This is a genomic window from Sphingomonas sp. ABOLH (assembly GCF_003951715.1).
In the GTDB taxonomy this organism is placed as follows: domain Bacteria; phylum Pseudomonadota; class Alphaproteobacteria; order Sphingomonadales; family Sphingomonadaceae; genus Sphingomonas; species Sphingomonas hankookensis_A.
The window spans coordinates 1-174,825 of record NZ_QQWV01000003.1; the positions used below are offsets into that span (position 1 = coordinate 1).

The window sequence follows — 174,825 nt, forward strand, 5'->3', positions numbered from 1 at the left end:
CGCATGGCACGGTCCATGGCTCTCGACCCCGCCCCGGCTACCCCCACGCCGACTCCGCCCGCGCCCGCCACCAAGCCGAAGCGTTCGGAAGGGGCGGACCTGATGGTCTTCCTGCTGAAGCTCGCCATCGTGGTGTTCATCATCCGCTCGTTCCTGTTCTCGCCCTTCTCGATCCCGTCGGGATCGATGCAGCCGCGATTGATGATCGGCGACTATCTGTTCATCACCAAATGGAACTACGGCTATTCGCGCTATTCGCTGCCTTGGGGCATCCCGCTGATCCCCGGCCGCATCCTGCCGCGCACGCCCGCGCGCGGCGACGTGGTGGTGTTCAAGGCGCCGCCGAGCGCGAAGCAGGACTATATCAAGCGCGTGATCGGCATCCCCGGCGACACGGTACAGATGCGCGGCGGACAGCTGTTCCTGAACGGCAAGGCGATCCCGAAGCAGCGCGTCGCCGACTGGGTCGCGCCGGTATCGCCCAACACCAATTGCGACTATGCCTTCCAGCGGATCGTCGCCGAACAGCCGGTCTGCGCCTATCCGCAGTTCCGCGAGACGTTGCCGAACGGCAAGAGCTACAACGTCCTCGACCTCGGCACGACCGAGGCGGACGATACCGGCGTGTTCACCGTGCCGGCCGGCCATGCGTTCCTGATGGGCGACAATCGCGACGACAGCGCCGACAGCCGCTTCCCGGCACGCGAAGGCGGCGGCATCGGCATCGTCCCGCTGGAGAATATCGAGGGCAAGGCCGTCGTGAACTTCTTCTCGACCGATGGCTCGGCCGAATGGCTGCTGCCGTGGACGTGGTTCTCGGCCGCGCGGTGGCACCGGATCGGGGAAGGCTTCTGAGCGACGCCCTGCACGACTGGGTCGGCCAGGCGCTGGGCCGTGCGCCGACCCGCATCGACGATTACGCCCGCGCGCTGACCCATGGCAGCACGGCACGCGCGACCTATGAGCGGCTCGAATTTCTCGGCGACCGCGTGCTGGGGCTCGCCGTCGCCGAATGGCTCTACGAACGCTTTCCCTCGGAGAGCGAAGGCGCGCTGTCGAAGCGGTTCAACGCGTTGGTGACCGGTGCCGTCTGTGCGGAAATCGCGCGCGGCATCGGCGTGGTCCCGCATCTGAAGCTCGGCAAGCAGGCGCGCGACGACGGCGCCGGCGACAGCGACAATGTGCTGGGCGATGTGATGGAGGCGCTGATCGGCGCCTATTATCTCGACCATGGCCATGACGCCGCGCGCGCGTTGGTCCGCACGCTATGGGGATCGCGGATCGACGCGCAACTGCGCGTGCCGCGCCACCCGAAATCGGCGCTGCAGGAATGGGCCGCCGCGAACAATCGCCGTCCGCCCGAATATGCGATCGTCGACAAGAGCGGCCCCGGCCACGCGCCGCGCTTCACCGTGCGCGTAACCATCGGCAAGCTGGCGGCGGCCGAAGCCACCGGCACGTCGAAGCAGGAGGCCGAGACGCTGGCGGCGAAGACGTTGCTCGCGCAACTGGGCGACTGAGCCCACTCCAATGGTTTTGCCTTCGCCGCCCGCCCCGTAGCGCGGTGGACTGCAACGGCTGCCCCGAACTGTTGAACCGCGACGTGCCGAATGGGCTACCCGATGGGACCACGCTCTCTGCCGCGGCATGACCAAGCTCACTTGGCTCAGATAAGACCTCTGCCCAAATGCCTGTTCCGTACCCGGGCGAAGGCCGGGGTACGAAGCGGTGGCAGTTGGGCGAGCGACGTTCGCAGAGGCCATGCCCAGGACCGACTGCGCATTGCCCACCCTTAACTCCGCCATTGCCTTCCGCCGCGCCCCGGCTACGCTCCGCCCCATGCCGACCGCCCCCGCCGCCACCGCCCTGCTGACGCTGCAAGGCTCCGCCACCCCGTTCGACGGCATCGCCAATGTCCGGGTCGAGGAATATGCCGTCACCGGCCGCAGCGTGGCCGCGATCCGTCGATCGATCGACGCTGCCCGCCCGACCGATCCGAACGACGGCAAGCGCGTCGACGGGCTCAGCCGCTGGAACATCAACTGGCGCTGGCGGCGCGATGCGGCGGGCACGTGCAGCACGACGCTCGACAATATCGGGTTCGAAGCGGTCGTCACCGTTCCCCGCCTCGCCGACTCCGACGTCCCGGCCAGGGTCCGCGCGCAGTTCGACCGCTACCTCGCCACGCTGCTGAAGCATGAGGAAGGCCATGTCCGCTATGCGTGGGACCATCGCGGCGAGGTGGCCGACGCGATCAACGCCGCCGGCTGCGACGGGATCAAGGACGCCGGCATGGCGGCGGTGCGCACGATCGCCGAGCACGACGTCGCCTATGACAAGGCGACCCGCCACGGCGCGGACATCATCACTCCGTTTCACTGAGGCTCGCAGCAGATCCGCGTTCAGCCGCTCAAGCAAGGTTCGCGGTTCACAGGATAACGTCTCATCGTCACCCCGGGCTTGACCCGGGGTCCCGCTTCTTAGTCGCCCGACGCAAAAGCAGGACGCCGGATCAAGTCCGGGGTGACGAGATGATCGGTCGCTTGTCGATCGCCTCCTGCCGCTGCGATTACCGTGCCCCGGTCTGCTGCGCGAACTCGGCCTTGGTCACGTTCAGCACCAGCTGCCCCCGGATCGTGCCGAACACATCCGCCGGGACCATCGCCCGCGAGCTGCCCGACAACAGCTGCACGCCCTCCGGCTTCACCGCCTCGATCGTGCCCAGCGGCACGCCGGTCTTGTCGAACACCGATGCGCCGATGACCAGGTCGGACGGTTTGGCCGCGACGATCCGCTTGGCGCTGCGCCGCGACGCGCGTGCGTCGACGGTCGTGCCTGCCTCGTCGCGGATACGGTCGAGCGCGAATTGCTGGTCGCGGTCGCTGGTGACGCTGCGCGTCGTGTCCTCGGAATTGGGCGAGCTGCTCGGCGCCCCGCCGACCGGCGCGATCTGCGCCTGCGCCGCCCCCGCCACCAGCAGCAACGTTGCCGCCACGCCCCGGAATTTCGCGCTCATCCATCCCTCCATCGCTGATTGTTTGCGCTAACGTTACGCCGCCGCTCGCGCCGCCGCAAAGGTTTCCGTCGTTACCGTCCGCCCAGCACGCGCAGTTCGATCCGCCACCATCCGATCGCCCACAGCGCCCCGAACAGCCATCCGGCCAGCACGTCGCTCGGCCAGTGCACGCCCAGATAAACCCGGCTGACCCCGATCGCGACGACCAGCGATGCCGCGGCCGCCATCGCGAACGCCCGTGCGGCGCGCTGGCGCAACAGCGGCCAGGCGAGCGTCGCCAGTGTCAGGTACACGATCGCCGAATTGGCGGCATGGCCGCTGGGGAAACTGTTCGACGTCTCCGCCATCAGGTGCGGGACCAGATCGGGACGCGCGCGGGACACCGCCTGCTTGAACAGCATATTGGCCCAGCTGCCACTGGCGCACGCCGCCGCGATCAGCAGCCCGGTCCGCCACCGTCCGGTACTGGCCAGCAGCAGCGCGACGAAGGCGACGACGATGGTCAGCACCGTCGTACTGCCGAGCGCGGTGACGTCGCGGACCATCGACGTGAATTTCTCCGACGCGACCGGCGCGCCATCGGTCCCCCGCAGCGCCAGCAGCAGCTGCCGGTCGAACGCGAAGCTGCTTCCCCGCACTACCTGATCGGCGAGGAAGAACAGTAGCAGCAGGACGAAGCCGGCGGCGGCGATGCCGATGATGCTCCACGGCGTACGGCGGGACGGGCGGGGTTCGGGACGAAGGGTTTCGTTCATGCAGGGCGCAACGCAGAAGGGGGCTAAAGTGTTACCCCCGAAACGAAAACAGGAGAGCGTTGCATGAAAAAGCTGATCCCCCTGGCAGCGCTGGGTGCGCTGGCCCTGACGGCCTGCGGCGACCAGAAGACCGGATCGACCACGCTGACCAGCAATTCGGCGACCGGTCAAGTGGTGTCGTCCGAAACCGGGGCGGGCGCGGAAACGCCCAAGCTGCAACCGGGCAAGTGGGAGATCCGCACGCAGGTCAGCGACCTGAAGATGGCGAACATGCCCGCCGGCATGCCCGCCAACCCGCCGGCGCAGACCAACACCATCTGCATCACGCCGGAGCAGGCGGCGAAGGGACCGGAGGAAATGCTGAAGCAGTCGGGCGCGGACTGCACCGTTGCCAGCAACAGCTTTGCCGGCGGCAGGATGGAAAGCGACGTCAGCTGCAAATTGCCCGGCGACACGCAGATGACCGGCAAGACGACGGGCACGTTCACCCCGACAAGCTTCACGACCGATCAGCAGATGGAAATGACCGGCCGGACGGCGATGTCGCAGAAGGTCCGCATCGAGGGCAAGCGCATCGGCGAATGCGAAACTAAGTAACGGCGAACGCTAACAAATCCCGGCGCTGCGGCGCTTTAACTTTGTCACAGGTTTCTTGACCTGAACCGCCGAGCACCTTGCAGATAATGCCGGCGCTAGCGCGTCGAGGCAAGCTCGTCATTTGGTTCGCAACGACTGTCCGCAGCCCGCTCGAGCATGGCTGACCAGCCCGCGCTCAACGAGTTCACGGCGAGACCATCCGCCATGCAGGCGGGCGACGCCGGCTCGCTTCAGCTCGTGGTAGAGGCCGACCGCATTGCGGTTGGAGAAGACGGCGGCCTCGCCGGTGAAGGCGATGATGCGGGCCAGCGCGTCAACTGCCTCGCGCGAGACCCCGTTCCCCTTGCCGTAGCGTGAGATTTCGATGCCGCGCGATGCGATCGCCTCGGCGGTTTCCTCGAAGCCGGCGCCGAGGATCTCGCCGGCGTCGCGCATGGACACGTGCGTGAACCTCAGGAAACTCTCGTCCCGCTCGCGCTGGCAGAGCGGGAGCTTGGGCAGTCTGGCTGGATCGACATGAATGCTGCGTGCGGTCGCCGGCTGGGTCCCGGCCACGTAGTATGGGATTCGCCTCCCAAGCAATGCCGCCAGCACGCGACCCCAGGGCTTTTCACCCGGATACCTGATCATCGCGCTCCGCAGCGTGATGATCCCCGGGGGCGGTTGGTGACGGATGGCGATGGAATCGAGTTCGCGAGCGAAATTCTCGACGGACGTGGCGTCCAGCTTCTGACCCTGGAGGATCACGACGCCCGGATGATTCAAGGCCGTGAGCAGAGCAGTGTCCGAGCTGTCGGGGCCGTCGCTCGCGGTCGGGACCGGCTGGGGGAATGCGATCTGGCTGATGGCGTAGACGGGGATCTCGAACCGGGCGGCGACGGATTCCGCGGTCGTGGAAGTGCGAAGCAGGTTCCGCAGCGCATCCACGTCGTCTGCGTCATACCGCACGCGCTTGCGTTGTCCGCCCGGCAACTCCTCGAAGCGGACTGCCTTGGCGTCGCGAAGCTGTTTCAGCTGCTGCGACGAGGTCCAGAGTTGGATGTTCGTCTCCGTCGCCGTGTAGTAGCGCGTGTCCTTCGCGAAGGTCTGGACCTTGCGACCATCGATGTCGGGGAACGCGAGGGCGACGAGGCGCCCTTCCTCCATGTGCTGACGTTGCGCGATCCATCGGATATCGCGACGCATGGTCTCATAGGCGGCCACGTCGCCGGCGATCGCGTCAAGCCGCCTGTCGGCGAACGCCTGCATGGAGGCGGGCCACCGCCGCAGCAGCGCCGCCCCCGTCGCAACCACCTTCACCACCACGTCCGGCCCTGCCTCCGCCAACTTCTCGACGCCCCCTCCTCGTCGACCGGACGTCGCGACGATCCCCGCGCGCAGTGCCACACCCACCAGCGCCGTGCGCGAGAAGGACTGGATGACCGAGGGCAATTGTTCGACCGCTTTCGCGCCGGCGTCCGGATCCCGCGACATCAGATCGGCGAAGAGGCGGTAGTCGTCGGCCGCATAGAGCGGCAGCGGCGGGGCCTTCGACGGTGCGATCTGCTTGCCGCAGCCTTCGCAGGCGTCGAGCCCCCGGGTCCAGCGCCACCCCAGGGGTCCGCAATCCGGGCAGGCGTCGACGAGCAGTTCGAGGGATTCCGGGCAGTAGGGCAGCAGCAGGTTGAGCCAGTCGCTGCGATGGTATGGCCCCTTGCGCAATGACACCGGGCTTATGCGGCGTCTCTCCAGGTCGAACGCGGACCTGGGCGCAACGAGATCGCCCAGAACGATGCGATCTCGTCGGTCGGACCATGTGAAGGCGATCGTGTGAAGGTTCGCCGGCTCGGTGCGGATGACGCGCGCGATGCGATCGAGCATGTCGGTTGGGGCGCACTGTATCAAGCCGATCCTGGCGACATGGACGCCGCCGCCTTCGAGCGCGGTGGCGATCCTGGGGAGTCGGTGCTCCCGGCAGGCGGCGGCGAGTGCACCGATCACGCTTTCGCGGGGCCCGGGATCGTATTCGAACCGCAGGCGCTTGAACGGGGCCTCGGCGACCTTCACGAGCCGCCGCGATTCGAGAACGGATCGTGGAGCACCCACTTCAGCTTCATGGCGAAGCCCCGGGTCGCGACGCTCATGTCGTGCCGTTCGATCGCGGGCGATCCGCGACGCAGCGCGTGCTGCGCCGCCTCGCACACCACACGGCACACGCGACCGACGTGCCCGCTGCTGACCGTCACGAGTTGGGTCCGGAAGCCAATCTTGTTCAGGCCGCTCAGCTCGTCGATGATCCCGCCCTCGACCATCGACTGGTCGAGGCGTTCGCAGAAGGTGAGGAAGAGTTCCTTGTCGTGAGCGTCGCCACGGGGATTGAGCGGCCTCAGCTCGAGCGGCGTGCCGAGGCGGGAGGCGAACTTGCCGTTCTTCTCGAAGAACTTCTCCGCGTCCTCGTCACCGACTAGGATGAGCGGCAGGATGCCGCGGTTCAGGAACGTCTTGAAGCGGTCGGTGACCTGTCGGGCGTCGGTCGTCTTGCGATCGAGGTGCTGGACCTCGTCACCGACGATCCCCTCCACGCCGAGCCTGCGAGACATGGTGAGGATGCGATCCTCGAGGTCCTCGATCTTCGCGTTGCGGTCGTTCCAGTGGTCGTCGCCCATCTCGTATAGGATGCGGCGGAGCCAGGTGGCGACCGATGTCGTCTTGTCCAGCTCGATGCACAGGATCTGGTGTGGATTGGGTGGCAGCCCCGCCTCGGCCCGCCTCAATGCCGCCATGCGAACGAGATGTTCGATCATGCGCGACTTTCCGGCGTTGCTGTGCTCGGACAGGCAGCGGCCGTCGATCGGCCCACCAAGAAGCGACTGCATGGATTTGAGGTAGCTGAGCAGCTGCTCTACCACGATGGTCTGGGGCTCGTGCTCGATGTAGTTCGTCTTGAAGAACGGCACGACCGCCTCGACCCGCGCGTTGCGGGCCGGGTCGGTGAACACCGGCTTGGGATCGCCGCGGACGGGCGGCGGCTGGACGCCGAGCGGATCCTTTTTCGCGTTGGTCACGCATCATCTCCCGAAGAGGAATTCTCGGAGCGGCGGTCATCGTCCGCGTCCCAGTCGATGCCGCCGTCCAGGTCCTCCTGCTCCTGGTCGGCGGCGAGCATGTCGAGGTTGGATCGGGGTGCGGGATCGAGTCCGCCCCAGTCGCCTGCCGGGCCACGGTTGGTGTCCGCGCGCGCGTCCGTGCCGTCGTCCGGTGCGTCTGCGGAGCGCGACTGCGTGGGACCGAGCGGAACGTCCGCTCGCTTCGAGCCGCCTATGTCCGTCGGGATCATGAAGGCGGAGAAGTCGGTGAGATCGGGATCGTCGGCGACGTTGCGCGCCTTCGCGCGCACCTCAGCACGCTCGAGGACCGCCCCTGCCTTCTTGGCGATGGCATAGGGCAGATTGTGCAGATCCTCCCACTGCTGCTGAAGGGATTCCGCCCGGCGCAGGGCTTTCTGCTCGGCCGTCTGCGCGCCGGTGCTGCCCGCGATCACGCAGGACTGGTGGAACTTGTGCTCGAACCGGGTGAGGAACTGGGTGTAGTCGGGATCGTCGGACCAGAGCTCGACGAAGTCGTTGCCGGCCTCGTCCACGATCTCGATGATGTCGAGGTTCCAGTCGAAGACGCGCAGCCACACGTCGCACCGCGCGGTGCCTTCCAGCCGTTTGGAGAACGCCTGGGCGGCGAGGTTGCTCGACAGCGTCTGCGTCACGCCCTCGCGGTTCCACCTGTAGGTGATGTTGTCGTGGACGACGCCATCGGTGGTGAGAACCCCGGGGACCGTTCGCGCGAGGTTGCGCCGGACGTCCTTGGGGTCGCTGAAGCGGGTCCGCTGGGCCGAGATGAACTCGAGCATGACGTCGTTGGGCTTCCGCCAGCCGATGGCCTCGTGCGCTGTGTCGTTCCACTCGAGCCGTAGCGCCTCCAGCTTCTGCGCGAAGCTGGCGCGGGTCATTGCCGCCTCCTTCATCGGATCGCGGCGGATCGAGCGCCGGCGGCTACGGGCGGACAGAACAGTGCCGGGTTCGCCTTCCAACCTGTGCTTCAGCCATCCGAAATAGTTCTCGACGTTGGACTTCTCGTCCGACCCGTATCTCTTCGCCAGTTCGACGCGTCCGATGACGCTCGCCAGGTTTCCGATCGCGGACGGCGGTATGATGGCCTTGTCGTTGTCGCCGCGCAGCAGGCCCTGACGGCCGAAGAACAGCACGCGCATGGGATCGGCCGCCATCTGCTCCTTGGTAAGCACGGGGGGCGTGAGCGCACCCATGAGCGCGTACATCCCCATTTCGGACCGATAGGGTCCGCTGAAGGGCGTGGTTGGATATGCGAAGAGCGCGCAGGCATCGATGACCTGCACGATCTTCATCTTGTTGCTGGGGATCTCGGCGTCGGCCGAGAACAGACACACCTGCTCGAACTCGGTGCCGTCGATGTAGGCGAGCTGGAACGGACGGGTGATGGGCATGCTCTCGCCCGAGGCGAGGAAATAACGATTGGCTTCATGCGGCCCGTGCTTGGACGTCCAGGCCTCCATGTCCTCGCACTTGTTGATGCGGTTCACGACCGTGCTCTTGTGCGGCGGAGCGTCGCCGATGCCGGTGGCACCCGCGTCCTTCAGCCGGTGCCAAGCGGCGACGGTCAGCGAATAGGCGTCCATCTTCTTGATGGCGTCGACGGACCAGTGCAGCGCCATGGCCTGATGGACGAGCCGGTCGACGATCCGCGGCAGCGGCGAGCGGCCCTTCTCACGGCCGCTGCGGTTCATCATGACGCCGACCTTCTCGCCGAAGGCTTCGAGATTGTTCATCCAGCGGATGATCGAGCGGCCCGATGCGACCTCGTCGTCCGGATACATCTCCTTGGCGAAGTCCTCGAGCGCCGTCGCGGATTTGGGCTTGCCCTGGGCGAGCGCCGCCAGCGCGAGCTCGTATTTGCGGACGGCCTTGGGCTGCTTGGCGAGGCAGGCCGTCCGGTCCCAGCCGAGATAGCGTCCGCGCCATTCGGTGAGCGTCGCCTCGCTTGCGGTGAACTCGCGCAGACGCCCCGCCGCGAACTCGTCCAGCAGCCACTGGACGGTCGGTCGCACCATCACGCCCGGGGCCGCCTCGACGAAGAACTCGTCGTCGGTCCCTTCGATGACGAAGCGCAGGACGAAGTCGTCCACCTCCTCGACGAAGGAGATCCGCGTGCCGTCGTGCGCGAAGACGGTGCCGGCGGGGATGCGCAGCGGACTCGGCATCAGGCGACCTTCCGCTGGAAGCGCGCGAGCAGCTCGCGGAGCGCGAACGCGCTCGCGGGTCGCGGCGCCGTGACGAGCGTGTCGGCGGTCGGCTCGGACGAAAGGTCGAAGTCGACCACGCGCCGCATGAGCATCGCGTAGAGCTTGTCGACCGCGTGCGCGCGGTGGCCGCCGAGGGCGGCGACGACGTCGGCGTAGCGGGCCCGGCCGCCGGCGGCCATGACGGCCGCGCGGGCCCGGCCGCCGTCGGTCGACGGATCGAAGGTCGTCAGGCGGGCCTCCATCGCGATGCCGTGCGCCTTCTGCACCTCGTCCCTGCGAAAGACTGTCCCCTTAATTCTGAGCAGCGTGTCCATGCCCGAGGCCGACATCGCCATGTCGATCCGCTCGAGCGGACGTCGGATGCCTGCCGCTTGGAACCACGCGTCGTCCGACTTGATCTCGCCGAACCGGACGCTGTGGTCGTCGTATTCGATCCCGACGTCGGGATACTTGTGGATCACGCGGCCGTCCGCGCGGCGGAACGTCAGCCGGAGCGGCTGGAACTGGAAGTCCAGGTAGCGCGGCGACATTTCCAGATGGTCGGCGACCGCCGGCTCGTTCGGCCCCTCAAAGAATTGGAGGCGCTGCGGCTTCTCGAAAAAGCCGGCGCTCGTCCCATAGTCCTTGTCGTAGGTCATGCCCGTGCGCACCATGCCGAGATCATCCGCGGCCTCGATGCCGATCAGCACCCAGCGAGCCGGGTCCTTCACCCCGTTGAGATGGTCGGCGACGACGTGCCGGTGCGGCACGCGCATCACCCGATGCCGAGGGGGACGCCGCGACGGGCTCCAGCCCGCGAGCGGATGCGCGTGGGTGAAGACGGGGAGCCGCGAGGTCGGGACACTCGGTGCACCCGCGGCTGGCGAGCCACCCGCGGCAGCCATCGACTGTTCGGTTTCTACATCCCCGTTCCGCTGTTCGTCTCGCAACATCCGCGACGCCTTTCACAACCTGCGTGGCGGAGCGGCAGCGTCGCCGACGCCGCAACGACTCAACCAGTCGCATTCTTATTCGGAAGTTGCATATATATGACTTGAACGATGCGGCAATGAAAAACTCGCGTTTTTATTCGACAATGGCGCCTTCGATGGTTAATGAGCGCGGATGGAAACGGACCGCGATCGCGAGGTTTCGCTGCCGTCGGAGCTGGTCGCGGCCTTTCAGGATCGTGCGGCCGGCGAGGCGGATGTCTGGCGGCGCCTTACGCCGGCGCAGAGGGCGCGGGCTTTGGCGCGCTTCGCGGCGCTGCGGCAATGGGATGGCGGCCGCGGCGAGTTGGACGTCGTGTCCGCCGCCGCTCTCGCGGGCGACATGAGCGTCAGTCGCTTCTACCGCATCGCCGCCGAATGGCGCGACACTCCGTCGCTCGCGTCGCTCGGCGTCTTCGCGCGCGCGGGCGCGCGCAAGTCCAAGGTCGACAGCGACGTTCTGGAAGCGTTGAGCGATGCCGCTCGCCAGGTGGTCCTGCTGTTCGGCGACATGTCGACCAGCGCCTTGGTCGACAGGATGGTTCGCTTCGCGCGCCTGCCGGAGGGCGCGAAGGTCCCCGGCATGACGAAGCTGCGCGAAATCGTGCAGGCGGAGCAGCGGCGGATCGCTTCCTCGATGCCGCTCGGTCAGGTGCTTCTGTCCGATTGCGTCGCGACATCGCTGCCTCGTGTCGATGGGCGGCCCCACATCGCCTTCCTCTGCATGGATGCGGGAACCGGCGCGGTGCTGGGCGTCGGCGTCGGCGCGATCGAGGCGGTGATTCGCGGCCACAACGGCGCCGCCAACGACGCGCTGCGGACGATCGAACGCGAGGGCGGGCGGTGGCGCTGGTCGAACGTGTTCTCGGTGATGCGCATCACGGCCGGCGAGGACATCGACCGGATCTCGAGCGTCATGCACGAGCTGAATTCCCGGTTCAGGGATACCCACTTCATCCTTGAGCGCGGCGAGCGACGCTATGGTCGGATGATCGCCAGGACGCTCGGTCCTCGCCTCGGCAAGGTGACCTTCACGCCCACGCGCACCCTGGCGGGCGATGCGCTCGCCGCGAATAGCGACATGACCGCCTGGACCGAGGCTGACGCATACGACGCGCTACGCCGCGCCGCCGACGCGCACAACGACGCGCTGGACCTGTCTCGCGCGGGAGCGCCTGAACCGCCGCCGCACCTTTACAAGGCGTTGGCGACGCTGGGCGGCAAGCACGACTAGGTCGGTTCGGCGGCTACCGTATCGCCGCTGATCACCTCGTTGTGGCGGCGGATGGCGCGTTCCACCTCGGTCGCCGCGGCGTCACCGTCCAGCGGTTTGACGGATCGGGCAGCCAGCAGGCGATCCGGGTTGGCGGTGTGCGGCCGGTGCAGGATACGCAGCCCGCCGACCATGCGGCCCAGGTTGCTGGCGATCGTCGTCCCTGTGGACCTTCCGCCAAGGAGCGGTTCGCGGCCGAGACGCGCGAGGTGCACCGGCAGCACTTCTTCGCGGTCGGCGGCGGAGACCTCGACCTGCAGGTCGGCGGGGACGTCGCCCATGGTCGCGAACGCTCGGGCGAGCGCCAGTGCCGCACTGCCGCGCTTGCCGGGGTCCAGTGAGACGTCGCTGCCGATGATCGTCCGTTCGGGCAGGAGCATCGCGATCGCGACTTCGGGAAACATGTTGCCGTCGCCGTGCAACGTGGGCAGTTCGGCCCATACGCGTCCAACCACGATGCGGCGCGGCTCGTTGGTCCGGATGGGGCTGGTGGCGCGCGCGTCCATGACATAGGTCCACAGGGCGCCGCGCGAGGGCGTGACGGTGCCCGCTGCCTCGCATCGTCGTGCCACCTCGCGGAGCAGGTCGGCCAGCTTCGCATCCGCGCCGAGTTCGCCGATGACCTCGACCACGATTGACCGCGATTTCTCGGGCACGCCGTCGCGCCGCGTCCTGGGCCGCCCGCGCTCTCCCGCCCCGACCATCTGCGGCTTGCGGTGGAGGCGCCAGGCCTTGGCCAGCCGGTAGAACTGGGCGACGCCGATGCCGATCTCGCCGGCATGCCGTTCCGCATCGGCGCGCGTCGGGCGCTCGATGGCGAGATAGCGGTCCAGCACGCCGATCCGGCGCCTGACCTCGCCGCGACGCAGCGGGTCGATACCCGACAGGTCGAGTTCGCTCATGCTCTTTTCCTTCTCGTAAGGCTCTTCCCCGCCCCTCCCCCCGGACTGGCAGTCAGGTGCCGTCAGCTTGACGGCGCGATCGCGCTCGGGACGGCGCTCCCGATCCGCCTCGCATCGACGCGGCGGCGCTGGCCGAAGCGCGGCCACTCGTCGCGGACCGATCTGAAGCGCGCCGCGCCAGCCGTCGCCAGCCGGGCGTGCGACGAGCGCCCCCGCTTCGGCGAGGCATGCCCGAACGGGCGCTGGAACGATCGAGGGCTAAGGGCGTCCGGCGCGTATCAGAAGGCAGATCCACCTATGGCAGACACCGGAACATCCATGACGCGCACCATCGATCGCCGCCAGCTTCTGCGCGGTGCCACGCTGACCGGCGGCGGCCTCGCTCTCGCGGCCTACATGCCCGCCTGGGCGCAGTCGGTATCCGCAGGGATCGTCAAGCCGCTGCCGACGGTGTCGGGCGAGGACATCACCCTGCGCATCGCGCACCAGATGATGATGATCGACGGTCGCGAGAGCCACGCCATCGGCATCAACGGCACGGTGCCGGCCCCGCTCATCCGCCTGCGCGAAGGCCAGAACGTGCGGCTGCACGTCGAGAACGCGCTCGACGAGGACAGCTCGATCCACTGGCACGGGCTCATCCTGCCGTTCCACATGGACGGCGTGCCCGGCGTCAGCTTCCCCGGCATCAAGCCGCGCTCGACCTTCACCTACGAATTCCCGATCGTGCAGTCGGGCACCTACTGGTATCACAGCCATTCGGGCCTGCAGGAGCAGCTCGGCCACTACGGCCCGATCGTCATCGACCCCAAGGGCGTCGACCCGATCCAGTCGGACCGCGAGCACGTGATCGTGCTGTCCGACCACAGCCAGATGCACCCGCACATCATCTTCAAGAAGCTCAAGCAGCAGGGCGGCTACTTCAACTTCCAGAAGCAGACGCTGGCCGGCCTGCTCGCGGGCAAGGACCAGTCGGCCAAGGAACGGCTGGAATGGGGCGCCATGCGCATGGACCCCACCGACGTCGCCGACGTGACCGGCAGCACCTACACCTATCTCGTCAACGGCCACGGCCCGCGCGACAACTGGACCGGCCTCTTCCGCCCCGGCGAGCAGGTGCGGCTGCGGATCATCAACGCTTCGGCTATGACCACCTTCAACTTCCGCATCCCCGGCCTCAAGATGACGGTCGTCCAGGCCGACGGCCTGCCGGTCCGCCCCGTCGCCGTCGACGAGATGCAGATCGCGGTCGCCGAGACATACGACGTCATCGTCCAGCCCGCCGATGAGCGCGCCTACACGATCGTCGGCGAAAGCGTCGACCGGTCCGGCATGGCGCGCGCCACCCTCGCGCCGCGTGAGGGCATGGCCGCTGCCGTCCCGCCGCTGCGCCGCCGACCGCTCGCCGACATGAAGGACATGGGCATGGGCGGCATGGACCACGGCTCCGGCGGATCGATGGCGGGCATGGACCATTCCGCCATGGGCCACGCCAAGCCGGCAGGCGCGGCGGCACCGGCATGTCCGCCGGAACACGCCGCCATGGGCCATTGCAAGCCGACCGGCGACGCTGCGACCGGCGGTGGTCAGCAGGGCGCGATGGACCACGCGTCGGGCGGCATGGATCACTCGATGCGCGACTTCTCGGTCGCGCCGGAGGTCAAGAAGACGCCGACCGTGCAGACCATTTCGCCGATGCCGGTCGACCGGATGGGCGAGCCGGGTCAGGGCCTCGAGGACGTCGGCCACAAGGTTCTGGTCTACACCGACCTGATGGCGGTCGACCGCAACCCGGACGTGCGCGCGCCCGACCGGTCGATGCGCATCCACCTCACCGGCAACATGGAACGCTACATGTGGGCGTTCGACGGCGAGAAGCTCAGCGAGGTCAGGAAGCCGATACCGTTCCTGAAGGACGAGCGGGTGCGCGTCACGCTGGTCAACGACACGATGATGGGTCACCCGATCCATCTGCACGGGCACTTCTTCGAGCTCGTCACGGGTCATGGCGAGTTCGCGCCGCGCAAGCACACGATCCAGGTCCAGCCGGGCGGCACCGCCACGTTCGACGTCACCACCGATGCCGTCGGCGACTGGGCGTTCCACTGCCACATGCTCTACCACATGCACGCCGGGATGATGCAGGTCGTCTCCGTCCGGCCGCGCGACGGAGATACGAAATGAGCCTCGTCCTCAGCGCCATGCTGCTGGCTTCGGCCGCCCAGTGCACGCCCGAACACGCGGCGATGGGCCATTGCAAGATGCCCGTGCCCGCCAAGCCGAAGGCTGCGGCGGCCAAGCCCGCGCCGAAGGCGAGGCCGAAGCCGAAGGCTAAGCCGAAGCCGGCGGTCAAGGCGCCTGCGCGTCCGGCACCGCGTGCCTCAACGTCGCCATCATCCGCCGCGGCGGCCCCAGGTGCGGCACCGATCGATCCCTCGTGCCCGCCCGAGCATGCGGCGATGGGCCACTGCACGCCCAAGACGTCGGCGGCGCAACAGTCGGCACCCGCTGCGGCTGCTGCACCTGCACCTGCGGCCGCGACCGATCCCGATTGTCCGCCCGAGCATGCCGCGAAGGGTCACTGCACCCCCAAGGCGACCGCGCCTGCCGTCTCTTCGGCCCCCATGGGCAAGGGCGGCACCGCGCTGCCGGCCGGGAACGCACCCGCGCCCGCTGCGCCGGAGGCGAACTACGCCGATCGCGTGTGGGGCCGCGACGCGATGGCACCCGCGCGGACGGCACTGCGCCGCGAGCATGGCGGCATGTCGTATTCGCAGCTGATGCTGAACCTTGCCGAGGTGCAGTTCCGCGACGGCCGTGACGGCTACAGGTGGGACGGCGAGTTCTGGTATGGCGGCGACATCAACCGCCTGACGATCAAGAGCGAGGGCGAAGGGACGTTCCGCGAGAATACCGAGGGCGAGGTGCAGGCGCTCTACAGCCGGGCCGTCGGGCCCTATTTCAACCTGCAGGCCGGCGTCCGCCAGGACTTCGGGCCCGGCCCGGACCGCACCTACGCCACGGTCGGCTTCGAAGGGCTCGCACCTTACTGGTTCGACGTCGAAGGCGCGCTGTTCCTGTCCGACAAGGGCGACGTGTTCGGGCGCCTGGAAGGCTATTACGACCAGCGCATCACTCAGCGGCTCGTGCTGCAGCCTCGCGTCGAGTTGAACCTGTCGGCGCAGGACGTGCCGTCCAGCGGCCTGGGGTCCGGACTGACGGACGCGGAAGCCGGGCTGCGGCTGCGCTACGAGATCAAACGCGAGTTCGCGCCCTATGTCGGCGTGTCGTGGGAGCGCAGGCTCGGCGACACGGCGCGCTATGCCCGCGCCGCGGGCGAGGGCACCGGCGGCTTCAGCGTGGTGGCGGGCGTTCGCGCCTGGTTCTGATTGGCCGGGGGGCGAGCGGGCAGCAGGGAGTAGCCGGATGAAGAACCCCTATGTGAACCTCGCGGTGCAGTCGCTGGTCGGCGGCATCATCATGTATTTCGTCATGTTCGTGATGATCGACCGCCTGTCGAGCTTCTACAACAACCTCAACATGTTCTACATGGCGCTGATGATGGTCACGCCGATGATCGTGCTGATGATCGTCGCCATGCCGCACATGTTCCCGTCGAAGCGCGCCAACGGCTTGCTGCTGGTCGGATCGATCGTCGTGTTCGTCGCGAGCTTTGCGCTCATCCGCACGCAGACGACGATCGGCGACACGGCGTTCCTGCGGTCGATGATCCCCCACCACTCGGGCGCGATCCTGATGTGCCGCGAGGCGTCGCTGCGTGACCCCGAGCTGAAGACGCTGTGCCAGGACATCATCCGCTCGCAGCAGCAGGAAATCGATCAGATGAAGGGCATGCTTGCGCGCCAGTGAGGCGCGCCTGACGTCAAGGGGGGCGAATGCGAAGCACGAGGATGCAGCTGCACATAGGCGCGAGCCGGCTTCACCGCTGGCTGGCGCTCGTCGTGGGGGTTCAGCTCCTGCTCTGGTTCACCAGTGGTCTGGTGATGAGCCTGCTGCCGATCGAGCGCGTGCGTGGCGAGCATCTCGTGCAGCGCGAACCCGCCGGGGTGCTTCCGACGCGGTCCTATGCCCCGCTGGAGCGGATCGCGGCGGGATCGCAAATACGCAGCGCGCGCTATCGCCTGCTTCTCGATCGGCCGATCGTCGAGATCGAGACCGCGCCGGGCACGTTTCGGATTCACGATGCCTTGACCGGGGCGCTGCTTCCCGCGGTCGGTGCCCCGGCCGCGGGCGAGATCGCATCGGCCGCCTACACGGGCCGACCGAAACCCCTGTTCGAGGTGACCCGAGTCACTGCCAACACCGCCGAGTATAAGGGACGGCTGCCCGCCTGGCAGGTCGCGTTCGCCGATCCGGATGCGACGCGCGTCTATGTCGACGAGGCCGGGCGGATCGCCGCCGTGCGCACCGAAACTTGGCGCTTCTACGACTTCTTCTGGGCGCTCCACATCATGGACTGGAGCGAGCACGAGAACTTCAACACGCCATGGCTCAAGGCCTTCGCCGCCGGGGGGCTTCTGCTCGCGATCGCCGGGACGATCCTGCTCTATCTGCGCTGGCCGAGAAAAAGGCGCCGCAGGGCGGAGGGGTAGCCGGCGCTCCCCCGTATGGTGGATGAGCGGGGCAACTGGAGAGTTCGTGTGAAAAAAGCAGTCCTGAGCGCCATCGCCCTCGCCGCCATCGCGGGCGGCACCGCCGTTGCGCAGCAGAGCGGCCATGCCGGTCACCGCCAACCGGGCGGAATGACGATGCAGGCGACGCCTGCCAATCCATATCCGCCGGCCGAGATGCGGATGCACGAGAAGATGATGGCCGCCGTCGGCGCCGACGCGACGGAGACCTGGGTCCGCAAGATGATCGAGCACCATCGCGGCGGCATCGAGATGTCGCGCATCGTGCTGCGCGAGACCCGCGACGCCCGCGTCCGCCAGATGGCGACGAAGACCATCGCGGACCAGACGCGGGAAGTCGGGCAGCTCAACGCGTGGCTGCGCGCGCGCGGCAAGCGCACCCAGTGACCCCCCGGCCCCCGCTGCGGCGGGGGCCACCGGCCGCTTCCCAATCGAGGCGCCCGACTGTTCGGGATCGGACTGAGCCTGTATAGGCGCCGGTCAATTTACCTTCACCCGGGGCAGCCCATGCACCACGCTCAGACCAGCGCGCATGTGCACGAACACGTGTTCCTGGGCGACGCACATGACCATCACGCCCGGCGCACGCGCTACGTCGTCGTCCTCACCGCCGCCATGATGGTCGTCGAGATCGTCGCCGGCTGGCTCACCGGCTCGATGGCGCTGCTTGCCGACGGGTTCCACATGGCGACCCATGCAGGGGCGCTCGGCGTCGCGGCGCTCGCCTACGGCTATGCCCGCCGCCACGCTTCCGATGCGCGCTTCACCTTCGGGACCGGCAAGGTCGGCGAGCTCGCCGGGTTTGCAAGCGCGCTCGTGCTGGCCCTCATAGCGCTTGGGATCGGGGCGGAGTCGATCATGCGCCTCTTCGCGGTGTCGACCATCGCCTATGGCGAAGCGCTCTGGATCGCGGTTCTCGGCCTCGCCGTGAACCTCGTCAGCGCCTGGCTGCTCGGTGCCGATCACCACCACGGGCATTCGCACGGACATGACCACCATGGTCACGATCACCATGCCCACGGGCACGGCCATCACGACAACAACCTGCGTTCCGCCTACTTCCACGTCCTGGCCGACGCGCTGACGTCGGTCCTGGCCATCGTCGCGCTGCTCGCGGGGCGCTATCTCGGGTGGGCCTGGGCCGACGCCGCGATGGGCGTCGTCGGCGCCATCGTCATCGCCCGCTGGTCATGGGGCCTGCTGCGCGACACCGGCCGGGTGCTGGTCGACGCAAGCGCGAATCCAGGGCTCGAGCAGGAGATCCGCGAAGGCATAGAGGACGGCGATGCGGTCATCACCGACCTGCATGTCTGGCAGGTCGGCCCCGGCAAGTTCGCAGCGATCGTCTCGCTCGTCGCCGACCAGCCACTGTCACCGGCCGAATACGCCGCGCGGGTGACGATCCACGAGGAACTGGTCCACGTCACGGTGGAGCCGCACCGCTCCACCGGCGGACACCCGCAATTCCGGGCGGCTTGATTTGCGGGGGCGGCATGGCCGCCCCCGCCCCGATCACTTCTTCGGAGTGCCCGACATGTCATGGCCGGCGTGATCGCCGCCCTTCTTCATGTCATGGCAGCAGTCCGACTTCTTGCCGCCCTTCTCCTTGCAGCAGTCCGCGCCTTCCTTGCAGCAGGCCATGTCCTTGCAGCAGTCGGCGGTGGCTGCAGCCGCAGCGCCGGAGATGGTCAGCGCCAACGCTGCGCCCATGATCTTCAACGTGTTCATGTGATATTCCTCAAACTCGATGTTCGTGTGCGAAGTCGGCGGGTCACGCTCGAGGAGGGGGCGGGATCAGCGCTAGGCTCATGCCGGCCATCACCAGCCCACCGGTTTCCAACGCTGCCGGAGGCTTAGGCGCCGAGGCCTGAGGTGAAGGTGACATCGGGGGCACGGCCACGCAGGCGGCGCCACAGGTCGCCTGGACGTTCTTGCGATCGCCGTCCTTGCTGCGTTCATGGGACCCAGCCATGCCATGGCAATCCATGTTAGCATCGGCGCGTGCTTGCGCGACTAGCGGGACTGGCTGGAGCATCCCCGCACACGCGGGGCCCGCGCGCACAACGAGCATGACGCCGATGAGCGCCAAGGCAAGCATGCGGAACGGGTGTGATCCGGACATGGCGACCGTTTTAATGCAGCGGCGTGGCAGCCACAACACTCGATCCAGCAAAGGCGGGCGCTTGCTCATTCGCTAGCGGATCTGGGATGGGCTGGCTGCCGGGGCATGCGCGACAGCGCATCGCGGAGACGGCCGGTGTGGCGCTCGGTGCACCAGGCGAACGCCCAGCAGAACGCGACGGTGATCGAGACGGCGGCAGCCACCATGGCCATACCGACGGTCGTTGGTGGCAGGCGCTGCTCGTTTATGACGATGCCGGCCATCAGCGCGAGCAGCGGGAAGTGGACCGCGTAGAGCGAGAAGCTCGCCTTCGAACCGTAGGACGCCAACGGCCGGGCCCATGCAGGCAGGGCCGGATCGACGCGCATCAGCGTGTGGAGAAGGACCGCGAACGCCGCGGCGAGCGGCAGCTCCAGGCCGTCCAGCCCGCGTAGCCGCACGACGACGAGCATCACGGCGAACATCAGCGCGGAAAGGACCAGCCAGCCGCGCGGCGGGGGCGCCTTCGCATCGCGCTCACCGTTCGCCCAATGGAGCAGCGTGCCGCAGAGCCAGCAGCCGAAGCTGATCGCCAGATGTGGGTTGAACGCGATCAGGCCGGCGGTGATCAGCAGTGGCGAGGGCCGGCGCGAGCGCAGGCTGACCGCCAGCGCGGGAAACCAGATGTAGAACCAGAACTCGAACGCCAGGCTCCAGAGCGGCCCGTTGCTGCCGAACGGCGCCACCAGGATGGTCTGCAGGAAGAGGAGGTTGCCGAGCAGCGTCCGCCAGCTCAGCGTGTCGGCGAGGTCCGGCCGCATGACGTATGTGTCGGTTAGGCCGCGGTGGGTGGTCGAGCCGAGAAGGTCGAGCCCTATCCAGTCGAGCATACCGCCGAGCGCCAGCGCGGGCACCAGCACGATGCCGAGGCGCGAGAGGCGGTCGATCAGATAGGGTTGCCAGCGCCAGCCGCCATCCAGCCGCCGGCTCACGCTGCGCGTGATCCAGAAGCCGCTCAGGACGAAGAAGAGGATGACGCATGCGTGCGCATAGCCGGCGAGGAAATACCCGGCCCTCGCAGGCAGGGACGCGGGCTGCCGATAGTCCTCGATGAGCAGATACCACGCGTGGGCGAACGCGACCGCGGTGGCGAGCACGCATCGCATCGCGTCCATCCAACCGAAGGCACCGGCACCGGCTTCACCGTGAAGGCAGCCGTCCCGCCGGCCTTCCCGTCCTTCGTCTTTCGGTCGCTGCGCATCCCCCATGGGAGCGCATACGGCTCGTGCGGTGTCAGCCCTCGCCGCCGGAATTGGCGACCATCCGGTTCGGGTGGACGTGCAGGCGTCAGTTCCGGCCGAGCAGCTGCGCCAGGGTCAGCCGGGCCCGCCGGATGCGCGTCTCGACGGCCTTCTCGCTGATCGCGAGCACCTCGCTCGCCTCGGCCTGGCTGAGCCCATCGACCGCGCAGAGCACGAGCGGCTCTCGCTGTGACGACGGCAGCTGCGCCACAGCTCGGGCCAGCCGGTTGAGCTCGGCTCGGTCGGACGCCTGCACGTCCTGCAGGGGCTGGTCGTCGGCATGCAGCTCGGCGATCTCCTCGACGGGCGTGGCCAGGCCGAGCATACGCCTGACCGCGCGCCGGCGGGCCCAGTCGCGCGACTTGTTGAGCGCGATGCGCGCGAGCCACGCCGACATGGGCCGGTTCGGATCGAACCGGCGGAGCGCGCCGTGGGCCGATACGAACGTCTCCTGCACGAGGTCCAGCGCCTCGTCCGCGTCGGCGACGTTGGCGAGGATAAGGCGGTAGACCCGCTGGCGGTGCCTTCGCATGATCTCGGCGAACGCCTCGTCGTCCCCGGCAGCCGAACGGCTTGCGAGGTCGCCATCGGCGAGTGCCGCCAGATCGGCCCTCACCGGTCGCCGGTGGTCAGCGACTTGGTGACCGCGCGGTCGAATGCCGCCCTCTGCTCGGGGCGCAGCACTTCGCGCATGGCGAACACGTGCGTGAGCGTCGCCTTCTGCAGCTCGCCCATGGCGCGGTGCGACGCGTCCACGGCCGCGGCTACCTTGGGGCCATTCCCGTGCTCGGCCTCGATGGCGGCGGCGAGCCGCGCGTTGTCGGCGCGCAGCTCCGCCTCCAGCGACTTGCGCTTGCCCGCGAACTCGCGCTCGAGCTGCTCGATGCTGGCTTCCTGACTGGCATCGAGCTTGAGGTCATGGTGCAGCAGGGCGTGCAGTTCCGACGTCTGCGCATGCCGCGCCGGGATGAGCACGCGGCCGACGAACACGCCGCCGATCGCGGCGAGGAAGGCGACGACCGCGACCAGCGCGGTCCAGCGTCCGCGCGTCATCGCTCGGTGAGCAGCAGCGTCGACGGTGCGAGTGGACCCGCCACGCCGAAGGGATCGATGGGGGCGGCGCTCGCGGGCGAAGCCGCGGGGCCGGCAGTCATCGTGCCCAGCACGATCGCACCGACGGCGGCGAAGGCGACGGCGCCGATGCCGGTCCGCGCGCTCGTCCGGTTGGCCCGCACGCGATTGAACACGGCCGCGTCGATCGTGCTCAGCCCGGGATGCTCGTCGTCGGCGACCCGACGGAGTGCGGCATCGAGATCGAAGTCCATGTGGTTCTCCATTCCCCCTAATACGGGTTAGTTGCTAGCAGCCCTCGCCGGTGCGCGCAGTCGAGAAGTGCACCGACGTCCGCGAGGGTCCGAGCGGCGCGGCGCGTATTCCTCGACGATCCCTGATCTCACGATGGAGTCGAAGATGCGTTTCCAAGCTGTCGTCGCCGCTGCCGCCCTCGCGGTGATCGCGGCACCTGCCATGGCCCACCCCAAGCTGGTCTCGGCCAATCCGGCGCCGAACGCCACGGTCGCACCGACGGCGCGGGTCCAGGTGACCTTCACCGAGGCGCTGCTGCCCAAGCTCTCGGGCGCGGACATCGTGATGACGGGCATGCCCGGGATGGACTCGCACCCGCCGATGAAGATGCCTGCCAAGATGGCCGTCAGCCCTGATCGCAAGACGATGATCCTCACGCTGGCGAAGCCGCTGCCCAAGGGCACCTACCGCCTCGACTGGCACGGCGTATCGGCCGATACCCACCGGGTGAAGGGCAGCTACGCCTTCAAGGTCGCCTGACGATGGACTGGGCGGGAATCGCCATCCGGTTCGCGCTCTACCTCGACCTGATGCTAGCCTGCGGCCTGGCAGCTTTCGCGCTGACCGCGCCGGCTGGCACCGCCAGGGTCATGCCGCTGCGCGCGGTGCTTGTCGCGTGCGGGTGCCTTGGTCTCGTGCTTTCCGCAGGCGGCCTGCTCGTCATGACGGCGGCGATGGCGGGCACGACCCTGGCGCAGGTCGACCGCGAGACTCTGACGATGATCGTCGACGAGACGCCCTATGGCGCCGCCTGGACGATTCGGATGGTCGCGCTCGTCCTGGCGGTCGGATCGGCATCGACCATCCGCGGCGCGGAGCCCCCACCGACGCGCATCGCGGCGTCGGCGATCGCCTTCGGGCTGGCGGTCGCCACGCTTGCCTGGGGCGGACACGGCGCGATGAGCGAGGGCGCGCTCGGCCTTCTTCACCTGGGCGCGGACATACTCCACCTGCTCGGGGCGGCCATCTGGATGGGATCCCTTCTCGGCCTCGTCCTGCTCGTCGCCAGACCGGCGGCAAGGATCGACGCCGGGCATCTCGATCTGTCCTGGCGCGCGCTTCACGGCTTCTCGCGCGCGGGCACGGCGGCGGTGGCGATCATCGTCGTCACGGGGGTCGTGAACGGCTGGCTGATCATAGGGCCCGACGGTATGCCCAGCCTGCCCTTCACGCTTTACGGCCAGCTGCTGCTTGCCAAGCTGGGCGCGTTCGCCGCGATGGTGGGGCTGGCATCCTTGAACAGGTTTCGGCTGACCCCGGCCCTTGGATCCGTCGCGTCATCGGGGGCGGCGCGACGTGAGATCGGCGCGTTGCGGCTGAGCCTGGCGTTCGAGGCCGCGCTGGGTATCGCGGTGCTGGCGCTCGTCGCGTGGCTGGGCACGCTGGAGCCGGTCTCGGCGGCCGGATGACGGTGCGGGCAGCTGCGCGACGGCTGCCCGCACGGCCTCACATTCCGCCCATGCCGGTCAGCATCCAGACCGCCATCGCGATCATGCCGAGATTCTCGGTCAGGCTGACGAAGCCGAGCGGCACGTTCGAGCTGCCGCCGACGCACGCGCACTTGAGCTCGCGTTTGTCGATGTAGACCGCCTTGAAGACCGAGACGGCGCCGACCGTGCCGATGAACAGCGCGATCGGGATGGAGAGCCAGTTCAGCGCGCCGGCCACCATGAGGACGCCGGCCAAGCCCTCGGCGAAGGGGTAGACGTAGCCGTAGCGGACCCAGCGCTTGGCGAGCAGGTCATAGTTGAGGAACATGGTCGAGAACTTCTCGACGTCCTGCAGCTTGAGCAGCGCCAGGACGGCCATGCTGAACCCGCCGAACCACTGCAGCGCGTGGAGCGTGAACGGGGATCCGAACGCCGCATGGCTTGCCGCCAGCGCGAGCAGCGCGGTCATGGCGAAGAGCGCGATCACCGGGCGGTAGCTGGTGGCGCCGGGCTCGGCGACCTGCATGCCGAAGTGCCGCCGCAGGTCGTCGTATCCACCGATGCGCCGACCATCGATGAACACCTGCGGCGTCGTCTTCACGCCGTGCTTATCCTTGAACGCGTCCGTCTCGGCGCGCGTCGTGAGATGATGGTCCTCGACCTCGAAGCCCCTGCGCCGAAGCAGGTCCAGGGCCTTGAGGCCATAGGGGCAGGTATGGGTCGGCATCACCATGCGGTGAAGGACGGCGGTGGGACGTTGGGACACGGGGCGCTCCGGTTTGCTGTTCAACTGCACCCGGCCCATATAGGGTCCGTAGTATGGTCCGGAGTCAATAGCCCATGTCGAGGATGACGATCGCACGATTGGCGGAGGCTGGCGGGGTGGGCGTCGAGACGGTGCGTTACTATCAGCGCCGGGGTTTGCTCAGCGAACCCAAGCGGCCGGGCGGCAGCGGGTTCCGCAGCTACGGCGAGCCCGACGTCCGTCGTCTGCGCTTCATCCGGTCGGCGCAGGGTGCTGGGTTCACGCTGGACGAGATCGGCGAACTGCTCGAGCTGGACGCCGTCGATGACCGCGTGCGGGCGCGCGAGCTGGCGAGGTCGCGCGTGGCGGCGCTGGATGCGAGGATCGCAGAGCTGCAGGACGCGCGGTCGGCGCTCGTTCGGCTGGCCGACGCGTGTGGCAGCGGGTCGGCAGGGGCCTGCCCCATCATCACCGCCTTCGAGCCCTGATCACCCGCGCCGCGGAAACGACCGCCACGGCCGCTGCGACGGCGTGAGGGTCAGTCCCAGCACCTGCGCCCGGCCACGAAGCCCGTCGATCGTCCTTCCCATCTCCCGGGCGATCTGCGCCGTCTGCTGGCGGGCCTCGAGTCGGACGCGGAGTTCGGCGTCGTCCTCGTCCGTCCATCGGCGCGGCGCCCGCCGCGCCGCCGGCGGCTTCTCGTCATCAGTCGTGGAGATGCTCGCTCTCCTCGCACGCCTCGCCCGGTCCCTCGGTCTGGATCGTCGCGTGCTCGATGCCGAACCGCTCGTCGATCAGCTCGGTGACGGCCTTGCGGACGGTGTCGGCATCGGCGCCCGGCGCCAAGGTGACATGCATGGTGCAGCTGACGTCGTCGTTCGACATCGACCAGACGTGGAGGTCGTGGAGGCCGGCGACGCCGGGGACGGCAGAGACCGCCGCCCGCACCTCGACCAGCCGCAGGCCCGAAGGCACGCCCTCGAGCAGGACGTTCGTCGTGTCGCGCAGCAGGACCCAGGTCCGTGGCAGCACCCACAGGCCGATCGCCACGGCGACGATCGGGTCGATCCAGGTCCAGCCGGTGAACTTGATGGCGAGCGCGCCGATGATGACGCTGACCGACCCGATCATGTCCGCCCACACCTCGAGATAGGCGCCCTTGACGTTGAAGCTGCCTTCCTTGCCCGCGGTGAGCAGGCGCATCGAGACCAGGTTCACGACGAGGCCGATCGCCGCGACGATCAGCATGCCCCAAGATTGCACCGGCTCGGGATCGGTGAACCGCTGGATTGCCTCGACGAAGACGTAGATCGCGATGCCGAACAGCAGGATCGCGTTGAACGCGGCGGCCAGGATCTCGAAGCGCCGGTAGCCGAAGGTGCGGCGGTCGTCCGGCGGGCGCTGCCCGATCCGGATGGCCATCAGCGCGATCACCAGCGCGGCGACGTCGGTGAGCATGTGGGCGGCGTCCGACAGCAGTGCGAGGCTGTTGAACACGAAGCCGCCGACGACCTCGGCCACTAGGTAGGTGGACGTGAGCGCGAGCGCCCAGCCGAGCATCTTCGCGTTCGCGCCCGCGGTGTGGTCGTGGGAATGACCGCCTGATCCGTGATCATGCGCCATGCGTCTGCACTCCTTCGATGTCGGTGGTTGCGTCCGTCGCGCTCGCCTCGATCCGCCGCTGGCCGAAGCGGGCGTAGAGCGTCGGCAGGACGAACAGCGTCAGCAGCGTGGCCGAGATCAGTCCGCCGATGACCACCGTCGCCAGCGGCTTCTGCACCTCGGCACCGGCCCCGTGCCCGAGCGCCATCGGCACGAAGCCGAGCGAGGCGACGAGCGCCGTCATCGCGACCGGCCGCAGCCTTGCCAGCGCGCCCTCGCGGGCGGCTGCCGCGCGGTCGAGGCCTCGCGCCAGCAGGTCCTGGATCGCGGACAGCATCACCAGTCCGTTGAGCACCGCGACCCCGGACAGCGCGATGAACCCGACGGCGGCCGAGATCGAGAATGGCATGCCCCTTAGCAGCAGCGCGAGGATGCCCCCGACCAGGGCCAGCGGCACGCCGGTGAAGACGATCAGCGCGTCGCGGACCGAGCCAAGCGCCCCGTAGAGCAGCAGCATAATGACCGCGAAGCAGATCGGCACCACGACCATCAGCCGGTCACGCGCCGAGGCCAGGTTCTCGAACTGGCCGCCCCATTCGAGGTAGGTGCCTGGCGGCATCTTCACCCGGGCGCCGATCGCCGCCTGCGCGTCCGCCACGACGCCCGCGACATCGCGGCCGCGCACGTTCGCCTGCACGACGACGCGGCGCTTGCCGTTCTCGCGGCTGATCTGGTTCGGGCCGTCGATGATCTCGATGTTCGCGACGGTCGAGAGCGGGACGAACCCGCCCTCGGCCGTTGGCACGGGTACCTGCGCGATGGCGGTGAGATCGGAGCGTGCCGACTCCGGCAGGCGGATCACGACCGGGAACCGCCGGTCGCCCTCGAAGATCATGCCGGCCTCGCGCCCGCCGATCGCGGCGGCGACCGTGTCCTGCACGTCGCCCGCGGTCACCCCGACCCGCGACATCGCGGTGCGGTTCGGCCGGATGTCCAGCATCGGCAGCCCCTCCGTCTGCTCGACCCGCACGTCGGTCGCGCCCTGCGTCCGGCGCAGCACGCCGGCGATCGCCTCCGCCGTCGCGTTCATCTGGGCGAAGTCGTCGCCGAACACCTTCACCGCGACGTCCCCGCGCACGCCCGCGATCAGCTCGTTGAAGCGCATCTGGATGGGCTGGGTGATCTCGTAGTTGTTGCCCGGGAGGGTCGAGAGTCGCCTTTCCAGCCGCTCGACGAACTCGGCCTTGCCGAGGTTCGGGTCGGGCCATTGTTCCCTCGGCTTCAGGATCACGAAGGTGTCGGTGATGTTCGCAGGCATCGGGTCGGAGGCGATCTCCGACGTGCCGGTCCGCGAAAACGCGAACTGGACCTCGGGCTCCTTGGCGATCGCCTTCTCGACCTGCGCCTGCATCGCCTGGCTCTGGTCGACCGACGTGCCGGGGATCCGGATCGCCTGGACCAGCACGTTGCCCTCGTCGAGCTGCGGCAGGAACTCCTGTCCGAGCGTCGTGAAGGCGACGGCCGACAGCGCGAGCGCGCCGAGGGCGATGCCGAGCGTGGCGTTCGGGCGGCGCAGCGCGGTGTCGAGGCCCGGCTCGTAGCGCCGGCGGAGCGCGGATATGATCCGCCCCTCCTTTTCCTCCACCCGCTTGCTCAGCCAAATCGCGATCGCCGCGGGCACGAAGGTCAGCGACAGGACGAACGCGAAGACCAGCGCGATGATCACTGTCAGCGCCATGGGTTCGAACATCTTGCCCTCGACGCCCGTGAAGGTGAGCAGCGGCGCGTAGACGAGGATGATGATCGCCTGGCCGTAGACGGACGGGCGGATCATCTCGCGCGCCGACGCCGCGACGATGGCGAGCCGTTCCTTCAGCGGCAACGCGTCGCCGCGTCCATGCTGCGCCTCGCCCAGCCGCCGCAGCGAGTTCTCCACGATGATCACCGCCCCGTCGACGATCAGGCCGAAGTCGAGCGCGCCGAGGCTCATCAGGTTGGCGGACACGCCCGCCTGCAGCATGCCGATGCTGGTCAGCAGCATGGTGATGGGGATCACCATCGCGGCGATGAGCGCCGCGCGGAAGTTGCCCAGCAGCGCGAACAGCACGACGATGACGAGCAGCGCGCCCTCGGCGAGGTTGCGCGCCACGGTCGATATGGTCGAGTTGACGAGGTCGGTGCGGTTGAGCACCGGCTTGACCACCACGTCGACGGGCAGCGACGGCCCGATCTCCTCCAGGCGCTCCGACACGCCCGTCGAGACGGTGCGGCTGTTCTCGCCGATCCGCATGACGGCGGTGCCGACGACCACCTCGCGGCCGTTCTCGGACGCGGAGCCCATGCGCAGGCCCTGACCGGTCCTGACCTCCGCCACCTGGCTCAGCACGATGGCCACGCCTTCGCGCGTGGCGATCACCGTCCGAGCCAGTTCGTCGGCCGTGCGGACGCGGCCGTCGGCGCGCACCGACAGGCCCTCGCCGTTGCGGTTGACGACGCCCGCGCCGGCGCTGGTGTTGTTGCGCTCGAGTGCGGTGGCGAGGTCCTGCAGCGTGATCTTCATCGCCGCCATGCGCTGCACGTCGGGGACGACCAGATATTCCTTGGTGTAGCCGCCCAGTGAGTCGATGCCGGCCAGGCCGGCGGTGCCCTTCAGCTGCGGCGCGACGATCCAGTCCTGCACGGTGCGGAGGTAGGTCGCCTTGTCAGCCTCGCTGACGAGATGGTCGCCCTCGGGGCTGATGTAGCTGCCGTCGGGCTGCAGCCCGGGCTCGCCGCTCTTGTGGTTGACCTTGTCGAGCTCGCGGTATTCGACGGTCCACATGAAGATGTCGCCGAGGCCGGTGGCGATCGGGCCCATCTCGGGGTTCACGCCCTCTGGCAGGTCCTCCTCGGCCGTGCGCAGGCGCTCGGACACCTGCTGGCGCGCGAAGTAGATGTCGGTGCCCTCGTCGAACACCGCCGTGATCTGGGCGAACCCGTTGCGGCTGAGCGAGCGGGTGTATTCGAGGCCGGGGATGCCCGCGAGCGCGGTCTCTACCGTGAAGGCGACCTGCTTCTCGACCTGGTCGGGTGAGAGCGCTGGTGCGACGACGTTGATCTGGACCTGGTTGTTGGTGATGTCGGGGACGGCATCGATCGGCAGCCGCTGGAGCGCGAGCATGCCGGCGATGGCGGCGACGGCGGTGAGCAGCAGGACGAACCAGCGCCGCTCCACCGAGAAGGTGACGATGCGGGCGATCATGGCTCAGTCCTCATGGCTCGCCTCGCCCTTTCCGAGCTCGGCCTTGAGGGTGAAGGAGTTGGTGGACGCGATGCGTTCGTCACCGTTGAGACCGGCCGTGACTATGACCTGGCCGCCGTTGCGACGGCCGAGCGTCACCGGCACCGCCTTGAAGCCGGTCGCGGTGCGCACGAAGACGTGCGGCTTGTCCTCGATCATCTGGACGGCGGCCGACGGCACGGCGACGGTCCGGTCGCCGCCTGCCGGCACGATGACGGACGCGTTGACGGTCTCGCCCACGCGCCAGGTGTTGCCGCCGTTGTCGAGCGTGGCGATGACCGGCACCAGCCGGGTGGTCTCGTCGAGGACCGGCGACACGAACGTGACCCGTGCGGCCTGCCGACGCCCGGGACCTGTGACCTCGACCTGCGCGCCGGGCTGCACGCGCCCGGCATCCGCCGGCAGCAGCGACATCGCGACCGATACCTTCGACAGGTTGGCGATGCGGAACAGCTCCGCGTCCGCCGCCACGGTCTGGCCGAGGGTGGCCGACCGGGCGATGACCTGCCCGGAGATGGGCGAGCGCACGGTGACGCGGTTGAGCGCCCCTCCGCCGCCGCCGGTTGCGGCGAGCTGCTGCTGCGCGAGGCGGAGCGCGATGTTGGCCTCGGTCGCCGCCGTGCGGGCGGCAATCAGGTCCTGCTCGGGCGAGACGCGCTCGGCGAACAGACGCTGCTCGCGCCGGAGGTTGGACTGTGCCAGTGCCGCCCGGGCGCGCGCCGCCTCGATCTCGCCCTTCAGCGATGCCGCCTCGCGGCTCTCGATCACGGCGAGCACGTCGCCGCGTCCGACGGATTGCCCAAGGTTCCTGGTCAGCGATACGAGCCGCCCGCCGATCGCGGCGGACGCGACCTGCACGCCCTGCGGATCGCCCTCGATCGTGGCGCTCACCTCGATGGCGCCGGCGACGCCGCCGACCGTCGGCCGGACGACCTCGATGCCCGCGTCGGTGATCTGCTGCTGGGTGAGCGTGACCACGCCCTCCTCGGCGTGGCCTTCCTCGGCCGCGTGCTCGCCGGCGGCGTTCTCCGCCGGCGCTTCGGTGCCGCCGCCGCAGCCGGCGAGCGTCAGTGCTAGGGTCGCGGGGACGAGCGCCCGCAGGATGGTCTTCTTCATGGCTGGACTTCCGTGTTGGCTGGCGCGCGGGCGGTGAGCCGCTCCAGGCGCGCCTCGGCGTCGTGATAGGCGGCGAGCGCGTCGATGGCGGCCGAGCGGGTCTGGGCGAGCGTGCGCTCCGCCTCGAGCAGGTCGAGCTGGCCGAACTTGCCCTCGCGGTAACCGATGCGGGCGATGCGGGCGGCCTCCTGAGCCGCCGCGAGCGCCGGGCCGTTTGCCGCTCGCGCGTTCGCCTCCGCGTTGGCGAGGTCGGTCTCCGCCGTGGCGATCGCCCGCTGCGCGTCGAACAGCGCGACCCGCCGCAGCGCCTCGGCCTGGTCCCGTTCTGCGCGGGCGGCGTCGACGCCGGCGCGGCCGTTGTTGAACAACGGGATCGGCACGCTGACGCCGAATACCGCCGCCACGTCGTTGGTGGCCTCCAGCCGGCGGGCACCTGCGCTCAGCGTGAGGTCCGGGACCCGCTGGCTGCGCGCCAACCGCACCTGCGCATTGGCGGTCGCGACCTCCGCCTCCGCCGCGGCCAGGGCAAGCGTCCCTTCCGGACTGATGGGAAGCCGCGGGCCGAGGCCGGCGGCGACCCTGTCGAACCAGCCGAGATCGAGGGCGCCGGGGTCGCGCACGATCAGCCGTGCCAGGTTGGCGCGCGCGAGTGTCACCGCCCGCTCGGCCTGGGCGAGCGCGGTGTCCGCGTTGATGCGAGCGACGTCGGCGCGCTGCTCCTCCAGTGGGGAGGCCCGGCCGGCGCGGACGCGCACGTTCGCCGCCCTCAGTCCCTCGGTGGCGATGCGCCGCTGGTCGCGCGCGATCAGCAGCCGGCGTTCGGACGCCACCGCCTCGTTGTAGGCCTGGGTGACGCGGAGCCTGAGATCGGCACGGGCCGTCACCACCGCCAGTCGGGCACGGGCGGTCTGCGTGTCCGCCACTGCGATCCGCGCGGAGCGCTTGCCGCCGAGCTCCAGCGGCAGCGACATGCCGACGGTCGTCTCGGCGCCGCGGATGCCGCTGTATGCGCCCGTGCCGACGACGTTCTCGACCTCCACGTTGACCGAGGGGTTGGGCCGCTGCCCGGCGACGCGGCGCTGGGCCTCGGCGGCCCTGACCCCGGCGTCCGCTGCCCCGATCCCCGGCGCATTGGCGCCTGCGAGGTCGAGCGCCTGTTCAAGCGTGAGCCCATCCTGCGCGGCTGCCGGTGGACTGGTCTGCGCCTGCGCGGACGATGCGCAGACGGATGCGGCCAGCGCGGCCGCGATGATGCGATGCATGTGTTGCTCCTGACGTGGGATGACGGCCGCCGGGTTCCGGCGGCGCGGCGCACGTCAGGCGATCGGCGGTCTCAGCGTGGAGTCGGCCTGGACCATCGCGAGTTCGGCGCTGTCGCCGGCCATGTGCTCGCCCGCGCTCGCTCGCGGGGCGGCGTGCGCCACCCGGTCGAGCGGGGCGGCGACGTGGTGGCCGTGGCAGCCACCGTGGTGATGCGGGTAGCCCTTCTCGGAATCGGCGGGCACCTGGTCGGCATCGCCATCGACGTGACCGGCGACCGCGGCCGCTTCGACACCCGGGATGCACATCTGCTCGTTCGCGTGCGCGGCCACGCCCAGCCCCATGGAGGCTAGGAGCGCGAGGCCGATCAGGAAGCGCAGCATGCGTGACACGAGGGACCGCATAGCATCGTCTGACCGGCGTGTCAGCGACGGAGCGGTCACGGTTTCGGCTCCGCTTCGATCGTGGCACGCAGGTCTGCGGGGATCGGCATGGGCTGGAACGCGCTGACGTTGGAGCGGCCCGTGTTGCCGACCGGTATCCGACCCGTCAGCGAGCCGATCGGCGCCAGGGCCAGCCGCAGCGTCTGGCCCGCGACTTCGCGCAGGTCGCGCTGGCGAACGGCATAGCCGAGCAAGGTCCAGTGCACCCGCAGGTGCAGCGGAAGATCGGGTTGCGAAAGGATGTGGGCACGTTCCAGCGCCCACCAGGCGGCGCCGATGTCGCCGATGGCGGCCGAGGCGTCGTGTCGCTCGAGTTCAAGCCCGACGAGTTCGCGCAGTCTCGACTTGACGAGGTCCGTCATCATGCTGCTCCCCTCTGTAGGATCTGGGCGCGACGCTCGCGGCTCAGCTCGGCGCGCGCCTGCCGGATGATCTGGACGCCGCCCGAGATGCCGAGCGTGGCCATGGTCCCGGCGACGAGCAGGTCCGGCCAGGCAGTGCCGGTGCCGAACACGCCGGCGGCGGCGAGGACGACGGCGACGTTGCCGATGGCGTCGTTGCGCGAGCAGATCCAGACGGAGCGCATGTTCGCGTCGCCCGTCCGGTAGCGGTAGAGCATCATCGCGACGGCGGCGTTGGCGACTAGGGCGGCCACGCCGACCACGCCCATCACCTCGGCCTCGGGCGTGCCGCCGTGCCCGACCGCCCAGGCCGTCGTGGCGAACACGTACATGCCGAGCAGCGCCAGTGTGCCGCCCTTCAGCAGGGCCGCGCGGGCTCGCCAGGCGAGCGCCATGCCCGCGACCCCGAGGCTGATCGCATAGTTCGCGGCGTCGCCCAGGAAGTCGAGCGCGTCCGCCTGCAGCGCCTTCGAGCCGCCCGCGACGCCCGCCGCCATCTCGGCGACGAACATGGTCGCGTTCACGGCGAGCGCGATCCAGAGCGCGCGGCGCCACGACGGGCTGTTGTTGGGGTCGGGCTTCCCCGACGCGCAGCTGCTGCAGGCCATTTCCACCTCGTGCGACTCGACGTGGATGGGTATATGGACCCTGTAGCAACTATAGACTCAAGGGGTTTCGTGGCCGACCTGACGATCGGACGACTGGCCGCCGCGACCGGTGTGAAGGTGGAGACGATTCGCTACTACGAGCGGGCGGGCCTGATCGCGCCGCCGGCCAGGACGGGCGGCAACTACCGCTCGTACTCAACGGGCGATCTCGACAGGCTGCGCTTCATCCGGAAGACGCGGGACCTAGGCTTCACGCTCGAGGAGATCAGGGCGATGCTGGACCTGGCGCGCCAACGGGACCGTTCGTGCGACACAATCGATGCCATCGCGTCGAAGCACCTGGCCGACGTGGATCGCAAGATCGCCGACCTGCGCGGCCTGCGACGCGAGCTCTCCGCCATCATCTCGAACTGCGCGGGTGGCACGGTGGGCGACTGCCGCATCCTGGAGGCGTTCGGCGACGAGAGACTTCGCGACAACGCAAGCTAGCTCATCGTTCGTCGGATCAGATGCACCGGCACGACATCCTTGCCGGGTGCGCGACGCCGCCGCTATGCCATGTCGATGGGATTCCACCGCGAGATTCTGGCGCTCGAAGACGAGGACTTGGAACGGTTCGTCCGCGACTGGATCGCGCGGAAGACGTCGGACTATGTCGAGGTCCAGCGATTCTCCGGCGCGGGCGACCTGGGTCGCGACATCGTCGGCTTCCTGACCGATCGACGTCACGAGGGGCCATGGCACAACTATCAGTGCAAGCAGTATGGGCGGACCTTGGCGACGTCGTCAGCGCTGCTCGAGCTGGGCAAGATCCTGTATCATAGCGATAGCGGCGAATTCACGCCGCCGACCGCCTACTTCTTCGTCGCCCCACGCGGGATGGGCCGGGATCTGGAGAAACTGGTCTTCAATCCATCCGAGTTGCGCACGGCGCTGATCGACCGCTGGAACGCGGTTTGCGCCAAGAAGATCGTGACCGGGCAGACCATCGCGCTGGAGGGGTCGCTGCTGGCGCTCGTCAACGCGTTCGACTTCGGCCAGGTCAAGCGGCTGACGGTCGACGACATCCTGGGCGACGAGACTGCGGCGCCCGTGCTGGCGAAGTGGTTCGGCGCAGACCCCGGCCCCGCGCCCCGCGGTATCGTGCCGTTGGACGTGGACGTCCGCGAACAGCTGTATCTCGGCCAGCTCATCGACGCGTATGGCGAGCGCGCCGGATCGCCGTTCGACGATCACGTCGCCGTGGGGGATCATCCCGAATTCGGCGAGCACTTGCAGGATCAGCGCAAGCGGTTCTTCGAAGCCGACGCCTTCAACCGGTTCTACAGGGACAACACGCTGGAGGAGGATCTCGAGGCCCTTCACGACGATGTCTATCACGGCGTCAGCGGCCATTATCGCGGCAATCATGGCGACACGCTCGGGCGGATCGACGCCGTGATGTCGCAGGCGGCCGCCGTGACGCCCGGCGGACTGCTCGCGCGGCACGCGCGGGTCCCGGTGAAGCAGGGCTTCTGCCATCACTTCGCCAACGACGGGAAGTTCGTGTGGAAGAGGTGATCGACCGGTCCGAGGTGATCGGGCTTTTCAACAGCAAGCTCGAGACGGGCACCCGTGCGGTCATCGTGCTGGATGCGGCCTATCCACGGACGCTCGACCTCGCCCGGCTGACCTGGTTCGACCACCTGGTCGTTCACACGGGAGACGCGGGCGGGCCGCCGAGCCTGCACCCTCCGTTGCCTGAGCGGACCGGGGAGCTGCTCGTCCGCCGAAGGCTTGTCGAGGACAGTCTCACGCTCATGCGGCGCGTCCACCTCGTCGACGCTGTCGCAGACGAACATGGCGTCTCGTTCCGCGCGAGCGACGAGGCGGCGCCGTTCGTCAGCCTGATGCGCACCGAATACGCCCAAGCCTTGAAGACTTGCGCGAAGTGGCTCGTCGACCACTTCGCCGATCTGTCCGCCGAGGAATTGGCGCGGCAGGTGGAGCATCGGCTGGACAGGTGGTCGGTCGAGTTCAGCTCGGACGGCGCCCAACCTGGCGGTGGATCCTGATGACGATCGTGATCCGCAAGATCGCCTTCTCGGGTCCGGGCATCGTCTCCGAACTCGACTTCGCCGATGGGCTCAACCTCGTCTACGGCGCTTCGAACACGGGCAAGTCCTTCGCCACCAAGGCGATTGACTACATGCTGGGCGGCTCGCGGCTGCTGCCGGACATCAGCGAGCGACGCCCGTATGAGCGGGTCTGGCTAGGCCTGTCGACACCAGACGGCGACGAGATGCTGTCGCGCGCACTGGCTGGCGGGAACTTCGCCGTCCGCCCAGGCCTGGCCGTTCCGCAGGATGGTGCGGACGATGTCCGCGTCCTCGGCGCCAAGCACGATCACACTGACGACGCGAACCTATCGCAGTTCCTGTTGGGTCAGGTCGGTCTGCGCGGGAAGCGGATCGCGGTCGACGCGAACGGGAAGAAGCGGTCGCTCAGCTTCCGCGATATCTCGCGCTTTTGCATCGTCGACGAGACGACGATCCAGAGCGAGGGTTCGCCCATTCAGACCGGAAGCCCGGTCACCCAGACGGCGGAGCGCAGCGCCTTCAAGCTGCTGCTGACCGGGATCGACGACAGCGCGATCGTCGAAGTGGTGGACAGCCGCACGTTCAAGTCATCGACCTCGGCACAGATCGAGATGCTGGACGACATGCTCGCGGCCGTCGACGCGGAGATCGAGAACGGGTTCGCCGATGCGGACGAGCTGAAGGAGCAGAACGACCGCCTCGAGGCGACGTTCGTCGCTGCTCAGGCCGATCTCGATGCGGCTCAGGGTTCCATCCGGGACCTGCTCGAACGCAAGCGGCGACTGGGGTTGGAGGTCTCGATGGCCACGGCCCGCCTCGACGACATCGACCTGAGCCTTGAGCGGTTTGCGCAGCTCGATTCGGTTTATGTGTCCGACATCCAGCGCCTTGAGGCGCTGGACGAGGCGGGGTTCCTGCTGACGCTTGGCGGCGGGCGGGACTGTCCCCTCTGCGGGGCTGCGCCCGACAGCCAGCATCATCATGAGGAGGTCGGTGACGTCGAGCGGGTGCGCGCCGCGGCAGCTGCCGAAGCCGCGAAGATCGTCAGGCAGCGCGCTGATCTGGCGAGCACGATGGCTCAGCTGGTTACGGATCGGCTGAGGCTGGTCGACCATCTGCCTACCGTTCGAGAAAGCCTTCAGGATACTGAGGCACAGCTGGAGCGCCTGACGCCGGGCGCCACCGAGGCTCGTCGCGCCATGTCCGAGATCATGGAGGTGCGTGACCAGGTCAGGCGTGGCCTGGCGCTGCTCGATCAGCGGAAGTCGCTTCTGGAACGCCGCGCCGAGATTGCGGCGCGCAAGCCTGCAGGCAAGGCGGATCGCCCCCGGATAGGGGTCGATGGTCCGACGGTGCACGAGTTCGCCCAAGTCGTCAGCCAGGTCCTGAGCGCCTGGAATTTTCCCGGCGACCGCCACGTGTCGTTCGACGAGGCGAGCTACGATCTGCGTATCGACGGGAAGTTGCGAGGTCATAACGGAAAGGGCGTGCGTGCCATCACGCACGCCGCGTTCAAGGTGGCGCTGCTGGTATTCTGCAAGGAGCGCGGGCTGCCGCATCCTGGCTTCCTGGTGCTCGATACGCCGCTGCTCACCTACCGCGATCCGATCGGTGACGATGCGTTGACGGAGGACGAGCGTGCTCTGGTCGCCTCATCGCTCAAGCAGCACTTCTTCAGCCATCTCGCATCGTTGAAGGAAATGGGTCAGTTCATCGTCGTCGAGAACGTGGACCCGCCCGCTGGCCTAGAAGCAGGCGCTAAGGTCATCGTGTTTCGAGGGGGGTCGAGCGGACGCGCGGGCCTGCTCTAGCAGAGCGTGATTAGGTCATTATGCAGGCCTAGAAGATGCGCGCAGCACAAGGGCTACGCCTATCTATCCGATGCCGAGTTCGACGCGCTCGCACGAACGCCACTGGCTGAGTCGCGCCGGATTTACGATCGGGTCGAGACGAGCGCCAACTGGGTCGCAGGCTTGGTGGCTGCCGGCCTTGTCACGTTCGCCGCTTGGGAATCGGGTGCCATCGATGCGCTGTGCCGCGCGCTTCTACTGATCGCATGTAGGTGAAGTCGCCGGCTCAGGCCTTGGGCTTGCCGCCGTCGTAGGTGATCGATGGCGCACCACGCTGAACGCAGCAGTCGCTCACGAGGAACGTCGCAAGGTCGCGCACAGGTCCTGGCTCCGCTTTGTAGATTACGTTGCGGCCGGCCTTGGTCGATGAGACTAGCCCTGCGCGCGAGAGAATGGTCAGATGGACGGACATGGTGCTGGCGGGCGTCCCAATCCGCTCCGCAAGCCCGCCGGCGGAGAGACCGTCCGGCATCGCGCGCGACAGGTGGGTGAAGACCTCCAGACGGGTCGGCTGCGCCAGCGCGCTCATCACCTCGATCGCTTTCATCTTTTCCACTCCACTAGAATAGTCGAAGCGTCAGCCGCTGCAAGCGCTCATGATCCGGCCGGCGGTGATTTCCACGCCGTTAACCACCAAAATACATTTCGGCATTCCTAGAAGGATTGAAATGATTGGGATTGGTTCTACATTGATCCGGTCCGATCATTGGTCGCCGTGATCGGGCGGGTCTGCGTCAGGTCCATCGGCGACGGGAGCAAGGCCATGAACGCCATGACTCTGAATGCGAAATACCAGACCGTCCCCGCATCGACCGCAGGCACCTCGGTCGAGTATCTGGACCCCCTGGATGCGGACGAAAGCTCCGACGCCGTGGTGACGACCTCCCGCCGGGCCCTGACCCGCGTGGCGCTGGTCGCCGCCGAGGCGGGCGCGCGGTTCCAGCGCGAAGGTATCGGCCACGATCCGATGGCGTGGATGTTGGCGCCCCGCCGCCTCTTCCGCGGATCGGCAGCGCTGGAGGCTTGCCTCGACCGGGACAACTGCCTGCGCGCCGTTCTGCTGCACGGCCTGTCGATCGGCCTCGATGCGGCGCCGGCGCGTATCGACGCCATCCTCGCCGACGGCCTCGGCGAGGATGACTTCGGCGGCCCTTGGTCCGGCGGCGCCCGCGGCGACGTTTCGGGCGGCGCGCCGGGCGCTCCGCGGCTGCGTCTCTATAGCGCGGTCGTCGTGATCGCTCGCGGTGGGGAGCTGCTCCACGCCTTCCACGCTTCGCTGGCGCCGTCGGCCGCCGTGGTTCGCGAGCGCATCCGCGCGCGGTTCGGGTCCGCGGCTGCTGCGCAGGCCGAGATCCGCGTCGGGTTCGATCCGGAATGCCCGGCGACGATCGGAATGGTGCCGCCTGCGGTGGTCGACACCCTGATCGCGGTGGGCCGGCGGCGGCGGCGCGCGAGCTTCGAGGGCCTGGACATCACGGTCGAGCAGCGCCTCCCCTCCTGATCCTCGCCACGGCGCCCCCAGCGCCGACCGCTCAGCAACCTATCCCAACCGAAATGGAGACAGACCATGACGTTCTCGAACGTCGGGCGCGAACTCGCGCCCGCGGAAGACGGCGATTCGTCCGTTCGCCTCCTGCACAGGCTCGACGTGCAGGAGGGGCCGACCGGCGACGGCATCGCCAAGGGTCCGCATGTCGGACTGGTGCTCGACGTGGAGACCACGGGCCTCGACGTCGAACGCGACGCCATCATCGAACTTGCGATGCGCCGGTTCAGGTATGACGATCAGGGCGTCATCACCCACATCGACCGCGCCTACGAATGGACCGAGGACCCGGGAAAGCCGATCCCGCCGGAGATCGCGATGCTGACCGGCCTTCGCGACGAGGACGTCGCCGGTCAGATCATCGACGACGAGGCTGCGGTTCGCCTGCTGCGATCGGCCACCATCGTGATCGCCCACCACAGTAGGTTCGACCGTCGCTGGGTCGAGCGTCGGCTCGAGGGGGCACAGGGTCTCGCCTGGGCCTGCACCATGGAGCAGGTCGACTGGCGCAGCCGTGGCTTCGATGGTCGGAGCCTCGGCTTCCTGCTCTGTCAGGCAGGATGGTTCCACGACGGCCACCGGGCGGGCGCCGACGTGGATGCGGTGATCCAGCTCCTTCGTCACCCGTTCGAGGACGGCCGGACCGCGCTCGCCGATCTGCTCGAGCGTTCCGCAAGCCCGAGCTGGGTGGTGCGCGCCGTGGGTGCGGACTTCTCGGTCAAGGATCTGCTCCGGTCGCGCGGATACCGTTGGGACCCCGCCCGCAAGACCTGGTGGACCGAGGTCACCGACGACGAGCGCGGGCGCGAGGAGTTCTGGCTGGCGGCCAACGTCTATTCGACTTCGGCGAGGGCGCTCGGGCCGACGTTCGAGGAGATCTCGGCCACGACGAGGTTCCTGTGACCGCCGCCGGCCACCGCCGCGACCGCCGCGCCGCGGACCGCACGGCGCTGCTCGTCGAAGCGCCCGACGTCGGCGCGGGCTGCTGGCCCGCCGTCGACGCGGAAGCGGGATCGGTGCTGCTCGTCCGACGCGTTGCGCCGGATGCCGGGCGGCGCGACGCCATCTGGGACGCCCATCTCGATCCCCGGTCGGCCCGCGAGGTCTTCGACTGGATGACGAGGCGACCCGATCAGTGGTCGTTGTGGGCGCGCCTGGCGTTCCTGTTCGGCGACCAGGCCGTCTCCGCCATCGTGGTCGAGGGCGCTCGCCGCGATGCGGATGAGGCCGCGGTGCAGGAGGAGACCGCGCGGCTCGAGGCCGAGGAGCGCCGCCGGCTGCACGAGCGCATCGAGCTCTTCATCCTCGATCCCAAGAACCAGCGCCCCGGCCTGTCGCTGGAAAGCGGGGACGAGGACAAGCCGTTCTTTGTCATGCGCTTTTCCGAGAAGTGGGAGCGCGAGCGCGTGCTGGACTGGATGCGCTGGCAGAGGCCGCGCTTCGCCGAGTTTCGCACCCTGGTCGCGGCCGAGGGGGCGGTCGCGCTCGAACGCGTGGTCATCGCCGGCATGCGACAGACGGAGGCGGACGTGAAGCGCCGCGGCCTGGGCTCAGGCGGCCGCCGCCCGCTCAGGTTCTGGAGGGGCGAATGAACGCGGCCGCTCCCGACGGCGGCCCGTTGGCCGTCGGCCTGCCTGCGCAACGCCCCTTCGAAGGGCCGGCGTCGGTCCTCGTGGCGCAGGGCTTCACGCCCGACGCGATGCTGCTGGGCCTGGACGCGGCGCTTCCGCTGTGTGGCGGCGGGGACAGAATCCGCAGGCGGCTGACCGCGGACCTGGGCTTCGGCTGGCAGTCGTCTCTGCGCGGCGTGATCGACCGCGCGGTATTGCGGCAGGAGGCGACCGGGGCCGACTGGCTGACGCTTCCCCCGCTGATGCTGAGCGGTCCTGCGGGGGTCGGACGCACGCACGTCGCGCGCCGGATCGCGAGCCAGGCCGAGTTGCCGCATGTCGGCGTGACGGTCGGCGGAGCGTTCGGTATCGAGCAGCTGCGGCCGACCGCATGCGGGCCGGACCTGATACTGCCGTCGGCGCCTGTTCTCGCCATGGCCGTGTCGCGCTGCGCCAACCCCATCGTCAGCGTCTGCGGTATCGACGATCTCGATGCGGCCGGGCAGACCGATCTGGCGCGTATGATCGATCCCGCGACGGCGGAACGGTGGGTGGATTATGCCTGCGGTGCGACCGTCGACCTGCGTCACGTGAACTGGATGATCCAGGTGCAGGAACCGGCGGCGCTAACGCCGACGCTGCTGCGCCTGCTTGAGCCGGTTCCCCTCCGCTTCCCGGAAGATCAGGACGTCCCGCTTCACCTCGTCGAGATCTTGGCCGAAGCGGCCGTCGATCATGGCGTTGTCGATCGCGTCGGCGGGCTCGCCGAGGACGGACTGGCTTACCTCGCGCGCCTTCGCGGCGAGCGGTCCGTCGCGAGGATCTACGCCGACGCATGCCCGTGGCTCGATGCCCAATTCCAACAATGAGGAAGGAGATCGACATGGACGACAATGATGGTTTCGAGATCGATGTGGACGGCAGGGCGCAGTCGGTGAGCTCGGCGGAAGTGACCGCCGCGCAGCTGCTGGCCCTGTCTGGCGTGGGGGACGGGATCGTGATCAGGGTTGACGGTGGGCGCGCCGCCCATGTCGCACCCGATCAGCCGGTGCTGATCCAGGCGGACGTGCGTCCCGCCTTCCGCACCTTCCGCGATGGAACGCTCCGTCACCTGCGCGTCGCCGGGTTGGGGTGGGACTGGGGCGATCCGGCGATCACCGAGACGGACGTTCGGCGGATCGGGGGCATCGGCGAGGACGTCGAACTCTACCTCGACGGCGGCGAAACCTCGCTGCGTCGGGGCTCGGTCATCGACCTGACGACACCGTGGCCGCCGCAGGTCGAGGCTCGCGACGCGCTGCCGGACCGCGCTTCCGTGCCCGTGGTTATCAACGGCAGGACCGTATTGCTCGATCGTCCCGACGTCACGTTCGAGGACCTCGTCGGGTTGGCCTTTCCGGGCACCGACCTGACGACGGCGTCGAGCAGGGCGTTGACCGTCACCTATCGCCGCGGCCCGCCCGACAGGCCGGAGGGCTCGCTGCTCTCGCAGGAGGCGATCACCGCGCGTCGGGGTGAGGTCTTCAATGTCAGCGCCACGAACAAGTCGTAGCCCCGATCTGCAGCGCCTAGTCGACGATGGCTACGAACTGGCCATCGTCGCCGGGTATCTGGTCGTGCGCGACGTGCCTTACGTGGATCGGTATCGGCGGGTTCGGCGGGGCCAGCTCGTGTCGACGCTGGATCTCGCCGGCGATCGGACTATTGCGCCCCGCGACCATCAGGCCTGGTTCACCGGGGCGCTGCCCTGCGACCGCGAAGGAAGGCCGCTCGTCAACATGGTCCATGCCCGCGAGCAGCGGCGCGATCTGGGCGGCGGGCTCCTGGTCGATCACTGGCTCTGCAGCAAGCCGATCGGGCGCGAGTTCGTCGACTATTACGAGAAGATGGTGACCTTCGTCCATCAGATCTCGAGCCATGCGGTCGCGCTCGATCCGTCCGCCACCGCCCGCACCGGCCGCATCGTCGCCGCGGATGGATCGGAATCCCCTTCCACTACGTCGACACGGCAACTTCTCGAAGCGGCATCGGCAATCTTTCAGACCGACTGGCCGGCCAGGTCATCGGCATCGTGGGACTGGGCGGCACCGGCGGGTATGTGCTCGACTTCCTCAGCAAGACGCCGGTCGCCCGCATCCATCTGTTCGACGACGACCTGTTCCTGCAGCACAACGCGTTCAGGGCTCCCGGCGCCGTCCCGCTTGCGGCCCTCGCGGAAAGGCGCGCGAAGGTCGATCACTTCGACAGGATCTATTCTGCCCTTCATCGCGGCGTCGTGCCCCACCGGGTCAGGATGGGTCCGGCGACGATGCGGCTGCTGGACAATCTCGACTTCGTGTTCCTGTGCTCGGACGATCCGACGGGCAAGCGCCAACTCGTCGAGCGGCTTGAGGATCGCGGGATCAGCTTCATCGACGTCGGCATGGGGCTGCAGGCTGGAGAACACGGCCTGACCGGGATCGTTCGGACGACGGCCAGCACGCCGGCCATGCGGGACCATGTCTGGGACCGGTCGAGGATCCCCATGGCTGCCGACGACGGAGTCGATCCTTATGCCACCAACATCCAGGTGGTCGAGTTGAACGCCCTAAACGCTGCGCTGGCGATCATTCGGTGGAAGCGGCTGTCGGGCTTCTACGTCGACACAAAGGCCGAGCACTTCTCGACCTACGCCATCGACGGCAATCACATCACGAACGGCGATCAGGCATAGGCGTCCGGCCGAATGCCGCGCCTTGATCTCGAGCACGGTTTCGCTCACTCTGATCCAGCCGTGTCACTAAAAGCGCCGTTGTGACAGTGTTATCGCGCCGCAGCGCCCGGCGGCGCGGAGGTGGTGAGCCCGTCGGGATTCGAACCCGAGACCTACAGATTAAAAGTCCGTTGCTCTACCAACTGAGCTACGGGCCCACGAAGCCCCCGCCCCTAGTCCCGCGGACGAGCGCGGTCAACCAGTTGGTGCAGCTGTCGGATCGTGCGACCGCTGACCGGATCGCGCCAGTCCGGCGCCACGTCGCGCAGCGGGCGCAGGACGAACAGGCGCTCTCGAAACGCGATATGCGGCACGCACAGGCCCCGGCTATGCCATCGGCCGCCCGACCACAGGACGATGTCAAGGTCGATGACCCGCGATCCCCAGCGTCGCCCACGCCGCCGCCCGAAGCTGCGCTCGATCCCCTTCAACTGCGCGAGCATATCGGGCGGCGACAGCGACGTATCCAACAACAGCACGGTATTGGCATAGCGGCGCAGCGACGGGCCGATAGGCGCGCTGGCCATGATCGGCGCGACCGCGCGGACCCCGTCGAGCGCAGCGACGGCGGCGCGCACTTCGGCGACCGGGCCGCCATGCCGCCCCGGCCGGTTCGAACCGATCGCAATCGCATAGGTTGAGGTCGCCATCGGCTGCGCCTATCGGCTGGCGATGGAAATCGCTACCCCTGCCCTCGCCGCGACCGAACCCTCGCGCGACTGCCCGCTCTGCCCGCGCCTCGTCCAGCTGCGCGAAAGTCTCCGGATCGAACATCCGGCCTGGTGGAACGCCCCGGTCGCGCCGCTGGCGGATGCCGACCCGTGGCTGGCGATCATCGGCCTTGCCCCCGGGCTGCAAGGCGCCAACCGTACCGGACGCCCCTTCACCGGCGATCGATCCGGGCCACTGTTCTGGGACACGCTGATCGCCGCCGGCCTCGCCGAAGGAAGCTATACCGGCAAGGTCGACGATGCGCCTGCGCCCATGGGGATCGCCATCGTCAACGCCGTCCGCTGCCTACCGCCCGAGAACAAGCCGACGCCGGAGGAAATCCGCACCTGCCGGCCGTTCCTCGACGCCGATCTGGCGGCGATGCCCTCACTCCGCGTCGTCATCGCGTTGGGTGCGATCGCCCACCAGTCGGCGGTGAAGGTACTGGGCGGCCGCCTGCCCAAGGCACGGTTCGCGCACCTAGCCGAACACACGATGCCGAGCGGCGTCACGCTGATCGATAGCTATCACTGCTCGCGCTACAACCAGAATACCGGGCGGCTGACACCGGAAATGTTCGCCGAGGTCTTCGCCCGCGCGATCGAACTGCGCGGTGCCGACTGAATCCGCTTGTACCGTGCCGGAAGCGCGATAGCCTGCGCCAACGACCTTGGGGGAACATCGCATGTACCGTCGCCATTTCGTCGCGCTGATGGCGCTCGCGCCGCTTGCCGGCAGTTTTCCGGCACTGGCGCAAAGCGGGCCGGCGGGCGACTTCGCGCGTCTGTCGAAGCGGTATCTCGACGGTATGGCGCGGCTGCATCCGGGCTATGCCACGGCGCTCGGCAACCACGACTATGACGATCAGGTTGAGGATCTGTCCGCCGTCGGTCGCGCGCGCGATGCCGCCTTCCTGCGTGCGACGCTGGCCGAACTGGCGGCGATTCCCCGCGCGTCGCTGTCGCGTGACGACCAGGTCGATGCCGCGCTGCTCGACAACGACCTGCGCTATCAGTTGTGGACGCTGGAGGTGCTGCAACCCTTCGCGTGGGACCCGCAGGGTGCCGCCGGCACCATTTCCGGCGGGCTCTACGCGCTGGCAGCCCGCGACTTCGCCCCATGGCCGCAGCGGCTGCGCTCCGCGACGAAGCGGATGGAGCAGGTGCCGGTGATGTTCGCCCAGATGCGCGAGAGCATCGTGCCGGCGCGCGTGCCGGCGATCTATGCGACCACCGTCGCGAAGCAGAATGCCGGCGTGCTCCAGATCGTCGACACGATGCTGGCCCCGCACCGCGCAACGCTCAGCCGTGCCGATCGCGCGCGGTTCGACCGCGCCGTCGCCACGCTGAAGACCGCGACCGCCGAGCAGCAGCGCTGGCTCGACACGGTCCTGGTCCCCGCCGCCAAAGGAGAGTTCCGCCTCAGCCCCGAGCTGTACGACCAGAAGGTAAAGTTCGCGCTGCTCTCCCCGCTGTCGCGGACCGAGATCAAGGCGCGCGCGGTGAAGGCCGCCGCCGAAACCCGCGCGGAAATGTATGGCCTTGCCCGGCTCGTCCTGCGCGGCCGGCCCAAGGCACCGGTGACGCCCGCCCGCCCGACCCCGGCGCAACAGCAAAAGGCGATCGAGGCCGCGCTGGAAATGAGCTACGCCCGGCGTCCCAACCGGTCGGGCGTGATGGCGAAGGCGCGCTCGACGCTCGAACAGGCGACCGCTTTCGTCCGCGAGAAAAGGCTCGTTCGCGTGCCGACCACCCCGGTGCAGATCATCGAGATGCCGAAGTTCCAGCAGGGCGTCGCCGTCGCCTATTGCGACAGCCCCGGTCCGCTCGAAAAGCATCTCGGCACCTTCTACGCCGTGTCGCCGATCCCAGCCGACTGGACCGAAGCGCAGACGACCTCGTTCCTGCGCGAATATAACGACTACATGATCCACGACCTGTCGATCCATGAGGCGATGCCGGGCCATTACCTCCAGATTGCGCACAGCAATGAAAACAAGTCGGTTTTGCGCGCGGTGCTGTCGTCGGGACCGTTCGTCGAAGGCTGGGCGGTCTATGCCGAACGGATGATGGCGGATGCCGATTACCTGGACGGCGATCCCCTGTTCAAGCTGACCGTGCTCAAGATGCGGATGCGCTCGATCACCAACACGCTGCTCGACATCGGCATCCATACCGAGGGGCTGACCGAGGCGCAGGCGATGAAGCTAATGATGGAAGGTGCCTTCCAGCAGGAGCGCGAGGCTGCCGGCAAATGGACCCGCGCCCGGCTGGGGTCGACGCAGCTGCTCAGCTATTTCGTCGGCTATAGCGAGCATATGGACATGCGCCGCGAGGCGGAGCGCCGCGCGGGCAGCAAGTTCGACCTGATGCGCTACAACGACGCCGCCATCTCGTACGGATCGCCGCCGGTGCGGTTCGTGCGGGCGCTGATGTTCGGCGAGGCGATCGCGTAAGATCCTCCCCGCTTGCGGGAAGGAACTAGCGAACTGCAAACGCCGCGCGATACTCGGGTTTTACGGCGCGCAGCACCGCCTGCGTCACCGGCAGCGTATGTTCATACGGCCCCTCGACATAGGAGCCGACGACATATTGGTCGGCGATCACGCCGATCCGGTTCAACGCGCGCCCGTTCGATGACCCCAGCAGAACTGTCACGTCCTTCGCCGGCGGGCATTGGCCGAACGTCGTATCGTTGCCCGCATCGGCACCCACGCGCCGCGTCCGTTCGGCGCGCATCCAGCGGCACCACGGCGTCATCACCGCCGACTGAAACGCCGCGGGAGAGACGAACAGCGACACGGCGTTCATCCGCCGCCCGGCCCGCTTGTCCCAGATCAATCCGCCCGACGATCCGTTGCCATGCGCCCCGCCGGTATCGCTGTAACTGGCCGACGACAGGCTGAGAAAGCGCGGCGTTTCGGTGACGACGTCCCAGCTCTGCTGCAACTCGTACGCCCGGAACGGAGCGCGGGCGGCCTTCGCCTCCCGGCGCGCCTCGGCGGACGCGCGGACGACCCATGCGCGCCGTTTCGCCTTGTCGGCTTCCAGCCACGCCTTGAGCGGCGCGATGCGGGCAGCCTGTACCGGGTAGCTATAATCGAACTCGTAATCCGCCGTCGCTGCCGGCTTCTGCGCGATGGCCGACGGTGCCACCGCCGCCGCCAGCATCGCCACGCCGATCATCGATCCTGCCCGCATTCCACAACCCTCCGCATCCCACGCTACCCGAACGCGGCTGCCGCAGGCCGACGGGTCAGTCGGCGAACAACAGCACCGGCGTTTCGATCAGCCGCTTCAATGCCTGAACATAGCTGGCGGCGTCATGCCCGTCGACGACGCGGTGGTCGCAGCTGATCGACAGGTTTATCAGCTTGGCCTTGACGATCTCCTCGCCGCCGCCGGGCCGTGCGCGGAATACCGGGCGCTCGACGATGCGGTTCGGGCCGATGATCGCGACTTCGGGGCGGTTGATGACCGGCGTCGTCGCGATCCCGCCCAGCGGCCCCAGCGAGGTGACGGTGATCGTGCCGCCGGACAATTCCTCGGATTTGGCCTTACCGGTGCGGGCCGCTTCGGCGAGGCGGATAATCTCGCTGGCCAGCTGCCAAGGATTCATGTCCTGCGCGTCGCGGATCACCGGCACCATCAGCCCGGCATCGGTCTGCGCCGCCATCCCCAGATGGACGCTGCCGAAGCGCGTAACGACACCCGCTTCGTCGTCATAGCGCGCGTTGAGCATAGGGAAGTCGGGCAGCGTCCGGCAGATCGCGACGATCAGCAGCGGCAACATGGTCAGCTTGGGTCGCTGGCCCCGTGCGGCATTCAGATCGGCACGCATCGCCTCCAGCGCGGTGACGTCGATCTCCTCGACATAGGTGAAGTGCGGGATGTGGCGCTTCGCGGCCGCCATGTTCTCGGCGATGCGGCGGCGCATGCCGATGACCTTGACGGTTTCGTCCGCGCGCGCGCGGCTGGCGTTCGGGGCACGGTAGCCCTGCGCGCTGCCGTAGCGGAGGAAGGCGTCGAGGTCGGCGTGGCGGATGTGCGGGCCGTCGTGGCGGACGGTGAACAGGTCGATGCCGAGGTCCTTGGCACGAGCGCGCACCGCAGGCGAGGCGAGCACCTTATCCTCCCCGGCACGGGGAGGGGGACCGTCCGGCGCAGCCGGATGGTGGAGGGGGGCGGCCTCCTGCGAAACATGGTTGGGTGTAGCGTCCAGTGGCGCCCCCCCTTCACCATGCTGCGCATGGTCCCCCTCCCCTCCCCGGGGAGGATCTTGCCGTTCGGCTACTGGGGAGGTTGCGACCTCTTCAACGCCCGGGTTTTCCGCCCCGACCCGCTCGGGTTCGGCCGGCTGCACGACCTCGCCTTCGGTCTCGATCACCACCAGCGTTGCGCCGATCGCCACCTGATCGCCCGGCTCGCCGGCCAGTTCGACCACCGTGCCCGCGACCGGGCTTTCCATTTCGACCGTCGCCTTGTCGGTCATCATGTCGGCGAGGCGCCCGTCTTCCTCGACGCGGTCGCCTACGGCGACGTGCCATGCGACGATCTCGGCTTCGGAAATGCCTTCGCCGATGTCGGGCAGGCGGAAAGAGAAACGTGCCATGGCGGTCAGTCCTGCATGATCTTCTTGAGCGCCTGTCCGATACGGACCGGCCCCGGGAAATACGCCCATTCGAGGCTGTGCGGATACGGCGTGTCGAAGCCGGTCACGCGCTCGATCGGCGCTTCGAGATGGTGGAAGCAGCGTTCCTGCACCAGCGCCGACAATTCGGCACCGAAGCCGCCCGTCCGGGTCGCTTCGTGCACGATCATGCAACGACCGGTCTTCTTCACCGACGCCTCGATCGCGTCGATGTCGAGCGGCACCAGCGTGCGCAGGTCGAGGATTTCGGCATCGACACCGGCCGCTTCCACGGTCGCCTGTGCGACATGGACCATCGTGCCATAGGCGAGGATCGTCAGGTCGGCGCCTTCGCGCACGACCTTCGCCTTGCCTAGTTCTATGCGGTAATAGTCCTCGGGCACTTCCCCGCCGGGATGTTTCGACCAGTTTTGCGCCGGCTTGTCCCAATTGCCGTCGAACGGGCCGTTATAGATGCGCTTGGGTTCGAAGAAGAGGACCGGGTCGTTGTCCTCGATCGCGGCGATCAGCAGCCCCTTGGCGTCATAGGGCGTCGACGGGATTACCGTCTTGATGCCCGATACGTGGGTGAAAATGCCCTCGGGCGACTGGCTGTGTGTCTGCCCACCGAAGATACCGCCGCCGAACGGCGAGCGCACCGTGATCGGCGCGGTGAAGTCACCGGCCGAGCGATAGCGCAGCCGCGCCGCCTCGCTGACCAGCTGGTCGAGCGCGGGGTAGATGTAATCGGCGAACTGGATTTCGGGCACCGGACGCAGGCCGTACGCGCCCATCCCGACCGCGACGCCGATGATGCCGCATTCGGTGATCGGCGTATCGAACACGCGGGTCTTGCCGTATTTCGACTGTAGCCCGGCGGTCGCGCGGAACACGCCGCCGAAATAGCCGACATCTTCGCCCATGACGATCACGCTCGGGTCGCGGTCCATTACCACGTCCATCGCGGAGTTGATCGCCTGGATCATGTTCATCCGCGCCATGTCAGTGGCCCTCCTTGCGCGCCCAGGGGCGACCGGAGGCCTCCTCCTCGGCCATCATCTGCGCCTGTTGTTCACGAAGGTGCCACGGCATGTGCTCGAACACGCCGTCGAACAACGTGTCGAGCGGCTGGTGCAGGCCGTGGCCGAGGATGCCGTTGGCCTCTGCCGCCTTCTGTGCGGTGCGGACGGCTTCGGCGACCTCGCGGTCCATCGCCGCGTGACGTTCGTCATCCCACTCGCCGATGTTGACAAGGTGCGCCTTCAACCGGGCGATCGGATCGCCCAGCGGCCATGCGGTCGGCTCACCGGCGGAGCGATATTGCGACGGATCGTCCGAAGTCGAGTGTCCTTCGGCGCGATAGGTGAAATGTTCGATCAGTGTCGGTCCCTGATTGGTCCGTGCGCGTTCGGCGGCCCAGGCGGTGGCGGCATAGACCGCCAGCGCGTCGTTGCCGTCGACCCGCAGGCCGGCGATGCCGTAGCCGATCGCCCGCGCGGCGAAGGTCGTCGCCTCCGCGCCCGCAAAGCCGGAAAAGCTGCTGATCGCCCATTGGTTGTTGACGACGTTGAAGATCACCGGCGCGCGGTAGACGGTGGCGAAGGTCAGCGCCGAGTGGAAGTCGCCTTCCGCCGTGCTCCCCTCCCCGCACCACGTCGCCGCGATCCGGGTATCGCCTTTCGACGCCGACGCCATCGCCCAGCCGACCGCCTGCGGATATTGCGTGGTCAGGTTGCCGGAAATCGAGAAGAAGCCGAAATCCTTCGACGAATACATGATCGGCAACTGCTTGCCCTGCAACTTGTCGCCGCTATTCGAATAGATCTGGTTCATCATCTCGATCAGCGGATAGTCGCGCGTAATCAGGATGCCCTGCTGGCGATAGCTGGGGAAGGTCATGTCGTCGCGGTCGAGTGCCATGGTTCCGGCAACCGCGATCGCCTCTTCGCCGGTACATTTCATGTAGAAGCTGGTCTTGCCCTGCCGCTGGGCGCGGAACATGCGTTCGTCGAACGCGCGCACCGTCGCCATCTTCAGCAGCATCCGCCGCAGCATGTCGGCGTCGAGCCGGGGGTTCCACGGGCCGACCGCCTGCCCCTGTTCGTCGAGCACCCGGACCAGCGTGTAGCTCAAGTCGTGGAAGCTGTCGGGCGCGGCGGCGGTGTCGGGGCGGGGTTGCGCGCCGGCGGGCGGCACGGCGACATCGGCGAAGTCCACCGCATCGCCGGGACGGAATTTGGGTTCGGGCACGTGCAGCGCGAGGCGCGGCAGGTTCGTGCGGCTGTCGCCGGTCATGCACTCTCCATGTCTCTGCGTCGTCCGTCAGGGCGCGCAGACTCGTTACAAACGCTTGTTATATAATTTCAACGCACTTGGCGAGGGGGTCGTTGCGCCCGACAGGAACCGTTGGCGGAATTATCCGTATCGCATTGAACCGAAACGGAGAAAATCATGGGCGACCTTGCCGGGTGGATCGCACCGACCGCGACCATGATCGCCGCGATGATGACCGCCGCCAATCTGGGCGCGCGGATCACCGGATGGGGCTTCGTCATATTCTGCGTCGGATCGGTCGCGTGGACGACGGTCGGACTGACCAGCGGACAGACCAATCTGGTGCTGTCGAACGCTTTCCTGACGCTGGTGAACGTCGTCGGCGTGTGGCGCTGGCTGGGGCGGCAGGCGAGCTACGACAAGGGCAGCAGCGCGGCGGCGGACGCGAGCGCGCGGCATCCGGTGCCCTCGCTATATGCCGCGGGCGGCGTGATCGGGGCGACGCTGACGGGACCGCGTGGCGAGGCGGTCGGGACGATCGTCGACGCGATGCTCGGCTGCGGCGACAATGCCATCGCCTATGTCGTCGTCAGTACCGGGGGTGTCGGCGGCGTCGGCGAAACGTTGCATGCGCTGACGCCCGGGGAGTTGCTGTTTGGGAAGGATGGGGTTCGGACGACGCTGACCGCCGATGCGGTTCGCGGGAAGCCGGTGGTGCAGGCGAACGACTGGCCCGAGACGGTGTAGGGGGCCGCCGTATCCCGGCAGTTCCGTATGCGGGCGCCCCCCTCCACCGTCCCGCGGACGGTCGCCCTCCCCGCGTAACGGGGAGGATTTTTAGCGGACCGGGAAGCCGCGGCGCTTGAACAATGCGGTCACGTCCGGGTCGCGACCGCGGAACGCGCGATAGGCGTCCTTGCGGTCGGTTTCGTTGCCGGTCGACAGCAACGTCTGGCGGAAGCGATCCGCCGTCGCCTTGTCCCACACATTGCCGGTCGCCTCGAACGCCGCCCAGGTGTCGGCGTCCATCGTTTCCGACCAGAGGTAGGAATAATAGCCGGCGGAATAGGCGTCGGAGGAGAAGAGGTGATTGAACTGCGGCAGGCGGTGCCGCATCACCATCTCCCTGGGCATGCCGAGCCTGCCCAGCGTTTCCCGCTCGAACGCCGCGACATCGGTCACCGGCGTCTCGCGGTCGTGCAACTCCATGTCGACGATCGCCGAGGACAGATACTCGACGGTGTCGAAGCCCTGGTTGAAGGTCGACGACTTCTCGATCTTGTCGACCAGCGCCTGCGGCATCGGCTGCCCGGTTTGGTAATGCTTGGCATAGCGGTCGAGCACGTCGCGCGTCAGCAACCAGTTCTCGTTCACCTGGCTGGGATATTCCACGAAGTCGCGCGGCGTGCCGGCGAGGCCCGGATAGGTCACGTTCTGCAGGAACGAATGGATCGCGTGGCCGAATTCGTGGAACAGCGTCGTGGCGTCGTCGAGGCTGATCAGCGTCGGCTGCCCGGCGGCGCCCTTGACGAAATTGTTGTTGTTCGACGCCAGTACGTTGGTCTCGCCGCCCAGCTTCTGCTGTCCGCGATAGCGCGTCGCCCATGCCCCCGACCGTTTGCCCGAGCGGGCGAAGTTGTCGAGATAGAAGACGCCGACATTGCGCCCGGTCTTCGCATCGGTGACGACGAAGGTCCGGACATTCTTTTCGAACACCGGAATCTGCCCGGTATTCTCGGTAAACTTCAGGTCGTAGAGGCGACCGGCGGCGTAGAAGGCGGCCTGCACGATATTGTCGAGCTGGAGATACGGCTTCACCTCGCTTTCATCGAGGTCGTATTTCGCCTTGCGCACCTTTTCGGCGTAGAAGCGATAGTCCCATGGTTCGATGGTGATGTTCGCGCCGTCCTTGCGCGCCAATGCCTGCATGTCGGCGACTTCCTCGCGCACGCGCGCCACCGCGGCGGGCCAGACGCGCATCATCAGCGCCTTGGCATTGGCGGGCGTACCGGCCATCGTGTCGTCCATGCGCAGATAGGCGTGGTTGCGGAAGCCGAGCAGCTTGGCCCGCTCCTGCCGCAGCTTCAGGATGGTCGCGATCGTCGCCTTGGTATCGTTGGCGTTGCCGTTGTCACCGCGCATGACGAAGGCGCGCCAGACCTTTTCGCGCAAGGCACGGTCGGTGGCATAGGTCAGCACCGGCGCGACCGACGAGCGGGTGTTGACGATCGCCCATTTGCCCGCAAGGCCCCGCTCGTCCGCTGCCGCCTTCAACGAGGCGATAAAGCTGTCGGGCAAGCCGGCAAGTTGCTTCGCGTCGTCGACGACGATCCAGGTTTCCTCGTCCGCCAGCACCTTCTGGCTAAAGTCGTTATAGGCGACCGACAATTGCTGGTTCAGGCCGCTGACCTGCTGGCGCTGCGCATCGGTCAACAGGCTGCCGCGTCGCACGAAGCTGCGATAGGTCCGCTCCAGCAAGCGCAGCTGCTGCGGGTTCAGCTTCTGGCTCGCACGGCTATCATACGCCGCCTTGATCCGGGCGAACAGCTTCGGGTCGAGGAACAGTTCGTCATAAAAGGCCGACAGCTTGGGCGACCATTCGCGGTCGATCGCCTGCACGTCCTTGGTCGCAAGGTTGCTGGTATAGACGCCCCACATCGACCCGACACGCTCCATCATGTCGCCGGCCAGTTCCATCGGTTCGATAACCGTCTTGAACGTCGCGGGTCGCTTGTCGTCGCGGATTGCGTGAATTTCGCGGCGCATCTCCGCCATCGCCACCGGGAAGGCGACCGGGAACATCGCCGGCGTCACCTTGTCCCAGGGCGGCACCCCCTGATACGGGCCGGTCCATTTCGCGGTGAGCGGGGTCGCGTCGACGGTCGCGGCGGGCGCCTGCGGCATGGCAGCGGCAAAGGCCGAGGGTATGAAAATGGTCGTGGCGAGCAGCGCGCCGATACGCAGGATCATGCAACTATCCGTTTTACAGGCAAATTCGTATCGAGGGTAACGATCGGGAGCCGCTTGGCAAGATCGGCGTTGATGCGGCAACGAAACGATACGGGGCCTCCATGCAAATCACTTCGCTGACCGAACTCGACCACGTGCGCGACGAAGCGCGCACGCTGGTGACCAAGCGTGCGCTGGTATCGGCCGGCGCGTCGGCAGTGCCGGTGCCGGGTGCCGACCTGATCGTCGATGCCAACATCCTGACCAAGCTGCTGCCCGAAATCAGCAACCGGTTCGGGCTGGACGAAAAACAGGTCAAGGCGCTGGAGCCGGACCGGGCCAAGCAGGTGCTGCTGATCGCCGCCAACCTGGGCAATGGCGTGATCGGCCGGTCGATCACCAAACGGATCGTCACCATGCTGATCCGCCGCGTCGGCGCGCGCTATGCCAGCAAGTCGCTGCTGCGCTTCGTGCCGTTCGCCGGGCAGATCGCGGCGGCAGGCATCAGCTTCGGGGCGATGAAGCTGGTCGGCAATTCGCATATCGACGATTGTTACGAGACGGTGCGGCGCACGCTGGCTTAGAACGCCCAACACCTATTCCAATCGTCACCCCGGACTTGATCCGGGGTCCCGCTTCTTCTTCTGATGTCGTTAGAAAGCGGGACCCCGGATCAAGTCCGGGGTGACGGTTTGGATAGGGTTGCTCGCTACTCCGCCGGCACCAGTTCGATCACGTCCAGCAGCGATTCGAACCGCGGATAGGGCAGGACCAGCCGCCAGCGACGCTCCCCTACCCGCTCCAGCAACCCGGCCATGTCGCGGTCGCGGTCCTGGCCATATTGCAGCGCCGCCCGTTCGTCACCGAGCAGCAGCGTGCCGAGAAAGACGGTGCGGTCGCCATCTGCGAACAGCAGGCCGACCGGGCGCTGCGACCCGCTTTCCTTGTAGAAGCTGCGGACGCGGCCTTCGTCGGTGATGTGGCAATCGAACGCGGGATAGGCAGTGAAGTCGCGCATCGCGCTGCCCGCGCCGCCCAGCTTGAACACGCGACAGCGATAGCGCCCGGCCGGGGCCGATCCGCCGGCCAGCGCACCATCGGGGTTGAACAGCGCCCCCTGCGCCGCGATCGCCGCCGCATCTGCCGCGCGTGCGCGGGGCAGCGCGGTCATCCACGCATCGCGCCACCGCCGCAGCCGGTCGCGATCCGCCGGGGTCGCCACCCGCCGCCAGTCGTCCGATCCGGCCGACGGCGCCGTCGGAGGCGCGCCGGTCCCGGACGAAGCGACAGCCGCCCCACCGCCACCGCACGCGGTGGTCGCGCAGCCGGCCAGGATCGTCGCGAGCGATGCGAGGCGGATCATGCCACGATCACGCGGCGGTCCATCCGCCATCGATCGACAGGTTCGCGCCCGTAATCGCCTTCGCCTCGTCACGGCACAGGTACAGTGCCAGGCTGGCGACCTGTTCGGCGGTGACGAATTCCTTGGTCGGTTGTGCGGCCAGCAGCACGTCGTTCATCACCTGCTCGCGCGTCAGGCCACGCGAGGCCATCGTGTCCGGAATCTGCTTTTCGACCAGCGGGGTCCAGACATAGCCGGGCGAGATGCAGTTGGCGGTGATGCCGCAGGTCGCGACTTCCAATGCGACCGTCTTGGTCAGGCCGGCCAGACCGTGCTTGGCGGTGACATAGGCCGATTTGTTGGGGCTGGCGACCAGGCTATGCGCCGATGCGGTGTTGATGATGCGGCCCCAACCGGCCTTCTTCATGTGCGGCACGGCGGCGCGGATCATGTGGAAGGCCGACGACAGGTTGATCGCTAGGATCGCGTCCCATTTGTCGACCGGGAACTCCTCGATCTTGGCGACATGCTGGATACCGGCATTGTTGACGACGATGTCGACCGACCCGAACTCGGCCGCCGCCTTGTCGACCATGGCCGCGATCTGCTCCGGCTTGGTCATGTCGGCCGCGTCGTAGCGGGCCTCCGCGCCGCTTGCCTGCGCCAGCGCGGCGCGTTCCTGTTCGATCGCGGCTTCGTCGCCGAAGCCGTTGATGACGACCGTCGCACCTTCGGCCGCGAATGCCTTGGCATAGGCGAGGCCGATGCCCGACGTCGAACCGGTGACGATCGCAGTCTTGCCCTTCAGGAACATGCGTTATCCTTGGCGTTGGTGAAGAGAATGGGTGAGGTCGAACGCGGCGGTGCGTCCGTCGAGGATGTTTTCGGCGACGACGCGGGCATTGGCCATCGTCTCGGCGATGGCGGCGCGACCGGCGGCCCAATGCTCCTGCATCGCGCGCGCCGAAAATTCGAAGTCGCGCGCGCCGCCTTCCCAGCGGTTCGCGCGGTAGATCAGGTGGACGAGACTCAGCGGATGTTCGTCCGCCATCGCCTCGAGCGCGCGGACATCGGCATCGTCGCGCAGCTCGACCGGCAATTTGCAGACCAGCCGGCGGATCAGCTCGCGCTCCTGTCGCAGACGCAGGCGTTCGGCGGTGACTTGCCGGGTGCGGCTGGAGAAGCGGATTTCCTTTTCCCGCGCCGCCACGTCGCCGATGGTGCGCGGGAGTTCGGCCTCGGCGGAGAACAGGTCGACTTGAAACACCAGCATCGGATCGCGCTGATGGTCGAGGATATGGGTCAGCGGCGTGTTGCTGACGAGGCCACCGTCCCAGTACCAGCGGCCGTCGATCTCGACCGGGGGGAGGCCCGGCGGCAGCGCGCCCGACGCCATGACGTGCCGCGCGTCCAGCCGTTCGCGGGCGCTGTCGAAGTACACGAAGTTGCCGCTTGCGATGTCGACCGCCCCGACCGACAGCCGTACCGGGCCGTCATTGACGAGGTCCCAGTCGACCAGCGTATCGAGCGTCTCGCGCAGCGGCCCGGTATCGTAGTAGCTGAGAGCCCCCGCCGTGCCGGGCGCGGCGAATTGCGGCGCGATCCCGCGCGGGCGGAAGAAGCCGGGTACGCCGGTCGCCAGCACGACGCCCGCCGACCATTCATGTACCCATTCGCGCACGCGGTCGTCCGGCAGGATCGGGAACCAGGGGAGCACGCCGGCCGCCGTCTCCCAGAATTGGCGCAACCGCTCGATCCGGCGCTCCGGCGGGTTGCCGGCGAAGATGGCGGCGTTGATCGCCCCGATCGAGATACCGGCGACCCAGTCGATCTCGATCTGTGATTCCCCCAGGCGTTCGATCACGCCCGCCTGATAGCTGCCCAGCGCCCCGCCCCCCTGCAGCACCAGCGCCACGCAATCGGGCAAGGGCAGACCGGCGGGGGATTGTCGGCGCAAACGGGGATCAGCTTCTGCCATCGACGACACTTTGCGCATTATGCGTACGGGGTACAACGCCCCTTCAACCGATTTCATGGCGGCTGGTTGCAACATCATGGGCGTTTCGCGCATTTCAGTACGCAGCTACAACGATTGGACCGCCGCCCATGCGCCTCGACGATCTCGATCCATCCAGCAATGTCGACGATCTCGGTCGCGGAAGTGGCGGGTTCGGGGGCGGCGGGTTCAACCTGCTGGGCCTGCTGCCGCTGTTGCTCGGGCGCGGGCTGGGTTGTGGCACCATCGGCATCCTGGCGATCGTCGGTGTCGCCTTCCTGCTGTTTTCGGGCGGCGGCGGCCTGATCGGCGGCGGGTCGCAGGCTCCGACCGCGCAACAGGGTTCGGCGCAGGAGAATGTGCCGTGCGATACGGCCGAGGAACTCTTCGCCTGCCGGGTACTCAAATCGACCGAACAGGTCTGGGGCCAGATCTACGCCGAACAGGGCGCGCGCTACACGCCGCCCCGGCTGCGCTTCTATCAGGACAACAACCAGTCGGGCTGCGGCGCGGCGCAGGCGGCGATGGGGCCCTTCTATTGCCCGACCGATCGTGGCGTGTATCTCGACACCAGCTTCTTCCGCGAATTGTCGCAGCGTTTCGGCGCCAGCGGCGACTTCGCGCAGGCCTATGTCGTGGCGCATGAGGTCGGCCACCACATCCAGAACCTGACCGGACAGGCCGAAGCGGTCAGCCCGGCGCAACGGCCGCTGGCGGCCGCGCAGGGCAACGAACAGTCGGTGCGGCTGGAACTGCAGGCCGATTGCTATGCCGGCGTGTGGGCGAAGCGCAGCGGCCGGATGGAGCCGGGCGACCTGGAGGAAGGGCTGCGCGCGGCCGAGGCGATCGGGGACGACCGGTTGCAGGGCAGCAACGCTGCGCCCGAGAGCTTTACCCATGGCACGTCGGCGCAGCGGGCCTATTGGCTCAAGCGCGGGTATGACACGGGCGATCCCGCCCGGTGCGATACGTTTTCAGGGACGATTTGATGAGCGTTGCGTTTCGGCGAGAGGATGACGACGAGCATAAGGAACCCCGGTTCGAACTGCCGCTGCCGCCCGGCCCCAATCTGGTAACGAAGCGCGGGCTGGCGGCGATGGCGGCGCAGGTCGCGCGGCTGGAAGGCGAGCTGGAGGCGGCGGAAGGTGACGCCGAGCGGACGACGGCGATCAGGCGCGACCTGCGCTATTGGCGCACGCGCCATTCGACGGCGGAGATCGCCCCTGTCCCGACCGACGAGGTCGCGTTCGGATCGCGCGTCACCTATACGCTGAACGGCCAGCGCAAGACGATCGAACTGGTTGGCAGCGACGAGGCCGATCCGGCGGCAGGACGTATCCCGTTCACCGCGCCGCTGGCGCTGGCGATGACTGGGCTGATGGCGGGCGAGACCGCTGATTTCGGCGGGCGCAGCGACGCGATCGAGGTGATCGAGACCGGTCCGATCGAACCATGACCCGCATCCTGGTCGATGCCGATGCCTGTCCGGTGAAGGACGAGGTGTATCGCGTCGCCGAACGGCACGGCGCGCGGGTATCGATCGTCAGCAACAGCCATTTTCGCGTGCCGCTCCTGCCCTGGGTCGAGCGGGTGGTGGTGTCGGACGGGTTCGATGCCGCAGACGACTGGATCGCGGACGCCGCGGGCGCGGATTGCGTGGTGGTCACCGCCGATATCCTGCTGGCGGATCGTTGCCTGAAGGCCGGTGCGGTGGTGCTGGCGCCCAACGGCAAGCCGTTTACCGGCGCGTCGATCGGCGGCGCGATCGCCACTCGCGCGATCATGGCCGACCTGCGCGCGGGCGGCGAGCAGTTGGGCGGGCCGCCGCCGTTCGGCAAGGCGGACCGGTCGAACTTCCTGCAATCGCTCGACGCCGCGCTGGTGCGGCCGGCCCGCCAACGATAGGAGACGCGCATGGCCGAGAAGTTCGAACGTCACCGCCAGCCGTGGCGGCCCGATGAAATCCAGAAGCTGCACCAGTTGGCGGGCAAGGGCATGGCGTTGAAGGCGCTGGCCAAGGCGCTGACGCGTAGCGAGGAGTCGATCAAGGATCGGGCAAAGGAAGACGGGTTGAAGATCGCGAAGTTGCGGTAACCGCAGGCTCCTCCCCAGCACGGGGAGGGGAACCAGCAGAGTTGGTGGAAGGGGCGAGCCGCTGACGCTGCGGTTCCGTATGCCGACAACCCCCTCCACCGTCCTTCGGACGGTCCCCCTCCCCGCGGAGCGGGGAGGATCTTGGTTACAGCTTCACCAGCATCTTGCCCTTGTTCTGGCCGCTGAACAGACCGAGGAACGCGTCGGGCATGTTCTCCAGCCCTTCGACCACGGTTTCCTCGCGCTGGAAGTTGCCGCCGGCGACGATTTCGCCCATGCCCTGCTGGAATTCGGCGATGCGACCCATGAAGTCGCTGACGATGAAGCCCTGGATGCGGATGCGCGCGGCGATGACCCGCATCAGGTAGCGCAGGCTGGTCGGCTGCGACGCGTTATAGCCGTCGATCATGCCGCAGATCGCAAAGCGCGCGCCCTGGTTCGCATGGGCCAGCGCCGCGTCGAGATGGTCGCCGCCGACATTGTCGAAATAGACATCGATCCCGTCCAGCGCGGCGGCGCCGAGCGCCTTCACCAGCGGCACGTCACCCTTATAGTCGATGACATGGTCGGCACCGAGAGAGCGGACCCATTCGACCTTTTCCGCTCCGCCGGCCGATCCGATGACGGTCATGCCCTTCGCCTTGGCGATCTGCACCACGACCGACCCGACCGCGCCGGCGGCGGCCGAGACGAACACGGTGTCGCCGGCCTTCGCCTCGGCGACGGCAAGCAGGCCGAACCACGCGGTCATGCCGGTCAGGCCCAGCGCACCTAGGAACGCCTGTTCGGGGAGATCGATATCGGGCAGCTTGTTCACGCCCTTGGCAGGCACGATCGCTTCGTCGCGCCAGCCGGCCATGTGCTGCACGCGGGTTCCGACCGGCAGGTCGGCGGCCTTGCTTTCGATCACTTCGCCGACCGCGCCGCCATCCATCGGGGCGTCGAGCTGGAACGGCGGGACATAGCTTTTCACGTCGTTCATCCGGCCGCGCATATAGGGGTCGACCGACAGCCAGCGATTCGCGATGCGGACTTCCCCGTCCGCCAGTTCGCGCTGCGGCAGGTCGCGCAGGTCGAAATCGGTCATCACCGGCATTCCCTGCGGTCGCTTTACCAGATGCCACGCCTTCGCCATGTTGGATGCTCCATATCAGTTTCGGTCCGCAACTTAAGCGCCTGTCCCGCAAAAGCAAAGGGGCGCGGTTTCCCGCGCCCCTCCGCCTGTCGCCACTGCGAACGGTTTAGTAGGTTCCGGGGGAGCTACGATTGAGGTTCGTATTGCTGTCGGTCGTCGTCCCGCCCACGCCGGTTCCGGCCGTGGTCGAGGTGCCGGCACCCAGCGCCTGACCGGTCGTGGTCGACGTGTTGCCGGTCGTGGTCGACGCGCCATAGCGGTTCGCTTCGCGCGTCCGGTCGTCGTCATTGTTCTGCGTGCCGAAGCGATCGCTGCCATAGCGCTGCTGCGACTGGTTGCCGAACATCGCCTGCTTCTCTTCCTCGTCGCGCCATGCCTGCTTGGCTTCCGAGGCGGTCTTGCGCAGCTTCACCTTGCCGTCGACCGACGACACCCAGCGCGACGGGATCGAGTGATGATGACCACCGGCGTCCGGGTCGCTCTTCGTCAGGATGATGCGGTCGCCGCGCACCTTGTCGACAGTGCCGACATGTTCGTCGTCGGACCCGACGACTTCCATATGCTCGGTCACGCGGGTCAGGCTGTCGCGCTGCGTCTGCCGCTCGGTGCGGAAGGCGTTGAACTCGCTCTGGAAGCGCTGCGAATTTTCCTGGCGATATTCGTCGTAATCGCGGTCGAACGCGCTGACCTGCGTGTCACGCCATGACCGGTAGGCGTGGTCGCCGTGACGGTCGTCATAGCGCGCCATCTGCTCGTCGTAGCGCTGGTCGCGTTCGCGGCGGCGTTCCGCTTCTTCATCACCGAACCAGGAGCGGACTTCGTCGCCGGCGCGCGCCAGGAAACCGCGCTCGTCGGCATCATATTCGAGGTCGTCGCGCCGGTTGCTGCGGTCGTTCCGGAAGCGGTCGTTTCCGTAGCGCGAGTCGCGTTCGCCCTGATCGGCGAAACGGTGGCCGTCATGGGCATAGCTGCCGCGATAGCGGTCGCCCTGCGCACCGTAGCCCCGCGACCCGCGATCCGAATAATCGAAGTCCCGGCTGCCGTAATCGCGGCTGCCGTAATCGCGGCTGCCATATTCACGGTTGCCATAGTCCCGGCTGCCATAGCCGCGGTCGCGGTCCGCACCGTAGCTGGAGCCGTAGGACGAACGGCCGCCATAATAGTCGCGATTGCCGCGGTCGTCGCGCTGCGATCCGCTGCCATAGCTTTGCGAACCATAGCCATAGCCGCCCCGTCCACGATCGTCGCGGTCCCGCCAGCGGTTGTCTTCGCCGTTGCGGCTGTTCCGCGACCAGTCGTCGTCGCGCGAATAGCGATCATAGCCCATGAAAATCTCCTGCAGATGGTTCATGTTGTTGGCGGCGCAGCAGCATGGTCGCTGCCATGTCGTATGCCAGAGAAGCACCCAACAGGCCGATGGTTCCGACCCGTCTGAAACGGGCGCGACGAAGGGGTTCGTCGCAGCGACCGATGGCGGCCGGACGTTTTTGATCGGGAAATGTGCAAGACCCGTTGCATCCGCTTTTTCGGGCCGCTAAGGGAACGGCCCCGGCGACGTCCGGGAACGGGGCGGGGCTGTAGCTCAGATGGGAGAGCGCTGCAATCGCACTGCAGAGGTCAGGGGTTCGATTCCCCTCAGCTCCACCACCCCGCCTTCTACCTCCACATCGCTGATCTGATAGCGCGACCACCGCCGGATCGGTCGCGGCATGGCTGCTTGCGTTGATAGCGGAGCAATACCCCACTAAAGCAATGGGATTATTCCCAGCTCCCGTCGAGCGGTTACAACGACCCTCGACACCGCCGATCCGCGGCGGTCCTGAACATGGGGAGATCAGGTTTGAAACAGAATTTCGCACCGCTCGCGGCCGTCGCGTTGCTCGGGCTCGCCGCATGCGGCGACAAGACCGCCGCCGACAATGCCGCCGCGGAAAACGCCGTGATCGAGACGAACCTGACCTCACTCGACGAACCGCTGGCGAACGATGTGGCGCTCGGCAACGACGTCGCCCTGCCCGGCGACAATGTCGTGCTGAACGACGCCGCGGCGAACGTAGCCGATCCGGTAACCAACGGCACCGGCCTTTGAGTTTCGCGGCGCTCCGGGCGCCGCCTCCGCAACGCTTTGGATAGCTCCCTAAGCGCAACTCGGGCCGGACGGCAGCCGCCGCCCGGCCCCTTTCTTTGCGAGCAGATGCGATGACCCAGCCCGACGACGACCGCCGCCGCGCGATCGACCATGCCACCCGTGCCCTGTCGAGCGCGCGCATGGCGTGGCGGCAGGCGCAGCCGAACCGGCGGCAGCCCGCGGCCTTTCCGCGCCGTGCCGAGCTGGCACGCGCGGTCGAGCTGCTGGCGGCGGCGCTGTTCCCGGCGCGGATCGGCGGCTTTGATGGCGCGGCTGACGCGGAGGATGCGTTCGTTGCCGAACGACTGACCGAAGCGTTCGCGCTGCTCGATACGGCGATCGTCGCCGAGTTCGCTTATTGGCGCGATGCGACGGGGATCGGGGCGGCGGCGGAGCGGCCCGCAGAGATCGTGCGGCTGTTCGCGGGGACGCTGTCGCGGGTGCGGGCGCTGCTCGACACCGACGTCGCGGCGATCTTTCGCGGTGACCCGGCCGCGCGGAGCGTCGACGAAATCCTGATCTGCTATCCGGGCGCGACCGCGATCCTGCACCATCGCCTTGCGCACGAGCTGGATTCGCTGGGCGCGCCGATCGTCGCGCGGATCATGTCGGAAATCGCCAACGAACGCACCGGGATCGACATCCATCCCGGTGCGACGATCGGGCCGGGCTTCTTCATCGACCATGGCACCGGCGTCGTCATCGGCGAGACGGCGGTGATCGGCGCGCGGGTGCGGCTGTACCAGCATGTGACGCTGGGCGCGCGGACACCGCGCCGGTCGGAGCTGCGCGAGGCGACCGGACCGTTTGCCGAACGGGTGCCGCGCCATCCGATCGTCGGTGACGATGTGGTGATCTATGCCGGGGCGACCATTTTGGGGCGGGTGCGGATCGGCGACCGGGCGGTGATCGGCGGCAATGTCTGGCTGCTGAAGGACGTCGCGCCGCGCACCGTCATCGTGCAGCCGGAGGCGGTCGTCGCGTCCTGACGGGACAATCGATCACGCCAGCGAAACGAAACCGGGCATCGCGACGTTGAGCGATGAACGATGATAAAGGTAGCCAGCTATAACATGCGCAAGGCGATCGGGACCGATCGCCGCCGCATGCCCGAACGCACGCTGGAAGTGCTGCGCGAGGTCGATGCCGACATCATCGCGCTGCAGGAATGCGACCGCCGACTGGGCGAGCGCGCCGGGGTGATCCCGCTGCACATGCTGGACGAGCACAGCCCGTGGAAGGCGGTGCCGATCGCGATCCGGGCGCAGTCGATGGGATGGCACGGCAACGCGCTGCTGGTGCGCAAGGACGCGACGGTCAGCGCGCCCCGCCGGATCGAGATACCGGCGCTGGAGCCGCGCGGTGCGGTGCGGGCGGATGTGACGCTGAACGGCATGACATTGCGGGTGGTGGGCATGCATCTCGACCTGTCGGGGTTGTGGCGGCGCAAACAGGCGTCGGCGATCCTGCACGAGGTCGATGGCTGCGAACCGGCGCTGCCGAGCGTGTTGATGGGCGACCTGAACGAATGGACGCCGCAATCGGGATGCCTGCGCGATTTCGGGCGCAATCATCGCTTCGCCGAAACCGGTCCGAGCTTCCATGCGAAGCACCCGGTCGGGCGGCTCGACCGGATCATGGTGTCGAGCGAGTTGCGCGTCGTGGAGTCCGGCACCCATCACAGTGCGGCGGCGCGCAAGGCGTCGGATCATCTGCCGATCTGGGCGACGATCAAGCCGGCATGAACGACGCCCCGCCCCCGCTGCGCGACCGGGAGCTGCGGCTGGCGCTGGTCTGTTACGGGGGGATCAGCCTGGCGGTGTATATGCACGGGCTGGTCAAGGAAGTGTGGCATATCGCCCGCGCCAGCCGGGCGATGCAGGACGAGAGCGAGCCGCTCAGCGGCAGCGCCGGCGTCTATCAGACGATGCTGCATGAACTGGCGACACTCAGCGGCATCCGGCTGCGGGTGCTGGTCGATATCGTCGCCGGCGCCAGCGCGGGCGGGATCAACGGGGTGTTCCTGGCCCATGCGGTCGCGACCGGCCAGTCGCTCGATCCGCTGACCGAATTGTGGCTGGAGGGCGCGGATATCGAGGCGCTGATCGACCCGGCTCAGGCGCCGGCCAGCGCGCTGTCGCGCCCCTGGGCCCGGCCGATCGCGTGGATGGCGCTGGGCCGCGAGGGCGAGGATGTGTCGAGCGTCGACATCGCCGCGCGCGACGAACTGCGCGCCAAGCTCGACCGGTTCGTCCGCGCCCGGTGGTTCGAACCGCCCTTCGGCGGGCGCGCGATGGTTGACATGCTGCTGAACGCGTTCGAGGCGATGGCGGCGGGGCCGGTCGGCCCGCGCCTGCTGCCGCCGGGCCAGCCGCTCGACCTGTTCGTCACCGTCACCGACTTTGCCGGCCATCCCGAACTGCTGCGGCTCAATTCGCCGAGGGAAGTGGTCGAGACCGAGCATCGCATCGTCATCGGCTTTTCCGACCATGGCGACGGGCCGCTGGCCGATCCGGCCGAGCTGGTGTTCGCGGCGCGGGCGACATCGAGCTTCCCGGGCGCGTTTCCGCCGTTCCGGGTGGGCGAACTGGATGCCGCGCTGGCGGATCGGGGGACCGCGTGGCCGGGACGCGAGGCGTTCCTGCGCCGGGTGCTGCCACGGCAATCGGCGGTGAACATGGTCGAACAGGCGGCGCTGATCGACGGATCGGTGCTCGCCAACGCCCCGTTCCGCCCGGCGATCGACGCCCTTCGCGAACGCCCGGCGCGGCGGCAGGTCGACCGGCGCTTCGTCTATCTCGACCCCGCGCCCAACCACAAATTCGGCTTCGGCACCGAATCCAAGGGGCCGCCGACCTTTTTCCAGACGATCCTCGGCGCGCTGTCCGAACTGCCGCGCAAGCAACCGATCCGCGACAATCTGGACGCGATCCAGCGCCGGTCGGAGCGGATCGAGCGGATGCTGGCGATCGTCGAGAAGCTGCGCGCGGGCGTCGAGGCGGAGGTCGAGCAGCTGTTCGGCTATACCTTGTTCCTCGACTGGCCCACCCCCTCGCGCCTCGCCGGGTGGCGGCAGCGGGCGCAGGTGCAGGCGGCGAAGCGCGCCGGCTATGGCCATGCGGCCTATGGGCTGCTGAAGGTCGATCAGGTGCTCGACCGGCTGGCCGACCGGGTCGTGACGCTGGCCGACGATCCCTCCCCCGACCGGCGGCGGCGGTTGCGCGAGGCGTTTCACCGCATCGTCGTGGAGCGGGAGGCGGACCGGTTCGACGGCGATGGTGCGTCGGCGGCGACGATCGACTTCCTGCGTGCCCATGATCTCGCCTTTCGCATCCGGCGGTTGCGGCTGCTGGTCCGCACGGTGTCGGCGATGGAGCCGGATCAGGATGCGGCGGCGCTGGCGCCGGTGCGCGAGGCGATCTTCGCCAGTTTGACGCCCTACCTCGCCTGCGAACATGCCGATCATTTCGACGCCGTCCGGCCGCTGGCTGCCGACAAGCGGGTCGATCCGGCCGATCTGCTGGCGGCGATGGCGACGGCGATGGACCTTGCCACGCTCGACGCGCAGGCCGAGGAACTGCTGTCGGCGGCCCTCTCCGCCGCGCCGCGCGACATTCGCCGGCCGGTGCTGCTCGCCTATCTGGGCTTCCCGTTCTTCGACATCGCGACGCTGCCGCTCCTGGGCGGCGAAGGGCTGGACGAGTTCGATCCGGTGCGGGTCGACCGGATCGCGCCCGACGATGCGCCGTCGATCCGGGCGGGCGGCGCGGAGGCGACGTTGAAGGGCATCCGCTTCAACAATTTCGGGGCGTTCTTCAGCCGGCCCTATCGCGAGAACGACTATCTGTGGGGGCGGCTGCACGGGGCGGAGCGGATGATCGATATCGCGCTGTCGACCCTGCCCGCCGAAGTCCGCCTGCCGCCGGGGTGGATCACCCGGCACAAGCGCGCGGCGTTCCTCGCGATCCTCGACGAGGAGCAGCCGCGGCTGACGACGATCCAGCCGCTGTTCGACGAGTTGCGGGGGGAGATCGGGTAGCGGCCTTTCCCTGCCCCGGCGTGCCGCGTCGGGCAGCGGTCGGAAAGAAGCGGGATCCCGGATCAAGTCCGGGGTGACGGTTGGAGATCGTGGAGCGGTCCTGCGCCTATTGGAATTTCGCGCATGACCGGCGTAAGGATGGACCTCTAGCGAGCATAACGACGAAGGCGCCCCCCGCATGCAGTTCCTGAAAACCCTCTTCTGGGCCTTGCTGGTCGGGGTGATGGTCGCCTTCGCGCTCAACAATATGACGATGGTGCCGCTGAAGCTGTGGGGCACGCTGTATGCCGATGTGAACCTGCCGCTGCTGCTGCTGGTCACGTTCCTGGCAGGGTTCCTGCCGACCTTCGTCGCGCTGCACCTGACGCGCTGGCGGTTGCGGCAGCGGATCGCGGCGACCGACCGGACGCTGGCCGACCTGCACCGCGTCGAGGCGGTGTCGGTGCCCGCCGACCCCGCCCCCATCCCTTCGCAGGTCACGCCGGGAGCCGTATCGTGAGCCGTTCGCCGATCTATGTCGCCCTCGACACCCCCGATCTCGACCGTGCCAAGGCGCTGGCGAACAAGGTGCGCGGCCATGTCGGCGGGCTGAAGCTGGGCCTCGAATTCTTCATGGCCAATGGCCGCGCGGGCGTGCGGACGATGGCGGAACTTGGCCTGCCGATCTTCCTCGACCTGAAATTCCACGACATTCCCAATACCGTCGCCAAGGCGATCCAGGCGCTGGGGCCGCTCGATCCGGCGATCCTGACCGTCCATGCCTCGGGCGGGCGGGCGATGCTGGAGGATGCGAAGGCCGCTGCGCCGGTCGGGACCAAGGTCGTCGCGGTGACGATGCTGACCAGCCTCGACGCGCACGACCTGTCGTCGATCGGCCTGTCGCCCGACCCGCATGAACAGGTGGTGCGGCTGACCGAACTGGCCAGGAGCGCCGGGATCGACGGGGTGGTGTGTTCGGGGGCCGAGGTCGCGGCGGCCAAGAAGGCGTGGCCGCAGGGTTTTTTCGTAGTGCCGGGCGTGCGGCCGGCGGACGGACCGGTCGGCGACCAGAAGCGGGTGGTGACGCCGCGCGCCGCGCTGGACGCCGGGGCGTCGGTACTGGTGATCGGGCGGCCGATCACGCAGGCGGAGGACCCGGATCAGGCCGCACGGGCGATCGAGGGGACGCTATAGGACGCGCCGGGTGAGGTCGAGCGACGCTCGACCGAGCCGCACGAGGCGCGTCCGGCCGGCGGCGCGAAAAGCGCCGTCCGACGACGCGGGCTTTGCCCGCGGCGGGGCCTCTGCTTCCTTCCAAAGAAGAAGAAGCGGGACCCCGGGTCAAGCCCGGAGTGACGGGCCAGGCTGTTGTTTTTGCTAGACAAAGCGCCATACCCTAGTTTCAAAGTTCACTAAGTTCACACTCGCCACGGTTTCGCGCGCGTTCTGCACCGTCCCCATTCCAACCATGCGAAAGACCCGGCCGCCGACGCAAACGCGGCGATCCTCGCCTACCCTGGCTGATCATCGCCATGTAGGAAAGCCGTTCCGCCCCTGAACCAACGCGGCGGCCCGACGTTGCCGCCATGAGCATGTGCGGAGGGATGATGGACAGGCGGACAATCTTCGTGACCGGCGGGGAATCGGGCATCGGTGCGGCGTGCGCGGCGGCGTTCGGGGCGTTGGGCGACCGGGTCGCGATCGGCTATCATGCGGACAGCAAGGCGGCCGATGCCAGTGCCGATGCGGTGCGCCGCGCCGGGGGCGAGGCGATGACGGTGCAGGCCGATGTTGCGGACGAGGCGTCGGTCGACGCGGCGTTCGGCGCGGTCGAGCGGCCCTGGGGTCCGGCGAGCGTGCTGGTCAATTCGGCCGGGCTGAACATGTCGGGCGTGACGGTGCGCGACATGACGCTGGACCAATGGCGGCGGCTGATCGATACCGACCTGACCGGCGCGTTCCTGACGTCGCGGCGGTTCCTGACCGGGCGCGGGACCGAGCCGGGTGATGCGGCGATCCTGCATATCTCGTCGATCCATGCCTATGCGGTGCGCGCGGGCGGCGCGGATTATTGCGCGGCCAAGGGCGGGCTGTCGAACCTGGTCGAGACGCTGGCGATCGAGGAGGCGCCGCGCCGCATCCGGGTGAATGCGATCGAACCCGGCATGATCCTGACCCCGATGAATGCCCGGGCGAGCGCGGATGCGACCTATCGCGCGACGCTGGAGCGCAATATTCCGCTGGGGCGTGCGGGCGAGGCGAGCGAGGTCGCCGATCTGGCGGTGTTCCTGGCCTCCGACAAGGCACGCTACATCACCGGCGCGCGGATCGTGATCGATGGTGGGCTGTCGCTGATGCAGGCGCTGGGCGCATGATCGCGTCCGATTCCCCGGTCGCCGATCCGCATCGCAAGGATGCGGTGGCCGACAGCCCGATTGCGCTGGATTTCAACGTGAAGGCCATCGAGGACGTCACGATCGCAGGGCCGCCCGAACTGATGGCCCGCGACCTGATGAGCCCCTATGTCTGGCGCGAGCCAGACGGGCGCTATGCGATGATGGTGCGCGCGGTGGTGCCGCAGGGGCAGGAACTGACCGATACCGGCGTCATCTGGTCCGGATGGAGCGAGGACGGGCGGCATTTCCAAATGCTCGACCGACCGTCGATCGTGCCGGGTCCGGGCGACCATGATGCGGGCGGGGTCGAGGACCCGACGGTGGTGCGGACCGATAGCGGCTATGTCGTCTATTATTCGGGCGTGCTGTCGGATCATTCGCATGGCGAATTGTCCTATGCCGCCGGGCCGTCGCTGGATGCGCTGACCAAGAGCGGGGTCGCGCTGGCGTCGTCCAAGTCGGAGGGGAATACGAAGGAGGCGACGGTCGATCGGACCGCCGATGGCGGATGGCGGCTATTCTACGAATATGCCGCCGACGAGGCGTCGCGCGTCGGGCTGGCCATCGGGCCGGATGTGGCGGGACCGTGGGACGAGCAGCCGACACCGTTCACCCCGCGCACCGACAGCTGGGACGACTGGCACCTGTCGACCGGGCCGCTGCTGACCGACGTTCCGTCGACGCCGGTGATGTTCTATAACGGGGCGACCCGCGATGCGCGCTGGCGGATCGGGTGGGTGGCGTTCGATGCCGATTACACCCGCGTCGTGGCGCGCGGCATCCAGCCATTGGTGACCCCGCCGCCGGTCGACGACCGGAGTGCTACGGATATCGCGTTCGCGGCATCGGTGGTGGTCGTCGAGTGGGCGATCTGGCTGTATTATTCGCTGGAGGACCGGCGGCTGGCGCGGGCGTTGATCCGGCGGAGTTGAGGGTGGCACATCCTTCGTCACCCCGGCCTTGATCCGGGGTCCCGCTTTTTCTTCTTCCGAGGGCAGCAAGAAGGAAGAAGCGGGACCCCGGATCAAGGCCGGGGTGACGGTTTGGGTTGGGGGTTGCACTCCACAACCTCGGACCGTCACTCCCGCGCAGGCGGGAGTCCATAGACGCTGACGCTGCGCATGGAGCCGAGACGTTGGCGTGTATGGATTCCCGCCTTCGCGGGAATGACGAATGGTTCTCTTTGCTGGCGCAACCCTCTAAGCCCCGCCCCATGACGCTCATCAAGATCTGCGGCCTCTCGACCCCCGACACCCTGTCCGCCGCGCTGGCGGCGGGAGCGAGTCATGTCGGGTTCGTGTTCTTCCCGCCCTCCCCCCGCAATGTCGGCTTCGATGTGGCGAATGGCTTGGCGCAGGCGGTGCCGAACGGGCGCGCCAAGGTCGGGGTGTTCGTCGATCCCGACGACGCGCTGATCGATGCGGCGATGGCGGCGGCGCGGCTGAACGTGATCCAGCTGCACAAGACCGCGCCGGAGCGGATCGCAGCGATCCGCGCGCGGACCGGGCGCGAGACATGGGGCGCGGTGGCGGTCAAGACACGGGCCGATCTGGACGGCGCGCGGGCGCTGAGCGGTGCGGCGGACCGGGTGCTCTACGATGCCAAGACCCCGCCGGGCGCGGCGTTGCCGGGGGGCATGGGGCTGCGGTTCGACTGGGGGCTGCTCGACGGGTTTCGCCATCCGCTCCCCTGGGCGCTGTCGGGCGGGCTGGATGCGGGGAATGTCGCGGAAGCGATCCGGGTCACGCGCGCGCCGCTGGTCGATGTGTCGTCGGGGGTCGAGAGCGCGCCGGGCGTGAAGGATGCCGCGCGCATCCTGGCCTTTTGTACAGCGGTGCGCGGTGCCTGATCGATAGACATGGGCGCGCGTGCGGCGTAACGAGCGTCGCCATGAACGCCCCCAACAGCTATCGCGCCCAGCCTGACGAGCGTGGGCATTTCGGCGATTTCGGCGGCCGCTATGTCGCGGAAACGCTGATGCCGCTGATCCTCGACCTCGACCGCGAGTACAAGGCGGCGAAGGCCGACCCGGCATTCGCGGCGCAGTTCGACGATCTGATGACCCATTATGTCGGTCGTCCCAGCCCGCTCTATCATGCCGAGCGGCTGTCGGAGACGCTGCGTAGCGGCGCGGAGCCGGGCATGGGCGCGCAGGTGTGGTTCAAGCGCGACGAGCTGAACCATACCGGCGCGCACAAGATCAACAACTGCATCGGGCAGATCCTGCTCGCGATCCGGATGGGCAAGACGCGGATCATCGCCGAGACGGGTGCGGGCCAGCATGGCGTGGCGACCGCCGCCGTCTGCGCGCGCTTCGGCCTGCCCTGCGTCATCTATATGGGTGCCAAGGACGTCGAGCGACAGCAGCCCAATGTGTTCCGCATGAAGCTGCTGGGGGCGGAAGTCCGTCCGGTAACGTCGGGTGCGGCGACGCTGTCGGATGCGATGAACGAAGGCTTGCGCGACTGGGTCGCGAACGTCCACGACACCTTCTACATCATCGGCACCGCCGCCGGTCCGCATCCCTATCCGGAGCTGGTGCGCGATTTCCAGAGCATCATCGGCCGCGAAGCGCGGGCGCAGATGCTGGAGCGGACCGGACGCCTGCCCGACCTGCTGGTCGCGGCGATCGGCGGCGGGTCGAACGCGATCGGGCTGTTCCACCCGTTCCTCGACGATGCCGATGTGGCGATGCTGGGCGTCGAGGCGGCGGGGCATGGGCTGGACAAGGACCATGCCGCATCGCTGGCCGGTGGGTTCCCGGGCATCCTGCACGGCAACAAGACCTATCTGCTGCAGGACGAGGACGGGCAGATCGCCGAGGGGCATTCGATCTCGGCCGGCCTCGATTATCCGGGCATCGGGCCGGAACATGCCTGGCTGCGCGATATCGGGCGGGTCGAATATGACAGCGCGACCGACAAGGAGGCGCTGGATGCGTTCCAGCTGCTGTGCCGGACCGAGGGGATCATCCCCGCGCTGGAACCGGCGCATGCGATTGCGGCGGTGGCGCGGCGGGCGAAGTCCATGCGCGGCGACCAAATCATCCTGGCGAACCTGTGCGGGCGGGGGGACAAGGATATCTTCACCGTGGCGTCGGCGCTGGGGGTGGCGATTTAATGAAATCATCGCCAGGCAGCCTCAAACGACGTTCCATCAAGATCGCGCTTTTTGCGGCATCGTTCGCGCTGTTCACGCTGCTATTTTTCATAGCGGACTGGGGCCTACCCTTGATCGGGCTTCCGCGATATCTCGCGCCAGCAACCGGCGGCATCACCGCATTGCTAGCCCGTCCATGGTTCAAATGGTTTGATGAGAAGTGGCCGAAACAAAACCTCGAATATTCCCAATGACCTCCTCTCGTCTTGTCGCTGCCTTTGCAAAAGGCCGTCCGGCGCTCGTCTGTTTCGTCACCGCCGGTGACCCGACGCCCGACGCGACGCCCGCCATTCTCGACGCGCTCGTAGCCGGTGGCGCGGACGTGATCGAACTCGGCATGCCGTTCACCGATCCGATGGCCGATGGCCCGGCGATCCAGTCGGCCAATATCCGCAGCCTGAACGCCGGCACGCGCACCGCCGATGTGCTGCGGATCGCCACGGGTTTCCGCGAGCGCCATCCCGACGTACCTTTGGTGCTGATGGGCTATGCCAATCCGATGGTGCGGCGCGGCGCCGAGTGGTTTGCGCAAGGGTGCGTCGCGGCCGGGGTCGACGGGGTGATCTGCGTCGATATTCCGCCCGAGGAGGATGACAGCCTCGGCACGACGCTGCGCGCGCATGGCATCGCGCCGATCCGGCTGGCGACCCCGACCACCGATGCCGCGCGCCTGCCGGCAGTGCTGGAGGGGGCCGGCGGCTTCCTCTATTATGTCTCGGTCGCCGGGATCACCGGCAAGCAGCAGGCGGTGCAGACGTCGATCGACGAGGCGGTCGCCCGGTTGAAGGCCGCGACCGACCTGCCGATCGCGGTCGGGTTCGGCGTGCGTACGCCCGAACAGGCCGCCAATATCGCCCGCGTGGCCGACGGCGTCGTCGTGGGATCGGCAATCGTCGAGATCGTCGCCGAGCATGGCACGCAAGCCGCCGAACCCGTCCGCACCTATATCGAAAGCCTCGCCTCGGCCGTTGCCGCCGCGAGCAGGGAACCCGCATGAGCTGGCTCAACCGCGTCCGTAACGCCCTCCCCTTCGTCGCGCGCAAGGAAACGCCCGACCATCTCTGGCACAAGTGCAAGGGATGCGGGCAGATGATCTTCACCAAGGAATGGGAAGAAAATCTGCACGTCTGCCCGAAATGCGACCATCACGGCCGCATAGGGCCGAAGGAGCGGTTCGAACAGCTGTTCGATGCCGGCAGCGTCGAGATCCTGCCGAACCCGAAGGTCGCCGAGGACCCGCTGAAGTTCCGCGACAGCAAGCGCTATGTCGACCGGCTGAAGACCGCGCGGACCGATACCGGCGAGCAGGACGCGTATCGCAACGCCTATGGCACGATCCAGGGCAAGGGCTGCGTGATCGGCGTGCAGAATTTCGCGTTCATGGGCGGGTCGATGGGTCAGTATGTCGGCGAGGCGTTCATTGCGGGCGTGGAGGCGGCGATCGCGCGCGGCGTGCCCTATATCGTCTTCACCGCCAGCGGCGGGGCGCGGATGCAGGAGGGTATCCTCAGCCTGATGCAGATGCCGCGTACGACCGTTGCGATCGAGATGCTGCACGATGCCGGCCTGCCCTATCTGGTCGTACTGACCGATCCGACCTCGGGCGGGGTCATGGCAGCCTATGCGATGCTGGGCGACGTGCAGATCGCCGAGCCGAAGGCGACGCTGGCGTTCACCGGACGACGCGTGATCGAGAGCACGATCCGCGAGAAGCTGCCCGACGATTTCCAGACGTCGGAATATTATCGCGACCATGGCCTGATCGACCGCGTGACGCATCGCCGCGATCTGCCGGGCGAGCTGGCGCAGCTGATCGAGTTTCTGGGGCGCAAGGAAGCGGCCTGACAGCCAGTTCCTCCCCGCTCCGCGGGGAGGGGGACCGCCGCATAGCGGTGGTGGAGGGGGATCGCGGCGAAACGCAACCGTTGTGGAGATGGCCAGCCCCCTCCACCATGCTTCGCATGGTCCCCCTCCCCGCGTAGCGGGGAGGATTTTGAGATGCCCGATTTCGCGATATCTGCCGACCCCGCCGTACAAGCGCAGTTCGACCGGCTGGTCACCCTGTCGCCGGGGGCCGACATTCTCGGCCTCGACCGGATCACTCGGCTGCTGGGCCGGCTGGGCGACCCGCATATGCGGCTGCCGCCGGTGTTCCATGTCGCCGGCACCAATGGCAAGGGATCGACCTGCGCCTATCTGCGCGCGGCGCTGGAGGCGGCGGGGCTCAGGGTCCATGTCTATGCCAGCCCGCATCTGGTGCGGTTCAACGAACGCATCCGGCTGGCAGGCACGCTGATCGACGATACGGCATTGGCCGACCTCTTGCGCGAAGTGCTGGACGTGGCCGAGGGGATCGGAGCCAGCTTTTTCGAGATCACCACCGCCGCCGCGTTCGTTGCGTTCGCGCGGACGCCGGCCGACGCGTGCGTGATCGAGGTGGGCTTAGGCGGACGGCTGGACGCGACCAACGTCCTCCCTGCCCCGGCCGCCTGCGGAATCGCCGCATTGGGGATCGATCATGAGGCGTTCCTCGGGTCGTCGCTGGTCGGGATCGCCGGCGAGAAAGCCGGGATCGCCAAGCCGGGCGTGCCGATCGTGACGCTTGCCTATCCACCCGAGATCGCGGCGCGGGTGGCTGAGACGGTTGCGGTGGCCGGGGGCGTGCTGGTCGCGCGGGGCGATGGATGGGACGTCGAGGGCGGGCGGTATCGCGATGCGGCCGGTGGCCTCGATCTGCCCGAACCGGCGCTGGCAGGGCGGCACCAGCGTGACAATCTGGCGCTGGCAACGGCGATGCTGCGGCATCAGTCGGCGGTGCACGTGCCCGATGCGGCGATCGTTGCCGGTGGGCGCGCGGCGCACTGGCCGGCGCGGATGCAGCGGCTGCGGCCGGGCGGGCCGCTGACCGGGCGGGTCGATCCGCGCCATGGCGTGTGGCTGGACGGCGCACATAACGAGTCTGCGGCGATCGAGGTCGCGCGGGTCTGGCCGGGGATCGCGCGGGGCGAACGCTCGGCGCTGGTGCTGGGGATGCTCACCAACAAGGATGCCGGTGCGGTGCTGCGGCATCTGGCCGAGGTGGTCGACCATGTCGTCGCGGTGCCGGTGCCGGGCCATGCGCATCACGCGCCGGCCGATCTGGCAAAGGTTGCGCGGGGACTGGGGCTGACCGCCGATGTCGCGACCGATCCGGCGGCGGCACTGGACCTGCTGGCGCGATCGGAGCCGGAGGCAGTGCTGATCGCTGGGTCGCTGTATCTGGCGGGTACGGTGCTGGCGGCGAATGACGAGGTGCCGGTTTAGTTTTTGTTCACGCGAAGGCGCGGAGGCACGAAGAAGATTAGTTTTCGCGCGGAGGCGCGAAGGCGCAGAGAGGTTTCGAAGCTGGCGGGTGTTATCGAGTCGGCGAAGCCTGCTCTTACCTGCGCTCCAAGATCGAGAGCCGCTGTCGCGGTAGGTACAACTTCTCTGCGCCTCCGCGCCTCCGCGTGAATCAACCCTTACGAAGCTCCCGCTTCCACCGCACCCATTCGAGCAGCACGAACACCACCGCGACCAGACCCAGTGCGGCGGTGAAGCGGAACACCGGGGCATAGCCCATCTGCTCGACCGCTTCGCCCAGCCCCGCGCGGCCGAGCGAGCCGACCAGCAGCGTCAGCGACGACAGCAGCGCATATTGGACCGCGCTATGTTCCTTGCTGGCGATCGAGGAGAGATAGGCGACGAATGCCGCCCCGGCCAAACCGCCCGCGATATTCTCGCCCGAAATCGCCACCATCAGCCGAACCATCCGCGCATCGGCGCCCAGCCCATGCAGGCCGAGCGTCCCCGCCACCGCATCGATCACCGGCGCACCTGCGGCCAGATCGGCATAGAGCAGGTTGCTGGCCGCCGCGACGATCGCGCCGATCAACAGCGTCGGCATCCGCCCGAGCATCGCGAACGAGATACCGCCCAGCGACACGCCGAGGATGGTCATGCCCACGCCGAAGATCTTGGAGGCGAAGGCGACCTCGTCGTTCGTGTATTTCAGCTCCTCCAGATAGAAGGGATAGGCGAACGGCCCCCAGATCGAATCGCACAGCCGGTAGCTGAGGATCAGGCCGAGCACGATCACCACGCCGAAGCCCAGCCGCCCGACCAGCTCGGCCATTGGCAGGATCAGCGCGCGATAGCCATGTTCGACGAAGCCGCTGGCAGGCGCCGCGCCCTCTTGCTCCCAGCCGAAATATTGGGCGTTGAGCGCGCGGCGGTTGAGCCACGCGGCGACCAGCGCGGGTATCATGACGGTCGCGATGACGATCCAGAAGCCGGTCAGCCGGGTGAAGTCGCCGACGCTGGGCGGAGTCTGGCCGGCGGGCGTCGCGAGCACCCGCGCCATGAACGCACCGATGGTGACGATCGCCCAGCCCCAGCACAGGCCGACGATGATCAGGCCGGTACGCTTGTCGCGCGCGCTGGGGCCGGTGACGGCTACGGCCTCCTGTTGCACCGCCGGCCGCGGCGTATCGGGGGCGAGCAAGGTGACGAGCAGCAGCACGAGCATCAGGACGCCCATCGCGGCATAGACCGTCTGCCAACCGATCCGCGCCGCCAGCACCAGCGCGAGCGCGCCACCGATCAGCGTCGCGAGCCGGTAGCCGAGCTGATAGATGGACGACAGGATGCCCAGGGTCGCGCGTTCGTCGGCGACGTCGATGCGCCATGCGTCGATTACCACGTCCTGCGTCGCCGCGGCGAAGGCACCGATGACGGCGATGAGCGCGAACCAGCCGATCGCGCGCGCCGGGTCGCTGATCGCGAGCAACAGGAAGGTCGCGGCCAGCACCCCCTGGCACAGCAGCAGCCACGACCGCCGCCGCCCGAAGCGCTCCAGCAGCGGCAGGCGCAACCGGTCGACCAGCGGCGACCACAGGAACTTGAACGCGTAAAGCAGACCGATCCACGACAACAGGCCGATGGTCGCAAGGTTGATCTTCGCCTCGCCCAGCCAGGCGTTCAGCGTGCCGAGCAGCAGGGTGAAGGGCAGCCCGGCGGCAAGGCCGAAGGCGAACATCGCCCCGGTCTTGGGGTTGTTCAGCCCCATGCGGATCAGCGCCAGCCCCTTGGGCGCGGCTTCGGTCATTCAAATCCTCCCGGAAGGGGCGCGACCGTAGAAGGGGTTGGGGGTGGCGGCAAGGTGGGCCAGCCGCCTTCGCATGCCTTATCCCTTTGGTTCGGGCGGCTTCGAGTCTTTCGAGAACGGAGCGTTGTAAGAAGATTCGGTTTCACGCGGAGGCGCGGAGACGCGGAGAAGAAGGAAAAGTGGTTCGCGCAGAGGCGCAGAGAACGCAGAGAGACTGCGATTCACGCCGGCGCCGTTCTTACGGCGAAGCCGTCCGAATCGGCAGAAAGAGGGGGGCGCCATGGCGGCATGCGCATCATCTCCGCGCCTCTGCGCCTCTGCGCGAAAACTATCTTCTTCGCGTCTCCGCGCCTTCGCGTGAAACGAACTTCCTAAACCGCGGGCAGCGTTCTCGACGGACGCTTCTCGACAGGCTCGAAGCTGCTCGAACCAAGCGGATCCTAGATACGGTTATGCTGCCGTCTGGAACAGGTTGAACCCACTCGGCAACCGCCTGGGCAGCTTGGCGCCGGCCACCACCGCGTCGATCGCGTCGATGGCGCTGATCAGGTCCTTTTGCGGATAGGGCTTGCTGAGACAGCCCGCCGCGAAATCCTGGGCGCCCTGCGGGCAGCTGCCGGTCACCAGCAGCACCGGCACGCCGCGTCCATGCGCCACGCGCGCGACGTCCAGCCCGCTGCCGTCCGACAGGTTGATGTCGACCAACACGAGGTCGAGCCCGTCATCCCCCTCGATCGCGGCACAGGCACCGGCCACGGTGTCGACGGTCGCGCGGATGTCGAAGCCCGACGCCCCCAGGAAATGTTCGGTGTCGAACGCGACCAGGGGTTCGTCCTCGACGACCAGGATCCGGTTGATGTGCCGCTTCTTGCGCCCGAACAACATATCCCCTCTCGCTTTCCACCGGGATGCAACCAGCTTATACGAAGCCACAAACTCGCGAAGGCGACGAAGGAACCGCTTCGGCTGAAACTTTCGTCGCGTCGCCGCAAACGGATACCCAGATCATCGTTACGTCCCCTGAATCCCCGACCGAATCCCCCCGCGACGGCCAACGTATCGCCAAGCTGATGGCGCGCGCCGGTGTCGCGTCGCGCCGCGATGTCGAGCGCATGATCACCGCCGGCCGGGTGGCGCTGAACGGCGTCGTCGTCGACACGCCCGCCACCATCCTGCCCAATCTGAAGGGCGTGACCGTCGATGGCGCGCCCGTCGCCGCGCCCGAACCGACGCGGCTGTTCCGCTTCCACAAGCCCGCCGGCACGCTGACCGCCGAGCGTGACGGCGCGGGTCGCGCGACGATCTACGACCGGTTGCCGGCGGGCCTCCCCCGGCTGATCCCGGTCGGGCGGCTCGACCTCAATACCGAGGGGTTGTTGCTGATGACCACCGACGGTGAATTGAAGCGCCGTCTGGAACTGCCCGCGACCGGGGTCGAGCGGACCTATCGCGCGCGCGCGTACGGCGAGGTCAGCCAGCAGCAGCTCGAAGAGCTGATGATGGGGATCGAGATCGAGGGCGTGCGCTACGGCCCGATCAACGCCAATCTCGAACGGCGCACCGGGACGAACACCTGGATCGAGATGACGCTGACCGAAGGCAAGAACCGCGAGGTTCGCCGCGTGCTCGAACATCTGGGGCTGAAGGTCTCGCGCCTGATCCGCACTCGCTATGGCCCCTTCTATCTGGAAGACCTGCCCGAAGGCGAGGTCGACGAGATCCGCCAGCACGAGCTGGTCGCGTTCCGCAAGACGCTGGCCAACAAGCCGACCAGCAAGCCCGCGCCGGAGGGTGCCGATCCTGCCGCGCTGAAGGCATGGAAGCGGGCGACGCCGCTGCCGCGTCCCGAACCGGTCGAGCGACCGCGTTTCGACGAACGCCGCCCGCGCGTGGAGCGCGACGGGCAGCGTTCGGGGTTCAGCGGGCGCCGGCCGGACCGCGACGGCGGCGAACGGCGCATCTTCGGCGATGGCGCGCAGGCGGGCGGCGAGCGCCCCCGCTTCGGCACGCGGCTGCAGGGCGATGCCCGGCGGAGCGGCCCGCGCACCCATGTGACCGAACGGCCGGTCGAGCGACGCGAGGGCTTCGATCCCCTCACCCAGGCCGGACAGACGCCGGCCGAGCGGCGGCAGCCGGGGCTTGGCGACCGGCGCGCCTATGGCGACCGGCCGACCGAGAATGCGCGGGCACGGCGGGCGGCGGCGCATGCCGAACGGCCCGGCTATGACGGCGTGGCCCGCGTGCCGCGCAAGCCGCGCGAGCAGGCGCACACCGACGAGGCGCGGACGGCGCGTGGCCCGGTCGACAAGCGGATGACGCAGGCGGAAGCGGCGGAAGCCGACCGGGCGAGCTTCGTCGACCGGCCCAAGCGCAAGCCCAGCGGCTGGGCCAAGGCCGGCCCCTCCCCCCGCATCGCCAAGGGCAAGCCCAAGGGCGGTCGCCCCGGCGGCGGCAAGCCCGGTGGAGGAAAGCGCTGATGCGGGTGATTTCAGGACAATGGCGCGGTCGCCCGGTCGTCGCTCCCAAGGGCGATGCAACCCGCCCGACCGCCGACCGTACCCGCGAGGCATTGTTTTCGATGCTGGCCAGCCGGGTCGGCAGCTTCGACGAGCTGGCGGTGGCGGACCTGTTCGCCGGATCGGGCGCGCTGGGGATCGAGGCGCTGTCGCGCGGTGCCGCGACCTGCCTGTTCGTCGAACAGGACAAGGCCGCGCTGGACGCGCTGCGCGCCAATCTGGCGAAGCTGGACGTGGCGGGTGCAGACGTGCGGGCAACGTCGGTGCTGGCGCTCGGTCCGGCGCCGCGCCCGCTCGACATCGTGATGATGGACCCGCCCTATGGCAGCGGCGCCGGCGCCGTGGCGGCGGACAAGCTGGCGCGGCTGGGCTGGATCGGTCCGGCGACGTGGGTCAGCATCGAAACCGCCAAGAGCGAGGCGCTGGACCTGCCCCAATTCACCGTCGATGCGGAACGCACCTATGGGAAGGCGCGCATAACGCTCTTGCGACTGATTTGATCCCGAAATATTCCCGCCGTTAACATTTCGACCGAAAAATGCTGATAGGGCTTTCGGATCGTTGCAGCGGCGGGATGGGGAATGGACAGCGCGGTATATGCCCTGATCGTCAACGCCTGCATCGCCGGGCTGTTCGCGACCGCGTTCGCGATCGTCCGGATATCCTATCCCGAACAGCGTTACGTCACCTGGTTCGTGCTGGCCTATCTGATCGGCGGGCTGACGCCGCTGAGCGAACTGGGCGTGCGGCTGACCGATTCGACCACGCTGTTCATGATCGGCAGCTATGGGTCGTTTCTGGTCAGCATTGTGCTGTTGCAGGGCGGACTGGCCGCGCTGGCGGGACGCGCGGTCCCGCGCGGGCCGCTGATCGCGCTGCTGGTCTTCGGCGTGGTCGTCCGGGCGCTGATCTGGAACGGACCGCGCAACGAATTGTGGTATGAAATCGCCTATCAGGCGCCGTTCGCGCTGGGCGCGTCGCTATCGACGGTCATTGCGGTCGATGCGGTGCGGCGCAGGCGCGGCGCGCTGTGGCTGGCGCTGGCGATCGCATCCGCGCTGACGACCGCGCATTTCGTCGTCAAACCCTTTTTCGCGGCGACGTTCGGATCGGGAACGACGGCAAAGGCTTATGCGAGCAGCAGCTATGCGTTGTTCTCTCAGGCGACCGGCGGCGTGCTGATCGTCACAGCGGGACTGTTGACGCTGTTGCTGGTGGTGAAGGCAGCGATGGGATTGTCGGTGGCCGCGTCGGAAACCGATCCGCTGACCGGCATCGCCAACCGACGGGGGTTCGAACGGCGCGCGACGCGGCTGCTGGCCCGGTCCTGGCAGCAGGACGAGCCGCTGGCAGCGATCCTGTTCGACCTCGACCATTTCAAGCGAGTCAATGATGGCTATGGCCATGCCACCGGCGACCTCGTGCTGCGCGCGTTCGCCACGATGCTGACCGAACGGTTGCCGGCATCGGCGGTGATCGCGCGGCTGGGCGGGGAGGAATTCGTCGCCGTGCTCGACCGCACGACGCTGCGCGGAGCGTGGCTGGCGGCGCAGTCGGTCCGCGCGTCGCTGCCCGCCATCGCCACGCATCTGCCGCCGATCACGGTCAGCGCCGGGCTGGCGGTGCTGGAACCGGGCGATACGCTCGACAGCCTGATCGACCGGGCGGATCGGCGATCCTATGAAGCCAAGCGCGCCGGGCGCAACCGGATCTGCCCGGTGCCCGACCCGGTGGTCGACGCGCAGAGCCTGCGGACTGGGTAAAGGTTATCGCTCGCGGGGGACCAGCAGCAGGCCGACGATGCTGGCGATCCCCGCCGCGCCCAGCACCGCGCCGACCGCGGACAAGCCGTGCGACACCGACAGTGCCTGGGCGATGCTGGGGGTCAGTCCGCCGCCGATCACCCCGCCGACATTGAACCCCATCGATGCGCCGGTATAGCGCACCCGCGCCGGGAACAGCGCGGGCAACCATGCGCCGAGCGGTCCGTAGACGAAGCCCATCATCAGCAGCGCGAACGACAGCCACGCGCCGATCACGAACAGCGATCCGCCGCCGACCATCGGCGCCAGCAGCACGCCAGCCAGCACCACGCCGACACAGCCGCCGGCAAGGACCCTGGCCGGGGTCGAGCGATCCGACAGCCATCCGGCAAGCGCGATGCCGATGGCCATGAACAGGATCGCGATCAGCTGGGTCTGGAGGAACGCGCTGCGGCTGTAGCCCAAGGCGGTCGTGCCGTAGCCGAGCACGAAGGTCGTCGCGATATAATAGAGCGCGAAACAGGCGACGACCCCGAACGTCCCGGCCAGCGTCGCGCGCAGATGCGCGCCGGCCAGTTCGGCGATCGGCACCGCGGCGGGCGCCTCCCGCTCCAGCGCCTTCGCGAAGGCCGGCGTTTCGTGGAGCTTCACCCGCACCCACAGGCCGAGGCCGACCAGCGCCGCGCTGAACAGGAACGGCAGGCGCCAGCCCCAGGCGGCGAAGTCGGCGTCGGACAGTGCAAGGCCGAGCAGCAGGAACAGCCCGTTGGCGGCTATGAACCCGACCGGCGCGCCCAGCTGCGGCACCATGCCGAACCGTCCGCGCCAGCCCGGCGGGGCGTTCTCGACCGCGAGCAATGCCGCCCCGCCCCATTCGCCGCCCAGCCCCAGCCCCTGCGCAAACCGCAACGTGCACAGCAGCAGCGGCGCGATCCAGCCGACCATGGCATAGGTCGGCAGGAACGCGATCAGCAGCGTCGACCCGCCCATCAGCATCAGCGATGCGACGAGGGTCGACTTGCGCCCCAGCCGGTCGCCGAAATGGCCGAACACCACCGCGCCGAGCGGTCGTGCGATGAAGGCGAGGCCGATCGACAGGTAGCTCGCCATCAGCTGCGCCGACGCGCTTTCCGACGGAAAGAACAGCGGTCCGAAGACCAGCGTCGCGGCGGTCGCGTAGATATAGAAGTCGTAGAATTCGACCGAGGTGCCGATCAGGCTGGCGATCAGGATGCGACGATGGACGCGCATGGGGTGCGGTTGGGTCATGCGCCCGCCTAGCAATTTGACGCTCCAAGGCAAGAAGCGTTCACACAGGCGCGTTGTCACGTAATTATAGGACCCTGTCCCATGCAGCTCGTGACCCCGGACTTGATCCGGGGTCCCGCTTCTCACTCCGGTTGCCAAAGAAGCGGGACCCCGGGTCAAGCCCGGGGTGACGACGGTGTTACTTCGCGCTGGCGAGCTTCACCGGCGTCAGCTGCGCGACCCGGACCTGCGCGTCGCGGTGCATTTCGCGGCGGCAACGGCCTTCATCGGCGACACCGCGCAGGCCGAAGGCGCGCGACCGGCACGCCCCGATCGCGGCACGATCGATACGCGCGTCGAGGATGCGGCGGCCTTCGGCGGTGCCGAGGTCGAGGCCGGCGATCGACACACGGGCGGTGACCGGCTCGCGCTGTTCGGCATGGGCGGCGGACGACAGGCAGGCGGCAACGGCCGCCGCGAGGACGATGAGACGGTTGGTCATGATAGCTCCTGCGAATGCGGTGCCCGTCGCGGCAGCGGTCGTCCGGGATGACGCCGCCGTCCACCGGCAGCCGCGCGATAGTCACCCAATGTTGCAACGCAGCGAAGCGATGATGGCAGGTTGATGACGGTTCTGAAACGATTTCCTTGCTTGTCGCTTTACGGTTCGTTCCCTACCTGTTCGACGATGTCCTCGCTTGCTCCCCCCGCCCCGACCCCGGCCGACGCCCCCTATCTGCGCGGCCTGAACGAACCGCAGCGCGATGCGGTACTGACCACCGACGGGCCGGTGCTGGTGCTGGCCGGCGCGGGCACGGGCAAGACCGCGGCGCTGACCGCCCGGCTGGCGCATCTGCTCTACACCCGGAAGGCCTATCCGTCCGAAATCCTGTCGGTGACCTTCACCAACAAGGCCGCGCGCGAAATGCGTGAGCGCGTCGCCCGGCTGGTCGGCGACATGGTGGAGGGGATGCCGTGGCTCGGCACCTTCCACGCGATCGGCGCGAAGATGCTCCGGCGCCATGCCGAACTGGTCGGGTTGCAGTCGAACTTCACCATCCTCGACACCGACGACCAGTTGCGGCTGCTGAAACAGTTGATCGTCGCCGCCAATCTCGACGAGAAGCGCTGGCCGGCGCGCAGCCTCGCCGGCCTGATCGACGGTTGGAAGAACAAGGGGATGACCCCCGCCGATGTCGATGCCGGGGAGAGTGAACGCTTCGCCAATGGCCGCGGTGGCGAGCTGTACCAGGAATATCAGGACCGGTTGAAGGCGGTGAACGCCTGCGACTTCGGCGATCTGCTGCTGCACGTGCTGACGATCCTGCGCACCAACCGCGAGGTGTTGCAGCAATATCAGCAGCGCTTTCGCTACATCATGGTCGACGAATATCAGGACACCAACAGCGTCCAGTATCTCTGGCTGCGATTGCTGGCGCAGGAGCGGCGCAATTTGTGCTGCGTCGGCGACGACGACCAGTCGATCTATTCGTGGCGCGGCGCGCAGGTCGAGAATATCCTTCGGTTCGAACGCGACTTTCCCGGTGCCAAGATCGTCCGGCTGGAACAGAATTACCGATCGACCCCGCATATCCTGGGCGCGGCATCGGGCGTGATCGCGCATAATGGCGGGCGGCTGGGCAAGACGCTGTGGACCGAGACCGATGTTGGCGAAAAGGTCCGCGTCATCGGTGTATGGGACGGGCCGGAAGAAGCGCGCCGCGTCGGCGAGATGATCGAGCGCGGCCAGCGTGATGGCAGGAATCTCGACCAGTTCGCGATCCTCGTCCGCGCGCAGCACCAGACGCGCGAGTTCGAAGAACGCTTTATCGGCATCGGCATGCCCTACCGGATCGTCGGCGGCTTCCGCTTCTACGAACGCGCCGAAATCCGCGATGCGCTGGCCTATCTGCGGGTCGTCAACCAGCCGGCGGACGATTTGGCGTTCGAACGGATCGTCAACGTGCCCAAGCGCGGACTGGGCGACAAGGCGGTGCAGACCATCCACCGCTTCGCGCGGGCGACCGGCAGTTCGCTGATGACCGCCGCCGCGCGCATCCTCGACACCGACGAACTGACCGGCGCGGCGCGCAAGTCGCTGGGGCGGCTGGTCGGCGATTTCGCGCGCTGGCGCGACATGGCGCAGGGCCTGCCGCATGCCGAACTGGCGCGGCAGTTGCTCGACGAAAGCGGCTATACCGCCATGTACCAGGCGGAAAAGACCGCCGAGGCTGCCGGGCGGCTGGAGAACCTGACCGAGCTCGTCCGCGCGATGGAGGAATATGAATCGCTCGGCGCGTTCTTGGAACACGTGTCGCTGGTCATGGACAACGAGGCATCGGCGGAGGAGCCGAAGGTCACGATCATGACGATCCACGCCGCCAAGGGGCTGGAGTTCGACACGGTGTTCTGCGTCGGGTGGGAAGAAGGGTTGTTCCCGTCGCAACGCTCGCTCGACGAGGGCGGCACCGCGTCGTTGGAGGAAGAACGCCGCCTCGCCTATGTCGCGATCACCCGCGCGCGGCGGCTGGCCGTGATCTTTCACGCTGCCAATCGCCGCATCTATGGACAGTGGAATTCGTCCCTGCCGTCGCGCTTCGTCGGCGAACTGCCTCCCGAGCATATCGAAACCGAGACGACGATGTCGGGCGGCGAGAGCCTGTGGCGGGCGAATTGGAGCGAGCGCGCCGACCCCTTCGCCGATGTCGCGCGTGGGACCGGGCGGGGGCCGGGGTGGCAGCGCGCGGCGTCGCAAGGCTCCACCTTCACCACCACCCCGTCGCGGGTGGTCGAGGCGCGGGCGAGTGCGATCAGCCTGGGCAACAAGGGCCGCAGCGACCTGTCGACCGGGCAACGCGTGTTCCATCAGAAATTCGGCTATGGCACGATCGAAACGATCGAAGGGAACAAGCTGGAAGTGTTGTTCGAGACGGCGGGACAGAAGCGCGTACTCGACAGCTTCGTGACACCGGGCTGAGGATTATCGTTACTGAACAGATGCTTAATCTGGATCAGCGACGCCTTTGGCATAACAGCGTAGACTATGGTCCGCCAGGTACACTGTACAGGAGGCCATGATGCCCACCGACAATATTACCTATTATCGCCGCCGGCTGGACGAGGCACGGCACCGCGCCAGCGAGGCGAGCCTGCCGGAAGTGCGGCGGGTCCATGCGGAGATGGCGGAACGCTACTCGGCGATTCTGCGCGATGCCGAACGGGGCATCGTCCGCCCGGTGCTGGGCATCGTTCCGCGCTGACCGTACGGTTGTCGTTCGGAGGCAACCGCGTCGCGGCTCGCTCGTTCACCGACGAGCAATTCGCAACGAGGACCGCGCCATGCCCTATGTAAAGACCCGTGACGGCACCAGCCTGTTCGTGAAAGACTGGGGACAGGGCCGCCCGGTCGTGCTGATCCATGGCTGGCCGCTGAGCGCCGACAGCTGGGACCCGCAGGCGATGGCGCTGGCCGATGCCGGATACCGCGTGATCGCCTATGACCGGCGCGGCTTCGGCCGGTCGGACCAGCCCTGGTCGGGCTATGACTATGACACGCTGTCGGACGATCTGGCCGATGTGCTGAAGGAAACCGGCGTCACCGACGACATCGCGCTGATCGGCTTCTCGATGGGTGGCGGCGAGGTTGCGCGCTATATGTCGCGCCATGGCGGCAAGGGCGTGACCCGGGCCGGCTTCATCGGATCGGTCGTGCCCTACATGCTCCAGACCGACGACAATCCCGACGGCGTGCCGCAGGACCAGCTTCAGGAGATCGCCGACAATATCAAGGCGGATCGCCCGAAATTCTTCCGCAGCTTCTTCGACCAGTTCTACGGCGTCGGCTTCATCACTAGCCCGGTGAGCGAGGAAGTGCTCGACCTGTCGTGGAACACCGCGATGCTGGCGGGCCTCAAGCCGACTCTAGCCTGTGCGGAATCGTTCGGGACGACCGATTTCCGCCCCGACCTGCCTTCGATCACCGTGCCCACGCTGGTGATCCACGGCACGTCGGATCAGACGGTGCCGATCGACGCGACAGGCCGCGCGTTGGCCAAGGCGCTGCCGAACGCCACGCTGATCGAATATGACGGCGCGCCGCATGGGCTGTTCGCCACCGAAAGCGACCGGCTGACCGAAGATCTGCTCAGCTTCCTGGGGAAATAAGCCGCCTCCCGCCCGTCGTCATTCCCGCGAAGGCGGGAATCCATAAGCGCTGACGGTCATGATGATCCTCAAGGTTGGCGCATATGGACCCCCGCCTTCGCGGGGGTGACGAACCAGGATGAAGCCACTACCCAACACCCCCCAAGCCGATCTGCATTGCCCCGCCCCGCCAGCGGACCTACACCCCGCCCCATGCGTACCACCCCCCACCCGTTATCGATCGGCCCGTTCCGCGCCTATTTCCTCGCGCGCCTGTCCAATACGTTGGCGCAGATCGCGATGGTCGTGGTCATCGGGTGGCAGGTGTACGACATCGCCCGCGAGACGATGACGATCAAGGAATCGGCGTTTCAGCTGGGCCTCATCGGCGTCGCGCAGTTCCTGCCGCTGCTGGTGCTGTCGCTGGTCGCCGGTTGGGTCGCCGACCGGGTCGATCGCCGCTGGATCGCGCGCGGATCGGTCGCGCTGGAGGGGGGCTGTGCGCTGCTGCTCGCCTGGCTGACCTATACCGGCGGGATCAGCCTGCCGTGGCTGTTCTTCGTCGCCGCGCTGCTGGGCGTCGCGCGTGCCTTTGCCGGGCCGGCGTTGCAGGCGCTCGCCCCCAACCTCGTCCCTGCCGCCGTACTGCCGACCGCCATCGCGATGAGTTCGATCGCGTGGCAGGGCGGATCGGTGCTGGGGCCGGCGATGGGCGGCTATCTCTACGCCTTCGCCCATTACCTGCCCTATGCGGTGTCGGCCGGGCTGTTCCTGTTCGGGCTGGTCATGCTGTTCCTGATCCCGCCGATCCCGCGTGCGGCGATCACCGGCAATATGAACCCGTGGCGGCAAATGCTCGACGGCCTCGCCTATGTCCGGCGCAACCGGCTGGTCTTTGGGGCGATCTCGCTCGATCTGTTCGCGGTGCTGCTGGGCGGGGCGACGGCGATGCTGCCGATCTATGCCCGCGACATCCTGCAGATCGGTGCGGACGGTCTCGGCCATCTGCGCGCCGCCCCGGCGCTGGGCGCGGTGGTCGTCGCGGCGGTGTTCGCGGTCAAGCCGCTGTCGAAGGATGTCGGCGCCAAGATGCTGCTGTCGGTGATGGGCTTCGGTGCGGCGACCGCGCTGTTCGGCCTGTCCGCGCCGTTGCTGATCCCGGTGTTCGGACCGGCGGCGATCGGCAGCGACTTCGCGCCCGCCGCGCTGCTCGCCCTCGTATCGCTGTTCGTCGTCGGCGCGACCGACATGGTATCGGTCTATGTCCGCCAGTCGCTGATCCAGCTACACACGCCCGATGCTATGCGCGGGCGGGTCGGCGCGGTGTCGACCCTGTTCGTGTCGGGGTCGAACGAGCTGGGCGAGGCGCGCTCCGGCTTTCTTGCCGCACTGGTCGGCCCGGTCGTCGCGGTCGCGGGCGGCGGGGTGCTGGCGATCGGCGTTACGATGCTATGGTCGCGCCTGTTCCCCGAACTGCGCGCCGCGCGGAGCTTTACGCCGCCCGAAGATTTGGAAGTCATCCCAAAGGAGACACAGCCATGAAGGCCGATACCATCCTGCAAACCATCGGGAATACGCCGCACGTCCGCGTCCGCCGGCTGTTCGGCGATGCCGAGGTGTGGATCAAGTCCGAACGTTCCAACCCCGGCGGGTCGATCAAGGACCGTATCGCGCTGGCCATGATCGAGGCGGCGGACGCCTCCGGCGAATTGAAGCCCGGTGGCACGATCATCGAACCGACCAGTGGCAATACCGGCGTCGGCTTGGCGATGGTCGCGGCGGTCAAGGGATACAAGCTGATACTGGTCATGCCGGAAAGCATGAGCATCGAGCGTCGCCGCCTGATGCTGGCCTATGGTGCGACCTTCGACCTGACGCCCCGTGAAAAGGGGATGAAGGGCGCGATCGAGCGCGCGCATGAACTTGCCGCCGAAACGCAGGACGCGTGGATTCCGCAGCAGTTCGAAAATCCGGCGAACATCGACGTCCATGTTCGCACGACCGCGCAGGAAATCCTGAACGACTTCGCCGATGCGCCGATCGACGTCATCATCACCGGCGTCGGCACCGGCGGCCACATCACCGGCGTCGCCGAAACGCTTAAGGAAAAATGGCCGAACCTGAAGGTCTTCGCGGTCGAACCCGAACTCTCGCCGGTCATTTCGGGCGGGCAGCCGGGGCCGCACCCGATCCAGGGCATCGGCGCGGGCTTCGTGCCGGCCAACCTCCACACCCGTGCGATCGACGGCGTCATCAAGGTCGATGCAGGCGTGGCGAAGGACATGGCGCGGCGGTCGGCGCGCGAGGAAGGGATGCTGGTCGGCATCTCGTCCGGCGCCACGCTGGCGGCGATCCTGCAGAAGCTGCCAGACCTGCCCGACGGCGTGCGCGTGCTGGGCTTCAATTACGACACCGGCGAGCGCTATCTGTCGGTGCCGGACTTCCTGCCCGAACAGTAAGCGGCTAGGCGCGCTTCCAAACTCCGTTCGCTTCGAGCGGAGGATCGAGCTTGTCGAGATCCGCAGTCGAGAAGGCGCCGCTGGCGCGAAGTTCTCGACGGACGTTTCTCGACAGGCTCGAAACTGCTCGAACCGAACGGGTAATTTGTGGCGCATTCAGTAACCGACGCAACGCCGACCCGAAGCGGCATCCGCACCGGATCGACCGCACTCGACGGCGTGCTCGTCGCGCTGTCGCTCGCCGCTGCGGTGATCCCCGCCGTCATCGTCGAGCGCGTGCCGCCGATCCGCGTCGAACCCCGCATCGCGGCCGGCCAGCGTGGCGCTGCCGCCCCTGCCACAGGTCCCGCCATTCCCCCGCCCCCGGTCGAACCGGCCGAGTTCCGCAACCTGCCGCCTGACGGGGCGCGCGCGTTCAACGCCACCGTGCCGTTCTTCGACGGCCCCAACCCGGCGGCGCGTCCGTTCCGCTTCGCCGGCGATGCCGAGAACCGCGCCCGCGCCACCGACTGCCTTGCCGCCGCCGTCCTGTACGAAGCGGGCGACGATACCAAGGGGCAGCGTGCCGTCGCGCAGGTCGTGCTGAACCGCGTCCGCCACCCCGCCTTTCCGGCGAGCGTGTGCGGCGTCGTCTTCCAGGGATCGGAACGCCGTACCGGGTGTCAGTTCACCTTCACCTGCGACGGCGCGCTCGCCCGCGCCTACCCCGAAGCTTTCTGGGAACGCGCGCGCAAGGTCGCGGCGGCGGCGCTGTCGGGCAGCGTCTATGCGCCGGTCGGCTATGCCACCCATTATCACACCGACTGGGTCGTCCCCTATTGGCAGTCGAGCCTGTCGAAGATCGCGGCGGTCGACACGCATCTGTTCTTCCGCTGGGCCGGGTGGTGGGGCACCCCCGGCGCGTTCCGACAGGCGGCGCGGGGCGAGGAACCGCGCATCGGGCAACTCACCCCCTATTCGGATGTCCACAAGCTGCCCGAAGTGCTGGCGGTCGAACAGGAGGCCGGATTGCTGGCGGCACGCTTTGCCGGCGGATCGCTGCCACGCCCCAGCAGCGACGATCCCGACACGTTCCTCGTCGCGCTTGACGGCGCCGGATCGCCGGAGGGCTGGCCGGCGCTGGCCGCCGCCGCGTGCGGCGACCGGGTGCGCTGCAAGTTCCTCGGCTGGCGCGACCGGGCGGCGGTGCCGGCGCAGGTCGCCGCCGCCAACGAACCCGCAGCGGTCGAGGCGATGTCGTTCGGCTATTTCCGCGACCGGACCCAGTCGATCGAGCGCCGCCTGTGGAATTGCCAGCAGGTATCGCGCCCGGCGGCGGAGTGCATGCGCCGGGCGGTCGCGCCCCCGCCCCCGCCGCCGCCCGCTACACCAGTGCGAGCCGATCCGGCCGGACCCGCGCCGCTGGCCGGCGTCCGGCGGCGGACCGAACCGACGGCCGTTCCTTCACCCGTTCCGCAATAGCGCCCGCGCCAGCGAATAGGCGTCCTCGACCGCCAGATCGGAAATGTCCGGCCGCCCGATCCCCTTCGCCCCGGCAGTGTCGACCCGCACCGTCGCGATGCCGAGCAGCCGTTGCAGCGGCGAGCGGGTGACCGATACGCTTTGGATGTTCGACAGCGGCACGATCCATGCCCGCTGGGACAGCACGCCGCGCATGACCTGCAACGTGGTGCCGACGATCGCATAGCGATGCCGCCGCCGCGCCAGCAGCGCGCTGACCACCGGGATTGCCACCAACGGCAGCGCAAGGCCCGCGAGCGGCAGGAACCAGCAGGCGATGGCCACCCCGACCAGCGGCACCCCGCCGCGCAGCAACGCCGCCCGCACGACATGGCCGAAGGCGACCGGTCGCAACGGCAGCGGATCGAACGGCGGATAGCCTGCTGCCGCCAGTACCCGCGTCACCTCCTCGTCGCGCGCGAACGGCGCGACCTGTTGCCGCCCACCGGCATCGTCGCTGCCGCCCAGCGTCTGCAACCGCAGGCTCGACCAGCCCAGCCGCCCGCTGACCATGCCGCGCTCGATCAGCGCCAGCTGGATGCGGCGCAGGCTGACCACCACCTCGGTCCGGGTGGTCAGGCCGCGCACGCGGCGCAGCCGGTCGCCCTCGCGCTCCAGTCGAAAGCCATGTTCGATGAAGAAGGTCCGCGCCACGCCGCTGATCGCACCGATGACCAGCGCGGCGACGGCGGCGAGCAGCGCGAACAGCGGCGTCGCCAGCGCCATCGCCTCGCGCCGGGCCATCCCCGCCCAGTCGCGCCAGATATCCCGGTCGAACCCGATCAGATCGCCGACCTGGTTGATCGCGGCGAACAGCACGCCGACCCAGACCAGCGAGAAGCCGAACAGGCCCATGGTCAGCACGCGGCGACCGTCCATCGCGAACACCGTATCGCGCACCGGCGCCTGCTCGACCGCTTCGGCGACCGGCGCATCCCGCCCGCGCAACACCGCTCGCAACCGCGCGGCTTCGGCCAGCGACACGCTGTCGAGCGACGCCTCGTCCGCCTCGCCGCCGCCGGTTTCGATTCTCACCCGCGCCAGCCCGAACAGGCGGGCCAGCAGTTTCTGGTCGATCGACACGTCCTGGATGCGTTCGAACGGGATCGACCGGCGGTTGCGGTGCAGGATGCCGTCGGCGATCACCAGTTCGCCGTCCGCAATGCGATAGGTGAATGACCGCCAGCGCAACCATGTGACCAGTCCCGCCCCGACCAGTACCAGCGCCGCGACCCCGGCCATCACCAGCCACCCGCCGCGCGACGCCGCTGCCGATAGCGCGACCAGCCCCGCGATATTCTGCGGCGCCTTGATAACGATCCGCAGCGCGATGGTCCCGGGATGCAGCCGCCGCGCCGCATCGCGCGCGCTCACCATGGCGATGCGCCGATCGCGGCGCGGATGCGGTCGCGTACCCCCTCCGCCGCCGCGCGCGACAGGCCGGGCACCGCGACCCGGCTGTTGTCGGTGCCGGCCGTGTGCAGCACCACCGTCGCGACACCGCAGGCACGTTCGATCGGCCCCTGCGACAGGTCGATATGCTGCACCCGCCCGATCGGCACGACGGTATGCACCCGCATCAGCCAGCCATGCGCCACCTGCAGCTCCCGATCGTCGAGCGCGAAGCCCCAATGCGCGAACTTGCGCGCCGGCGCGACGAAGGTCAGCCACGCGCCCAGCACGAGCGCGGGGACGACGGCCAAGCCGTTCTGCACTCCCTGATCGGCGAGGATCAACTCGCCGACCCCGCCGACCGCTAGCAGGACCAACGCCTTGATCGCCCCCCGCCACCGCAGGACGTTCAGGAACCGGCGGTCGAGGGTGCCAAGCACAGGGGTATCATCCATGGCGGGTGTGATAGGGGCGCAATACGGCCCGCTCAAGCGAATCCCGCCTATGCTCTTGTGCACGCGGCGCGGCGGGGCCATAGCGCGCGGCAATATTGTGCAGTCGAGGGCTATCCATGAAACTCCGCATCGTCGTGACGCTCAAGAACGGCGTACTCGATCCGCAGGGCAAGGCGATCGAACACGCGCTGGCCTCGCTCGGCTTTGCGGGTGTCGGCGAAGCCCGTGTCGGCAAGCTGATCGAGCTGGAGGTCGCGGACGACACCGACGACGCGACGATCGACGCGATGTGCCGCAAGCTGCTGGCCAACACGGTCATCGAAAACTACCGGGTCGAACGGGCATGAAGACCGCCGTCATCGTCTTTCCGGGGTCGAATTGCGACCGCGACATCGCCGTCGCGCTGGAATCGGTCACCGGCACCGCGCCGACGATGGTGTGGCACCGCGACACCGACCTGCCGAGTGATATCGGTCTGGTCGCGGTGCCCGGCGGCTTTTCCTATGGCGACTATCTGCGCTCCGGCGCGATCGCGGCCCGGTCACCGGTCATGCGCGCGGTCGTCGATGCGGCGGGCAAGGGGTTGCCCGTGCTCGGCATCTGCAACGGTTTCCAGATCCTGACCGAAGCCGGCCTGCTGCCCGGCGCGCTGATGCGCAATCGCGGGCTGTCGTTCGTGTGCCGCGACGTCGCGCTGACGGTCGGCGACACCCGCTCGGCCTTCACCAGCGGCTATCGCGCAGGCGACACGATCCGCGTGCCCGTGGCGCATCATGACGGTAACTACACCGCCGACGACGCCACGCTCGACCGGATCGAGGGCGAGGGACAGGTCGCGTTCCGCTATGCCGAACCGGTCAACGGATCGGCCCGCGACATTGCGGGCCTCGTCAACGACGCCGGCAACGTGCTGGGCATGATGCCGCACCCCGAACGCCGCATCGAAGCCGCCCATGGCGGCCGCGACGGCCGCGCGCTGTTCGAAGGGCTGCTGGCCAAGGTCGGCGCATAAGCCCTACCCGATAGCGGCAAAGTTCAGGGAATATGCATAGGTCCGCAATTCGACGTTACCGGCCCGTCGAGTTGCGGCCCGAATACGATCGGAAAAAGAACCAGCGACCAGCATAGCCCGGACCGGCTGGCCCTGCTCTTGCTCAATGTCATAAGCATAGGCGAGAAGTTGTTCGAGCGCACCAGCGGGGCATTTGCCGGGCTTCAGCTCGATCACGACCGTCCGTCCATGCGCATCACGGGCCAATATATCGATACGGCCCGTTGCAACGCTGACTTCGACGCCGTTGTCGATAGCAATCAGGCCCGCCTCCAAGGCTGACAGTTGCTGTCGAACCTGAGTTTGCATCTCGCGCTCGCGCAGGAAATTCGCGTCCGCGACAATCACATCGGCAAGGTCGGTAACGACGTCCGTTACGGGTGGTGCCATGTCGTCCTCGACACCGTCCGACGCTTTTTCCAGCCGATAGAGCGAGTATCGTTTGAGGACCGATCGGGCGTGCGAGCGATAGGTCGCAAACGGCTCCTTGTCGGTGTCCTTCGCCCATTGCGCCACCGCCTCCAGTCCCTGCGACAGCAATGCCTCATCCAAGCCGCCAATAGCCTGGTCGATCCTGTTCAGAAAAGATCGATAGGTGTCGCACGCATTCTTCGACGCACCGACAGTGTTGGCGAAATAGTCGTTGAAGCCGGCCTTGTCGTACACGCTACGCTCCCTTGTTCGAAAACGGCGAGAAGTCGGTCGCGGTGTCGAAGATCTCGACGCCCTCGCGCCGCTTCAGCCACCCGACTACGATGTAGGTCAGCGGCGTCAGCACCACTTCCCATGCGACCTTCATCGCCCAGTTGGTGACCATCACCGTCACCACCTGCTGCGTCGGCCAGACATAGAGGAACGCCAGCGGATAGAAGATCGCGCTGTCGACCGCCTGTCCCACCACCGTCGACCCGATGGTGCGGGTCCATAGCGCCTTGCCGTCGGTCCACACCTTCATGCGCGCCAGCACATAGGCGTTGACGAACTCCCCCGCCCAGAAGGCGGCGATCGACGCGAACACGATGCGCGGCACCTGTCCGAACACCGCTTCATAGGCGCCCTGCCCGGTCCAGTCGGCGGCCGGCGGCATGGCGACCACCGCCCACGACATGAACGCCATGAACAACAGCGCGGCGAACCCGACCCAGATGCAGCGTCGCGCATGGGCATAGCCATAGACCTCGGTCAGCACATCGCCGATGACATAGGATACCGGAAAGAACAGGATACCTGCGCCGAACACGAACGGCGTACCGGCGATATCGATCGCCGCGACCTTCCCCGCGCCGATGATGTTCGACAGCAGCAGGATGGTGACGAACGCCGCCATCACCAGATCGAAATGCCGAAACCCGCGTTCGGGAACGGCGCTGGCCTCGACACGGTGCAGGACGGGATCGGCAGCTTCTTGCATGACGGCGTTATGATAGCGGTTCCGCTTCGCCGCAATGCGCGCTAACGAAGCGCCGGGCACCCGTAGCTCAGCTGGATAGAGCAAGGAGCTTCTACCTCCTTGGTCGGGGGTTCGAATCCCTCCGGGTGCGCCATTCCCACAGGATGCATGAACGCCGTCTCCTAGCGCAGCGGACGGTTGACGGCGTGGTCGAACCACCGCAAGGCAATGTTACAACGTAACAGGGAACGATCGTGCTTCATTCAGTCCGGGCAGCCGTGGCGCTGCTCCCGCTCTTGTCCTGCGCCCTCCCGGCCCATGCCCGCGCTCCGGAAGAACCACCCGTCGGCGACGTCGCGGCCGACAGCGACAAGGACGAGATCGTCGTGCTGGGCACGCGACGCGCCGGACAGGATCGCACGCTGTCGTCGGATGCCGCGACGCAGATCATGTCGCAATCGAGCCGGTCGGTCGAACGCGACCTGCTGACCGCCGCCGGGGCCTATCGGCTGTCCGATGCCCTCGAACTGGTCAGCGGGATCAGCAACCAGAACAACCGCGGCGGGGTGATGGACAATTTCGCCATCCGGGGCTTTCTGGGCACGCCCGATGGCGGCGCGGAATATTATGTCGACGGCTTCCTCGCCAATCGCGGGATGGGTCCGCCGCGCGATCCGGCGACGACCGAGCGGGTGGAGTTGTTGAAGGGGCCGGCGGGCGCGCTGTTCGGCGACATCGACCCGGCGGGCCGGGTCAACATCGTCAGCAAAACGCCGGGCTTCACCCCCGCCGCCTATGCCACCTTCACCTACGGATCGTTCGGCACCCGCCGGGTCGAGGTCGACGCCACCGGGCCGATCAGCGCCACGCTGGCCGGGCGGATCGTCGTCGCGGCCGAGGATTCGGACGGCTGGCGCGATTTCGTCCAGATGGAGCGGCAGGTGGTCGCCCCGTCGCTGACGTGGCGACCGTCCGACGCGGTGCGCCTGACCTATATCGGGGAGATCACGCGCTTCGACACGCTGTTCGACCGCGGCATTCCCGCGATCCGCGGCGATGCCAATGCGGTGCGCCGGTCGGCCTATTTCGGCGAGCCGAATGACGGCCTGACCCATTTCCGCAACCAGCGGCATCAGCTGACCGGCCTGTTCGACCTTGGCAACGACTGGTCGATCAATGGCGGCGTGGTGTGGCGGAGCGGTACGCTGAAAGGGCTGTCGTCCGATCAGTCGCGTCTGGTCGGCGACCGGACGCTGTGGCGGCAGCGGCGTTCGCGCGACTTCGCGGTCGACGACTGGTCGGCGCGGGTCGAGCTGGCGGGCCGGATCGGCAGTCACCGTCCGAGCGTCGGCATGAAAGGCTATGTGCTCGATTATGCCGAACGCTGGATGCGCCGCAATCCGGGCCACCCGGCGACCGGCGGCAATCCCTATGCCATTGATGTGTTCGATCCCGTCTATGGCCAGACGCCGCCCGTCCTGCTGCCCTTCACCAACAACCGCGAGCAGCGCTGGGCCGGGACGCTCTATGCGCAGGACCTGTGGGAGGCGACCGACCGGCTGACGCTGGGCGGCGGCGTGCGGTTCGATGCCTATCGTCAGCGCATCCTCAACCGCAATACCGGCGGGATCGGTCGAACCGTCGACCAGCCGTTCAACTTCCGTCTGGAGGCGAAATATCAGGCGACCGACGCGATCGCGGTCCATGCGAACTGGGGCGAGAATTTCGTCCTCAATTCGGGCACCGATCGCTTTGCCCAGGGTTTCGCGCCGGAAACGGGCAAGGGCTATGAAGTCGGCATCGCCGGACGCTGGCCCGGGATCGACGTCGCCGCGACATGGTTCGATATCCGCAAGAGCGGCATCCTGACCAACGATCCGGTCGACAGCAACTTCCTGGCGCCGGTCGGGAATTTGCGGAGCCGGGGGATCGAGTTCGACGGATCGGTGAAGATCGGCCCGCATTGGCAGATCGTCGGCAACTATGCCTGGACCCATGCGCGGGTCGACGATTCCGCCTTTCCGACCGACCATGCGCTGAACGTGCCCGATCATAACGGCACGCTCTTCGCGCTCGGCCGCTTCCTCGACGATGGCGGGCGCGGCGTGTCGGTCAGTGCCGGGCTCAGCTATGTCGGCGACCGGGCCGGATCGATCGAGCGCGATTATGTCGTGCTGCCCGCCTATGTGAAGGCCAAGGCGGCGGTCGAGTACGCGCTGTCGCCGCGCCTGACGCTGCGCGCGGAGGCGGACAATCTGTTCGACGAACGCTATGCGCAGAGTTCGTACAGCCGGGTGTGGATCTTCCCCGGACAGCCCCGCATCGTACGGCTGTCGGTGCGGGTGGCGTCGTAACGCCACCCTGCCCCGTCGCCGTCAGCGATGGGGCTCAGCCCGCCGCCTGCTGCTTTCCGTCGTTCAGCGAGGCGCAACGGCGGATTGCCTCCGACAGTGCCTCCGGCGCGCTGGGCTTCGGGCACACCATGGCACGCGGATAGCGCTCGCGCAGGTCGGCATCGTCGGCATGGCCGGAGTGAAAGATCAGCGGCACGCCGGCGGCATGAAGCCGGTCCGCCGCCGGAAACACCGTCCCGTCGGCCAGCCGCACGTCAAGCACCGCAGCGGCGAAGGCGGCGTTGCGGCGCTCCACCGCTTCCTGCGCCTCGACCAGCGTCATGCACGGCCCCTCGACCACGAAACCGGCGGCCTCGATCGTCGCCTGGACATCGAGCGCGATGAAGAGCTCGTCCTCGACGAGCAGCACCGGATCAGTCACGCAGCATCACGCTGGCGGGCAGGCGGATTTCCAGCCGGAACCGGCCGTCGGCAACCCCGGAGGTCATTGTGCCGCGCAGCTGCCGGACGCTGGTTTCGACGAGCACCGATCCGAACCCCCGCTTGCCCGGCTGATGATCGTTCACGTCCTTCGCATCCTCGGCCCATGTCAGCACGATCCCATCATCCCCGACCTGCCATTGCACGTGCAGGCCCCGTTCCCCTTCGCTGCCCAGCGCCCCGTACTTGATCGAATTGGTCGCCCACTCGTGGAGAATGAGCGCCAAGGGCGACAGACAGCTTCGATCGAGTGCAACGACCGGACCGTCGATTTCGATCCGCGCATGGTCGCGATAGGGGGCCAGCGTGGTGGCGACGATATCGTCCAACCCGACGGCATGCGGCTGTCCGGCGGGCGATGCCAGCGAATGCGCCGATCCCAGCGCAGCGATGCGGCGGCGGATATCGTCGGCGAAGGTGCGCAGATCGTCGTGCGAGCGCGAGGCGATGGTGATCATCCCCGCGATCACCGCGAAGAGGTTCTTCACGCGGTGGTTCATCTCGCGCAGCATCAGCTCGCGCGTTTCGGCCAGCGCATATTCGGGCGTCACGTCGATCGACACGCCGACCAGCCGGCGCGGCGCGCTGCCGGCGACGACCCGGCCGAATCCCTTGACCCAGCGGGTCTGCCCGTCGCTCCGACATACGCGGAAGGTCGCTTCGTAATCGCCGCTCCGCTCGATCGCGCGGCGCAACGCCGCTTCCACCTTCGGCAGGTCCTCGGCATCGATCCGCCCGAGCAGCGCGTCGATGCTCGCCTCGGCATCCGTTGCCACTTCGAACAGCTGGCGCTCGGCCTGGTCGAGCACCAGTTCGCCATTTTCCGGGCAATATTCCCAGACGCCGATGCCCGCCGCCTTGATCGCGAGGTCGAGCCGCTCGCGTTCGGCCGCCAGCTGCCGTTCGAGCGACAGCGCGTCGGTGATGTCGGTCAGCACCAATGTCGCGCCATCCACCTCGCCGCTCTGCGTGCGATAGGGGAGCACCCGCATCGAAAAGATATGCTGCCCGTCGACGGTGTGGACCCGCCGCTGCACCGGCGACGCGCCGCCAGCAACCGCGCGCGCATCCTCCAGATGGCCGGCATCCTGCAACCGGTTGGCGACGTCGGTCAGCGGGCGGCCGCGGTCGGTGGGTTTCAGCGGGAAGATGCGCGTGGCGGCATCGGTGTAGCTGCGCACCTTCAGATCGGCATCGAGCACCACGACCGCCAGTTCGGTCGATTCATAGAAATTGCGCAAGTCGGAATTGGCGACGGTCAGCTGGTCGACCTTGCTCTTCAGCTCGTCATTGACCGTCGACAATTCCTCGTTCGTCGATTGAAGCTCCTCGTTCATCGACATCATTTCTTCGTTGGAGCTTTTCAGCTCCTCGTTCGCCGTCTCCAGCTCCTCGATTGCCGAGCGCAGCCGGTGGCGGGTCAGCCGCAGCTCGTCCTCCAGCGATTCCAGATGATCGTCGCTCGGCTCCAGGTCCTGCAACTCGCCCGGATCGGACGGCACGAACGGCCCGGTGTCGCGGAACACGAACAGCAAGGTGCCATCGCCCAGCGGATCGCAGATCACCTCGACCGGCTGCGTGCCGTAATCGGCCTCCACCGACACGTCGCGCGCGATCACCCGGCGGCGTTCGTCGCGCGCCTGGCGCAGCAACGGGCCGATGACGTTGCGCAGGCCGGCGCGCGCCAGGTTGACCGCGCTGCTGCCCCCGGTCCGCGTCACCGGAAATTCGAAATAGCGGCTGAGCTTGCCATAGGCCGAGATGATGCCGCCGTCCTGATCGACGATCAGGCTGGGCGGGGCATAGCGTTCCACCATCCGCCGGGTGGCGAGCGATTCGCTGCCGAGCGACGCCGTGTCGCCGCGGCTGTCGCGTTCGCGCCGCGGCACGGGCTGGCGCTGGCTGCCGGGCAGGTCGATCGGATAATTGGGCGCACCGGGTCCACGTTCGAACAGCCGCGCCTGCTGGTCGACCGGCTCGAACAGATGCTCGAACCGCCCGACGCTTTCCGACGGCCCCAGGAACAGGAAGCCGCCGGGCCGCAGCGCATAATGGAGCAGCGGCACGACCGCCTGTTGCAACCGGTCGTCGAAATAGATCAGCAGGTTGCGACACGACACCAGGTCGATCCGCGAAAAGGGCGGGTCCTTGACCAGGCTGTGGCTGGAAAAGCGGATCATGTCGCGGATCGATGCCGCGATGGTGAAGCGCTCCGCATGCGGCACGGTATAGCGTTCGCGTAAGGCCGGCGGGATGTCGGCCATCGCAGCGGCGGGATAGCTGCCCTCGCGCGCGATCGACAGCATCTGTTCGTCGATATCGGTGGCGAAAATCTGCACCGCCAGCGGCGATCCCGATTTGCGCGCGGCCTCCGCGAACAGCATCGCGATGGTATAGGCTTCCTCGCCGCTCGAACAGCCGGGCACCCACACGCGGATATCCTCGTCCGGCGCGCGGTCCGCCATCAGCGGGTCGATCACCCGCATGCGCAGCGTTTCGAACGCATCGGGGTCGCGGAAGAAACGGGTGACGTTGATCAGCAGGTCGCGGAACAGCGCCTCGCATTCGGCGGCATCGCTGCGGATGCGCGCCAGATAGGCCCGGCCGGTATCGATGCCCAGCACATGCATCCGCCGCTCAACCCGGCGCACCAGCGTCGAGCGCTTGTAGCCCGAAAAATCATGGCCGATGGCGGTGCGCAGTACCCGGCACATCTCGTCGACATGATCGGCGACGACATTCGCTTCCGGTTGCAGCGGTTCGGACCCCCGCCGGCGAAAGAACGCCTGAAGGCAATGGAGGCTTTCGCCGGCCGGCTTGACGAAATCGATCAGGCCGGTGCCGACCGCCGACAAGGGCATCCCGTCATAGCGCGCGCTCTCGGGCTGCTGCACGACGCAGACGCCGCCATTTTCCTTGATCGCGCGCAGGCCCGTGGTGCCGTCGGCGCCGGTGCCCGACAGGATGACGCAGGCGGCGTTGGACTGCTGGTCGCCAGCCAGCGACAGGAAGAAATCGTCGATCGGCCGGTGCATGCCGCGGGGTTGCTGGAAATCGGTCAGTTCCAGCACGCCGTCGCGAATGGCAAGGCCACGGCCGGGCGGGATGATATAGACGGTATCGGCCTCGATCCGCTCTCCGCCCGAACTTTGCAGCACGTTCAGCGCGGTGTTGCGGTCGAGCAGCTGCGCCAGCATGCTTTCATGGTTGGGGTCGAGATGCTGGACGATGACGAAGGCGAGGCAGGTCGGCAGGCTGGCCGGGGCGAGCATTTCGCGCAGCGCCTCCAGCCCGCCGGCCGATGCGCCGATCCCGACCACCGGCACCCCGGCCGGGCGGTGCGAACGCGCGTCGACCTTGGCACTCACGACGTCATGCATCGGGGGGGGACTCCAGGCCGGCCAGCATCATCTTCGCCTGTGCCACGATCGCCGCACTGTTGGCGATGGTCAGCAACGTACCCTCCACCACGATCCCAGCATCGCTGGCGATCGGCACCAGCCGGCCGAGCGTGGCGGTCAGCTGCTCGTCATATTCCGCCAGCATTTCGGGCTGCGACCGGCTCACGTCGAACTGCGACGCGAAGATATAGCTGGCCTTGCCGTCGATCGAGCGCAGCCGCGACATGTAGAGCAGGTTGACGAACGGCGTCCCGTCCTTGCGGAAATTGACGATCGGCGTCCGCACATTGGGCTGGGACGGCCGCGTCAGGAATTCGCGCAGCCGGGCGCGCGGTTCGACATTCGCCGCATCGCGCTGCAACAGCCGGCAATTGCGCCCGACCACGTCCTCGGGCTCGTAGCCGGTCAGGCGGCTGAACGCCGGGCTGACCAGCACCAGATGATTGTCACCCTCGGCCGAGGCCAGCGCGAGCGCGACCCGCGACTGTTCAAAATATTCGCGAAGCGCTTTGGGCAGTTCCGACGACACGCACATTCCGATCGACAAGGGAAAAGCTCGATTAGCCGCAAAACTCGTCCGGTAACAGCCCGCCCTCACCTATTGATTGGCGGTGGCATCGAGACGTTTCGCGCGGGCGTATCACAATAGTACATCGTCCATCCGCCACTTGCGCCGAACCGATGGCGCCGAATGGCGCATCGGCGCGTTACATGGGACGGGCAGTTTATTCCCGACGTCGATTGAGCTATCAGGAAAGCCGCGCGTGCGCGAAATTCCGGTGCTCACCGGCATTTCGCGGCCATCGCCATTGCAGGATATGTCGTTTCCAATGTCCGACCTACACTCCGTCGAACCCCGGCCGCTTGACCGCGATCTCGCGTTTCTTGCCGGGGGCGGCGACTGTGCGGGGCTGATCGCTGCGCTCGACTGGAACGCGACGCCGCTGGGGCCGATCGCCCACTGGCCGCAGTCGCTGAAGACCGCGACCGCGATGCTGCTGCGGTCGCCGGTGCCGATCGTGATGCTGTGGGGCGAAGACGGCGTCATGTTGTACAACGACGCCTATTCGGTCTTTGCCGGCGGGCGCCATCCGCAACTGCTGGGATCGAACGTGCGCGAGGGGTGGCCCGAGGTCGCCGACTTCAACGATCATGTGATGCGCGTCGGACTGGCGGGCGGCACGCTCCGCTATCAGGATCAGGAGCTGACGCTCCACCGCCATGGCCGGCCCGAACAGGTCTGGATGGACCTCGACTATTCGCCGGTGCTCGACGAACGCGGCGAGCCGGCCGGCGTCATCTGCATCCTTGCCGAGACGACCGACCGGGTCACCAACACGCGGCGGACGCAGTTCCTGCTGTCGCTGGCCGATGCGCTGCGTCCGCTGACGACGCGCAACGACATCATGGCACTGGCGGCCGAGCGGCTGGGGAAATGGCTGAACGCCAACCGCGCCTTCTATGCCGAAATCAGCAGCGACATGGTGATGCGGATCGATTGCGATTATTGCGACGGGGTGCAGTCGCTCGCCGGTGCGCATTCGCTCGCCTCGTTCGGCTCCGGCCTGCTCGACGCCTATCGCACCGGCGCGCCGGTGGTGGTGCCCGACATCCCCGGCAACATGCAGCTGTGCGAGGCGACGCGTGCCGCGCTCGCCGAGCGGCGGGTCGCGGCGTTCATCGACGTGCTGCTGTTCGACGAGACCGAATGGGTCGGCGTGCTTGCCGTGCAGTCGGCCACCCCGCGCGCCTGGACCCCGGCCGAGGAGAGCCTGGTCCAGGAGGTCGGCGAACGGGTCAAGAACGCGGTCGAGCGCGCGCGGGCCGAAGAAGATCTGCGCCGGCTGAACGAAACGCTCGAGGAACAGGTCGCAACCCGGTCCGCCGAGCGCGACCGGCTGTGGAACCTGTCGCAGGACATGCTGGCGCGCGCCGGCTATGACGGGATGATGTCGGCGGTCAGCCCGGCCTGGTCGCGGGTCCTGGGCTGGAGCGAGGCCGAACTGCTCTCGCGCGGCTATGCGCGCTTCATGCATCCGGAGGACGAGCCGCACACGCTGGCCGCGATCGCGCAGATGGCGGCGACGCATCGCCCCAACCGTTTCGAGAACCGCATCGCGACCAGTACGGGCGAATGGAAGCATGTCGAATGGACCGTCGCGCCGGAAGCGGATGGCCAGAATTTCGTCGCGGTCGGCCGCGACCTGACCGAAGCGAAGGAGCGCGAGGCCGATCTGGAAATTGCGCGCGAGGCGCTGCGTCAGAGCCAGAAGATGGAGGCGATGGGCAGCCTGACCGGCGGCGTCGCACATGACTTCAACAATCTGCTGACCCCGATCATCGGTTCGCTCGACATGCTGGTGCGCAAGAATGTCGGCACCGAACGCGAACGCCGCCTGATCGAGGGCGCGCTGCAATCGGCCGAACGCGCCAAGATGCTGGTCCAGCGACTGCTGGCCTTCGCCCGGCGCCAGCCGCTGCAACCGACCGGCGTCGACGTGGCTCGGGTGATCGACAGCATGACCGGACTGATCGCCTCGACCCTCGGGCCGACCATCGTGGTCGAGGTCAGGCTGGACGAACTGCCCCCGGCCCATGCCGATCTCAACCAGCTGGAAATGGCGCTGCTGAACCTCGCGGTGAACGCGCGCGATGCGATGCCCGAAGGCGGCACGCTGACCATCGCCGCGTCCCGGCGCACGATCCGGCCGGGCGACGTCCCCGGCCTCGCCCGCGGGCACTATGTCCGCCTGAGCGTCGGTGACACCGGTTGCGGCATGGACGAGGCGACCGCCCGCCGCGCGATCGAGCCGTTCTTCTCGACCAAGGGCATCGGCAAGGGCACCGGCCTCGGCCTGTCGATGGTCCACGGCCTGACCGCGCAGCTGGGCGGCGGGCTGACCATCGACAGCGCACCGGGCAAGGGCACCACGCTCAGCCTGTGGCTGCCGGTCAGCTCGGTCGTGCCGAGCGACGAGGAACGCCCCGCCGACCCGCAGCCCGCCCCGACCCGGCTCGGCACCGCGTTGCTGATCGACGACGAGGATCTGGTGCGGATGAGCACCGCGCACATGCTCGCCGACCTTAGCTACAATGTCGTCGAAGCCGCCTCGGCCGAAGAGGCGCTGACCATGCTCGACGCCGGCCTCACCCCGGACGTGCTGATCACCGACCATCTGATGCCGGGCATGAGCGGCGCCGATCTCGCCCGCCGGCTGAAGCGGACCCATCCGACGCTGCCAGTGCTGATCGTGTCGGGCTATGCCGACGAAGACGGGATCGATGCCGATGTTCCCCGGCTGACCAAGCCGTTCCGCAATGCCGAGCTCGAACTGAGCCTCGTCGCGCTGACGACGCCGGCGATCATCGTCGAACCGGCTCAGTCGCTCGGTGCGGGGCGGGTGACGATATAGGCGGCACAACCGCCCATTACCGCCGCGACGAGCACCGCCAGACCGACCCCGGGGCGCGCGCCGAACAGGAACAGCGCATAGCCGATCGCGATGCCGCTACAGGCCATCCCCTTGGCCCGGCGCCCGATCGCCCCGTCGCGCCGCCACGCCACCAGCGTCGGTCCGAAGCGCGGATGGCCGAGCAGCCACGCCTCCAGCCGCGGCGACCCGCGCGCGAAGCATCCCGCCGCCACGATCAGGAAGATCGTCGTCGGCATGACCGGCAGCAGCGCGCCGATGAACCCCAGCGCGACGAACAGCCAGCCGAGCGCGATCCAGCCCCACCGCGACAGGCGGCTGCGAACGGACACGGGCGGGTGCGGCGGCATGACCGCCACCCTATCGCGCTCCGCCCGCCGCCGATACCGGTTTTGCGAGCGCGACGCAGCATCGTCAGCGAAACATTGCGTCTCGCGTCCTCCGCGACGAAGATGCCGGCATGACCGACCTGCTCGTCCGCCTGTACGACCTGCCCGATGTGCAGCACCGTCCACAACTTGCCGAACACGGCGTCAATATCCGCCGGGCAATGTCCGCCGAACGCCATGTCGTACTGGCATGGGTCGCGGAAACGTTCGGTCCGGCTTGGCGGAGCGAGGCGGCGCGCGCCTTCATCCGGCCGGTCACGACGCTGTGGATCGCGGTTCGGGGCGATGCCGTGATCGGTTTCGCGGCCTATGACTGTTCGATGCGCGGCTTTTTCGGTCCGACCGGTGTCGATCCGGCGGCACGCGGATGGGGTGTCGGCGAAGCGTTGCTGTTCGCCACCCTGCACGACATGCGCGCGATGGAATATGGCTATGCGATCATCGGCGGTATCGGGCCGGAAGCCTTTTATCGACGGTGGCTGGACGTGAGCGTCATTCCGGGATCGCAGCATGGCATCTATCGCGGGATGCTGCACTCTCCCGGCGATGCGCCGCCGGACGAGGACGACTGATCCGGGCTGATCCAAACTCGGCGTTGTCCGACCTTGGTGACCTGCGTTCAGCGTCTGCGGCCGCGATTGGCACAGGCGGGTGGAACCGTTCGTGCCGAGTAGGGACTGAGCGTGTCGAAGGCCCATATCGAAGCACTTGGGCCGGCCCTTCGATACGCCGCTTCGACAAGCGCAGCGGCTGTTCACGACGATCGGTTCCGCCGGACAGCATCCCGCTTCACCTTGCGCCGTGCCGCGGCCAGTTCCGCCTCGAACGCCGCACGCTGTTCTGCCACCATGCGCGGCAGCAGGCCGGGATCGACAAAGGCATCCACCCGCCCCGCCCTGCGCCGTGCACCGCGCGCGATCACATCGGCGAACTCGGGATGGCCCGGCAGGACGATGTCCGCACGCATCGTCGCCAGCTTGGCAAAGGTGCGGCGGAAGTCGCCGACGATCCCCGGATAGCCGCGATTGCCGATCAGCTTGTTGCCCGCCACGGTGATGCTGCACGGAAATAGCACCCGGCGCAGCTTGCCTCCGTCGCGCGCGACCATCGACCAGCTGGTGCAGCCCGGCGTATGCCCCGGTGTCAGATGCGCGGTCAGCGCGACCTCGCCCAGCCGCACGACCTCGCCGTCGCCGATCACCCGGTCGACCTGGATCGCAGGATAGCGGGTTGGACGATAGGTCACGTCGCTCTGTCCGGTGCCGTGTTCCAGTGCCCAGCGATCCCCGGCACTCGCCAGAAACCGCGCGCCGGTATCGCGCTTGATCCGGGCGATCGCGCCGACATGATCGTTATGGGCATGGTTGCTGACGATCAGCTTCACCCGGTTCAACGGCACACCGACCCGCCGGATACTACGTTCGATCAGCGCCGCATTCTGTTCCAGCGTCCCGTCCAGCAGGATCGCCCCGTCGCGCGACACGATCAGATAGGCCGACAGCCCCTTGGTCCCGACATAATAGAGATTGTCGGCGATGCGGAACGGTTCGGTCGGCGTCGACCATTCGGGCGGGTCGGCGGCCAGAACGGGACCGGCCGCCACCATCGCCGCCAACGCCAGCCATCCCCGAACGAGCTTATGGTATCGCATTGTGTCCATCCCCTTGCCCATGCTTCGCTACGGGGAATTGACCGCAAATACACGCACCGACAAAGGATCATATCTCGGTTCGATCCTTAGGAAATCTCGGCATCCATGGCGCGTGCACCGGTTCCGCTCAATGCCCTGCGCGCGTTCGAAGCGTCCGCGCGGCATCTGTCGTTCACCCGCGCCGCGGACGAATTGTGCGTGACGCAGGCGGCGGTCAGCCATCAGATCAAGGCGCTGGAGGCGCGGCTGGGCGTCACGCTGTTCCGTCGCTCTAATCGCGGGCTGCTGCTGACCGACGAAGGGATGGCGCTGGCCCCCACGCTGATCGACTCGTTCGGCGCGATCGATCGGCTGTTCGACCGGTTCGATACCGGCGGCGTGGCCGAGGTGCTGACGGTCAGCGCGGTCGGCACCTTCGCGGTCGGCGCGCTGCTCGAACGGTTGCCGGCCTTTCGTGCCGCCTGTCCGGGGATCGACCTGCGGCTGTTGACCAACAACAACCAGGTCGATCTGGTGGCCGAGGGTCTCGACTATGCGATCCGCTTCGGTGACGGCGCATGGCATGGCGTGGCGGCGGACGTGATCTGCCCTGCGCCGCTCACCCCGCTCTGCGCGCCGGTCGTCGCGCGGACGCTGCGCGAACCCGGCGACCTGCTGCGCACGACGCTGCTGCGCTCCTATCGGTCGCAGGACTGGCCGGCATGGTTCGCGGCGGCGGGGCTGGAGGTCGGCGCGCTGCACGGGCCGCTGTTCGATTCCTCGCTGGTGATGGTGCAGGCGGCGATGCTTGGCAACGGCGTCGCGCTGGCCCCCGCGGCCATGTTCCGGCGAGAGTTGGACAGCGGACGCATTGTCCAGCCTTTTGCGATCGAGGCGGCGGTCGACAGCTATTGGCTGACCCGGCTGAAATCACGACCGACCGGGCGTGCGATGCAGCAATTCCGGCGCTGGCTGCTCGATGAATTTGCGCGGGAACGCGGCGACGAATCGAAATAGTCGGACGGCGGGACAACGCTCGGTTCTACGGACGATTCGCGACAATCCGGCGACAGGAACATGGTTTCCGCGCGTTTACGTTCGATTATTTTATCGTTTCGGCCGTGGATTGATCGGACGCCACGAACGGTTCGTCGCCGATGAACGGTGCAAACGTTGACAGTTTGCCGCGCCGGCCCGAAGGACGTCCCGGTTTTCAGCCGGTCCGGCCATCCGCCCTTTCCAAAGAAGCGGAAGTCGCACGGCGAGACGTGGGGGATCCCGACGGCCGCTTCTTTTGTCCGCGTTTCTGCGGCCGATGGCGGGCACCCTCGCGCACAAAAGATGCGTTGGAATGAATAAGCGTTGGTCCGTATTGGTGTTGTGGAGCCTGACGGCGGCAAGCGGCGTAGCGAGCGCCCATGTCGCGATGAACACGGATCCCGAACTCCCGGTCGTACAGCAACCGGCACCGATCGCCCCCGCTTCCACTCCCGTTACCTTTGCCGCCGCGACCCCGGTCGTGCAGCCCCTCCCCACCGAAGCAGCCGACGTCGCCACCGACGACGCTGACGTCGATACCGCCGATCTCGACAAGTCCGAGATCGAATGTGTCGCCAAGGTCGTCGTGCACGAAGCCGGCAACCAGCCGCACAAGGGCCAGCTGGCCGTCGCCCAAGTCATTCGCGCCCGCATGAAGAGCGGCCGCTTCGCCCCCAGCGCGTGCGGCGTCGTCAAGCAGCGCGGCCAGTTCTTCAACGTCGATGCATACAATCCGCCGCGCAACAACGGCCGCTGGAACACCGCCGTCGACATCGCCAAGCGCACGCTGGCCGGCAAGGGCGAAGACGTCGCCCCGGGCGCGCTGTTCTTCCACTCGGCCGGTGCTTCCTTCCCGAAGCGCACCCGCGTCGCGCAGATCGCCGACCACACCTTCTACCGCTGACACGCTCCTGGCATCCGCCAGGACCTCCGCAACGCCCGCGCCGAGCCATGCTCCCGCGGGCGTTGCCGTTGGTGGGTCGACACTCTTCCGCCACCTCCGCAAACCCGTTCGGTTCGAGCAGCTTCGAGCCTGTCGAGAAGCGTCCGTCGAGAACCCTGAGTTTGGGGCAGCCCTTCTCGACTACGGTTCTCGACAGGCTCGAACCTGCGCTCGAAGCAAACGGAAGCGGACGGTAACTACCGCGCGCTCCCATCCTCACCCGGCTGCTCACCCCCGAACCGCGCTGCCTGCGCCGCTTCCCACCGGCTCCGCACCGCAGCCCGCGGCGCATCGAACCCCAGCCGCTCGGTCAACCCCGCCCATGCCGCGATCGGCGCCCGCAACGGCTCGGTATAGGGCGACGGCGGCAGCTCGTCGAACCACGCCGCGATCGCATGCGCGTTGAACAGCGCCAAGAACAGCGTCGCGGTCACGATGATCGTCGACATCCATGCGAAGGGCCGTACGACATCGACCGGATCGGGCGCGACCAGCACCGGCGACCCGACCTCTACGATCTCCCCCTGTTCGGCACCCGTGGTCATCGGCGGCTCCCGCTCAGAACTGGTAATAGATGAACGGCGCGACCCCTTCGGGCCGCATCGCGTCGACGATCAGGATCAGCACGCCCAGCGCCAGCCCGATGATCGGCGCGGCATGGTGGCGGACCCGCACCGCCAGCCCCTGCAGGATGCCGGCCGGCACGGCATGGATGGCAAGGCCCAGCACGACCAGCGCCAGCGACAGCGGCGTGACCAGCGTATTGCGCCAATCGCCGGCGAACAGCTGCCCCAGATAGGCGAACGCCTCCCCCTCGCCCTGCGCACGGAAGAAGATCCAGCCGAGCACGACGATGTGGAACGTCAGCAGGATACCGGCCCAGCGCGGCGCCGTGGGCAGCCCGGCGGGGCGATGCCGCGCCCAGAACCGCTCGATCGCCAGCCAGCCGCCATGCAGCGCGCCCCAGATCACGAACGCCCAGCTCGCGCCATGCCACAACCCGCCCAGCAGCATCGTCAGGAACAGGTTGATATAGGTCCGCACCGGCCCCTTCCGGCTGCCGCCCAGCGGGATGTAGAGATAGTCGCGCAGCCAGCTCGACAGGCTGATATGCCACCGCCGCCAGAAATCCTGCAGCGAGGCGGCGCGGTACGGCTGGTCGAAATTGCGCGGGAAAGTGTAGCCCAGCAGCGCCGCCAGCCCGATCGCCATGTCGGAATAGGCGGAAAAGTCGCAATAAATCTGCACCGCATAGCCATAGGCGCCGATCAGCAGGTCGAAGCTCGACCGGCTGGCCGGATCGAAGAACGCCGGATCGACCAGCGCGCCGGCCAGCTGCGACGCGATCACCGCCTTCTTGAACAGCCCCCACAGGATCAGCAGCAGCGCCGCCGCGACCGTCCCACGATCGATCGTCGGCACGCGGCGGAACTGCGGCAGCAGGTCCGCGCCGCGCACGATCGGCCCGGCGACCAGATGCGGGAAGAACGACATCAGCAGCGTCAGGTCGAGCAGGTTCGCCGCCGGGATGCGCCGCCGATGGACATCGACCAGATAGGAGATCGCCTGAAAGGTGAAGAACGACACCCCGACCGGCAACACCACCTGCAACAGCGGCAGGTCGCGCGCGGATCCGAGCGGAGTCAGCAGCGCGCTCAGCTGTTCGAGGAAGAAGCCGGCATATTTGAAATAGCCGAGCACGCCCAGATTGGCGACCACCCCGACCGTCACCAGTGCGCGGCCGGTACGGTCGTCGTCGCTGCGCACGATCGCCTGCGCCAGCGCCCAGTTGACGAAGGCCGATACGAACAGCAGCGCGACGAACCGCGCGTCCCATGCGCCGTAGAAAAACCAGCTGGCCAGCAGCAGCGCGATCTTGCGCCATTCGTTCGACCGCCCCAGCGACCACGTCACGCAATAGACGACCAGGAAGAACAGCCCGAAGCTGAGCGTGGGAAACAGCATTTAGCGGACCGGTGCAGAAGGAGCGGTGGTCGACCAGCCGGCCTGTGGCGCGGCCCCGGCGATCCGGGTCATCGCCGCGTCGAGATCGGCCTGCAACAGCCGCGCAATCTCCGCCCCGCCGCGGCTGGTGAAATGGACGTGATCGCCCCGCATCAACGGGGTCGTCCCCTGCGTCCAGCCATCGGCGACACAGCGTCCACCCATGCGCTGCGCCCAGTCCCAATAGGCGATGCCGAACGCCCGGGCCTGTCGCCGCTGGACCGCCTGCACCGATGCGAGCGCCGCGGTCGGCCGCCATCCGCCACCGTCCGCGCATGGCGCACTGGTGCCGCTCTCGCCGCTTTGCAACCCCGGCTGCTTGGTCGCCGAATCCGGCGCGCCGATCAGCAGCATCGGCACATCGGGCGCCAGCCGCCGCAACCGAGTCAGGTCGGCACGCAGCGTCGCTTCGTATGCGCTGGCCGAGAAACCGGGCCGGAACGCCTCGTTGGTGCCATAGGCGACGACGATCAGGTCGGGGCGATAGGCCGCCAGCTCGGTCGCGACTACCCGGTCGTCGGTCCGCCCGAAATGCAGGAACTGCGCGCCGACCGTGCCGAGGTTCGACAGGATCACCCCGCCGCCCATGCGCCGTTCGGTGCTCCATGACGTAATCGTCACCGGCCCGCCGATGACCGTCGCCGACGCGATCGTCGCCTCGCCATTGCCGTCGAGCGTGCGACAGCGACTGCCCGCCTGCGCCCCGTCGAGCGACCATGCCACCACCGCCGCGCCCAGGCTCAGTTGCAGCGACCCCTGCCCCGGCCCGCTCAGCGCACAGACGGTCAGCCGGTCGAAATTGCGGCCGTTATCGGCGCTCAGCGTCACCGTCGCCCCCGGCTGCTCGCTGGTCAGGCTGTAACCGCTCAGCCCCAGCCGGATATTGCTGTTCGCGGAATAGGCCGCACCGAAGATGCCGTTGACGCTCCACCCGATCGACTGGCCGGCGGTGATGTCGCGGGTCAGATAGCCGGCATAGGGGCGACCGGGCGGCAACACGCCGCGCCCCGCCCGGCCGAAACGGGTCTGCAACGCCGTCCGCCAGCTGCCGGTGATCTGGTCGCCGGCGGTATGGCTGTCGCCGATCTGGAGGATGCGGACCGGCTCGGGCGCTTGCTTTGCACTCGCCAGCTTTTCGAGAAACGGGCGCAGCCGTTCCGCGTCGCACAGCCCGCCGATACAGGCCTGGGCGCTTGCGGCCTGCGCCAGCGCGAGGGCGAACAGCGCCGACATCAGCGCGCATCCCCGGTCGGCGTCGGCGTCGGCAGCGGCCGCCCCGCCTCACGCCGGGCACGCTCGGCATAGCGCCGCAGGTCGTCCGCTACCTTGGCGGTCAGCCGCTGATAACCGACCCCGATCATGTGCAGCCCGTCACCGGTCCGCATCAGCACCGGCTTGCCGGTCTTCAGGTCGGGCAGATAGGCATTGTACTTGCCCTCCGCGTCCAACGTCAGCGGACGGGAATCGAGGAACGGCACGCCCAGCCGGCGCATATGCTCCTCGTAAAATGCGTCCATCGCCTGCATGTCGGCATCCAGCTGCGGATCGCGCATCACCGGCAGCCCCACCCAATAGACGACCGCCCCGGTCGAACGCAGCGCCTTTACGTAGCTGTCGATGCGGTCGCCGATCACCTGTTTCCAGCCATCGCTCATCAACGGGTGGAGATGGCCGTCGGCGAACACCGCCTGATTGTCGTTGGCGCCGAAGCTGATGACGACGGCATCGACCGGTTGGGCAGCGAGCTGCTCACGCGCGCGCTTTTCGAGGTCGATCACGCGGTAGCGGGTAAATCCGGTCGCCTCCTTGGCGAATTTCAGCACCTCGAAGCCGTCGTCCTTGGGCAGCTGCCGATAGAGCGCGTCCCAGATGCCGTTGCCGAAACTGTCGCCGAACACGCCGACGCGCAGCACCCCGTCGCGCTTCACCCGGTTGATGACTTGGCGGTCGATCGGCCCGTCGACGGTGCGCGCGGCAACGGCGGGCGCAGCCGGCGTTGCCGGCGCTGCGTCGGTCCCGGTCGAGGATGCGCCGGGCGCGACCGGCGGATTCGGCGACGCGACCGGCGCGGGCGGGTCCGGCAGCGCGATCCGGCCGTCGCCCGCAAAGGACAGGCCGACCACGAACCCGGCGATCAGGCCCAGGACCAGGACCGCCATCCGGTCCCCCAGCCACCACAGCCTGGATTCCGTCGCTCGATTGGCAGCAGTCACGTACCTATACCCGTTCACATCTGGGGTGGCCCGCGGACGCGCGGGCGGATCATGCTTGCGGGTAACTGTTCGCGCGGTGCGGGGCAAGACGTCGGCCATATGGCGTGCGCCACGCCGTCGCACCGGCATGACGGACCGCGGCGGACGCCCGACGGCGACGGCGGCACCAGGCGCCCGAGGGGTTCGCAAATTGCGATATAACGCAGTCGGTTACGGGAAACCGTCCGGTCACCGCACCGCCCTATCCTGTCGATCGGGAGGAGTGCAGCATGGTCGTATCGATCGGCTTCCGCGTATCGGACTACAGCGCAACGACGGCCGCCGGCCCCGTTCGAACGGGCGAGAGTGGCAACGGCGCCATCCCCCTGCGATCGTTACGTAAATTGCGCAGGATGCGTCCGCTCCGGCGCGTCGCGGCCGACCGGCGCGGTGCCGCGCTCATCGAACTGGCCCTGGCGCTGCCGGTCCTCATGGTCTTCCTGTTCGGCATTATCAGCGGCGGCAGCTGGCTGGCGATGTCGCATGTCGTGCAGGAAAGCGCGAACGAAGGCGCCCGTGCGGCGCTCGCCGGGATCACGCCGGCCGAGCGCGTGACGTTGGGGACCGGCGCCGCGCTGCAAACCCTGTCGCGCAGCTACGGCATCCGCAGCACCGACGTGTCCGTCCGCATCGACGATGACGGCCGGCTGCTGACCGTCCGCGTCGCCTATGACGGATCGGCCAACCCGTTGCTCAAGCTGCCGATCATGCCCGCCGCGACGACCATGATCCAGCGACAGGCCAGCGTCGTGCTGGCAGGATTCTGACGATGGTCGTCCGGGCTATGCGGCGCCTGGTCAAGGCGCGGGAGGGCAATGTCGCGCTGATGCTGGCCGGCGGGCTGACGATGCTGACCGGCACGGCGGTGCTGGGGGTGGATACCGCCAGCCTGTATCTGGAAAAGCGCCGGTTGCAGGGCGCGGCCGATGCCGCCGCGCTGGCGGCCGCCGGCGACCTGTCCAACGGCACGGCACGGGCACAGGCGGCGGTATCGCTGTCGCCCGACAACGGCACGCGGCTGACGGTGATGACCCCCGGCCGCTTTACCCGCGACGAACGGCTGGCGGTCGATGCCCGCTTCCTCGCCAACGGCACGCCGGGCAATGCGGCGCAGGTCGCACTGGAAAGCCGCATTCAGCCGGTCTTCGCCCGCGTGTTCGGCTATCGCGACGTCACCATCGAAGCCCGCGCCACCGCCGCGCGCATCGACCTCGCCGCATTTTCGCTCGGGACGCGTCTTGCATCGGTGCAGGGCGGCCTGCCCGGCGCGCTGCTGTCGCAACTGGCGGGCAGCGAATTGTCGCTGTCGGTCATGGATTACAATGCGCTGGTGTCGGGGCAGGTCGATCTGCTCAAGACCGCCGAACTGCTGCGAACCACCGGCGGCGTGCGCGCCGACACGTTCAACGACGTGCTGGCGACCGATATCGCCCTGCCGAAACTGGTGACGGCGATGGCCGGGTCGACGACCAGCAGCGCCGCGGCCCAGCTATTGCGCTCCATCGCCGGCAAATTGCCCAATCGCACGGTCCGGCTCGACAGGATCATCGACCTCGGCGCGCTGGGCAGCCGCAACGTCGCCGACCCGCTGCGACCGGTCGAAACCGATGCCTACGCATTCCTGCGCGAAGTCCTGCAGATTTCGGGCGGCTCGCGACAGGTGCAGAGCGATATCGACCTCGGCATTCCGGGCATCGGTCAGACGCGCGTGTTTCTCCAGATTGGCGAGCGGGCGGCGAACAGCCGCTGGCTGTCGGTCGGCGAAGCGGGACAGGCGGTCGTGCGCAGCGCGCAGACCCGGCTGTGGATCGACATCGCGCTGGTGAACGCCCCGCTCAGCCTCGGGTCGGTGCGCGTGCCGATCTATGTCGAACTGGCCGAGGCGGAGGCGCGGCTGGCGCAGATCACCTGTCGCGGCGGCCCGGCGAACGCCACCGCCGCGCTGGACGTCACGCCGTCGCTCGGACGCGTCGCGATCGCCGATCTCGATCCCGCCGCATTGCCGAATTTCCAGCAGGCGGTGGCGCTGCGCCCCGCGCGCATGGTCACGCTGCCGCTGGTGTCCTTGACCGGTCTGGCGAATGTGCAGCTCGGCGGCACACAGGCGCAGCGGGTCAATTTCTCGACGAGCGAAATCAACGATCATGTCGTCAAATCGGTCTCGACAAACGACATCGCCGCCGGCGTCGCCAGCAGCCTGCTGCGCACCATCGATATCCGCGCCAATGTGCTTGGGCTGGGCGTGTCGGCCGGCCTGTTGACCAGCACGCTCGGCAATACGTTGAGCGCGGTCGCGCCCGCGCTGGACCTGGTGGTGGGACAGGTGACCGCGCTGGCCGGGGTGCATGTCGGCCAGGCGGACGTACAGATCGACGGCGTGCGCTGCGGCACGCCGGTGCTGGTCGGCTGATCCTATCGCCGGGTCAGCAGCACGATCGCGCCTTCATTGCCATAGACGCCGCGCAGTTCGGCGATCGTCACCCGCACCGCGACCGTCGCGCCGTCGTTCGACAACAGCACGCTGTCGATGGTGCGCGCGCCCTCGCCGCTCAATACCTTGTCCAGCGCCTCGCGGAACGCGACGCGGTGGGCGACGGGGACCAGGTCGGCGATGGCGACATGGTGCAGCCGCTCTTCGGACAGGTGCACCATCTCGCAAAAGGTCGGCTCCGCCCGGTCGATATGGCCGCGCGTGTTGAGGCAGACATAACCGATCCCGTCATGTACCCCGATCGCCTCGCGCAGCGACTGACGCACATCGGCCAGCCGGTGCCGCTTCATGTCCTCGGTGATGTCGTGGAACAGGATGGTGACATGGCGGGCAAAGGGATGGATATCGACCCGCACCCAGCTGTCGGGGCGAAACAGCGACGGAATTTCCGCCGATGCCGGTTCGCGGCTGGCGACCGATCGCCGGACATAGGTTTCGACCAGCAACCCGTGCAGCGTCGGTACCGCCTTGAAAACATGGTGCCCGACCAGTTCGTTTTCTTCCCGGTCCAGCTGGGCATGGGCGACATGGTTCGCGGCCAGGATGCGCATGTCGTAATCGATCAGCAGCACCCCGACCGTCAGGCAGTTGGCGAAATCCTGCAGGCTGGGCGGCGCGATCGCCGCATCGCCGTCACCTTCGTTGTCGCGCAGCGCGTTATAGTGGCGAACCGTGGTCAGCACATGGGTCGCACGGCCATGATGCGTGACGAAGATCGCTTCGTCATCCTGCATCTGGCGCAACTGACCGAAGCGGCGGGCGAAGTCGGCAGACGATACCGTCGGCTGATCGGCCTCGTTTCGCATGATCACTTCGCCGCCCGTTCCTGGCATACGCTGTCCTCCCGGTTGTCCGTTAACCCTGCCACTTCCTTCAGACCGCCATCAACGCGGCCTTTGCTCAAACTCATCAATGTAAATGGATTTATAGTGGATGGGTTTCCAAAGAAACAACCGGAACCATCGCAAAGGCGAATTTATACACTTGGCTGTTTAGTACATTTGAAACATCTAATCACGCAAACAACGGAGCAACATCTATGCGTATACTTTCGACCGTAGGCATTGTTCTGTTGTATTGTGGCATCGCATCGGCAAATCGTTCTCCTCCGCCGACCTGGGTCGCGACCTGGACCACCTCCCCGATCCGCTCGAACCCCGAACACGCACTACCTTCGCCAACTTCCGGCAACACGACCGTCCGCCAGGTCGTTCGACTGACGCTCGGCGGAGCGGCGCTGCGCGTGCGCTTCACCAACCGGTTCGGCACGACCCCGCTGCGGATCGCCGGCGCGCATGTCGCGGTCGCATCGGGCCCCGCCGCCGCCGGGATCCAGGCGGGCACCGACCGCGCGCTCCGTTTCGGTGGCCGCCCGGACGTCGAGGTTCCCGCCGGCGCGGATTTCTGGTCCGATCCGGTGCCATTTGCCGCCAAGCCCTTGTCCGACCTCGCGATTACCACCCACTTCGCCGCCCTGCCCGACCAGCAGACCGGTCATCCCGGCGCCCGGACGCGTAGCTGGATTGCCGGCGGGGATCGGCTGGCCGACACCGCCTTCGCCGATGCCAGACCGGTCGAACGCTGGTTCCAGATCGCCGCCGTCGAGGTGACCGCCGCCCCTCCGGCGCGGGCGATCGTCGCGCTCGGCGATTCGATCACCGATGGCTATGGCGTGACCGACGGGCGGCATCTGCGCTGGACCGACGATCTCGCCCGCCGCCTGTCCGCCGCCCCGCGCACGCGTCGGATCGCGGTGCTGAACCAAGGCATCGGCGGCAACTGCCTGCTGGCGGAATGCAGCGGCCCCAATGCCTTGGCGCGCTTTGACAGCGACGTGGCAAGCCAGCCCGGCGCGCGCTATGTCATCGTCCTCGAAGGGATCAACGACCTGGGCCGGCTAGGCCGCGAACGGCCGGTCTCGCCGGAGGAGCGCCAGTCTCGAGTGCAGCAGATGATCGCCGGATATGCCCAGATCGTCGCGCGGGCACGGGCGCTCAGGCTGACCGTCATCGGCGGCACGATCACGCCGTTTGTCGGCAACGACTATTACCACCCCGACGCCGCCGCCGAAGCCGCACGGCAGGCGATCAACGCCTGGATCCGCACCCCCGGCCATTTCGACGCAGTGATTGATTTCGACCGGATAGTACGCGACCCGGCGCGACCCGACCGCCTGCTGCCCGCCTATGACTCGGGCGACCACCTGCATCCCTCGATAGCGGGCTATCGGGCGATGGCGGATGCAGTTCCGCTCACCCTGTTCGCTCGCTGACGCCTTGGTTTGCGCGGGGAAGCACACCATCTGCCGCGCCTACCCCGTATCGGAGCCGTTCCATGATCGACCTGCACTACTGGCCCACGCCCAATGGCCACAAGATCACGCTGTTCCTCGAAGAAGCCGGCCTGCCCTACACCATCCACCCGGTCGATATCGGCAAGGGCGAGCAGTTCCGCCCCGAATTCCTCGCCATCGCACCGAACAACCGGATGCCCGCGATCGTCGACCATGAACCGCTGGGCGGCGGCGATCCGCTGTCGATCTTCGAATCCGGTGCGATCCTGCTCTATCTGGCGGAAAAGACCGGCCGCTTCCTGCCCGCCGACACCGCCGGACGCTATGACGCGATCCAGTGGCTGATGTGGCAGATGGGCGGCCTCGGTCCGATGGCCGGGCAGAATCATCATTTCAACATCTATGCGCCGGAGAAGATTCCCTACGCGCAGGACCGCTATATCCGCGAGACCGCGCGGCTGTACGGCGTGCTCGACAAGCGACTGGCCGACCGCGACTTCATCGCCGGCGACTATTCAATCGCCGATATGGCGGCCTATCCCTGGATCGTCCCGCACGAGGCGCAGGGACAGAAGCTGGAAGACTTCCCGAATTTGAAGCGCTGGTTCGACGCCATCGCCGCCCGCCCCGCGACGGCCGCGGCCTATGCCAAGGGCAAGGCGATCAGCGACGGTAGCAAGCCGATGACCGACGAACAGCGTCGCAACCTGTTCGGGACGCCGCCTAAAAACTGAGCCTTGCGACAAACTGCGACAAAGCCGCGGTTTGTCGACAAAGGCTGGCGACAATTACCGGCGACAAGCGGCGCATTCTCCACCGGGGGTGCGCCCCTTGTTCAAAGGTACAGTCCCATGCGTTCGTTGATTGCCGCTGCCTCGCTCGCCGGTATCGCCCTGCCCGCGATCGTCACCGCCCAGACGCCACCGCCCACGCCCCGTCCGATGGCCGACGGCGTCCTGACCCGCGAGGGAGCGCTTGCCCGCGCCGACCGCCGGTTCGACGCGCTCGACACCGACCGCGACGGCACGATCAGCGCCGCCGAGCGCGCAGCGATGCCGCAGCGCCCGCGCGGGACCGTCGATGGCACGACGCCGATGCCCGGCCGGTCTATGGGCGACCGCATGCTGGAACGCGCCGATGTCGACAAGAACGGCGTCGTCACCCGCGAGGAATTCCGCGCGGTCGCGGCGCGTGCCTTCGATCGGCAGGATGCCAACCATGACGGCCGCGTCGATGCCGCCGAACGCAAGCAATGGCGCGACCAGCGCATGGCACACCGCGGCGGTCAGCCGGCCGAGTAACCCCTGACCGGACGGCGCGGTCGCGTACCGCGCCGTCCGGCATTTCCCTTATGTCGATGGGCCGCGTAGCATGTCCGACATGGCCGATATTCCTCATTTACTGCTGGTCGACGACGAACGATCGATCCGCGAACCGCTTGCCCAATATCTGACGAAGCAGGGTTTCCGCGTCACCCAGGCGGGCGATGCGGAGGGTGCGCGGGCGCGGCTGAACGCCTATGCCATCGACCTCGCTATCCTCGACATCATGATGCCGGGCGAGGACGGGCTGTCGCTGTGCCGCCATATCCGCGAGACAAGCGAGACGCCGGTCATCCTGCTGACCGCGCGCGCGGAAGAAACCGACCGGATCGTCGGGCTGGAAATGGGCGCCGACGATTATGTCGTGAAGCCCTTTTCCCCGCGCGAACTGGCGGCACGGGTGAAGGTCGTGCTGCGGCGGACGGCTGGCGGCGCGGTCAGGCAACACGCGCCGGAGGCCGGGTCGTTCGCCTTCGCCGGATGGGTGCTCAAGACCGGTGAACGCGCGCTGGTCGATCGTGAGGGCGTGTCGGTGCCGCTGTCGACCGGGGAATATAACCTGCTGCATGCTTTGGTCACCCGCCCGCGCCAGGTGCTGACCCGCGACCAGTTGCTCGACCTGACCCAGGGGCGCGAGGCGGCGGCGTTCGATCGCGCGATCGACAATCAGGTCAGCCGGTTGCGCAAGAAGATCGAGACCGACGTCCGCAACCCGGAGATCATCAAGACGGTATGGGGCGGCGGTTATACGCTGGCGACCGAGGTGACGCGCCTGTGAAGCGGCTGTTGCCGACCAGCCTGCCCGGACAGATCGCGTTGCTGGTCGCGGTGGCGTTGTTCGTCGCGCAGGCGCTGAACTTCGGGCTGTTGCTGCGCGAACGCCGTGCCTTTCGCTTCGCCGAAATCACCCTTCCCGCCGTCACCCGGCTGATCGACGCCGCCGAACGCCGGATCGCGCCGCGGCCGGGACAGGCGAACGCAACCCCGCGCGATCGGATGCGTGGGGTGCGGCTGGTCACGGATCGCGTGCCGGCGATGCGCGGCGAGCCGGAGCGAGACGTCGAAGCGGCGATCAGGTCGGGCTTTGCCGAAGCCGGCATCCGGGTCGGCACCATCGCGGCCAATATCCGCCCGATCGACGAAGCCGAAGTCCGGGCGCGGGGTATCACTGGCCCTCGCGCCGACCGGTTGCGGCGGATGGGCGCGGTGCTGGATGCCGCGGTCGAGCTGCCGGGGCGCGGCTGGCTGGTCTCGCATACGCCGTGGCCGATGGCCGAGCGCGGGCTGTTGTGGCAGCTGCTGGCGCAGACCTTCATCCTCTACGTCATCGTGCTGCTGCCGGTATTGTGGATCGGGCGGCGTATCGCCAAGCCGCTCAGGCGACTGGCGGGGGCGGCACGCGCCTTTCATCCCGCCCGCCCGCTGCCGGCAATTGAGCCTTCCGGGCCGCAGGACGTACGGCTGCTGATCTCCGCCTTCACCGATCTGGGGCGGCGGGTGAATGCGATGGTCGACGAAAAGGACCGGATGCTGGGTGCGATCGGCCATGACCTGCGGACACCGCTGGCGGCACTCCGGGTGCGAGTCGAATCGGTCGAGGACGATACCGACCGGGCGCGAATGGTCGAGACGATCGACGAGATGAACGCGACGCTGGACGACATCCTCTCGCTGGCGCGGCTGGGGCGGCCGAGTGAGGCGGCGACCGATGTCGACGTCGCGGCGCTGGTCGACGCGGTGGTCGACGACTTCCGCGACCTCGGCCATGATGTCGACTTCGTGGAGGCGGCACGGGTGCCCCTGCACCTGCGGCCCAATCTGATGCGGCGGGCGGTGCGCAACCTGATCGAGAATGCGATCAAATATGCCGGCGCTGTCGAGGTTCGGGTGGCAACGAGCGCGCAGGCCGTGGCGATTATCGTCGCGGACCGTGGCCCCGGCATTCCGGCGGACCGGATGGCGGAGGTGTTCGATCCCTTCACCCGTCTGGAAACGTCGCGCAATCGCGATACCGGCGGGATCGGGCTGGGATTGGCGCTGGCCCGGGCGATCGTACGCGATGCGGGGGGTGAGGTCGCGCTGACGAACCGCGAGGGCGGCGGGCTGAACGCGACGATCCGGTTGCCGCGCTAGGGTCGCCGACTGCGTCAGCCCGACGTCCGCCCAACCCGTCACCCCGGGCTTGACCCGGGGTCCCGCTTCTTTTGCTACCGTCGAAAGAAAGCGGGACCCTGGGTCACGCCCGGGGTGACGGACTAAACGAAGCGCTCAGCACCACCCCGCTGGCGCGGGGCGAATGACAAGGACTCAAATCGCCCCCGGGCGATTTGAGTCCTTGTCATTCCCACTCGATCGTGCCCGGCGGCTTGCTCGTATAGTCGTAGGTGACGCGATTGATGCCCTTCACCTCGTTGATGATCCGGGTCGCCACGCGCGGCAGGAAGTCGCCCGGGAACTGGAATGCCTGCGCCGTCATGCCATCGGTCGAGGTGACCGCGCGGAGGGCAAGGACGTTGTCGTAGGTGCGGCCATCGCCCATCACGCCGACGCTGCGCACTGGCAGCAATACGGCAAATGCCTGCCAGATCGCGTCGTACAGCCCGGCGGTGCGGATTTCCTCGAGGTAGATCGCGTCCGCCTTGCGCAGGATGCCGCAGCGCTCGCGGGTCACCTCGCCCGGAATACGGATGGCGAGGCCGGGTCCGGGGAACGGGTGGCGCCCGACGAACACGTCCGGCAGCCCCAGTTCGCGACCCAGCGCCCGAACCTCGTCCTTGAACAGTTCGCGCAACGGTTCGACCAGCGCCATGTTCATGCGTTCCGGTAGGCCACCGACATTATGATGGCTCTTGATCGTCACCGACGGTCCACCGGTGAAGCTGACGCTTTCGATCACGTCGGGGTAGAGCGTACCCTGCGCGAGGAACTGCGCTCCGCCCAGCTTCTTCGCCTCGGCCTCGAACACATCGATGAAGGTCTTGCCGATGAACTTGCGCTTGGCCTCCGGATCGGTGACGCCGGCGAGGCCGTCCATGAACAGGTCCTGCGCGTCCACATGGACCAGCGGGATATTGTAGTGGCCGCGGAACAGGCTGACGACCTGCTCCGCCTCGCCCGCGCGCAGGATGCCGCCATCGACGAACACGCAGGTCAGCTGGTCGCCGATCGCTTCGTGAATCAGCAGCGCGGCGACCGACGAGTCGACCCCGCCCGACAGACCGCAAATGACCTTGCCGTCGCCGACCTGCTGACGGATCTCCGCAATCTTGGCATCGCGGAATTCGGCCATCGTCCAGTCGCCGGCAAGACCGCAGACGTGGCGGGCGAAATTGGCGATCAGCTTGCCGCCATCGGGGGTATGCACGACCTCCGGATGGAACTGCGCACCGTAATAGCGGCGCTCGTCATCGGCGACGATGGCATAGGGCGCGCCGGGGCTGGTCGCGACCGCGCGGAAGCCGGGGGCGAGTTCGGTGACCTTGTCGCCATGGCTCATCCACACCTGATGCCGTTCGGTCCTTTGCCACAGGCCGTCGAACATCGCGCAGTCGTCGCCGACCTCGATATAGGCCTCGCCGAACTCGCCCGAATTGCCCTTCTCGACCTTGCCGCCCAGCTGCGCGGTCATCACCTGCTGGCCGTAGCAGATGCCGAACACCGGGACGCCGGAGTCGAAGATCGCCTGCGGTGCGCGCGGGGAACCGTCGTCGCACACCGATGCGGGGCCACCCGACAGGATCACGCCCTTGGGCTTCATCCGTTCGAACGCGGCCTCCGCCGACTGGAACGGGGCGATTTCGGAATAGACTCCGGCCTCGCGCACGCGACGCGCGATCAGCTGCGTCACTTGGCTGCCGAAATCGACGATCAGGATGGAATCGGGGGTCTCGTTCATGCCCCCCGATAGCAGAGCGCCGCGCGGGTGCCAGCCCCGCGCGGCGTCATTTGTCAGTTGACCGGCTTGACCGCCAGCCCGGTCCATTTGGCGATGAACGCCCATAGATCGGCGGTTTCCTCGATCACCTTGTCGGTCGGCTTGCCCGAGCCGTGGCCCGCGCGCGTTTCGATGCGGACCAGATGCGGCTTCGGCCCGATGTCCTTCGACTGGAGCATCGCGGTGTATTTGAACGTATGCCCCGGCACCACGCGATCGTCGGTGTCGGCCGTCGTCGCCAGGATCGCCGGATAGGTCACGCCGGCCTTCACATTGTGATAGGGCGAATAGGTCAGCAGGTTGCGGAAATCCGCCTCCTTGGCCGGCACGCCGTAATCGTCGACCCAGTAGCGCCCGGCGGTGAACCGGTCGAAGCGCAACATGTCCATGACACCCACCGCCGGCAGCGCGGCGGCGAACAGGTCGGGACGCTGGTTGACGACCGCACCGACCAGCAGGCCGCCGTTCGACCCGCCCTGGATCGCCAGTTGGCCCTTGCCGGTCACGCCCTGCGCGATCAGGTCTTCGCCCGCGGCGATGAAGTCGTCGAACACATTCTGCTTGTTCAGCAGCTTGCCGCCGTCATGCCATTCCTTGCCATATTCGCTGCCGCCGCGAATGTTCGCGACCGCCAGCACGCCGCCCTGTTCGAGCCACGCGATGCGGCCCGGCGAGAAGCCCGGCAGGATCGGCACGTTGAACCCGCCATAGGCGTAGAGCAGGGTCGGCGCGGGCTTGGTCACGTCCTTGCGCTTGACGATGAACATCGGGACCTTCGTCCCGTCCTTCGACGTGTAGAAGCGCTGGCGGACGTCGTACTGCGCCGGGTCGAATGCGACCTTCGGCGTGGCCCAGGGGGTCACCTGTCGCGTGGCGACATCGTAGCGATAGATGGTGGTCGGGGTCGCGAAGCTGGAGAAGGCGAAGAAGCCCTCATTATTGTCCAGTTCGCCGCCGACGCCGCCGACCGTGCCGATGCCCGGCAGTTCGATCGTACCGTCGGGCTTGCCGTCGAGGGTGAAGCGCTTCACCTCGGTCTTCGCATCGACCAGATACGCCGCCATGATCCGGCCGCCGACCAGCGACGCGCCGTTCAGCACCGCCTTGTCCTCGGCCACCAGTTCCTTTGGCTGCGGGTTGGCCGCTGCCATGTCGAGCGTGACGATGCGCAGCCGCGGCGCGCCCTGTGTCGTCGTCAGGTACAGCGTGCTGTCCTTCGACCCCACCGTGTTCCAGTCGACATTGTCGGTGTTGACGATGGTGCGTGGGCGGTCGTTCGGCTTGGTCAGGTCGAGGACCGTGATCTCGGTATGATCGCCCGGACCACTGGTCGAGATGACGAGCCAACGGCCGTCATCGGTGATCCCGGGATAGAAGGTGAAGCGCGGCTGGTCGGGCCGTTCGTAGATCAGCCGGTCGGCGCTCTGCGGCGTGCCGAGCCTGTGGAAATAGACCTTGGCGTTCAGGTTCTGGCTCTGGAACTCCTGCCCCTTTTCCGGGGTCGGGAAGCGGGCATAGTAGAAGCCCGACCCGTCCTTCACCCACGATGCCGACAGGCCGTACTTCACCCAGTCGATCTGGTCGTCCAGCACCTTTCCGGTGTCGACGTCCAGCACGCGCAGCTTGCGCCAGTCGCTGCCGCCGTCCTGGATCGAATAGAGCAGCCGCTTGCCGTCCTTGGACGGTGCCCATTCGGCAAGCGCCGTCGCACCATCCTTCGACCAGCCATTGGGGTCGATCAGCACCCGCCCCTGCCCATTCAGGCTGTCGCGGACGTACAGCACCGACTGGTTCTGCAACCCCGAATTGCGGCTGTAGAAATAGCGGCCGCCCTCGCGGTTCGGCACGCCGAAGCGTTCATAGTCGAACAGCTTCGTCAGCCGCTGCTTGAAGATGTCACGGCCGGGCAGCGTGGCCAGATACGCGTCGGTGACCTTGTTCTCCGCCGCGACCCAGGCCGCGACCTGCGGGTCGTTGCGGACGTCGTTCTCCAGCCAGCGATAGGGATCGGCGACCTTCACGCCGAACTGCTCGTCGACCTGGTCGACCGTGCGGGTCTGCGGATAGGCGATGGTCTGGGCTAGGGCAGTCGTGCTGGTCATCAGGCACGCGATCGCGACAAGGGCATGGCGGTACATCGTTGCTCCACGGGACGAGCCGGAAGGTATCCGGCGTTACCAGCAGGATACGCGAGCGGCGCGCCCGTGCAACCCCGCGGAGACAATGTTACCCACCGCAACGAAAAAAGGCGGCCGTACCGCAGTACGACCGCCCTTCCCCGTGTCACTCGAACGAAAGGCCGATCAGGCGGCTTCGTCGAAATCCTCTTCGCTCAGGACCGGACCCGAATCCTGGCCCTTCGCCGACACGTCGCGGTCGACGAATTCGATGATCGCCATCGGCGAGGCGTCCGACGCGCGGATGCCGGCCTTGATGATGCGGGTGTAACCGCCGTTGCGATCGGCATAGCGGGTCGCCAGCACGTCGAACAGCTTGGTCAGCTGCGCATCGTCCAGCAGACGAGCGTGGGCGAGACGACGGTTCGACAGGCCGCCCTTCTTCGCCAGCGTGATGAGCTTTTCGACATAGGGACGCAGTTCCTTCGCCTTGGCGACGGTCGTCGTGATCTGCTCATGCTTGATGAGCGCGGCCGACATGTTGCGGAACAGCGCAATGCGGTGTGCCGAGGTACGCTGCAGCTTACGGCCGCCGACGCGATGACGCATGGGTATTTCCTTCGTTCGTTAAGGGGCCGTGTCACGGAATCCCCAGAGCTGGTGGCTGTTTAGAGGCTGCCACCGGTTCGCCTGTTCGCGGCAAAGTTCACTAAGTTCACACTTGCCGCCATTTCAAAACTGGCCCGACACGGGCGAAGCCCGTGTTGTCGGACGGCCTGAAAGGCCGCCGGCCGGGCTGGTTTTGTCTCCGGGGCAGGCTTGCCTGCCCCGGTGCAAAATCAGCCCATAATCTCCTGTTCGAGCTTCTTCGCCATTTCTTCGATGTTCTCGGGCGGCCATCCGGGGATGTCCATGCCGAGGCGAAGACCCATCGACGACAGCACTTCCTTGATTTCGTTCAGCGACTTGCGACCGAAATTCGGGGTGCGCAGCATCTCGGCTTCGGTCTTCTGGACCAGGTCGCCGATGTAGATGATGTTGTCATTCTTGAGGCAATTGGCCGAACGAACCGACAGTTCCAGCTCGTCGACCTTCTTGAGCAGGTAACGGTTGATCTGCGCGGTGTCGCCCTGGCCTTCGCTCTGCGGCGCTGCGACCTGCGTGCCGGTTGCGGCGGCGCGGGGCAGCGTCGAATCGTCGAAGTGGACGAACAGCGCGAGCTGGTCCTGAAGGATGCGACCGGCATAGGCCAGTGCGTCCTCAGGAGTGACGGTGCCGTCGGTTTCGATCGTCAGCGTCAGCTTGTCGTAATCGAGTTCCTGCCCGACGCGGGTGTTCTCGACCTTATAGCTGACCTGGCGGACCGGCGAATACAGCGCGTCGACCGGGATCAGGCCGATCGGCGCATCGGCCGGACGGTTGCCGGCAGCCGGCACATAGCCCTTACCGACATCGGCGGTCAGTTCCATGTTGAGCGTCGCACCATCGTCGAGATGGCACAATACCAGATCGGGGTTCATCACCTCGATATCGCCGGTGACGGCGATGTCGCCGGCCTTCACTTCGGCCGGACCGGTGACGGACAACTGGAGACGCTTCGGGCCTTCGCCCTGCATCTTCAGTGCGATCTGCTTCACGTTCAGCACCATGTCCGTCACGTCCTCGCGGACGCCGGCAAGGCTGGAAAATTCGTGAAGGACGTTCTCGATCTTGATCGAGGTGACGGCGGCGCCCTGCAGCGACGACAGCAGCACGCGACGCAGCGCGTTGCCGAGCGTCAGGCCGAACCCACGCTCCAGCGGCTCGGCCACGAAGGTCGAACGGCGCTTGGGATCGCCGCCCGGCTTCTTCTCGAGGCCGCTCGGCTTCTTGAGTTCCTGCCAGTTCTTAGCGTTGACGGACACGGGCTTCCCCTAGCTTGGCGGCGCGGAAAGGACGGGTCCGCGCCATGAAAGAACGGCCCCGCCGGACGAACCCGGCGGGGCGGCAGGCACGGATCAGACGCGACGACGCTTCGACGGGCGCACGCCGTTGTGCGGGATCGAGGTCACGTCACGGATCGACGTGATCTGGAAACCGACGGCCTGGAGCGCACGAAGCGCCGATTCACGACCCGAACCCGGGCCCTTCACTTCGACTTCGAGCGTGCGCACGCCGTGGTCGGCAGCCTTGCGGCCGGCGTCTTCAGCAGCGACCTGAGCGGCGTACGGGGTCGACTTGCGCGAGCCCTTGAAACCCATCATGCCGGCCGACGACCAGCTGATCGCATTGCCCTGCGCATCGGTGATGGTGATCATGGTGTTGTTGAAGCTGGCGTTCACATGCGCGACGCCGGCGGTGATGTTCTTGCGCTCGCGACGGCGAAGGCGCTGCGGTTCACGTGCCATTATTGGAAATCCTGACCTGAGTATCTTGCGTGGTGCGGAGATCGGGAGGCGGTCGGCCTCTTACCTCTCTCCGACGGAGAAGAAGTTAGAAACAGTCCCCCGGACTGTTTCTTACTTCTTCTTACCCGCGATCGGCTTCGCCTTGCCCTTGCGGGTGCGCGCATTGGTGTGCGTGCGCTGGCCGCGGACCGGCAGGCCCTTGCGGTGGCGCAGGCCACGATAGCAGGCGAGGTCCATCAGACGCTTGATGTTCATCGCGGTCTGGCGACGCAGGTCACCTTCCACGGTGTGGTTCGCGTCGATCGCTTCACGGATCTGGAGGACTTCCTGGTCGCTCAGGTCCTGCACGCGGCGCTCGGCGGCGATGCCCAGCTGCTCGGTGAGTTCCTTGGCCTTGGCCGGACCGATGCCGTGAATGTACTGCAGCGCGATGACGACGCGCTTGTTGGTCGGGATATTAACACCCGCGATACGTGCCATGAACTAAATTCTCCCAGCTCCACGAGGCGCCGCATGGCAGCGGCCCCTCATCTCGTAGCGTTGCAACCCGTCACGCGCGATCGCGGCGAACGCGCGGAAGCGCCGCCGTAAACCGGTATGTCGGGGTGGATCGCTGATACGGACCGATTCCCACCCTGTCAACCGGTGGACGGAACCAAATTCGGGATGGGGCGTGAGGTGCGCAGGTAGCGCATCCGCAACTCAGCCTCCCCGAACACGTCATCCCAGCGCAGGCTGGGGTCTCCGAGGAGCGGGCGCTGCGCGCTCCAACGGGGAGACCCCAGCCTGCGCTGGGGTGACGGTTGCGGCTGGCGGACCGAAGCCCGCCCTGCCCTTACGTGTCGAGGATCACCGCGATCTGTCCGGTCACGTCGTCCATGTCGGCCATGCCGTCGACGCGGTGAACCAGGCCGCGCGCTTCGTAGAGCGGCAGGATCGGCGCGGTCTTAGCGCGATATTCGACCATGCGGGTACGCACGGTTTCCTCGTTGTCGTCGGGACGCCGCTTGAACTCGGTCGCGCCGCACGCGTCGCACACCCCGGCAACCGCGGGTTGCTTGAACGTGTCATGATAGCCCGCACCGCAATTGGCGCAGGTAAAACGGCCGACGATGCGCTCGACCAGCGCATCCTCGTCGACCACCAGCTCGATCACATGGGTCAGCTGACGTCCGCGATGTTCGAGCAGCAGGTCGAGCGCGTCGGCCTGCGCCGCGGTGCGCGGATAGCCGTCGAAGATCGCGCCGCGATCGCCCAGCTGGTCAAGCCGCTCGCCGATCAGCGCCGACACGATCGCATCGGACACCAGTTCGCCGGCATCCATCACCGCCTTGGCTTGCAGGCCGACCGGGCTGCCCGCCTTCACCGCCGCGCGCAGCATGTCGCCGGTCGACAGCTGCACCATGCCGCGCGCCGCTTCGAGCCGCGCGGCCTGGGTGCCCTTGCCCGCGCCCGGCGGTCCGAGAAGGATGATGTCCATAGCTGCCCCCTTAGTCCTGTTACGCTCAGCCGCGCAGGCGTCCGCCCTTCAGCTTGGCCTTCTTGATGAGGTCGCCATACTGGTGCGCCAGCAGGTGCGACTGGATCTGCGTCACCGTGTCCATTGTCACGTTCACGACGATGAGCAGGCTGGTGCCGCCGAGATAGAAGGGAATCGACAGCGCCGATACCAGATATTCGGGCAGCAGGCAGATGATGACCAGATAGGCCGCACCGATGACCGTGATGCGGGTCAGCACATAGTCGAAATAATTCTCGGTATTCTTGCCCGGGCGGATGCCGGGGATGAACCCGCCATAGCGCTTGAGGTTATCGGCGGTCTCTTCGGGATTGAAGACGATCGCAGTGTAGAAGAACGAGAAGAACACGATGCCCGCGCCGTACAGCAGCATGTAGAGCGGCTGGCCATGCGCCAGATACTGGTTGAGGGTGATGATGAAGTCGCCCCAGCGGCTCTCGCCCGCCGTCGCCTGTCCGGCGAACTGGGTGATGGTCACCGGCATCAGCAGCAGCGACGACGCGAAGATTGGCGGGATCACACCGGCGGTGTTGATCTTGAGCGGCAGGTGACTGCGATCCGCCTGCACCCCGCGCGCCGTCTGACGCTTCGGGTACTGGATCAGGATGCGGCGCTGCGCGCGCTCCATGAAGCAGATGAACAGGACGAGGCCGGCGACCGCGACGATGATGCCGATCAGAGTCAGCGGGTTCATCGTGCCCGACCGGCTGCCTTCGAACAACTGGAGCAAAGTCGTCGGCAGATGTGCGACGATGCCGGCCATGATGATGAGCGAGATGCCGTTGCCGATGCCGCGGCTGGTGATCTGCTCACCCAGCCACATCAGGAACATGGTGCCGCCGATCAGCGAGATGACCGCCGCGATGCGGAAGGTCATGCCCGGCTCGATCACCGCCTGCGCGCCGGCCGAAGCGCCGAACGCCTCCAGCCCGACCGCGATGGTGTAGCCCTGGATCGCGGTCAGCGCGACCGTGCCGTAGCGGGTGTACTGGTTGAGCTTCTTGCGGCCCGATTCGCCTTCCTTCTTGATGGCGGCGAGCTGCGGGCTGAGCGACGTCGCGAGCTGCACGACGATCGATGCGGTGATATAGGGCATGACGCCCAGCGCGACGACCGACATGCGCGTCAGCGCACCGCCCGAAAAAGTATTGAAGAAGTCGAGAACGCCGCCCTGCGTCTGGTTCGCGAGCAGGCCGAGCTGCGTCGGGTCGATCCCCGGCAGCGGCACATAGCTCAGCATGCGGAACACGATCAGTGCCCCAAGCGTAAACCACAGGCGCTTCTTGAGTTCGGTCGCCTGACCGAATTTCGACAGATTGAGATTGGTCGCAAGACCGTCTGAGGCGGCTGCCATGGATATGTCCCGAATGATGCTGGCGGGCCATCAGCCCACCCCCCGGGCGACCATATAGGGGTTGCTGCCGGGATGTCTAAGGGGACGATACACGCCCCCCTAGGAAACCGTTCGGTTCGAGCAGCTTCGAGCGCAGTCGAGAAGCGTCCGTCGAGAACGGTCCGCTAAGCGGTACCCCGTTCTCGATATGCGCTCTCGACAGGCTCGATCGCTACTCGAACCCAACGGGAGCAGGCTTACGCGTGCGCAGCCTTCTTGGCGGCGAGCGTCTTGCCCTTCTTGGCAGCGGCCTTTTCGTGCGCGGGCACGACTTCGATGACCGACACCGAACCACCCGCCTTCTCAACCGCTTCGATCGCCGACTTCGACGCACCGCCAACGGTGAAGGTCAGCTTTGCGGTCAGTTCGCCCTTGCCGAGCAGACGGACGCCGTCCTTGCCGCCACGGGCCAGGTTCGCGGCCTTGAGCGCAGCGTGGTCGAGTGCCGCACCGGCTTCGATCTTGCCGGCGTCGACCGCCTTCTGGATCGCGCCGAGGTTCACTTCGGCGTAATCCTTGGCGAAGATGTTGTTGAAGCCGCGCTTCGGGATCCGCATGTGGAGCGGCATCTGGCCGCCTTCGAAGCCGTTGATCGAGACGCCTTCGCGGCTCTTCTGGCCCTTCTGGCCACGGCCGGCGGTCTTGCCCTTGCCCGAGCCGATGCCCCGGCCGACGCGCATCCGGCTCTTGCGGGCGCCGTCGTTGTCGCGGATTTCGTTGAGTTTCATGTGTGCACTCGCTTTCGCTATGTTCGCGCTAAAGAAATGAGGAAGGGGGCCGCATAGCCCCCTTCCCCGCATTTGTCACCGGTAAAGGTGGAAGGCGTATCAGCCTTCGACCGACACCATGTGCTGCACCTTGCGGATCATGCCACGCACCTCGGGGGTGTCGGCCAGTTCCACGGTCTTGTGCATCTTGTTGAGGCCGAGACCGATCAGCGTCGCGCGCTGATCCTTGGTCCGGCGGATCGGCGACCCGGTCTGGGTGATCTTCACGGTTGCCATCGCTCGTTACTCCACGATCGCCGCGGCGTCAGCCTCGGCGGTCTGCGATCCACCACGACCCAGCAGGTCGGCGATCTTCTTGCCGCGACGCTGGGCCACCGCCTTCGGCGACGACTGGTCGTTCAGCGCCTCGAAGGTCGCACGGATCATGTTGTACGGGTTCGACGTACCGACCGACTTGGTCACCACGTCGGCGACACCCAGCGATTCGAAGATCGCGCGCATCGGACCACCGGCGATGATGCCAGTACCCTGCGGCGCCGAACGCACCGTCACGCGACCGGCACCGAAGTGGCCGTTGCCGTCGTGATGCAGCGTACGACCGTCCTTCAGCGGAACGCGGACCATCGCCTTCTTGGCAGCGGCGGTCGCCTTCGAAATGGCTTCCGGCACTTCGCGCGCCTTGCCATGCCCGAAACCGACGCGGCCCTTGCCGTCGCCGACGACGACGAGCGCTGCGAAACCGAAGCGCTTGCCGCCCTTCACGGTCTTCGACACGCGGTTGATGTGGACGAGCTTTTCGATCAGCTCCTCGCCACCATCCTCTGCGCCGCGACGATCGTCGCGGCGGCCACGGCCGCCGTCACGGCCACCGCGACCACGGTCGCCGCCGCCCTGGCCACCACGACCACGGCCGCCACGCGGACCACGGCCCTGCGGCTGTTCGCCACCGGTCGCCTCAACGGCGGGTGCTTCGGCCTGATTGTTTTCGTCAGCCATGTCTTAGAACTCCAATCCGGCTTCGCGGGCGGCCTCGGCCAGCGCCTTGACGCGGCCGTGGAACAGGAAGCCGCCACGGTCGAATACGACCTGCGTCACGCCCGCGGCCTTCGCCGCTTCCGCAACGCGGGTGCCGACGCCCTTGGCGGCATCGATGTTCGCGCCGGAGGTGCCACGCACGTCCTTTTCCAGGGTCGATGCCGAAGCAACGGTACGACCCGCTGCATCGTCGATGACCTGGGCGTAGATGTGCTTGCCCGAACGATGGATCGACAGCCGCGCACGGCCGCCCGAACGCGCACGAAGCGCGGTGCGATTGCGCCGACGGCGCTTCTCGAAGAGGGAGAGACCCTTGGTCATTACTTCTTCTTCCCTTCCTTGCGGAAGATGAACTCGCCGTCGTACTTGATGCCCTTGCCCTTGTACGGCTCGGGCTTACGCCAACGACGGATCTCGGCAGCGATCTGACCGACCTTCTGCTTGTCGATCCCGCTGATTTCGATCGTGGTCTGATCGGGCGTCTTGATCTCGATGCCTTCCGGCACGTCGATGTTGACGTCGTGGCTGTAGCCGAGCTGCAGCTTCAGATTCTTGCCCTGCGCAGCCGCACGATAGCCGACGCCGGTGATCAGCAGCTTCTTGGTGAAGCCGGTGGTCACGCCGGTGATCAGGTTCTGCACGAGCGTGCGCTGCATGCCCCAGAACGCGCGAGCGCGCTTGGTGTCATTCGCCGGCTGCACCGAGATGCTGTCGCCTTCGACGGCATAGCTGATGTCGTCGGCCAGCGGCAGCGTCAGCGTGCCCTTCGGACCCTTCACGCTCAGCTCGCGCCCTGCGATGTTGGCGGTCACGCCGGCCGGAACCGGGACTGCCTTCTTACCGATGCGGCTCATCAGAAGACCTCCGCGAGGACTTCGCCACCGACATTCTGTTCGCGCGCTTCGGCGTCGGACAGAACGCCGCGCGGCGTCGAGACGATAGTGATGCCGAGGCCATTGCGCACCTTCGGCAGTTCCTGCGAACCCGAATAGACGCGGCGACCGGGCTTCGAAACGCGCGCGACGTGCTTGATCGCCGGCTGGCCTTCGAAATACTTCAGCTCGATGCGGATGCCGGCCGCGGGGCCCATCTGCTCTTCGCTGTAGCCACGGATATAGCCCTCACGCTGCAGCACGTCGAGGACACGGGCCCGCAACTTGCTGGCAGGCGTCAGGACGGAGTCCTTGCGCGCGCGCTGGCCGTTGCGGATGCGGGTGAGCATGTCACCCAGGGGATCGGTCAATGCCATTGCTGTGTTCCTTACCAGCTCGACTTCGTGACGCCGGGGATCAGGCCCTTGTTGGCCAGTTCACGCAGCATGACGCGGGCGAGACGGAACTTGCGATAATAGCCACGGGGACGACCCGTCAGCTCGCAACGGTTGCGGATGCGGGTCGGATTCCCGTTGCGGGGAATCTCGGCCATCTTCAGCCGCGCGATCAGACGCTCGGTTTCGTCGAGCGACTGGTCGGCTGCGATCGCCTTCAGCTTCGCATATTTGGGTGCGAACTTCTTGACGAGCGCGCGACGGCGCTCGTTCTTGTTCACGGAACTCAGTTTCGCCATGGACTTAAGCTCTCTTCGTTAAAGCGAACGGCCGCCCCCGTGGCCGGGGGCGGACCGGATTAGGCCGCCTTCTTTTCCTCGGCTTCCGCTTCCTGCGGGAAGGGGAAACCGAACAGACGCAGAAGCTCGCGAGCTTCGTCGTCGGTCTTGGCGGTGGTGGTCACGATCACATCCATGCCGCGCACCTTGTCGATGCGGTCATAGTTGATTTCGGGGAACACGATCTGTTCCTTGATGCCGCAGGCATAGTTGCCACGGCCGTCGAACGACTTCGGGTTCAGGCCACGAAAGTCGCGGACGCGGGGGAGCGCGATGGTGATGAAGCGATCGAGGAATTCGTACATCCGCTCACGGCGCAGCGTGACCTTGCAGCCGATCGCCATGCCTTCACGCAGCTTGAACTGCGCAATCGACTTCTTCGCCTTGGTGACGACAGGCTTCTGGCCCGCGATCAGCTCCATTTCGGAGCTGGCCTGCTCGACCTTCTTCTTGTCCTGCGTCGCCTCGCCCACGCCCATGTTCAGGACGATCTTTTCGATCCGGGGCACTTCGAGCGCGTTCTTGTAACCGAACTTCTCGGTCATCGCCTTCACGATGCGATCGTCATAGATCGACTTCATGCGCGGCGTGTACTTATCAGCCATTGATGACCTCCCCGCCCTTCACGGCGACCCGGACCTTCTTGCCGTCACGCACTTCGAAACGAACGCGGGTCGGCTTGCCGTCGACGACGTGCGCGACCTTGCTGACGTGCAGCGGCGCTTCCGAGCGCACCAGACCGCCCTGCGGGTCGGCCTGGTTCGGCTTCTTGTGGCGAACGGCGATGTTGACGCCGGAAACGACGACCTTGCCATCCTTCGGCATCGACTGGGTGACCTGGCCGGTCTTGCCCTTGTCCTTGCCCGACAGGACGATCACGGTGTCGCCCTTCTTGATCTTCGCAGCAGCCATTACAGCACCTCAGGGGCGAGCGAGATGATCTTCATGAAGCCCTTCGAGCGCAGCTCGCGGACCACCGGGCCAAAGATACGGGTGCCGATCGGCTCCTCGTTCTTGTTGACCAGCACCGCGGCGTTGCCGTCGAAGCGGATCACCGAACCGTCGGTGCGACGGATGTCCTTGGCGGTGCGAACGATGACGGCGCGGTGCACGTCACCCTTCTTCACGCGGCCGCGCGGAGCGGCTTCCTTGATGCTGACGACGATGACGTCGCCGACACCGGCCGTGCGGCGCTTCGAGCCGCCCAGCACCTTGATGCACTGCACCCGCTTCGCGCCGCTGTTGTCAGCGACGTCGAGGTTGGATTGCATCTGAATCATGGATGCGATTCCTTGTCCATGGGGCCGATTCCGACCGGACCCCGCCTGCTAAAAATGAACCCCCGGCTGCGGGATACCGCGCCGGGGGGAGCGGCCCATTAACCGCCCCATAGCGAAAAGGCAAGCCTTCCCGCGAATGTTCGTCACATCCGGGTCCGACCCCGGAATTGCTTGGGGTGGCAACGCCGAAGCGCCCCACCCCTGCAAAGGCTTACGCCTCGGCTGCGACTTCCGCCGGCGTCGCGTGGGTGTTCACCCGCTCGATCACCTTCCAGGTCTTCAGCTTCGAGATCGGCGCGGTCTCTTCGATGCGCACGGTCTCGCCTTCGCGATACTCATTGCCCTCGTCATGGGCATGGTACTTCTTCGAACGGCGGATGATCTTGCCGTAGAGGGGGTGCTTCACCTTCCGCTCTACCTTGACCACCACCGTCTTGTCGGTCTTGTCCGAGACGATCATCCCGGTCAGCACGCGCTTCGGCATGTCTCTCGTCCTTACTTGTCGGACGAGCGCGAACGCTCGCCCTGCAGCGTCTTGATCCGCGCGATGTCGCGACGGACTTCCTTCACGCGGGTCGGCTTTTCCAGCTGGCTGGTCGCCGCCTGGAAGCGGAGGTTGAACGCCTCACGCTTCAGGCTCGACAGTTCCTCGACCAGCTGGTCGTCGCTCTTGGCGCGAAGATCGGTTGCCTTCGTCATTTTCAACCCTCCAGGTGCGAGGTGTCGCCCAGACGGGCAACGACCTTGACCGCGATCGGCAGCTTCATCGCGGCGCGCGAGAACGCCTCCGCGGCGAGCGGGCCGGGCACGCCGTCCAGTTCGAACAGGATCCGACCCGGCTTGACGCGGGCGACCCAGAATTCGGGCGAGCCCTTGCCCGAGCCCATGCGGACTTCGGCCGGCTTCGACGACACCGGCAGATCCGGGAAGATCCGGATCCACAAGCGGCCCTGGCGCTTGATGTGACGCGTGATCGCGCGGCGGGCCGCTTCGATCTGGCGGGCGGTGATCCGCTCCGGCTCCATCGCCTTCAGGCCGTACGACCCGAAGTTCAGCGACGTACCGCCCTTGGCATCGCCATGGATGCGGCCCTTGAAGGCCTTGCGGAACTTGGTGCGCTTTGGTTGCAGCATCTCAAATTATCCTTAGCGGCGGTGATCGTCGCGCGCGGGGCGCACGCCGGAGGTCTGGGCCTCCATCATCAGCCGGTCCTGCGCCATCGGGTCGTGGCCGAGGATCTCACCCTTGAAGATCCAGACCTTGACGCCGCAGACGCCATACGCGGTGTGCGCTTCGGCCTCGGCATAGTCGAGGTTCGCGCGCAGCGTGTGCAGCGGAACGCGACCTTCGCGATAGCCTTCCGAACGGGCGATTTCCGCACCGCCCAGACGACCGCCGCAAGCGACGCGGATGCCGTCGGCACCCAGGCGCATCGCCGACTGCACCGCACGCTTCATGGCGCGGCGGAAGGCGATACGACGCTCGAGCTGGTCGGCAATGCCCTGCGCGACGAGCTTCGCGTCGATTTCCGGCTTGCGGATTTCAACGATGTTCAGCGACACGTCCGAGCCCGTCATCGTGCCCAGCTTCTTGCGAAGCTTTTCGATGTCGGTGCCCTTCTTGCCGATGATCACGCCCGGACGGGCTGCGAAGATCGAGATGCGGCACAGCTTGGCCGGACGCTCGATGACCACCTTGGAGATCGCGGCCTGCGGCAGCGTCTTCATGATGTACTGGCGGATCTTCAGATCCTCCAGCAGCAGACGGCCATAGTCGGCGCCTTCGGCATACCAACGGCTGTCCCAGGTGCGGTTGATCTGCAGACGCAGACCGATGGGATTGGACTTGTGACCCATTACGCTTCCTCCACCTCGGACACGACGATGCGCACGCGGCTGAACGGCTTCAGGATGCGCGTCGACTTGCCGCGACCGCGGGTCGCAAAACGCTTCATCGTGATCGACTTGCCGACCGAGGCTTCCTTGACGACGAGCGCGTCGACGTCGAGGTTGTGGTTGTTTTCCGCGTTCGCGATCGCCGAAGCGAGGCACTTGCGGACGTCGACCGCCATCGCCTTCTTCGAGAAGGCGAGGATGTTCATCGCGTCACCGGCCTTGCGGTTGCGGATGAGCGCGGCGACGAGGTTCAGCTTCTGCGCCGAGCCGCGGACCTGGGTCGCGACCGCCAGAGCTTCCTTGTCACCAACGCGGCGGGGTGCTGCCTGCTTGCTCATCAGCGCTTGCCCTTCTTGTCGGCGGCGTGGCCGGGGAAGAAGCGCGTCGGAGCGAACTCGCCGAGCTTCATGCCCACCATGTCTTCGTTGACCGAAACCGGCACGAACTTGCGGCCGTTATAGACGTTGAACGTCAGGCCGACGAACTGCGGGAGAATGGTCGAGCGGCGCGACCAGGTCTTGATCGGGCCGGCACGGGTGCCGGCGTCCTGCGCCACTTCTGCCTTCTTCAGCAGGTTGAGGTCCACGAACGGACCCTTCCATACGGAACGAGCCATCGCTTAGCCCTTCTTCTTCGCGTGACGGCTACGGATGATCATCTTGTCCGTCGCCTTGTTGTGCCGCGTGCGCGCGCCCTTGGTCGGCTTGCCCCACGGGGTGACCGGGTGACGGCCGCCCGAGGTCCGGCCTTCACCACCGCCGTGCGGGTGGTCGACCGGGTTCTTGGCGACGCCGCGGGTAAGCGGACGATGGCCGAGCCAGCGGTTGCGACCGGCTTTGCCCAGGTTCTGGTTCTGGTTGTCGGGGTTCGACACCGCACCGATCGTCGCCATGCAGGCGGCGTGGATGTAGCGCTGTTCACCCGAGTTCAGACGAACGATGACCATGCCCTTGTCGCGGCCGACGACCTGCACGTACGTGCCGGCCGAACGAGCGATCTGACCGCCCTTGCCCGGCTTCATCTCGATGTTGTGGACGATCGTGCCGACCGGCACCTGGCCCAGTTCCATCGCGTTGCCCGGCTTCACGTCGGTCTTCTTGCCCGCGATCACCTTGTCGCCGACGTTCAGACGCTGCGGCGCGATGATGTAGGCGACGCGGTCCTTGCCCGCTTCGTCCGCACCATAGTTGATCAGCGCGATGAAGGCGGTGCGGTTGGGATCATATTCGATCCGCTCCACGGTGCCCTCGACGTCCCACAGGCGACGCTTGAAGTCGATGATGCGGTAGCGCTGCTTGTGACCGCCGGCGATGCCGCGCGAGGTCACATGGCCCTTGTTGTTGCGACCGCCGGTCTTGGTCTTGCCTTCGGTCAACGACTTGACCGGACGGCCCTTGTACAGCGCCGAACGGTCGATCAGGACCAGGCCACGCTGCGACGGCGTGGTCGGATTATATTGCTTGAGTGCCATGTTACTTGGCCCCCTCGGTAATGTCGATCGACTGGCCTTCGGCCAGCGTCACGATCGCCTTCTTGAAGTCCGAGCGAGTGTAGGGCGCGCCCTTCCACTTCTTGGTCTTGCCCTTGGTCACGATCGTGTTCACGCCGGTGACGGTGACGTTGAACAGCGCTTCGACCGCTGCCTTGATCTCCGGCTTCGACGCCTTGTTCGCGACCTTGAAGACGACCGCGTTATGCTCGGAGAGCATCGTCGCCTTTTCGGTGATGTGCGGCGCGAGCACCACGTCATAGTGACGGATGTCGATCGCCTGCTGCTGCTTAGCCATTGAAGCGGGCCTCCAGCTTTTCGACGGCGGCGCGGGTCAGTACCAGCGTGTCGTGCTTCAGGATGTCATAGACGTTGGCGCCACCGGCCGGCAGGACATTGACCTGACGGAGGTTGCGCGCGGCCAGCGCGAAGGTGGTTTCCACGGCGTCGCCGTCGATGACCAGCGCGGTCTTGCCGAAGCCCAGCTTCGACAGGTTGCCGGTCAGCGCCTTGGTCTTGCCGTCCTCGACGGTCAGGCCGTCCAGGACCACCAGCGAACCCGCCTTGGCATGGCTCGACAGCGCCATCTTCAGACCCAGTGCACGAACCTTCTTGTTCAGGCCCGGGTTGAAGTCGCGGACGCGGGCACCGTGCGCCTTACCACCGCCGATGAACACCGGCGCGCGACGATCGCCGTGACGGGCGACACCGCCGCCCTTCTGGCGACCCAGCTTCTTGCCCGAACGCGCGACATCGGCGCGCTCGCGGGTGCCGCGGGCGGTGCCGCGACGCTTTTCGAGCTGCCAGGTCACGACCCGGTGCAGGATGTCCGCACGCGGATCGAGGCCGAACACCTCGTCGTTCAGCTCGATATCGCCGCTTTCGACGGCGTCGAGGGTCTGTACCTTGACCTTCATGATCAGCCCTCCTGGCCGTCGGTCGCTGCCGGTGCGGCCGCGTCGTTGCTGTTGGCGCTCTTCAGGCCCGCGGGATACGGCGCGTCGGCATGGCGCGCGACCTTCACCGCGTCCTTGACCGTCAGCCAGCTACCCTTGTGGCCGGGGACCGAACCCTTGATGAAGATCAGCCCGCGTTCGACGTCGGTCGATACGACCTGCAGATTCTGCTGCGTGCGGTTACGGTCGCCCATGTGGCCGGCCATCTTCTTGTTCTTGAAGACCTTGCCCGGATCCTGACGCTGACCGGTCGAACCGTGCGAACGGTGCGATACCGACACGCCGTGCGTGGCGCGCAGACCACCGAAGCCCCAACGCTTCATGGCGCCCGCAAAGCCCTTGCCCTGCGTACGGCCCGAAACGTCGACCAGCTGGCCGGCGACATAGTGATCGGCACCGATGGTGGCACCGACATCCAGCAGCGCATCGTCCGCCACGCGGAACTCGACCACGCGCGCCTTCGGGGTCACTTCGGCCTTGCCGAAATGGCCACGTTGCGGCTTGGCGACGTTCTTCGCCTTGGCGGTGCCGGCGCCGAGCTGCACCGCGACGTAACCGTCACGATCCTTCTCACGACGGGCGACGACCTGCACGTCCTCCAGCTGCAGGACGGTGACGGGCACGTGGCGCCCATCGTCCTGGAACAACCGGGTCATTCCCATTTTCTTCGCGATCACGCCAGTGCGCATGACCCACTCCTCCAACAGAGGCTCGTCTTGACGACGAGCTTGCCTAACGAAAAAGGCCCCGGTGCGCGGTCACCCGCCTCCGAAGCCCCAGCCCTTGCGATCTGCACGCCCCCGCCAGGGCCAGACATCGCCGATATTCCCCCACCGAAGGGCTGCATCGACGATAGCGGGGACGCGGACAACGGCACTTCGTCCGCAGACTTCGTGCCGTTCGGTATCCCTATGGTTGCTTTCCCGGCTTCGACCGCCTTTGTTCAGAACGAACCGGCGGGAAGCGAAAGCGCGACGCAGGGCGGAATCACCCTACGTCGCGGCAAGCGGCTATTACGCCAGCTTGATCTCTACGTCCACCCCTGCCGCGAGGTCGAGCTTCATGAGCGCGTCGACGGTCTGCGGGGTCGGCTGCACGATGTCGAGCAGACGCTTGTAGGTCCGGGTCTCGAACTGCTCGCGCGACTTCTTGTCGATGTGCGGGCCGCGGTTGACCGTGAACTTGTCGATGTGCGTGGGCAGCGGAATCGGTCCACGGATCAGGGCGCCGGTGCGACGGGCGGTGTCGGCGATGTCGCCGGCAGCCTGGTCGAGCACGCGATGGTCGAACGCCTTCAGGCGAATACGGATATTGTTGTCCATGGTCCTACCGATGCGAAAGAGCGGGCCGTTGGGACGGCTCTTGATTAACAACGAATGGCTTAGTGAGCACCCCAGCTACAAGCGAGGCGCCCTCATAAAATAGCAAATGGCGGCCCCCGTCTCCGGGGACCGCCACCTGTTCGAGTCGCTATATTACTTGTCGATGCCGCTGACAACCCCTGCGCCGACGGTACGACCGCCTTCACGGATGGTGAAGCGCTGGCCGACGTCCATGGCGATCGGAGCGATCAGCTTCACGCCCAGCGCGACTTCGTCGCCCGGCATGACCATTTCGGTGCCTTCCGGCAGTTCGATGGTGCCGGTCACGTCGGTCGTGCGGAAGTAGAACTGCGGACGATAGTTGGCGAAGAACGGCGTGTGACGGCCACCTTCGTCCTTCGACAGCACGTACACCGACGACTGGAAGTCGGTGTGCGGCGTGATCGAGCCCGGCTTCGCCAGAACCTGACCACGCTCCACTTCGTCACGGGCGACGCCGCGGATCAGCGCGCCGATGTTGTCGCCGGCCTGGCCCTGATCGAGCAGCTTGCGGAACATTTCGACGCCGGTCACGACGGTCTTGCGGACCGATTCGTGGATGCCGACGATTTCGACTTCTTCGCCGACCTTCACAACGCCGGTTTCGACGCGGCCGGTGACCACGGTGCCGCGACCCGAGATCGAGAACACGTCTTCGATCGGCATCATGAACGGCTTGTCCAGCGGACGTTCCGGCTGCGGGATCGACTCGTCGACGGCCTTCATCAGCTCGAGGATCGCGTCCTGGCCGAGCTTCTGGTCCGAACCCGACAGGGCGCAGGTGGCCGAGCCACGGATGATCGGAATGTTGTCGCCGTCGAATTCACGCTTCGACAGCTCTTCGCGGATTTCCATTTCGACGAGTTCGAGGATTTCCTCGTCGTCGACCAGGTCGACCTTGTTCAGGAAGACGACCATGGTGGGAACGCCGACCTGCTTGGCGAGCAGGATGTGCTCCTTGGTCTGCGGCATCGGGCCGTCGGTGGCCGACACGACCAGGATCGCGCCGTCCATCTGCGCCGCGCCGGTGATCATGTTCTTCACATAGTCGGCGTGACCCGGGCAGTCGACGTGCGCATAGTGGCGGTTGGCGGTCTCATACTCGACGTGCGCGGTCGAGATGGTGATGCCGCGCTCGCGCTCTTCCGGAGCCTTGTCGATGTTGGCGAAGTCGACGGCGACGCCGCCCATCGTGTCCGCCAGCACCTTGGTGATCGCGGCCGTCAGCGAGGTCTTGCCGTGGTCGACGTGGCCGATGGTGCCGATGTTCAGGTGCGGCTTGTTCCGCTCGAATTTTGCCTTTGCCATTTTCCTACCTTCTGATTCGAATTCGGTGCCGCATCAGGGGCCACGCGAACGCGGCCCTTTAGCGGGTGTTGTTTCGTAATGCCAGCCCCCGAACCGGGGAGAGGACGACGAAGTAAATTCGCCGTCGGTCGGAGCGGTCGTGGGACCGCTCCGCCGGCCGGCCTTTCGGCGTCTCGGAGCTAAGCTGGCTTAGCCCCGTGCGCCTCAGGCCATCTTCGCCTTGACCTCATCCGCGACGTTCTGCGGCACTTCGTCATAGTGCGAGAACTGCATCGAGTATTGCGCGCGGCCCTGCGTGAACGAGCGGAGCTGGTTCACATAGCCGAACATGTTGGCGAGCGGGACCATCGCTTCGACGGTCTGCGCGTTGCCGCGGCTGTCGGTGCCCTGGATCTGGCCACGACGGCTGTTCATGTCGCCGATGACGTCGCCCAGATAGTCTTCCGGGGTCACGACCTCGACCTTCATGATCGGCTCGAGCAGCTTGATGCCGGCCTTCTGGGCCGCTTCGCGCATCGCGCCGCGGGCGCAGATTTCGAACGCCAGCGCCGACGAGTCGACGTCGTGATACTTGCCGTCGATCAGGTGCACTTCGAAGTCGATGATCGGGAAGCCGATCAGCGAACCGGTCTGTGCCGTCTCGCGCATGCCCTTTTCCACCGACGGGATATATTCGCGCGGGATGTTGCCGCCCTTGATCTCGTCGAAGAACTGGTAGCCCGAACCACGCTCGCCGGGAACGACCTTGACCTTCACTTCGCCGAACTGGCCCGAACCACCCGACTGCTTCTTGTGGGTGTAGGTCAGCTCGACCGGCTTGGCGAGATATTCGCGATACGCCACCTGCGGCGCACCGACATTCGCTTCCACCTTGAATTCGCGCTTCATGCGATCGACGAGGATTTCGAGGTGGAGTTCACCCATGCCCTTGATGATCGTCTGGCCCGATTCATGGTCGGTCGACACGCGGAACGAGGGGTCCTCGGCAGCCAGGCGGTTGAGCGCGATGCCCATCTTTTCCTGGTCGGCCTTGGTCTTCGGCTCCACCGACAGCTCGATCACGGGTTCCGGGAACTCCATGCGTTCCAGGATGATCGGGTTCGCCGGATCGCACAGCGTGTCGCCGGTCGTCGTTTCCTTCAGGCCCGCGATGGCGACGATGTCGCCCGCACGCGCCTCGTCGATGTCCTCACGCGAGTTCGCGTGCATGAGGAGCATACGGCCGATCTTTTCCTTCTTGTCCTTCACCGAGTTCAGGTACGAACCCTTGGTGAGGGTGCCCGAATAGATGCGGGCGAAGGTCAGCGAGCCGACGAACGGGTCGTTCATGATCTTGAACGCCAGCAGCGACAGCGGCGCGGTGTCCGACGCCGGACGCGAATCCGGGGTCTCGCCGTCGAGCTTCACGCCCTGCACGTCCGGAATGTCCAGCGGCGACGGCAGATAGTCGACGACGGCGTCGAGCAGCGGCTGCACGCCCTTGTTCTTGAACGCCGAACCGCACACGATCGGCACGAAGTTCATCGCCAGCGTCCCCTTGCGGATCAGCTTCTTCAGATCGGCGACCGACGGCTCGTTGCCTTCGAGATAGGCTTCCATCAGGTCGTCGTCCTGCTCGACGGCCATTTCGATCAGGTCGCTGCGATACTTCGCAGCCTTTTCCTTCATGTCTTCCGGAATGTCCTGATATTCGAACTTCGCGCCCAGCGACTCTTCGAGCCAGATGATCGCGCGGTTCTCGACCAGGTCGACCAGGCCCTTGAAGCCGCCTTCGATACCGATCGGGAGATACAGGACCGCCGGACGCGCACCCAGACGCTCGATGATCGAATCGACGCAGAAATAGAAGTCGGCGCCGGTGCGGTCGAGCTTGTTGACGAAGCACATGCGCGGCACGCCGTACTTGTCGGCCTGACGCCACACGGTTTCCGACTGCGGCTCGACGCCGGCAACGCCGTCGAAACAGGCGACCGCACCGTCGAGCACGCGCAGCGAACGCTCGACTTCGATGGTGAAGTCGACGTGGCCGGGGGTGTCGATGATGTTGATCAGGTGCTCTTCACCCTTGCCCTCTTCCGCACGCCACTTGCAGGTGGTTGCCGCCGAGGTGATGGTGATGCCGCGTTCCTGCTCCTGCTCCATCCAGTCCATGGTGGCGGTGCCTTCGTGCACTTCGCCGATCTTGTAGGACTTGCCGGTGTAGTAAAGAATACGCTCGGTGGTGGTCGTCTTGCCGGCGTCGATGTGCGCCATGATGCCGATGTTACGATACCGTTCGAGCGGATGGCTGCGGGCCATGATCGTGCTTCCTTAGCAATGTGGGGAGCGAGGCATGACGCCCGCTCCCCACGATATAGGCGGTTAGTTCAGCGGTGAAAAGCCACCGCCTTCGCTTACCAGCGGTAGTGCGAGAAGGCGCGGTTCGCTTCCGCCATGCGGTGCGTGTCTTCGCGCTTCTTGACGGCGTTGCCGCGGTTGTTGGCAGCGTCCATCAGCTCACCCGACAGGCGCGCCGACATGGTGTTCTCGCTGCGGTTGCGGGCCGAAGCGATCAGCCAGCGGATGGCGAGTGCCTGGGCGCGTTCGAAGCGGACTTCGACCGGGACCTGGTAGGTCGCACCACCGACGCGGCGCGAACGCACTTCGATGTTCGGCTTCACGTTGTTCAGCGCATCGTGGAACACGCCCAGCGGATCGCGCTTCGCACGGGCTTCGACGGTTTCGAATGCCGAATAGACGATGCCTTCGGCGACGGACTTCTTGCCGTCCAGCATCACCGAATTCATGAACTTGGTCAGAACCTCATCCCCGTATACGGGATCAGGCAGGATTTCCCGCTTTTCGGGACGACGACGACGAGCCATCAGATATTCCTTCAATCTTCAGCCGGTTCCCGAACCTGTCGGGGGCTTACTGGGGGTAGATGGACCTCAGGCCGCGCAGAAGCTGCGCGGCACGGGATCACTTCGGACGCTTGGCGCCGTACTTCGAACGCGACTGGCGGCGATCCTTGACACCCTGCGTATCGAGCACGCCGCGCAGGACGTGGTAGCGAACGCCGGGAAGATCGCGCACACGACCGCCGCGGATCAGCACGACCGAGTGCTCCTGGAGGTTGTGGCCTTCACCCGGAATGTAGCTGATGACTTCGCGGCTGTTGGTCAGGCGGACCTTGGCCACCTTGCGCAGCGCCGAGTTCGGCTTCTTCGGGGTCGTCGTGTAGACGCGGGTGCAGACACCGCGCTTCTGCGGGTTCTGGTCCATCGCAGGGACCTTCGACTTGGCCTTCTGCGGTTCGCGGCCCTTGCGGACCAGCTGGTTGATCGTCGGCATGAAGCCCTTCACCTTATCTTGCGGTTACTTTGCCGGAGCCGTTCCTGTCAGAAATGCGCAAAGGCCACGTGGGCGCAAACCCTCGGGGCCGATGTCTCCAGCAATGTTCAGCTCTTTGAACCCACATGCAGGCCAGTGACGGCTACGACGCCGACCCAGCGGGACGCGCGGCCTATACCGATCCGCCCCCGCGCGGTCAATGGTGCTGGGCGGACACCCGAATGCCAAACGGACGGCAAGGCCCCTGCCCTGCCGTCCGCCGTCACAGCATTCCGATCGCCGGGCGATCAGTTCATGCTGTTGCCCATCGTCGCGTTCATCGCGTCGGGCGTGTTGCCCATCATCGCGTCGCCGGCGGTCGTGACCGAATTGGCTTCGGTCTCCATCGGATTGATCGCGATCATCTCGTTGCCGACCTCGCCGTCGTTGCGGAAGGCGGCATTGGCATAGACGTCGTTCGACACGACGTTCGCATCGTTGGTCGTCACGATTTCCTGTCCGCCGCACGCGCCGAGCAGCGCGACGAGTGGCAGGGCGGCAGCGGCGGCGAAACGGGTCATCGGTTTGTCTCCAGCGGTTCGGCGGTCCAACGTCGCGCGGTGCCGTCGCGTTCCGGTCCGTCAGCGCGCCGAGAAGCCGGTATCGATCGCAAAGCCGACCCACATCGCCGCCAGCACCGCATGCGACGCGACGAAGAACAGGAAGCGCGGCCGCACCCGGCCGTCGATATGCGCGATGCTGTGCCCGGCGCGCAGCGCGACATAGACCCAGGCGAGCGAAACCTGCGCCAGCGTCGCGAGCCCCGTGATCAGCAGCAGCGGGACCAGCGCGAAATAGAGGACCGGCATCTCGAACAGGTTGGCGAGATTGGCGGCGGGCCGTTCGACCGGGCGGAAATAGGCGCGACTCGCCTCGCTGTCGACTAAGTCGGTCGCGCGGGGCCGCTGCCGCCGCATATGGCCGAAGCGCGCCTGTACCAGCGTCAGGCTGACCAGAAAGATCAGCGCGACGAGCGCGAAGCTCGGCCACAGGATCGCCCGCGTCATCATCGTCATCACCCCCATTTGCCCGGCCCGCCGCACAACCTATACCGATGCGACCTGTTGCGCCAACGGAGCGATGCGATGCCCCCTGCCCTGCCGATCGACGGGAGCTGCCGCTGTGGCCGGGTGCACCTCCACATCGATGCCGCGCCGATGATGACGATGGCGTGCCATTGCCGCGGATGCCAGCGCATGTCCGGCAGCGCCTTCTCGTTGACGCTCGCGGTGCCGAGCGCCGCGCTGACCGTCACCGGCGATACCGTCATCGGCGGGCTGCATGGCGAACAGGTCCGCCACCATCATTGCGACCATTGCAAGGGCTGGCTGTTCACCCGCATCGAACCCGATCCCGGCTTCACCAATGTTCGTGTCGGCGTACTCGACCGGCCGGAAGCGTTCGCGCCGTTCATCGACACCTGCGTTGCCGAGGCGCTGCCCTGGGCGACGACGCCCGCGCGCCACCGCTATCCGGGCTTTCCGCCGCCCGAGGCGTTCGGCCCGCTGCTGGCGGAATATGCCGCGATGCGGACGGACTGACGCGGCGCTTCCGCCCGGCGGCGAGCGGCGATAGAAGCCGCTCCATGCGTATCCTGTTCGCCCTGTTGCTGATGGCGCTCGCGCCCGCCGCCCACGCCCAGTCCGCCACCCGCGCCGCGCCGGGCTATGTCCGGGTGAAGATCGACACCAATGTCGGGTCGATCATCGTCGCGCTGGACGTCAAACGCGCGCCGGCGACGTCGAAGAACTTCCTCGCCTATGTCGATGACGGTCGGTTCGACGATACCGACTTCTACCGTTCGGCGCGGCGCAAGGCCGATCCGAAGCTGGGCTTCATCCAGGGTGGCATCCGCACCGATGCCCGCCGCATCCTGCCGCCCTTTCCGCACGAACGGACCGACCGCACCGGCGTGAAACATGTCGACGGCGCGATCTCGATGGCGCGGCGCCCCGAGGCCAATTCGGCGGGCGGCAATTTCGTGCTGCTGGTCGGCGCGATGCCCAGCATGGACGCGAAGGACGACTTCGCCGGCTATGCCGCGTTCGGCCGGGTCGTCGGCGGCATGGACGTGGTCAAGCGCATCCTCGCCAGGCCGACCGGCGGCGGATCGGACGCGATGAAGGGGCAGATGATCCTCGACCCCATCCGCATCCTGCGCGCCCGGCGACTGGACGGAAAGCCGCAGCCGACCGGCCAGCCGAAGGTGTGGCTGATCGGCGTGCGGCGGTAGTTGGACCGACGCCCGTTGCAAATCGTCGCCCCAGCGAAGGCTGGGGCCTCCCGCGGCGAGGCGCGCGCGCCTTTACCGGGAGATTCCAGCCTTCGCTGGAATGACGTACTGGTCGATACTCACCCCGCCGCCTGCATCTCCGCCATCGCCGCATCGTCCAGCTCGCTCGCCCGGACATGCGCCGGACGGTCGGCCAGCCGGGCGGCATAGGCCAGGAACGCATCGCGCTTCGGCAGCGTACCGAACTGCGTCCCCCACATCACCTGCGACCCGACATAGACATCGGCGGCGGTGAAGCGGTCGCCCGCGATATAGGGGTGCGCCGACACCGCCGCCTCCAGCACGTCGACCACCCGGTCGTAATCGCCATAGCCGACCATCCGCTGCTGATCGTCGGTTGGCACGACGCCCAGCGAGCGGTTGGTGACCGCCTGCTCGACCGGCCCCGCCGCGAAGAACAGCCAGCGATAATAATCGGCATGTTCGCCCGCGACCGGTGCAAGACCGGCGTCGGGAAAGGCATCGGCAAGATAGGCGCAGATCGCGGCACATTCGGTGACGACATGACCGTCATGGACGATCGCCGGCACCTTCCCCATCGGGTTGATTGCCAGATAGGCGTCGGCCTTCATCGTCCCGCCATAGCCGAGCATCTCGACATCATAGTCCGCGCCAACCTCCTCCACCATCCAGCGCGCGATCCGCCCGCGCGACATCGGGTTGGTGTACAGCGTCAGTCCGGCCATGGGGCATCTCCTCCAAATCATTGGAACGAAGGTGGAACATCTACCTATTTGGCGTCAAGCTCGTGACGCAGAAAGGCGATGGTCCGATCCCAGGCCAGTTTCGCCGCAGCAGCATCGTAGCGCATCGCAGAGGTGTCGTTGTTGAACGCATGGTCGACCCCGGGATAGACATGCGTCGTCGCGGTCTTGCCGGCCTTGCGCAGCGCCTCGCCCCACGGGATCGCCGTCGCATTCACCCGCGCATCCTTCTCCGCCAGCTGCAGCATCATCGCCGCGCGCACCTTCGGCGCTTCGGCCGGATCGGGGGCCGGCCCGTAATAGCTGACTCCGGCCGACAGCAGCGGATCGGCCACCGCCAGCCGGTTGACGAACGCCCCGCCCCAGCAAAATCCGACCGCGCCGGTCTTCAGTCCCCGGCGCTCACCCCGCGCCTTGGCGAGATACGCCCTCGCCTGCGCGAGCGCGACGTCATAATCGATCGTGCCGATCATCGCGCGGGCCTTGTCCTCGTCGGCTGGCGTGCCGCCCTGCGGCGCGAGCAGATCGGGGGCAATCACCCGGAAGCCGGCCAGCGCGACCCGTCGCGCGACATCCTCGATATGGGCGTTGAGCCCGCGATTTTCGTGGATGACCAGCACCAGCGGCAGCTTGCCGCCGCCCTTGGGCGCTGCGAAATAGGCGGTGGCGGGATGCCCCGCCTCGGTCCCGCTCGCCTTCGCGACATCGAGCCGGCCGTCACTCGCCGCGACCTGCTGCGCGGCGGCGGGCGACGCGGCGATGCCGGCGATCAGCGCCTCGGCGGCGGCCGCCGATCCGGCGAGTGCGACCATCTGCGCCATGAAGGTGCGGCGGTCGTGATGCTCATGGGTGAAGGCGTCGTACAGCGCGATGGCGCGGGCGTTCAGGTCGTCGGACATGGGCATGGCACTCCGCTTCGGAAGGGTGCAGCCTAAGCCATTGCCGCCGATACGCAAACGGCCCGGCCATCGCGGGATGGCTGGGCCGGCAATGCCTTCGGGTGAAGCGTATCAGCGCTTGAACGGGTCGAAGAAGCTCGACGGCTCGGCCGATTCGCCGCGCTCGGCCAGTTCGGCGTCGCGCGCCGCCTGGGTCCGCTCGTTGCGCAGCTGTTCGATCAGCGCCTCGCGGTCCCCTTCCAGCCGTGTGTCGGTCGGTGCCTCGATGCCGGCGGCCTTCGCCGCCTTGCCGACCAGCGCGTCGAGCTCGCGCTGCGAACACAGGCCCAGCGTCACCGGGTCCTTCGGCGTGATGTTGGCGATGTTCCAATGCGTCCGGTCGCGGATCGCGGCGATGGTGGTGCGGGTCGTGCCGATCAGCTTGCCGATCGCGCCGTCGCTGATTTCCGGGTGGTTGCGGATGATCCAGGCGATGCCGTCCGGCTTGTCCTGCCGCTTGCTGACCGGGGTGTAGCGCGGCCCCTTGGTCCGGCGGACCTGCTCGGGACCCTTCTGCATCACCAGGCGGTAATCGGGGTTCTTCTGCCCCTTCTCGATCTCTTCCATCGTCAGTTCGTGCGCGCGCACCGGGTCGCGACCGGTCAGCTTGGTCGCGGCGGTGTCGTCGGCGATCGCCTGCACCTCGAGGACGTGCAGGCCGCAGAAATCGGCAATCTGCGGAAAGGACAAGGCGGTATTGTCGACCAGCCAGGAAGCGGTCGCGTGCGGCATCAGCGGCTGGGCCACGACGGGTCTCCGAAATAGAAAGGGCCGCCCAAACCGGGCGGCCACGTTGGGTCCGATGTAGTCCGGGCAGCCGAACTAGGCAAGACCGCCGTTCAGCGGGGGCACAGGTCGTACAACCGGACCCGCTGGGCACGCGTCATCCGGTCGCGCAGTTGCCATAGCTGCGCGCAATCCGCCTCGTGCTTCCTCTGGGCGGCACTCTTGGGCGGAACACCCCGCCGCAACCGCGCGGCGTCCCGCTCGGCGTGGCCGCGCATGGTGGCAGACAGCAACTGTCCCTGTGCGGTCACGACCGGGTCCATCTGTGCCGCCGCCGGAACTGCGCTCGCCATCGCAACCAGGCCGAGGATCGTTCGCATCACCACTCTCCCAAAGGAATGGCGATCGACTACCGCGGCCGACCCCGGCCCGCAGCAGCACCGCGTCGGACCGGTCTATTCTAGGGTCAGCACGATCTTCCCGACATGATCGCCCGCTTCCATCCGGCGATGCGCATCGGCGGCTTGTTCCAGCGGGAAAGTCCGGTCCATGACCGGGCGCAGCCGCCCTTCGGCGACGTGCGGCCACACCGTGCGCGACAATTCGTCGGCGACCATTTCCTTGAACGCCGCATCGCGCGGGCGCAGCGTCGATCCGGTCAGCGTCAGGCGGCGGCGCATGATATCCCATAGCGGCACCGTGGCGCTCGCCCCGCCCTGCACCGCGATCGAGACGTGGCGACCATCCTCGGCCAGGCACTTGATGTTGCGCGGCACATAGTCGCCGCCGACCATGTCGAGCACGACGCTGACGCCCTTCCCGCCGGTGATCTCCGCCACCCGCTCGACGAAATCCTCGGTGCGGTAGTTGATCGCATGTGCCGCCCCCAGATCGCGGGCGGCCTTCGCCTTCGCATCGCTGCCAACGGTGACGATGACGGTCAGCCCGAACAGCTTGCCGAGCAGGATCGCCATGGTGCCGATGCCGCTGGTGCCGCCATGGACCAGCACGCTGTCGCCCTCCGCCGCGTAGCCGCGCTCGAACAAGTTGGTCCACACGGTGAACAAGGTTTCGGGCAGCGCCGCCGCCTCGACCATCGACAGCCCGTCGGGCACCGGCAGGCACTGCCCGGCCGGCACCGCGACATACTCGGCATAGCCGCCGCCCGCGAGCAGCGCACAGACCGGCTGCCCCACCAGATGCGCGTCACCCTCGTCGCCGACCGCGACGACATGGCCTGCGACCTCCAGCCCGGGGATGCTCGGCGCGCCGGGCGGCGGGGCATAGCCGCCGGTGCGTTGCAGGACGTCGGGGCGATTGACGCCGGCCGCGGCCACCCGGATAAGCACCTCGCCGGGACCCGGCCGCGGGGTCGGGCGATCGACGACGACCAGCACCTCCGGACCTCCGGCTTCCGTCGGATCGATCGCACGCATCGCCGCTGGTACGTCCATAACGCTCATCCCCCTGTCTCCGGCGTTATTGACATCGCCAGCCGTAGGGTCAACGCTGCATCGTGATGGAACCCGACGAAAATGTTAACCATGTTCGTGGCAACCTGCTGGCCATGGTGCTCGCCGAGGATCTGGACCCGCTGTCGGTCGACGAACTGACGAAGCGTATCGCCGCGCTGGAGCGCGAGATCGAGCGATGCCGCGCGCGGATCGAGCGAGCCAATAGCCACCGTGCCAGCGCCGACGCGCTGTTCCGGTCATGAGATGTTCCGCCCCGCTTGATGCCGGGCGGCGGCATACCGACATTGGGGGAGACCCGGGATACCGGGACGCAGGGCCGGCGCGTTCTCGCCGGCCGACCGGAGTGAACTGAATGCCATCCTTCGCATCCGCACTGGAATCCACGCTGCACAAGGCGCTCGAGGCCGCATCCTCGCGCCGGCACGAATATGCGACGCTCGAACACCTCCTGTTCGCGCTGACCGACGATGTCGATGCGGCCAAGGTGATGACCGGCTGCGGCGTCGACCTCGACGAACTGCGCGCGACCGTCGCCCATTATCTCGACACCGAACTCGACACGTTCAAACTCGACGCCGCGACCGACCCCTCGCCGACCAGCAGCTTCCAGCGCGTCGTGCAGCGCGCGATCCTGCACGTGCAGTCGTCGGGCCGTGACGAAGTGACCGGTGCCAATGTGCTGGTCGCGATGTTCAGCGAGCGCGAGACCTATGCCGTCTATTTCCTGCAACAGCAGGATATGAGCCGCCTCGATGCCGTCAGCTTCATCAGCCACGGCGTCGGCAAGGGCGGATCGACCGCCACCGAAACCCCCGCGCCCAAGGGTGCCGAGGAAAAGGAAAGCCCCAAGGCTGCCGATAAGGGCAAGAACGAGAGCGCGCTCAAGCAGTTCTGCGTCGACCTGAACGAGAAGGCGAAGACCGGCAAGGTCGACCCGCTGATCGGCCGGTCGGCCGAGGTCGACCGCACCGTGCAGATTCTCTGCCGCCGTTCGAAGAACAACCCGCTCTATGTGGGCGACCCCGGCGTCGGCAAGACCGCCATCGCCGAAGGCCTCGCGCGCAAGATCGTCGAGGGCGACGTGCCCGAAGTGCTGCTGCCTGCGGTGATCTATTCGCTCGACATGGGCGCGCTGCTCGCCGGCACCCGCTATCGCGGCGATTTCGAGGAACGGCTGAAGCAGGTCGTGACCGAGCTGGAAAAACTGCCCCACGCGGTCCTCTTCATCGACGAAATTCACACCGTCATCGGCGCCGGCGCGACCAGCGGCGGGGCGATGGACGCGTCGAACCTGTTGAAGCCCGCGCTGTCGGGCGGACAGATTCGCTGTATCGGCTCGACGACCTACAAGGAGTTCCGCAACCACTTCGAAAAGGATCGCGCGCTGCTGCGCCGGTTCCAGAAGATCTACGTGAACGAACCCTCGGTCGAGGATACGATCAAGATCCTGACCGGCCTGCGCACGGCGTTCGAGGAGCATCACAAGGTCAAGTACACCCCCGATTCGATCAAGTCGGCGGTGGAATTGTCGGCGCGCTACATCAACGACCGCAAGCTGCCCGACAAGGCGATCGATGTGATCGACGAGGTCGGCGCGATGCAGATGCTGGTGCCGGCGCCCAAGCGGAAGAAGACGATCACCGCCAAGGAGATCGAGGCGGTCATCGCGACGATGGCCCGCATCCCGCCAAAGACCGTGTCGACCGACGATACCCGCGTGCTCGCCAATCTCGAACTCGACCTCAAGCGGGTGGTGTTCGGGCAGGACGACGCGATCAAGGCGCTGTCCTCGGCGATCAAGCTGTCGCGCGCCGGCCTGCGTGACCCCGACAAGCCGATCGGCAACTATCTCTTCACCGGCCCCACCGGCGTCGGCAAGACCGAGGTCGCGCGTCAGCTGTCGGAGATCATGGGCATTCCGCTCCAGCGCTTCGACATGTCCGAATATATGGAGCGCCATTCGGTCAGCCGGCTGATCGGTGCCCCTCCGGGCTATGTCGGCTATGACCAGGGCGGCCTGCTGACCGACGCGATCGACCAGCAGCCGCATTGCGTGCTGCTGCTCGACGAGATCGAGAAGGCGCATCCCGACCTGTTTAACATCCTGTTGCAGGTGATGGACAACGGCAAGCTGACCGACCACCACGGCAAGACCGTCGATTTCCGCAACGTCATCCTGATCATGACGACCAATGCGGGCGCATCGGACATGGCCAAGGAATCGATCGGCTTCGGCCAGATCGACCGCGAGGACGTGCAGGAGGAAGCGGTGAAGAAGCTCTTCACCCCCGAATTCCGCAACCGCCTCGATGCGATCGTGCCGTTCGGCTATCTGCCGCCGGAAGTCGTCGCGCGCGTCGTGGACAAGTTCATCCTCCAGCTCGAACTCCAGCTGGCCGATCGCGGCGTCCATATCCATCTGGACGACGAAGCGAAGACGTGGCTGACCGAGCGCGGCTATGACAAGCTCTACGGCGCACGGCCGATGGGCCGCCTGATCCAGGACAAGATCAAGCAGCCGCTGGCCGAGGAGCTGCTGTTCGGCAAGCTCGTCCATGGCGGCGAGGTGAAGGTCCGGTTGAAGGACAATGCCCTCGCCTTCGAAATGACCCCCGCCGCGCCCAAGAAACCGCGCAAGGGCGGCAAGACCAAGGCCGCCGCCGGCGCCTGACACGACTCCGCCCCGTAGAGCGATCTACGGGGCGGTTTTCGTTTAGATCCAATGACATGAACTCTACCCGTTTGTGCTGAGTAGGGGCTGAGCTTGTCGAAGACCCGTATCGAAGCATCTGTGGCAGTCCTTCGATACGCCCCTTCGCCAAGCTCCAGCGGCTACTCAGGACGAACGGCTATGCCTGAAGTCATCATGCTCTAAGGCCGGATGCCACCTGCTCGCGTCATCCCGGCGAAGGCTGGGGTCCTTCCTGCGTTAGCGCAAAACGATCGCCCACGATGACCCTTTCCTACAATTCGCGGCATCGTCATGATCGCTGGCGCTCTCTCCAACGGAACACGCCACGCCGCCGCCGAATGGCCAAGTCCACGCAACGCACGCACTGCGCACGAGTGTGAACTTAGTGAACTTTGAAACGCCTCTGTCCGGTAACTCCTTGTAATCATTACACGAAACCGTTCGGTTCGAGCAGCTTCGAGCTTGTCGAGAAGCGACCGTCGAGAACACGCCGTCCGGACCATAAGCTCGCCCGGATACTCCCGTCACTCCCACGCAGGCGGGAGTCCCGATGCGCCAGCGTCGCGAAGCCAGCCGAAACCTCGGCGTCTATGGACTTCCCGCCTGCGCGGGAATAACGAACACTCACGATTGTCGCTGAACGTCGATCGGTGCCAAGGACGGAGAGGTCACTCCGACCCCTGACGGTCGACATGGCATAACTCCCGCCCTCCTTGCCGCCGCATGCCCCGTCGCTCGCGCGGGTGACGACCAACCGACAACCCTTACCCCGCGCCACGCGCCACGCGCTCGACCGACCCGTCGATCCGTTCGACCTCCAGCGCGACGATCCGCCCGCCCTCCTCCACGAAGCGGAAGCGCGACAAAGGGTCACCTTCCGGCACCATGACATTCCCCTCGATCGGCACCAGCGGCGACGGCGCGCGTCCACCGCGGCTGCTGGTCAGCCGGTCGCCGCTGACGACCAGCCGCCGCTCGCCATAGCTTCCGGCATAGTCCGCCAGCGGATGCGCTGCCCGCACCGGCGTCGCCATGGCCCGGTAGAAGGCGGCCAGCCGCTCCGCCTCGCGCCGTTCGTCGCCGCCGGCCTTCGCCGCAATCGCGCTCATCGCCGCCGCCTGCGCCGCAGCCAGCGCCCGATCGACCGGCACGGCGATGGCGGGAGCAACCCCCACCGCTTCCCAATCCTTGCCGGTCTTCAGGCTGATCGCCCGCCCGCTCGATACGCTCAGCACATAGCTCTTGCCGATGGGCAGCAGGTCGTTGCGAAAGCCCGCCCCGGCGGTCCGCTCGCCGACCAGCGTACCGAAGCCCAGCGCCGATACATGGGTCGCGAACTCCTCCGCCGCCGATGCGGTGCCGCCGCTGGTCAGCACATAGAGCGGCTTGCCGGCCAGGCTGAACGGCGCCTTGGGCGCGGTGGTCGCCTCGCCCGGCTTGCCGCGCATCTCGAAGCGCATCAACGGCGTGCCGGCGGGCACGAAATAGCTGGCTAATGCCGCGACCGCTCCCGGCGACCCGCCGCCATTGCGGCGCAGATCGATGATGTACGCGTCGCCACCGCGCAGGAACTGCATCGCGCCGACGATCGCCGCCTCGGCCTCCGGCGTGCCCCAAGCGAACCCGTCATAGGCGACCATGCGGATATTGCCGGGCAGCACCTCCATCGCCCGGACGCCGCCATTCTGCCGCGCGATCATCCGTGCCATGGCCGGCGGCATCGCCGCGTCATCGTCGGGCAAAGGCTGACTGCCCAGCATTGCCGCCATGGTCGGGTCGTACCGGATGCCCAGATGCTTGTCGGCAGTAACCGTGCGCAGATCGGCATTGATCCGCTCGGCCAGCGCCTCACCCGACAGACCGCGATAATGCGCCGGCGAAGCCAGCGCCGCGCTCAGCCGGGCGGCGGTATCGGGCAGGACATAGCGTTCGCTGATCGCCTTCCGGGTCGCCGCGACGACGGCGGCGGGATCGTCGGCGGGCGCCTGCGCGACGGCGATGCCGGCCATGGCCAGCGACAATGATGAAGCAACGATCCAGCGACGCATAATTCCTCCCGGTGACGTTCCGTTTTATCGCTTGGCTGCCCTGCCCGATTTCGGCAAAGAACGGGGCGACATCGCCGAAAACCGGCAATGCGGCGGGGGCCTGGAACGGGAATGCGCGATCTGGATCGCTATGATCGCGAACTGCTCCACTGGCTGCAACGCGACGCGCTGCGCACCGCCGACGATCTCGCGCGCGACGTCGCCCTGTCGCCGTCCGCGATCACCCGGCGGGTGCGGCGGATGCGGGAGGACGGGACGATCGTCGCCGATGTCTCGATCGTGTCGGACCGGGTCGGTCCCTTCCTGTCGGCGCTCGTCGATATCCAGCTCGACCGCCACGCCCTGCCGCATATCGAGGCGCTGCTGCGGCGGCTGGATGCGGTGCCGGAGGTGCAGGCGATCCTCGAAGTGACCGGAACGTTCGACCTGACGCTGATGGTCGTGGTCGCGGACATGGCCGACTACAACCGCTTCGCCGATGCGATGCTGGCGGGCGATCCGGTCGTTCGCCGCTACGAAACCCGCTTCGTCAAGAAACGGCGCAAATGGTCGGCGGCACGCCCGCTCGACTGACCGGCGGCGGCGCGTCGCGCACCGCCGCCGCATCGGATTACTGGAGGACGACCGTGACGGCGCGACGGTTCTGCGCCCACGCCGCTTCGTCCGAACCCAGCGCCAGCGGGCGTTCCTTGCCATAGCTGATCGTCGTGATCCGCGACGGCGAAATGCCGCGCGTCGCCAGGTAGCTGCTCGCGGCATTGGCGCGACGATCGCCCAGCGCGAGGTTATATTCGCGGGTGCCGCGTTCGTCGGCATGCCCCTCGATCGTCACGCGGACATTGGGATAGCGCGTCAGCCACTGCGCCTGGCTGTCGAGGATCTGCCGCGCGGTCGCGTCGATATCGTACTGGTCGAGACCGAAATTGATCGTGTCGCTGGCGACCGACTGCTGGAAATCGGCGCGCGATCCCGGCACGACGCCATTGGCGCCGGTCCCGGTGCCCGTGCCGCCGGTGCCCGCATTCGGATCGACGGTCTGGCCCGGTGCGGGCGGCAGCACTTCGGGCCGCTTCTTGGCGCAGCCCGCCGTCGCCAGCAGCGCGCCTGCCACGATCAGCGTGGTGGAAAACTTGGTCATCGAAACCTCCCTTGGTCGTTTCGCTCCTCGCTACAATGCCCCTGTAGCGGATTGGTCCCCGTTGGTGAACGATCAGGGGCGCAGCGGCCCCCAGCTCGGGTCCGACCCGTCGAGCGCGGTCGGAATGCGGCGGATGTTCGCGCCGGTCAGGTCGACCGACCAGATCTGCGTCCGGCCCGACCCCTGCGCGCTGCGGAAGAAGGTGAGCACGCGGCCATTGGGCGACCAGCTCGGCCCTTCATCGCCCCAGGCGTCGGACAACAGCTTTTCGCCCCCGCCGCTGGGCGACATGATGCCGACGCGGAACGATCCGCCGCCCTGCCGGGTAAAGGCGATCAGGTCGCCGCGCGGGCTCCATACCGGCGTCGCATAGCGCCCGCCGCCAAAGCTGATCCGCTGCTGGTTCGACCCGTCGGCGTTCATCACATAGAGCTGCTGCGACCCCGACCGGTCGCTTTCGAACACGATCTTGGAGCCATCGGGCGAATAGCTGCCCCCGGTGTCGATCCCCGGCGCATTGGTCAGCCGCTGCGGACTGCCGCCCGATGCGGACACGCGGTAGATGTCGGTATTGCCCGCCTGCGCCATCGAGAACAGCACATAGCGGCCATCGGGCGAGAAGCGCGGCGCAAACGTCAGCGAGGCGTTCTGCACCAGCAACCGCTGCCGCCCGCTGTCGAGGTCGAGGACATAGATCGCCGGCCGCTCATTGGCGTAGCTCATATAGACGATCGACTGCTGGTTCGGCGCGAAACGCGGCGTCAGCACGATCGACTGGCCGTTGGTCAGGAAGCGGTGATTGGCCCCGTCCTGGTCCATGATCGCCAGCCGCTTGATGCGATTGCCCTTCGGCCCCGTCTCGCTGACATAGACGATGCGGCTGTCGAAATAGGCGCTCTCGCCCGACAGGCGGGTATAGACCGCATCGGCGCATTTGTGGGCAGCGCGGCGCCATTCGGCGGGCGCCACGTTGAACCCCTGCCGCGTCAGTTCGGTGCGCCCGAACGTGTCGTAGAGATAGCAGCCAATGGTCAGCGTGCCGTTACCCTCGGCGCGGACATAGCCCTGCACCAGCGCCTGCGCATTGCTCCACGCGGCATAGTCGGGCGCCTGCACCTGCGCCATCGCGATGGCGGGCAGCCCGGCCGGGCCGGCGGGCTTGAACAGCCCCGAATTGCGCAGGTCGTTGGCGACGATCTCCGCCAGCTGCCGCCCCAGCGCGTCGGTCGACCCGGCGGGGGTGGAGGCAATCTGCGGCGTCGGCATCACCGGCACCGCGATCGGCAGCGGTTCGGAAATGCCGCCCTCGATATCGACCTCGACCTGCGCGAAGGCGGCCGGTGCCGCCAGCAGGCTCGCGAGGACCGCGCCCAGTGCCATCGTCAGTTTACGCATACATCCCCTCCGGTCAGCCGGGCAGCTTGTAGTTGATGATGATGTCTTTCCACCCGCCTTCATACAGGTCGGCGGGCAATTCGTACGGCGCGCACTGCGTCAGCGCGGCGATCGCCAGTTCGGATACGCGCTGCGCATAGCGGCGATTCTCGTCGTCGATTCCCGTCTGCCCGCGCAGTTCGGGCCTGGCGGCAAAGGTCCCGTCCGACCGCATCTGCAACCGGATGCGCGACCGGATCTGGTTCGCGCCGGGGCCGGGGTTCGGAATCTTGTTGGCGCAGGGCTGCACCTGCCGCTGGATCGCGCTGGCGAGGCCGGCGACCGACTGCGCGCTGACCGCGGTGCCGCGCGGCGCCGGCGCCTTGCCCGGCGCGGGCGTGTCCGCGATGCCCTTCAGGAAATCATTGCCCAGACGCCCGCCGCGCGGACGCTGCGCCGTTGCCTGTGCATTATTCCCCTGTCCGCGCGTCGTCGCAGGCTTGGTCGCCGGTTTGGCGGGTGCTGGCGAAGGCTTGGCCGGGGCGGCCTTGGGCGGCGCCTTCGCAACCGCCGTCGGGCGGGCGGGCGCAGGTCGAGCCGGTTGCCGCGCCGGAGCCGGCTTGGGTTCGGGCTTCGGCGCCGGAGCGGGCTTCGGCGCCGGCTTGGGCACCGGTTTCGGTACGGGCTTGGGGGCCGGCGCCGGCTTGGGCGCAGGCCTGGGTTCCGGGCGTGGCGCCGGCTGCGACCGGGGCGCAGGCGCCGGCGGGGCGGGTTCGGGTTCCGGTGCGGCCTCCGGCTCGCTCACCGGTTCGCTCGGTGCCGCCTCCTCGGGCGCGCCGGTTTCCGGCGCCTGGCTGATCGCCGGCGCGTCGGTCTGTTCGGGCGCGCTCTGTTCGGCCGCAACCTCTTCGGCGAAGCTGACGTCCATCGGCTGGTTCTTCAACTTCACCGGGTTCGGCGTGGCGAGAAAGCCGACCGACAACAGGCCGAACAGGACGACATGTCCCGCAACCGCCGCGCCAAGCCCGATCTTCTCCGCCTTCTGCATGGGCTTACTGCGCCACGCTGATCAGCGACACGCGGTTCAACCCGGCGCGGTTGAGTTCGCCCAGCACCGCATTGACCCGGCCATAGTCGAGGCTGCGGTCGGCGCGCAGCATGACCTGCCGAGGCTCGGTCGCGCCGGCACCCGCCGCCGCGATCTTTTCCAGTTCGCCCGGCAGGTTGTCGGCGGACACTTCGACATCGTCGATATAGGTCCGCCCATCGGCATCCATCGACAGCGTCACCGGCTGCTGGGTCGGCTCGACCGCCTTGGCACGGCTGTCGGGCAGGTTTACCGGCACACCCGCGGTCATCAGCGGTGCGGTCACCATGAAGATGATCAGCAGCACCAGCATCACGTCGACCAGCGGCGTGACGTTGATCTCCGCCATCGGTGCCCGGCGCCCTTTTCCCTTTGCCGACGGCAGGTTGATGCCCATGGATCAGACGCCTTCGAGCTGGCGCGACAGCGTCGCGTGGAACGCATCGGCAAAGCGGTTCAGCCGCGCCTCGATCCGGTTCACGCGGTGGCTGAAGCGGTTATAGGCGATGACCGCCGGGATCGCTGCGAACAGGCCGATGGCGGTCGCGAACAACGCCTCGGCAATGCCCGGCGCGACCACCGCCAGCGAAGTGTTCTGTTCGGACGCGATCGCGGTGAACGACCGCATGATGCCCCACACCGTACCGAACAACCCGACGAACGGCGCGACCGATCCGACCGTCGCGAGGATGTTGAGCCGGTCGGCCAGCGTCTCGCTCTCATCCGCCACGCTCGACGCCATGGCGGTGGCAAGGCGTTCGCGGGTCCCCTCCCGATCGATCTGCTTCGACGCGGTCGAGCGGCGCCATTCACGCACACCCGACGAAAAGACGCGGGCGATGGCGGTGTCGCGCGATCCCTGCAACCGGTGGAACGCGTCGATATCCTCGGCCTGTTCGAACTCGGTTTCGAACCGGTCGATGTCGCGCCGCACCTTGCGGGCGCGGACCAGGAAGCCGACGATGATCGCCCAGGTCCAGATGCTCGCCGCCAGCAGCCCCAGCATCACCGCCTTCACCACCCAGTCGGCCTGAAGGAAGAGCGCGACCGGCGACATGGTCGCGGCGTCGGTGTTCACGAAAACGTCCATCATGCCCCTTTATCGGTTGCGACCAGCGCGGCGAAGGTGTCGATCCACGCCGCCGGCTGGCGACGCGGCCGTCCGCCGGGGGCCACGAACGCGACCTCCACCCGTGCCGACGCCAGTAGAAGATCGTCGCGGATGACTGTTTGCTGAATATCGACCGCCGCCGCGCGGACCCGTTCGACGGTGCTGACCACGACCAGCGCATCGTTCAGCCGTGCGGGCGCCCGCCAGTCGAGCTGCATTGACCGCACCGCATAGGCGCCCTCGCCCGCTTCATGCGCCGCGCGCTGGTCGATACCGGCGATCATCAGCATGTCGCTGCGCGCCCGTTCGAAATAGCGCAGATAGTTCGCATGATAGACGACGCCCGACAGGTCGGTGTCCTCGAAATAGATGCGGACGGGAAAGCGATGCGTGCCGCCGACGAAGCGGCCGCCGGCCGGCTGGTCGGGGTCGGTCATTTGTCCGCTTTAACCATCGCGGCCGGAACGGGAAAGGGGGGACGGTCCTCCACGTACCCTCGGAGTGGCGGCAGGCGAAGTTTATACGGTTCTTAACGGCTTCATCCATAGCGATACCGCCATGCCGTCGGCCCATATCATCGAAGATTCCGCTTTCACCATCCACCTCTCGGCACAGGACCGGTTCGTCGAAATCCGGATGCGGGGATTCTGGGATGCCACGACGATGCGGCGGTTCGATCGGACGCTGCGGCGGGAATTGCCCTGGCTGCCGCAACGCGGCTGTCCGATCGGCCAGCAGGTCACGTTGTTCGACCTGCTCGATTTTCCCGTCCAGAATCAGGAGACGCTGGCCGCGCTCGGCGCCATGGCGGCCGATCCGTCGATCGGGTCACGGCGTATCGCCGTGCTCGTCGGCAGTACGCTGCTGAAGCAACAGGCGCGCCGGACCGCGCCGGGCTATGGCCTGTTCGGCGATCGGGAATCGGCAATGGCGTGGCTGACCGAGGCGATCGCCGCCTGATCAGTCGAACAGCCCGTCCTGAACCCCCGCCGGCGGCTCGAAACCCAGATGTTTCCACCCGCCCGCATTCAGGCACCGCCCCCGCGCGGTGCGGGCGATCATGCCGATCTGGATCAGATAGGGCTCGATCACTTCCTCGATCGTGTCGCGCGGCTCGCTCAGGCCCGCCGCCAGCGTCTCCACGCCGACCGGACCGCCGCGATACACATCGGCGATCATGGTCAGATAGCGGCGGTCCATCGCATCGAGGCCCTTGGCATCGACCTCCAGCCGGTTGAGCGCGGCATCGGCGGTGCGCGCGTCGACGATCTCGACGCCCGCGACATTGGCGAAGTCACGTACGCGGCGCAGCAGGCGACCGGCGATACGCGGCGTGCCCCGCGCCCGGCGGGCGACCTCGGTCGCGCCGTCCTTGGCGATACCCAGGTCGAGCAGCCCGGCGGCGCGCGTGACGACACGCGTCAGTTCGTCGACCGTGTAGAATTGCAGGCGGATCGGGATGCCGAACCGGTCGCGCAGCGGCGTGGTCAGCAACCCCTGTCGCGTCGTCGCACCGACCAAAGTGAAGCGCGGCAGGTCGATCCGCACGCTGCGTGCCGACGGCCCCTCCCCGATCATCAGGTCGAGCGCGCGGTCCTCCATCGCCGGGTACAGCACTTCCTCGACCGCCGGATTGAGCCGGTGGATTTCGTCGATGAACAGGACGTCGCCATCCTCGAGGTTCGTCAGCAGCGCGGCGAGATCGCCGGACTTCGCGATCACCGGGCCGGAGGTGGCACGGAAGCCGACGCCCATCTCCCGCGCGACGATCTGCGCCAGCGTCGTCTTGCCCAATCCCGGCGGGCCGAAGAACAGGACATGGTCGAGCACATCGCCCCGCCCGCGCGCGGCATCGATGAACACGCGCAGATTCTCGCGCGCCGCCTGCTGCCCGACGAATTCGTCGAGCGCCTTGGGCCGCAGCGCGGCGTCGACGTCGTCGGGGCGGCGGATCGGGGTGGTGATACGGTCGTCGGTCACGCCTGTTCCCTAGACGTTCGCGTGCAGGCGGTCGAGATGCGTCGCACCGTCAGCCATCAAAACGTGACGTAGCGCGGTTTCAGCGTCACCTTGCCCATTGCAGAAACCGTTTGCGTCCAGCAGCGCAGCAGGTCGACCCGAAAGAATTGCGGGTCGCGACAGCGCGGTATCTCCCGAACGCGCGAAAGGTCGCTCGCGCGGTAGATTACGGTGCGGTAGACGGGCTGTCCGGCGATCTGCTCCACGGCACAGGCAATGGCGATATGATCGACTCCGCGCATCACTTCGGGAGCGTTGCAGTCGCGTTCGATCGGGCGACGGCGGCCATCGATCATATCCTCGACCGCCACGCGCAATCCCTCGCGCGGGTCGTTGGCCAAATCGACATAGTAAGGACGGACCAGCAGGTTCGCGCGGATGAAGGTGACGATGTCCTTGCCGTCGAAATTGACCGGCCGTGCACGCAACGCCGCAAAGCTGGGGTCGACCGACGGAATGCCGCGCCCCGTCGCGCTATAGGGTTGGGCGATACAGCGCCGGACATAGGCATCACGCGTTCGCGCGGACGAACCGGGCTTCACCACGAGGATGAACAGGCCGGGACGCATTCCGTCGCATTCCTCGGTCGCGATGACCCGTGCGTCCGGCACGCGCTTGGTGACATCCGCTCCGACCAGCGCCAGCGGATCGGCGGCGGTCTGCAGGACCAGCCACGCTTCCCCGCGTAGAGGCGGCGCGGTACCCGCTGGCAAGATGGCGGCTGATTGGAGTGTCAACATCAGCAGGAACATGCCACGCCCCCGCCCGATCAGCGTGCCGCCTTGCGCAACGCCAGCCGCACCAGCGCGTCAAGGCTGGCACCCGAACCCAGCTCCTCCGCCGCCTTCCCGACCGCCGTCGCCGCCTCGGCCGGTTTGAAGCCAAGGTTCAACAACGCCGATACTGCGTCACCTTCGACACCATCACCGCCAGCCGCGGGAGCGACCGCACCAGGACCGATGGCGATGCCACCGACCTTGTCCTTCAATTCCATCGCGATCCGCTGGGCCAGTTTCGGACCGACGCCATTGGCGCGGGCGATGCTGGCCTTGTCCCCCCGCACGATCGCGGTGCGCACCTCCTCGGGCGACAGGGTCGACAGGATGCCGAGCGCAACCCGCGCGCCGACGCCCTGCACCCCGGTCAGCAAACGGAACCAGTCGCGTTCGTCGGCGCTCGCGAACCCGACCAGCCGGATGAAATCCTCGGCAACCAGCATCTCGGTATGGATCGTCACGCTGCCGCCGACCGGTCCCAGCGCCTGCAAGGTGCGCGACGACGCGCCGACCAGATAGCCGACGCCGTTCACGTCGATGACCGCATGGTCGATGCCGGAGACGGACAGCGTGCCTTTGAGATGGGCGATCATGCGGGACTTCTCTCGATACGGCGTATCCCCGCGCAGGCGGGGATCCAGGGCGACCATCGACGCCGGTTCTGTTTGGCTCTGGGTCCCCGCCTGCGCGGGGATACGGTCGCGGCCACGCTCACGCGCCGATCCCCGTCGACCGCCGCGCCCGCGCCTGTGCGCTGGCAAGGTGATGCGCATGAGTGATCGCCACCGCCAAGGCATCCGCCGCGTCGGGACCGGACAGCTTTACGCCCGGCAGCAGATGGCCGACCATCGCCTGAATCTGCTTCTTGTCCGCGCCGCCGGTGCCGACCACCGCCTTCTTGACGATGCTCGGATGATATTCGCCGATCGCGAGGCCCGCCGTCGATGCGGACAACAGCACGACTCCGCGTGCCTGGCCGAGCTTCAGCGTCGATTGCGCGTTGCTGTTGCCGAGCACCTCCTCGACCGCGGCGCCATCGGGACGCTCGGTGCGGATCACCTCGCCCAAGGCGCCGAACAGCAAAGCGAGGCGGCGGGGGAGCTGCATCGACGGGTCCGTGCGGATCTGGCCGTTGGCGACATGGGACAGGCGGTTGCCATCGGCGCGGATCACGCCCCAGCCGGTGGTGCCGAGCCCGGGGTCAAGGCCGAGGATCAGCAAAACGATCCTCCCCGGCCCGGGGAGGGAGACCAGCCGCACTCCGGTGCAGGGGGGCTTTCACAGGCGATGCACTGCTTGGACATCCCCCTCCACCACCGCTTCGCGGCGGTCCCCCTCCCCGTGCCGGGGAGGATCGGATCCATCAACCCAGCTTCTCCATGACCTCGTCGGACACTTCGTAATTGCCCCACACGGTCTGGACGTCATCGTCGTCGTCGAGCGCGTCGAGCAGCTTGAACAGCGTCGCCGCATCGTCCTCGCCGACCGACACCATCGTCTGCGGCCGCCATGCGAGCTTGGCACCTTCCGCCTCGCCCAGCACCGGCTCCAGTGCCTTCGCGACTTCGTGCAGATCGCCCTGAGCGGTCCAGATCTCGTGGCCGTCCTCGCTCGACGTCACGTCTTCGGCTCCGGCTTCCAGCGCCGCCTCGAACACCTTTTCGGCGTCACCGGCCTTGGCGGGATAGTTGATGAGGCCGACCCGGTCGAACCCGTGGCTGACCGAACCGGCGGTGCCGAGGTTGCCGCCATTCTTCGACACGGCGGTGCGCACGTTGGTGGCGGTGCGGTTGCGGTTGTCGGACAGCGCCTCAATGATGAGCGAAACCCCCGCCGGGCCGAAGCCTTCGTAGCGGATTTCCTCGTAATTCTCCATGTCGCCCTTCGACGCCTTGTCGACCGCGCGCTGGATATTGTCCTTGGGCATCGACTGCGCCTTGGCGGCGTTGATCGCCGCGCGCAGGCGCGGGTTCATGTCGGGATCGGGCAGGCCCATCTTCGCCGCGACGGTAATTTCGCGGCTGAGCTTGGAAAACATGCCCGACCGCTTCTTATCCTGCGCACCCTTGCGGTGCATGATGTTCTTGAATTTGCTATGGCCTGCCATCGGTGCCTCTTTAGGTTCTGGTCCGCTCTTAGGCGGTGGGCGCGGTTCGCGCCAGCGCGTCGATCTTCGCCTCCAGCGCCGCCAGCCGATCGATCACATCGGTATCGAGCTTGGCGTGCAGCGCGAGGATGTCGATCTCTGCGCGCAAATTGGTTTCATAGTCCAGCCGCGCGGCCAGCCGATCCTTTTCCGACTGCCGGTTCTGGCTCATCATGATGACCGGCGCCTGGATCGCGGCGAGGGTCGACAGCATCAGGTTGAGAAAGATGTAAGGGTAAGGATCGAACGCCAGCCCGAAATGCGAGAGCACGTCGGAATTGAGCAGCATCCATCCGAGCAGGACGGCCGTGAAAGCGATGATGAACCCCCACGACCCGCCGACCGCCGCGACCCGGTCCGCCAGCCGATCACCGAACGTCGCGCGCGCATCCGATTCGTCGGCGGCGTCGCGGGTGACGGGGGTGCCGCGTTCGATCGCGGAGAGGACATGGGCCTCTTCCTCGCCCTGCGGGTCGCCATGCCCTTTCAGCAGGCGCGTCGCGAAGTGGAAGACGCTGGCCATGTCCCTGCCCCCCTGGTCCTGCTTAGATGCCGAGCGCCTGCTTGTAGGTTTCGAGCAGCATGTCCGCTTCGTCGCGATGGTGCTTTTCCATGCGGCGCAGGCGGATGATCGTGCGCATCGTCTTCACGTCGAACCCGGTCGACTTGGCTTCGCCATAGACGTCCTTGATGTCGTCGCTGATGCCCTTCTTTTCCTCTTCGAGGCGTTCGATGCGCTCGATGAGCAGGCGGAGCTGTTCCGCCGAGACGTTGTCGGTCATGGGGTTCCCTTAACGATGGTCAAGAATTCGTGAACGGGCGCGCCTAGCCGATCCGCGCGCCCGCCTCAACCGATCAACGGGGTTCGGTCATCGCCGGCGGGTCGCTCGCCGGAAAGCTGTCGTCCAACGCCTCGTCCAGCGCGGCATCGGTGCGGTTCTTCGCGACGCTCTCGTCCATGCGGGCGATCTGTTCGGGGGTCGCGGGCAGCTGATGCGTCGCCTTCCACTGGGCATAGGGCATGCCGTACACCGCCTCGCGCCCTTCGTCCTTCGACAGGCCGGCGGCCTCGCCCAGCCAGTCGCCCAGGCAGTTGCGACAGAAACCGGCCAGCCCCATCAGGTCGACATTCTGCGCGTCGGTGCGATGCTGGAGGTGGCGGACCAGCCGGCGGAATGCGGCGGCCTGTGCGGCGTCGCTGATGGAATCGATTGATGGCATGAGTTTCCGCTCCAAGGTTGAACCTTTACGAATAAGCCTTAGAGGCAGGCGCGCAACGCCCGGAGACTTTCATGACCAAGGCCATCAGCCCCCGTTCGCGCAAGGTTCGCGTCCTCGCCACGCTTGGCCCCGCCAGCAACACGCCGGAAATGATCGCCAAGCTGTTCGAAGCCGGCGCCGACGCCTTCCGCGTCAATATGAGCCATGGCGACCAGCAGTCGAAGGTTGCCGTGATCGAAGCGATTCGCGGGCTGGAGAAGCAGTTCGGCCGCCCGACGACCATCCTCGCCGATCTGCAGGGACCGAAGCTGCGCGTCGGCCGCTTCGCCGAAGGGCGCGTCATGCTCGAAGCCGGGCAGCGCTTCACGCTCGACCGTTCGAACGAGCCGGGCGACGCGACCCGTGTCGAACTGCCGCACCCGGAGATTTTCGCCGCGATCGCCCGTGATGCCCGCCTGCTGCTTGATGACGGCAAGCTGGTGCTGCGCGTCCTCGATCATGACGATGACAAGATCGAAACCGAAGTGGTCGTCGGCGGTGCGCTGTCGAATTCGAAGGGGTTGAACGTGCCCGACGTCGTGCTGCCGATGGCCGCGCTGACACCCAAGGACATTTCCGACCTGCACTTCGCGGTCGACCAGGGCGTGGACTGGATCGCGCTGTCGTTCGTGCAGCGTCCGGAGGATCTGGCCGAAGCGCGCAAGCTCATTCAAGGCAAGGCGGCGCTGCTCGCCAAGATCGAGAAGCCCTCGGCCGTCGCCCGGCTGGAAGAGATCGTCGAGCAGTGCGACGGCGTAATGGTCGCGCGCGGCGATCTGGGCGTCGAGCTGCCGCCGCAGTCGGTGCCGCCGCTGCAGAAGCGCATCGTCGAGACCGCCCGCCGCCTCGGCCGCCCGGTCGTCGTCGCGACGCAGATGCTCGAATCGATGATTACCTCGCCCTCGCCGACCCGCGCCGAAGTGTCGGACGTGGCGACCGCCGTCTATGACGGGGCGGACGCGATCATGCTGTCGGCGGAAAGCGCCGCGGGCAGCTGGCCGGTCGAATCGGTGGCGATGATGAACGACATCTCGCACGCCGTCGAACGCGACCCGGCGCATGGCGACCGCGTCCACTTCACCGTGCTGCGCCCCGATCCCACCACCGCCGACGCGCTGGCCGAAGCCGCCAAGAACATCGCCGCCACGGTCGATGCGAAGGCGATCCTGTGCTTCACGAAGTCGGGTTCGACCGCGCGCCGCATCGCGCGCGAACGTCCCGCCGTGCCGATCATGGTACTGACGCCGCAGATCGACACCGCGCGTCGCCTGGGGCTGCTGTGGGGCGTCCATGCCGTCCACACCCGCGACGTCGAATCGTTCGAGGAGATGGTGGCGAAGGCCAAGCGCATGGTCCTGCGCCACAACATGGCCCGCGCGGGCGACCGTGTCGTCGTCTGCGCCGGCGTGCCGTTCGGAACGCCGGGGTCGACCAACGTGCTGCACGTGGTTCAGATCGTCGGCGACGAACTGAAGAACTATCGGGGGCACGAAGCCTAAAAGCTCCTCCCCGGCACGGGGTGAGGGACCAGCCGCAGGCTGGTGGAGGGGACGCTCCGCAAGCGGAACGCTCGGGACGATCCCCTCCACCACAGCTTCACGGCCCTCCCCCGTGCCGGGGAGGATGTTACTCCGTCTCGCTGCCTACCCGGACATCCACGTCCAGTTCCTCCTCGCCCGCCCCCATCCGGACCCCGGCGATCGGCGCTGCACCCGCGGCATCCAGCGCCACCGCGACCCGGATATGATCGAGGCCCGAACGCCCGCCGGTCGCGGGATCGAACGCGTACCAGCCGCCTGACACATACGCCTCCGCCCAGGCATGCGGCGCAGCGGTCCGCCGTTCGTCGTCGCCGGAAAGGCTGTAGCCCGATACGTAGCGCGCGGGCACACCCTGCGCCCGTGCCGCGGCGATGAAGATTTGCGCCATGTCGCGCGGTCCCAGCCGCTCGTCGCCTGCCGCCTCAGCCGCCGAGCGGATCGCCGGGGTCGGTCGCCGGTCGAGCGGCCAGCGGGCATGGATCGCGCCGGCCAGCGCCGTCATCGCGCCAAGGTCGTCGCCTTGCCCCAGCCCCTCGATCAACGCATCCGCGCGCGTCAGCGGCCTTACGCGACGGAACAGGTCGGGGGGAAACGGCTCGTCGGTGACCTCGATCGGGCCGTCCTGTTCGGTCAGCAGCGCTTCGCCGGACACGGAGAGGACGAGCGTATCGACCGGGCCTTCGGCATAGAGCATCCGGGTGATGTTGCCGTAGCCGTCAAACCCTTCCCGCAGCCGTGCGTCGCAGTCGACATCGATACGCCAGTTGACCACCGTCTGATGGCTCGTATCGCCGGGAAACAGCCGGAGCAGCTGGACGATGCGCGCCTGCGGTTCGGTGAAGCGATACCGCGTCTCATGGTGGACCGACAGCCGCATCAGATGAAGCGGAACTGGCGGGCGATCGCGGCGTCGAGCATCGCATTCTCCCGGATGAAGGCATTCAGATATTCATGCAGGCCGCTGACGATGACCTCGTGTGCGCGGGTCTTCTGCATCCGGGCGAGGCGTGCGCGGGCCATGCGGTCGGCCTCGCCCTGGAAGCCGGTACGCTTGCCGAGCATGTTCAGCATCTCGACCGTTTCGTCGACGCACGCGGCGAGGCTGCGCGGCACTTCGCCACGTGACAGCAGCAGTTCGATGACGTTCGCGGGCTTCAGCCCCTCGCTGTACAGCCAGCGATAGGCGGTGACGGCCGAAACCGTCTGCAGGATCGTGGTCCACTGGTCGCGGTCGATCGCGCCACCGATCCGCTCGCCTTCGGGCAGCAGCAGGTGATATTTGACGTCGATCAGCCGCGCGGTGTTGTCGGCGCGTTCGATTGCGGCACCCAGCTGGACGAACCACGTCGCCTCGTTCTTCATCATGCGCTGGACCGCGCCTTCGAAGCCGCGCGCCTCCGCCTTGATCGCCTCGACCAGGTTGAGGATATCCTCGCCCTCCTCGCCACGCGGTGAGTTGAAGACGATCCACGCGCGGTTGATCGCCGTCCATGCGTCGCGGGTCAGCGCGGTGCGCACCGCCTTCGCATTGTTGCGCGCCGCGTCGAGGCACCACAGAATCGACCCGGCATGGCTGCGGTCGCAGGTCAGGAAGCGGGCGACCGAGGCCTGCCCGACCGCCTGCCCGGTCGCGGCAAAGCTGTCTTCGGTATAGCTGACCGCCAGCGCGCTGGCCCAGGCGGCGTCGCCCGCCGGGCGCGACGACAGCGCGTCGAGCCGCACCGTTGCCTCAACCAGCCGTGCGAGGAAATCGGCGCGTTCGACATAGCGGCCCAGCCAGTAGAGGGAGGCGGCGGTGCGCGACAGCATCGCCATTTCAGCGCCCCCCCTGCGACTGGGTCATGCCGCCCATCGATTGCGCCTGCACCTGCGACTGCACCGGACCATCGTCCATGAGCACGAAACTGTCCTTGGTCCCGCCGCCCTGGCTCGAATTGACGACCAGCGACCCTTCCTTCAGCGCAACGCGGGTCAGCCCGCCCGGCACGACCTGTACCGTCTCCGCACCGGTCAGCACGAATGGGCGGAAATCGACGTGACGCGGGGCGAGGCCAGCGTCGGTCAGGGTGGGCACGGTCGACAGCGCCAGCGTCGGCTGCGCGATATAACGCTGCGGTTCGGCGATCAGCGCGCGGCGGAAATCCTCGATCTCTTGTTTGGACGCAGTCGGCCCGACCAGCATGCCGTAGCCGCCCGACCCGTCGACCAGCTTCACCACCACCTCGTCCAGATGGTCGAGGACGTATTTGAGCGCATCCGGCTCCCGGCAGCGCCATGTCTCGACATTGGGGAGCAAAGGCTCGCTCTCCGCATAAAAGCGGACGATCTCGGGCATATAGCTGTAGATCGCCTTGTCGTCGGCGATGCCGTTGCCCGGCGCATTGACCAGCGCGACATTGCCCGCGCGATAGGCGGCGATCAGGCCGGGTACCCCCAACAGCGATTCCGGCCGGAAAACCACCGGATCGATGAAGTCGTCGTCGATCCGGCGATAGATGACATCGACCCGCACCCGCCCGGCAATGGTCTGCATCCATACCACGTCGTCATCGACCAGCAGGTCGGCCGGCTCGACCAGTTCGACACCCATCGAATCGGCCAGGAAGCTGTGTTCGTAATAGGCCGAATTGAAATGGCCCGGCGTCAGCACGACGCAGGTCGGATGCGCCCCCGCCCCGGGCGGAGCGACGGAACGCATCGTCTCCAGCAGCTTGTCGGGATAGCTGTCCACCGCCGCCACGCGGAAATTGCGGAACAGTTCGGGGCACAGCCGGATCATCGCCTCGCGATTTTCCAGCATGTACGACACGCCCGACGGGGTGCGGGCATTGTCCTCCAGCACGAAGAACTCGTCCGGCCCGGTGCGGACCAGATCGATGCCGCAGATATGCGCCCAGACACCGTGCGGCGGACGGATGCCGGCGATTTCGGGGCGGAACTGCGCGTTGCCGAAGATCAGGTCGGGCGGCAGCACCCCGGCCTTCAGAATGCGGCGTTCGCCATAAATGTCGTCGAGGAACGCATTGATCGCCTGCGTCCGCTGGATCAGCCCCTTGGACAGGCGTGCCCATTCGTCGGCCATGAACACGCGCGGCACGATGTCGAACGGGATGATCCGCTCCGCCGCCTCGCTATCGCCATACACGGCAAAGGTGATGCCCAGCTGGCGAAAGGTCGCTTCGGCGGATTGCAGGCGGCGTTTCAACTCATGGGGCGGCACCTCGCGCATCCACCGTGCCAGTGCCGCAAGGTCGGCGCGCGGATCGTCCGGCCCGCCTTGTCCCCAGATTTCGTCGAACGCTTGCCCCATTCAACCCCCAACGCCGCCTGACGGATTATGCTCCGCATGCTGCGCTGCGAAATCGGTGCTGGCAAGCGGGTTTGGCGGCTCAGGATACCAGTTCGGTCAGCGTCGCCGGCGTAAGTACTTGCGGCAGCACGCGTGCCTCTCCGCTGCCCGGCGCATAATAAAGATATAGCGGCACGCCGGCACGGTTATGCGCCTCGATAAAACGGCCCAGCGCTGGGTCGCCATCGGTCCAATCGCCGACCAGCACCTTTACGCCACCCTTGCCGAACGCCTCCGCCACCGCGCGAGTCTCGATTGCGGCGCGTTCGTTGACCTTGCAGGTCAGGCACCAGTCCGCGGTGAAATAGGCGAAGACCGGTTTGCCCTCTGCGCGCAGCGCCGCCAACCGTGCCTCGCTGAACGGTTCGGCGCCGGCGATCCCGGTAGTCGCAGCGCCGGCCGGCGGTGCGCGCTGCACCAGCGCGGCACTCGCCACCGCCAGCACCAGTGCGGCGATCCCCGGCCTCCATGCCCGATCGCGCCCGCGCAGCTGTCGCCGCCCGGTCCACCACAGTCCCAGCCCGGCGAGCAGCAGTGCCCCCAGCCCCATTGCCATCCCGTCGACCCCGGACTGCCGCCCCAATATCCATGCCAGCGCCAGCGCGGTCAGGAACATCGGCACCGACAGCGCTTTCCGGAACGCGTCCATCCACGCGCCGGGCTTAGGCAGGCGCCGCCGCAGCGCCGGAACGAAGCCCAGCAACAGAAACGGCAGTGCAAGACCGAAGCCCAGCCCGGCAAACACCGCCATCGCCGCGACCGGCGGAAGGACCAGCGCCGATCCCAGCGCGGCACCCATGAACGGGCCGGTACAGGGAGTGGCAACGAACGCCGCGAGTGCCCCGGTGGCGAACGCCCCGCCCCGCCCGCTGCGGTTGCCGACCTGTGGCGTAGGCAGTTCGAACAGCCCGGCGAGGTTCAGCGCGATGCCGCCGGTCAGCACCAGCAACAGCAATACGACGCGCGGATCGGTCAGCTGGAACGCCCATCCCGCCGCCACGCCCGCCGCACGGATCGCGAGCAATATGCCGCCCAATGCCATGCAGGTGACGACCGCTCCAGCGGTATAGGCAACACCCTCCGCCCGCGCATGGACCGCGGACTCGCCCGAACGGGCCAAGCTCAACGCCTTGAGGCTCAGGATCGGAAAGACGCACGGCATGATGTTGAGCAGCAGTCCGCCGAGCAGCGCCCCGGCAAAGGCGATCAGCACGGTGCGGATCGGTGCCGGTTCGGCCGCTGCCGCCACCGTGCCGGGGGTCGCGCGGATCGCGAAGCCCTTCCCCGGACCGGTCGCGAGCACGCCTTCGATCGCAGCCGACTTGCCCGTAGCCTTCGTTTCGATAACGAGGGCGTCGCCGTCGCGCGCGATCTTTTGCGGCGCATCGTAATCGACCGCGCTCTCGGTGAGCGGGAAGAAATAGGGATCGCCGATCGCCTGCGACGCCGGAAACGGCACGCGTAGCCTCAGGGTGTCGCCAGCCTGGAACAGTGCGGGCGATCCTAGCGGCCGGGGCAGCGCGCGCCGCCAGCCATCGAAATCGGCGCGACGCTCCGGGTTGATCGCGCCGTCACCAATCGTCAGTTCGGTGGCGAGCTCCGCCTTTTCCGGTACGCAGATTTCGCGGGTGCAGACCAGATAGTCGATCGACAGCCGCACCGGCACGATGGTGCCCTTCGCCAGCCCGGCGGGCAGTTGCAGCTCGGTCAGGATGGTCCAGGGTCGCTCATAGACATAGTTCATGATGCCCGCGACGGTCAGCCGCTCGGGCACCGGATAGCGCAAGGGACCGACGCTGGCACCCGCCGGCAATGTCCAGTCGAGCTGCGGCTGGGTGCCGACCGCGCCGGGATTCTGCCAGTAACCGTGCCATCCCGCATCGGGCATCGATACCAGCGCCAGCGCAACGCGCGATCCCGCCGCCGGGGCGTCGCTCTCCGCTACGATCCGCATCTGGACATGCCGCTGTCCCGGCACCTGTGCCGCCACCGGCAACGCGCCCAGAAATGCGAAAAGGATCAGGACGAGTCGCCACAGCGTTCTTGCCGGTGTCATGTACGCCGGGTAGCGAAGTTTCGGGACGGATGCACCGTCCGCGGAGTTCCTTAATGCGTTTCCTGACCCTCGCTGCGCTACTGCTTGGCACCGCCGTCCCCGCTCTGGCGCAGACCGCCGCACCGGCCCCTGTCCCGGCCGCCCTACCGGTGCCGCCGACCTATCCGGCGACGCCGCCCAAGCTGATCGTCGCGATCTCGGTCGATCAATTCTCCGCCGACCTGTTCGCCGAATATCGCGCGCGCTTCACCGGCGGGTTCGTGCGGATGATGCAGGGCGCAGTGTTCCCCTCGGGCTATCAGAGCCATGCCGCGACGGAGACCTGCCCCGGCCATTCGACGATCCTGACCGGATCGCGCCCGTCGCGCACCGGCATCATCGCCAATGACTGGATCGACCAGCGCGGCAACAACCGCCCCGATCACAAGGTCTATTGTGCAGAGGACGAGCGCGTCCCCGGCTCGACCTTCAAGGACTATACCGTGTCCGACGTGCACCTGATGGTGCCCACGCTGGGCGAGCGGATGAAGGCCGCCGATCCGCGCACCCGCGTCGTATCGGTCGCGGGCAAGGACCGCGCGGCGGTGATGATGGGCGGGCACAAGGTCGACGAGCTGTGGTGGTTCGGTAAGGACGGCTTCACCAGCTATGCCGGTCGCACGATGCCGCCGGTCGTCGCACGCGCCAACGCAGCCGTCGCGAAGCAGATCGCCACCGCGCAAGGCCCGATGCCGCTGCGCACCTTCTGTCAGCCGCTAGCCCGCGCCGTTGCGGCCGCGCGCAGTGCGATCGGAACAGGCCGTTTCGTACGCGCTGCCGGCGACGTGAGCATTTTATGCCGATCGCACGC

The 174,825-nt window shown here is 67.3% G+C and carries 186 protein-coding genes, 3 tRNA genes and 1 pseudogene; 80 read left to right on the plus strand and 110 right to left on the minus strand.

Translation table 11 applies throughout. The annotated features are described in order from the left end of the window. Positions 1-15 precede the first annotated feature (15 nt). The 3 genes from lepB to CA237_RS01895 all read left to right on the plus strand — a co-directional run bounded on the left by lepB (position 16) and on the right by CA237_RS01895 (position 2,382). Entirely contained in the window at positions 16-855 is an 840-nt protein-coding gene (gene lepB, locus CA237_RS01885; RefSeq protein ID WP_126012558.1) for a signal peptidase I, read from the plus strand. Further along, positions 792-1,520: a ribonuclease III gene (gene rnc, locus CA237_RS01890; protein ID WP_198158466.1), complete on the plus strand. Its 729-nt coding sequence runs from the start codon at positions 792-794 to the stop codon at positions 1,518-1,520. The genes lepB and rnc overlap by 64 nt, the downstream gene beginning before the upstream one ends. A gap of 319 nt (positions 1,521-1,839) precedes the next feature. Continuing rightward, positions 1,840-2,382: a DUF922 domain-containing protein gene (locus tag CA237_RS01895; protein WP_164523807.1), complete on the plus strand. Its 543-nt coding sequence runs from the start codon at positions 1,840-1,842 to the stop codon at positions 2,380-2,382. Between the two features lie 187 nt (positions 2,383-2,569). Here the strand turns inward: CA237_RS01895 and CA237_RS01900 are convergent, their stop codons facing one another. Beyond that, positions 2,570-3,016: a hypothetical protein gene (locus CA237_RS01900; RefSeq protein ID WP_126012564.1), complete on the minus strand. Its 447-nt coding sequence runs from the start codon at positions 3,014-3,016 to the stop codon at positions 2,570-2,572. Positions 3,017-3,087: 71 nt separating this feature from the next. Then, entirely contained in the window at positions 3,088-3,771 is a 684-nt protein-coding gene (locus tag CA237_RS01905; RefSeq protein WP_066686881.1) for a phosphatase PAP2 family protein, read from the minus strand. A 63-nt stretch (positions 3,772-3,834) separates the two neighbouring features. Between CA237_RS01905 and CA237_RS01910 the strand changes: the two genes are divergently transcribed. After that, on the plus strand, positions 3,835-4,368 hold the full coding sequence (locus CA237_RS01910) for a DUF3617 domain-containing protein (protein ID WP_066686878.1): 534 nt from the start codon (positions 3,835-3,837) through the stop codon (positions 4,366-4,368). A gap of 117 nt (positions 4,369-4,485) precedes the next feature. Here the strand turns inward: CA237_RS01910 and CA237_RS01915 are convergent, their stop codons facing one another. The 4 genes from CA237_RS01915 to CA237_RS01930 are packed head-to-tail and all read right to left on the minus strand — an operon-like array spanning position 4,486 to position 10,434. Beyond that, a complete protein-coding gene (locus CA237_RS01915) occupies positions 4,486-6,414 on the minus strand; it encodes a hypothetical protein (protein WP_126012567.1) in 1,929 nt (642 codons plus the stop codon). Beyond that, positions 6,411-7,412, minus strand: coding sequence for a TniB family NTP-binding protein (locus CA237_RS01920; RefSeq protein ID WP_066686872.1), 1,002 nt, complete (start codon positions 7,410-7,412; stop codon positions 6,411-6,413). Before CA237_RS01920 ends, CA237_RS01915 begins: the two co-directional genes overlap by 4 nt. Beyond that, a complete protein-coding gene (locus tag CA237_RS01925; protein WP_126012570.1) occupies positions 7,409-9,637 on the minus strand; it encodes a hypothetical protein in 2,229 nt (742 codons plus the stop codon). The genes CA237_RS01920 and CA237_RS01925 overlap by 4 nt, the downstream gene beginning before the upstream one ends. Further along, positions 9,637-10,434 carry a hypothetical protein gene (locus CA237_RS01930; RefSeq protein ID WP_066686868.1) on the minus strand — a complete coding sequence of 266 codons (798 nt, stop codon included), beginning with the start codon at positions 10,432-10,434 and terminating at the stop codon, positions 9,637-9,639. The genes CA237_RS01925 and CA237_RS01930 overlap by 1 nt, the downstream gene beginning before the upstream one ends. A 349-nt stretch (positions 10,435-10,783) precedes the next feature. Between CA237_RS01930 and CA237_RS01935 the strand changes: the two genes are divergently transcribed. Beyond that, positions 10,784-11,881: a hypothetical protein gene (locus CA237_RS01935; protein ID WP_066686865.1), complete on the plus strand. Its 1,098-nt coding sequence runs from the start codon at positions 10,784-10,786 to the stop codon at positions 11,879-11,881. Here the strand turns inward: CA237_RS01935 and CA237_RS01940 are convergent. Further along, complete coding sequence (locus tag CA237_RS01940; RefSeq protein WP_066686863.1) at positions 11,878-12,822, minus strand: hypothetical protein; 945 nt, start codon at positions 12,820-12,822, stop codon at positions 11,878-11,880. The two genes, CA237_RS01935 and CA237_RS01940, sit on opposite strands and share 4 nt — an antisense overlap. A gap of 318 nt (positions 12,823-13,140) precedes the next feature. Between CA237_RS01940 and CA237_RS01945 the strand changes: the two genes are divergently transcribed. The 6 genes from CA237_RS01945 to dmeF all read left to right on the plus strand — a co-directional run bounded on the left by CA237_RS01945 (position 13,141) and on the right by dmeF (position 18,953). Then, positions 13,141-15,006 carry a copper resistance system multicopper oxidase gene (locus CA237_RS01945; protein ID WP_066686861.1) on the plus strand — a complete coding sequence of 622 codons (1,866 nt, stop codon included), beginning with the start codon at positions 13,141-13,143 and terminating at the stop codon, positions 15,004-15,006. Next, positions 15,003-16,211 carry a copper resistance protein B gene (locus CA237_RS01950; protein WP_084401169.1) on the plus strand — a complete coding sequence of 403 codons (1,209 nt, stop codon included), beginning with the start codon at positions 15,003-15,005 and terminating at the stop codon, positions 16,209-16,211. Before CA237_RS01945 ends, CA237_RS01950 begins: the two co-directional genes overlap by 4 nt. A 37-nt stretch (positions 16,212-16,248) precedes the next feature. Then, entirely contained in the window at positions 16,249-16,692 is a 444-nt protein-coding gene (locus CA237_RS01955; RefSeq protein WP_066686856.1) for a DUF305 domain-containing protein, read from the plus strand. Positions 16,693-16,733: 41 nt separating this feature from the next. Further along, on the plus strand, positions 16,734-17,435 hold the full coding sequence (locus CA237_RS01960; RefSeq protein ID WP_126012676.1) for a PepSY domain-containing protein: 702 nt from the start codon (positions 16,734-16,736) through the stop codon (positions 17,433-17,435). A gap of 48 nt (positions 17,436-17,483) precedes the next feature. Continuing rightward, complete coding sequence (locus CA237_RS01965) at positions 17,484-17,861, plus strand: DUF305 domain-containing protein (RefSeq protein ID WP_232307816.1); 378 nt, start codon at positions 17,484-17,486, stop codon at positions 17,859-17,861. A 120-nt stretch (positions 17,862-17,981) separates the two neighbouring features. Further along, positions 17,982-18,953 carry a CDF family Co(II)/Ni(II) efflux transporter DmeF gene (gene dmeF, locus CA237_RS01970; RefSeq protein WP_126012573.1) on the plus strand — a complete coding sequence of 324 codons (972 nt, stop codon included), beginning with the start codon at positions 17,982-17,984 and terminating at the stop codon, positions 18,951-18,953. 33 nt (positions 18,954-18,986) lie between these two features. On the opposite strand, the gene CA237_RS01975 is transcribed toward dmeF, so the two are convergent. From CA237_RS01975 to CA237_RS01995, 5 genes are all read right to left on the minus strand, one after another. Then, complete coding sequence (locus CA237_RS01975) at positions 18,987-19,202, minus strand: hypothetical protein (RefSeq protein WP_066686847.1); 216 nt, start codon at positions 19,200-19,202, stop codon at positions 18,987-18,989. A 459-nt stretch (positions 19,203-19,661) separates the two neighbouring features. Continuing rightward, positions 19,662-20,843, minus strand: a complete 1,182-nt coding sequence (locus tag CA237_RS01980) for an acyltransferase (protein ID WP_084401167.1) — start codon at positions 20,841-20,843, stop codon at positions 19,662-19,664. A gap of 79 nt (positions 20,844-20,922) precedes the next feature. After that, the gene (locus tag CA237_RS01985) at positions 20,923-21,492 is read right to left on the minus strand and encodes an RNA polymerase sigma factor (protein ID WP_066686839.1); all 570 of its coding nucleotides are present in this window, start codon (positions 21,490-21,492) and stop codon (positions 20,923-20,925) included. Next, on the minus strand, positions 21,489-21,929 hold the full coding sequence (locus CA237_RS01990; RefSeq protein WP_066686836.1) for a periplasmic heavy metal sensor: 441 nt from the start codon (positions 21,927-21,929) through the stop codon (positions 21,489-21,491). Before CA237_RS01990 ends, CA237_RS01985 begins: the two co-directional genes overlap by 4 nt. Further along, a complete protein-coding gene (locus tag CA237_RS01995) occupies positions 21,926-22,201 on the minus strand; it encodes a hypothetical protein (protein ID WP_066686833.1) in 276 nt (91 codons plus the stop codon). The genes CA237_RS01990 and CA237_RS01995 overlap by 4 nt, the downstream gene beginning before the upstream one ends. A 145-nt stretch (positions 22,202-22,346) precedes the next feature. On the opposite strand from CA237_RS01995, the gene copC reads away from it, so the two are divergent. Together copC and copD are read left to right on the plus strand one after the other, a co-directional pair. Next, on the plus strand, positions 22,347-22,721 hold the full coding sequence (gene copC / locus CA237_RS02000) for a copper homeostasis periplasmic binding protein CopC (RefSeq protein ID WP_066688011.1): 375 nt from the start codon (positions 22,347-22,349) through the stop codon (positions 22,719-22,721). Positions 22,722-22,723: 2 nt separating this feature from the next. Then, on the plus strand, positions 22,724-23,650 hold the full coding sequence (copD, locus tag CA237_RS02005; RefSeq protein ID WP_066686830.1) for a copper homeostasis membrane protein CopD: 927 nt from the start codon (positions 22,724-22,726) through the stop codon (positions 23,648-23,650). A 37-nt stretch (positions 23,651-23,687) separates the two neighbouring features. Here the strand turns inward: copD and CA237_RS02010 are convergent, their stop codons facing one another. Next, on the minus strand, positions 23,688-24,476 hold the full coding sequence (locus CA237_RS02010; RefSeq protein ID WP_126012576.1) for a glutaredoxin family protein: 789 nt from the start codon (positions 24,474-24,476) through the stop codon (positions 23,688-23,690). A 35-nt stretch (positions 24,477-24,511) separates the two neighbouring features. On the opposite strand from CA237_RS02010, the gene CA237_RS02015 reads away from it, so the two are divergent. Further along, positions 24,512-24,904: a MerR family DNA-binding protein gene (locus CA237_RS02015; protein ID WP_066686826.1), complete on the plus strand. Its 393-nt coding sequence runs from the start codon at positions 24,512-24,514 to the stop codon at positions 24,902-24,904. A gap of 217 nt (positions 24,905-25,121) precedes the next feature. Here CA237_RS02015 and CA237_RS02020 read toward each other — a convergent pair whose 3' ends face one another. The 7 genes from CA237_RS02020 to CA237_RS02050 are packed head-to-tail and all read right to left on the minus strand — an operon-like array spanning position 25,122 to position 33,126. Continuing rightward, on the minus strand, positions 25,122-26,039 hold the full coding sequence (locus tag CA237_RS02020) for a cation diffusion facilitator family transporter (RefSeq protein ID WP_066686823.1): 918 nt from the start codon (positions 26,037-26,039) through the stop codon (positions 25,122-25,124). Further along, the gene (locus CA237_RS02025) at positions 26,029-29,259 is read right to left on the minus strand and encodes a CusA/CzcA family heavy metal efflux RND transporter (RefSeq protein WP_126012578.1); all 3,231 of its coding nucleotides are present in this window, start codon (positions 29,257-29,259) and stop codon (positions 26,029-26,031) included. The genes CA237_RS02020 and CA237_RS02025 overlap by 11 nt, the downstream gene beginning before the upstream one ends. Positions 29,260-29,262: 3 nt before the next feature. Further along, on the minus strand, positions 29,263-30,414 hold the full coding sequence (locus CA237_RS02030) for an efflux RND transporter periplasmic adaptor subunit (protein ID WP_066686818.1): 1,152 nt from the start codon (positions 30,412-30,414) through the stop codon (positions 29,263-29,265). Further along, entirely contained in the window at positions 30,411-31,676 is a 1,266-nt protein-coding gene (locus tag CA237_RS02035) for a TolC family protein (protein WP_066686815.1), read from the minus strand. Before CA237_RS02035 ends, CA237_RS02030 begins: the two co-directional genes overlap by 4 nt. Positions 31,677-31,730: 54 nt before the next feature. Next, positions 31,731-32,057: a hypothetical protein gene (locus CA237_RS02040; protein ID WP_126012581.1), complete on the minus strand. Its 327-nt coding sequence runs from the start codon at positions 32,055-32,057 to the stop codon at positions 31,731-31,733. A 56-nt stretch (positions 32,058-32,113) separates the two neighbouring features. Continuing rightward, on the minus strand, positions 32,114-32,479 hold the full coding sequence (locus tag CA237_RS02045; RefSeq protein WP_084401239.1) for a DUF3703 domain-containing protein: 366 nt from the start codon (positions 32,477-32,479) through the stop codon (positions 32,114-32,116). After that, positions 32,479-33,126: a cation transporter gene (locus CA237_RS02050; RefSeq protein WP_066686809.1), complete on the minus strand. Its 648-nt coding sequence runs from the start codon at positions 33,124-33,126 to the stop codon at positions 32,479-32,481. Before CA237_RS02050 ends, CA237_RS02045 begins: the two co-directional genes overlap by 1 nt. Positions 33,127-33,204: 78 nt before the next feature. Here CA237_RS02050 and CA237_RS02055 point away from each other — a divergent pair, with 78 nt between their 5' ends. The 4 genes from CA237_RS02055 to CA237_RS02070 all read left to right on the plus strand — a co-directional run bounded on the left by CA237_RS02055 (position 33,205) and on the right by CA237_RS02070 (position 37,015). Beyond that, positions 33,205-33,615, plus strand: a complete 411-nt coding sequence (locus CA237_RS02055) for a helix-turn-helix domain-containing protein (protein ID WP_232307843.1) — start codon at positions 33,205-33,207, stop codon at positions 33,613-33,615. Between the two features lie 69 nt (positions 33,616-33,684). Further along, entirely contained in the window at positions 33,685-34,686 is a 1,002-nt protein-coding gene (locus tag CA237_RS02060) for an ABC-three component system protein (RefSeq protein ID WP_164523809.1), read from the plus strand. Continuing rightward, on the plus strand, positions 34,674-35,180 hold the full coding sequence (locus CA237_RS02065) for an ABC-three component system middle component 2 (protein WP_206432935.1): 507 nt from the start codon (positions 34,674-34,676) through the stop codon (positions 35,178-35,180). Before CA237_RS02060 ends, CA237_RS02065 begins: the two co-directional genes overlap by 13 nt. Continuing rightward, a complete protein-coding gene (locus CA237_RS02070; RefSeq protein WP_066686802.1) occupies positions 35,180-37,015 on the plus strand; it encodes a hypothetical protein in 1,836 nt (611 codons plus the stop codon). Before CA237_RS02065 ends, CA237_RS02070 begins: the two co-directional genes overlap by 1 nt. A gap of 265 nt (positions 37,016-37,280) precedes the next feature. On the opposite strand, the gene CA237_RS02075 is transcribed toward CA237_RS02070, so the two are convergent. Continuing rightward, positions 37,281-37,601: a metalloregulator ArsR/SmtB family transcription factor gene (locus tag CA237_RS02075; RefSeq protein ID WP_232307842.1), complete on the minus strand. Its 321-nt coding sequence runs from the start codon at positions 37,599-37,601 to the stop codon at positions 37,281-37,283. 216 nt (positions 37,602-37,817) lie between these two features. On the opposite strand from CA237_RS02075, the gene CA237_RS19860 reads away from it, so the two are divergent. The 7 genes and pseudogenes from CA237_RS19860 to CA237_RS19960 all read left to right on the plus strand — a co-directional run bounded on the left by CA237_RS19860 (position 37,818) and on the right by CA237_RS19960 (position 42,923). Then, on the plus strand, positions 37,818-38,555 hold the full coding sequence (locus tag CA237_RS19860; protein ID WP_198158464.1) for a hypothetical protein: 738 nt from the start codon (positions 37,818-37,820) through the stop codon (positions 38,553-38,555). A gap of 66 nt (positions 38,556-38,621) precedes the next feature. Next, the gene (locus tag CA237_RS02085) at positions 38,622-39,503 is read left to right on the plus strand and encodes a 3'-5' exonuclease (protein ID WP_084401166.1); all 882 of its coding nucleotides are present in this window, start codon (positions 38,622-38,624) and stop codon (positions 39,501-39,503) included. After that, complete coding sequence (locus CA237_RS02090; RefSeq protein WP_066686792.1) at positions 39,500-40,192, plus strand: hypothetical protein; 693 nt, start codon at positions 39,500-39,502, stop codon at positions 40,190-40,192. The genes CA237_RS02085 and CA237_RS02090 overlap by 4 nt, the downstream gene beginning before the upstream one ends. Further along, the gene (locus CA237_RS02095; protein ID WP_126012587.1) at positions 40,189-41,079 is read left to right on the plus strand and encodes a hypothetical protein; all 891 of its coding nucleotides are present in this window, start codon (positions 40,189-40,191) and stop codon (positions 41,077-41,079) included. Before CA237_RS02090 ends, CA237_RS02095 begins: the two co-directional genes overlap by 4 nt. A 14-nt stretch (positions 41,080-41,093) precedes the next feature. Beyond that, complete coding sequence (locus tag CA237_RS02100; protein ID WP_164523810.1) at positions 41,094-41,762, plus strand: multiubiquitin domain-containing protein; 669 nt, start codon at positions 41,094-41,096, stop codon at positions 41,760-41,762. Then, positions 41,737-42,126: pseudogene (locus CA237_RS20180) on the plus strand (DUF6791 domain-containing protein); the annotation flags it as partial. The gene CA237_RS02100 and the pseudogene CA237_RS20180, both read left to right, overlap by 26 nt. Positions 42,127-42,308: 182 nt before the next feature. Beyond that, the gene (locus CA237_RS19960) at positions 42,309-42,923 is read left to right on the plus strand and encodes a hypothetical protein (RefSeq protein WP_241215410.1); all 615 of its coding nucleotides are present in this window, start codon (positions 42,309-42,311) and stop codon (positions 42,921-42,923) included. Positions 42,924-43,044: 121 nt separating this feature from the next. On the opposite strand, the gene CA237_RS02110 is transcribed toward CA237_RS19960, so the two are convergent. Both CA237_RS02110 and folK read right to left on the minus strand, forming a co-directional pair. Continuing rightward, positions 43,045-43,120 (minus strand) — tRNA-Lys (locus tag CA237_RS02110). A 15-nt stretch (positions 43,121-43,135) separates the two neighbouring features. Then, entirely contained in the window at positions 43,136-43,612 is a 477-nt protein-coding gene (gene folK, locus CA237_RS02115; protein ID WP_066686780.1) for a 2-amino-4-hydroxy-6-hydroxymethyldihydropteridine diphosphokinase, read from the minus strand. A gap of 22 nt (positions 43,613-43,634) precedes the next feature. On the opposite strand from folK, the gene CA237_RS02120 reads away from it, so the two are divergent. Together CA237_RS02120 and CA237_RS02125 are read left to right on the plus strand one after the other, a co-directional pair. Further along, positions 43,635-44,297 (plus strand): uracil-DNA glycosylase, encoded by a 663-nt coding sequence (locus tag CA237_RS02120; RefSeq protein ID WP_126012593.1) that lies wholly within the window; start codon positions 43,635-43,637, stop codon positions 44,295-44,297. 61 nt (positions 44,298-44,358) lie between these two features. After that, positions 44,359-46,128 carry a DUF885 domain-containing protein gene (locus CA237_RS02125; protein ID WP_066686774.1) on the plus strand — a complete coding sequence of 590 codons (1,770 nt, stop codon included), beginning with the start codon at positions 44,359-44,361 and terminating at the stop codon, positions 46,126-46,128. A gap of 25 nt (positions 46,129-46,153) precedes the next feature. Here the strand turns inward: CA237_RS02125 and CA237_RS02130 are convergent, their stop codons facing one another. The 4 genes from CA237_RS02130 to CA237_RS02145 are packed head-to-tail and all read right to left on the minus strand — an operon-like array spanning position 46,154 to position 50,597. Then, complete coding sequence (locus CA237_RS02130) at positions 46,154-46,873, minus strand: DUF4163 domain-containing protein (protein ID WP_232307813.1); 720 nt, start codon at positions 46,871-46,873, stop codon at positions 46,154-46,156. A 55-nt stretch (positions 46,874-46,928) separates the two neighbouring features. Further along, positions 46,929-48,284 (minus strand): dihydrolipoamide acetyltransferase family protein, encoded by a 1,356-nt coding sequence (locus CA237_RS02135; RefSeq protein WP_126012596.1) that lies wholly within the window; start codon positions 48,282-48,284, stop codon positions 46,929-46,931. Positions 48,285-48,289: 5 nt separating this feature from the next. Continuing rightward, positions 48,290-49,294: an alpha-ketoacid dehydrogenase subunit beta gene (locus CA237_RS02140; RefSeq protein WP_066687994.1), complete on the minus strand. Its 1,005-nt coding sequence runs from the start codon at positions 49,292-49,294 to the stop codon at positions 48,290-48,292. A 10-nt stretch (positions 49,295-49,304) separates the two neighbouring features. Continuing rightward, on the minus strand, positions 49,305-50,597 hold the full coding sequence (locus tag CA237_RS02145; protein WP_126012599.1) for a 3-methyl-2-oxobutanoate dehydrogenase (2-methylpropanoyl-transferring) subunit alpha: 1,293 nt from the start codon (positions 50,595-50,597) through the stop codon (positions 49,305-49,307). 156 nt (positions 50,598-50,753) lie between these two features. On the opposite strand from CA237_RS02145, the gene CA237_RS02150 reads away from it, so the two are divergent. Then, positions 50,754-51,323, plus strand: coding sequence for a PRC-barrel domain containing protein (locus CA237_RS02150; protein WP_241215411.1), 570 nt, complete (start codon positions 50,754-50,756; stop codon positions 51,321-51,323). Positions 51,324-51,413: 90 nt separating this feature from the next. Here CA237_RS02150 and CA237_RS02155 read toward each other — a convergent pair whose 3' ends face one another. Then, a complete protein-coding gene (locus CA237_RS02155; RefSeq protein WP_066686762.1) occupies positions 51,414-53,546 on the minus strand; it encodes a M3 family metallopeptidase in 2,133 nt (710 codons plus the stop codon). Between the two features lie 101 nt (positions 53,547-53,647). On the opposite strand from CA237_RS02155, the gene CA237_RS02160 reads away from it, so the two are divergent. Then, on the plus strand, positions 53,648-54,109 hold the full coding sequence (locus tag CA237_RS02160; protein ID WP_066686760.1) for a hypothetical protein: 462 nt from the start codon (positions 53,648-53,650) through the stop codon (positions 54,107-54,109). A gap of 125 nt (positions 54,110-54,234) precedes the next feature. Here CA237_RS02160 and CA237_RS02165 read toward each other — a convergent pair whose 3' ends face one another. The 3 genes from CA237_RS02165 to CA237_RS02175 are packed head-to-tail and all read right to left on the minus strand — an operon-like array spanning position 54,235 to position 56,845. Beyond that, a complete protein-coding gene (locus CA237_RS02165; protein WP_066687991.1) occupies positions 54,235-54,888 on the minus strand; it encodes a DUF4893 domain-containing protein in 654 nt (217 codons plus the stop codon). A gap of 7 nt (positions 54,889-54,895) precedes the next feature. Next, entirely contained in the window at positions 54,896-55,681 is a 786-nt protein-coding gene (locus tag CA237_RS02170; protein ID WP_066686758.1) for a 3-hydroxybutyrate dehydrogenase, read from the minus strand. A gap of 3 nt (positions 55,682-55,684) precedes the next feature. Next, complete coding sequence (locus tag CA237_RS02175; RefSeq protein ID WP_066687983.1) at positions 55,685-56,845, minus strand: patatin-like phospholipase family protein; 1,161 nt, start codon at positions 56,843-56,845, stop codon at positions 55,685-55,687. A gap of 128 nt (positions 56,846-56,973) precedes the next feature. On the opposite strand from CA237_RS02175, the gene CA237_RS02180 reads away from it, so the two are divergent. Genes CA237_RS02180 through CA237_RS02195 form a run of 4 tightly spaced genes read left to right on the plus strand, consistent with a single transcriptional unit; the run spans position 56,974 to position 58,957 of the window. Continuing rightward, on the plus strand, positions 56,974-57,852 hold the full coding sequence (locus CA237_RS02180) for a neutral zinc metallopeptidase (RefSeq protein ID WP_126012602.1): 879 nt from the start codon (positions 56,974-56,976) through the stop codon (positions 57,850-57,852). Beyond that, on the plus strand, positions 57,852-58,319 hold the full coding sequence (locus CA237_RS02185; RefSeq protein WP_066686755.1) for a GreA/GreB family elongation factor: 468 nt from the start codon (positions 57,852-57,854) through the stop codon (positions 58,317-58,319). Before CA237_RS02180 ends, CA237_RS02185 begins: the two co-directional genes overlap by 1 nt. Then, positions 58,316-58,768, plus strand: coding sequence for a YaiI/YqxD family protein (locus CA237_RS02190; protein WP_066686753.1), 453 nt, complete (start codon positions 58,316-58,318; stop codon positions 58,766-58,768). Before CA237_RS02185 ends, CA237_RS02190 begins: the two co-directional genes overlap by 4 nt. 9 nt (positions 58,769-58,777) lie before the next feature. Further along, positions 58,778-58,957 (plus strand): hypothetical protein, encoded by a 180-nt coding sequence (locus tag CA237_RS02195; RefSeq protein ID WP_055763497.1) that lies wholly within the window; start codon positions 58,778-58,780, stop codon positions 58,955-58,957. 145 nt (positions 58,958-59,102) lie between these two features. Here the strand turns inward: CA237_RS02195 and CA237_RS02200 are convergent, their stop codons facing one another. Both CA237_RS02200 and CA237_RS02205 read right to left on the minus strand, forming a co-directional pair. Next, positions 59,103-60,092, minus strand: coding sequence for an NADP-dependent oxidoreductase (locus CA237_RS02200; RefSeq protein ID WP_084401164.1), 990 nt, complete (start codon positions 60,090-60,092; stop codon positions 59,103-59,105). A gap of 106 nt (positions 60,093-60,198) precedes the next feature. Beyond that, positions 60,199-61,443, minus strand: coding sequence for a DUF2171 domain-containing protein (locus CA237_RS02205; protein WP_066686736.1), 1,245 nt, complete (start codon positions 61,441-61,443; stop codon positions 60,199-60,201). 220 nt (positions 61,444-61,663) lie between these two features. Here CA237_RS02205 and CA237_RS02210 point away from each other — a divergent pair. From CA237_RS02210 to CA237_RS02285, 15 genes are all read left to right on the plus strand, one after another. After that, a tRNA-Ala gene (locus CA237_RS02210) sits at positions 61,664-61,739 on the plus strand. Positions 61,740-61,932: 193 nt separating this feature from the next. Beyond that, on the plus strand, positions 61,933-62,181 hold the full coding sequence (locus tag CA237_RS02215) for a hypothetical protein (protein ID WP_066686734.1): 249 nt from the start codon (positions 61,933-61,935) through the stop codon (positions 62,179-62,181). A gap of 110 nt (positions 62,182-62,291) precedes the next feature. Next, on the plus strand, positions 62,292-63,209 hold the full coding sequence (gene epsC, locus CA237_RS02220; RefSeq protein ID WP_066686732.1) for a serine O-acetyltransferase EpsC: 918 nt from the start codon (positions 62,292-62,294) through the stop codon (positions 63,207-63,209). A gap of 60 nt (positions 63,210-63,269) precedes the next feature. Beyond that, complete coding sequence (locus CA237_RS02225; protein WP_126012605.1) at positions 63,270-63,965, plus strand: endonuclease/exonuclease/phosphatase family protein; 696 nt, start codon at positions 63,270-63,272, stop codon at positions 63,963-63,965. Continuing rightward, positions 63,962-66,259 (plus strand): patatin-like protein, encoded by a 2,298-nt coding sequence (locus CA237_RS02230; RefSeq protein ID WP_126012608.1) that lies wholly within the window; start codon positions 63,962-63,964, stop codon positions 66,257-66,259. The genes CA237_RS02225 and CA237_RS02230 overlap by 4 nt, the downstream gene beginning before the upstream one ends. Positions 66,260-66,437: 178 nt before the next feature. Then, positions 66,438-66,758: a lipopolysaccharide assembly protein LapA domain-containing protein gene (locus CA237_RS02235; protein WP_066686727.1), complete on the plus strand. Its 321-nt coding sequence runs from the start codon at positions 66,438-66,440 to the stop codon at positions 66,756-66,758. After that, the gene (gene pyrF, locus CA237_RS02240; RefSeq protein WP_126012611.1) at positions 66,755-67,432 is read left to right on the plus strand and encodes an orotidine-5'-phosphate decarboxylase; all 678 of its coding nucleotides are present in this window, start codon (positions 66,755-66,757) and stop codon (positions 67,430-67,432) included. Before CA237_RS02235 ends, pyrF begins: the two co-directional genes overlap by 4 nt. Before the next feature lie 413 nt (positions 67,433-67,845). Further along, positions 67,846-68,613 carry an SDR family oxidoreductase gene (locus CA237_RS02245; RefSeq protein ID WP_126012614.1) on the plus strand — a complete coding sequence of 256 codons (768 nt, stop codon included), beginning with the start codon at positions 67,846-67,848 and terminating at the stop codon, positions 68,611-68,613. Next, positions 68,610-69,566 (plus strand): glycosidase, encoded by a 957-nt coding sequence (locus CA237_RS02250; protein WP_126012617.1) that lies wholly within the window; start codon positions 68,610-68,612, stop codon positions 69,564-69,566. The genes CA237_RS02245 and CA237_RS02250 overlap by 4 nt, the downstream gene beginning before the upstream one ends. A 281-nt stretch (positions 69,567-69,847) precedes the next feature. Next, positions 69,848-70,483, plus strand: a complete 636-nt coding sequence (locus CA237_RS02260; RefSeq protein WP_066686721.1) for a phosphoribosylanthranilate isomerase — start codon at positions 69,848-69,850, stop codon at positions 70,481-70,483. Positions 70,484-70,524: 41 nt separating this feature from the next. After that, positions 70,525-71,754: a tryptophan synthase subunit beta gene (trpB, locus tag CA237_RS02265; RefSeq protein WP_066686713.1), complete on the plus strand. Its 1,230-nt coding sequence runs from the start codon at positions 70,525-70,527 to the stop codon at positions 71,752-71,754. Next, entirely contained in the window at positions 71,754-71,987 is a 234-nt protein-coding gene (locus tag CA237_RS02270; protein ID WP_066686710.1) for a hypothetical protein, read from the plus strand. The genes trpB and CA237_RS02270 overlap by 1 nt, the downstream gene beginning before the upstream one ends. After that, on the plus strand, positions 71,984-72,790 hold the full coding sequence (gene trpA / locus CA237_RS02275; RefSeq protein ID WP_066686692.1) for a tryptophan synthase subunit alpha: 807 nt from the start codon (positions 71,984-71,986) through the stop codon (positions 72,788-72,790). Before CA237_RS02270 ends, trpA begins: the two co-directional genes overlap by 4 nt. Then, complete coding sequence (accD, locus tag CA237_RS02280; RefSeq protein ID WP_066686690.1) at positions 72,787-73,638, plus strand: acetyl-CoA carboxylase, carboxyltransferase subunit beta; 852 nt, start codon at positions 72,787-72,789, stop codon at positions 73,636-73,638. The genes trpA and accD overlap by 4 nt, the downstream gene beginning before the upstream one ends. 153 nt (positions 73,639-73,791) lie before the next feature. After that, entirely contained in the window at positions 73,792-75,096 is a 1,305-nt protein-coding gene (locus tag CA237_RS02285; RefSeq protein WP_066686688.1) for a bifunctional folylpolyglutamate synthase/dihydrofolate synthase, read from the plus strand. A gap of 190 nt (positions 75,097-75,286) precedes the next feature. Here CA237_RS02285 and CA237_RS02290 read toward each other — a convergent pair whose 3' ends face one another. Then, a complete protein-coding gene (locus tag CA237_RS02290; protein ID WP_066686687.1) occupies positions 75,287-76,918 on the minus strand; it encodes an MFS transporter in 1,632 nt (543 codons plus the stop codon). Positions 76,919-77,368: 450 nt separating this feature from the next. Next, on the minus strand, positions 77,369-77,803 hold the full coding sequence (locus tag CA237_RS02295) for a response regulator (RefSeq protein WP_066686686.1): 435 nt from the start codon (positions 77,801-77,803) through the stop codon (positions 77,369-77,371). A 185-nt stretch (positions 77,804-77,988) separates the two neighbouring features. On the opposite strand from CA237_RS02295, the gene CA237_RS02300 reads away from it, so the two are divergent. The 3 genes from CA237_RS02300 (at position 77,989) to CA237_RS02310 (ending at position 81,197) form a co-directional block, all read left to right on the plus strand. After that, the gene (locus CA237_RS02300; protein ID WP_232307812.1) at positions 77,989-79,395 is read left to right on the plus strand and encodes a pseudouridine synthase; all 1,407 of its coding nucleotides are present in this window, start codon (positions 77,989-77,991) and stop codon (positions 79,393-79,395) included. Beyond that, complete coding sequence (rsmD, locus tag CA237_RS02305; RefSeq protein WP_066686684.1) at positions 79,395-79,934, plus strand: 16S rRNA (guanine(966)-N(2))-methyltransferase RsmD; 540 nt, start codon at positions 79,395-79,397, stop codon at positions 79,932-79,934. Before CA237_RS02300 ends, rsmD begins: the two co-directional genes overlap by 1 nt. 81 nt (positions 79,935-80,015) lie before the next feature. Then, positions 80,016-81,197 (plus strand): GGDEF domain-containing protein, encoded by a 1,182-nt coding sequence (locus tag CA237_RS02310; protein WP_066686683.1) that lies wholly within the window; start codon positions 80,016-80,018, stop codon positions 81,195-81,197. Positions 81,198-81,200: 3 nt separating this feature from the next. Here CA237_RS02310 and CA237_RS02315 read toward each other — a convergent pair whose 3' ends face one another. Together CA237_RS02315 and CA237_RS02320 are read right to left on the minus strand one after the other, a co-directional pair. Continuing rightward, a complete protein-coding gene (locus CA237_RS02315; RefSeq protein ID WP_206432936.1) occupies positions 81,201-82,466 on the minus strand; it encodes an MFS transporter in 1,266 nt (421 codons plus the stop codon). A 178-nt stretch (positions 82,467-82,644) separates the two neighbouring features. Next, positions 82,645-82,947, minus strand: coding sequence for a UrcA family protein (locus tag CA237_RS02320; RefSeq protein WP_066686680.1), 303 nt, complete (start codon positions 82,945-82,947; stop codon positions 82,645-82,647). A 186-nt stretch (positions 82,948-83,133) separates the two neighbouring features. On the opposite strand from CA237_RS02320, the gene CA237_RS02325 reads away from it, so the two are divergent. The 6 genes from CA237_RS02325 (at position 83,134) to CA237_RS02350 (ending at position 90,508) form a co-directional block, all read left to right on the plus strand. Next, the gene (locus CA237_RS02325) at positions 83,134-85,422 is read left to right on the plus strand and encodes a UvrD-helicase domain-containing protein (RefSeq protein WP_066686678.1); all 2,289 of its coding nucleotides are present in this window, start codon (positions 83,134-83,136) and stop codon (positions 85,420-85,422) included. Positions 85,423-85,522: 100 nt separating this feature from the next. After that, the gene (locus tag CA237_RS02330; protein ID WP_126012629.1) at positions 85,523-85,705 is read left to right on the plus strand and encodes a hypothetical protein; all 183 of its coding nucleotides are present in this window, start codon (positions 85,523-85,525) and stop codon (positions 85,703-85,705) included. Between the two features lie 79 nt (positions 85,706-85,784). Further along, positions 85,785-86,609, plus strand: a complete 825-nt coding sequence (locus CA237_RS02335) for an alpha/beta hydrolase (protein ID WP_066686672.1) — start codon at positions 85,785-85,787, stop codon at positions 86,607-86,609. A gap of 192 nt (positions 86,610-86,801) precedes the next feature. Then, the gene (locus tag CA237_RS02340) at positions 86,802-88,130 is read left to right on the plus strand and encodes an MFS transporter (RefSeq protein ID WP_066686669.1); all 1,329 of its coding nucleotides are present in this window, start codon (positions 86,802-86,804) and stop codon (positions 88,128-88,130) included. Beyond that, entirely contained in the window at positions 88,127-89,047 is a 921-nt protein-coding gene (cysK, locus tag CA237_RS02345; RefSeq protein ID WP_126012632.1) for a cysteine synthase A, read from the plus strand. Before CA237_RS02340 ends, cysK begins: the two co-directional genes overlap by 4 nt. A gap of 147 nt (positions 89,048-89,194) precedes the next feature. Then, complete coding sequence (locus tag CA237_RS02350) at positions 89,195-90,508, plus strand: cell wall hydrolase (protein WP_241215412.1); 1,314 nt, start codon at positions 89,195-89,197, stop codon at positions 90,506-90,508. On the opposite strand, the gene CA237_RS02355 is transcribed toward CA237_RS02350, so the two are convergent. Together CA237_RS02355 and CA237_RS02360 are read right to left on the minus strand one after the other, a co-directional pair. Next, positions 90,491-91,924 (minus strand): PH domain-containing protein, encoded by a 1,434-nt coding sequence (locus tag CA237_RS02355; protein ID WP_126012635.1) that lies wholly within the window; start codon positions 91,922-91,924, stop codon positions 90,491-90,493. The two genes, CA237_RS02350 and CA237_RS02355, sit on opposite strands and share 18 nt — an antisense overlap. Continuing rightward, entirely contained in the window at positions 91,918-92,379 is a 462-nt protein-coding gene (locus tag CA237_RS02360; protein ID WP_164523811.1) for a PH domain-containing protein, read from the minus strand. Before CA237_RS02360 ends, CA237_RS02355 begins: the two co-directional genes overlap by 7 nt. A 131-nt stretch (positions 92,380-92,510) precedes the next feature. Here CA237_RS02360 and purS point away from each other — a divergent pair, with 131 nt between their 5' ends. Both purS and purQ read left to right on the plus strand, forming a co-directional pair. Further along, positions 92,511-92,741 carry a phosphoribosylformylglycinamidine synthase subunit PurS gene (purS, locus tag CA237_RS02365; RefSeq protein ID WP_066686659.1) on the plus strand — a complete coding sequence of 77 codons (231 nt, stop codon included), beginning with the start codon at positions 92,511-92,513 and terminating at the stop codon, positions 92,739-92,741. Continuing rightward, positions 92,738-93,406, plus strand: a complete 669-nt coding sequence (purQ, locus tag CA237_RS02370; RefSeq protein WP_066686656.1) for a phosphoribosylformylglycinamidine synthase subunit PurQ — start codon at positions 92,738-92,740, stop codon at positions 93,404-93,406. The genes purS and purQ overlap by 4 nt, the downstream gene beginning before the upstream one ends. A gap of 3 nt (positions 93,407-93,409) precedes the next feature. On the opposite strand, the gene CA237_RS02375 is transcribed toward purQ, so the two are convergent. Further along, positions 93,410-94,111: an endonuclease NucS domain-containing protein gene (locus tag CA237_RS02375; RefSeq protein ID WP_066686653.1), complete on the minus strand. Its 702-nt coding sequence runs from the start codon at positions 94,109-94,111 to the stop codon at positions 93,410-93,412. A 1-nt stretch (position 94,112) separates the two neighbouring features. Further along, entirely contained in the window at positions 94,113-94,856 is a 744-nt protein-coding gene (locus CA237_RS02380) for a queuosine precursor transporter (protein WP_066686651.1), read from the minus strand. A gap of 56 nt (positions 94,857-94,912) precedes the next feature. Here CA237_RS02380 and CA237_RS02385 point away from each other — a divergent pair. After that, positions 94,913-94,989: transfer RNA gene (locus CA237_RS02385), tRNA-Arg, on the plus strand. A 100-nt stretch (positions 94,990-95,089) separates the two neighbouring features. After that, the gene (locus CA237_RS02390; RefSeq protein WP_241215413.1) at positions 95,090-97,189 is read left to right on the plus strand and encodes a TonB-dependent siderophore receptor; all 2,100 of its coding nucleotides are present in this window, start codon (positions 95,090-95,092) and stop codon (positions 97,187-97,189) included. Positions 97,190-97,223: 34 nt separating this feature from the next. Here the strand turns inward: CA237_RS02390 and CA237_RS02395 are convergent, their stop codons facing one another. From CA237_RS02395 to CA237_RS02405, 3 genes are read right to left on the minus strand one after another with little or no spacing between them, the layout of a single operon-like run. Beyond that, positions 97,224-97,610 carry a response regulator gene (locus CA237_RS02395; RefSeq protein WP_126012638.1) on the minus strand — a complete coding sequence of 129 codons (387 nt, stop codon included), beginning with the start codon at positions 97,608-97,610 and terminating at the stop codon, positions 97,224-97,226. Then, positions 97,603-101,037, minus strand: a complete 3,435-nt coding sequence (locus tag CA237_RS02400) for a CheR family methyltransferase (RefSeq protein WP_277600131.1) — start codon at positions 101,035-101,037, stop codon at positions 97,603-97,605. Before CA237_RS02400 ends, CA237_RS02395 begins: the two co-directional genes overlap by 8 nt. Before the next feature lie 4 nt (positions 101,038-101,041). Beyond that, positions 101,042-101,617 carry a PAS domain-containing protein gene (locus CA237_RS02405; RefSeq protein WP_232307918.1) on the minus strand — a complete coding sequence of 192 codons (576 nt, stop codon included), beginning with the start codon at positions 101,615-101,617 and terminating at the stop codon, positions 101,042-101,044. 283 nt (positions 101,618-101,900) lie between these two features. On the opposite strand from CA237_RS02405, the gene CA237_RS02410 reads away from it, so the two are divergent. Continuing rightward, complete coding sequence (locus tag CA237_RS02410) at positions 101,901-104,483, plus strand: PAS domain S-box protein (RefSeq protein ID WP_066689745.1); 2,583 nt, start codon at positions 101,901-101,903, stop codon at positions 104,481-104,483. Here the strand turns inward: CA237_RS02410 and CA237_RS02415 are convergent. Beyond that, positions 104,450-104,851 carry a YbaN family protein gene (locus CA237_RS02415; RefSeq protein ID WP_066689595.1) on the minus strand — a complete coding sequence of 134 codons (402 nt, stop codon included), beginning with the start codon at positions 104,849-104,851 and terminating at the stop codon, positions 104,450-104,452. The two genes, CA237_RS02410 and CA237_RS02415, sit on opposite strands and share 34 nt — an antisense overlap. 110 nt (positions 104,852-104,961) lie before the next feature. Between CA237_RS02415 and CA237_RS02420 the strand changes: the two genes are divergently transcribed. Further along, a complete protein-coding gene (locus CA237_RS02420; RefSeq protein WP_066689596.1) occupies positions 104,962-105,462 on the plus strand; it encodes a GNAT family N-acetyltransferase in 501 nt (166 codons plus the stop codon). A 182-nt stretch (positions 105,463-105,644) separates the two neighbouring features. Here CA237_RS02420 and bla read toward each other — a convergent pair whose 3' ends face one another. Beyond that, the gene (gene bla, locus CA237_RS02425) at positions 105,645-106,541 is read right to left on the minus strand and encodes a subclass B3 metallo-beta-lactamase (protein WP_066689746.1); all 897 of its coding nucleotides are present in this window, start codon (positions 106,539-106,541) and stop codon (positions 105,645-105,647) included. 105 nt (positions 106,542-106,646) lie between these two features. Here bla and gcvA point away from each other — a divergent pair, with 105 nt between their 5' ends. Next, positions 106,647-107,537, plus strand: coding sequence for a transcriptional regulator GcvA (gene gcvA, locus CA237_RS02430; RefSeq protein ID WP_066689597.1), 891 nt, complete (start codon positions 106,647-106,649; stop codon positions 107,535-107,537). A gap of 334 nt (positions 107,538-107,871) precedes the next feature. Continuing rightward, complete coding sequence (locus CA237_RS02435; RefSeq protein WP_241215414.1) at positions 107,872-108,462, plus strand: cell wall hydrolase; 591 nt, start codon at positions 107,872-107,874, stop codon at positions 108,460-108,462. Positions 108,463-108,698: 236 nt separating this feature from the next. On the opposite strand, the gene CA237_RS02440 is transcribed toward CA237_RS02435, so the two are convergent. Genes CA237_RS02440 through CA237_RS02455 form a run of 4 tightly spaced genes read right to left on the minus strand, consistent with a single transcriptional unit; the run spans position 108,699 to position 112,664 of the window. Beyond that, positions 108,699-109,046, minus strand: coding sequence for a hypothetical protein (locus CA237_RS02440; RefSeq protein WP_066689599.1), 348 nt, complete (start codon positions 109,044-109,046; stop codon positions 108,699-108,701). Positions 109,047-109,059: 13 nt separating this feature from the next. Further along, positions 109,060-110,466 (minus strand): MBOAT family protein, encoded by a 1,407-nt coding sequence (locus CA237_RS02445; RefSeq protein ID WP_126012644.1) that lies wholly within the window; start codon positions 110,464-110,466, stop codon positions 109,060-109,062. Next, the gene (locus CA237_RS02450; protein WP_241215415.1) at positions 110,467-111,738 is read right to left on the minus strand and encodes a GDSL-type esterase/lipase family protein; all 1,272 of its coding nucleotides are present in this window, start codon (positions 111,736-111,738) and stop codon (positions 110,467-110,469) included. Then, positions 111,738-112,664 (minus strand): DUF459 domain-containing protein, encoded by a 927-nt coding sequence (locus tag CA237_RS02455; RefSeq protein WP_126012650.1) that lies wholly within the window; start codon positions 112,662-112,664, stop codon positions 111,738-111,740. Before CA237_RS02455 ends, CA237_RS02450 begins: the two co-directional genes overlap by 1 nt. A gap of 446 nt (positions 112,665-113,110) precedes the next feature. Here CA237_RS02455 and CA237_RS02460 point away from each other — a divergent pair, with 446 nt between their 5' ends. Both CA237_RS02460 and CA237_RS02465 read left to right on the plus strand, forming a co-directional pair. Then, positions 113,111-113,524 carry a TadE/TadG family type IV pilus assembly protein gene (locus CA237_RS02460; protein ID WP_066689603.1) on the plus strand — a complete coding sequence of 138 codons (414 nt, stop codon included), beginning with the start codon at positions 113,111-113,113 and terminating at the stop codon, positions 113,522-113,524. A gap of 2 nt (positions 113,525-113,526) precedes the next feature. After that, positions 113,527-115,167, plus strand: a complete 1,641-nt coding sequence (locus CA237_RS02465) for a pilus assembly protein TadG-related protein (RefSeq protein WP_126012655.1) — start codon at positions 113,527-113,529, stop codon at positions 115,165-115,167. A gap of 2 nt (positions 115,168-115,169) precedes the next feature. Here the strand turns inward: CA237_RS02465 and CA237_RS02470 are convergent, their stop codons facing one another. After that, positions 115,170-116,054 (minus strand): PAS domain-containing protein, encoded by an 885-nt coding sequence (locus CA237_RS02470; RefSeq protein WP_164523812.1) that lies wholly within the window; start codon positions 116,052-116,054, stop codon positions 115,170-115,172. 437 nt (positions 116,055-116,491) lie between these two features. Between CA237_RS02470 and CA237_RS02475 the strand changes: the two genes are divergently transcribed. From CA237_RS02475 to CA237_RS02495, 5 genes are all read left to right on the plus strand, one after another. Further along, positions 116,492-117,520: an SGNH/GDSL hydrolase family protein gene (locus CA237_RS02475; RefSeq protein WP_241215416.1), complete on the plus strand. Its 1,029-nt coding sequence runs from the start codon at positions 116,492-116,494 to the stop codon at positions 117,518-117,520. A gap of 62 nt (positions 117,521-117,582) precedes the next feature. After that, entirely contained in the window at positions 117,583-118,275 is a 693-nt protein-coding gene (locus CA237_RS02480; RefSeq protein ID WP_066689606.1) for a glutathione binding-like protein, read from the plus strand. Positions 118,276-118,392: 117 nt separating this feature from the next. Beyond that, a complete protein-coding gene (locus CA237_RS02485; RefSeq protein ID WP_066689607.1) occupies positions 118,393-118,842 on the plus strand; it encodes an EF-hand domain-containing protein in 450 nt (149 codons plus the stop codon). 79 nt (positions 118,843-118,921) lie between these two features. Continuing rightward, a complete protein-coding gene (locus tag CA237_RS02490; protein ID WP_066689608.1) occupies positions 118,922-119,641 on the plus strand; it encodes a response regulator in 720 nt (239 codons plus the stop codon). Next, the gene (locus tag CA237_RS02495) at positions 119,638-120,996 is read left to right on the plus strand and encodes a HAMP domain-containing sensor histidine kinase (RefSeq protein WP_232307920.1); all 1,359 of its coding nucleotides are present in this window, start codon (positions 119,638-119,640) and stop codon (positions 120,994-120,996) included. Before CA237_RS02490 ends, CA237_RS02495 begins: the two co-directional genes overlap by 4 nt. A gap of 205 nt (positions 120,997-121,201) precedes the next feature. Here CA237_RS02495 and guaA read toward each other — a convergent pair whose 3' ends face one another. The 35 genes from guaA to CA237_RS02670 form a co-directional block, all read right to left on the minus strand. Next, the gene (gene guaA / locus CA237_RS02500; RefSeq protein ID WP_066689610.1) at positions 121,202-122,758 is read right to left on the minus strand and encodes a glutamine-hydrolyzing GMP synthase; all 1,557 of its coding nucleotides are present in this window, start codon (positions 122,756-122,758) and stop codon (positions 121,202-121,204) included. A 53-nt stretch (positions 122,759-122,811) separates the two neighbouring features. After that, complete coding sequence (locus CA237_RS02505; protein WP_066689611.1) at positions 122,812-124,935, minus strand: prolyl oligopeptidase family serine peptidase; 2,124 nt, start codon at positions 124,933-124,935, stop codon at positions 122,812-122,814. A 165-nt stretch (positions 124,936-125,100) separates the two neighbouring features. Next, positions 125,101-125,523, minus strand: a complete 423-nt coding sequence (gene rplQ / locus CA237_RS02510; RefSeq protein WP_066689612.1) for a 50S ribosomal protein L17 — start codon at positions 125,521-125,523, stop codon at positions 125,101-125,103. Between the two features lie 230 nt (positions 125,524-125,753). Next, positions 125,754-126,818, minus strand: a complete 1,065-nt coding sequence (locus CA237_RS02515; protein ID WP_066689613.1) for a DNA-directed RNA polymerase subunit alpha — start codon at positions 126,816-126,818, stop codon at positions 125,754-125,756. Positions 126,819-126,911: 93 nt separating this feature from the next. Further along, positions 126,912-127,301 (minus strand): 30S ribosomal protein S11, encoded by a 390-nt coding sequence (rpsK, locus tag CA237_RS02520; RefSeq protein WP_055763349.1) that lies wholly within the window; start codon positions 127,299-127,301, stop codon positions 126,912-126,914. A 111-nt stretch (positions 127,302-127,412) separates the two neighbouring features. Next, positions 127,413-127,781: a 30S ribosomal protein S13 gene (rpsM, locus tag CA237_RS02525; protein ID WP_066689614.1), complete on the minus strand. Its 369-nt coding sequence runs from the start codon at positions 127,779-127,781 to the stop codon at positions 127,413-127,415. Positions 127,782-128,136: 355 nt separating this feature from the next. Continuing rightward, positions 128,137-128,781, minus strand: coding sequence for an adenylate kinase (locus CA237_RS02530; RefSeq protein WP_066689615.1), 645 nt, complete (start codon positions 128,779-128,781; stop codon positions 128,137-128,139). A 25-nt stretch (positions 128,782-128,806) separates the two neighbouring features. Beyond that, complete coding sequence (gene secY, locus CA237_RS02535) at positions 128,807-130,174, minus strand: preprotein translocase subunit SecY (RefSeq protein WP_066689616.1); 1,368 nt, start codon at positions 130,172-130,174, stop codon at positions 128,807-128,809. 236 nt (positions 130,175-130,410) lie between these two features. Beyond that, positions 130,411-130,941, minus strand: coding sequence for a 50S ribosomal protein L15 (gene rplO / locus CA237_RS02540; protein WP_126012665.1), 531 nt, complete (start codon positions 130,939-130,941; stop codon positions 130,411-130,413). Positions 130,942-131,040: 99 nt separating this feature from the next. Beyond that, entirely contained in the window at positions 131,041-131,217 is a 177-nt protein-coding gene (gene rpmD / locus CA237_RS02545; protein WP_055763335.1) for a 50S ribosomal protein L30, read from the minus strand. Positions 131,218-131,223: 6 nt separating this feature from the next. Next, positions 131,224-131,937, minus strand: coding sequence for a 30S ribosomal protein S5 (gene rpsE, locus CA237_RS02550; protein WP_066689618.1), 714 nt, complete (start codon positions 131,935-131,937; stop codon positions 131,224-131,226). A gap of 3 nt (positions 131,938-131,940) precedes the next feature. Then, positions 131,941-132,297, minus strand: coding sequence for a 50S ribosomal protein L18 (gene rplR, locus CA237_RS02555; RefSeq protein ID WP_066689619.1), 357 nt, complete (start codon positions 132,295-132,297; stop codon positions 131,941-131,943). Next, entirely contained in the window at positions 132,297-132,830 is a 534-nt protein-coding gene (gene rplF, locus CA237_RS02560) for a 50S ribosomal protein L6 (protein WP_066689620.1), read from the minus strand. The genes rplR and rplF overlap by 1 nt, the downstream gene beginning before the upstream one ends. Next, complete coding sequence (gene rpsH / locus CA237_RS02565; RefSeq protein WP_033921102.1) at positions 132,830-133,225, minus strand: 30S ribosomal protein S8; 396 nt, start codon at positions 133,223-133,225, stop codon at positions 132,830-132,832. Before rpsH ends, rplF begins: the two co-directional genes overlap by 1 nt. Positions 133,226-133,236: 11 nt before the next feature. Next, positions 133,237-133,542, minus strand: coding sequence for a 30S ribosomal protein S14 (rpsN, locus tag CA237_RS02570; RefSeq protein WP_055756896.1), 306 nt, complete (start codon positions 133,540-133,542; stop codon positions 133,237-133,239). A gap of 59 nt (positions 133,543-133,601) precedes the next feature. Beyond that, a complete protein-coding gene (rplE, locus tag CA237_RS02575; protein ID WP_066689621.1) occupies positions 133,602-134,186 on the minus strand; it encodes a 50S ribosomal protein L5 in 585 nt (194 codons plus the stop codon). After that, positions 134,179-134,493: a 50S ribosomal protein L24 gene (gene rplX / locus CA237_RS02580; protein ID WP_066689622.1), complete on the minus strand. Its 315-nt coding sequence runs from the start codon at positions 134,491-134,493 to the stop codon at positions 134,179-134,181. Before rplX ends, rplE begins: the two co-directional genes overlap by 8 nt. Continuing rightward, positions 134,493-134,861, minus strand: a complete 369-nt coding sequence (rplN, locus tag CA237_RS02585; protein WP_055996097.1) for a 50S ribosomal protein L14 — start codon at positions 134,859-134,861, stop codon at positions 134,493-134,495. The genes rplX and rplN overlap by 1 nt, the downstream gene beginning before the upstream one ends. Before the next feature lie 211 nt (positions 134,862-135,072). Continuing rightward, complete coding sequence (gene rpsQ / locus CA237_RS02590) at positions 135,073-135,345, minus strand: 30S ribosomal protein S17 (RefSeq protein ID WP_055763313.1); 273 nt, start codon at positions 135,343-135,345, stop codon at positions 135,073-135,075. Positions 135,346-135,356: 11 nt separating this feature from the next. After that, positions 135,357-135,560: a 50S ribosomal protein L29 gene (gene rpmC / locus CA237_RS02595; RefSeq protein WP_066689623.1), complete on the minus strand. Its 204-nt coding sequence runs from the start codon at positions 135,558-135,560 to the stop codon at positions 135,357-135,359. 2 nt (positions 135,561-135,562) lie between these two features. Then, positions 135,563-135,994 carry a 50S ribosomal protein L16 gene (gene rplP, locus CA237_RS02600; RefSeq protein WP_055790394.1) on the minus strand — a complete coding sequence of 144 codons (432 nt, stop codon included), beginning with the start codon at positions 135,992-135,994 and terminating at the stop codon, positions 135,563-135,565. A 12-nt stretch (positions 135,995-136,006) separates the two neighbouring features. After that, complete coding sequence (gene rpsC, locus CA237_RS02605) at positions 136,007-136,717, minus strand: 30S ribosomal protein S3 (protein WP_055763307.1); 711 nt, start codon at positions 136,715-136,717, stop codon at positions 136,007-136,009. Next, a complete protein-coding gene (gene rplV / locus CA237_RS02610) occupies positions 136,717-137,094 on the minus strand; it encodes a 50S ribosomal protein L22 (RefSeq protein ID WP_066689625.1) in 378 nt (125 codons plus the stop codon). The genes rpsC and rplV overlap by 1 nt, the downstream gene beginning before the upstream one ends. Continuing rightward, positions 137,094-137,372: a 30S ribosomal protein S19 gene (gene rpsS / locus CA237_RS02615; protein WP_055763302.1), complete on the minus strand. Its 279-nt coding sequence runs from the start codon at positions 137,370-137,372 to the stop codon at positions 137,094-137,096. The genes rplV and rpsS overlap by 1 nt, the downstream gene beginning before the upstream one ends. 3 nt (positions 137,373-137,375) lie before the next feature. Further along, the gene (gene rplB, locus CA237_RS02620) at positions 137,376-138,227 is read right to left on the minus strand and encodes a 50S ribosomal protein L2 (protein WP_066689626.1); all 852 of its coding nucleotides are present in this window, start codon (positions 138,225-138,227) and stop codon (positions 137,376-137,378) included. A gap of 1 nt (position 138,228) precedes the next feature. Beyond that, the gene (locus tag CA237_RS02625; protein ID WP_066689627.1) at positions 138,229-138,543 is read right to left on the minus strand and encodes a 50S ribosomal protein L23; all 315 of its coding nucleotides are present in this window, start codon (positions 138,541-138,543) and stop codon (positions 138,229-138,231) included. Continuing rightward, complete coding sequence (gene rplD / locus CA237_RS02630; RefSeq protein ID WP_066689628.1) at positions 138,536-139,162, minus strand: 50S ribosomal protein L4; 627 nt, start codon at positions 139,160-139,162, stop codon at positions 138,536-138,538. The genes CA237_RS02625 and rplD overlap by 8 nt, the downstream gene beginning before the upstream one ends. Positions 139,163-139,164: 2 nt before the next feature. Further along, on the minus strand, positions 139,165-139,890 hold the full coding sequence (rplC, locus tag CA237_RS02635) for a 50S ribosomal protein L3 (RefSeq protein WP_066689747.1): 726 nt from the start codon (positions 139,888-139,890) through the stop codon (positions 139,165-139,167). 324 nt (positions 139,891-140,214) lie between these two features. Next, positions 140,215-140,523, minus strand: coding sequence for a 30S ribosomal protein S10 (gene rpsJ, locus CA237_RS02640; protein ID WP_033921125.1), 309 nt, complete (start codon positions 140,521-140,523; stop codon positions 140,215-140,217). A gap of 153 nt (positions 140,524-140,676) precedes the next feature. Continuing rightward, positions 140,677-141,870 (minus strand): elongation factor Tu, encoded by a 1,194-nt coding sequence (gene tuf, locus CA237_RS02645; RefSeq protein WP_066689629.1) that lies wholly within the window; start codon positions 141,868-141,870, stop codon positions 140,677-140,679. A 204-nt stretch (positions 141,871-142,074) separates the two neighbouring features. Beyond that, positions 142,075-144,168 carry an elongation factor G gene (fusA, locus tag CA237_RS02650; RefSeq protein WP_066689630.1) on the minus strand — a complete coding sequence of 698 codons (2,094 nt, stop codon included), beginning with the start codon at positions 144,166-144,168 and terminating at the stop codon, positions 142,075-142,077. 95 nt (positions 144,169-144,263) lie between these two features. Further along, complete coding sequence (rpsG, locus tag CA237_RS02655) at positions 144,264-144,734, minus strand: 30S ribosomal protein S7 (protein WP_066689748.1); 471 nt, start codon at positions 144,732-144,734, stop codon at positions 144,264-144,266. 97 nt (positions 144,735-144,831) lie between these two features. Beyond that, a complete protein-coding gene (rpsL, locus tag CA237_RS02660; protein ID WP_066689749.1) occupies positions 144,832-145,203 on the minus strand; it encodes a 30S ribosomal protein S12 in 372 nt (123 codons plus the stop codon). 287 nt (positions 145,204-145,490) lie between these two features. Continuing rightward, a complete protein-coding gene (locus CA237_RS02665; protein ID WP_066689631.1) occupies positions 145,491-145,763 on the minus strand; it encodes a hypothetical protein in 273 nt (90 codons plus the stop codon). 60 nt (positions 145,764-145,823) lie between these two features. Next, positions 145,824-146,258: an MAPEG family protein gene (locus CA237_RS02670; protein WP_164523813.1), complete on the minus strand. Its 435-nt coding sequence runs from the start codon at positions 146,256-146,258 to the stop codon at positions 145,824-145,826. Between the two features lie 69 nt (positions 146,259-146,327). Here CA237_RS02670 and CA237_RS02675 point away from each other — a divergent pair, with 69 nt between their 5' ends. Further along, a complete protein-coding gene (locus CA237_RS02675) occupies positions 146,328-146,783 on the plus strand; it encodes a GFA family protein (protein ID WP_066689633.1) in 456 nt (151 codons plus the stop codon). Positions 146,784-146,827: 44 nt separating this feature from the next. Then, entirely contained in the window at positions 146,828-147,475 is a 648-nt protein-coding gene (locus CA237_RS02680) for a peptidylprolyl isomerase (RefSeq protein WP_066689634.1), read from the plus strand. Between the two features lie 119 nt (positions 147,476-147,594). Here CA237_RS02680 and CA237_RS02685 read toward each other — a convergent pair whose 3' ends face one another. The 5 genes from CA237_RS02685 to CA237_RS02705 all read right to left on the minus strand — a co-directional run bounded on the left by CA237_RS02685 (position 147,595) and on the right by CA237_RS02705 (position 151,357). After that, complete coding sequence (locus CA237_RS02685) at positions 147,595-148,221, minus strand: glutathione S-transferase family protein (protein ID WP_066689635.1); 627 nt, start codon at positions 148,219-148,221, stop codon at positions 147,595-147,597. Between the two features lie 44 nt (positions 148,222-148,265). Then, positions 148,266-149,144, minus strand: coding sequence for a dienelactone hydrolase family protein (locus CA237_RS02690; RefSeq protein ID WP_241215417.1), 879 nt, complete (start codon positions 149,142-149,144; stop codon positions 148,266-148,268). A gap of 105 nt (positions 149,145-149,249) precedes the next feature. Continuing rightward, on the minus strand, positions 149,250-149,909 hold the full coding sequence (locus CA237_RS02695; protein WP_198158527.1) for a DUF1013 domain-containing protein: 660 nt from the start codon (positions 149,907-149,909) through the stop codon (positions 149,250-149,252). A gap of 107 nt (positions 149,910-150,016) precedes the next feature. Further along, complete coding sequence (locus CA237_RS02700) at positions 150,017-150,283, minus strand: hypothetical protein (protein ID WP_066689638.1); 267 nt, start codon at positions 150,281-150,283, stop codon at positions 150,017-150,019. 75 nt (positions 150,284-150,358) lie between these two features. Further along, positions 150,359-151,357, minus strand: a complete 999-nt coding sequence (locus CA237_RS02705) for an NAD(P)H-quinone oxidoreductase (RefSeq protein ID WP_232307922.1) — start codon at positions 151,355-151,357, stop codon at positions 150,359-150,361. 65 nt (positions 151,358-151,422) lie between these two features. Here CA237_RS02705 and CA237_RS02710 point away from each other — a divergent pair, with 65 nt between their 5' ends. Continuing rightward, on the plus strand, positions 151,423-151,620 hold the full coding sequence (locus CA237_RS02710) for a DUF1192 domain-containing protein (protein ID WP_066689639.1): 198 nt from the start codon (positions 151,423-151,425) through the stop codon (positions 151,618-151,620). Between the two features lie 110 nt (positions 151,621-151,730). Further along, positions 151,731-154,049 (plus strand): ATP-dependent Clp protease ATP-binding subunit ClpA, encoded by a 2,319-nt coding sequence (gene clpA / locus CA237_RS02715; protein ID WP_126012668.1) that lies wholly within the window; start codon positions 151,731-151,733, stop codon positions 154,047-154,049. Positions 154,050-154,834: 785 nt separating this feature from the next. Here clpA and CA237_RS02720 read toward each other — a convergent pair. Beyond that, positions 154,835-156,118 (minus strand): S41 family peptidase, encoded by a 1,284-nt coding sequence (locus CA237_RS02720; protein ID WP_084401466.1) that lies wholly within the window; start codon positions 156,116-156,118, stop codon positions 154,835-154,837. Between the two features lie 111 nt (positions 156,119-156,229). Here CA237_RS02720 and CA237_RS02725 point away from each other — a divergent pair, with 111 nt between their 5' ends. Beyond that, on the plus strand, positions 156,230-156,691 hold the full coding sequence (locus tag CA237_RS02725) for an Lrp/AsnC family transcriptional regulator (protein WP_066689642.1): 462 nt from the start codon (positions 156,230-156,232) through the stop codon (positions 156,689-156,691). Between the two features lie 37 nt (positions 156,692-156,728). On the opposite strand, the gene pal is transcribed toward CA237_RS02725, so the two are convergent. The 6 genes from pal to CA237_RS02755 form a co-directional block, all read right to left on the minus strand. Then, a complete protein-coding gene (gene pal / locus CA237_RS02730; RefSeq protein ID WP_066689643.1) occupies positions 156,729-157,256 on the minus strand; it encodes a peptidoglycan-associated lipoprotein Pal in 528 nt (175 codons plus the stop codon). 72 nt (positions 157,257-157,328) lie between these two features. Further along, positions 157,329-158,651, minus strand: a complete 1,323-nt coding sequence (gene tolB, locus CA237_RS02735) for a Tol-Pal system beta propeller repeat protein TolB (protein ID WP_084401469.1) — start codon at positions 158,649-158,651, stop codon at positions 157,329-157,331. 13 nt (positions 158,652-158,664) lie between these two features. Continuing rightward, on the minus strand, positions 158,665-159,678 hold the full coding sequence (locus tag CA237_RS02740; RefSeq protein ID WP_066689645.1) for a cell envelope biogenesis protein TolA: 1,014 nt from the start codon (positions 159,676-159,678) through the stop codon (positions 158,665-158,667). Between the two features lie 4 nt (positions 159,679-159,682). Continuing rightward, a complete protein-coding gene (locus CA237_RS02745) occupies positions 159,683-160,114 on the minus strand; it encodes an ExbD/TolR family protein (protein ID WP_066689646.1) in 432 nt (143 codons plus the stop codon). Positions 160,115-160,117: 3 nt separating this feature from the next. After that, entirely contained in the window at positions 160,118-160,810 is a 693-nt protein-coding gene (gene tolQ / locus CA237_RS02750; RefSeq protein ID WP_066689647.1) for a protein TolQ, read from the minus strand. Continuing rightward, entirely contained in the window at positions 160,807-161,265 is a 459-nt protein-coding gene (locus CA237_RS02755) for a YbgC/FadM family acyl-CoA thioesterase (protein WP_066689648.1), read from the minus strand. The genes tolQ and CA237_RS02755 overlap by 4 nt, the downstream gene beginning before the upstream one ends. 121 nt (positions 161,266-161,386) lie before the next feature. Between CA237_RS02755 and CA237_RS02760 the strand changes: the two genes are divergently transcribed. Continuing rightward, complete coding sequence (locus tag CA237_RS02760; RefSeq protein ID WP_066689649.1) at positions 161,387-161,788, plus strand: hypothetical protein; 402 nt, start codon at positions 161,387-161,389, stop codon at positions 161,786-161,788. On the opposite strand, the gene ruvB is transcribed toward CA237_RS02760, so the two are convergent. From ruvB to CA237_RS02800, 8 genes are all read right to left on the minus strand, one after another. Beyond that, positions 161,789-162,808 carry a Holliday junction branch migration DNA helicase RuvB gene (ruvB, locus tag CA237_RS02765; RefSeq protein WP_066689650.1) on the minus strand — a complete coding sequence of 340 codons (1,020 nt, stop codon included), beginning with the start codon at positions 162,806-162,808 and terminating at the stop codon, positions 161,789-161,791. A gap of 56 nt (positions 162,809-162,864) precedes the next feature. Next, positions 162,865-163,599 (minus strand): hypothetical protein, encoded by a 735-nt coding sequence (locus tag CA237_RS02770; protein WP_066689651.1) that lies wholly within the window; start codon positions 163,597-163,599, stop codon positions 162,865-162,867. 17 nt (positions 163,600-163,616) lie between these two features. Further along, entirely contained in the window at positions 163,617-164,216 is a 600-nt protein-coding gene (ruvA, locus tag CA237_RS02775; protein ID WP_066689652.1) for a Holliday junction branch migration protein RuvA, read from the minus strand. A 118-nt stretch (positions 164,217-164,334) separates the two neighbouring features. Further along, positions 164,335-164,844, minus strand: coding sequence for a crossover junction endodeoxyribonuclease RuvC (gene ruvC, locus CA237_RS02780; protein ID WP_066689653.1), 510 nt, complete (start codon positions 164,842-164,844; stop codon positions 164,335-164,337). Between the two features lie 142 nt (positions 164,845-164,986). Continuing rightward, positions 164,987-165,730 (minus strand): YebC/PmpR family DNA-binding transcriptional regulator, encoded by a 744-nt coding sequence (locus CA237_RS02785; protein ID WP_055763231.1) that lies wholly within the window; start codon positions 165,728-165,730, stop codon positions 164,987-164,989. 28 nt (positions 165,731-165,758) lie between these two features. Further along, on the minus strand, positions 165,759-166,292 hold the full coding sequence (locus CA237_RS02790; protein WP_066689654.1) for a DUF1003 domain-containing protein: 534 nt from the start codon (positions 166,290-166,292) through the stop codon (positions 165,759-165,761). Between the two features lie 22 nt (positions 166,293-166,314). Continuing rightward, positions 166,315-166,551, minus strand: a complete 237-nt coding sequence (locus CA237_RS02795; RefSeq protein WP_066689655.1) for a DUF2312 domain-containing protein — start codon at positions 166,549-166,551, stop codon at positions 166,315-166,317. A 73-nt stretch (positions 166,552-166,624) separates the two neighbouring features. Then, positions 166,625-166,990 carry a DUF1244 domain-containing protein gene (locus tag CA237_RS02800; RefSeq protein WP_066689656.1) on the minus strand — a complete coding sequence of 122 codons (366 nt, stop codon included), beginning with the start codon at positions 166,988-166,990 and terminating at the stop codon, positions 166,625-166,627. 71 nt (positions 166,991-167,061) lie between these two features. Between CA237_RS02800 and pyk the strand changes: the two genes are divergently transcribed. Continuing rightward, positions 167,062-168,528 carry a pyruvate kinase gene (gene pyk / locus CA237_RS02805; RefSeq protein WP_066689657.1) on the plus strand — a complete coding sequence of 489 codons (1,467 nt, stop codon included), beginning with the start codon at positions 167,062-167,064 and terminating at the stop codon, positions 168,526-168,528. Between the two features lie 127 nt (positions 168,529-168,655). Here pyk and CA237_RS02810 read toward each other — a convergent pair whose 3' ends face one another. The 4 genes from CA237_RS02810 to CA237_RS02825 all read right to left on the minus strand — a co-directional run bounded on the left by CA237_RS02810 (position 168,656) and on the right by CA237_RS02825 (position 173,975). Further along, complete coding sequence (locus tag CA237_RS02810) at positions 168,656-169,447, minus strand: transglutaminase family protein (protein ID WP_066689658.1); 792 nt, start codon at positions 169,445-169,447, stop codon at positions 168,656-168,658. Further along, positions 169,447-170,379, minus strand: coding sequence for an alpha-E domain-containing protein (locus tag CA237_RS02815; protein WP_198158528.1), 933 nt, complete (start codon positions 170,377-170,379; stop codon positions 169,447-169,449). The genes CA237_RS02810 and CA237_RS02815 overlap by 1 nt, the downstream gene beginning before the upstream one ends. A gap of 7 nt (positions 170,380-170,386) precedes the next feature. Beyond that, positions 170,387-171,880 carry a circularly permuted type 2 ATP-grasp protein gene (locus CA237_RS02820; protein WP_066689660.1) on the minus strand — a complete coding sequence of 498 codons (1,494 nt, stop codon included), beginning with the start codon at positions 171,878-171,880 and terminating at the stop codon, positions 170,387-170,389. A 79-nt stretch (positions 171,881-171,959) separates the two neighbouring features. Continuing rightward, positions 171,960-173,975, minus strand: coding sequence for a protein-disulfide reductase DsbD domain-containing protein (locus tag CA237_RS02825; RefSeq protein WP_126012673.1), 2,016 nt, complete (start codon positions 173,973-173,975; stop codon positions 171,960-171,962). A 53-nt stretch (positions 173,976-174,028) separates the two neighbouring features. Here CA237_RS02825 and CA237_RS02830 point away from each other — a divergent pair. Next, positions 174,029-174,825, plus strand: a 797-nt coding sequence (locus CA237_RS02830; RefSeq protein WP_206432937.1) for an alkaline phosphatase family protein, incomplete at its 3' end; no start/stop codon positions are given.

Coding starts and splice junctions, on each gene's coding strand:
- CA237_RS02020 (WP_066686823.1), bottom strand. CDS start 26,039: ATGGCGCATGATCACGGATCAGGCGGTCATTCCCACGACCACACCGCG.
- CA237_RS02825 (WP_126012673.1), bottom strand. CDS start 173,975: ATGACACCGGCAAGAACGCTGTGGCGACTCGTCCTGATCCTTTTCGCA.
- CA237_RS02695 (WP_198158527.1), bottom strand. CDS start 149,909: ATGCCGCACGCGACCGCTTCCTGGCTGGTCGACAATACCGCCTTGTCC.
- pal (WP_066689643.1), bottom strand. CDS start 157,256: ATGACCAAGTTTTCCACCACGCTGATCGTGGCAGGCGCGCTGCTGGCG.
- CA237_RS02200 (WP_084401164.1), bottom strand. CDS start 60,092: ATGGCGAAGGCGTGGCATCTGGTAAAGCGACCGCAGGGAATGCCGGTG.
- cysK (WP_126012632.1), top strand. CDS start 88,127: ATGAAGGCCGATACCATCCTGCAAACCATCGGGAATACGCCGCACGTC.
- CA237_RS01895 (WP_164523807.1), top strand. CDS start 1,840: ATGCCGACCGCCCCCGCCGCCACCGCCCTGCTGACGCTGCAAGGCTCC.
- CA237_RS01955 (WP_066686856.1), top strand. CDS start 16,249: ATGAAGAACCCCTATGTGAACCTCGCGGTGCAGTCGCTGGTCGGCGGC.
- rplF (WP_066689620.1), bottom strand. CDS start 132,830: ATGAGCCGCATCGGTAAGAAGGCAGTCCCGGTTCCGGCCGGCGTGACC.
- lepB (WP_126012558.1), top strand. CDS start 16: ATGGCTCTCGACCCCGCCCCGGCTACCCCCACGCCGACTCCGCCCGCG.
- CA237_RS02300 (WP_232307812.1), top strand. CDS start 77,989: ATGGCGCGCGCCGGTGTCGCGTCGCGCCGCGATGTCGAGCGCATGATC.
- CA237_RS02790 (WP_066689654.1), bottom strand. CDS start 166,292: ATGGCCAGCGTCTTCCACTTCGCGACGCGCCTGCTGAAAGGGCATGGC.
- CA237_RS02310 (WP_066686683.1), top strand. CDS start 80,016: ATGGACAGCGCGGTATATGCCCTGATCGTCAACGCCTGCATCGCCGGG.
- CA237_RS02030 (WP_066686818.1), bottom strand. CDS start 30,414: ATGAAGAAGACCATCCTGCGGGCGCTCGTCCCCGCGACCCTAGCACTG.
- CA237_RS02315 (WP_206432936.1), bottom strand. CDS start 82,466: ATGACCCAACCGCACCCCATGCGCGTCCATCGTCGCATCCTGATCGCC.
- CA237_RS02025 (WP_126012578.1), bottom strand. CDS start 29,259: ATGATCGCCCGCATCGTCACCTTCTCGGTGGAGCGGCGCTGGTTCGTC.
- guaA (WP_066689610.1), bottom strand. CDS start 122,758: ATGAACGAGACCCCCGATTCCATCCTGATCGTCGATTTCGGCAGCCAA.
- ruvA (WP_066689652.1), bottom strand. CDS start 164,216: ATGATCGCCCATCTCAAAGGCACGCTGTCCGTCTCCGGCATCGACCAT.
- CA237_RS02070 (WP_066686802.1), top strand. CDS start 35,180: ATGACGATCGTGATCCGCAAGATCGCCTTCTCGGGTCCGGGCATCGTC.
- CA237_RS02420 (WP_066689596.1), top strand. CDS start 104,962: ATGACCGACCTGCTCGTCCGCCTGTACGACCTGCCCGATGTGCAGCAC.
- clpA (WP_126012668.1), top strand. CDS start 151,731: ATGCCATCCTTCGCATCCGCACTGGAATCCACGCTGCACAAGGCGCTC.
- CA237_RS02225 (WP_126012605.1), top strand. CDS start 63,270: ATGATAAAGGTAGCCAGCTATAACATGCGCAAGGCGATCGGGACCGAT.
- rpsL (WP_066689749.1), bottom strand. CDS start 145,203: ATGCCGACGATCAACCAGCTGGTCCGCAAGGGCCGCGAACCGCAGAAG.
- fusA (WP_066689630.1), bottom strand. CDS start 144,168: ATGGCCCGCAGCCATCCGCTCGAACGGTATCGTAACATCGGCATCATG.
- purQ (WP_066686656.1), top strand. CDS start 92,738: ATGAAGACCGCCGTCATCGTCTTTCCGGGGTCGAATTGCGACCGCGAC.
- CA237_RS02710 (WP_066689639.1), top strand. CDS start 151,423: ATGGAACCCGACGAAAATGTTAACCATGTTCGTGGCAACCTGCTGGCC.
- CA237_RS02145 (WP_126012599.1), bottom strand. CDS start 50,597: ATGACCGGCGACAGCCGCACGAACCTGCCGCGCCTCGCGCTGCACGTG.
- rplB (WP_066689626.1), bottom strand. CDS start 138,227: ATGGCACTCAAGCAATATAATCCGACCACGCCGTCGCAGCGTGGCCTG.
- rplD (WP_066689628.1), bottom strand. CDS start 139,162: ATGAAGGTCAAGGTACAGACCCTCGACGCCGTCGAAAGCGGCGATATC.
- CA237_RS02760 (WP_066689649.1), top strand. CDS start 161,387: ATGCCGTCGGCCCATATCATCGAAGATTCCGCTTTCACCATCCACCTC.
- CA237_RS02075 (WP_232307842.1), bottom strand. CDS start 37,601: ATGAAAGCGATCGAGGTGATGAGCGCGCTGGCGCAGCCGACCCGTCTG.
- CA237_RS01910 (WP_066686878.1), top strand. CDS start 3,835: ATGAAAAAGCTGATCCCCCTGGCAGCGCTGGGTGCGCTGGCCCTGACG.
- rpsC (WP_055763307.1), bottom strand. CDS start 136,717: ATGGGTCACAAGTCCAATCCCATCGGTCTGCGTCTGCAGATCAACCGC.
- pyk (WP_066689657.1), top strand. CDS start 167,062: ATGACCAAGGCCATCAGCCCCCGTTCGCGCAAGGTTCGCGTCCTCGCC.
- CA237_RS02205 (WP_066686736.1), bottom strand. CDS start 61,443: ATGAACCATCTGCAGGAGATTTTCATGGGCTATGATCGCTATTCGCGC.
- CA237_RS02680 (WP_066689634.1), top strand. CDS start 146,828: ATGCGTATCCTGTTCGCCCTGTTGCTGATGGCGCTCGCGCCCGCCGCC.
- CA237_RS02180 (WP_126012602.1), top strand. CDS start 56,974: ATGCGCCTCGACGATCTCGATCCATCCAGCAATGTCGACGATCTCGGT.
- CA237_RS02485 (WP_066689607.1), top strand. CDS start 118,393: ATGCGTTCGTTGATTGCCGCTGCCTCGCTCGCCGGTATCGCCCTGCCC.
- rplV (WP_066689625.1), bottom strand. CDS start 137,094: ATGAGCAAGCAGGCAGCACCCCGCCGCGTTGGTGACAAGGAAGCTCTG.
- CA237_RS02290 (WP_066686687.1), bottom strand. CDS start 76,918: ATGACCGAAGCCGCGCCCAAGGGGCTGGCGCTGATCCGCATGGGGCTG.
- CA237_RS02245 (WP_126012614.1), top strand. CDS start 67,846: ATGGACAGGCGGACAATCTTCGTGACCGGCGGGGAATCGGGCATCGGT.
- bla (WP_066689746.1), bottom strand. CDS start 106,541: ATGCGATACCATAAGCTCGTTCGGGGATGGCTGGCGTTGGCGGCGATG.
- CA237_RS02285 (WP_066686688.1), top strand. CDS start 73,792: ATGCCCGATTTCGCGATATCTGCCGACCCCGCCGTACAAGCGCAGTTC.
- CA237_RS02235 (WP_066686727.1), top strand. CDS start 66,438: ATGCAGTTCCTGAAAACCCTCTTCTGGGCCTTGCTGGTCGGGGTGATG.
- CA237_RS02355 (WP_126012635.1), bottom strand. CDS start 91,924: ATGGTGAGCGCGCGCGATGCGGCGCGGCGGCTGCATCCCGGGACCATC.
- CA237_RS01945 (WP_066686861.1), top strand. CDS start 13,141: ATGACGCGCACCATCGATCGCCGCCAGCTTCTGCGCGGTGCCACGCTG.
- rpsH (WP_033921102.1), bottom strand. CDS start 133,225: ATGGCATTGACCGATCCCCTGGGTGACATGCTCACCCGCATCCGCAAC.
- CA237_RS02705 (WP_232307922.1), bottom strand. CDS start 151,357: ATGGACGTACCAGCGGCGATGCGTGCGATCGATCCGACGGAAGCCGGA.
- rpsQ (WP_055763313.1), bottom strand. CDS start 135,345: ATGCCGAAGCGCGTGCTGACCGGGATGATCGTCTCGGACAAGACCGAC.
- CA237_RS02140 (WP_066687994.1), bottom strand. CDS start 49,294: ATGAACATGATCCAGGCGATCAACTCCGCGATGGACGTGGTAATGGAC.
- rplN (WP_055996097.1), bottom strand. CDS start 134,861: ATGATTCAGATGCAATCCAACCTCGACGTCGCTGACAACAGCGGCGCG.
- CA237_RS02755 (WP_066689648.1), bottom strand. CDS start 161,265: ATGACCGACCCCGACCAGCCGGCCGGCGGCCGCTTCGTCGGCGGCACG.
- rplX (WP_066689622.1), bottom strand. CDS start 134,493: ATGGCTGCTGCGAAGATCAAGAAGGGCGACACCGTGATCGTCCTGTCG.
- CA237_RS02120 (WP_126012593.1), top strand. CDS start 43,635: ATGGAAATCGCTACCCCTGCCCTCGCCGCGACCGAACCCTCGCGCGAC.
- CA237_RS02095 (WP_126012587.1), top strand. CDS start 40,189: ATGAACGCGGCCGCTCCCGACGGCGGCCCGTTGGCCGTCGGCCTGCCT.
- CA237_RS01950 (WP_084401169.1), top strand. CDS start 15,003: ATGAGCCTCGTCCTCAGCGCCATGCTGCTGGCTTCGGCCGCCCAGTGC.
- CA237_RS01960 (WP_126012676.1), top strand. CDS start 16,734: ATGCAGCTGCACATAGGCGCGAGCCGGCTTCACCGCTGGCTGGCGCTC.
- CA237_RS02725 (WP_066689642.1), top strand. CDS start 156,230: ATGCGCGATCTGGATCGCTATGATCGCGAACTGCTCCACTGGCTGCAA.
- CA237_RS02770 (WP_066689651.1), bottom strand. CDS start 163,599: ATGTTCCTGCTGATGTTGACACTCCAATCAGCCGCCATCTTGCCAGCG.
- CA237_RS02185 (WP_066686755.1), top strand. CDS start 57,852: ATGAGCGTTGCGTTTCGGCGAGAGGATGACGACGAGCATAAGGAACCC.
- accD (WP_066686690.1), top strand. CDS start 72,787: ATGAGCTGGCTCAACCGCGTCCGTAACGCCCTCCCCTTCGTCGCGCGC.
- CA237_RS02415 (WP_066689595.1), bottom strand. CDS start 104,851: ATGCCGCCGCACCCGCCCGTGTCCGTTCGCAGCCGCCTGTCGCGGTGG.
- CA237_RS02085 (WP_084401166.1), top strand. CDS start 38,622: ATGACGTTCTCGAACGTCGGGCGCGAACTCGCGCCCGCGGAAGACGGC.
- CA237_RS01935 (WP_066686865.1), top strand. CDS start 10,784: ATGGAAACGGACCGCGATCGCGAGGTTTCGCTGCCGTCGGAGCTGGTC.
- rpsS (WP_055763302.1), bottom strand. CDS start 137,372: ATGGCTCGTTCCGTATGGAAGGGTCCGTTCGTGGACCTCAACCTGCTG.
- CA237_RS02480 (WP_066689606.1), top strand. CDS start 117,583: ATGATCGACCTGCACTACTGGCCCACGCCCAATGGCCACAAGATCACG.
- CA237_RS02505 (WP_066689611.1), bottom strand. CDS start 124,935: ATGTACCGCCATGCCCTTGTCGCGATCGCGTGCCTGATGACCAGCACG.
- purS (WP_066686659.1), top strand. CDS start 92,511: ATGAAACTCCGCATCGTCGTGACGCTCAAGAACGGCGTACTCGATCCG.
- CA237_RS02820 (WP_066689660.1), bottom strand. CDS start 171,880: ATGGGGCAAGCGTTCGACGAAATCTGGGGACAAGGCGGGCCGGACGAT.
- rpmC (WP_066689623.1), bottom strand. CDS start 135,560: ATGACGAAGGCAACCGATCTTCGCGCCAAGAGCGACGACCAGCTGGTC.
- tuf (WP_066689629.1), bottom strand. CDS start 141,870: ATGGCAAAGGCAAAATTCGAGCGGAACAAGCCGCACCTGAACATCGGC.
- trpA (WP_066686692.1), top strand. CDS start 71,984: ATGACCTCCTCTCGTCTTGTCGCTGCCTTTGCAAAAGGCCGTCCGGCG.
- CA237_RS02800 (WP_066689656.1), bottom strand. CDS start 166,990: ATGCCATCAATCGATTCCATCAGCGACGCCGCACAGGCCGCCGCATTC.
- CA237_RS02445 (WP_126012644.1), bottom strand. CDS start 110,466: ATGCTGTTTCCCACGCTCAGCTTCGGGCTGTTCTTCCTGGTCGTCTAT.
- CA237_RS02035 (WP_066686815.1), bottom strand. CDS start 31,676: ATGCATCGCATCATCGCGGCCGCGCTGGCCGCATCCGTCTGCGCATCG.
- CA237_RS02625 (WP_066689627.1), bottom strand. CDS start 138,543: ATGGCTAAGCAGCAGCAGGCGATCGACATCCGTCACTATGACGTGGTG.
- rpsJ (WP_033921125.1), bottom strand. CDS start 140,523: ATGGACAACAATATCCGTATTCGCCTGAAGGCGTTCGACCATCGCGTG.
- CA237_RS02745 (WP_066689646.1), bottom strand. CDS start 160,114: ATGGGCATCAACCTGCCGTCGGCAAAGGGAAAAGGGCGCCGGGCACCG.
- CA237_RS02380 (WP_066686651.1), bottom strand. CDS start 94,856: ATGCAAGAAGCTGCCGATCCCGTCCTGCACCGTGTCGAGGCCAGCGCC.
- gcvA (WP_066689597.1), top strand. CDS start 106,647: ATGGCGCGTGCACCGGTTCCGCTCAATGCCCTGCGCGCGTTCGAAGCG.
- CA237_RS02665 (WP_066689631.1), bottom strand. CDS start 145,763: ATGACCCGTTTCGCCGCCGCTGCCGCCCTGCCACTCGTCGCGCTGCTC.
- CA237_RS02190 (WP_066686753.1), top strand. CDS start 58,316: ATGACCCGCATCCTGGTCGATGCCGATGCCTGTCCGGTGAAGGACGAG.
- CA237_RS02455 (WP_126012650.1), bottom strand. CDS start 112,664: ATGGCGGTCCTGGTCCTGGGCCTGATCGCCGGGTTCGTGGTCGGCCTG.
- CA237_RS02010 (WP_126012576.1), bottom strand. CDS start 24,476: ATGGGCCGGGTGCAGTTGAACAGCAAACCGGAGCGCCCCGTGTCCCAA.
- rpsM (WP_066689614.1), bottom strand. CDS start 127,781: ATGGCACGTATCGCGGGTGTTAATATCCCGACCAACAAGCGCGTCGTC.
- CA237_RS02720 (WP_084401466.1), bottom strand. CDS start 156,118: ATGCGTCGCTGGATCGTTGCTTCATCATTGTCGCTGGCCATGGCCGGC.
- rplO (WP_126012665.1), bottom strand. CDS start 130,941: ATGAAACTCAACGAAATCCGCGACAACGACGGCGCCCGCAAGAGCCGG.
- CA237_RS02465 (WP_126012655.1), top strand. CDS start 113,527: ATGGTCGTCCGGGCTATGCGGCGCCTGGTCAAGGCGCGGGAGGGCAAT.
- secY (WP_066689616.1), bottom strand. CDS start 130,174: ATGGCAGCCGCCTCAGACGGTCTTGCGACCAATCTCAATCTGTCGAAA.
- rplQ (WP_066689612.1), bottom strand. CDS start 125,523: ATGCGTCATCGCGTCGGCGGCCGTAAGCTGCAGCGTACCTCGGCACAC.
- CA237_RS02325 (WP_066686678.1), top strand. CDS start 83,134: ATGTCCTCGCTTGCTCCCCCCGCCCCGACCCCGGCCGACGCCCCCTAT.
- CA237_RS02295 (WP_066686686.1), bottom strand. CDS start 77,803: ATGTTGTTCGGGCGCAAGAAGCGGCACATCAACCGGATCCTGGTCGTC.
- rpmD (WP_055763335.1), bottom strand. CDS start 131,217: ATGGCAACCGTGAAGATCACCCAGACCGGGTCGCCGATCCGCCGGACC.
- rsmD (WP_066686684.1), top strand. CDS start 79,395: ATGCGGGTGATTTCAGGACAATGGCGCGGTCGCCCGGTCGTCGCTCCC.
- trpB (WP_066686713.1), top strand. CDS start 70,525: ATGAACGCCCCCAACAGCTATCGCGCCCAGCCTGACGAGCGTGGGCAT.
- CA237_RS01925 (WP_126012570.1), bottom strand. CDS start 9,637: ATGCCGAGTCCGCTGCGCATCCCCGCCGGCACCGTCTTCGCGCACGAC.
- CA237_RS02125 (WP_066686774.1), top strand. CDS start 44,359: ATGTACCGTCGCCATTTCGTCGCGCTGATGGCGCTCGCGCCGCTTGCC.
- rplC (WP_066689747.1), bottom strand. CDS start 139,890: ATGCGCACTGGCGTGATCGCGAAGAAAATGGGAATGACCCGGTTGTTC.
- CA237_RS02100 (WP_164523810.1), top strand. CDS start 41,094: ATGGACGACAATGATGGTTTCGAGATCGATGTGGACGGCAGGGCGCAG.
- CA237_RS02450 (WP_241215415.1), bottom strand. CDS start 111,738: ATGTCGGCGCTGTTCGCCCTCGCGCTGGCGCAGGCCGCAAGCGCCCAG.
- CA237_RS02045 (WP_084401239.1), bottom strand. CDS start 32,479: ATGACGGACCTCGTCAAGTCGAGACTGCGCGAACTCGTCGGGCTTGAA.
- CA237_RS02670 (WP_164523813.1), bottom strand. CDS start 146,258: ATGACGATGATGACGCGGGCGATCCTGTGGCCGAGCTTCGCGCTCGTC.
- CA237_RS02150 (WP_241215411.1), top strand. CDS start 50,754: ATGGGCGACCTTGCCGGGTGGATCGCACCGACCGCGACCATGATCGCC.
- CA237_RS02250 (WP_126012617.1), top strand. CDS start 68,610: ATGATCGCGTCCGATTCCCCGGTCGCCGATCCGCATCGCAAGGATGCG.
- tolB (WP_084401469.1), bottom strand. CDS start 158,651: ATGCGTAAACTGACGATGGCACTGGGCGCGGTCCTCGCGAGCCTGCTG.
- rpsE (WP_066689618.1), bottom strand. CDS start 131,937: ATGGCTGACGAAAACAATCAGGCCGAAGCACCCGCCGTTGAGGCGACC.
- CA237_RS02230 (WP_126012608.1), top strand. CDS start 63,962: ATGAACGACGCCCCGCCCCCGCTGCGCGACCGGGAGCTGCGGCTGGCG.
- epsC (WP_066686732.1), top strand. CDS start 62,292: ATGACCCAGCCCGACGACGACCGCCGCCGCGCGATCGACCATGCCACC.
- CA237_RS02330 (WP_126012629.1), top strand. CDS start 85,523: ATGCCCACCGACAATATTACCTATTATCGCCGCCGGCTGGACGAGGCA.
- CA237_RS02785 (WP_055763231.1), bottom strand. CDS start 165,730: ATGGCAGGCCATAGCAAATTCAAGAACATCATGCACCGCAAGGGTGCG.
- folK (WP_066686780.1), bottom strand. CDS start 43,612: ATGGCGACCTCAACCTATGCGATTGCGATCGGTTCGAACCGGCCGGGG.
- CA237_RS02795 (WP_066689655.1), bottom strand. CDS start 166,551: ATGACCGACAACGTCTCGGCGGAACAGCTCCGCCTGCTCATCGAGCGC.
- CA237_RS02050 (WP_066686809.1), bottom strand. CDS start 33,126: ATGGCCTGCAGCAGCTGCGCGTCGGGGAAGCCCGACCCCAACAACAGC.
- CA237_RS19860 (WP_198158464.1), top strand. CDS start 37,818: ATGAACGCCATGACTCTGAATGCGAAATACCAGACCGTCCCCGCATCG.
- dmeF (WP_126012573.1), top strand. CDS start 17,982: ATGCACCACGCTCAGACCAGCGCGCATGTGCACGAACACGTGTTCCTG.
- CA237_RS02530 (WP_066689615.1), bottom strand. CDS start 128,781: ATGGACATCATCCTTCTCGGACCGCCGGGCGCGGGCAAGGGCACCCAG.
- CA237_RS02040 (WP_126012581.1), bottom strand. CDS start 32,057: ATGCTGCGCTTCCTGATCGGCCTCGCGCTCCTAGCCTCCATGGGGCTG.
- CA237_RS02195 (WP_055763497.1), top strand. CDS start 58,778: ATGGCCGAGAAGTTCGAACGTCACCGCCAGCCGTGGCGGCCCGATGAA.
- CA237_RS02260 (WP_066686721.1), top strand. CDS start 69,848: ATGACGCTCATCAAGATCTGCGGCCTCTCGACCCCCGACACCCTGTCC.
- CA237_RS02410 (WP_066689745.1), top strand. CDS start 101,901: ATGTCCGACCTACACTCCGTCGAACCCCGGCCGCTTGACCGCGATCTC.
- CA237_RS01975 (WP_066686847.1), bottom strand. CDS start 19,202: ATGAACACGTTGAAGATCATGGGCGCAGCGTTGGCGCTGACCATCTCC.
- CA237_RS02435 (WP_241215414.1), top strand. CDS start 107,872: ATGAATAAGCGTTGGTCCGTATTGGTGTTGTGGAGCCTGACGGCGGCA.
- CA237_RS02675 (WP_066689633.1), top strand. CDS start 146,328: ATGCCCCCTGCCCTGCCGATCGACGGGAGCTGCCGCTGTGGCCGGGTG.
- CA237_RS02270 (WP_066686710.1), top strand. CDS start 71,754: ATGAAATCATCGCCAGGCAGCCTCAAACGACGTTCCATCAAGATCGCG.
- CA237_RS02690 (WP_241215417.1), bottom strand. CDS start 149,144: ATGCCCATGTCCGACGACCTGAACGCCCGCGCCATCGCGCTGTACGAC.
- CA237_RS02340 (WP_066686669.1), top strand. CDS start 86,802: ATGCGTACCACCCCCCACCCGTTATCGATCGGCCCGTTCCGCGCCTAT.
- rplP (WP_055790394.1), bottom strand. CDS start 135,994: ATGCTGCAACCAAAGCGCACCAAGTTCCGCAAGGCCTTCAAGGGCCGC.
- CA237_RS01940 (WP_066686863.1), bottom strand. CDS start 12,822: ATGAGCGAACTCGACCTGTCGGGTATCGACCCGCTGCGTCGCGGCGAG.
- CA237_RS02155 (WP_066686762.1), bottom strand. CDS start 53,546: ATGATCCTGCGTATCGGCGCGCTGCTCGCCACGACCATTTTCATACCC.
- CA237_RS02440 (WP_066689599.1), bottom strand. CDS start 109,046: ATGACCACGGGTGCCGAACAGGGGGAGATCGTAGAGGTCGGGTCGCCG.
- rpsG (WP_066689748.1), bottom strand. CDS start 144,734: ATGGCTCGTCGTCGTCGTCCCGAAAAGCGGGAAATCCTGCCTGATCCC.
- CA237_RS02470 (WP_164523812.1), bottom strand. CDS start 116,054: ATGCGAAACGAGGCCGATCAGCCGACGGTATCGTCTGCCGACTTCGCC.
- rpsN (WP_055756896.1), bottom strand. CDS start 133,542: ATGGCGAAACTGAGTTCCGTGAACAAGAACGAGCGCCGTCGCGCGCTC.
- CA237_RS02175 (WP_066687983.1), bottom strand. CDS start 56,845: ATGGCAGAAGCTGATCCCCGTTTGCGCCGACAATCCCCCGCCGGTCTG.
- copC (WP_066688011.1), top strand. CDS start 22,347: ATGCGTTTCCAAGCTGTCGTCGCCGCTGCCGCCCTCGCGGTGATCGCG.
- rplR (WP_066689619.1), bottom strand. CDS start 132,297: ATGACCAAGGGTCTCTCCCTCTTCGAGAAGCGCCGTCGGCGCAATCGC.
- tolQ (WP_066689647.1), bottom strand. CDS start 160,810: ATGATGGACGTTTTCGTGAACACCGACGCCGCGACCATGTCGCCGGTC.
- CA237_RS02810 (WP_066689658.1), bottom strand. CDS start 169,447: ATGCGGCTGTCGGTCCACCATGAGACGCGGTATCGCTTCACCGAACCG.
- CA237_RS02815 (WP_198158528.1), bottom strand. CDS start 170,379: ATGCTGTCGCGCACCGCCGCCTCCCTCTACTGGCTGGGCCGCTATGTC.
- CA237_RS02460 (WP_066689603.1), top strand. CDS start 113,111: ATGCGTCCGCTCCGGCGCGTCGCGGCCGACCGGCGCGGTGCCGCGCTC.
- CA237_RS02490 (WP_066689608.1), top strand. CDS start 118,922: ATGGCCGATATTCCTCATTTACTGCTGGTCGACGACGAACGATCGATC.
- CA237_RS02060 (WP_164523809.1), top strand. CDS start 33,685: ATGTCGATGGGATTCCACCGCGAGATTCTGGCGCTCGAAGACGAGGAC.
- CA237_RS02700 (WP_066689638.1), bottom strand. CDS start 150,283: ATGCGAACGATCCTCGGCCTGGTTGCGATGGCGAGCGCAGTTCCGGCG.
- CA237_RS02160 (WP_066686760.1), top strand. CDS start 53,648: ATGCAAATCACTTCGCTGACCGAACTCGACCACGTGCGCGACGAAGCG.
- CA237_RS02685 (WP_066689635.1), bottom strand. CDS start 148,221: ATGGCCGGACTGACGCTGTACACCAACCCGATGTCGCGCGGGCGGATC.
- CA237_RS02130 (WP_232307813.1), bottom strand. CDS start 46,873: ATGCGGGCAGGATCGATGATCGGCGTGGCGATGCTGGCGGCGGCGGTG.
- CA237_RS01905 (WP_066686881.1), bottom strand. CDS start 3,771: ATGAACGAAACCCTTCGTCCCGAACCCCGCCCGTCCCGCCGTACGCCG.
- CA237_RS02740 (WP_066689645.1), bottom strand. CDS start 159,678: ATGCAGAAGGCGGAGAAGATCGGGCTTGGCGCGGCGGTTGCGGGACAT.
- rplE (WP_066689621.1), bottom strand. CDS start 134,186: ATGGCTGATAAGTACACGCCGCGCATGAAGTCGATCTATGACGATCGC.
- CA237_RS01990 (WP_066686836.1), bottom strand. CDS start 21,929: ATGACGCGCGGACGCTGGACCGCGCTGGTCGCGGTCGTCGCCTTCCTC.
- CA237_RS02015 (WP_066686826.1), top strand. CDS start 24,512: ATGTCGAGGATGACGATCGCACGATTGGCGGAGGCTGGCGGGGTGGGC.
- CA237_RS01980 (WP_084401167.1), bottom strand. CDS start 20,843: ATGGGGGATGCGCAGCGACCGAAAGACGAAGGACGGGAAGGCCGGCGG.
- CA237_RS02320 (WP_066686680.1), bottom strand. CDS start 82,947: ATGACCAACCGTCTCATCGTCCTCGCGGCGGCCGTTGCCGCCTGCCTG.
- rnc (WP_198158466.1), top strand. CDS start 792: ATGGCTGCTGCCGTGGACGTGGTTCTCGGCCGCGCGGTGGCACCGGAT.
- CA237_RS01930 (WP_066686868.1), bottom strand. CDS start 10,434: ATGCGCGTGCCGCACCGGCACGTCGTCGCCGACCATCTCAACGGGGTG.
- CA237_RS02165 (WP_066687991.1), bottom strand. CDS start 54,888: ATGATCCGCCTCGCATCGCTCGCGACGATCCTGGCCGGCTGCGCGACC.
- CA237_RS01995 (WP_066686833.1), bottom strand. CDS start 22,201: ATGGACTTCGATCTCGATGCCGCACTCCGTCGGGTCGCCGACGACGAG.
- CA237_RS02170 (WP_066686758.1), bottom strand. CDS start 55,681: ATGTTCCTGAAGGGCAAGACTGCGATCGTCACCGGTTCGACGTCGGGC.
- CA237_RS01900 (WP_126012564.1), bottom strand. CDS start 3,016: ATGAGCGCGAAATTCCGGGGCGTGGCGGCAACGTTGCTGCTGGTGGCG.
- CA237_RS02335 (WP_066686672.1), top strand. CDS start 85,785: ATGCCCTATGTAAAGACCCGTGACGGCACCAGCCTGTTCGTGAAAGAC.
- CA237_RS02135 (WP_126012596.1), bottom strand. CDS start 48,284: ATGGCACGTTTCTCTTTCCGCCTGCCCGACATCGGCGAAGGCATTTCC.
- copD (WP_066686830.1), top strand. CDS start 22,724: ATGGACTGGGCGGGAATCGCCATCCGGTTCGCGCTCTACCTCGACCTG.
- rpsK (WP_055763349.1), bottom strand. CDS start 127,301: ATGGCACGTGAACCGCAGCGCCTTCGCCGTCGCGAGCGCAAGAACATC.